We start from the raw sequence: 230,686 nt of genomic DNA, 5'->3' as shown, positions 1-230,686 counted from the left end.
CGATATAATTCAACTGCGTATTCACGTTACGATAGGCTTCAAAATCCTGTTCTGTAATAGGGTTCTTTACCACGGACTCAAACGAGCTGGTGGTGCTGTATGTATTGAAGGCGTACTCAATCGTTTGGATTTTCTGTTCCAGCGTGTTCTTCGTTTGGGAAATAAAGCTCTGCTTGCTATTCGCGACCCGCTCGATGACCGAATGGGTGGTATTTAGATAAATATAGCTTCCGAAACTGACGACAAGTCCGATTCCCAGTACAAGAATAGGAATGAAGGTTTTGTAAAACATGCGCCCTTTTTTCATCAGAAATGCTCCTTTAACCCGTTATCATTATCCAATTATAGCGTTTACATTATGAAGTTGACAAACATTTTTCACGTGTGCATTTTTATTGGAATTTCTTGACTTCGGAAAAATCAGAACTTAAACTGAAATCGTGAACAACATTATTTCTTACAAGAGGTCAAGATGATTACGATAAAAGATATTGCGCGCGTCGCCGGAGTTTCCCATACTACCGTGTCCAGAGCGTTAAACGGCAACCCGCTCATCAAGAAGGAAACCCGGGACAAAATTGAAAAAATTGCCGCCGAAATGAATTACATCCCCAATTACAGCGCCAAAAGTCTTGTGATGAAAAAATCGTATACGATCGGATTGTTCTTCTCCAGTATTGATCAGGGGACCTCCGCCAGCTTTCTCGTCGATGTCATCAAGGGGATCCATCTTGTCTTGGATGAAAACTACAGTCTGACGGTTCATGGGATAGACGGGATTCAGCATTTCGATGCAATTTTGCCCCAGCGATTTGATGGAATTCTGGTCATGAGCCAAAGTGACGCGGATAATGCCTTTATTTATCACGTCAAACAAATGGGCATTCCACTCGTCGTATTGAACCGTCATTTGGAGGATCCGGGCATTATGAATGTCGTGGCCAATGACCGCGCTGGCGTGAAGGAAGCCATGGATTATGCAATCACGCAGGGTCACCGGCGTTTTGCGATCATTGAGGGAAAAGCCGGCTTCAAATCATCAACGGAACGCAAGCAGGGCTTTATGGACAGCTTAATTGCCCACCGCCTTCCGCTCGTGCCTGAATATTTTGCAGCGGGGGATTATGGTGTAGAGAGCGGTTATGCGGCGATGTGCTCTTTACTCGCTCTCCCAGAGCCCCCCTCGCTCGTGTTCTGTGCGAATGATGACATGGCGATTGGTGCCATGAATGCTTGCTATGCCAAGGGAATTACGATTCCATCACAGCTGTCGCTGATCGGATTCGATGACATCTTATTTGCCCGTTACACGAATCCCGCTCTTACGACCGTTCATAAACCGGTTGCCGATATCAGCAAGCTGGGCACGACGAAGTTGATTGAGCTCATGCAAGAGCCGTCCGCCGTTACCGGGCAGCTGTTTGTAAAAACCGCATTCATGGTGCGTCAAAGCGTGGCCTCGGTATGACACCAAGCTCTTATAAGAAAAAGAGGTACTCCCTCTTTTTTTAAACAAAAATGTTAACGTGTGCAATATATCATAACTTCATGAAAAGGAGATTATGCAGGATGTCACAACAACTTTCTAAAAGCACTTATCCCGACTTCCCCTCTTATTCGGAGCGCATCATTCAATTTGGAGGCGGGAATTTCATGCGGGCTTTCGTAGACTGGCAGCTGCAGCAGATGAACGGCCAAGGGCTTTTTCTAGGCAGCGCCGTTGTCGTGCAGCCGACTGAACATGGGCTTGGCGGGCTGATGGCAAAGCAGGATTGTCTGTATACCGTGCTGTTAAACGGCATTTTCCAGGGCGAGCCCGTGAGTTCCCATGAAATTGTGACCAGCGTCAGTCGTGTGATTAATCCCTATACCCAATATGATGATTACTTGGCATTGGCTGAAGACGATGGGCTGGAGTTCATCACATCCAACACCACCGAGGCCGGGATTTCCTATCATGCCGGGGATCAATCAGGGGATATGCCTCCCCAAAGCTTTCCAGGCAAATTAACGGCGCTGCTGTTTAGGCGCTTCGAGCTCAAAAAAAAGGGATTCGTGATCATCCCCTGTGAATTGATTGACCGTAACGGCGAAAAATTGAAGCAGCTTGTACAGCAGTATGCGCAGGATTGGCAGCTTGGGGAAGCTTTTTCAACCTGGCTTGATGAGGAAAATACCTTTTGCTGCAGCCTGGTGGACCGGATTGTCCCTGGCTATCCGCGGAATACCGCCAAGGAACTGGAAATCGAGCTGGGATACCTGGACGAACTCATGGTCACCGCTGAGCCTTATCTCTTATGGGTCATTGAAGGTCCCGATTGGATGTCCGAACGGCTCCCACTTCATAAAACGGGGCTGAACGTGATTTTCACCGATGATATGACGACTTACCGGGAGCGAAAGGTTCATCTGCTAAACGGCCCTCATACGGCTATGGTGCCCCTTGGCCTGTTAGCAGGACTCGAAACCGTGGAGGAAATCATGCAGGATGAATGCTTTTCCCGTTTTGTGCAAGAGATCATGGAGAACGAGCTTGCTCCCATGCTGGATATGCCGCGGGAGAATGTTCTCTCTTACGCCAAGGACATTCAGGAGCGTTTTAAAAATCCCTATATCCGGCATGAATTAACGTCGATCTCGCTGAACAGCATTTCCAAGTTCAAAGCCCGTCTGTTGCCGGTTCTTCTCCGTTATCAGCGGGTAAAAGGAGAGCTCCCTCCCCTCATCAGCCTCTCCTTTGCCGCATTACTGCTTAGCTACCGGGGAGATCGATTGATCCGGCAGGATGTTCCCGAAGTTCTTGCAATCTTTGATAAAGCATGGGGCGTCCCTTCCTCCTTCGTCATCACAATTTTGAAAGAGGAACGTCTGTGGGGAGAAGACTTGTCGGCAGTTCCACATCTTGTCCAGGTGATCGGGGAGCATATCCATCAGCTGGATCATGCAGGCAGCCGTGCTGCCCTGCAACAACGGGTTTAGGAGGATTCATATGAAACTATGGCTGAAAATGAACCCCCGGGACACGGTCGCCGTTGCCTTACGACCTATTGCAGCCGGGGAACAAATGATTGTCGATGATCATGCACTTACCGCCGTTTCGGACATTCCGCAAGGTCATAAATTCGCGCTGATCCGCTTTGCACCCGGAGACATGATAACCAAATATGGTTACCCGATTGGTCATGCAACGGGTGCCGTTGAACCCGGTGAGTGGGTGCATACACACAACATTGCAACCAATCTGGCGGGAGAAGAAGAGTATGAATACAAGCCGGAACTACACCCGGTTACCTATCCGGTCCGGAGCTTAACCTTTGAGGGGTATCGCCGTACAAACGGCAAAGTCGGTATCCGGAACGATCTGTATATTGTCCCGACAGTTGGATGCGTAAATGGCATAGCCGAGCAGATTCTCCAGGAATTCAAAGCACGGCATCCTGATTTGGGGACTTTCGATAATATTACAATCCTCAAGCATCCATATGGCTGCTCACAGCTCGGCGACGACCATCGCCAGACCCGCAGCATACTGCTCGATGCGGTGAACCACCCTAACGTCGGCGGTGTATTGGTCTTCGGACTTGGCTGCGAGAACAATATCGTCACCGAATTTCGCAGTATGCTGGGAGATTACGATGAGGAGCGCGTGAAATTTTTGGTGGCGCAGGAGGTTGGCGATGAAATCGAGGCGGGGCTGAACCTGCTGGAAGAGCTCTACGTGACCGCACAAGGCGATCATCGTGAGCCGGTTCCCGTGAGTGAATTAAATGTAGGCCTGAAATGCGGCGGTTCTGATGGATTTTCCGGCATTACGGCCAATCCGCTGCTCGGTGCTTTTTCCGACTTTCTCATCTCGCAGGGTGGCTCAACGATCTTAACCGAGGTGCCAGAAATGTTCGGCGCCGAAAAGATGCTGATGGCACGCGCGCAAAACCAAGAAGTTTATCATGACATTGTTTCTTTGATTAATGATTTCAAGCAATATTTCCTGTCGTATGGTGAACCGGTATATGAAAACCCTTCCCCGGGCAATAAAGCAGGCGGCATCAGTACCCTGGAGGACAAATCGCTAGGCTGCACACAAAAGGCTGGCAGCGCGCCGGTAGTCGACGTACTGCAATACGGCCAGAAGCTTCGCAAAAAGGGACTTAGCCTGCTGCAAGCCCCAGGCAATGATCTCGTAGCCTCTTCCGCACTGGCGGCATCCGATTGCCATCTGGTTTTGTTTACAACCGGACGCGGCACGCCTTTTGGCAGCTTTGTCCCAACGGTGAAGATCGCGACCAACAATGAGCTGTTCGCCAAAAAAGGCCACTGGATGGATTTCAATGCCGGTCCGCTGCTGGAACAACCGATATCCGAGATTTTGGAGCAATTTATAACTTACATTATTGAGGTCGCCAGCGGCCGGAAGACCCGAAATGAACACAATGAAGTCCGCGAACTGGCTATTTTCAAAACCGGAGTGACTCTATAAGGGAATGTCTAACGGCGCTCTCATCGCAGACAGGACGCTATGTTCATTTTACCAATCCTAAAATCCCATCATGCAAAGGAGCCATCCATATGTTTTTAAACGATGACTTTCTATTATCTACTGACACAGCTCGTACCCTGTTCCATCAACATGCCAAGGATATGCCTATTATTGATTATCACTGCCATCTGGATCCGAAGGAAATTTATGAAAATAAGCATTTCCGCAATCTGACCGAGGCCTGGCTCTCCGGGGATCATTACAAATGGCGCCTCATGCGTGCCAATGGCATTCCGGAGTCACATATTACAGGCGACGCTTCAGATTACGATAAGTTTATGGCGTGGGCGGTAACCGTCCCCAAGACAGTAGGCAATCCCTTATACAGCTGGACGCATCTAGAGCTCCGTCGTTTTTTTGGTATCCATGAGCAGTTAAATGAGGAATCGGCACCACGAATTTGGGAGGAAGTCAATGCCAAGCTTGCTACCTCTGCATTTCAGCGCCGAAACATCATTAAGAATGCCAATGTCAGAATCGTTTGCACCACAGATGATCCCGCGGATTCCCTTGAATATCACCAGCTTCTGAAAAAAGAAGAGCAGGATTTCCAGGTACTTCCCGCGTTTCGTCCGGACAAGGCGCTAGACATCGATGCCCCTGGCTTCACCGACTGGCTGCGGCGTTTAGAACAGGCTACCGGAAAAGAGATTCTATCCTACGCATCCCTCGTAGATATTTTACAGCAGCGAGTAAACTTTTTTCATGAACAAGGCTGCCGGCTCTCCGATCATGCGCTGGATATTTTACGCTATCAAGCAGGGGATTCCGAAGCTGTGGAGAAGATTTTTGCTAAGAGACTTGCAGGGGTGGAATTATCCCAGGAGGAGATTTCCATCTACAGAACAGAGCTCTTAAGCACGTTGATCGGATTCTATCATGAAAAAGACTGGACGATGCAGCTTCATCTGCATGCTTACCGCAACAACAATACTCCGATGTTTAATCGGCTGGGACCGGATACAGGCTACGATGGTTTGAATGATTTGCCGCTAACCGGGTCATTATCACAGCTGCTCGACCGCGCCGAAAGCGGACCGGGGCTGCCAAAAACCATTCTCTATTCTTTAAATCCTAACGATTATCCTTCGCTGCTGGCATTAATGGGCTGCTATCAAAAAGACACGCCAGGTAAGCTGCAATTAGGCTCTGGCTGGTGGTATAACGATACCCGAAACGGCATGCGCCAGCAATTAACCTTATTTGCCGACAACAGCCTGCTCGCCCATTTCGTAGGTATGCTTACGGATTCCCGCAGCTTTCTGTCTTATACGCGCCACGAGTATTTCCGCCGGGTATTATGCGAGCTGATCGGTGAATGGACAGAACGCGGCGAAGCACCCGACGACATGGAATTGCTCGGTCAGATGGTAGAAGGCATCGCATATCACAACGCTTCGGTGTACTTTCGATTTCAATCCGCTGATTAAGGAGGAATACAAATATGCTGCAGGTTTGTCATTTCACGGACGGAGCATTGGAAGAACCTGTTTCCCGAAGCTCCTCTCTTCTCACTCTTTATCCGGTTGGTGAGACCAATAGAGAAATTCTCCCCTTTATACTCGTTCTGCCTGGAGGCGGATACCAAAACTTGGCTCATCATGAAGGCGAACCGGTTGCCAGGTGGTTAAACGGACTCGGTATTCATGCTGGCGTGCTCCATTATCAGCTTGATAATTTTGAGCCGGCTGCCTTGATTCAAGACGTGCAGGATGCAATCACCTGGGCCCGGCAAGCTCCTAAGGAATGGGCTATAAACCCGCAGCAGGTCGGTATGATTGGATTCTCTGCCGGCGGACATTTAGCTTCGATCACTGCCGTTACCGGAACCGCAAAACCGGATTTATTGCTGCTTGGATACCCTGTCATTACTTTCGAAGAGCCTTATACGCACCAAGGGAGCCGGCTGAATTTCTTGGGTGAACATCCGGAACCGGAGAAAATTCACTCCTTTTCTTCCGATCAGCAAGCAGGTTCCGCATCACCGCCAACCTTTATATGGACAACGGCCAACGACGCGGGTGTTCCAGTGGAGAACAGCCTGATGTTCGCAGGTGCACTGTCCAAAGCGGGAGTTCCTTTCGAACTGCATGTGTTTGAGGATGGCCGTCATGGCCTTGGGCTTTCAGATGACAATGCCCATTGCCAGCAATGGCTTGGCTGCTGCGCGAATTGGCTGCAACAACATCGCTTTGTAGAGCAGGGAATCTAAATGACGCATTCCCTGTTTATCGCTGGCGATTCCACCGCAGCTCGAAAGGAAGATTCCAAAAAACCGATGGCCGGCTGGGGAGAATATCTTCAGGGATACTTGGAGCCGTCCATTCGTGTAGACAACCGGGCGATTAACGGTCTCAGTACCAAATCTTTTCTCGCGGAGGGTCACTTTGCTGCCATAGAGCAAGAGCTTCAGCCTGAAGATTACGTCTTCATTCAATTCGGACACAATGATGAGAAAAAGGAAGATCCTTTGCGGTATACCGATCCTGCTGCAGAGTATCGTTACAACCTGCTGCATTTCATTGAATCGACCCGCCGCTGCGGAGGTATTCCCGTACTGCTGACCTCGGTCAGCCGGCGTCGTTTCACCATCGATGGGTTTCCGGATCCTTCTGCCGTTGGGCTTTACCCCGCTGCCATGCGAGAGGTAGCGAAGGAATCCGGGACCCCCCTGCTTGATATTTTCGCAGCATCACAACAGCTTTATCGAGATTTAGGACCTAAAGGATCACAGGAACTGTTCATGCATTTACCAGAGAAGGTGCATCCCAACTATCCCGAGGGCATTTCGGATGATACCCACTTTTCAGAAGAAGGTGCGCAGCGTATAGCCGGGCTTGTGATACAGGCGATTGCACAGTCCAGTGCGTTGTCTCATCTGCATAAAAAGCTCCGTGTGAAGGAGGCTGAATGATGAGTGTTCCGCTTCAATTGGGCATCCGTGCACATGATTTTGGGCAGATCCCGTTGCATGAGCTGACTTTAAAGCTTCAGAAATATGGACTTTCATATATTCAATTCGCCTTAAAAAAATCCTTTCCCGAAAGCGCTCCCCGTCTGTCTGCCCTGAGCCCAGGTACGGCCGCTCACTATGGCGAAGCGTTCCGACAGGCGGGAATTCGGATTGCAGTGCTTGGATGTTATGTCAATATTGTGGACTCCGTTCCACATAAGCGTGAGGAGGCATTGTCTGATTTCAACACCCATTTGCGTTTAGCAAGAGATTTTGGCGCCAGTCTGGTAGGCACGGAAACAGGCAGTGTGGGAAATGGCTATACGTCAGACAACTTTACGGAGGATGCATTTCAGAAGGTTATTGCTTCTGTGAGGGTCATGGTTGCGGAAGCCGAGCGTTTTGGCGTGACGGTGGGTATTGAAGCCGGCTTGAATCATCCCCTGCATACGGCTCCATTGACCCGCAGACTTCTCGATTTGGTCCCTTCACCTAATCTGCAGGTTATTCTGGACTGTGCCAACCTCATGAGTCCAGACAATTACTTGGAGCAAGAATCAGTGATCGAGGAAGCACTTGAGATTCTGGGCAACCGGATTGCCGTGATCCACCTCAAAGACTTTGAGATGAAGGAAGGCCGCATTCATATCGTCCCTGTCGGTCAGGGCTTGCTTCAATTCGCACCGATTCTTCGTTATATGAAATATCAGCGTCCTCATATTCAAGGCATTCTGGAAAGTACTCCCGAGATGCATCTGGAAGAAAGCATTGCTTTTTTGAAGGGGATGTATGAAAAAGTGTAATGAATAAGTGCTTAAACAAGCAAAAAAATCGCCTTTTACAGGAATGGTGCGAAGGATCATCCATTCCAGCAAAGGGCGATTTCATTATTAAATACAATCTATGAAGGTTGTATACTATCCATTACATAATAATCAATATAACTTTGCCATCCACGAAAGAAACGACGTCGAAATTAGAGTAACCCCACGTTTCGATGGTTTTGCCTCCACCGGACGTAATATCCTTGGCCACAGGATTCCCCCAGGAGAGCTGTACTTGTTCTTTGGTCATCCCGAGAGAAACGCTGCCTGCTTTGATCTGTTTCCAGACGGATGCAGACCATTTGAATTTTTGATAAGGGTCGTAATTTAATAACGAAGATCGGTCCGCAAACAGCTGCATAACTTCTGACGAATTCATGGAGTAGCTTCTCAGTGTCTGACCCGCACCCGATTTGAATACAATGGAGAACTCTCCTTTGTCGTCTGGCAGCACATCCGTTACCGTAATCTTAGAGAAACGTTCCCAGCCCTCAAAATCATTCACCCAGTAGGTCTTACCGATAAATTTGGCTAGGCTGCCCTGCATCGCTTTTTTGATTAATCCTGCAGTTTCCGAGGATACGATGGTCATGCTGGCATCTCCAAAAGAAATCTGTGCTTGCTTCCATTTGGCATCCCAGCTCACGTTTGCCCCTAGCGCATCGGTCAACAGAGAGGCAGGAATGAGCAGTTCTCCCTTATCAAGGATAGGAGAAGCCTTTAACCGGATCATATTTCCGTTTAGTGAAGCTTGACTGCTGCCCGCTTTGAATGAGATCGCCGTCTCACCGAACTTTGCATCCATGCCTTCGCTTCCGCCTGAAACAGTGCCTCCCAGCGCCTGGATAGCAGCTTTGGCTGGAACAAATATATTGCTATTTACCTGCTTAGCATATTTTAGATTATTACGGAGACTGGTGGATACCGTTACTGTACTGGATACTCCACTTGAAGTTACGGTGACCTGTGTCTTGCCAACTCCAGCCGCTTTCAACGTTCCGTCCGGCTGCAATTTCATCAGGTATGGTTTTTCGACATCCACCTTGGCATCCCTAACGGGGACCTTAATCTTCGCTTTGTTCGAATAGGTTTCCTGGATGTCCACCTTCAAGCTGTCCCCTACAAAAGGCTTTGTATCGGATATTGAAACCGCCAAGTCCGTAACGACCGGCACATCAATCGGCGAAATGTCCCCATCTTTGTACAATACCCAGCTCCCGTCGTTACGCTGGGCGTAAATCCCTTCGGACAAATCATCTTTATACGAATCCACAGCGGTTTTTACGATTCCGCTAAGACTGGCTATTGGGTCCTTAAGCTTCCAGCGATCCTTATATTCTCCCGTCACCCACACTGTACCATCCTTAAGCGTAACGATGAGGGCATCCGTAGGATATCTTGAAACATACACCATATGAACAGCATCCTCTGCGACTGTGACCGGTATAATGCGGCCGTTATCATCAAAGTTGGATGTTTCATAGACAACAATTTTACCGCTGTCATACAGCAAGGCAACACGTCCATCATGAACCGCCATAGACTTGATTGAAGATGCTTGCTCCACCATGCCAAGCTTTTTGAACTGTCCTGGTTTGTAAGGTTCTTCAAAGAGCACATCTCCATTGGAAGACAACGCTGCAAAATTCTTATCGCCATCAGCAATGAGCAATATGCTGTTGAGATTTTTCAATGGCTTGTCTCCGGACCATACTGTACCGTCCGTCTTCAGCCAGTAGCTTCCTGAAACCTGCTTCACCCCTGTCTTGCCTTCGAGAACATCCGGAGCACCAAATTCCCATGAAATCAACCGGCTATCCCGGGTTATTCCCATACCATGATACACATTGCCACTAATTGCAGATATGGTTCCGGGTGTATGGATGATTCGAGCCCCGTCGATCGTGGACCACATCGAACCATCACTCATTAAATAGGTATCCTTCCCGGCGATGTCTTTAATCTGGAGCTGGCTTTCTTCAGCATAGGCTGTGCCTGTTGTCCAATTGATTAAACTGAATCCACAAAATACGCTAATCAGAGCGATAAAAAATAATGTCTTCTTCAACTTCATGACCTCTCTTTTTCTCTAATACAAGCAAATTTTTCCAAACATTTTGTTGATTTCGACAACTTCCTTCTTATTCCTTCTTCTTTCTAAAATATAAAAATGAAAGGGAAATCTCGTTGATCAAAACAAAATCCGCTAAATATTTCCGGGGAAATTGTCACATGGTTGAATAAATCTATTTTCGACGGGATGGTTTGGTTCTATCAAGCAGGAATCCGGCAGCCAAAGTAGAAAAGAAAAAGCAGATGATTAACGAATTAACGCTGCTGCAGCTGCGATAAAGGAGTTGTTACATAACGGATGCATCATCAAATCGGCGTTACTATTGAGCAAGGGCCTCAGCCGTGGACCATCATTCAGCAACAAGAAGGCTTTGCCTCTTTAGAGCTTCACGGAGCCTGGAACCCACCTGGGGATGGGAGTACGTATGGCCAGGTATATGTAAGGATTGTTAAGGAGGACTCCTCAGAAAATGTGATGGGATGGACTCCTGCCCTGACGGATCAGGCATCGCATACATGGTCGCTCCACCTGGTGAATATTCCGGCCGGCGGCTTGTACCGCCTGGAAACCTCTCTTCAGATGGACGGCAAAGCTGCAATGGAATGGTTTACGCGCGGCGACATGGTCCATCACCTCGGCGTAGGCGATCTCTGGGTCATTGCCGGGCAGAGCAATGCCGCAGGTTATGGCAAAGGTCCTGTAAACGACCCGCCCGAACTCGGAATCCACCTGTTTCGTCATAACGGGCAATGGGATCTGGCAACACATCCTTTTAACGATTCGACTCAGTCCCTTCATATGGAGAACCGGGAGAACGCCAATCCGGGTCATTCCCCGTTTCTCTCCTTCGCCCGGATCGTCAAAAGGGAAACGGGATGGCCAATCGGTTTAATCCCGGTGGCTCACGGCGGTTCTCCGCTCAGTAAATGGAACCCCGAGGAGGATGGCATGTTGTACCGGGTGATGATGGATACGATCCTGTCCACTGGCGGCAATATTCGCGGCATCCTATGGTATCAGGGCTGTACAGACTGTACACCGAAGGAGTCGCCGACGTATTTATCCCGTTTCCGCACAATGGTCGAATCGATCCGGAGAGATTTGGGCCAAGATACACTACCGGTACTGACAGTTCAACTGAACCGTCATACCTCGTCCAATCCGTCGACAGAAGGAGATATATCCTGGGGAACGCTACGTGAGCATCAGCGCCTGGCCGCTCACGAAATTCCTCATGTGACGGTTATTCCGGCTCTCGACTGCCCGCTCTCGGATGAAATTCATAATAGCCCGGCGGGTAATCTTCTGATCGGTGAGCGGTTAGCACGTGCTGCCCTGTCGGAGGTTTATGGTATGCCTGTTCACTATCAGGCTCCGGAAATCCAATCCGCAAGGCTGCTTCCGGTAGTATCACAGGATATAGCAATCCTTGAGATTGCCTTTAATCATGTCAAGGGCAATCTCCTGGCAACCGGTCCACTCCAACCGGTCTTCACCGTAGAGGATGAAGAAGGTCTGCTTCATGCATCTGAATGTACCCTTACCGGCCCCAATACCATCCAAGTTCAGCTAAATCGCAGCGTGAGAGGCCATGCCTGCTTACATGGTGCCTTTGAGGAGAATCCTACCGCTCATCTACCTCTGGACAATGCGACGTATCTGCCGATGCTTGCATTCTATCAATTTCCGATAGAATAACAGACCGTTAGATGACCGCTAAAAGAATAAAGAGATGGCTTCTGATTGGATCAGATGCCATCTCTTTTATGTATTCGCGGTTTGTGATTACATACAGCAATTTCCGCCTTCTAAAGTGCAGCTTGTGCCGGTATGCACAGCTGCATCCGGTTCAGCCTCTCTATAACTGATTGCAATATGAGGCCCCACGGTCCGCAAAACCTTGCAGTTGCTTTTGACATGCGCAAGCAGTTCTGCTTTCTGCTGTGCGGTCAGATCCCCTGCAAAGGTCACTCTAAAATCAATCGCAGATATATCGCCTTGATCATCTACCGTATCCTCAGCCGTTACGGAGACATCCGTCAGAAGAAGCTCCTTCTGTTCCGCGTACCGGAGCAGTGTCATCACCGAGCATGACGATAATCCAACAAGCCAAAGTTCGGTGGGGCGAAAGCCCATGTTGCCGCCTCCCCGTTCTACGCTTTGGTCAATCGTAACGGTACGGCTCTGAGCATGGGCCAATTGTAAAAATCGACTCACCCGTTCAACAAATACCTTCATATCTTCCCCCTATATGCTTGTTTTACGCCTTCGACTCCCAGGAAGCAAACCGCTTCTTCAGCGGATGAATGAGAACAAATTCGAAGAACATCGCCAAAATACCGATGGTAATAATCCCGACCATCACCAGTGGTGAATTGCCGATCTGCCCGCTGGATGAGATTAGCCAGCCGATTCCTGAACTTCCCCCAATCATTTCCGCCGCTACAAGGGAGCGCCAGGCGATCCCGAAGCCGACCACGATTCCGGTGAACGCAGACGGCATGACCTCCGGTAAATACACATGCCAGGCCAGTTGAAGCCGGCTTGCGCCAAGTGTCTGGGCTGCGCGGATATGCGTTATTTTAATGCGTTCCATGCCCTGAATGACATTGACGACAATCGGGAAAAAGGCAGCGATCACAATGACTGCGATCATCGGCGCATTTCCCAGATCCAGCATCAATATCAGCAGCGGGGCCCAGGCCATTGGCGGCGTTGCTTGGAACAGCGCCACCATCGGTGTCAAGAACTGCCGGAAAGCTTTACTGATGCCTGCGAGCAGCCCCAATACAAATGCCGACACAGCTGCGATCACAAAGCCAAAGAACAAACGGTACAGGCTGATCCCGATATGATGATAATAGTCCGGCGACATAAGCTGTTTCTTCAGCTCCAGCAAGGTACGCCAGGGTCCCGGAAAAATAATGGGCGGGTAATGGCGTGCCGCGAGCATCCAGACCACGATAATAAAAGGGACGGCAAGAATGCCAAAATGAAATTTTTTCATATCTTTCCCCCTGCCTTCGTAGGCTCGGTTATTTGACCCAGGTGGTATCGATAATGCTGCTTACATCAAGTTGATTCTCCAGCGATTTGATTGTATAGCTGTTATCCGCGATCTCCTGGTAATATTTCAGATCTTCATCGGTAAATTGATAAGAGAATGTATTGCGTTTCAAGGCCTGAGCCATGACCTCACCAGGTGTATACGTTTTGTCAGATCCTTTGATTTCGGGCACGTTAAATGCTTTGGCCAGTACCTCAGCATCCTCCTGCACGTTTTGATTCAAATCATCAATCGAGGCGATATGTCCCTGGATGAATTTTTTTGCGGCATCCGCATGATCCTTCAAGAACGTGTTCGAGCCCAAGACCACAAAGGCCGGATCCGGCAGCTCCTTCACCACTTTCAATCCCCGAAGCTCTGCAAAGGTTAAGAAGGGCTCACCGGCTACCGCCGCATCGATTGTCCCATTCGTAATTGCAGTCTCCATATTGGCTGTCTCCATCTGCACCAAAGTGACATCCTGATCGCTCAGCTGCCCTTCCGGAAGCAGAACCGCACGGATCAGGTAATCCACGCCGCTGCCTTTTACCAGATTACCGATCTTTTTCCCCTTCAAGTCTGCCGGCTGCTGTATACCTGAGGAGTCCTTGGTCAACACTCCGTTTTTACCATCATCCACTTTGGCAATGATCTTGAACTCCGCTCCGCGCGAGCCCCAGTTCACCGCTGCAGGCATACCCGCATAAGCCACATCCAGCTTGCCGGAAGAGAGGGCCTTGTATAGATCCGGGCCATTGGCAAAAGAGAAAAACTCCGCTTTTAAGCCCTGCTTGTCAAGCAGATTCTTTTCCTTCGCAATAACTGCGGGAGCCGCTGCGAGCAGATTCACATACCCTACCTTGATTTCCTGGACCTGCTCTTTTTGGCCTGTATCGGCTGCACCATCTGATGATTGGGTCGTATCCTTGCTTCCGCATCCTGCGGTCAGCGCCGCGGCTAATACAAGACTTCCCGCCATACTGAATATTTTGCTGTATACCGATCTCTTTTTCATCGTGACATTCCCCTTTTTTTATATCCCTGAGCCTTCCGACTCGTATTGAATTTGAAAATCATATCGCAGATCCTGCATCAGCTGCTTCTTATATTCATTAAAATACGATGAAACACGAATTTCCGGGATTCTCGGCTTTCCAAGCCCAATATGAATCATATTGTGGATACCGCCCTGATCATCAAATACAGCGACCCGGTCCGACAGATAGATGGCTTCATCAATGCTGTGGGTCACTAAAATGACCGTCATGTCTGTCTCCTTCTGAATTCGCAGAAGTTCTTCTTGGAGCGATTCTCTGGTTTGCTCATCTAAAGCACTAAAGGGTTCATCCATGAGCAGGATATTAGGCTTGGTGACCAGTGTCCGGGCAATCGCCACCCGCTGCTTCATCCCGCCTGAAAGATCGCTGATACTCTTGTTCTCGGAACCCGATAGTCCAACCATTCGGATCGCTTCCTTGCTGCGTTCCAGTATCTCCTGTTTGCTCACTCCTGCCATTCGCAAACCGAAAGAGACATTGTCCAGGACGCTGAGCCAAGGGAACAGTGCCAAATCTTGAAAAACAAAGCCGCGATCAGGCCCCGGTTTGGTGACTTCTCTCCCTTGGACCGTGATCTTTCCGTGCTTCGGCTTTATGTATCCGGCAATCACATTCAGCAGCGTGCTCTTGCCGCATCCGCTTTTACCGATAATACTCACGAATTCACCTTGATTGATCGTTAAATGAATATCGTTAAGAATGCTGCGGTTATCCTGATAAGCTACTGAAATATGATTTATTTCCATTAAGGGAGTACTCTTTTGAACCGGCAAAATGATCCCTCCTTTTAAACACCAGTAAGCCGATATGAATTATGATATAAGTTAGCACTAAAGCATTGAAGCGTCAAGAAAAAAATGCGTTCCGTTGTAAGCAGAACAGCACATCATATCAACGATGCGATGCTCCATCAACATGGATGAGCGGCGATACAAAAAAAGCAGCCCAAAGGGCTGCTTGGTCTTACTTACTTAATCCGGAATTAACTTCAGCTCATTTCCAGCATTTCGGTAAATGGCTGGCACGATGCTGGTCATATGGTATTGCCCCGTTGTCCAATCATCTACCTGATTGTGGTACCACTTGCTCAGCAGATGACCGGATTGACCCGGCCCGACCACATTAAACGACCTCTGCGGATCTGACAGATCAATCACTGTTCTCCACGGAGCGCCGTGGTTCACTTCACCGGTTGCCGAATCCCAACCTGCCGCGCCAACGGTTACCCGGCCTCCGCCCATCGGAACGGCCTTGGCGTTGAATATCAGGTTCAGCGGCTTCACCGAGCCAAGCGGATGAGGGAAGTCTACCTGATGGAACTTTCCCCACTGCCATTTGGATGGATGCTTCCCCTGCAGAGAAACAGCCTGATCGACCGCCAGCTGAAGTGCCTGCAGCGCCACCTTTTCCAGTCCGCCCTTTTCATCCATCCATGGCTCCTGCTCGCCCTGCAGCGATTTACGAAGCATTTCATCCTTTACGATGGCTTTATTATTAAACAGCTTCATCGTGTCATCGCTGATTTCAGGCTTGAACAGCACATCATCAAATTTCTGCATCCACAGTTCATAAGCCATAGGTGCCGCTTGATCCGGGTCATTCACTTTATTCCAATTTTGCAGCAGCCCCAGTACTTCTTTATCTACCGGACGAAGATCCGAGTTATTTTTGACCTTGCCGATCAGACCATCCAAAAGCTCCTCAGCCTGAAGATTATTGCGGTCAAACTGCAGCTTCTGCATGTCCTCCACGGTCAGCTTATCCTTACCGGATAACACCTGCTGGATACGCGCTTCGCGGTATGGCTGAGCCCAGCTGTCGGTCAAGTGAAACGGATAGCTGTCATCGATGACTTTATTGTTCGCGGTCGCAATAAACCCTTCTTTTGGATTCACAGTCGTAGGCAGATCATCCCAAGGAATATATCCCGTCCATTCATATTCATCCGTCCATCCGGGTACAGGAACCGAGCCGTCGCCTTTTTTGCGGATAGGAATCAGACCATTTCCCCGGTACGCGATGGTACCATCTGTGGAAGCAAAAACGAAATTCTGTGCGGGAGCATCAAAAAACTCCAGGCTTTTCTTAAACTCCTCCCAGTTATGTGCTTTGGCGAACATCTGGATGGCTTCAAGCTCCGTCGTTGAATCCAAAGCCGTCCACCTCATGGCGAGAGCCGTATCCTGCTGCTGGTCCTTAGCGAACTCGGAAATAATGGGTCCATGCCGGGTCACCACGACATCATAGGATACCGGCTCCTCACCTTTTATTTTTATTTCTTCCTTGTACACCTTGGCATCTTCCCACTTACCCATGTATTCAAACTGATTCGGATTCTCCGGATTTCTCTTTTCTATATAAAGGTCCTGGACATCCGGTCCTAAATTTGTCACTCCCCAGGCAATGTCCTGGTTGTGTCCAAGAATGATTCCCGGAACCCCGGCGAAAATAACACCGCTCACATTCAAATCTGGTGCCGAAAGATGTGTCTCGTACCAGATCGACGGTGCATCCAGCCCCAAATGCGGATCATTCGCCAGCATCGGTTTCCCTGAAGCCGACTTCTCACCGGATACGACCCAGTTGTTGCTGCCATTAAAAGGATCAGGAGTTACTGCGGCGGCAGCGAGTGCGGTCAGGTCAACCGGATTGTCCTTTAGTGCCTGAATAATTGTAGCCCCGTCCTTCGGATAAGTCGGCATTAAAGATTGAAGCTTCTCGGGCGATAGCTTCTGCGCCATACTGTATCGGAATGCCTGCCCCTCCCAATTGCCTGCCAGATCATAAGCCATATATTTGCCAATCGTTAAGGAATCAATCGGCTGCCACTCCGTTGGCTGGTATCCCAGGATCGTAAACTCAATCGGCAGTGATTTGGATTCTTTTGCTTGCTTTATGTAATTGTTGACGCCTTGTGCATACCATTCCAGTACGTTCTTAGATTCCTCCGAGTAGGCAGCTAAGGATGCCTCAGCCGCCCTACGCAGACCGAAGCTGCGAAAGAATTTATCGCGGTCAATCGCTTTTGCCCCCACCACTTCACTCAGCTGTCCGGAAGCCTGCCTTCTGCTCAGATCCATCTGAAAGATGCGGTCCTGCGCTGTCACATACCCTTGGGCAATATACAGGTCCTGCTCACTTTGCGCCTCGATATGCGGCACGCCGGATTCATCCCTCCATACCGTTACTTCCTTTTCCAGTCCGGAAATTCGGAGTTCGCCCTTAATGACCGGCAAACTTTTATTCACTAGCCAGTACACGTATCCACCTGCGCAGGCAATCAAGAGCACAATAATCAGAACAATGATTCCGACGACGCGCGGCCAGCGTTTTTTGCGCGGTTTGACGCTCGGAACGGTCACTGCGGCCAAAAGCTTCATGCAGGACTCCCCCAGACTCTAATGGTTATTTATGGATTACCATCCATTATAGGGTGTAAAGCGCTTTCATACAAGATAACGGCGGATACACCTAAGAACTTACATAAAGTGACTTTAACGTACAATGTTGTTCCGAATCGCATATACAACAGCCTGCATGCGATCCGGATCACATACCTATTCAACCACTCATTCTGCTTTCATGTTAACTGCGGTTAGATCTCAATGAACGGCGTCCACCGCCAGATTGACTTTTAGCAAACCCGATCCACCACTTGATGCAGGCAAGAATCATTCACATGGTAATTTATGGTCATTATTCTATCATACTTCAGTCTAGGCTCTGCAAAAAGGCCGTTATCTTACCGGAACAGGTTAAATGTAATATATGCATGGCTCGGGTACAAGCCACATACAGCAGGCTTCGATCCAGCTCAGTCTGATACGTCAAGCCGTCAACGAATGGGACAATCACCTGGTCAAACTCCAGTCCTTTTGCCATATGTGAAAAGGTAACCGTAATGCCTTCATGGAATGATTCACTGCGAAAATCCAGCAAATGCACGTCTGGGTGAAGCTCCCTGATCGCCTCATAGACTTGATTAGCCTGGATACCGGTTTTGCAAACAATTCCCAAGGTGTAATGCTTCGATTCCAAAAATTCACGGGATAGCTTCCGTATACCATTCAGCTCATCCATCAAGCTGCTGAATTGGGAAACCTTAGGCTCCTCTCCATGGCCGCTCGACAGGAATCAGTCTGTCGTTCCGCCTGATCCTCTGGGCAAAATTCGCAATCTCAAGGGTAGAGCGGTAGCTTTTTAACAATTCTATGGTTTCTGCCTGGGGAAATACGTTCTTGATCGCAGGGAGTGAGGTAGAGGAATATGGATTTACCGATTGGCTGCTGTCACCTAAAATCGTCTTTTTGCAGGGAAAGCATGCGGCCAAAACAGCATACTGCACCGGAGTATAATCCTGCATTTCATCCACAAGCAGATGCTTCACCATTTGCATTGGCGCTGCCCCTTCAACCTGAAGCTTCAAATAAATAAGAGGAAAAACATCCGCAAATTCCAACTTGTTTTTTCCGGTTAGCTTCAACATCCCGGGTTTGCCTAAATAATTGTAAAATTCCTTATACAAGGTGAGTAAGCTTGGATATCTGTACATTTTCTTGATGGCTGCTTTGATTTTTCTCGCATCGGCTGGTGGTATGCGTTCCCCGTCTCGGGTTTTGCTCTGCCCACTTATTATCGTTGCCGTTTTATCGAGCCGCTGTTTCAAGGGCATGCCGGTAATCGATTGATAACAATCCAAAATCTCCTTTTTAGAGATAAAGACTTGCTCCAGCTCTATATTATCAACCTCGAAGAAATGCAGCTCGGCATGTTTCACAAAAATATCCAGGTCTTGGATCAAGCTCATACCGGCTTTATAACGGATACGTTCAGCGATTTCTTCATCCTGACCTTCAAGCAGCCCTGCAACCTGTTCGTAAAACGTTTCGAACTTACATATTCCCGCCAGCTCTTTTTCAGCCAATTCCTCCATGCTCACTTCCATGATTTTCTCTTCGCCAAGCTCCGGCAGGACATTGGATATATAATCGGAAAACACTTTATTGGGAGAAATAATCAGCACATTGCTTGAGGTTAAGGTATCTTTATAGCGATACAGAAGATAGGCAACCCTATGCAAGGCGACAGATGTTTTACCGGATCCCGCCACACCTTGTATGATCAGCTCGCTAGACGTTTCGTTACGGATGATTTTATTTTGTTCCTGCTGAATGGTGGCTACGATATTTTTCATTTTCTCATCCGAGGTGCTGCTGAGCTCCTTTTGCAAAACATCATCATGAATGTTGAAGGAGCTCTCAATCACATAATCCAGGATCCCGTCTTTGATTTTATACTGCCTTTTCGTTGTGATATCGCCATCCACTTTTCCCATTGGGGCCTGGTAAAACGCTTCTCCGACATTAAAATCGTAAAATAGGCTTGCCACGGGTGAACGCCAATCGTAGATCAGATTATGCTGACTTTCTTCTTCGCTGAATGCATGGACACCTATGTAGTAAGCATCCACCTCTAATCGATCCACTGCCTTAAAGTCTACTCTGCCAAAGTAAGGCGTGCTGACCAGCTTACTTATTCTCTGACGTTTGGCCGCGGTTTTTTCCCCGGTATCGATGGATAAGGAGATATCTACACGGTTCGCCGCCCACTCCGCGGCATCCAGCTGGGCCATGTTCACCCAAAGGTATTTCTTCGCCTCTATGATGTCCTTGTAGGAATCCGACAGTTTATCCTCAATTTCTCTCAGTGCCATCAGAAGCCTTCCGTGGATGTCATCCAAATGCTTTCGCTCCGCTGCTTCACTTTCATTCAACATCGTATTTCTCCACTCCTTCTCTTAAGAATAGGTCTAAGTATAGATAAAAACTAAAAAAAATATAGACTTATTCTTTCCGCTGTAGTATTATATTTTTATCGTGGGTCCAGAAATAGGCATACGAATAATGTCAAATGATGAGTAAATACACATATAAAAACCAGGCTGCTGATGATCAGCAATCCTGGTTTTTTTGTTCTGTCCTATGAAAAAAATGATCATTTTAAAATACAATGCTGATAATGGTTGCCGACAAAAAGCTGACCAGGGCCGCACCGTACAGCAGCTTCAGACCAAACCCCGCCACCACATTACCCTGCTTCTCATGAAGGCCTTTAACAGCTCCGACAATCGTTCCAATGGAACCGAAGTTCGCGAAGGAAATCAGGAACACCGAAACGATCGCTTTGGTGCGCTCGCTGAAATCCCCTTGGATTTTCACGAAATCAAGCATGGCTACAAACTCATTGGCCACAATTTTGGTAGCCATAATGCTTCCCGCTTTGATCGCTTCATGCCAGGGAACTCCCATCAGAAATGCGAATGGTGCCAATACATAGCCCAGCAAATTTTGAAATGAAATGCCGAAAATGCCACTGAAAATACCGTTGATCATGGCAATCAAGCCGACAAAGCCGACCAGCATGACGCCAACGATGACGACCACTTTAAAGCCGTCCATGATGTATTCGCCAAGCATTTCGAAGAAGGTCTGTCTGGTCTCTTCCTGTACTTCCAGAATATCCTCTTCCGGCTGGACCCGGTACGGATTAATGATGGAAGAAATAATGAAGCCCCCGAACAGGTTCAGTACAAGCGCAGCCACGACGTATTCCGGTTTCAGCATCGTCATGTACGAGCCGACAATGGACATCGACACCGTGGACATCGCCGAAGCGCACAGCGTATAAAGGCGTTCACGCGGCAGCAGCCCGATCTGCTTTTTGATGGAGATGAACACCTCGTTTTGCCCCAAAATCGCCGAGGCTACCGCATTGTAGGATTCCAGCTTGCCCATGCCGTTGACCTTGCTCAGTGCGAGGCCGATGTATTTGATGATGAACGGCAGAATTTTGTAATGCTGCAATATCCCGATGAGCACCGACATGAATACGATCGGCATCAGCACATGGAAGAAAAACGAATGAATGCCTTCATTCACAATGCCACCAAACACGAACTCTGTACCCGCATTCGCAAAATCCAGAATTTTAGCGAATCCGTCCGCAAACCCCCTTACCAGAAATTCGCCGACATTTGTCTTGAGAAGAACCAACCCCAGCACGATCTGTAGGATAATCATCACGAGGATAGGGCGGAATTTAATATTTTTCTTATCAGAGCTGGCCATCCAGGCAAACGCCAATACGACGGCCAGTCCAAGCAAAGCGATCACATACTTCATGTTGCTCCCCCTCCGCACACGTGAATATAATCACAATTCTTTTGAGTTTGAACCTTACGCCTCCGCAATAATGGTGTCCAGCGCGATCTCAGCCATTTGATTAAACGACTGCTCGCTGTCTTTATGTGCGGACCGCTCGTTCGTCAGCAGCTGGCTCCCCACCGTTAGAATCGACAACGCTTTAACCCCATACTTTGCAGCCAGGGTATACAGCGCCGTACTTTCCATTTCCACGGCCAGTACACCGAACTCCATGAATTTATGCAGCCTTGCCATGGTTTCCCTGTAGAACTCGTCGGAATTGTAGACATTGCCTACGAATACGTTGGCGCTGGTGGTCTTTGCCTGCTGGTAGGCCTTCATCAGCATGCCAAAATCGGCTGAAGGCGCGTAATTGCAGCCCATAAATATTTTCTCCGTCATGTTGCTGTCCGAGGAAACCGCCTGGGCGAGAACGATGTCCCGGATTTGCAGCTCCTTCTGCATGGCTCCGCAGGTACCGATCCGGATAAGCTTCTTCGCGCCGTAATCACGGATCAGCTCCGTAACGTAAATGCTCATCGAAGGATTGCCCATCCCTGTCCCCTGCACCGAAACGGAAACTCCTTTATATAACCCGGTATAACCGTACATTCCCCTAACCTCGTTATAGCAGCGGGCATTCTCCAAGAAATGCTCGGCAACGAATTTGGCGCGAAGCGGATCGCCTGGCAGCAGAACCCGTTCCGCGATGTCACCGGACTTGGCTTCCATATGAATACTCATGTTGTGTTTCCCCCTTCAAGATGACTGTCTGCGAATCGTAATCGCTTACAATATTCATCTTAAAAGGAGCCGGGCGAGGAAACTAGTCCAATTACCGCCGTTGCAAACGGAAGAAAAAGGACCAAGCTGCTCAGCTAAGCAGCTCCAGTCGGATATTTTCCAGATCTCTTTTCGTTGGAATCGTTGAAATAATGACCGTCGGAATGCGGGTCAAGGAAACGGGGATCGTGCTGATAATGAAATCAATTTGATGCTGCGCAACGATCTCGTCGGTTAATCCGTGCAGAATCGAGGTCTCGATCGTCAGATCATCGCCGATTTCCCTCTTGATCAGATTCGCGACGTAATGCCGTACCGAAAATTCTTCACCGACGATGAGGAAAGCCTTCTTGCTCTTATACCGGAGGCTCGAGCTGATAATAAACGCAAGTTTGGTCAAGTGGTAATCGTTGCATGACATGGCGGGGAACTGCTTCTGCCAGCTGTGCATACAATCCGAAACGGTTTTAAAAATGGGCTGTTCTTCCTTCAGGATGTAATCGGTCAGATGGCTGTGGGAGACGGCCATTAATTCGGGAATGGCATGGTCAATCCGCAGCTTGTCGATAAATTCATGGATTTCCGCCCGAAAACGCGGGCCTGCATTTAATGTGGGAAACGCTTTAGACAACAACGGAATAAGCTGCTCGGCCATGCGGCTCTCCTCTTCCGTGATCCGCTTTTCCCCGTCTTTAAGATGAATCCCGTCCCGCTCGTGATATTGGCTGAGGCTGAACATCGACTGCAGAAAGTAAATCTCATCGCAGGTTAGCTCAACTTGGTAACGCCGCATCAGTTTTTCGGCGAACCGATTGATCGGCCCGTAAAATACATTATTCTCCCATGCGTAGCTTCCGCCGTTCAATGAGACGCCATGCCCGCCCCGTACCCTTTCCAGTACAATGGCCAGCAAAAAAGATAAATTGCGCTTGGAATTCAAAAAGTAGATCATGCCGCTCTCCTGCTCGATCTCCGTCACCCAGCCGTCCAGCTGCCGTTCGTCCATACCGGGAAATGGCCAGCCCTCTGCCGGGTAGGCCTCGGTAAATAACTTCCATAAAAAATACCGGACATGAATCTCGCTTCCTTTAAGGGTGGGCGAGGAATACGTCATTCGCAGGTGAAAAGGACGAAGATCGTCCCGATTGAGATGTATGATCCACTTTTTAAAGGACGAGAAGCTCATGAAAAGGGCTTCAGCCATTTCTTCGGCGGACCTCTTCCCGTTATGCGCAAGAACAAGCTGCATCAGGCGGAAATAGGACGTTTCCCTGAAAAGCGCCGCCAGGACTTCACGGACGGTCGCTCCATGCCTGTCGCGGTGAAAACTGATCCCTCTCCCTCTCGACACCTCCACATGCATGGACCCGGGGAGCAGCGGAGCGGCCTCCTCCACGATTTTCTTGATGGATTTGCCGGATACGCCCAGCTCCCTTTCGATCTCCGCCAACGTAAACCAGCGTTCTTCCCGATCCAGCATACCCAGCAGCGACTTTAATTGTCTGTATTCCTTGTTCATTCCATTTCACCTGCACCCTAAATTCAGATCAGCTGCTTTTCCACCCTGAAAATGCGCTGGTCGATCAAAAAATCAAGCAACACTCGGTTGAATTGCTGAGGTTGACACAGATGGCTCGGATAAATCGCATCCTCTATGACAGCCTTCTGCGCACAGGCGAATCTCTCCGCCGCCTTGTTCATCTGATTGACAAACCATTCGCTCTGTCTTCCGGCTACGCATAAAATGGGCATCCTCAACCGGGATGAATTCGAATCGATGTCGATTTTCAGCAATGCCATCCGCTGTTTGATCGATTCCGTCGGCCGCTTGTGGAACAGTTCATCCCTTAATATGCTGTACGCAGGTACCCAACGATTATACGTCACCCGCAGCGAACGGAGGAAAAATTCGGCGGGAAGATAATAAGACAACCAGCTGCATGCTTCGATAATTTTCCAAATACCGTTTTTTGTCCCAAAAGGACCATAAGGGCCATAAAAATAGCTGTCCACCAGAACAAGCGCGTTAACTCTATCCGGGTGGGAAGCTGCAAATTTTTGCACAAGCAGACTGCCGCTCGAGCAGCCTACCAGGGTAATCTTAGGGATATTAAGCTTTTCGAGCAGTTCAGATAAATCTTTACACTGGGTATCTATAATGTCCTCAACTTCCACATTTAATTTCCCGGAATTTCCATAGCCTCTTAAATCCAGCACAATGACTTTAGCTCTTTTGCTGAAATATTCGACCTGCGGCTCAAACATATGGTGAGTCGAAAGATGTCCATGAATAAAGACGATAGGCACGCCGCTGCCATGTGTCTCATAATATAATGTTGTTCCGTTCACTTGGATGTTGGGCAACTTCCTTCTCCTCTCTACCTAGCAAGATGTACATAATGCCTTCCTTCAGAAAGATAAAAAACAACAAAAAAAGAAGCATCGAAAAGAGGACCTCTCTTCAATGCTTCTTTGGGCAAGACTAAAAAAGCCTTGTTCAAAAATGCATATATACAGGTTGCCTCTCTTTAAACGCTTGCGAGGTTAGCTGACGGATTCGGACTTAAAAGAGTAGCCCTACTCAAATGCATGAGATTCACCCCATGTGACAATATTCATAACATCATCACGGCCGGTTCCCCCGCTTTCCGCTATCCAGCGGAAATTCAGCGAAATAGACATCAATTCAATTTGCGCACAGAAAAACACAGAGCGGTTACCCTGTGCTGTAAGTCTAAAAATTCACAGTTTCACTCCTCTCTCATAGCAACGCTTACGAGGTTAGCTGACGGATTCGGGCAGTGAGAGTTGCCCTACGAAACCAGTTATGTCATAGACAAACCTGATCCGATTCACCCCTTGCAGTGACATCATCCCATACTCTGACAGGATGATCGTTCAATGCTGTTGTGGTTCCCCCGCTTTTCACAATGAAAACTCAGCGTAATTCAAAGACGTACCTTTAAAATTGTTAATAATGAACTGAATATACGCCTGAGCAGGCGAACTGTAAAGCAGGGGTAATACAGAATTCGGGGCTTTTTTGATACCTTTGATTGAATACCAATCACTTATCCGGTTTTGTCATTCAATTGCTTCCTTTATCTCTATTTCTCTTTTGTTTATGTTCCTTGTGTATCCAAATCACAGCTTTATGGCAAAATCAACTGACAGTATTTCTAGAAAACCTATAAAAAAACCGCCTTCTGAAGTGTTTTCAGTGGCGGTTTTCATGTTTTTTACTACTAGTATCGTAATCTTACTTATATTAAAGTGCTGAATGCTTTAGGCACAGTATACGATCAACTTTTGGGCAGGAAGGAGACAATATATTCGGTTTTTACCCAATGAAGGCCACTCCCGGCGGGGCGGCCCAAGTTTGTCGTATACAAAATGTTGTAGTTTTATCAAAAAGATTGATAATTAAGGTTTAGTAGTTGTGGTACTTCTGACCATTGCAAAAAGGAGATTAGGACATTCTAATCTCCTCTTTCATTAACGGCACACAACATCCTTTACTCGGAAATCGCGTCATGAAGCGCCTCGATATAGGCTGACCCCAGTTTGGACAAGGCCGCATTTTGATGACAAATCCAGCCGACATTGATGGTTTCTTCGATGTCCAGAGGAACGGGGATAATCTCATTGCCATTTAGATCGGCACTCAGAACTCCTGTAGAAATCGTATAGCCATTTAGTCCGATCAGCAGATTAAAAAGTGTAGCCCGATCATTGACACGAATGCTTTTGGGATGTGAAAGGGTGCTCAAAATTTCCTCTGAGAAATGAAACGAATTAAACTCTCCCTGCTCAAAGGACAAATAGGGATAATCCTGAAGCTGATCGATGGTTACGACGGATTGCTTGGCGAGAGGATTATGGATACTGATAAAAATATGCGGTTTCGCAGTGAACAGACTCGTAAATTTCAAATTCGCATCCTTTAGAAGTCTGTTTATCACCTTGCTGTTGAACTCATTCAGGTATAAGATGCCAATTTCGCTCCGCTGGCTTTTGACATCCTGGATAATTTCATGAGTTTTGGTCTCTCGCAGGGCCAGTTCATACTCATCCTGACCATACTCTCCCACCAGGTTCACAAAGGCATTGACGGCAAAAGCATAATGCTGGGTCGATACGGAAAAATGCTGCGGCGAGGGCTTGGCGTTCAAGTAGCGGCTCTCCAGCAGCTCCGCCTGCTCAATCACCTGCCGGGCATACCCCAGAAACTCCGCTCCTTCCTTGGAAAGAGAAATACCTTTATTGGTACGCTCGAAAATCTGGATACGGATTTCTTCCTCCAGATCCTTGATTGCATTCGAAAGACTCGGTTGGGATATGAATAGCCTTTTGGCTGCTTCATTCATAGATCCGCGGTTGGCGACCTCGATCACGTATTTCAGTTGCTGTAATGTCAATGTTCTGATCCCTTTCTCTGATTCAATGCTATTTTCATTATAATCTATCAGATGATCGGATTTTGCAAATGTAATTTCAAATCGCGAGACCTACATATTCGTCTGGCTTAATTCCTTCATATCGGATAAATGCCCGCTTGAAAGAATAAAGATTTTGGTATCCTACCCGGCGGGCAATTTCATTCATGGCGCATGTTTTCTCTCTCAGCAATTCTTTGGCCATTTCCATGCGCAGCCGGCATAAATAGTCGTAGAAGTTGATGCCTGTCACCTCTTTGAATATTTTGGAAATATTGGATACCGACATTTGAAACATTTCCGCCAAATGTTTTAACGATATGTCCGCGCATGTATAGTTTTGATTCACGTAGAGCAGCAATTGGCCGCCAACGGCAATGGTTGATGATGTGTTAGAATACCGGTTTCGCTCGCATATTAATGTGCCTACTTCAAATACGTAGCTCCACATCTCTTCGATGATCGCCGCCATAGCCCTGCTCTTGAATTGTCTGGCGTAGATGCCCGTATCAAGATTCAACTCGTGCAGCACCCTCAGCATCGTCTCCATTAATAGAGACACCAGTTTGACCGTGCAGGCATCGGGCAGCTGCCGTTTCCTGTTCTCCGTGCTTATTTCGTGGAGGATTTGCATGGACATGTCGAGATTCCCGATCTTCAAGTTATTGATCAGCTGAACCTCCCAATCCGTCGGATAATAATAATCCACTCCTGCCTGGATCGATTCCTCTTGCAAACCCTGAAGATGCTCTCGTGAAAATAAGGTATACTGCAGACCTTCATTCGCTGCATAATACGATTTGCTGATACCGACAAGCCCCTTTTCTACCGTTCCATGCAAGACATCGGGTTGAAATCCGCAGGTCTGTTCAATTTCCGTCGCAATTTCGGAAGCAATTCGCTCCATCATTCCATCGTCTCCAAATGTGTTTTCGGAAGACATAATCAAGGCTTTGTCCGCATTGGTCACCTCGAACAGCTCATAATCCAGTCGGTAACGGCTCATCACCTTTTCAACAATCACGATCGTCATCATTTCGATCTTCCGGATTTTCTCGAAATCAGAAAAATCACGAATGACGTGAAAGCTGACAAGCATCGTGCCATAATGCATATCCTCGGTATAGCGGATTCCGAATTTTTTCAGTCCGTTCATGTCTTGATCGTCCGTAAAATATCCTTTAAGCAAGCGGTGAAACAAGTTCGCCTTAGCAGCGCTTTCGTAGTCCTGCATGGATTGTTGCAGCTTCCGGTTTTCATGCAGCAGCCGGTCGAACGAATTTTCGATATAATTGTATTCTGAACCAAAGACAAGACCCGGTTTGGCATCCTCGTACCGAACCGAACCAGACAGCTTGTTCAGCAAGGTGCCGAGAGGACGATAGCTGACTTTGGCCAACAAGAAAGCCGAGCACATGCCAACGGCAATAGAAATCATAATAGCGAGAAGAGAACCGAATAGATTGTTGATCCCAATGACACTGGAATCGAAATAGGAAATCCTGTATTGCAGATCGCTGGCCTGAGACGGCAGAACAAGCTCGTAGCTTCGCCGATCATCAAGAAGCCCTTCAGCCGCGTTCCGCGTTTGCTTGTAAAGGGTGGAACCGTGAGCGGAAATGATGATATCCTTGGATTTGATACTTCCGAAACGGCCGATATATTCAGAAAAGTAAGCGCTATCAATAAAAAGAACCAAAACCGCACGCGGGTGATTGACGACCTCCAGGCTTTGAAGTACGGGAATCACGCGCTTGCTGCCGCCCCAAAGCTTCATGGTCACCAGTGGCATGATTTTAAAATACTGCTGTTCCTGAAGGGAGCTTTCGATCATTTGTCGGGTATCCGCGTCGAAGACGGCTATTGTGGAAAAGAAGTCACTTTCCGGATAGGTGCCCAATGAAGACAGGACCTGCTGCTTTTCGGGAAAAATAATCGTTCCGAAGGAGAGGATATTCAGCGAACTCACATCATTTTCCAAACTCTTTCTGATTTCAAGCATCTTTAATAAATCAAATTCCTCATCGTATACGTTCGTATTTTGCATCAGTTTATTAACCCAAGGTTCGCTGCTCAGCACTTTACCTAAATTTTTAAGCTCATTTAATTTGTTGTCCACGATATCCGCAATCCGTTTAGCATCCAGAGCATGTTTTTCGTACAGCTGCTGCTTCTCCTCCATGATGTTTCGCTGTACGTTTAAGACGCTGAACACAATGATGGGGATGATTAATATCGCGGTATAAGACAAAAAGATTTTTCGAAACGTACCGCTACCGAAGCTCCTGTTACGCAAAAGCCGTCCCCTCCTTCGGATTCGATCCCATAGTATCATGAAGCAAAAGGAGGAAAATGGCAGATCATCCGGCATCTGAAGCGGAGACTGCCACTTTCCCAATACATATTCCTGCTTGGAATCAAATTACTGGATGCTGTTGTATCTGTCAAACAATTGCTGATCGATTTCAATCAACTGGTCCAGTCCAACCTTTTCATTTCAGCGATATACTCATCCCAATGATCAAGTGATTTTTGACCCAGAGCCAGTTTGGTGGCTAGCTCCGTGGAATAGGTGGACAGATTGGTCAGAATTTTGGTCTTTGTCTCCAGCTGCTTATCATCCGGAATTGCCAAATAGTTGCCGTTCATATTGACAAAATACGGCTTGTATTTCAAAATACTTAATTCGTTATCGGCTTTGTATTTTGGTACGCTGGACAGTTCAAACTCAAGATTGGCAAATTGAACTCGAGGAAAAACCGTATCCCCAAACAGCTTGACTCCGGGGGTTTGGCCTATTTTCGCCAAATCTTCGTCTGATTTGTTGTTGATATATACGTTTGCACCATTATCATCCTTTTTGTATGTTTGTCCTTCGATTCCCCAATACAGAAAATCGGCGTATTTATCCGAGTAGATCGTGTCAAAAAACTTAATGGCCGCCTCCACATTCTTGGCGTCTTTGGTAATGGCGTACTTCTGCCATACGAGAAACGGCGGTTCCAGCTGTGCTGCCGGGGTGATGCCATCAACCGCTTTGAGCGGCATGAGCGGCAGATATTCCCCGCCTCCCTGGATGGTCGGCTCCTGGTATGTTTCAAGATTATAATCGCTCAAGGAGGTAACCTGATTTTCGGTCATTTTTTGTTGTTTTTGTTCGGCTGTTCCGCCAATGAGACTCGTGTCGAGAATCCCTTCTTTCACCAGCTGCTGCAAATACCGGAAGTAATCCTTGATTCCATCCTGATACCAAGGAGACACCACTTTTTTGCTCTCCACATCCACAGCTGTGATGTCTGTGCCCAGCCCGAACCATTGGGCAATGGCTCCATCGAATTTACTTGGATCATACACCAGCACTTCGTCTTTCTTCCCGTTCCCGTTGGCATCCTTATCCCGCACCGCCTTTAATGTTTGCAGATATTCTTCAGCTGTGGCGGGAACCGGAAGATTCAACTTTTCAAGCCAGTCTTTGCGGATCAGCATGGTTAGAGAAACAGGCGCCGGATCTTTTCCCTGGTATGTTTTTTTATGAAGATCGCTGAACCAGTACATTTTGCCGTCAGGGGATGTTGTTGACTTCTTGGCATAAGGGAATTCTACGTCATACATTTTTTTAATATTGCCGTTGCTGTACTTCTCGATCAGGGGCTTCAGGTCAAGAAGCACCCCCTGCTTCGCGAGATTCAGTACCGTCGTATTATCCAGCGCGGAAATATTCACGATATCGGGAAGGTTGGTCCCGGAAGCCATTCTGGTTTTGATAACGACACTGTATTGCTCGCTCGGTACCAGCTCGTAATCGAGCTGCAGCCCGGCATCACTGAGCAGCTTGTCGACTTCACCCCAAACAGGGTACTTTGCTCTGTCATCGAATTTGATGTACTTGTTCGAACCCGCGGGGCCAAGCAGCCGAAGCTTGCCGTTCTGCTGCCCGGATGAGGCGGAGTCGCCGCTTTCCTTCTTTGTACTCTCGCCGCTGCTGTTGTTACATGCAGCGACAACACCGATCACGAGAACTGCCGCCATAGCGGATACGATTGTTCTTTTCCATCGCTTCATATTTCTAGTTTCCCCCTCGAAATGAGAATATCTTTATTCTTTTAACGAACCGAGAAGCGCTCCCTTGATGAAATACTTTTGAAAGAATGGATAGGTGAAAATAACGGGTAATGTCGTAAAAACGATAATGGCATATTTCAGTTGAATGTTTGACAGCATGTTGGCCACCGCATTCTTTGTATCCTCCAGCGATAACATCTTTAAATCTACCGATTGCTGGACGACGACCCGGTATAAATACATTTGCAGCGGATGAAGTTTCTCGTTCGGCAAATAAACTAGCGCATCGAACCAGCTGTTCCAGATGCCAACAATCGAATAGATCGCAATGACGGCAAGAATCGGCTTGGAAATGGGAAGGATGACTTTGAACAGCAGCTGCCAGTGGGATGCGCCGTCGATAAAAGCGGATTCCTTCAGCCCATCCGGAATTGTCGTGAAGAACGTTCTGACGAGGATGATGTTCCAGATGCTGACCATCCCGGGGATAATGACTGCGAACATGGTGTTATACATCCCAAGCTTGTTCACAAGCAGATAGGAGGGGATTAATCCGCCCCCGAAGTACATGGGGATCAGCAGAAAGGCGATCACCCATTTTCGCCCCTTGAGATTGCGCACGGTTAGCGGATAGGCGCCCAATACGGCCGTAAAGCAGTTTAATATCGTACCAGCCACAACATAAATCAATGTATTGGAGTACGCCCACCACATTTTCGAGTCCCTTATGATCAATTCATAGGAATCGAAGAATAAACCTTTCGGATACCAAAAAACGTTCATGGCCGCTACTTCCGAAGGCGAGCTGATCGACATGATCACAACGAAATAAAAAGGATACAGCGTGATTAAGCAGATGACGAGTGCGATCGCATACAGAATAATATCGACCGCCACTGAGCCTTGCTTGATCTTGTTCGGATTTCTCCTGACCGAGGCCATCATATTCCCCCTTACCACAAGGCATAGTCTGAATATTTGCGGCTTAGCGTATTTGCAATATACAGCAGTGTGAAATTGATGAGTGATATAAACAATCCGACTGCCGTTCCCGAGCTGAAATTCCCGCCAAGCAGACCGTCGCGGTACAGATAGGTGCCTATGACATCCGCGGTTTCATACACCATCGGGTTATAAATCAATAAAATAAACTCGCTGTTCGCCGAAAGCAGATTGCCGATGGCGAATATAAGCAGGATGAAGATCGTCGGACGTATGGATGGCAGCGTAATATGGAGCATTTGTTTGAAGCGATTCGCTCCGTCCATTTTGGCTGCTTCATATAAGTGCGGGTCGACGGATGACATCGATGCCAAATACAAAATACTGCTCCAGCCAAATGCTTTCCATATGCTCGTAATGGTATAGATCGCCGGAAAATAACCCGGTTCCGTATTTAACGCCACCGCTGTTCCGCCGAACAGCTTGACGATGGCATTTACGATGCCGTCCGTATTAATAAAAGACAACACCATGCCCGCAACAACGACGTTGGAAATAAAATGAGGCAGATAGCTTGCCGTCTGCACATACTTTTTGAAAATGCCGCTCTTCAATTCATTAAGCAAAAGAGCAAACAAAATCGGCACCCAAAACCCGAACACCAGAAAATAAAAGCTGAGTAAAAATGTATTGCGCATCAATCTGCCAAAATAAGGTCCGTTAAAAAAATCGATGAAGTGCTGGAATCCGACCCAGTTAACGCTTTCATGAAAAGAGATAAAAGGTTTTCCCGGGTAATAATTCTGAAATGCGATGACAATTCCGTACATCGGAATATAACTGAAAATAAAAATATGAAGTAGAACGGGAAGCATTATCAAGTACAGCTGCATATTTTCACGTAAGCGAAAAGATGATCTCTTGCGCGGTTGACTGGTTGCTCTCATGATCTTCCCCTTTCACTAAAGCCTTGCGGGAAATGTGGGCCCATTCCGCATGCTTCATGATATAGGGGGCCTTATATTCAAAGCAAGCAACATTTTTTGATCAGCTGCGCAATATTTTCTCACCCTTATCCTGCCGCATAAATAGGGCCTTTCCATGGAATAATTAGGAGAAAACTAGATCGAGCTGGCAGGAAAGGAAGATGAATGAACTTGGAATCCAATGACAACAAAACGTTTAAAACCTTCCTTCAGCTCTTAACCTTTTCCGGTCATCATCCCCTGCTTCCACAGATTGAGGAGGCCTTCCAGAACGCCGCTGATTTCCAAAAGGTCTGTATCGGCACTTCAGACTCCCGGCAAATTTATCTATGTTATCTGACGTCAATAGCGGGCTCCGATCACCTGAAATTCCAGCTCCAACCAACGCTGGATGATGAACTCCAGACGAATTTAAGCAGCTATTCCGGCAAAAAGTATTCAGCAGGAGACTTTGAAACCTGTGAGAAGGCAATCTGCAGCGGCAAAACGATCCTGTGCACCATGGATTCCTGTAACGGCATCATCCTCGAAACGGGAAATCCACAGCAGCGGGGGCTGCAGCAGCCGCAAACCGAAAACGTGATCCAGGGTCCGATGTATTCGTTTAATGAGAACTACCAAACGAATATTGCTCTGGTTCGGCAAAGAATGCAGACCTCCCGTTTGAAAATCTGGGAGGTCTCGATCGGCGAAATCACAAATACTAAAATCGGCGTGCTGTATCTGGACGGCATTACAGATCCGGGACTTATCCAATATACCTGCGATAAAATCAGCCAGATCCATACGGACGGCATTCAGGAATCCGGAGAATTGCTGCGGATGCTGAACGAAAAAACGGGTTTGTTCCCCGCTGCCGTGACGACGGAGCGTCCGGACCGGGTGTCGGCCTCCTTATTAAACGGCAAGATTGTTATCGTTATGGACGGAACCCCGTTTTCGATCATGGCCCCGGGTTCCTTTTTTTGATTTTTGGGAATCCGCCGAGGATCAATATTTGACGCCGTTTATTGCGGTCTTTCTAAGAACTCTGCGGTTTATGGCATTAATGCTAAATTTGTTTTTACCGGGCTTTTATGTCGCGATTACCTCTGTAAACATCGACATCAGCCGTCTGGAAATCAGCCTGGCAGCGGCCGCCGGTAGAGAAGGCGTTCCATACCCCGTATGGATTGAATCCATGCTCATGCTCATTTTGCTCGATTGCATCGTAGAAGCAGGCGTCCGCCTGCCCAGATCCATCAGCTCAACAGTAACCATGGTTGGTGGTGTGGTGCTTGGCCAAGCGATCATTCAGGCGAACATCGTAAGCAATCTGCTGGTCATTGTTGCAGCAACGACTGCTTTAACGAATTTTATTGTTGTGGATTATCAAATGGGATTGGTTCAGCGCATATTGAAATACTTCATTTTGATCGGAGCCGGTATATTGGGTGTCCTGGGGATCGTATTCTGTTTTGCTATTCTGGTCATTTGCATTGCGCGGGTAGAATCCTTTGGGATCTCTTATCTGACGCCGATAGGTCCGGGGGCAAGAGTTCGATCCAGAAGCCTGGGTCTTCTCGGAAAGTCCCATCATTTTTCGCTCACGAATTGGATAACCTTCGGAAAAGGGATGAGAAAATGAAGCAGGCGGCAGCAAATCCGCAAATTTCCATGCCCCAATATTTTATTCTGCAGATTATGGTATTCGGGGCGATTTCTTTTTACCTGTATCCATATTTCATTATCAATGCCACCAATCAAAGCTATTGGATTCCGATCCTGATTTGGATGATGCTGGGTCTGCTCGGAGCATGGTTGTTCAGCCGGATGATGGCGCTGCACCAGGGCATGGATGCCTTTGCCATTACCAAGCAGGAGTTAGGATGGCCAGGGATGATTCTATTCATCCTGCCCATGATGTGGTTCATATGGCGATCGATGATCATTATGATCCGGGCTCATACCGAAATTATTTCGATGACGATCCTGCACACAACACCGCAATGGTGCTTGAATGGAGTCATCCTGATTTCCGTATTTTTGGCAATGGGAGGGCTTGTCCCCATTGTACGGACGGCCGGAGTCTTCCTTCTGGTCAGTTTACCCCTATCGTTTGCTTTAACCCTTCTTGGCCTAAGTGATATCCATCTCTATCTGGGCAAGCCTTGGATACATACGAACGGGGATTTCATCACCAGCTCCAAGTTTTATGCATCGTCCTGCATTTGGTTAGGTTATCTGTACTATGCGGCATGCGGCAAATACACGAAGAAACCGGACAAGCTCTGGAAGCCCTACATGATTGCTGCAATTTGTTTTTTGCCATTAATCGCCGGATCGGTGTATCTGCCGGTGCTTACGTTCAGTGCAGAAATGTCCCGGAATTTAACGCTTCCTTATATATCCAAAATGGATTCTGTGAATCATTATTGGCTCGTCGTTGAAAATTTGACCGCCGTATTTATCTCAACTTCGATGCTGTATCTTATTTTGGTACTGTCGCTTATGCTGCACTGCTTCGTCATCGCCCTTAAGGCGATGATTCCGAGCTGGAACGAAAAACTGCTCTATTTGCTGATCGGAGCGGTGACTTACGCTTCCACCTTTTTCATTACCTCCTGGAATGGGATTGAGAAATCGGTCGAATGGGATTCGCCTTTTCGCTTGTATTTGATGTTTTTGTTCCCGTTAGCCGTGATTATTAAATCCTTTATGGCGGAGAGGATGAAATCACGTTCATGAGAATAAAAATACGAAGAACATTTCTCACCTTATGTCTTGTTATCCTTGCGTTTCTGCTGCAGGGCTGCTGGGATGTAAAGGATATCGATAACCGGCTCTTGGTCACGGCCATTGGAATTGAACAAGCTCCCGATAATAAGATTCGGATTTGGACAAGGTTTCCGATTCCCCAATCCCCCCAATCTTCCTCAAGCGGACCCGGTAAAGACTTTTTCACTACCAATCAGCTCGGGAATACTGTCGTTGAAGCCTTTGACAGCCTTCGGTTGAAGCTGCCCAAATATCTCGATATGTCCGGAACCAGAACCATATTTCTGGACCAAAGACTGGCGGAAAAAGGCTTTCTGCCTTACCTGGAGTTTACCATTCGGGATCGGATGCTGCCTTTGGATACTGTCGTTGCCTTAGTATCCGGTGATATGGAGCCGATTTTCACCAAGCCAAACCCGTCGGGTGAATTATCCGGCGTTTACACGAAGCTTTTTTTCGAACGTTATGCAGGAGGAACGGCACAAAAAAACATGGTGCCTCTGTGGGGGTTATTCAGCGGATACTTTAATCCCTTAGAAGAAAACCTTGTCCCGTTATTAATCAGTGATCCGGTCACCTTATTTAAACTAAAAGGCAACGCTTTTTTTCAAGGGGATCGGATGATCGGCATGCTCACTCCCGAAGAGACGTTAATCTATGAAATCGTAACGAACCAAATGACTCCCTTTGAAATCGAAACCGCTCAGGAAATGAATGTGAAAATCCTTGAATCGGAGGCAACCATTCATACCCGTATGAAAAACAACAAACCGGTCATCCGCATTCAAGCCAAATTAACCATGACATTAATGGATTCTGCTCATGGCATAACCATAAAGCCGGACAAGCTGGAAGCTTCCATTAATCGCCTTCTGGAAAACCGGGCCGTTAAGATTTTCGAACAAACCCAAAAGAAAAAATCAGATATCTTCAAGCTTGGAAATCACTTCAGAGGCAAGGTTCCCGCAAGTCAGTTTAACCGCTGGCCTGAGCTCTACCAGCATGCAACGATTGAATTTAAGCTGGATTCCAGGCTTAAGAACACAGGACTCCAACTCATGAGAAAACCATTTATTAATCCTCCAAAGGAAGGTTAAGATTGTCACCCCTTCAATGAAATAAACCCATGAGCTGCTTATTAGCGGATCATGGGTTTTATTCATTATTCATGAAATGAACGGGTAATTTAGGTCTGACTGCCCCGCTTCATTATCATTACATCAATCCCGAATTCTTGACCACATGATAAAAATCATGGAACTCCGGAATATTCAGCTGCTGCGCTGCGTCCGATAAAGCTGTTGCCGGGTCTGGATGAACCTCGACCATCACACCGTCTGCTCCTGCGGCCAGAGCCGCTTTGGCGCATGGTGCTAATATATCCTTGCGTCCTGTTGAATGTGTGACATCGACCAGTACCGGAAGATGCGTTTCCTGCTTCAGAATCGGTACTGCCGAGATATCCAGCGTGTTGCGTGTCGCCTTTTCGTAGGTACGGATACCCCGTTCAATCAGCATAACCTGCGTATTTCCGCGGGATACGATGTACTCCGCCGCGTGAACGAATTCATCGAGCGTTGCTGCCAAGCCGCGTTTCAGGAGGATTGGAGTTTTGACATCCCCTGCCGCCTTCAATAGCTCAAAGTTCTGCATATTTCTCGCACCGATCTGAATGACATCAATGTATTCGCAAGCAAGCTCGATATGGGCCGGATCCACGATTTCACTGATCGTTTTCAGACCAAACTCAGATGCAACTTCTTTCAGTATCTTCAGACCCTCAATGCCAAGGCCTTGGAAATCATACGGTGAAGTTCTCGGCTTAAACGCTCCCCCACGCATGACGGTAATGCCAGCTTCTTTCAGTGCAGCTGCGACGGTTCGCACCTGCTCGTAGCTCTCTACAGAACAAGGTCCAGCGATCATGATTGGCTTGGCGCCACCGATCGTCACATCACCAAGTTGTATAAGCGTGTCTTCCTGCTTTTTTTTACGGCTAACCAGCAGATGCTTCTTGTGATCCACCTGCTGCAGTTTTAGGGATGCTTGAAAAATTTGCTTGAATAAATGCCGCACAGTCTCATGATCAAACGGCCCTTCATTACTCGCAACCAGCTTTTCAAGCATTTCTTTTTCACGTACAGGATCGAATTTCGGAACACCCTGCTTCTCTTTCTCAACCCCAAGCTCTTGTGCAATTCGTGCACGCTCCGATAACAGCTCCAGCAGTTGAAGATTTACCTCATCCAATTTCGTACGCAGCTCTTCTAATCTTCCCTGACTCATCTCGTATCTCTCCTTTTTATAGTCTAATAAAAAACAAAAAGACTCCTGTCCGTCAAGGGACGAGGAGTCGTGGTACCACCCTTATTAGACATGCCCGAATTGCAGCATATCTCACTTGAAACCTTTTAACGCAAGGGTACGGGTATTCCTACCATCTGCAAGCAGACATTCAGATACCGGCTCAGGAATGAACTTCGGCGGACAGTGTTCCTCGGATGCTTTCAGTCTATCGGCATGCCGTCCCTGTCAGGAGCTTACTCCGCTTACTCTTTCCTTCATAGCTTATGGATTATGGCGTGAACGTTTAAATTAAAAGCATTGTATTACAATCGGTAAACTGGTGGCAAGAACCTGTTGTAACGCTTTATAGCTTTATTCTAATAAAGAAGTCATTGCTAAATACACTCCGGTGTGTTTAGCGGCTTCAATTTATGCCCTATACATTGCTGCGCTTGTTTGTCCTATTAGCCTTTGACGGCACCCTCTGTTAACCCTTTTTCAATAAATTTGGAGATGAACAGATAGATAAGTAAAATCGGCATGACGGTGAGTGCAACCGCGGTTGCCATAAGCCCGAAATCCGTACCGTACTGCGAGCTGATTTCACTGAGCAGCGCCACAATAGGACGAACCGTTTCTTTATTCACAAAAATCAAAGCAGAGAACAAGTCATTATACGACCAGAGGAATACGAAAATACTTACCGATGCAAATGCTGGTCTGGAAACGGGAACGAAAATTTTCGTGAACATCTCCCATCTGTTGCATCCATCCATAAATGCCGCTTCTTCCAGTTCCTTGGCGATGGTCGCCATATACCCGGCAATAACTAATGTCGCAAAGGTTAAATTCCCCGCTGTTTGCGGCAAGATCAAACCCCAGTACGTATTCACCAAACTTGTCTTAATGAGAAGCTCATACACCGGAACGACCGTAGCGAATGCCGGTACCAGAAGCGTCGCATATAGAATGGAAAATATTATTTTTTTCCCTCTGAAGGTAAATCTGGATAAAACATATGCGGCTAATCCGCCAAACAGCAGTACGAATAATACCGTCCCGCCAGACATAATCAAACTGTTGATGTAACTTCTTCCTATATTGATTCGATCAAATGCTGTCGTGTAGTTGATCAATACAGGGTCTACAGCTAATGAAAATGATTTGTTCATGACATCCCTGGATACCTTAAACGAGTTATTCACGATCCAGAATAGCGGATAGATCGTCGTTAATGCCCAAGCTGACAATACAATATACATAAAGGTCGTTCCTAAACTAAAACGGCTTTTTGTTTTCGTGTGCCGGATTTGTTGTCCATTGCTTATAGCTGGCTGCATAACAATTACACCCCTAATAACAGCTTAATATGTGATTTCTTCGCTTTTTAACAAACGGTTGGCAAGCAAAGCTATAACAACCCCGAGTATGACCATGTAGATCGCAACCGTGGAGCCGTAACCGAAGTTTTGATCGACCATCGCTTTTTTATACATATAGGTGCCCAGTACATCCGTACCGTTTTGAGCTCTGGAAATAACCCACACAAAGTCAAATACCTTCATGGTACCGGTAATAGCTAATGTAATGACGACCTTGATGTCGCTAAGTATCAAAGGAATGGTAAGCTTTATCATTTTTTTGAAGCCGGTAATTCCTTCAAGCTTGGCCGCATCATAATAATCCTCAGGGATTTTTGACATCGCTGTCACAAACAATACAAAGTAAAATCCGACGTAATGCCACACGGTGGGAACCGCAATGGCTTTAAGCGCATTGGTCTCACTGAGCCAGAGCACTTTCTCCAAACCCAAATTAACCATGACATTGTTAAGTAGACCGAAATTATAGTTATAAAATAAAACAAACAGCAAAGAAATGGCTGTACCGGAAATTACGACCGGAAAGAAAAATACAGCCCGGAAAAAGCTCTTGAATTTGCTGATATTATCAACCATTACGGCGAGTACCAAGGCGATGCCGACCTGAAAAACAAGGACATACAGCATTATTTCCAAGGTGTGGAGTGTTGCAGCACCCAGTAGTTTATCCGATATTAGACGGTCATAGTTGTCCCAACCAATAAACTTTTTATCAAAGAATCCCTTCGTACGGTAAAAGCTGAAATACAAACTTTTAAAAAATGGATAATATAAAAAGATGGACAAAAATGCAGCCGTAGGGAGTAAAAATATCCAGATATACTTTCGATCGCCCTTCATATTTATCACCACTTGAGTTTTATTTTCTCTAGCATCCATGTAAAAGATTACGCCGCCTCAACAAGAGGGCGGCGTTTATTAACTAGAATCAGACTCTCTTTTTAAAAAAGATGATTACTTTTTGTTCGCATCCTCAATAGCCTTTGCTTCTTTAAGCACATCAGCCGGTGCTTTCTTGCCAGTGACTACCGATTGCACGCCTGCACGGAGTGTCGAGAATGTCTCTGGTGATACCATCGTATCGATTGGATTGTTTACGGAAGTAGCGTTTGCAGCCATCGCAAAACCATCCGTCGCCGTTTGGTTTGCACCTTTAATTTCAACACCGGCAGCAGCAGGAGTACCACCGTTAGCAATTGCGATTTTTTCAATAACTGCTGGAGAAGTCATGTTTTTCAGAAGCTCAATAGCAGTATCTTTCTTGTCAGCATTGTCAAAAGTGGATTTGGAAAGATAGAAGCCACTTCCGAAACCACCGATAACATCTTTACCTGTACCCACACCGCCAGGCATTGCAGGGAAAGGAAGAACTGTTGTGTTATCGATTACTGCAGCATCTTTCCAGTTCCCCATTGCCCAAGAACCTTCCAGAATCATTGCAGCTTTTCCTTCACCAAAATAGTTGGATGCCATGCTCAGATCAATCGTTGCAGCATCTTTAGGGAATGCGCCAAGATCATACAGCTCCTTCATAGCAGCGTAGCCCTTTTCCCAGTTTGGATCGATTCCATCAGCCAATCCGGCGTTATGGCCTTTGTCACCTGCAGCAGAAAGTATGAAGTGCTCAATCACATAGTGAGATTGGTCGAATGGTGCAGCCAAAGGAATGATACCTTTTTTGGACAAGGTTTGAACCGCAGTTTTCATCTTATCCCAATCTGTAGGGAGCTCAAGGTTGTTGTCAGCAAAGATTTTTTTGTTGACGAATAATCCTTCGTAAAAACCAGTCAAAGGTGCGGCATAGATATTGCCGTCTTTCTGTCTGGTGTTTTCAAGAGCAGCCGGAGCAAATCCCGCTTTCCAATCCGCATTAGCATCCAGGATATCGTTCAATGGAACGACTTTGCCTGCATCAACAAAGCCTTGTGCATCAGCACCGACAAAGTAGAACAGCAGGTCTGGCTCATTGCCGGATGTCATATCTGTGTTTACTTTCGTTCTGAAACCGTCATCATTTGCTGACATAGTGTCATTATTAATCTTCACGTTAGGATTTTTAGCCGTAAACTCATCCAGTGCAGCCTGGAAAGCTTCGCGGGCGGAGTCTGTGCCGCCGAACGTGGAGAACACGCGAAGGGATACGTCTTTTTTCGGAGCTTCTGTTTCTTTTGGTGTTTCTGTTTCTGTTTTTGGTGTTTCCGGTGCTGCATTCTTGTCCTCTGTTTTACTACCGCAAGCGGCCAGGAACATCGTGAATACAACCAGCATGCTTAGAAGAAGTAAAGATGACTTTTTCACTTGTAAATCCCCCTTAAATGGTTTTATTGTGATTTGTTTCGTCTTCTGCTGTCTGTTCTTATCATACATTAGTTGGAATTTATGTAAGGGGATACATTCCTCTAAATGACGGGGAAATATTCACAATCTAGCCTGAAGGGTAGAAGAACCATATAAAAAAACACCCTCGAAATGAGGGTGTTAACTAGGATCCATGCATAAAAATGATTAGTTCAAAAACTCGATAAACTGCAGCAGCTGCTTAACCATAACCGCGGCTTGCGCCCTTGTAACAGGGGCATCCGGAGTGAAGCTGCCGTCAGGATTCCCTTTGATAATTCCGGACTCGCGGCAGGCTTCTACCGCAGCCTGCGCATAACCGCTGATCCGATTAGAATCCGTGAACAATTGAGCCGTACCGGAATTATGGGAGGCATCAAGCGGCTTTCCTGCCAGTTCGGCTGCCTTAACGATCATCACTGCCATTTGTTCACGGGTAACCGCTTCGCCCGGTTTAAAGTCCCCCTCGGGGAAGCCGGTAATGATGCCAGCTTTGTGCGCAGCATCAACCGAACCCGCGTACCAGGCCGCTCCAGGTACATCGATGAAGCTTGCCGATGTAAGATTCTCTTTGAGCGCAAACGCTTTGCTGAGCAGCGCCGTGAACTCTGCTCTGGTCAACGTTTTATCAGGTGAGAACGTCTGAGCTGCTGTACCTTGTACGATGCGTTTTCCCGCAAGCAGTTCAATTTCACCTTTCGCCCAATGCTTGGAAATATCAGTAAATGTTTGCGGTTTGGCATATGCCACCATGTAAACACTGTTGCTCATGCTATACACCGTTGCTTTTCCATTCACGAAGGTTGCCGGAATCATGGATAACGTTCCATCTGCATTGACTCTCAAGGCAACGAGTTCATTCACATTTTTCTGCGATGTGTAGGGAATTATCTTGGCAACATAATGCTTGCCAAAATCGTTTATATCTATCTGCTTCCCATTCACTTCTGCCTGAATTCTAAACTCGATTGGAGTACTTATTCCTTCCAGATCAGCGGCTCTCAGACTCGCTTGAAGAGCGGTTTCCTTTTGCCTGCTTAATTGACTGATCTGAATGCTTAAGGTGCTTGCTGATGTGGGAACTCCTAAACTTTTAGCGATACTTTCAAAATCGATCGCCTGGATTGGCAGGCTGTAGCTGGCCACATCGGTGTTCATGGTAAGCATCAGATCCGGCATCAGCTTGAAAGCTTCCTGCAGCTTACTTAGCGGAATCTGCAAGGTCAAATCCTTAGCCTCATGATCTGTCACGTTGAAGATCAGACGATGCTCCTTTGGACTGCCCGCTTGCATTTCTGACCATGCTGCTTGGAACTTACTGGCGTCAATTACAGCCGTATAGCTCTTAGCCTCCTGGTTACCAGCACCTGGTTGGGTTACAGTGCCTGTACCGGAGTTACCGTTACTTCCACCACTTCCATTATTCCCGGTATTACCACTACCGTTACCGTTATTACCTCCGCTGTTTCCGTCGTTACCACCGCCAGTGTTACCACCATTGTCACCGTTGCCGTCATTGCCGCCGGTGTTTGAATCCTGCTTTTGAACCCGGACGGTATATGTTTTACTGGTTGTTCCATCCTGAGCGGTCACAATTACAGCGATCACATTAGCACCCGGATGGAGTGCAATTGATTTCGATGTACCTGTGCTATAGGTTTCTCCATTGATTGACATGGATGCCTTACGATCCAGGGAAGCAGCTTTCACATCAATAGATGACATATCACTGCTTACCGATGCGGTGTAGTTAAGCTTACCCTCGTCGAATACCGGCGATAAAGCTGCTCCGCTGAGTGTCAAATCGTTCAAATCGGCCACATCAATTAGTTTTCCTCCGATCAAATCAGGCTTCATCAGCGCATAATCAGATTTGACCTGTTGATAGTAATCTTCGCCAAGATTGAGGAGTTTCGTTTGGAATTGATCCCACACTTCACTGCTGCCATATATTTGATCGATCACGCTCTTTTCAAATGTGTCGCCTGGATATTCCGATGAGCGTGCATGTGCATAAGCATAGGCTTTAGCAGCGTAGCTTACATAATCCGCAAGGTTTTCCTTGGTCTTAAATGTCCCTCCGGATGCATCCTCATAGTCACCTTTGTAGAGCGATATTTTATGAACAAAGAAAGACCGTGTATTGCTGTCAAAATAACCAAGGAAATTTTCTGCATCCAGCGATAATTTTTCATAAGCCGTTTTAACTCTGGCCCCGTCTCCTCCCGGGAAAGTATCATAAGGGGTCGTTTGCGCGCCTTCCGGGTTCTCAAACATATCGGGCTTAAATGCTTGTTTGACATCTAAAATAATATCATCATCATGGCTCGCCGTAGGGCCTTCAATCAGCACATTGTATCTTTGGGAGCCGATGCTCCCCAGACCTTGATAGATGCGAACCGCGACATCCTTTATTGCAAAATAATCGGCATTTTCCGCAAGCTTGGCACGGACAAAATCTGGAGATAACGTGTCCACATACTTATGCCAATTCTGTTCTACCTCTGCCCTTTCAGCCGCCGCAGGCTGGCGGTACTTGTCCGGTTTGCCTGCAACGTTCAGAACGCCGGTAGAATGCTTTCCGTCTGCTGTTGGTACGGTCCACTTGATTAAATGATCGAGCTGTGTCTTCTTCGCCAGCTTGGTCATGATCGTTTTCGTGAAGCCGTCGCTTACGTTCATCATATCTAATTTTGATGTCCCTGTATTCTTGTTGTTATTGCCTATTAAAGATTGAAGCGACAGCATATATTGGTTCAGCATATTCTTAGCCATATTTCTAATTTCCGCATCCGAAACGCCGGAAAGCCCCTCAGAATCGCGGGTCAAATACAGACTTGATGTCATTCGAAGCAGATCCAAATAAAATGGTGCTGTATATGCCCCGTCGAAGTCATTCAAATCAAAAATAATGTTACCGGCCTTATCATCGTAAAAGCCCACATTGGCGATATGTGCATCCCCTTCAATCCATGTATTCACATTAGTGAATTTCTTCCAGCTCCCTGGCAGTGGAATGACAGTGCCCAAATCCTGATACATCAAATACGGGGCCCCGCGGTAAAAAGCAGCCGACGTAGCCGCCATCCCGGTCGTTCCATATTTATAACTCTTGGCATCCGGATCGTTATAATATGAGTTTCCTTCTTTGAGGCGCTCTGCCAATTCAGCCTTGCGTGCTACGTCAGCCTGAACAGGCGTTTTATACCGATCCAGCGCGGCTCCCTCGATAGGATCGGAGTCAAGAGCCCCTTCGGAGACAACAGAGGAAGCTTTCAATGTAACAGTCAGCGGAATAGCTTGGTCAACTGGCGAGATCGTTGTTCCACTTATTGAAAAAGTGATCTGGTTAGCTGAAGCATCACCCGATGCTTGAACAGATAATCCATTTGGAAGACCCGTCATTGAATAATCGGCTTCTGCTAAAGGTCCATCTTTGACAGCTCCTGCCTTTACATGGATTAAGAACGATCCCGCAGCCTTCGTTGGTTCCGTCATGGCTAGCGTGCTTGAGATGACCTCTCCTGTAATTTTAGGTGTGTTGTTTTGTAGGGTGATACCCTTTACCGTGCGGGAGTCGTTATAGGCTCCAGCCGTAATGGCAGATTTCCGGATGATGACACTGAGCTCCTGATTCGCTGTAACGTCGGCTACCGCAGTACCCCCAATCGTGAAGATAATCTTTCGATTTAGCGGATCGGCTTCTGCCTGAACTACGGTCATGCCATCCGGCAAACCGCTTACTTCATAGTCTTCCGGATTCAACGCTCCCGATTTCACCGTACCGGTTGTCATGAATACGGCAAATTGATTATCTGATGAACTGATTTCCCGCAACGAGGACATTTTAAGAACATGGTTTTCGCTGTCAGCTTTTACCGAAAGCGGCGTTAAAGACATAGCATTATTAGGGGCAAAGGTTCCCAAAGTCGCTATATCAAAATCAGCTTTGTTATCGCGGGTATTCCACCCATTTCCAAACAGTTCAGCATCACTGCCGATAGTACTTGGCACCCCTGTTACAAGGATCGGGTCTTCCGCTTTGCGGACAAGAGTCTTTTGTGCCGAAGGGGTCGGTGCCGCCCCTGAACCGTAAAAGCTTTGCGCTCCTCCATACCCGACAAAGTCAACAATTGAGGGAGCGGCCGGTTTTGCCGGATTGACCGTGGTTAAAGCCGTTGAATCCGATACCAAGGCCACTTTTCCGTCTTTGTTGTCCATGTCGATGTTCCCTGTATCATCCGGCGCGGGCAGTTCCGGACCCTGAAGCGAAGCTTTCCCGGCCTCTTGAATCAAATAATACCCCTTCGCGGGAATCGTCCCGTGAAGCGGCGTTACCTGCCATGAAGTGCTGTCCGTTTTGGCCGAACTTACGGCATATTGAACGGACCAGCCTGACATACTTACGTCTGTATCCGCCGGATTATATAGCTCCACAAAATCGTATTTGTAGAGAGCATCCTCGTTTTGGCTGCCCCCGCCGAAGATTTTACTGATGACGACGGGCTTGTTTGATTCAGACACCTCATTGCTCTCAAAGGTAGCTAACAAATCGGCCTCTTCTGCGGCCACCGCTGGGACTTCAGGGCTCTCCGGAATTTCAATGCTGCCTGCGTTATCATCGTTCTCTTCCATATCTTTAGGATCGCCAGTTTGTTCCGGCAACTCAGCCGGATCGGCGTTACCGTTCTCTTGAGCCGTATCGCTTTCCTCTGCATGAGCTGTATAGCCGCCCCAATCTAGGCTCGTTGCAGCCGGTTGAAGCAAAAGCGCAGCCATCAATGCGATCGTTATTTTTTTGAACCAAGGGTCCTTGCGGTTAAAGGTTGACATTCAAATCCTCCAATGGATGTAGTTATTCCAATTTTATGTTCATTATGTAATCGGAGGATTTACGGAATGTTAATTTTATGAATAATGCAAAAAGCATGGTTCACGGATGACGTGACCATGCTCATTGCCAAGGTGGTATTTCAAGCCGAATATTCATTGAATCGGTGAATTCAAATCGAAATGTAATTTTTCTCGTCAGCTCCTAGCTTGTGCTTTTCTTTATAGTTCGAGCTGTAAGTAAAAACCTTCGATTTCTTCTTCAGCATCACGAAAAAGCTGCAGTAAAAGCTGGCTGTATTCCCCAAGCTTCTCTTCACTTTCCTGATAATGCAGCCAACGAATCATAAGCGGCATTTCAACCCACCCCGTCAGACAATCCCATAAGGCGTCTAAATTGTTGCCGTAATAGTCGGGCAGCTGCAGAGCTTCCTTTAAGACGGCATGCAGTTGATCTCTATTATCCACTTTTCCGCCATCTAATATGATATTGCGCATTTTCTGATCCCTCCAATGTTTCACTTTATAGGTTCAAACGTCTCGTAGTGGTTTTCCGTCTTGTATATTAAACCATCATTGGAAAACAGGATTCGGTCCTTTCCCCGATGGCCGGATGTGTAATGAATATCGGCTTCGTACCATATCCTCCCCTTTTTATAGGGTAATTTTTTTTCGCGATTTTGGAAGACATCGCCGCCGATGCTTTTGCCGGGCGCAACATCTTGCAGGTTTCCACCCTGAGGATCCCAGCCGAGCTTTCTCGCTTCGGCTTTCGTAATAAAATTATCCGGCAATTGTTGATGAGCCTTGATATAGCTTGCTACCCCTTCAAACGTGGTTAAGCCTTCTGGTTGTGACTGTTCCTCATTTAATCCACAGCCGACCAAAAGCAATATACTACTTAACAATACAAACAATACAGACTTCATGACTTTCAAAACGTTTCATCCTCACTTCTTTATTTATGGGTCACCTGATATGGGGACAATAAATAAGCCGCCTCATAAGGGCGGCTTATTTACGTTATTATAACATAAGTTAATTGCTCTTTCTGCCTTCTTCGCGGTGTTAACACGAAGAATGATCCATCGATTTCCCCTGAAATAGATATATATTTATTTGGAAACGGACTTAAACCATTCGTTAACTTCCTTCGTTACTTGATCGCCGCCATTCGCCTTCCAGCTTGCGACGAAATCGTCAAATGCGCTTACCGGCAATTTGCCATAAATGATTTTGTTGAAGGTTTCAAGCTCGGACTGACGGAGCAGGTTCCACTTTGAAATCATGGTTGGTGTAGCTGCACCTGTAAAGTAGTTTTGCTTGCGGACATCAATTTGTGACATTACCACTTTGGCTGCATACCAGTTTTCCGGTTTACGGAATTGGGCCTGCTGCTTCTCATATGGCGTTTCCGGCTTCGCGCCGTCAGCCAGTTTAACAAGTGTATTCATATACAGATTCGGAATGCGAGCCGGCCCTGTAATGAATGGGAACTTATCGAAGAAATCTTTGATCTTATCTTTGTCGCTTGTTGGTTGTCCGTCAACCTCATCCCAATCATAGCCTTTGGCAAAGCCATATTCGTACGGGCTGCCCACAGCAGGATTCGCCAGATTATCAAGCAGATAGTTGTAATACAGAATAATGGCTTCCGGATGCTTGGCATCCTTGTTGATCATGAAGCTGCTGTTCACGCCTGAGTTCTGCCATTTCGTACCGATCAGACCATCTGGACCTGCCGGAACCGGATATGCTTTATATTTCGATCCAGGTACATTTTTGAGCAGATCAGGAGCTGGCCAGTCCGGAACCCAGTTGGCGCCTGGCAGAACACCAGCATCGCCTTTAGTCCAGAGCTCAGCCGATTTACCTTCATCCCACAGCGCAGAATCCGGATGGATATAGCCCTTCTCCATCCATTCTTGGAGCTTGGCCAGTGCCTGTTTGGCGCCAGGATTTACAGATCCGTATTCAAGGTTGCCGCTGGCATCCTTATTCCACTGCTCTTCTACAGATCCATAGGCCCCAAACAGCCAATCCAGTCCGCCCATCCATGTATTGGTATTACTCTTCAGGGAAATTGCGAGCGGATAAACTTGTTTCGGAGTCAGTCCGTCCGGGTTCTGATTTTTAAATTTATCCATAATGTTTTCGAGATCGGCAATCGTTTTTGGTGCTTCAAGCTTCAGCTTTTCCATCCAATCTTCCCGAAGCCACAAAACCGTGTCATCATTGTCGGTATATTCCATAATCGGAAGATTCCATTTCTTGCCGTCCTTTGTGAACGGATACCAAAGTTCAGGATTCTGCTCCGCATGGTCTTGCCACACTTTGTTCGCGTACTTCTTAAATAAGTCATCGATCGGCATGAACTGGCCGGAATCAATTAATTGATTGGTCAGCACCGCATCCGTTGGAACCATAACGAAATCGGGCAGCTTTTCACCGGATGTCAGCGCGAGTTGAAGCTGCTGCTTATACTGGTCACTGCCTGCCGGATACCATGTATCCTTGTGTTTGATGCCTAGCGTCTCAAGCATCCAACGATCATGCACGTTGTTCTCTTTCGTTTCGCCTTTCGTATAATCCCTCGGCATAATGACCGAACTGATTTCGATCGGCGGATCATATTTGCCGTTTTTGAATGCTTCATCTGCTTCGGACACTGTTTCGGTTTTTGTTTCTGAAGTTTTAGTGGAATCCGCATCGGTGGCAGTACTGCTGCTGCCTGAATTGCTGCTGCATGCTGACATAAACAGCATCATTGCAACAAGCGGCATCCATAGCTTCCTCATTTTCCCCATATTGATTTACCCCCTACGTTGTAAGATTGTTACAAGAGTTACTTTACCAACGGGCCTGGGAGGTCATCTATATGAATTTGTTAGTTTCCATAGGACTCTGTCATGTTGTTATTTTCCTTCCCGGTATTCTTGCGGGGTAACCCCGAACTGCCGCTTGAATACCTTGATGAAATACGCCGGATCCAAATAACCGATCTCCGAGCTGATCTCGTACACTCTTTTCTCTGTCTTCTTCAGCATATCGCAGGCTGTCTCCATCCGTAGGCGGAATACATAATCACTGACTCCTTCGCCTGTTTCAATCTTATACAGCTTGGATAGATGCGTCGGATGCAAATTGACATGATCAGCCAAAGCGCGAAGCGAAACATCAAGATGCAAATTCCCCTCGATATAGGCCTGAATTTTTTTGACATATAAGGATCTCATATCTTTCACTTCGTTGGATGTACCATCTCTCAGCTTATGTAAACATCCGAGCGACCAGCTCCGCAGCTTGCTGATGGAGGCAAAAGCTTCAGGGCTCTGAAGCAGGGTAATATCCTCTCCCAGTAAACCGGCAAGCGTGTGTCCATTGCGATGGGCAAAATGGGCGAACGAGGCAGCGATCATATACCCCGCTTCCAGACAATGCTCCCAAGAGTCATACCACTTCTCATCCAGCTCGGCGAAGATCGCATTCAGCTTCTCTTCCGCCGTATCCCAGCGTCCCGCCTCAAGCAGGTTTTTGAGCCCAGGAGGAGCATGAATAACATCAAGAGGTCCTTGAGATACCCGCTGATCCAGATCGCCTGCCCGAATGACAAATTCGCGTTCTTCTCCGACAATCTGCCGAAAATAAGCCAATGCATGACTGTAACGATCCGAAAGCAGATCAGGAAATTGAAAAAATTCCGTCATGACGATCGATAGCGATCCGTCCAGAAACTGCTTCACTTTCGCTTGCAGCTGCATTGCTAATCTCTCAAGCAGGGTCTCTTTGATGGTGGAGGGATCCTCTTCTCGGAACTGAAGCAGAAACGCCAGATATCCATGCTCCTCCTTAACCCCCCAAACGTTAGCGAATTCCCCGAGTATTTCCTCCGCCATGTTAATGATCGCATATTCCATCAATTGCAGTCCGTTATTGCGGTACTTCCCGAATTCATCCTCCATGCGAACAAGCAGCAGTGCGCATTCCCCGAGACGGAAAGGCAAATGATAGTTTTCAAGCTTCCGTGTCCATTCCTCACTCGTCAACGACTCACCGCGCAGTCCATTCAGGAGCAGCTGGCCCCGCAAAAGCGGGAAATTTTCCCGAAGTGTAAATTCAGTCCGCTCATAAGAACTGACACTTTCCCATTCGGCTTTCATCTGATCTATCGCTGTCTTTACCGCTCCCAGCAACTCATTGTCGGTCGGCGGTTTCAACAAGTAATCGACCGCATGATGCCGTAGTGCTTCCTTGGTGTATTCAAAGTCGGAATGCCCGGACAGGATAATGCATTTTATTTTATTGTCTCGTTCACGAATTTTTCCAATCAGTTCAATTCCCGTCATTTCCGGCATAATGACATCAGAGATGATCAGATCAATCGGATGCGTTTCTAAAATTCGCAGTGCTTCCTGTGCGGAATATGCTTTATGAACCTGCTCGATACCAAGCGTATGCCAAGGCTTCGTTGCAGATAGGTTATCCACCCAATGGGCTTCATCATCAACAATGATCATTTGCATGTGTGCTGATCCCCTTTTTGAATATTAGGTTCGTCTTGCTCTTCTACCGAAGCAGTTACCCAAACGATTTCCGTGCGAAATCCACCCAGATCCGATTTTCGGAAAATCATTGACGATTGCTCCCCAAATTGATGAATAATGCGTTGATTCGTATTCCAGAAACCGTAGCCCATATCTTCCTGAATGGGTCCCCGCATTTTATGGTTAAGCGTATCCAGCTGCTCCTCAGTCATTCCCGGTCCATCATCATCCACACAAAGCCTGCAGAAACCGTCCGACATCTCGCCTTTGATCCGGATTTCCCCCGAGCTATAGGTTTTTCCAACCCCGTGTATGACGGCATTTTCCACAATCGGCTGCAGCATTAACCGCGGTACCTCCTGCTTCAGCATCTCCTCCGGAATGTCGATATGATAATGAATTCTGCCGTTGCGAAGCTTCTGTATATCCAAATAATTAATAATCAATTGGACTTCATCGCTAAGCAATGCCAACGGCCTCTCCATGCGTGTAATATAACGGTAATATGCACTCAGGTTGTAGCCCATGGATACGACGGCCTCCTCATCCTTCAACTGAGCCATGTTAATCATGTAACCAATACAGTTATACAAAAAATGCGGGTTAATCTGGGCCTGTAATTGCTTTAATGTGGCTTCCCGCGTACGAAGTTGCTCATACAGCACATTTTCGATTAAGTGTTGGATTTGACTGGACATATCATTGAACCTGTAGAACAGGAACGAAAACTCATTGTTGACGTTGGAGTCAATTCTTACGGAAAAATCCCCCTTTTGCACGCTTTGAAGCCCGCGTATCAGCTTGCGGATAGGACGCTGTACATTTCGGTACAACAGTATAGATGCAGAAATGCCGACGACAAAGAGCAGCACCATCGTTAGATAAAATAAGTTACGGCTGAATGATATCGGTCCCAATATCTGATCTAGCGGAACAATATCCACCAAATACCAATCCAGATAGAGAGATTTCACTGCACTGATCAGGTAGCTCTTGTTGTTCAGGGTAATGACTTGCTGGGATGTATCCTCCAGCTTATTTTTTTGCAAATACCGGACAAGCTCATTAGTCAGCTGCTCGCTTGCCGTGCGGTTCAGGATCGGTGTTTCTCCCTTGTGATAAAATATCGGATTGCCTTGTCCGCCTGCCTTATACGTGTCCAGCAAGTTCTGGATATTCTCATGCCCAAATGTGGCTTGCACGACCAAATTGCTCCCTTTCAATGAGACCTGCTGCCCAATCGAATCCGTGTAAAACCAGTGAAACGTCGGCTTCTCCCCACTAAAAAGGCTCTTCCCGTCACCGTAATTCCATTTTCCCGTCATGTTTCTTCGCAGGTATTCCTCATCATAATCCGCCATCGTACTTGCATTCGTTATCGCCTCTTGATTCAGCTGTGAGTAGACGGTGAACTTCACTGGCCAGATGTTCGTAATCCCAGACTGCAGCATCATTTTTTCCTGTATGACATATCTCGTCTGCATCCGGTCATAACGGTCATCCCATATGTTTAAGCCATTAAATTTGCGCACATTCGGATCCTTGGAGAACGTGAGCACGAAATCCATGGTTTGATTGATCCGGGAGTCGATCTGGCTGGATAGAAAAGAAAGCTGCTTGATATTCGATGCTTTCAGTTCTTTATCGATTACGTTAAACGCAATGCTGTTCGAGTAAGCAAACATGGCGATCATCGGAATGAACAACATCAGGATCAAAATGTTCATTTTCTTGGACAAGCTGAACTTCGCACCTATTCTTTTTCTAAATATGCTAATACCATGTCCTAGCTTCATTTGCGTTCCCCCCGGGGCAATATGCCTAACAAAACCCTATCGATCCTAACAATGTCTTATAGTTCAATGATGATCCGCGTTGCTATGATATAGATCAGAACTTCACCTCATACAATCGAGATTTTTATGGAACGGGAGAGAGCTATGGAACAAATGATGAGTCCGGAAGTAAACCTCAAGACTAAGCGGATAGCGAAAAAGAAAAAGAGAAGCCGTGTGCCCTGGATCCTGCATCTGATGGTACTGCCGGCTGCGCTGTTGGTCTTCGTTTTTTCCTATGTACCCATGTCCGGCATTATTATGGCATTTCAGGATTATAAGGCTCCGCTCGGCATTACCGGATCCCCGTTTGTCGGCCTTAAACATTTTCAGTACATGTTCGAGAATGATTATTTTATGAAAATTACCTGGAATACCGTCCTGTTCGCTTGTTCCAAAATTGTGCTGAATTTAATTATCCCTTTCACATTCGCCTTGCTCTTAAACGAGGTCAGACACATGGGGTACAAAAGATCCATCCAGACCCTCGTATACCTGCCTCACTTTCTTTCATGGGTAACTCTCGGGGGAATCCTGATCGATTTGCTCGCCCAGACCGGTATCGTGAACCAATTTCTAACGTATTTGTTTGGCATCAAACCGATCTTCTTCCTGGGTGATGGTACCTGGTTCCGGCTTACCATCATTTTCAGCGATGTCTGGAAGGAATTTGGTTTTAACACCATCATCTTCCTCGCCGCGCTCGCCGGTATTAATCCTTCGCTGTACGAAGCAGCCGAAGTCGACGGGGCAAGCCGAATCAAGCAAACGATGTATATTACGATTCCTTCGCTTGTGCCGATTCTCATCGTGGTCGCCACACTGGCACTGGGCAATGTGCTTAACGCGAATTTTGACCAAATCTTCAACCTGTACAGCCCGATGATTTATCAGCAAGGTGACATCATCGATACCTTCGTATACCGGGAAGGACTTCTGAGTGGACAATTCAGCTTCGCGACAGCTGTCAGCTTGTTCAAATCCGTAATCAGCTTAATCCTGATCGTTATCTCTTACCGTCTGGCGTACAGATTCGCAGGCTACCGGATTTTCTAGTAACGATTAGATAGAAATAGACTTTGGCGGATGCTGCCGACCGCCGGGATGGCGCATCCGTTTTACTTGAAAGGATGACTGGATTATGTATCACAAAACGCTGCCTTACCGGATATTTAGCATATTTAATTACGTCCTGCTCGCGGTCATCTCCATCGCCTGCCTGCTGCCGCTTTTCCATTTGTTGATGGTTTCCCTGAGCTCGACAGCTTCTGCCAATGCCGGTCTGGTTACATTCTGGCCCATCGGCTTTACGGTTGAGGCATATACCAAGACATTTAATAACATCAACTTTTTGACTTCGCTATGGGTATCTGTTAAACGGACCGTCATCGGAACAGCACTGGGCTTGCTCGTGAACGCTCTGGCCGCATATGCCCTTTCGAAGGATAATCATGTGTTCCGCGGAAGGAACTCCTATCTCTGGTATTTCGTCATCACCATGCTGTTCAGCGGCGGTCTCATTCCGAGCTATATCTTAATTTTGAAGCTTGGTCTCATGAACCATCTGCTCGCGCTCATCCTTCCAGGTCTGGTAGCCGTGTACAATCTGATTTTGCTGTTGAATTTCTTCCGTACCGTGCCCAAAGAGCTTGAAGAAGCCGCCTTTATCGACGGTGCAGGTTATCTCCGGAGCTTTGTATCCATCTTTTTGCCGGTATCCATGCCTGTTATTGCGACTATTGCTTTGTTTACCATGGTGGGGCACTGGAACTCGTATTTCGATGGACTGATTTATATTAAAAATGCCGAGAATCTCCCGCTTGCCAGCCTGATGCAAACCATTATTGTACAGGGGAACACCACGAGCTTCGATCCGGCTGTCATCGCCAACATGTCACAACGGACGCTTCGCGCCTCACAAATTTTCATTGGTGCGCTACCCATCCTTATCGCATATCCTTTCCTGCAGCGGTTTTTCGTGAAAGGTATTGTCATTGGAGCAGTTAAGGAATAATTGCCGGATCCCTGTAATGGAGGCTGTCCTTTGAACCAAGGGGCAACCTCTTCCTTGGTTATCAGCATATAAATGCGCTGCTTTCATTGTATCGAAACGTTTCAATTTATTTTCAATATAGATTATAAATACTATATGTAACCGCTGTCAAACGTATTTTTTGTTGAGCTGATGGTTATTTAACCATGTAATTAGATCATATCGAAACGTTCCACTTTTTGACAAATTCATTCAAGGAGGCTGTCCCAAAAGCCATGAAATGGCTGCTTGGGACAGCCTTGTTTTTTACGTAGGATATACTTAGACTTTTTGGGTGGACGCTGCGCGAACGGACCATTGTTCCAATCGCTGTGCTCTCCGGATTTTTTTTCATTCCCCTTAGCGGTGAAAATCCCGAGATCAAGGCGAACGCTGCCGCTTTTCCACAATCCGTCCGTCCTCTCCGCTGTTTATGCGGGGAATGGATCTTCAATCTTAAAAAAACAAAAAAAGAAACCTTTCTTTTGGTAAAATGGAAGTGTGACCAACCATTTCAAAGGAGAGGTTTCTTTGTACATTCAATATACCATGGACCAACTTTGTTTGCCAATGGATCTGGAAGAAGATATTCCAGAAAACCACCTCGTTCGTGTCGTGAATGCTGCCGTCAATCGATTGGACGACGCCATTTTTGACGCTGCCTATCCCGGCGGCGGCCGTGACAGTTACCATCCCAAAATGCTCACCAAAGTCATCATCTACACCTACACACAGCGCATCTATTCCTCAAGACAAATCGCCAAAGCCATCCGGGAACACATCCCCTTTATGTGGCTAGCCGGACGGCAACGTCCGGATTTCCGCACGCTTAACCGCTTCCGTTCTGAGCGGATGAAAGACGTCCTCGAAACCGTGTTCTCCGCCGTACTTCAATTTCTTGCAGATGAAAAGTACATCTCCTTGGAACATTATTTCGTAGATGGTACCAAGATTGAGGCCAATGCCAATCGTTACACCTTCGTCTGGGGTAAAGCGGTCAGCAAACACAAGACCAAACTGCAAGAGAAGGTACATGCACTTTTCTCCACCATCGAAGCCGCAAAGCATCAGGAAGAGCGCGAGCATCACGGCAAAGACCTGACCGAACTCGGTGAGGCTTCCGAGTTAGATAGCAGCAAGCTCGAACAAGTCACGCAGCAACTGGAAGCTCAGCTGCTGAAACATCCCAAGGATAACCCCTTAAAGAAAGCCGTTCGGAAGCTTCGGAAGGACTTGCTTCCAAGACTTGTGAAGTACGAACATTACCAAAAGTTGCTTGGAAATCGAAACAGCTTCAGCAAAACCGACACGGACGCCACCTTCATGCGGATGAAAGAAGACCACATGCGAAATGGACAGTTAAAACCGGGATACAATGTGCAGATTGGCACGGAAAATCAGTTCATTTTAGCCTACAGTGTCCACCAAAAACCCACGGATACCCGTTGTTTAGAGCCTCATCTGGAAATAGCACGGCGGATCTTGGGGCAACATCCACAGACAATCATTGCAGATGCAGGCTATGGAAGTGAAGAGAACTATGCCTATCTGGAAAAGGAAGAGATCACAGCAGTCGTTAAATACGGCAGTTACCATAAAGAAAAGAGCAAAGCGTGGAAAGCAGATGTGAGTAAAATCGAGAATTGGACGTACAACGCAGCCGAGGATAACTGGACGTGCCCCGCCGCGCAAACACTGCATTTCCACAGAGAAAGCAAGGAAACACTAGAAAGTGGATATGAGATTCGCAGGCGTCATTACCGAAGTCAAAGCTGTGAAGGCTGCCCGCTGAAAGATCGGTGCACAAAAGCAGCAGGGAACCGGGAAGTAGCGGTAAGTCTGGAAAGGCTGCGATACCAAAGTCAGGCCCGGGACCTCCTCCGAAGTGAGGAAGGCTATGCCCTGGCCGTACGGCGAATGATTGAGCCGGAGAGTGTGTTTGGCCAACTGAAAAACAACCGGGGCTTCCGGCGGTTTCTGCTTCGCGGCATGGAAAATGTGACGCTTGAGGTCGGTTGGCTTTCCCTTGCTCACAATATGCTGAAGCAAGCCGGAGTAGAGGAAAAGCGCAAAGGAGCGATTCTCCAATAACGGGAGAATCGCTCCTTTGTTGAGACCTTTTCGGATCCTAAATTAACAAGGGGCTGTATCTGTCGTGGGAAATCCACTTATGAGACAGCCCTTTTGGTTCGTGCCGACTATCATTTTGAAACATGCCTTTATTCTCCATTTCGCATTTAATGTTACTTTAATGTTAAATTGGTATACTTGCGCCTAACTGCAACTGAAGGAGGATTCTATTTCATGGGCAAACCGCGTATTGCAGAGTGGACCCAGCTCCGAGGGCTCGCTTTCCTAGCGATCGTGATGCAGCACTCCATCGCTGAGTATATTTACAGGGCTGATATTGAACCGGCCGACTCCATCATACTGACGATGATTTATCATTTGACCCGTTTTGGCACCCCGACATTCGTTTTTTTGTCCGCTGTATTAATGTTCTATAACCATGGCGGAAAACTTCATTATTGGCGATTCATCCGCAAACGATTTGAAGACGTCTACGTCCCTTTTCTGATATGGACCGTTGTGTATTGGCTGTATGTCCGGGTGTTTACACCCGCTTTCTGGCAAAATGGCTGGCAGGATTGGTGCAGCTTGCTCCGGGAGTTTTTCGTCCCCCAAACCGGTTATCAGCTGTGGTTCATTATCATGATTATTCAGTTTTATATTTTCTTCCCCGTGATGGCTGCCCTGTACAGATTCGTACGCGCACGGCTTGAACCGCTGCATGAACGAAGCCGGGACAGGTATGCGTTTGCGATCATCGCCAGTGCGGGCTTGTTTTATATAGCACTTCTCTATCTTTCCTATCATGTCATGGGCTCCTGGACCGCAAAGCTCGGCAGTCCCTGGACGGAATTGATTCAATACCGCAGCTATTCGTTTGTAATGTACGGATTCTATTTTGTAATCGGGGCTGTTTGTGCTGCCGATACGGACAAATGGCGGATGTGGTGTACGCGGCTGCTGCCCTGGAGCGGATTGGTTTTCCTGGGGATGTACTTCCGTCTAGGATATGACGTTATTCGGGGTTCAGGAGAAGTCGTCAATTTGAATATATCCACTTATCTTAAGCCTTCGACATTCTTGATCATTGTGGCGCAATTGCTGCTGTTATACGGTCTTCTGATCATAATGCAAGGACGCAGCCAAGTGTTTTTGCGATTGCTTGCATGGATAGGGAAATATTCCTTCGGCGGTTATCTTGTCCATGCTCTGCTGATTTATGTGATTGCCTACTTTACCCGGCCTATGATACTTGGAGGCAGACATGTATCCTATACGCTGCTCACCTTTATGCTGACGGTTGTGGCTGCGCTTGGAGTAAGTTATGCATTGTCCCGATTGCCCGGGTCGAGGTGGACGGTCGGGAATCGCAGACGTAAGCAACAGGTTTCCTTGGAAGAGATGGATTACAGGGGGAAAGAGGCGGTTTGGCTGAATGCCGATATGCGGAGGTAGACGGGTTGCCAGTAGCAGATTACTAATCGCTGACAAAAAATGCTCCTGCGGCGGACTTGCCTCCACGGGAGCATTTTATATATATTTTTACCCCTCCCCTTCTCCTCCGTTCCTTTTCGGGACAGTTGTTGGGATGTCCCTCGAAAAGAGCTAGTGAGGATGTAAAGTTTGTGAAACCGGATCAGAAAGTGGACGATACCAAAGAAAAATATATTGAACCCAAACGAAAGTATCATTAAAGAACAACAACAAAACCCACAGAAGATGCTTTTCTCGCGGGTTTTCCATCACATGGGATATCAGAATACAATCTCTTTGAGCGCTTCGAAAAAGGCGGCCTGGGCGCTAACTCCCAGATTGCGGATGTTGCGGAATTGGATGACCTTCAGATTCAGAAAATCCGATACCGTCTCGCACTCGCATCTTTTCAAAGCTTTTGCGATCCTGTTATTGATGACCGCGTTGGTCGGATCTCCATACATGGTCATCAGATCCTGGATCTTGAGCGACTGCATGTCTTCCTTTACCTTGACGAACATTCGGATGGGAAAGTAAAAATACTTCGGATTCCCGATCCAGCTCCACTGATCGTTTGAATAGATCTGAACGTTTCCCAGCGCTCTTTCCAGCTTGAATTTTAAATCCGTATCCTGAACATGATCCAGGTTATCCAACAGCTCCTGCACATGCGTTTCGGTTAAATAGAGATGAATCAATGTTGAAAACTCCTTTTTTGCATAGAATCTAAAACTCCAGCCAACTTATGGAATAAATATCCCCTCGGTGCCTCGTACCCGAGGGGATGCTTCCTCTTCTTATGATTTAAGCTTCATGTACGATTAACTTTTGTTGATGAACTCAATGTATACCAGCATGTTCTTCACAAATACCGCCGCTTCCGCGCGGGTGGCCTGCTTGGACGGCTGGAACGCGCTGTCCATCACCTTAGCCGTCAGTCCGAGCTCGGCTGTCATCGCAGCCGCGTTCTTGCTCCAGCTGCTGATCTTTGAAGCATCGCTGAACTGGTTCAGGATTTCTCCCTCATGGCCGGATACATCCTTGCTCTTGCCCGCAAACTGAATCGCGTTCGCAACCATCACGGCCATTTGTTCCCGTGTCACGTTGGCGTTCGGCTGGAAGGAACCATTGTCATATCCGCTGACCAGTCCCGCTTTGACCGAAGATCCGACATAACCGTCGAACCAGTTTCCGGATTTCACGTCGCTGAAACGTCCGTTCGAAGCTTCCGGCTTCAGGCCGAGGGCTTCGACGAGAATTTTGGAGAACTGGGCGCGGGTCAGCTTCGCATCCGGATCAAACTCGCTGTCCGTCATGCCCTTAATGAGACCCTTCGAGCTCAAGCTTTCGATGTCGTGCTTCGCCCAATGTCCTCCCAGATCGCTAAAGGTTTTACCTGCTTCCACGATCACGTACTGGCTACTGCCATTCTGCTTGATCTCGACCTTGGTTTTGCCGTTGGCATCCGTGGTGAATACGGATGGTATAAAAGCAAACTCCCCGGTTTTGGCGTCATATGATACGGCTGTCGCTTTGGACGGCTCGACCATTTGGTCCAGCGTGATGGTGCTGGTCGCATATATTTTGCCAAAGCTGTCCACCGGTACGGATCTTGCGCCCGAACCTACGGAAATGCCGATCTCAAACGGGCTTCCCACCGGATTCAGACCCTTTTGCTTCGCTTTTCCCACGATCCCGGACAGGCTTGCGCTGCTCTTCTCGATCTTCGCATAGACGGATGTTACATTGTTAAAGGCAATGGCGCTGACCGGCAGCTGAAGCGATGAACCCTCCGACGTAATCGAGATGATCGCGTTCGGGAGCTGCTGCGCCGCCGTGACCAGCGAGCTTGCGGGAAGCTCCAAATTCACGGATTTGTTGTCTGTCATTTGCACCGGGATTTGAATCATGGATGCCTGGGAAGTACTGCTTCCAAGCTTTTCGATAGCCCGGTCCAGATCCGCATTGTTCACTTTGAGCTCTTCGTTGGTCACACCATTGTCACCTTTGACGATGGACACCTGAACAGGCTCCACCTTAACAAGATTGACGTCCTGGCTGCTGTTTGAGCCAGTGTTGCCGGTGCTTCCAGTACTGCCTGTACTGACTGTGCTGCCCTTACCGGAAATGCTGCCGTTACTCGAACTGTTGCCACTACCTGGCGACGGATTGTTTGGCGTCGTGCCTGGCGACGGATTGCTTGGTGGCGTGCCTGGCGACGGATTGCTTGGTGGCGTGCCTGGCGACGGATTGTTTGGTGGCGTTGTGCCTGTCGACGGATTGCTTGGTGGCGTGCCTGGCGACGGATTGTTTGGTGTCGTTGTGCCTGTCGACGGATTGCTTGGTGGCGTTGTGCCTGTCGACGGATTGCTTGGTGTTGGTGTTACTTGATCGTTCACCGGCATCTTCTCGCTACCCGAAATGTTCAGCTCGGCAATGGCTAACGCCGTATCACCGTGCAGAATGCTCAAAGACTCGAATTTCACGTATCTTGCCTTCACCGGCTTATCCAGCGAGATGTTGTTGTAGTTATTCCCCCTTGCCGCCGGATTCGGCATCGTGCCGTTCGAAATCACCTTGCTCCAGTTCTTTCCGTCGGAACTGGCATAGAAGTTAAACGTCTTAACCATGCCTGCATCATATTGATCCTGTGGTCTCGCGACGTAAGAGAAGCCTTGCACGTAGAATTCCTTTTTCATATCGATCGTCACGGACTTGTTACCGACTGGCTTTAGCGATTCGAAGAAGGTGCCTGTATTCCTATCGAACGCGTTTTTAAGTGGGTATGCGCCTTGGGCTGCAGGATCCGATGTATACGTCCATTCTGATGAGAAAATATCCTTGTTTTTACCCGAAATCATGTACTTATCGCTCGCCGGTGAAGCCACCGCTTTGCCGTCATAAGCGATTACTTGATACTCATAAATATTATCCGGTGCTGCCGTCGTATCCAGATACTCATTACCGTAGGTAATTCCCAGCAATTTTCCATCCCGGTAAATTTCATAACAAAGCACAGTATCACTCGGTTCATTGATCTCCAATTTAAGTTGTAATCCGGTTTGAAACCGGCCAATAGATGCAATCGTTGGCTTGGTATTATTCTTGAACGATCCTGTCTTTGCGGATTTGTCGGTAATCAGCCAGGTTTTGTCCTTGAGGACAGGCAGTCCTTTAACTAACTCCTGTACCTTAGGAAGATCCATATTTCCAAACCCATAATGTTTAAAATGCGGCGTAAGGTCTACCTGGGCCACCTGGCTCATCGCAATTGCCATCCGCTGCCATTGATTTTGGGTCCCCTTGAAATAACCCTCATTTGATTTCTCTCGCAAGAAACGATTGACCTTAGGATAAAAATCATTCAAACCATATTTATACTCTAATTGGTTCAAAGACGCCGTTTGCTCAAACACGCTGAATCCCTGTTCTTTTCCTTCGTTAAAATTCTGGATCGTTTTCCAGCGATTCTCTGATGTGATTCTTGATGTAATACCGAATTCACGCTGCATTCGCAAGGAATACAAGTTGTTCGTCATTTCTGCGATTTCGATATTGTGATTATCATACATATGGCCCCATTCATGGGCCACGCCCCAGCCCCCTCCAGGACCGCTGACGGAAATAACCTCACTTGCAAGGCCTCCTGCGCGCGGATCGTTATCCGGATCACCGTATGCGTTATATCCCGTAATTCCTCTCCCTGCCCAAGCATAAGGTCCAGCCGTAAATACTCTGGACATCAATCTGCTTAGTCCTGGCCGGTGGAGCGGATTCGGATCATTTTCATACAGACCGGAGTACTCATTCATGACCTTCACGAACCGTTCCCAGTTATCCATGGAATCTTTAACCGTAAGACCTTTTTTCTGCTGTTGATTCAAAGTGGCCAATGCACCTCGAGCACTTGTCGTCACAGTAGCATGATCGGAAACGAACTCCGCCAAGTTGTAGTATTTCGGATTGGCGATTGTGGTTACTTTATCATAATCGAAATACGTATCATTGTTCTCGACATTGCTTACATATGCGGTCAATTCCTTCAAGAATTCGTTTGGATCGGTCTTGCCGTGAATATACAATGGAAACTTCGTTCCTCCGACAAGACGGAATTTCGGCGCATAAGCTTGCTGGTCCGGATAAGCGGGGTTGTCCAAATAAATGGCCGCAGGCCGCATTTTTCCGAATTCCTGCTTAATGGCCAGTGGAGGCGCTTTAATGATGTTCGTTCCTGGCTTCAACGCATACGATCTGGAAATTTCACTCGCATCCGGATTGGTTAGCGCCTGGAAGAATACCAGCTTCGGCATGATGCCTTGCGTGTCTGCGTCCAGATAAACCGTGATGGTTTCTCCCGGTAATACATAATAACCTGTGGAAGAAAGAGAGGTTCTTCCATCCATTTGCGTCCTGTCTGCTTCCTTTCCGCTGTTTCCTTTTTGCTCACCGGTAAATACGCGATTCGAGAACTTATTCGGGTCATTAACCAATGAAAGAGCATCGTTCAACAGCGGTATGTATGTGTTCTTGCTTGGATGATTCGCCGCCATGCTTTTGACTTGTTCAACCGCAGCTTTGCTATTATAGGGCGGACTCAGTTTGGTATAGGTTTTGTCAGTGAACATCTTGTCAAACTCAACCATGAACGGGTCGGGTTTGTAGAAGGACAGTTCTGCAAGGGATGCCCAGTCTTCCTTCGCTTCCACGAATTCAAAACGGAATGTGCGGATTTTCGTATCCGGAAAATCGATTCTCGTCAGTACCGTTGAACCGGATTTAAAATATCCTGTCGTCAAGAGTTTCATATCCTTGTCGCTCTCCTGATCGCTGTAGTACAAGTTGTATTTCAACGGAAACCCTTTGCCGGGCGATCCCGCTTGTCTTGGCAGAAATTCAATATGCGACAATTCGTATGCATCATCAAACGTCACCGTGAGGTTGTTTTTAAAATCGGACTTGTTGTTTTTCCCCGCCTCCCAATGCGTCTGGGGATTACCGTCTAAAGCGAAGGAAGGAGCGCTGTTGCCGTACTGGCCGCCGTTCGCGACGATGCTTTTAATTTGATCGCGGGATATTTTAAATACATCATCGTAGGTTGCGGCTACCTTTTCCGTTAAAGTTGCGAGCTCAGGCGCTTCAGCCGTTAACGATGCCCGAGGGGCATCCGTCGTTTCCAGAGATTTTTCGGCAGACGCTGCTGCGGTCGATGGTGCAGTCGATGCGGCGTTTGCAGGGACCGGCTGCAAGGATAGGCAAGGAACAAGAATGGCTACCGCGCTTGCGGTGCTGATCATTTTTTTGATGTTTCGCTTGGATGCAGACATGTAATGAAGCCTCCTTTTTAGATAATAATTTTCATTTTTTTTCAAGAATGTACGCAAGAAGATCATTTTTATGAATTGAAGCTGATGATACCCATATACCAGCTCATCATGTCCTGTCCGTACAAATAGGCTATCATCCCGCCAATCGCAATGAACGGACCATAAGGAATGAAAGATTTCCGGTCCATTTTCCCGATCGAAATCAATACGATTCCGATGACAGAAGCAAGGACCGCCGAGAAAAAAAGCGTAAGCAAAATCGACTGTACCCCGAACGCAAGTCCGAGAAGCGACATCAGCTTTATGTCTCCGCCCCCCATGGGGGCTCTTCCTGTCCATATCGCTCCGTAAGAAATGAGGAGCAGCACCCCGCCGCCGACGAGAAATCCAAGGAGGTAATCCCAAAGCGGCAGCGGTTGGTGCCATATGCGCAGTAGGAGAATAATAAGCATGGACGGGAAAATGATTTTATTCGGCAGCAGCCGGTATTTCAGGTCGCTGACAGATAAAATGGCAAGCATGGAAATGATGAATATCGCGATCCAAAATTCCGGCACAAAGCCAAAAACCATATAGGCAAGAAGAAAGCAAATTCCTGTCAGCCATTCGCCAAACCAGTAGATCGGGGAAATTCTGCTTCCGCAGTAATGGCACTGACCACGACGAATGACGTATCCCAGGATTGGAATCAGATCCAATAGGCCAAGCCTGTGTCCGCAGTCCTTGCAGCTGGATGGCGGGGAAACAATCGATTCCCCGGCCGGTATCCGCAGTCCTACAACGTTATAAAAGGATCCCAGGATGCCGCCCCACAGGAACACCATGACTAGGATCGCGATTTCCATGGTCAAGCGTTCCCCTCCATATCCATCTGCAGCTTCGGCTCGATCCACTTCACCAGCTGCCGCAGGGCGACAATCGAAATGTTAACCGTCTGTTTGCTCTGATTCATCGACATCTTGATCGATAACCGTTCTTCGCCCTCCCGGTACAGCACGGTGTAATCCGCATGCTCCTCGCCTCTGAACAATTCCTGCCACTGCAGCTGGTAATGGGTTGAAAATCCTTTCATTTCAAAATCTCCTCCGGTAAAGTTAACTTCCTGTTCCTGGTGATTACCGGATCTCATCAGAGTTGAATGATCATGCTCCTCATAAATGCCTTTGTGAGCATTCATGTTATTGGAATCCGGCATCGGCCTCTTAGCAAAAGCCGGTTCTTTCTGCATTTCATCTTCTATTTCTGTGTACGTCACGCTTCCCTTCTGCCATGCTTTAAGATCTTCCATTGCCGAAGGCGAAAATTTCATAACGGCCTCGTCCACAGCTTCCTTTTGCAGCACAGGTTCAGGCGCAAATGCTTGTAGTATGGGTGCAGCCGAAGACAGATCTTCCGCTGAATCCTTACTCTCCAGTAGAATGGACAACTCTTCCGGCAGCAGAGGCGTCTCCAAGTTCCATTCCTCTGAAACAGTCTCGAGCTGCCCTTCAGTTGATGACACCGGTGTATTCATAACAAGAGAGGCCAGTTCGATCAATGAATCATTCTCAGCTTCATTTTGCACCGGATATACTACCTGCTCCTCACGCTGTACCTGTGCTTGAGTCTGTATCTCAGCCTTCTTTTCCACCGGTAGTAAAACGTCCTGTTTCACCACAAGCTTCTCTTGGGAAACCTGCTCCTCTTCTACCTGTTGTTTGTTCTGCTTGGCCTGTTCCATCGGTACGATGTTCTCTATAAATTTCTTGGGGGGAGCCGGCTTCACCATCAGCGCCGGCGGATACATCTCATCTGCATCCCCGGTTGTCATGATGCTTCCGATCGCATTTGGCATCTGATGTACCTGAATATGCGGCAGCGCGTAATTCGTAATCGCTTCCTCGACTTGACCAGGCTGAAACGGCTTCATAATGTACCCTTTGGCACCTTTATGAACGGCTTCAGAGATCAATTCCTGCTGACTCATAACGGAACAAATGATAATGATCGCTGACGGATTGATACGGAGAATCTTTTCCATCGCGGCAACCCCGTCAAGCTCTGGCATGGTAATGTCCATAAATACCACATCCGGCTGCTGCTTTTCGTACATTTTAACGGCCTCATGCCCGTTCACGGCTTCTCCTACCACCTGATGGCCGCCTTGCTCTAGGAAATCACGCATCAGCGTGCGCATGAATTTGGTATCGTCAGCCACCAGAATACGCAGTTTCATGATATACCCTCCTTCAAGGTCTAACGTATTTTACTTCATTTACGAATACCCTAGCCGTGTTCGTCGTTGCGATGCCGGCAGGCGGATCCTTATACAAGTTATCGTCATAATAGATTTGGATGCCGGCCTGATCCGGCTGAAGACTTGACTGGTTAGGCGTAAAGTTAAAAACCGTTTCTTCTCCGTTCATGCTATTGTTATACTCTGTATCTGTCAGACTATCAGGATTTATTCCTACCGAACTAAGCATAACGTTATCCCCATGAACTCCCCCGGTCACATTTTGTCTTGACAAGATTCCGTACAAAACCAGATTTTGATTTGAATAAAAGAAAGCCCGGATTTTCTGATCTGCACCCGCCTGGTTGTCGGAGAATATGAACTCTCCGCTCGCCATAAGGATCAACGGCCTTGTATAAGACTCACCCGGATTGAGCGAAGTCTGGTTGATCGAAGCCATGTTCTTTAATTCAACGCCACCGTCGACATAAATCGCTCCATCGATATCCACGCTGCCAATGATTTTAAGGTCGCCGCGTACATACATATTACCTGTCATTTTAAAACCGTCATTTAACGTGACATTTCCGGATACGGCCATGTACTCTCCCTCATCCAGCATAATCGTTCCCGCTAGATCAGCTGCCACCAGATCGTTATCATTGAAGTCAACCCGCAGGCTGCCATGATGAACAGTAAGAGACACAGGTTTATTGCTGTCTCCAATCATGTTCAAAGTACCGTCTCTGATCCAAAGATCATTGTCTCTATCCGTGCTGTCTTGATTTCCAATCTTAACGTTGCCTTCTAATGTGACCCACTCATTTTCAAAGAGGGTTTTTCCAGCAATTGTGCTGTCGGTAATATTTCTGCCAAATAAATCCTCAGACGGACTCATGGCTGCACCGGTATCAGGACTGGCATTTACTCGATTGTTTACGATACCGCTGACGTCGATATCTCCGGGATCGGGATCAAGGCTGTTATCCACAAACGGCGTATACACGGAAAAATTGTCCGCCGAAATGGAATCACTATTCCCTTGCACATGAATGAAGCCCTTGATCGCAGGTTTGTTGGTTTGCTTCGTATAACTGCTGCCCGGTATACCGATAAAGCTAGCTACATCAGATGTCTTAATTTCGTTGTTAACGGCTATATCTCCGACGATATAAGAGAAACCATTTAATGTCAGATTGCCCTTTGAGGACACCGGATAACGAAACACCGGATGCACCGTGCTGACGTACAACTCCATTTCTTTCGTAACTGATCGTTCCGGCCTGGTTGGAATTATCCCCGTCGATTGAATGACAATGCGATAGGAATACGGATAATCGGGAACGATGATCGGATATTGATTCAAATTTTTCCAATTCGTGCTACTTTCTTTGATTTGGATGTTGTATGTGCCTTTTAGCGCCTTGACCTTGTCACTATTGTGATCCAAACTTCCCAGCAGTGACTGAAGATTATTGTCTAACTGCTCCATCCGCTCGCGATAAGGTTTATCCGGATCCTTATTGCTTTGGACCACCACGCTTCGGATGGCGGACACCGATTCGTCCAGCCCTTTCTGGGCAAGCATTTCCGCTTGGACGGATGCCTCAGATGCCGTTGCTTGAATCATGCTCCCTCTCAGCACATCCAGCAGCACGAGGCCTAGTATTGCCATGACCACGACGGTCAGCATCGCCAGGATCAACGCGGCGCCTTTCTCTTCCGAAGTGGTTTCTCGCAAAATACTTCGGAGCCCCGGCTTGCGCGAATGGTTTGTCACTCCGTCACCTTCTATTCTTCTAATCGTGAACATGCTCATTCAATCCTGAACAACGGGATGTTAGTATTGATCTCAAACTTGGACTGCTCCGCCGGCAAAAGCATCCTCGATTCATTGCGGCGATACGCCAGCCGCACATGCACCATTTTGTCGCTCGTTGCCGAGAAGCCCGACACGCGTAGCTGGTTCGCATCCTTCAACTCCAGCGTGAACATCGACGAAAGATCAATGGTCTTCTCGATGGTGCGGTTTCTGACGTTTCGAATGACGATTCCGTTGTTATTCTTTTTATAGGGCTCTTCGTCCCCCGTCAATTGGCTCAAATCCTCTACGGTCATACTGTATTCGTCCACATATTCCTTGGGATTGTAATTGCCATTTTCATCGACAGCCCTCTTCACATAAATAATCCCGCCGGTATCCTGACCATTGTCCTTCATGTTTTGCGCGTATACGGCGTCCTTCAGTTCGGTAATGACCTGGCTGAACATAATATCACCTTGATTTCGAATCTGGGTATCCACCGTTATGCGCTTGTACATGGATATTCCCATGAACAGAAAGGCGTACAGGATGGTCATGATCATGCCAAGGATCATCAGCGCCACAACGACCTCGATCAAGGTCATACCTTTTTCATTCCTATGTTTATGCAGTGGTAATCTGGTCGCCAAATGAGTCACACGCATCTCATTCCCCCCGATTCACGATATACGTGTCCACATGTGTCGATTTGGCCGGCTTGGCCAGATCACCAGCCCAATGGACTTGAACAATCATCCGGATTTCATAGTCGTTTGGATTGCTTATCATTGTCTTTAATACTTGCTCCCTTGAATTGCCTTTATTGTCCACTGGACCTTCCGTCGCAAATTTCAAAGTATATTGATATTTGCATCCGTTGATTACTGTCGGTTGAACCCAGTCCTGATACCTTCTTCGTTCTTCCTCGAACTGGACTTCGCTAAATTGATCAGCTGAACGAATATCTTGTCCGACCAGGCTGCTGCCACCACCGTTCAGCCATGAGGCGAAGTTGCCAAAATCCGTCTTTGCCTGCAGATCCTTGCGGATCTCCGCCGCTTTCAGGCGTGCCAGATTGGAGGCGATGATCCGGCTGTTCTCTTCCGCCGACTTATCCATAGCCGACAGGAAGTAGCCCATAAGCGACACGCTGATGATCCCCATAATGGAAACGGCGATCAGGATCTCGATGAGAGTCAGGCCGCTCTCGTCCGCCAGCCCTTTCCGCCAGCTTGATTTGCTTTTCACGTGTATCCTCCTTCGTAAAACTCATGTTGCATTGCCCGACTCTCTCTCCTAGATCAATAGCGCTTCTGGTTGTAATTGATGGTCACCTTGACTGGATCCGAAACGATTTTTATATCGGCTGCTCCCGACAAGACGGAACTTGTATTGTCTTGCAATATAAGATAGATATAGCTTGTGTTCGTCGCACTTACTCTGAACTGTTTAGACCCCAGCTTTTTCAGCCCATCCTTTTCGGATTTATTCTTCACATCGCTTGCCGCTTTGCCTTTACTGATGTAATAGCTTGCACCTATGACCCTAATAGCCGGCTTGGTGATATCTTGTGTTCTGCCGTTGGCGTCGACATATTTAAAGGCTTTTTTCTGTATGACTACTTCTTCAAAATCGGCTTTAAGTGTTAACGGCGTGTTTTGGGTTGTCGATACCATGATCATGCCATTGTCTTTGCTAGATGTTGCCCCTACCTGCAGCTTGCCATCCGGCCCCGGGTTGACCAGGAAATAGAAGTACTCTGTCAACTCGTCCCCGTTCACATTTTGCGCATAGACCATCACCTGATGCCAGCCGATACGGTTTGATTGGGAAATGATTTTGTCTTCCAGTTTGAATCCGTAGTTTACGGTCTGGGCAACTCGATTGGTTATGGCGACAGGTACACCGTCCAGTTCAATTTCCGTTTTATAAACGTATCCTTGTTGTTTGCCGCTTTGATCATCCGTTACCTTGACATTTAGATCTGCTGTCGACTGCGGATTGGAAATGTTAAGGTTGTTGTGACTGAATGAGATGGAAAGTCCCGTCGTAACTGGAAGTTCGGTAACCATCGTCTCTTTTTGATTGCCGACATTATCCGTCACACGGATTTTCACCTTTCCGTCTTTCACTTGCTGTTTAGTCGCGTTAAAGGCTTGGCCGGAACGGTAAACTGCTGGTTTCCCGTCAATAATAACCTCATAAGAATTGTCTTTAATGCCGCTATGATCATCAACAATATTGTCGACGTCATATTCAAACACCTTCAATTGAGGCGTAAATGAAGGCTTCTTAACCGGTGTCTTCGGATCGGTTACGTCAACGGATACCGTCCTTACTTCCACCGCACCAGGAATCAACAAACTCCCTGAGTTGCTGATCGCTGCTGTTTTAGCCCGAACTTCAACCTGCATGTTTTTACCCGATTGGTTGATCGATGTACCCGGATTCAGAGCTGACCAATTCCCCCAGTTACCATTTTGCTGAATCCGGTATTCATAACTATGGATAAACTTATCTTGAAAATCATTATTTCCATATACTGTATTTCCGGGCAGCTGATTGCTTGATCCCGAGGCCAAAATCATCACGGGACCTTTTTTATAGTTCGTGTCTCCGGTAGCGATTTTTTGGCCATTTCCATCCTTGAGTTCTACGATCGGTGCCGTCGGCCGCAGGTTCCATGTAACCTTTTCATTATTTCCGTAGGTCACCTCGACGCGCCCATGGTCATCTTCCAAGAAAGTTATCTCTTTTACAGGACCCGGTTTATTCTCCTTGATCTCCCACTGCGGTATGTCTTTGTTGCCTAGCTTATAACGGATTACGGTACCGTCTACCTTGCCCACATACACGTTCCCATATTTGTCGGTACGTTCGATATCCCGCTGAATGACGGTTACATTCAGTTTCACATCAATAGGAGTTTTACGCTCTTTACTGCAGGCATCTGTATAACTGACATACGCATCTTCTATGGAATATGTCCCGCCAGCTTTAACCTGCTTGATTCTCACTTCCAAAGGAATTTCGTTGATCTGATACGGGTAAGGAATGTTCGCAACTGTAATGACGAGTTGATTCTGCCCATTGACCTGCTCAATCTTCATATTTTGTTGTTCGCCATCGAGAACGAAACCATCAGGCAGCGGCTGAATCAGCTTGATATTTTGGAGTTCTGCAGGTTTCTCGATTTCTTTTGTAATTCTGCCAAATACATCTTTCAATGACTGCAAATCCGATGCGTCGAATTTTTTTCCACCGGATTTTTTGGAGATATCAACGAGAAGGTTGTGGTCAACCTCACTGCCTCCCGGATTTCCAAGCGCAATCGTGTATACGGGAATGTTTCTCACTCCAAGCTCGGTAGCATGATTTAATGCGTACGTTTTGGGGTAATTCGCATCCCTCCCCCCCACTTTTGGACTTACACCATCTCCATAGTGTGTTGCAGCACCATCTGTGACGAGAATAATATAATTGGTGTTCAGTTTATTTCCAGGAAGCATTTCACTAGCTAAACCAAGAGCAGCTTCAATATTTGTCGAACCCTGAAGTTCAAGATTATTTACCGTTTGTTTAAGCTTCGCATAATTTGAAGAAAGCCCCATGATCGTTTCTGCTTTGGATCCAAAATGCACAATACCCATTTTGTCTTTAAGATCTACTTGCTGAATAGATGAAATAAAACTGGTAGTCGCATCTTTAAGTACAGTTTGTCTATCTGGGTTGCTCTCGCTAGGTGTATAGCCAAAGACATTTCCATCTCTCATGGAATACTGCATGCTTGCAGACGTGTCTAGCACCAAACTGAAATTCACCGGTTCACGCTGTATATTTTCAGTAAACGTACCGCTGGGCTTCAGCTTATACTTCATCGTCAAAGGTTCACCGATATCGATGGTAACATCCTTTTTCTCAAAGCTTCCCGTTAAGTTTAGACAGCTCGGCTGGGTCCCCTCTGCTTCAGCCACCCCGATGTTGATGGACCCGATAATCAGTAATATCACCGTATAAATCAATATAGTTTCCCTTAAAAATTTGTTCCGCAAAGCTTCTCCCTCCACTTCCCTTGTATTGATTAATTAATCCTCGTCAGCGTGCATCTCGTATTCCTTAATCGAATCAGGGCTAATTAACCCAGCTCCAATGAGCTCCTTCAGACTGGAATACATCGTCTGCATGCCCAACTGTCGGTTTGTTTGAATAACGGATTTGATCTGGTAAATCTTCTCTTGCCGGATTAAGTTAGACACCGCCGGCGTGTTGATCATCAGCTCGAGTGCCATGACGCGGCCGCTGCCGTCCATCGTCGGGATGAGCCGCTGCGACATGACGCCGATGAGTACGGACGCCAATTGTACCCGGATTTGACGTTGCTGGTCCGTTGGAAACACGTCAATGATCCGGTCGACCGTCTGCGGCGCATCCGGCGTATGCAGCGTTCCCAAGACCAGGTGACCCGTCTCTGCGGCCGTAATGGCCGTCTGAATCGTCTCCAAGTCCCGCATCTCACCCACCAGAACCACATCCGGGTCCTGACGCAGCGCCGCGCGCAGGCCGTTCGAGAAAGAGAGCGTGTCCATCCCGATTTCGCGCTGCACGACAAGGCATTGCTTGCTGGTGTGAATGTACTCGATCGGATCCTCCAGCGTAATGATATGCTTGCTCTGCGTCTCGTTAATGTAGTTGATGATGCCTGCGAGCGTAGTCGATTTGCCGCTACCTGTCGGACCCGTAACGAGGAGCAGTCCCTGCTTTTTGGCCGCAAACTGACGCACAATATCCGGTAAATTTAACGATTCCAGTGAAGGAATCCGGCTAGAGAGTACGCGGAACGCCATATTGACAACACGCCGCTGGCGGAACACATTCACCCGGTACCTGGCAACGCCCTTAATCTCATATGACAAATCTACCTCGCCGAGCTTCATCAACCGGTTCCACTGATCCTCGGTCAATATCTCCTTCGCCATCCGAATCGTGTCTTCAGGCCGCAGCACCGTCTCGTTCACCTTAAGCAGAATTCCGTTCAGTCGCATTTTCGGCTCGTCGCCGGTGCTTAGATGCAAATCTGACGCTTTCGCTTCAAATGCAATTTGCAGCAGCTCGCGAATGGACATATTCGTCCTCGGCGATGCTGCCTGGGCTAACAATTCGCCTCCCATACTCTGTCTCCTTACTCATACGGATTGTTCCGGTTCGGGACCGGCTTGTAATCGACGTTCATGTCTGTCTTGACCAGACCCTGAAGCGATGGTGCGTAATAGGCCAGGAACGTGACCGTGCCTTCGATTTGAGCTTGGGGGCTCATCGTCAGGCCCGGATTTTGCTTGGAATTCAACTGCATTTTGTCGATCGCGACGATCCGGTCCAGACTTTCCATTTCCTGCAACATCGTATTGATTTGGCTGTACTTTCCACTAAAAGCAGTTGTGATCCGTATCGGGACTAACAGGCGACTTGCAGCGGATGCCGCATTCCCCTGTCCTTCCTGTCCTGCGGTTGTTTCGCTACCTTCTGTCGGAGCTGCAGCCGCCGCGGATTGTTTCGTGTCTACCTCGATCTGATACTGCTTGAACTGAATATTACTTACGACTTCTAGACGACGCAGATCACCCAGCAGAGCCTCCGTATACGGCTTTTCAGGCACTTGGCGGCGGACATTCTGGATGCGGATTTTATCCTCATCCTTCATTCGTTCCGAAATGTTGGCCCGGTTTTGCAATTCTTCGAGCACCTGCTGCTGTGAAGCCAGCTGCTGGCGGGTTGAAGCCAGTTCCTGCCTTTTGGGAGAGATGATAGTGACATAAATCAGAACCATAAGCAGGATGCCTACAAGCAGGCTGAAGAGCATGATTTTATAGTTCATCAGGCTTTTCATGACGACGTCTCTCCTTTGGCTGCTTCTGTGGCTTCCTTGTTTTCTGGGGCTGTTTCTTTATAGGCGATCTCGAAGCTGACCTGCTTGCTCCAGAGCATGTCGACCGCTGCGCTATTCTCCTTGCCGTTTTGGTTCGACATCACGCTGTTAATCGTATCCATCTTCTTGATCGTAAAGTTCAGCGAAGCTTCGACGGACTGCGTGAAGGTCACAATATCCTCAATGGTTGCGAATAATGCTGTATATTTAAGGGTATTGTCACTTCCCAACTCCAACACCACCGTATTTGCATACTCAGGCAGCAGATGTCCAAACTGTTTGAGCAGGACCGTCGTCTGCGGCTTCATGGAACGAGCATCTCCGGGCAGTTTAAGCAGCTGTGGAAGACTGCCGGTGAACTGTGATTTCTGAAGCTCTGCCTCCATTTGGCTAATTTGCGACTGCACCTGCGCGAGATCCTGTTTCGCACCCACGAGTTTGCTATTCGTGCCGATCCATATCCAGCCCACAATAATGCACATGAGCAGGATTACCCCACCTGCCGCGATCATCGGCGTTCTGATTTTCCGTCCGGCTGGTTTCGTATTAGTAATTTGCAATAAGTCAATTTCAATGGAAAACGGCTCAAATTGCGCTTTCATTCTATCAGGCACCTTTCAACGCCAAGCCGATCGGTACGGCAAACGATTGATAATTCATCTGTCCTTCTTGCAGCAGCTCATCCAGCGGGATGGCTTGAATGGGTCCCTGAAACACGTCCGCCAGCATGGAAGGAACGCCATTGATGAACGATTCCTCTCCCATCAAGAATAGCTCCTGCAAATCCTCCTGGTTTGCCGACGCTTTATTTTTGAAATACTGCATCATGCGTTCCAATTCCGTAGTCAAGTTGCGTCCGTACGACGTCATCCGATCTTGGTCGGACCCTAACATGTAACTGCTATTCATAAGCGGCATCGAACGCAGGAAAACAGGCAGCCCATTCTCGAACATGCTGAACTCCACCTGATCCGCCTCCATATTGACGAACATGAATCTTTCCGGCAAACGGATGCCCGTTAATTTGTGGTACTTTACCAGCAGCCGGTAAGCGGCAAGCGGGGCGATATCCACCGAAGCAGGCTCGAGACCGGCCTTCTGCATCGCTTCGACATAACTCGAGATAACCTCCGAAGGCGTCGCGAAGATCAGGACTTCGACCTGTTTCTTAACTCCTTTGGATTTTTCTGTATCGCTCGCTTCGATCGTCTCCAGGCGAACAAAGTCGAACACCGGATCCTTAAAAGGCAGACTGTTGCTGCCGTTCAAATCGATATCGATCATGTTGCGGAGTTCTCTTTCATTCACCGCAGGATATGTCGCTCTGCGCATCACGACGCTGGAGGATGGAACCGACAAATGGATGTCCGCTCCCCCTGCGCCGCTTTCCTGGGCAATGGCTTCCAGCGCCTTGACGACGGCTTCTTCATTCATGATTCTGCCGTTGCGGACCGCTCCGTTCTGAAGCGGAAAAGCGAAATGATACGCCAGATTAATCGATTTGGAGGAATGATTCACCTCAACGAATCGAATTTGCGTATCCGTCACCTGAAGCCCGTAGCTTTCGCGCCCCCGTTTGAATTGAAACATAGGCCTTACTCCTTTGAGGTAAAATGCTTTAGGGTAAAAAATGTTAGGTTATTCCAATACTTTTGCTTTGCCACTTTTTAGAGCTTCCTCAGTCCATACACCGATTGAACCTTTCCCAGCTCTCACCAGATTAATTGTATATTTGTAAGTGTGGTTCGATTTATAGGTGATTTCTACGGATGTAGCATCTTTATCATAGGTTTGGCTTTTGTCTTCCGGGTCAATGGGTGGGTCAAGATACCCTTTCTGTACTAAGTCTGCATCAAGAAAGTATTCCATGCTTTGCTCTGGATTTTCAGCAGATACTCTCAATCTTGCAGCATCAATAATAGCCTGGGCGTTAGCATAATGTGACTTTTCTTTGGTGTGCTTGATGATGCCTCCAATGGATGGAATGGCTATGGCTGCGATTATGCCTAAGACGACGATGACCGCTAGAAGTTCGAGTAGAGTTAGACCTTTCTGGTTTTTCAGGGCATATAATCTGATCATCGTATGTTCCACTTTCTAGATAGATACCCCCTCTTGGAAAACATGGACAGCCAAATATAATCCGTCTCCCCTTACTGGTCTCTAGTCTCATTAAGGGGAGAACACTACCTAAACCATATTTCAAAAAACTAAAAACCTACTATTCTTGTCTATTTACGGTTTATAGCGGCTGCTTTCCCGGACTTTAAGTCATCTTCTTTCCAAGTCCCTAATGTCTTTGCACTTGAACTAACTAAAGTTATTGTGTAATCATACTTTCCAGTGGCATCGTCGTAGTTAACCGAGACTGATGTGGCATCATCATATTGAGCTTTAGAATCTGGATCTGTTGGTTTAACATCCAGATAACCTTGGCTTACAAGGTCTGAAATTGGAACTGTTTCAGTTTTCATTGGTGATGTATTTGTTGTATATAATCTAGTAGAATCGATTATCAACTGAGCATTTGCATAATGAGCCTTATCCTTAGAATTCTTGATAATCCCCCCGATCGATGGAATCGCGATCGCAGCAATAATGCCGAGGATGACGATAACCGCCAACAGCTCCAGCAGGGTCAAACCTTTCTCGTTTCGCAAAACATTTTTTCCAAGTACACTTTTTCTTGTCATGACAGCTTCCATTTGATAATACCCCTCTCAAATAAGTTCATTTTGGTTAAAAGTTAAGTATCCATTCACTTTCTTAAGGACGCTGGGAAGTGTTATCTGCAATAACGCTTCACCCCCTTTCATGCTATCCAAGCCATCCGGCTTAGCTTGCTGCCACCTCTTGTTACTTAAGAAAATTGTCATACATCTTGAACATCGGGCTCATAATAGCCGCTACGATAATACCGACCAAACAGGCTACCAACAACAGCATCATCGGCTCGACGATTGCCTTGAGCCTGTCCACACTCTGATCGACATCGCTCTCAAAAAAATCCGCGACCTTGCCCATCATGCTGTCGAGTTGTCCCGTTTCTTCCCCTACGATGACCATCTGAATCACCATAGGTGGAAACATACCGCTCTTCGCGAACGGCTCAGACAGCAACTTTCCTTCCTGTAGACTTTGCTTGGAATCCAGCAGCACTTTACTGATAACCTTGTTACCCACGACTCTCGACGTAATGTCAAGCGTTTGGAGTACGGCCACACCGCTCGTATAGAGCGAGGACATCGTGCGGGTAAGCCGGGCAATGGCAGCCTTTTTGAATACCGGACCGAAGACCGGAATTTGAAACTTGAACTTATCGTATTGATACCTGCCCTCGTCCGTGGACAAGTAAAACCGGATACCTACAATGATTCCAACAACTACAATTAGCACCGCCCACCAATAATGCAGGATGATGTCCGATGCGCTCATAACCGCTCGCGTGATAAGCGGAAGCTCTTCTCCCATCTCGGCGAACATCGATGCGAAGGTTGGAACTACGCTCATCAAGAGGAAGATCACAACGCCAATCGCGACGAAGATCAGAATGATCGGATACGTCATCGCCGATTTGATCTTCTGGATTGTCTTGTTTTCCTTCTCGTAATGATCCGCCATTCGGTCCAGCACGTCGTCCAGATGTCCGCCGCTCTCGCCGGAATTGACCATGTTCGTGAACATGTCCGGGAAGATCTTCGGATGCTCCGCCAGCGCCTTGGATAAGGAATGTCCGTTGCGGATCTGGTCATGCACGTCGATGATCGCAGCCTTCAGCTTCTTATCCGTCGTCTGATCCTCCATAATCGACAGTGCCTGGTCCACCTGGATGCCGGAACGGATCAGCGTGGCGAACTGGCGGCAGAAAATGACGAATTCCTGCAGCTTCACCGCGCGTCCGATGGAGATTTCAGTGGAGAGGGCAGTCTGCTTCTTCTCCACGATACTGCGCAGCGTAAAGCCCTTGCCTTTCAGCTCATTGATCGCGGCCTGCTTGCTGCTCGCCGCATAAAAGCCCTTGATCTTCTTCCCTTGGCTGTCCGCAGCCTCATAATAAAAACTAGGCATGCTTTCTTTCCTCCCTGTTAATCATCCGAAACCGCCTTCAGCACCTCTTCGATTGTCGTCATCCCCTGCTGAGCCTTGATGAGTCCGTCATAGAGCATTGTGCGGTAACCCCGTTCGGTGACATTTTGCAGTATTTCGTCGATAGGCCGATTCTGTACGATCAGCCGCCGAAGCGGCTCGTCGATGGCCAGCACTTCGTGAATGGCCATACGACCCTTATAACCGGTTTTATTGCAGGTACTGCAGCCTCTTCCCTTAACAAGGTACAGGGTACTTTGAGACGAAGAAGTGAATGTGGCACCAACCGCGCTCTGAAGCCCGCTGTTTTTACCGAAGGCGGCAAGCAGTCCATGCTCCTCGAACAACCGGTATTCATTTTCCTGAGCCGCAACTTTCTCCGCGCATTCGGCACACACCCGCCTCACGAGTCGCTGACCGACGACACAGACGAGCGACGAAGCGATCAGGTACGGATCGATATTCATATCGATCAAACGGCTGATGGTGCTGGCGGCGCTGTTAGTATGGATCGTACTGAGCACCATATGACCGGTCAACGAGGCGCGAACCGCGATTTCTGCCGTTTCCATGTCCCGGATCTCCCCGACCATAACGATGTTCGGATCCTGACGCAGGATGGAACGAAGCCCGGATGCGAACGTAAGCCCGATCTGACTGTTCACCTGCACCTGCGTGATGCCGTCCATCCGGTACTCGACCGGATCTTCGACCGTGACGATCTTGACGTCCGGCTGATTCAAACTGCCGAGCGCGGAGTACAAGGTCGAGGTTTTACCGCTGCCGGTAGGTCCGCTGATCAGGATAATGCCGTTCGGTTTTGCGATCACCCGGCGAAACCGCTGCTCGTTCAGCTCGCTTAAGCCCAGATTGGAGATTTGGCTGACCCCGCCCGATTGGTCCAAAATCCGCAGAACGATGCTCTCTCCGTGTACGGTAGGCAGCGTCGATACCCGGATATCGATCCGGCGCCGATCCACCTGCATCTGAATGCGTCCGTCCTGAGGCAGGCGACGTTCTGCGATGTTCAGATTGGCAACGATTTTAATCCGGGCCGTTAACACGCCCTGCATTTGTTTCGGTACCAATTTCTCGGTCCGCAAATGACCGTCGACGCGGTACCGGATCACCACCTGCTTCTCCTGCGGATCAACGTGAATGTCGCTCGCTCTCACGAGCACGGCGGACTGGATCATCTGACTGACGAGCTTCACGATCGGAGAAGACTGGTTATTCGCTTCCTCTTCGTCATTCACGACTTCCGGAAGTTCGAATTCCTCGATCATCTCTTCCATCGTGTCTTCAATCCGGTAATGCCTGGATATCGCTTCATTGATCTCGGATTTAATTCCGATCAACGGCTGCACGTTCAACCCTGATGATAGTCTCACTTCCTCGATCGCATCGTAGTTCAGCGGATCGACGATCGCGATGCGGATCTTGCCTCCGCTAATACTGATCGGAATCAGCTGATGCTTGCGAGCAATGGATTCCGAAACGGTCTGCACCGCCTGGTACTCAATTTGTGTGTCAGCCAGATTGATTGAAGGAATGCCAAGCTGGAATTCCATCGCTTCGATGAGCTGCTTTTCCGTTAAAGCGCCTGTTTCCAACAAAATCTCCCCAAGCTTCTTCTTGCTAAGCTTCTGCTTGGCAATTGCTTCGTTGAGCTGCTCCTGCGTAATGACCCCACTCATGATCAGAAGTTCACCCAATTGCATTCGCGTCTCTCTCCTTTCAAGTGGCTACTGCGAAACTTTGACTATACCTTTCATAACGACGGCCGGCTGAGGTGCATAGAAATCCCGTGAAATGTTGCGGATACCATCGGTAATCTCAATCAGCATACCTTCGGTGCCGGTACTTTTTACCGATATGGCATTCGGCGCCAGATTTACGTCTGTGACCTCGAAGTTTTTCGGTGCGTATTTCTTGGTTTCCACGTTAATCTGAGGCTGCTTCCAACCTGAAACCGGCTGTCCTTCGAAAGTGATTTGCGGCATCCCATCAATGGTCTTTTTCACGCTGATCAAGATAGAACATCCAAGAGAATTATAAAAAGTCAAATCATGATTGACCGGCTCAATATATACGTCAAACCCTGGCGCCGCATATGGAGGAAGCTGCATATGAAGATGTCTTTCCCCAACCTCCATGCCCGCTTTGACAGCAGCTTCATAGAGCAGGGACGCTGTATACGCGATGTCCTCCCCCTCTTTTCCAAGCTTCTTTTCAAATTTATTGAGCTCTAGCCACTGATTCATGGAAAACTGAGTATTCGGCCTGATTTCGACGTTTTGCAAGCGACCGAGAACATTCAGCATCCGGTCATTCATTTCTTTCGTTCCTAACGATTTCGAAATCACATTGTTATTTGAACTAGATGACGTTGTCTGTACAGCATTTGTGCCTTGACCTTCCAGCTTGGTTTCTGCCTTATCTGACGGGTCCGGATTTTTGGCTTGATTGTCTTGATTCGGTTCTTGACTTTGTGGGGTTCGGTTCACAGACTTCGGTTTCTCCGGCTCTCTCACATCCCCCTTCGAGGCTCCATTCTTCGGATACGAGCCCGCCGTATGGGCCACCGGTTTTTGCTCTGTGGCAGTCCCCGTTTGCTCCACCACTGATGGTGTAAATCCATTACCTTGGATCCCCTCAACAACTGATACGATCAGACCCGAAAAACCCTGCTGCTGGTATATCGCCCATGGCTTCCAGTAGTTAACCCCAACCGCAATCACAACGAGTGCTAGCAAAACGACCAGCTTGCCGACAATGCCTCCACCCCCGCGATTTCGACGCGCTTTCCTCATGTGCTAAATCTCCTTTAAATCCATCTACAAATTCTAAATCCATCAACAAATTCAGTCATATTTTTACAAATTGGTTTGTCGAATCTAATTAAATCACATATTTCCGAGGATAAATATTACCCAGATGCATTAGCACATACAGACTCATACAAATGGATTAGTTCAATACGATGAGCCTTCTCAGTAATTTTCAGCAGCTTTATTTCGTATGGTAGTCCTAAAAGACTATGTTATTGAAAAATCACTCACCCCCTTCCCCCCCTTAAAGTCCCAGAGTTGGGTTAAGGAGTTGACAAGGACCACGGAGTTGTTCATCATACTCTAAAATGACACTATGTTTCCTCGCACAAGAAATCATGCCTCTACCGAAAACACAAAAAACCAAAACAACACATTAGTCTGGACAGACATATTCATATGCTTCATGTCAATATGCAATCTACTTTTAATGAAAGTAGTAAAAAAAGAGGGATAAAATGACGTTTTTCATTTAGTAGTGTAGGATTCTACTTAAAAGAGTAATAAATGGTGTATATTCAACCCACATAATGTCATCTATACTTAAATCTTAGATTAGGCGACATGTTCTGCCATCCGCAATAGGTTTACAGAATGCTTCCAAAGCATATCCTGACTGACTTCTGCTTGTTTACATACGTACAAACAGCAAAGTGAGCGAAATTACAAAAAAAGGGATTGAGAAAAATGATATTTGACAAAATATCAAATACTGCACAGTACATTTTCTGTTCCAAATTCACTCGGGTCTGCGGGGTGCTATAGAGGATATGCTCAGGAATAACCATGATAGGCCGATCAAAACGAGTCAATACAAGAAAAATCTGAACGTGTTCCAAACGACGCCAAACTCCATCTTCGACACGAAGCCCACCGCAGGTATATTGATATTCACGTGGTTCTGGAAGGGCGGGGATACGTGGAGATCAGCAATCTGAACTACTTGAGCAACTTAGCGGAATACGATTCATCTCGCGACATTGCATACGGTGACATGAACTCGGAATTTAAATTCTATGGGTACCTTGAGCCAGGATATTTCCTGATTTGTTTCCCTGCGGACGCGCATTTGGTTGGCGGGCATATAGATAAAGAACAAACGGTGAAAAAAGTCGTATATAAGGTTGCCCTCTAGCATGAGTCTATTTAGGAAGGTTGTAATCGTCGTTCTGAGAAGTGTGGAAGACAACACACTCCTCATATCCAACAATATAACAATGGGGGCTTTTGAAAGTGATGAAAGCATTGTCGATCGATGAGTTGTTTGAGGTGAACTCCAGTAAGTTCAATTTGACAGAAAGAGAAATGCAGATCGCGTTGTACTGGATTAAGGACTTTAGTTATCAGGAAATCGGCAGACTGCTCGGGATCAGTCCCAATACAGTGAGGTCCCATCTTTCAAGAATCAATATCAAGCTGCAGGTCAACTCGAAGGCATCCCTAATTCTGAAAATCATTGGAATGGACTAACAGCATCATGCTGTCTTGTAACTGTCCTGTTTAGTTCATAAAGGGAAGCACTTTAACAATATTAAAAGCCGTCATAATCCTGGATAATCCATGGGTTTGATGGCTTTTCCATCGTTTCTCTGATGGTAATGATTTGTTCAATAAAAGGCTCCCGCAGTCTCATTGGCGGCAATCACCGTGACATATCCGTGCAAATCCGCTTCGGAGCCAGTATCCTTTTACTTTTACCAGAATAAAATTTGGGCCATTTCGTATCGATATGCTGGACAAGCCCCGTGAACGGCCTCAAATAAGCCTGCGTATTTATAGAATGCCCAATCGACAGAATTTATCAGGTCAAAGCTTTCTCCTGAAGCAAAAGCAAGCGCCAGCTAGATTGAATGTTGCTGTATCGCTAAAGGGAATCCAAGGTACCGCTGCCCAATTCGCAGCATATGGTGAATCTCATCTTTGAAACACGGTCAACAGCATCTGGATCAGATCCCGTTATGGAAAGATTAACTGTGCTGGCATTTGTCGCTGCTCCTTCAACAATCATAAAGGAACCCACAGGAGGATTATTATCAAGTACCCTAGCGCCGCTATGCGGATCGGATTCATTAATAAAATAAGTGGCCGGCGGCACTTCATCCATGCTCGAACTCCCTGCCGCATCCGCTCTACGAGATTCTAATTCAGGTGTGATGATAGATATTAGAATTACTATATAAACATATAAAACTCCGTCTCATAGTGATCGTTGTCATCAATTCTGTCATGTGACAAAATGTATATTTTTATAATATAAACAAACACATCCTAAGAAAGACTCAGTGAGCAACATTCCATATAATCGTGATCTCCCAATCTAACAAAATGTATGCTTGTACATAGAAGTGCTATAATGAATAAGATTCAAGATGTCATTCAGTCCATAAAAAGGAAGGAGACGCATTTATGAATACAACACAGCTTAATCGAATCCGTACGGGAAAGGGCTTTATCGCAGCCTTGGACCAAAGCGGCGGGAGTACTCCGAAAGCTCTGCTGCAATATGGGGTTAAGGAAGACAGCTACGCCAATGAGGAAGAGATGTATCAAGTGGTTCACGAGATGAGAACGCGCATTATAAAAAGTCCGGCGTTTGATTCCCAGTATATTTTAGGTGCGATTCTTTTCGAGAATACAATGGATCGTTCCATTGACGGGCAGCTTACCGCCGATTATCTTTGGGAGAAGAAGGGCATCGTGCCTTTTCTCAAAGTCGATAAGGGGCTAGCCGACCTTGAAGACGGGGTTCAGCTCATGAAACCCATTCCCGGTTTAAACGACCTTCTAAAGCGGGCGGCCGAACGAAACATCTTCGGAACGAAAATGCGCTCCGTGATCAAAGAAGCCAATCCTGCCGGAATCAAAAAAGTCGTGGAGCAGCAATTTGCCATCGGCAAACAAATCGCAGAGATGGGACTGGTTCCGATTATCGAACCGGAAGTCGATATCAACAGCGCGGATAAGGAAGCATCAGAAAAACTGTTAAAAGACGAAATTTCCGCTCAATTATCAGCTCTTGGAGAAGACGTAAAAGTTATGCTGAAGCTCTCCATTCCAACCGAAAACAATTTCTACAGCGATTTGATGGAGGATCCACATGTCGTGCGGATCGTGGCTTTATCAGGCGGCTACACGCAAGCGGAAGCGAATGAAAAGCTTGCCCATAACCACGGGCTCATCGCCAGTTTCTCGCGTGCTTTATCGCAGGGATTAATCGCCGCACAAACCGACGAAGAATTCAACACATTGCTGTCCAAATCCGTCCAGGACATCTATGAAGCCTCTATAACTTAAAGAAAGTAACGAATTCTGCTGAGAATCGGATACTTTCATAGCGACCGCGAGCGTATCCAAGCTCGCGGTCGTTTTTTGCCCGTCAGAATGAAAGAAAGCTGTCCTTTGTCTGAACGTAAATTCAGATCATCGGACAGCTTCTTATGCAAAATCTTTTTACTTCAGCAACGGAAATTCGCCGATTCTCAGTTTGGCGCTCCCATAAGGAACGAGCTCAAGTGATTGAAGGGGTGAACCGTCTACGGCTGGATTGAGCGGTGGCGCATCCGCATTGTTTCCGGCCATCCGCCAATTTTTCACCAAGCGCCCTCTTGTCTTTAATCTTATCGGCGTGTCTATAGCTTTGAACGGCTGAGTCGGGATATCGGACATGACCACTTCAAAATCTTCCCCCGCCTGAAGGCCATACTTCCAAGGAGTAGTAGGATAAATCTCCCAGTCATGAAACAGCTTGCGTTTGACATGCAACTGCCAGCTTTCACCGATCGGAAGTACATAAAGCAGTGGCCCCCTCTCGATGCTGACCGCGTACGAACCTCGCGAAAGGGTCCGAACCTCCATCGGAAGACGGAGCTGAATTTGCTCACCGCTCTTCCATTCTCTCAGAATGATGGTATAACCGTTCTCGACATTTACCTCTACCTGCTTCCCATTGACCGTCAAAGCGGGGGAGCCGCACCATTCAGGAATCCGAAGACGAATGGCGAAGGTCTCCGGATGACTCAGTGTCAATTCAATTCGAACGGTATCCCGGAACGGATAATCTCCGCTCACCGTCAGTTCCGCGTTCACTCCCTGCCCGACCTTGGTCTTCACGCGGCAAGGCGCATAGGAAACAGCAGCGAGACCGCCGCTTCCATCTCCCATCCAGAGATGAGAAACAAGCTTGGGCCATCCTTGATGCATATTTGCCGTGCAGCAGCCGAAATTCGGCTCGAGTCCAAACAAGTTTGCATCATCACTGTTGCTCCAATTCCGCTCCGCCACATTGCACATGATTTGATTCACTTGCTGATCATATTGATGCGACTTCCAATCGGCTGCAATCGCGGCTGGCAATGCGTTGAATGCAATTTTTTCAAGAATGTCTCCATAGGCACCATCGCCGAATACCCGAACCAGCTGCTCCATCGTAAACATATACTCAACAACTGCGCACAGCTCAACGCCTTGGCTCGGATGTGTGCCTGACAGCCATTCGTCTCCAGAGAATAGTCCATGCGCCTGTCCGTGATAGTTCATCAAACTTTGGATACCCCGCTTGATCGCTTCCTTCTGCCTGGAGTCACCGGTCACTTCATAGAGAATGCCGGGTGTCTTGATCCCCATCGCCACATTCACCACATGCGTACGGTGATCCCAATGCTCGACCTTTCGCCAAAACGGAAAATCATATAAAATTCCGGTCCAATCCATGGTCTGAGAGGCGACTTCCTCCGCCAGCTTGATCAGGAAGTCGTCGCCGGTACGACGATGCAGCCAATAGATACTTACGAGCATATCAGCTCCCCGTGCCTCAGCCCAATCCCTGAGCGGACTCAATTCAATATGATCCATGGCGTACCGGAAAAATCCAGTCATAAAAGGAATAACTCTGTCATCTCCGGTAGCCTCTTCATACTGCGTCATGACTTTGAGCATAATCATGTAATGCCACCAATCGAAACGCTTGTCAATGTCATTGTTGACGGTGACGATTCGTTCCGGACCGAATAAACCGTTATCCTTCTGGCTGGCAAGCGCCCATTCAATCCATCGTTTCGCTTTGGAAATCAAACGTTCATCCTCCAGCAAATAAGCCAAAGGGATCAGCCCGTCCAGATAATAGGGGCCGCGTTCCCAGCTTTCTCCTTTGCCGCCAAGCCAGCCGTTGTCCGGACCGACATCGGGCCACTGCTCCTCCAAATGTCCTGTCAAACCGTCCGCTTGAATTTGCAGCTGATTTTTCAGCCAGCCGAGCGGTTTGATGCTGCCGAGCGGCAAGGCTTTGAATGCACTGTGATACAACGTCAAAGGAATGACCTCCCCAGGAATGAAAAATCATGAACCGGAAATGAATTCGATATATAATCCATGGTTGAGCATAGCTTAGCTCAGCTGCAAGCTCATTCCTTAAATGACTTCGCGGCTGTCGTTATTGGGCATATCAGGAAAACGGGAATGCGGTTCGGACTGATACCAGAACGCCGTGGAAGCGATATCGCTCTGCTGCGGCAAGTAACGATGATCGGAACGCCAGCCGAGATCCTGAATCGTTATCTTTAAATCATGTTCGAAGCGGATCGGATCGAGTACATGCCAACGATACATTCCGAAGCGCTGTTGACTGCGGTACAAACCATCCGGTTTAATAAGCTGATGCATGCCAAGAAATGCCGTGGAGTAGGTGGAGTATTGCCCGCTCGGCTGTTCCCAATTCCATGCCCCGCCGAAGTAATCCTCCGTACCGGTTCCACAGATCGTCGGGAACTCCTGATCTCCATCCATGAAAAATTTGACTTCCCCTTCTCCCCACCAGCCGTTATTGTTAACCTGCCATGCCAGATAAGTTCCGACATAATGCCCTTTCCCCTTCACTTCATCAAGAATGGTATGCACTTCTTTATAGGCCACGGGGTTGCTTCTTCTCCACTGAGCATGGAAATATGCCATATTTTCAGGTACTTCAGTCAATGTGTAATTCACTTGATAATAGATGACCGCATTTTCCGCTGATGTATTCTCCATCGTGATTTTCGCTGCTTTGCGAAACGGCATCAGCCAATAGCTGTTCATCCCCCCGGCCGGGTTCACGGCAACAGGGAATGAGTTGACGTTGCTTCGTTCCTGCCAGCCATTGCAGAAGAAATCCCCAACCGGTACTTCAACCGACGGCTCATCTTCTTCATCCCAATACAAGCGAAAAATCAGATTACGCCAAAAGGTAGGAAAACACGTCAGCCATATATGCTGAATTGCTCCAGGACCTTCAATGGCCGCCATCGTAAACATGGCTCCAGGCTCGATTTCAACCGACGGCGATACCTTCCAGCCGGTTCCCAGGTCACGTGCGCATCCGGCCCCCGTTCCTTCGGTCGCCATACCTCCCGACCCCTTTGATCCGGTGAAGTTTTCCGGACTAATCGACCTTGTTTTGGCATCTGAAAGCTGAGGTAAATTTCCGAGTCCCATGTTAAGACCGTTAAATCTGTCCATGATTGCGATCTCCTTTGGTATATCCGAATTTATATTACGGGAATGCCGCCGGCTGCACATTTGTCGTCTTCCATTCTCAAGTGGGATACAGTCGCCCGAAGCCACGGTACTAACCGGTAATTACGCCAAGCTTTTAAGGCGAGTCCATTTCTTCAATCGCAGCCTGCCGGGAATTAATGCGGCGAATCACTTCCGGATTGAATTTCGCTTGCCTGTCATACGTATACAGTCCATTCACTTCCTGCTCGACATCATATAGCTGGGTATAGCAGAAACCGAACATCATCGGGTGATCCAGAAGGGCATTCGTTAACCCTTCATAACGTTCGATAAACTCTTCCTCAGATACCGGTCTGTCACCGTACCCCCAAGATTTTTCGTCCTTCTGATCCGGGTTCCACCAAATCCCGCCATACTCACTGATAAAATAAGGCTGTCCCTCATACTTCTGTCTGTCCGGAAAGGTATTGTATACCTCCCCGCCGGTTTTCATCGCTTCATATCTTGCCCGGAACGTCAGCGGATTCTGGTCATAATCATGAAGATCGAAGATATCCGTCACGACATGGAAATTACCGCTGGTATCGATGACGGGACGCGTCGGATCGAGCCGTTTCGTAACCTCGTAAACAATACGCAGCACATCGTTATGCTGCTTGGTACCGTCTTGATCCCATGTCTCGTTAAAAGGACACCAGCCGATGAGTGCTGGATGGTTGAAATCCCGTTCCACCCCTTCAAGCCACTCCGGCAAAAACGAAGCCAGACTTTCCGTTGTCGTAATATCCAATCCCCAATTGGCATGCTCTCCCCACACCAGATAACCAAGTCTGTCAGCCCAGTACAAAAAGCGGGGTTCAAACATTTTTTCATGGAGTCTCGCACCGTTAAAGCCAAGCCCCATCGAAATTTCGATATCTTTGCGGAGATCCTCATCACTCGGGGCGGTATAAACGCCCTCTGGGTAAAAGCCCTGGTCCAGCACAAGACGCTGAAACACGGATTTTCCGTTGATCCGGAAAGCCATGCCATCGAGCCTTACCGTCCTGAGTCCAAAATATGATTCGACAGTATCTCTTTCCTGACCCTCATGATGCAGGGATAACTTCAGATCATACAACCTGGCGTTACCTACCTCCCACAGGTGAATTTCAGATAGCGGAAGCGTAAGCTTGACGGAAGGCCCGGAGACAACGGCGCTGACATTCCCTGCAGGATTACCTTCAAAAAAGGCTGAGGCGTTAAGCGTTCCTCCCGCTGCGTTTCCGCTAATCTGCACCTCCAGATGCGCACACTTATTATCCGGATCAGGCACCAATTGCATATCGGATAAATAGGACTCTGACACCTGCTCAAGCCATACGGTCTGCCAGATCCCCGTCGTACGCGTGTAATCGCAGCCGTGTGAGTAGAATCTTCCGCTTTGTTTGCCGCGGGGCTGGCGTCCGGAACGAACGTCGTCTTCCGCATAGACCGTAACGACGTTTGTACCCGGCGAGACGGCTGAGGTAATATCAAAGGTAAATGAACTATAACCTCCGCGATGCTTCCCTACGGATATCCCGTTCACCCATACTTCGGTTTCGTAGTCGACAGCACCAAAATGAAGCAGAATTCTGCCGTTCGTCCAGCCATCGGGGACAGAAAATTCCCGTTTGTACCACACCGCTGCCATAAAATCTTTATACTCTACACCGGACAGCTTGCTTTCCGGACAAAAAGGAACCGTTATCGTTCCCGACAAATTATGGCCGGATTCCTGGTATCCGCGTTCTTTTCCACTCTTGCCATGGTCAATTTCGAATTGCCATGGGCCGTTTAAATTGATCCAGTCCTGCCGGACCCATTGGGGACGGGGATATTCAGGACGCGGAAGTGCTGAAGGATGCTTCATTTTAAAAACTCCTTTTACGATTTTTTGAGATAAAAGTGCGTTTATTTATCTTTATTGAAAGTATAATAATGGCGCTAAAAACTGTCAACGTTTTCATTCAGATTTAATGTAATTAATATATTTTTAAGATGTTCTATAAATCTTTCTCCAGCATGATTTCTTACAGATTCAGCTTAGGAATATGGCTTTCCACCCTTTATATAAAACGGGTATTTTCAAATTACGCCCTTATATATATGCTAGATACGCTTAACTACTGTTCATGAGTAGAAAATCCATTCATTACAGCTTTTATGTAACTAATAGGTTTATTACGATAGAAATATGCCATAAGGCTCATTGAACCCGAAGCCAGGTCCCTATGGATTCAACAGGCGGTTATCTGTGTACGCAAAAAAACAAGAAAGGCTCGTTGATGCAAGCTTTCTTGTTCACTATTCGCCATCAAGCACGTCCCGTTTAAGCTCGCGGTGACGTTACTTTTCTGCAGGTTTTTGTTCGTCTGAATCGAAGGTGTAATTGACTCGCATAACAATATGCTGCTCATGATCGCCAAACCCTTGGCCAAACAGGTTTACGCCCCCCTGATGAACGGCATCCGGTTGGATTCCGATCCGCAACCGCAGTTTGGGGCTTTGGGCGAAATTCACATCATGTAACGTTACATCCGACACCTTCTCCATATCCAGCATCGTCTTTTCATAGTCCATATGCCATGTTTTCAGAAGTCCGTACTGCGTCGCCCAATCAGACCACCATTCGGGATTCAATTTCCCCCGGCGATCCCCGAAATCTCCGGGACACGTCCACATCCCGATCTCAACACCATTGATCCACAAGGAAATATCAGAGGGCCAATCATTATTATAACTCGATACCTCGGAGCACATCTCCAACGACAGCTCCAACGATTCTATTCTGGCTTCGGGAGGAATCTCCATTGGCAGCAAATACTCCACATATCCCTTGCGAAACCAGATGATTTGCGCGTGAATATGCTCGGGATGATAGAAAATGGCCGGTTCATCTTCATTTAATATTACGCTTTTCGCGCTTGCCATTCCACAGGTCGGCGATACTTCGCAGTCGCTGTAATGACCAATCGGCATCTCTACTTCATAGTGGTTTAATTCCCCCTTGGGAATTCTCCTTTTCATATTCAATGCAATGTGGATTCCCTCATAGTTGGGGCTGCATACCTTCATCGCACCACGGGATGCCGGAAGCATCTCCGTGTGAATCAGTTTTGCGCCCTCCAGCACCTTGATGTGACTCGCCACCGTTGAAACCGGGAGATTCAGCGCTTCAGCAATTTCGATCACATTTAATTTGTGTGAAACTAAAAGCTGGAGAATATCAATCCGGGAACGGGTCGACAAGGCGTGGGCAACACTTGCCAGCTTGTCCGGGTCGTTAAAGCTAAGTTCCAGCACTCATACGCTCCCCTTTAGAAAATATAAATTACACCAATTTTACTGAATAATGAACATAAAAACAATCATGCATGAGTGGCATCAAAGCCATCGCTCTCGATTGTAAAGAGAATGGTTTTTGATTTTGCTGTAAGAACCTTACTCCTGCAAAGGCAGCGTAATATCAAACGTAGTTCCTTCATGAACAACGCTGTGGATGTTAATTCCGCCTTTATGATCTCCGATGATCTTGTAGCACATCATCAAGCCGAGTCCCGTCCCCTTTTCTTTCGTCGTAAAAAAAGGCTCGCCCAACCGAGAAAACTGATCTTCGCTAATCCCAACACCCTGATCGGCAAAGCGAATAAGAGCCTTTCCTTCCTGTACACAGGCATGGATACAAATAACCCCTCCCTTTGGCATAGCCTCGATGGCATTTTTTAAAATATTGACGAAGACTTGCTTGATCTCCATTTCCGAGCATTCAACCAAGGGGAAACATTCTTCAACATTAGTCACCACTTTGATATTATTTAACACAGCCTGAGCCTCCAGCAGGGTAACAACACCTTGCAGAATACCGATGAGATTGTTTTTTTGAAAGTTTGAACTGTAGGGCTTGGCAATCACTAAAAATTCATTCACGATACTGTTGATTCGATCGATCTCAGATAGCATAATGTCAAAATATTCTTCTTTGTTAACCTGTCCGGATTGCATGATTTGCAAAAATCCCCGCAAGGAAGTAAGCGGGTTTCGGATCTCATGTGCGAGTCCGGCGGCCAATTGGCCAACTGCATTCAATTTATCCGCTTTCCCGTAAAAGTCCTCCATTTTTTTGCGTTCGGAAATATCCCGCGAAATGCCAGTCAACGCAATAATATCATCATTCGCATCTTTAATAGGAGATAAAGTTAAAAAAACATGTATGTTTTCGCCGTCTTTCCGCGGTCTCACGGTTTCCAAATGAATTAATTTCTTATCGGAATACAAAAGCTTACAAATTTCCCCAGGACGATTCCCCAAATGTGCAGGAAACATGGGTGCCGGTTTGCCAAGGAGTTCAGTCTCGGACCAACCATATATTTTCTCAAAAGCAGGGTTAATGCGAATGACATTGCCCTTTGTATCCATTATGCAAATGCCGTCGACCGAGCTCTCATATAAAGATTCCAGCAGCTCCTTCGTTTCTTTCAGCTCTTTCTCGCTGGTCCTTCGCTCTGTAATGTCTACACAAGAGGCGATCACTTCTACGACCTCCCCCTGTCGCTTAATCGGCCGCAGCGAAGCTAAATAGGACACGCCCTGCAGTTCACCTTCGTAGCTTACTTCTTCCCTCCCTTGCCATGCATCCCGGTAAAACACTTCCTTTTCTGCCGCCAAATCATCAGGAAGAAAATCCTTCAACTGCTTGCCGATCACTTCCTGAGACGTTAATCCGATTTTGGATAATAATTGACCCGCACAAAATGTATGTATGAACTGGCCTTCGATATTCTTGAATTTAAACGTCATGCCTTGCTGCTCCAATAACATTCCCATCAGTTTCTCATGAGAATATTCTAAGAGGTCAATCAGAGGTTTACCCATATGTACACACTCCTACGGCCAAATTTGAATACACAAAATGTATTCCATTCCATTCGACGAATGTACACGAGCCTCCTTCCTGGAGCGAGGTACGTCTAATCAAAAACTTGAAGCCACACGGGCATGGAGGACAGCAGTCTGGAGAAACGGCAGCAACTTTTATGGAAAACGGAACGGTTATTTTCTAGCTTGTAGTGCTTACGGCATGGTGAACGCTTAAAATCCGGTGTAAAACTACTCCGGGTTTTTCTTTCTTTCGTACAGACTGCAGATCAGAATGTTGTGATTGATTTGACAGAACAGCTCAAATCATATATTTTTTTGTTTACTCCGACTGATCAGTATAAGTGGAGAGAATTATTTTTTCCTGAAATAGGGCAGTGTATTCTTAGAGTGGTACATGACGTAAAAAGCAGAATGCACCATTTAATGACTACTGCAGAAATAAACCGAAGGAAGGATACCATATCGTCGTATCAAGCCCGGGGAATTTTATAAATTTGGAGGGAAATGATTTGTTCACAACAAATAAAGCATTGCGTTTAGGAATGTTCATTGCTTTGCTACTTTTAATCATCTTTCTAGTGTACAAGGTAAATTTTGTATTTCACCCGTTCATCGTGCTCGTTCAGGTCGTAGCGATTCCGCTGCTTCTATCTATATTTTTTTACTATCTGCTCAGACCGCTGGTTCAACTGATGGAAAAAAATAAAATTAACCGGACCCTTGCTATTTTGATTATTTATGTCATTTTTTCTGTAGCCCTGGTTTGGTTCTTATTTAGCAAATGGCCTTTGCTTTATGAACAATTGATAAGCTTCCTGGATAGTGTCCCAAGTCTTCTAAATGCGGTCGGCGAACAACTCAATAAGCTGGAGAAGAGCGGGTTCCTCTCATCATTATTATCACCTGCTGAAAATCATGGTACCTCTACGATCACAGATTATTTAAATAAAGGCTTTTCGTTCTTGTCGAATTATTTAGGAGGTTTATTTTCTTTTATATCTGGTTTTGCGGTCATACTATTCACATTCCCAATCCTCCTGTTCTTCATGCTTAAGGAAGGGGAGAAGTTTGGTCATTTGCTTGTTCGCGCAACGCCGACCCGTTATCAGAAAGATTCCCGGGATATCATTTCAGGGATCGATCGTATGTTAAGCGGATTTATTGTCGGACGAGTTATCGTTAATATTTCATTAGGCATCTTGATGTACATCGGCTTCCTGATCATTGGTTTGCCCTATGCTTTCTTGCTGACAGCCATTTCGGTCATTGCAAACTTTATTCCCTTTTTTGGAGCCATCTTGTCTGCGGTCCCGATTCTTATCGTCGGGCTGACACAATCACCTGCGATTGCATTATGGTCGCTTGTTATTATTCTCGTTGCTCAGCAAGTACAAGATAACCTTATAGCCCCCTACGTATTTGGCAAGAAATTGGATATCCACCCTTTGACTACCATTATTCTTGTACTAGCTGCCGGCAATATCGGGGGAATCATTGCGATGATTATTATCATTCCAGTCTATATGATCATCAAGATCATCACACTCCGTGTTTTTTCACTGTTTTTCGCGGAAAAATGGATGCAGTTATAAAGGAAATCTGGATTGGATACACTAAGTTGGACAGAAAAAGTAAGGGTTTGTAGAATAAACCTATCATGTTAAGGAGCGAATTTCTACAATACCATAACAATAACGACGTACCTATACAGCAGAATTCAAAAGATGAATGGTGGGACTCTATGATAACGGGAAATCGCAAGATGTACGTTCTACTACTTAACAGCTATGCAACAGAAGACCGCCAAACACTTGGAAATCCCTGTATTTGGCGAGTCTATTTATCATGCCCCCGATCAGTACAGCAGTGATAACGGGTACGCTTATTTCGGCGTATATGAGTTTGAATCAGCCCTAGAGAGAGATAAGGATAGATTTTACATTGTATTAAAATTTATCTTTATAAAATTAAGGTACATATTTTTAACAAGAAACTATATTTAAGTAGTAAAACTTGCTTTTCCTCATTGCACATAGTAACATTTTATCTATTAACCCTGTGTTTTTTTGAAACAATAACTTTCAAATTGGATGTTGAAAAAAAGGAGATAATTAAAATGAACAACCCTTTAGTAGTAATTGTTGGGGCTGGTCCTGGGGTCAGTGCAGGCATTGCAAGAAAATTTGGTAGTAATGGCTTTAAATTAATTCTACTCGCAAGAAGGAAGGAATCATTAGACTTGCAAATTTCTGAACTTCAGAAGAAAAACATAGAGGCATACGGAATCATTGCTGATGCATCGGAATCCGTCTCACTAATAGACGCATTTAACCAAATAAAATCAGATTATGGAATACCGGACGTTTTAGTTTATAATGCGGGTTCCAATACTATAAATAATCCTTCTAATTTAAATGGAAAAGATTTATTAAATGATTTCAACGTGAACGTAGCAGGGGCATTGATTAGTTCCCAGCAGGTTCTTCCAGAGATGATCGAGCGTAAAAACGGAACCATTCTATTTACTGGTGGTATGCTTGCATTAAATCCTGTTGCATCGAGAGCCTCTGCCTCAATAAGTAAAGCAGGTTTGAGGAATTTAACTTTTACTATGGCAGACGAACTGTCACCATACGGTATTACGGTGGGTACTGTCACTATAGGTGGTGTAGTACAACCGGGAACCTTTTTTGATCCGGATTTAATTGCTGAATCCTTTTGGGAACTTTTCATTAAGAAAGATAAAAGAGAAATTTTATACAAACAATCATAAATTAAATTCAGGTTTGAGATTATTTTCTGATTGAGTTCGCGATTTCATTCAGCAGTTCCAAAAGCTGTCCCATATCAACCACGAGAAGATACATTCGTTGTATAGCAAATGAGCGCCAGCGTTAAGGGACTGGTCTGTCGAAAGGATCGCGAGCTATTCCTTCTTTCCTAAGAGGAACTTAGAGCAGTCACAAAGGAGTCCTCTTCCCGGTTTATATACTTTTTGATATGAGAGCTCAACATCCAAGTTGGTGAATAAGCTGATTCACCCAAACAATATTTTACTCGTTCGCAAGAGTCCAGAAGCTTTTTACAGATATCGATTCGAAAACTGTAAGATTAGCTACACAATCATTCGCGCGTCCTCCCCTTGCGTTATTCCTCTTCAACACCAATATTCCATAAACTTGTAAAAAATCCGAAAGACTTAAATCATCATTATATCACCATCTCAAGAGGGATTCCCCTGAAAAAAAGGTACACTCCTACGGACACCATTTCATCATTGCGTCAATTCTTCACATATATACACATTAAATTGACTTGCATTAGTCAGGCTGATACAATTTTTTCACCATCAGTTGTACGTTGCACTGTAAGCGTTAACATTTTAGCGATGTTCCCGGAGAAGAAGGAGGATATGGTGTGATCTCTCGTCTTGTGAAATTCAGAAAACTAAACAGAAACATGACCCTTAAGATTATACTTTTAAATTTAATTTTCTCACTTCTTTTCTCTGGAATTCTTCTCCTGTATTCCACTTATCTTAACCACAACGTCAAAAGCAATGTCGATCGGGCAAACCATGATAATTTACTTTACATTGCTGAAAATGTAGATAAAGAGTTGGCTAAGATAAAACAAAGCGTATATTCCTTAAGTATGGATATGAGCATGATTCCCCTTAATAACGCCGATTTTGATTCCCCAAGCTACATAATGGATTTGCGCAGATTTAATCTGAAGCTTTCGGAGCTAACACGGCTGCTTCCATTAGATGTGACCATTTTCGTTTATTTCAAAGATGCAAATTTTGTAACAAGCGCTGACGGAACTCGGAAGCTATCCCTCTTTTATGAAAACCTTCATGCAGAGAGTTCTGATTTTTCATGTAATTGCCTCCATAACACGGACCAAATAGATTCCTTTCATAATTATGGTCGATTCATTACCTACGTTCATCGAATTAACACAGTTGGCTCCGTCATTGCCAAAGTAAACAAATCGGCTCTGGAAAACAGTTTCCAAAAATACTCCAGTCTGCTGAACAATATAATCATTGTGTCTACTGATTCCGGAGAAATTGTAGCATCCAATCATAACTCGGCCTATAACATGGCACAAAAACAAATCGCCGGTAGTCAGCCAGTTGTTGTCGACGGCAAGCCATATACCCCTATTCACCTTTATCTCAATGGATTAAATTACTACGTGTTGTATCCGGAGAGTTCTCTGCAAAAAGATCTTCAAACAGCAAACCGATATTCACTTACTCTTCTGATCGTATTCTTAATGATCGCTGCTGGGTTGCTTGCTGCAAATGTCAGTATATATCGTCCCGTGAAGTCAACCATAGCAAACCTTCACTTCGCCAATCAATCCATGATACAAACATTAGATCAACAGCAAATGATTATGGAGCAGAATGCACTTCTACGACTTTCTTCCGGTAATCCGCAGGATGTTTCATCCGATATGCTTGAAGCGCTTCAAGTCAAATATCAGGGGGGAGTTATCCTCACAATTTTCTTTGAGTTGAATGACGGTACAACGTCGGAAAAGGCCTTGGAAGCGTTTGAGCATCAATTGAGGGAAAATTATCTATTTTGCAAATTAATGTATCGATTCGATTCGCATACTTACATAATCCAAGAAAGCAATTATACAGATTTCTATCAAACCCTGTGTAAGGTATTGGAATCCAAGCCATTCGAGAATCATTTTGTAATGTGCGGAATCAGTTCATTCATGGCCAACATTCGCGATATGTATTGTGCAGTTCAGGAAAGCTTTCATTCGATCGATCAATATTGTTACGATTTTGACGCTCCTTATCACATTGCTTATTATCCAAACGTCACGGTTACCGAGAATCCACATGTGTCCATTACAATTGAGAAGGAACAGGAACTCATCACCTATGTATTGAATGGCAGCCAAGAGGGAGTACATCACTTCTTTGCGGAAACGGTTCAAACAAGGATACGGAAAATGTCCTACGGGCAAATCTGTTCCCTCTTCCGTTATTTACAAGATGTACTGAATATTTTAATTACAAGTAAGAAAATCGGGAATTTGCAGACGACCGGGTCATCCCTTACCGATTTAAGTCCATTGAGAAATCCCGACATCATGTATGAAAAGTTAATCGAGAGATTCATATTCGTCACAACATATTCCTTTACTCAGAGCAAATCGTTATACGAAAAAATCGTAGAATTTATTCATCAAAACTACCAGCAACAAGACTTATCCCTCACAAGGATCGCTGACCAATTTTCGATATCAAGCGTATATTTGTCAAGCTATTTCAAGAAACACTCGGGGTACAATATCAGCTATTATATCGTGCTCGTTCGGATCCGAGAGGCCAATCTACAATTGCAACATAATCCGCGAATCACGCTCAAGGAAGTTGCCGAACAGGTCGGGTTTACAAGCGAACGAACCTTTACCCGCAACTTCAAGAAAGTAAACGGTACGACTCCGGGGCAATATGCCAAGCTTCCGCCTGATCATTCTGGCATGTCACAAACATGATCGCATCATCATTACAGACACTGCCGATAAAAAACATGATGCCAATGGCAATCATTGCTGCCGTTACGATACGTTTACTGCCTTTTTGCTCTTAAAGAATCAAAGCACCGAATAGTTCAGCGAATAATGTCCAGCATGAACCCCGGATTCGAAGATCGAAAAAGCGCTAAGGCTGAAGAATACCTTAGCGCTATTTTTATCGGTAATTACAGACGAAGTAACGCACAGTCCAACACCGGCTTGGGTAACTATGAACAATAAGAGCCGCTAAATAAGCCTTCAGGAAGCTTGGCATCCCACGCATCCGGAGCTTTCAGATTCAATGCATAGGCAACGACCGCAGCTGTATCGGTTATCGTAACATTAGAAAGACGTGTGCCCGGCTTGATGCCAGGACCTGCACAGCCCCAGGCAGAACGCTGTCATATCCTCAGGGTGACCGCTTCCCTGGCTGTGACTATCGGCGCCTCCTCCCCCATGATCAGTCAAGATGATGATGAGGCTGTCCTCGTCTAGTCCTAATGGCTCCATCTTGGTTAATACCCTGCCTACTAATTGATCCGATTTAGTAATTGCCTGTAAGTAATCAGGGGAATTAATACCATAGCCGCTTCTATGACCTGTCCCATCGGGTTCATCCAGTTGCATGTAAAGCAGCTTCACATCGCGATTATCGTCTAAATATGACTCCATGGAGTTTATTAGCTCTTCATCGGGCAGATTAACCTTATGGATTCCTAATCCATCCTCAACAATCCCTGATACAAACGGGGAATCTGTATTTCTTATAAGTTACCCGCCCCATCGATCCCGAGAATAAACACCCTTTGATAAATTTCTTTGCCTGTCACCCACTTCATCTCCTATCTACATAAATTCATCCTTATGTCGTTCTGTCTTTCATGAAAAGATAATATCATCCGTTGCGTCCCAGCTCAATTTCCCTGTCCTGACCTGCCCCGAAACGAGTCATTCTCATCACATGATTATGCAAATCCCATGAAACAACATCAAATGCCGTTTCGGTGACACTATAATATTGTCTGGACGGTGCCTCTTCAAAGTCGGAATAGGAAACAGCGTTCAAGGTCGATATCATTGGAATGCCGTTCTTTACCACAATTTGATCAAAGTGAACATGCCCAAACAAACAGGCAGCCACATTAACGGGTCCCTGCTTAGTAAAATCAACCGTCACTGAATAGGCAAATTCTCCATCCATAGAGGAACGGTACTCCGAGCCTTGTTGAAAAGCTACTATGAGTTGCCACAATGCCTCATCATTTGCAATACAATGGTCTGCTCCAAACACGCCGTCCTGCAGGATAGGTACATGAGAGACAAACAGAACCTGCCAATGCTCACGTTCATCAATCTCCTCGAAATTAAGGGCAACTTGTGCAATCCAGTTTATTTGTTCATGGGAAAAGGCATATTTCCACTGACCAGGATACTTTAATCCTCCATCTGAATTTGAGACATAGGGAATATCTATACAGTCAAGCGCAATGACACGTGCTCGCTTACTAGGGAAATCAACATAATAGTATAACCCATTTGCTTGGTTCGGGTTCCCATTCACCTTTCCCGTGAGCGGTTTAACGAGGTACTCATACATTTCTTCTGGATAGATGACATTATCCGTGCGGTTAGGAGCATTGTGGAAATCTTGAATCGAATTGTCATCGTGATTGCCCTTAACAGCAACGAGCGGGCATCCTTCTACGGTAAGCGCGCCGAGAATCTCCCGCTGGGCCCCGACCACATCGTCCTTCAGTCCATTGGCCGCAAAATCTCCTCCGTGCACAATGAAATCAACATGCATACTTTCGGCTATGGATCGTACTGCTTGAGCGGCAAACAATTGATTGCCTCCTATGGAATGGTGGGTGTCCGTTATAAATACGAAATCAAGCGTATCCTCACCCTGCCGCGGCCGGGCAAGCTCCAACACCCGAGAGCATTCAGCTTCAATATACTTCGGTATACCATTCATCTTAATCAATGTGCTAAACAGGGCATCTGGCAGTCTTGCATCCATTCGTTCCCGATTAACGAGGCCTAATGCATGAATAATGGCATCCGAGGTAGATTTGATTACATACTTCCCTACGGGCACACCTGTCTCAATCCCCATACCGACAGCACCCCAAACGATCATATCCCCATCGCTAGAACTATCATAAACGAAATCCAGATCAACATCATCTTCAGGACCGGATACGACAATGATTAAACTATCTTCCTGCAGATTTTCCGTTTCAATCGTTCGTAGTAAAATGCCCATATTATCATCTGTTTGCTCTATTGCTTGCATATGCTCAAGCGAATTGTATCCATGAAGACGACCCGATTCAGCAGCCATATTCAATTTAATTTTCATGAGCCGCATCTCGGGATGCTCTTGTAAATACTTTACAGCAAACTTAATCGTATCGTGATCTGTTACTGACGCCTCATGAAGCCCTACAATACCCTCGTTGGAATGATTCCATGCACTGATTACAGCTAACTTTAAGTTGGGAAATGCGTCCTCAATCATTTGGTAAATGGGTAGGTATGGCGATGCATCCGCATAAATTTCTTCCTTGCTGTTGCTATTCTTAGACTGCGAGGCTGATAACGTATCAACCCCAAACCTTCCCTTTGCGAAGATTCTATCCAGATTGGGTGTATTAACAGACTGAATGTAGCCCCCTATCCCACTTATACTCATGATAATAACTCTGGTGATTTCCATTTGTTTACTGCCTCCTCATAATTCAGTTAAATCTCCAGGGTATACTCTGTATTCCTGACCTGACTTGATTTCAAAATCGCTCGCCTGGTTCTGATACACAATTGTTCCCTGGTTTGGGTCTTCCTTCAATGAACGCACCTTACATTCCACTAATCGTCCATACTCCCATTTAATATCTACTTCGAATTCCCCCCGCGCTTTCAATCCTTTAACATAGCCATGCTGCCAAGCCTGGGGAAGAGCAGGCAAAATCCGTATATGTCCTTCGTGGCTTTGCAGAAGCATCTCTGCAATTCCTGCCGCAGCCCCGAAGTTCCCGTCAATCTGAAATGGAGGATGATTATCCAGCAAATTCGGAAGGGTGGATTGCTTAATTAATATCTCCAAGTGTTTATAGGACTGCTCTCCGTCTTGGAGTCGCGCCCATAAATTGATAATCCAAGCCCTGCTCCAGCCCGTATGCCCGCCCCCGTGAAACAGACGATATTCAAGTGATTCTCTTGCTGCTTTCATCATTTGCGGACTAGACGAATATGAATATTGCTGCCCTGGGTACACACCATAAAGATGTGACAAATGACGATGCCCACGCTCTGCTTCTTCGTATTCCTCGCACCATTCCATTAGGCGCCCGTCCTTACCAATTCCCGGCATAGCCAGCTCCTGCCAGACCTTCTGTATTCTCTCGATAAACGCATCTTTATCGTTTAACTCTTGTGCCGCTTCAACAACACTCGCAAACACATCCCATATGATTTGCTGATCCATTGCCGGTGCCATGCATAAGCTCACTTTATTTCCATTGCGTGAAAGGAAAGTGTTCTCAGGCGAAACAGAAGGCCCTGAAATCCATTTACCTGTAAGAGGATGCCGTACTAACCAGTCCAGAAAAAATGCTGCTGCCTCTCTTAGAATCGGATAAGCCCGTTCACGCAAAAACCGGGTATCTCCTTGGAATCGATAATGTTCCATAAAATCGCGAATACACCATCCTGCTCCCATCGGCCACATTCCGTATTGAATATCCCCAAGTGGAGCCGTATGCAGCCAGACATCTGTCGTATAATGCGCCACGAATCCGCGACATCCATATACTTCTCGGGCCGTATCCACTCCATTCTTAGCCAATCCCTCTAATAAATTGAAATAGGGCATTTGACATTCCGATAGATTGCCGACCTGAGCAAGCCAATAATTCATCTGCAGATTAATATTAATATGATAATCACTATCCCACGGAGCGATCAGGTGGGGATTCCATATTCCTTGTAGATTAGCTGGCAGACACCCCGGCCTGCTAGAGGCAATCAGCAAATAACGGCCATATTGAAAATATAGGGAAATCAACTCTAAATCTTCATTCCCCTGGCGATAAGCTTCTAGTCTTCGATCCGTTGGTAACGAAGAGGTGGGCGGGGATTCCAGTGTATGCGTTCCAAGAAACAGTTCAACACGTCGGAATAGGCGCCTATGATCCTCGATATGTTCCAATCTCAATTGTTCATAAGGTTTGGCAATGGCTTTCTGCAGATCGATTTCACATTGTGTGATCAGATTGAGGTCCAGTGGTTCGAGCGGATTCGCAAAATGATAATCTGTATGAACACTCAGATACAAGGTCAGAGCATTGGCATCGGAAACCGTTAGTGATCCTGCATCTGCATGTATTAATCCGCCATCCGTCATCGCATGCAATATCCCGCAAAACTTAACACCTGGATGAGTTCCTTCGTGATCAGCTTGTCCCGTTAGAACGAGAGAATCCATTCCTTTCGTCTGCACGGAGGCTCCGTCTTCCCTAGTCAGTTCAATGCGGGTATTGATCTTGCCATGGCCCTCAGTAGTCCAACGAATAACTAACACCTGATCGATAACACTTGATAATGCCTCTCGAGTATTGTGGACACCCTCATGAAAATACGATACTTGCACAATTGCAGTGTCTAAATTCAAGCTTCTTTTGAGCTCTAAGCTATTTTCTGCTATCACTGTATTCCCTGAATTCAGGTGCGTTAATCGAACCTCGCCGAAGGGCTGATAGCTCCTTGGGTTTGTATGTGGGTGAAGCACATACTCCCGCACAAGCTTCTCCGCATCTTCGTGCTTCCCGGCCAGAAGCAGCACCCTAGCTTGTTGGATGGCCTCCTTAGCCCCTACCCTGTTCCTAGGAACAGGAGGACCTGCCCATATGGATTCCTCGTTTACCTGAATCAGATCAACGGGCCAATCACCGAATACCATTGCCCCAAGACGCCCATTGCCGATCGGTAGTGCCCTATTCCAACCCTCTTGTTTGCTCATTCCTGTCAGCGTAGCTGGACGGTCGTACCAAACCGTCATATCCGCACTCAACTGGGATCACAACCCTTCACTTCAAAATTACACAACTTGCCTCGGTTGTATATTTACTACCTTGCCGCCTGCTCGCATGGAAGCTGCCGCAGCACATCCAGCAGCAACACTCATTCGACCAGCAATAGGTGTCGCAATCGGATCTTTATTGTCAAGAATCATATCAACAAAGTCACGGCAGATGTTCGGATCCGCCCCTCCGTGGGTTCCTTCTCCAGCTTTTATATCATAGATGCGATCAGACAGACTATGCCATTTGTTCGAGCTGCGCGACTTGACATACACTTTATTGTCATTCTCGGAATTCTCAATTCGGCCTTCCGTGCCAATAAGTGTATAATTACGATGGTAATCCGGCGTAAAATGACACTGCATATACGTCGCTTTAATCCCATTATCAAGCTCCATAATGACTACGTTATTATCCTCCACATCAATTTCCTGTCTATAGACACATTGATTCAAACGACCGAATCGTGCCTCCGTGCATATATCTTTTTCATTGCAGTTTGGACAAGTCAAGTCATTCGGTTTATCTCCTCCGTAGAAGTCTAGACTACCGAAGGCTGCAACCTTCTTTGTATATTGACCCGTCAAGTAATGGATCATATCAATATCATGTGCGCCTTTTTGCAGCAGTAGGGATGTGGTATTCTTGGAATTACCATGCCAATCGTGGTAGTAAAAGTCTCCACCATACCCAACGAAATGTCTTACCCATACCGCTTTTATCTCGCCGATGTCTCCGGAGTCGATAATCCCCTTCATTGTACGGAACATATTCATATAGCGCATATTGAAGCCCACCATCAGCTTTTTTCCAGAACGCTCCCAAGCTTGCAGAATCCGGTCACAGCCTTCTACCGTAATGGCGAGCGGCTTCTCACAGAACACATGCTTCCCTGCTTCGAGCGCAGCAATAGCATGCTCTTCATGGCAATAATCCGGTGAGGTAACAGCGATCGCATCGATGTCTTTGCGCTCTAGCATTGACTGATATTGATTGGTAACAAATACATCGGTACTTGCTCTCTTTTTAAATTCAGACAAGTATTTCTCATTAATGTCTGCCCCAGCAACTATAATCGAGCGCCCCTCCGGGCGGTGCCAATATTGCGCTATATCTCCGCGCCCGCCAACGCCAATCATCCCAATTCTCACTTGTTCCATCATATTCCCCTTAAGACTGTCGTATTATTAGTTCTTGCCCAGGCAGGATTTCCACATCATTCGGAGACATCGAGCTAATAACAACGTTAAGATCCGGATTCTGCCCCTCCAATACATTGTTGCTGACCGAAACCTCACTGCAAGCCAGTAGTTTAATGAAGGGCTGGTCAAACTTACTACTAGTACTTTGAATGTGATTGCTGGATACTTTCAACACCTTCACACTTCTCGCCGCTACAATGCAATTACCGATAGAATTAAATGTGTTATCTTCAATTCGAATATTGCGATGAACGGGAAGCTCTTGAGAATACTCCATGTTCTCTGGTTCAATCCATATAACGGGATGACCACATCTGCCGCATTCAACAAAACGATTTCTCCGGATCAACACATCGCGTACCATGCCCGACTCATACCAATGATTCGCATCGTTGGAGATCAGAATTGCGCTCATCTCCAGCCGCTCGAATAGGTTATCTTCAATTACTACACAGCGTCTGGTCGTTACTAATATCCCCCGGGTCGGGATCCGGGAGAAATGATTACGACGAATATATACCTCTGGAGTCCATGTTGCATTCTCAATGACATCGTTCATTTCGAGTTCTAAAGGCACTGGCTGTTCCAGAGTCAATATACATTCCCTGGGATTAAGCTGCTTGGCATCTATTACCTTGTTAGACGCATACACGATCAATGTCGACCCACGTACAAAATCTATGCTATCTCCGCTACGAAAGGCTTCAAACCCATACGTTTGTCCATGCATGAATCGTACCCGGATCTGATCAGGCGCTGGTCGGCCGACGATGTGGAGATGCGTTCCGTGAACATTAATAGCATCATCGTGAGCTCCCTTAAATTGGCTGTCCTCTACTGTGATTTCTCCCCTGCAACCTGAAAAATGCATAAAGTCACAAAAAGATGCTGACGTACGCCCATTTCCTTGCTTCGGACTCATGTCAAGGTGCTGAAATGTAAGGTTTTCACTACACTGTCCAACGATGCCCAACCCGTGCATATAATGAATTCCGGCGTCTTGCCATGTCACATTCGAGCTGCAGTAGATAAAGATGCCAGCCTCATCCCGAATACCATCTCTCATTTGATAGACTCGTCCGGCACAAGTATCTATCGTTCGCAGGAAATGGAACCTCAACCTTCCCCCTGAAAGCTCCTCTACCCGATCAGCCGTCTCTATGGGATTGACGGTCCGCCATGTTGTGTTGGAGGGGGGATCATATTGCTGCGCTGGTCCATTGTGAAATTTACCTTTATCCCCAAGCCAGTAAAGCTTGCCCTCATCGATAGTATGCCTTGAATCCGGATGTACAAGAACGTCAATAATGTTTCCTTCAACTTTCTCAACCGTCATTTCAGCAATCGTCGGTTTGGAGTGATCTAGACTTAGATTCCTTATCACGATGTCTTGGCAATCATCGAAAACAAACATCGTCATTTTGCCATGAAACAAAAGTAAGGATCCGTTCCCCTCCACCGTTATTCCTTTCATTTTCCGGAAAAGCAAACCTATTGTTTTCGTTACATCCGCATGTTCCTCTTCCGAGACTGTATTCGAAATATGGAACCGTTCACTTAAAGCATGTTCCGGAAAAATATCGTACCTGCCGTGTGGAAACTCAATAACGCAGGTGCTATTCTCCCTTTTCGCCGCTTCAAGTGTCCGTTGAATAGCAACGATAGCATTTTCTCCTGAGTTTGGTTCTGCACCGTATTCGGTCACACGAAATACTGTCGATTCCACCGTTGTTTCGCCTCCGCCATGATAATGCTTAGAAACCCCTGTCATGTATCCCAAGGGCCTCTAAGCCATATTCAAGCTTATTTTACGGCTACAGCATCGTTCATCATCTTAAGTACTAATGTATAGTCTCCCATTTTATTGATATCTGCCAAGTACTTATCCCACTGGTCAAAGCTTGTTGCTCCAGTGACAAACTTGATGACAGATTCACTTACATATGTTTCAATTGGAGTCATGATTTCGCTTTTTGTGGCCTCTTGCTCTTTATTTAAGGTAACATTCGGTGCACGATCATTCGGTGCGATAGATTCTTTACCACCATATTTATTTGTTAACTCTTTGCTTTTTCCCGTCATATATTGTCCGTCAGCGTAAAAAGGCATCGGTTTGTATTTCGCTATGTCGGAAGCAAAATCCTGAGGAGTAAAAACAAATCCTGATCGATTCGACCCGGAAGAAGACACACCGAAAGGTTCGAGTTTCTTGGCAGGAATCGGATCATTCGTGATCTCAGGCAGGAATTGTTTTTTTCCATCCTTGACCTCGTATGTCACCCCTTCGATACCCCAATTTAACAAATTAACCATTTCATCAGAATATTGATAATCAATCATCTTCACCAGAAGTTCCGGCTCTTTTGCCTTGGCGGAAATCAGTACTCCATTATTATTGGAGAGCAATTTACCAGGTTCAGCCGACCATCCCTTCCACGCCTTCCCATATTTTGGATTGTTAGGGAGAAGCGCTCCTCCCCATTCCGCACCTTCATTTGACATCTTGTTGAGTTCATCCGCATTCCCATACCATGTCAATGGCATCATAAATGATTTGCCGGTGGCCATTTTTTGTTTAACTTGATCATCGGATTGCGTAGCAAACTCAGGATCGAGAAGCTTTTCTTTATAAAGCTTATTCAGGAACATGAGTGTCTCTTTGAATGCGTCCTCGACCGGGCCATAAACGTATTTCTCTCCATTCCAATATAAGCCAAGGCTTGTATGGTTTGAATACAAAAGACCTTCGTGAACAGCAGGCCAGGAAGAATACGTGTTAACGGGATAGGAATCCGGATATACCCCCTTAAGTTTCTTTGCAGCGTCATAGAACTCATCTAGTGTTTCCGGAATTTTAATATTATGCTTCTTAAACAAGTCGAAGCGGTAAATTGATCCGTATGCCGTTCCCTCGTTTCCTTCTTCGTTCCACCAACCATCACCGAAATAATACATATTGCCTTCCGGGGTGTACAACTTGGTTTTTGCATATGGCGTGTTATCCACATACTTCTTATAATTCGGCATATCATTCATATACTTTGCAATATCCAGCACGATGCCTTGACGACCATATTGAATAGCCAGTTCTCCTCCGAAATTGGTCATAATATCCGGTAGATCGCCGCTCGCAAGCGTCAACTTAAATTTATCACCGTACTCCCCCCAAGGAACGTAAGTCCAGTCGATATCTAATTTCCTTCCAATGTACGATTCCATTCTTTTTTGCCATTCCTCTTGTATCAATGTCCCTTTAGGAGTCGCCCCGAATGAACCAGCCATCACAGAAATTTTAAGAGGTTTCTGATTGTCAGCGTTTTGTCCTGCATCTTCGGAACCTTTATCTGCGCCTCCTCCACTCTTCGAACAACCAGCCAGCAGTAGCACGAGCGAAACGAATAACATAAAGATAACAGTAGCGAGGGGCCTCTTTTTAGTAACCAATAAGTTCAACCACCCTTTTCATTTGATTTAAATAATTCTAACCTAACCTTTAACAGAACCAAGCATGAATCCGGTTACAAAATATTTTTGCAAGAAGGGGAAAATGAACAAGATCGGTATAATCGTAACCATTACCGTCGACATTTTGATATTTTTACTGTGTACTTTCATGGTGGCCATCATCTCAAACGTCTGTGCATTCATTGAAGAACTGTCGGTCTCCATAATCATTTTGCGCAACAACATCTGTATGGGATACTTTGTCTCATCATTCAAATAAATCAAAGCATCGAACCAACCGTTCCAAGCGCCTACGATTCCGAATAACCCAAAAGTTGCAAGCAACGCCTTTGATAACGGCAAGTATATTTGAAACAGAATTCGAAAGTCATTTGCACCATCCACATATGCCGATTCCCATAAATCCTTCGGTATTGACTTGAAGAATGTTCGAAATAAGATGACATTATAGGCAGATATAGCTCCAGGAATAACCATGACCCAAAACGTATCCAGCATCCCCATCTTGCGGATCAGTAAATACGTTGGAATCAGGCCTCCACCAAAAAACATCGTAATCAAAATAAAAATAGTAATAAATTTTCTTAATACAAAACCAGGTATAGCAAGCGGATATGCCGTTAAGGAGGTGACCAAAAGCATAATTAGTGTACCTACCAGCGCATAACCGACAGTGTTGCCGAATGCGGTCCATATTGAGCTATCCGCGAAGACATATCGGTATCCCTCTAGATTGAATCCACGTGGGAACCAGCCTACTTCCCCTCGTATAATCTTATCCGGACTGCTTAAGGATACGGCCAAGGTATTGGCCAACGGATATAGCATCACAATACATAATGCAGTTAAGAATACATAGTTACATGCATCAAAAACCTTTGAACTTAATCCTCGATCATAATGTCTCATGTTTTAGTCTCCCGAAATTATCTCTTCTACAGTAACAACAGCTACCACAAGCTAGTCTCCGAAAATTTCCTGGATATCCAGTTGCCAATGGTCACAAACAAGAACGATATAACCGAGAGCATAAGACCTACAGCGGTACTGTATTCGTATTGTGCTCCCAAGATGCCTTGACGATATACGTACGTATCGATCACGTCAGCCGTTTCGTATATACTAGGGTTATACAACAGAAGTACCTTTTGGAAGTCAGTGCTTACGATGCCTCCCAGCGACAATATCAACAAAATTGTAGTGGCTGGTAAAATAGCAGGCCAGGTTACATTCCACAATCGTTGCCAACGATTTGCACCATCAATGATGGCTGCTTCATGTAAAGCCTCGTCGACGCCTGAAAGCGCTGCCAAATATATGATTGTACCCCACCCCACGCTTTGCCATATACTTGAGCCGATGAATAATGTGCGAAAATACTCTGGCTTGGCGAGTAGCGGGGCCGCTTCTGCTCCGAACCACCCTCCGATCTGATTAAACAGTCCGTCCAGCGCAGCAAATTCTTTAAGAAAACCGACAATAATGACCACGGACAAGAAATGCGGGAAATATACAATCGTCTGCACCCAACGCTTGAAAAATCTCTTTTTCACTTCATTTAAAAGAAGAGCTAAAATAAGTGGTGCCGGGAACCCCCAGAAAAGCGAATATAAACCTAGTAAAAATGTGTTTTTTATGATCCTCCAACTGAACGGATTGTTGAAGAAGGCATAAAAATGCTTAAGGCCAACCCACGGACTTTGCAATATTCCGGCGGCTACATCGTAATTTTTGAAAGCAATTAATATTCCATACATCGGAAAATACTTAAAAATTAAAACAAGTAGCACCCCTGGAATTGACATAAGCAACAAATAGCGTTGTCGGTACCATATCGTCGATCTCAATGTTCCACCTCCTTTCCTTGTGAGTTGAAGTCTGTTTGATCATAGTTCCCTTTGAGGGCAGTGGGCAACACTTGTTTTTTTACATGCAAGCCAATATTTCATATTTAGTCCGAGACAATATTTAATCGTTGCGACAATCCTTCACATTAGAGTCCTTTTTGTATAAAACAATTGACTAATAGCAGGAATCCCCCTATGTTTGTACTGACTAGTCAGTTCTATGTATCCATAAAGGAGCGAAGATGATGTACAAAATTAAAGTACAAGGTGATCGTTTTGTAGACGAATTGGGCAGGCATGTCATTCTTCATGGAATCAATCTGAATTGTAAGAATAAAGACAGAGGTTATATCGGGGATTGGTGCTCAAGTGACTTTCAAAAAATGAAGCAATGGGGGTTCAACGTTATCCGGTTGGGAATAATTTGGGACGGAATTGAACCCTTTCCGGGACAATATGACGATGCATATTTGGAGAAGGTGAGGACATTGATTCGACTTGCACATCAGCAAGATCTGTATGTGTTTCTTGATATGCATCAAGACCTTTACAGCTCACTTTTCTCAGATGGTGCTCCCTCTTGGGCTACCATAACCGATGAAGAAGTGTACACACCAAGTGATCTTTGGAGCGAGGCTTACTGGTCCAATGGCGCAGTACAGCGGGCATTCGATCATTTTTGGAATAATTCACTTGCTGCAGACGGTATTGGCATACAAGATCATATTATTGCAGCTTGGGCTCATGTCGTGAAGCAGTTGGGTAAGGAGCCGAACGTGATCGGCTACGATCTGTTGAATGAGCCTTCGATGGGCTCAGAAATCCAAAAAATGATTGAAGCGTTACTCTCCTCCTATGCTCGAATTAGTGCAAGTTATACAGGTCAAGAGCCACCTTCTCCAGAAGATCTATCTATAATATGGGACGACCCTGATAGAAAAAAGGATATGTTCCTTTTTCTGAATCAACCCGCCTTTTTTGCTAAATTAATGGATAGTGTAGCCCCGATGCAAGCCAAATTTGAACATGAGACCCTTTCGGAATTTTATAGAAAATCGGCAAGAGCGATACGTGAGTTCGATCCCCACGGCATTATTTTTCTTGAAACTAACTATATGGCTAATGCGGGCATATCCAGCGCAATTACTTTTATTACAAATAAACAAGGGGATAAAGACGGGCAACAGGCATATGCGCCTCATGGCTATGACCTCGTTACAGATTCCGATGAGGTACATGCTCCGGATAACAGACGGGTTGATTTTATCTTTCAGCGCCATGAAGAAACCCGAAGCAGACTGGAGCTTCCGATGCTGATCGGAGAATGGGGTGCTTACATGGAGTCAGAAATGGCGGAAGAAGCCTCCTTGCATGTAAAAGGCATATTTGAACGCTTGTTGTGCAGTGATACATATTGGCTATATCATCATCCGAATATGGACCAATACACTACCATCAAAGGAATATGCAGAGGATATCCGATGGCTGTGTCCGGAAAGCTCATCTCTTATTCTTATGAATCTGCCGATTCCTGTTATACAATGCAATGGATAGAGGATGAGAACACTTCTAATCCAACGAAAATATACCTTCCGAACATTGTTAATGTAAACTTACATGTTGAAAAGAACACCGGTATCCGTTATTCCATTGAGGAGATCGAAGGATGCCACGGGGGTTACTTATACATTGAGCCATCAAATGGAGGAATGCGAACGTTGCAGATAGGTTAATCTAATAGAGCAATCCCAAAACGAGATTGCGCCAAATATGAAAAGGAATTACGAAAGCAAGCAGGAGCACCTGGCATAGGTTAAAACCCATCTTCGACTGGCCAATCTTAGGGTGGGTTTTACTTTTTCTTGTTATTGTTATTTTTGATGTATGTTAAAGAAGCAAGAATAAATGCTTTGTTCCCAGACCAACCAGACCAGATAAGAAGGCTGTTAAACCGTTGTTGTTACCCAAGATTGAAATCACAATATGATTGCATTGACGTGGTGATCCCTTTATAACTAACGAAGCAATCTTAAGCATTATTTCTTATTAGCAACGGCTTTTTTGCGTCAATAATGATAGATACCATCTTTAATTCATTAATGGAATTCCTTGTGTCAAACCGAAATGATCTCCCTATCTTACCGTCCACTTCGTTCCAGTATGTATAATGAAAATCCCCGTTCTCCTCGCAATACTCCAACAACGTTACTTCAAACCCTGCCATTTCAAATACTGTTACAAAAGTTTCTGCATCATAAACTATTTTATGAGATGCCGCAGGATGATCGGCTGACCCAGGACCTCCGACTTGAACCATCTGTTGATACCAATCGTTACGGAAATTTCCATCGGGAACTGCACAACGAATGTACCCACCAGGTTTTAAATACTGATAACAATGCTTCGCAGCCGTAACCCCTTCCTCGTAAGTTAAATGTTCCCACACATGTTCAGCCAAAAGTGCATCGATACTCTCAGGTTCAGATAATTCGTTCCAACTTTCTAAAGAAAGTAAATTCAATTCATCTTCTTGGGTACTAAGCCAATCATCATACTTTGTCTGCCCTGATCCAATGACCACTTTCAGTTTTACATTTCATTTTTATGCATATGAATATCTTTGAGCTCTAGTTTCTATGGATTCCAACTCATCAATCACATTCATTAACAATTTTTGTTTGATCTCTTGATAATTCGGATCGTCATAATAATTTGTTACTTCACCCGGGTCGTTTACTAAATCATATAGTTCTCCATAATCCTCTCCAAGATAATATGTTAACTTATATCTTTTATTAATGATCGTTTTTAAACGTAATTTCTGCGGGTCATCAACATATTCTACAAGTGCATGTTCTCTGACTTCCTCGATATCCCCTTTCCATTGCATTGAGCAGTCAAGTCCATTCCATTCATTTGGAATGGGGATATGACATAAAGAGAGTAAGGTAGGGGCTATATCCACTAAACTACTAATTGAATCTACTTCAGTCCCTGCTGGCAAATGATTTTTCCATTGAACAAGCAATGGTACATTCACTAATTGTTCGTAATGGAACGGACCTTTCATCCAAATACCATGATCCCCCAGTAATTCTCCATGATCAGAAGTGAAAACTACGATTGTGTTTTCGGATAACCCGAGATGATCTAATGTACATAGAATTTCCCCCATTGCTTCATCTATCATCTCAACCATCTTATAATAGTATGCTTTTCCCAGTTGGGCATCTTCATCATCAATATTTCTATAGTCAAAACCACTTCCCTGCCCGGACATCACATACATTCCTTTCATGGGATCCTCATTCCAGCGACCTTCCCTAACCGATTGGTAATGAGGAGGTTTATCATCCAACTCTCCGTCGCTAAATTTCGGTGAAGGAATGTTGCTTGGTTGAATTTCTCCTACTCTTTCTTTGGGAACTGCATGGGGATGATGTGGATCTTGAAAACCTATACTGAGGAAGAATGGATTCTCATCATGTAAGCTCCTTTTTAGAAAATCATTAGTCCGTTCAACGATCCAGCTATTATTATGAAGCTCCATTGGTAAATCCCAATCATAGCCTTCTCCTCCAAAAGACCGATTAGCCTTACGTACACTATCAAACTCAGTTTTTCCTGATTTGTTCTTGACCCATAATCCATAATGCCCTTTAACCCCGCCTGTTGTATGGGCAACGGAAAGCTCTACTTGATCAAAACCATAATATGGACCATGGAAGTTTCTAAAATGTTCCTCCCAATCCTTATCCGGTTCTTTAGATTCCTCGAAAGTACCATTATAAGCGTTAAAGTGAGCTTTCCCTATCAAATGGGTATTATATCCATTATCTTGAAAGCATTCAGAAAGAAAACGTTGATTTTTCGGTACATTCATACCAATATTCCATGCGCCATGTTTACTTGCGTAGCTCCCCGTATATATAGTTGCCCGGCTTGGTGTACAGACCGGGCTCGTACAGTATGCACGATTAAATAATATACCATGTTGGGCCATCTGATCCAGGTTGGGTGTATTTACGAAATCTGAGCCATAACAACTTAAAGAATCTTTTCTTTGTTGATCCGTCGTTACTAAAATAACATTCGGTTTAGATTTCATTTTAACCATCTCCCAAAAATTGGTGGATTTCCTTGTTTTGTCACTCTTCATGGTATTCAGAAACCTTTATTAACTGTTTTCCAAAACTTTTACTTTGGAAGAGATTCGCAAAGGCTTGAGGTGCATTTTCCAATCCTTTAATCATATTTTCTTTGTATTTAAGTTGGCCTGTCCTAATCCAACATGCCAATTCAGAAATAGCTTCTTCGTTTTTATCCGCATAATCGTATACAACAAATCCTTTCATCATGGCACTGTTTTTAATGAGTAGGTTAAGGTTTCTTGGACCAACTTCAGGATTTTCTAGATTGTATTGGGAAATCTGTCCACACAATACAATACGAGCGTGATAATTTATCAAATTTAGTACGACATCTGTAATGTCTCCACCAACATTGTCAAAATACACATCGACACCATTTGGACATGCCTCCTGCAAATCGGCTCTTATGTCAGTTGTTGTTTTATAATTGATAGCCACATCAAATCCTAATTCATTGATTAAATACTGGTTTTTATGATCTGATCCTGCAATTCCAACTACACGACATCCTAGAAGTTTTGCAATTTGACCGGCAATCATTCCAACGGCCCCAGCAGCTCCTGAAACGACAACAGTTTCACCGGACTGAGGCTTACCAATTTCAACCAAACCGAAATATGCACACAATCCCGGGACCCCAAGTACGCCCAGATAGGTTGAGATTGGCGCTATATTGGGATCAATTTTTTCTGTATGTTTCCCATCGGAAATTGAATAATCCTGCCAACCAAGTCTTTCATACACAATATCACCTGGTACAAAATTCAGATTCTTAGACTGTATGACTCTCCCAATGGATCTTCCGGTTAACACTTCATTTAATTGAAACGGCGGAGTATATGATTTTTGATCTTTCATCATCTCCCTCATCCCAGGATCAACAGATAAGTACAAACTTTGAATTAAAATCTCCTCATCTTTTAGATCAGGTACAGGTGCTTCAACCATTTTGAAATGAGTAGCATCAGGTTCCTTTTCTGGCCTCTTTATTAATAGGATTTTTCTGTTTATTAATTCTCCCATTTAACATACTCCTTTCGTTTATTTTTATTAACTCAACCGAAATTAGGCCAGCTTTTAAAACGGAAAATCATGGTGGGATTCACTTTATATTTAGAGGCAATCCCGTTCACCGTCTGCTCTTCATGCAAGACCTACGGGCCCTATGTTTTAAATATTGTTCCACTTATTTCATAGCTTTATTATAACTTAAATAACTTATTAATTCTCTTCTATGTCTCAACATATTGGAGCAATACAGTTCCAGCTTGCTCGGTACACAAATACATCATTGGCGCCACGATCAGCTTTTATTTTTGGTAAGTTCATCTTCAGATGCGATGATGTCTACGGGAACACTTAGCGAGATTCATTAACCCGGGTGTCTTCTTCGAGAGTTTAAGGCGAGCGCTGTATGGTTCCGGATTGTAATGCATGAATCCTCTCAGCTTCGGGCTGATGGGTGGAAATGACGTTGTCATGGTTCGTCTTCTTTTCTCTTTTAGAAATATTATGATATACAACAAAAAAACGTTATCGTCTACGATCCGTTTTTTTGCGAATTATTTATGGATATTACTTACTCCAAGGGAAGCCTTGAGGACAAACTTCAGGTTACTTTTTCCGGTACCATGGCAAACGCTCCAGTGGGGCATCAACCACCAGTTTGCATGGCCCAACAACGACAGAATCATCATCACCAACCCAATCTCCCGGAGGGAAAAGAATTGTCCGGCGGGCGATTCCCTGTTCTAATACGGGCGCGACTAATATTCGATCCCCCAAAAGAAACTCGTCCATCACCGATTCATAACCCATATCCGGGTACACATATGCCAAATGACGCATTATAGGCTCTCCCGTCATTCCTGCATGAACAGCCAATTCCTCTATATACCCGCCCATTTCAACGTGCAGCTGTGCCGCCTTGATGCATATGGCTGTATGCTTCGAATCAAGAACTCGCCATGGAGCCGTTGAAAACTGCATCATGGGAAATAAAGCAGAACATTGTGCATAACGCACGAATAGCTCCTGGTCCACTTTAAAGTCCGGTCTAATTAAATCCTCATATTGGCCGCCGCCCACCATATCAGGGCAGTTAAAAGCAAAGCCAAGAAGCCCTTGAGCTAGGCCATTCGGAATGAGGCTGCGAAGACCATCAAGTCCCCAGCTATGATTCTTGTCGCTCAGGCGTTGCACGAGCGGTTGTCCACCCATTTTCCAGCAGGCACGATATTCGTTGTATCGGTAATGCAATCCCAAGCGTGCCCAGATTTCACTCTGCTCATTGGGTGTGGTTGGTCTATAAGTTACGTCTTCCGGTGCATAATATTCCGGGTCACCGGCATCCAGCTTGAAACCATCAATGCCATAAGACTGCATCAAATAATCCAGCTCTTCCCTGAACCATTGCTCCGCCTCTGGATGGGTAAGGTCGATAATCGCGCTAAATCCATTCCACCATTCACGAATGACGGGGTGGCCGTTCGCTTCCCGGATCAGGTAGCCTTTTCTACGCAATGCACGGAATACGGAGCTGTCCGGACTAATAAAAGGACATACCCACAGCATCACTGTAAAACCAAGTCCATGCAAATGTTCCACCATTTTCTTCGGTTCCGGGAATCGTTTGCTATCAAAATCTAGCACACCGTAATCTATGTGCCAGTTGTCATCGATCATTAATATCCCCGGCGGCAGACCGTTCTCAATAATCGCTTCCGCATACTCTATAACTTTCTGCTGTGTGCAATCATATGACATTTCCATCCACGTGTTATATTGCGGGACGTTGAAAAATCTTCGGTCCGGAGTCGTTCCATGTGAAGGAAAAAATGAATGTGATGCATAGAGAAAGGCTTCTCTCAAGCTTTCACCGCTTCGTCCTGACTGGACTAAGTCCGTTATTCCGTTTATCTTCAGCTCATTATTTTTTATTTCGAATCTGAAGGGCTGTTCAGACCATACATATCGGCCTTTGCTTGACAAAAGAAGCGGGGACCCTTGATTGTATGCTAAATGGCTGTTTAAATCTCTTTTCACTCCGCTCTCAGATGAAAAGGGCATGCGAACGCCGTCATTCACAACACCGCCCCACCATAATTCGTCAGGTAAAATGTCCACTACCATTTCCTCTTGTTTCATGTCTTTATTTACTCCTCTCTTTCTCCATACCATAGGGAACGAAATGCTACTCTTTAACCGAGCCTAATGTTAATCCGCTAACAAAGTACTTTTGCAGCAGCGGATAAATGACCAATATTGGAATCATGCTGACTAATATTTTGGCCGAGTTGATCGTCTGGTTCGAAAGTTTCGACATTCTTTCAATTTCGTCTACCGTCATATTGGCACTTGAGTTGTTGAATTGAACTACGATCTGATTCAAATAGGTTTGCAGAGGTTGATTCGACGGATTGTTCATCAATATCAGCCCGTCGAAGAAGGAATTCCAATGAGTTACGATGCTGAACAATGTAACGGTTGCCAGTGCCGGCAAGGACAGCGGAAGATAGATCTGCATGAGTGTACGCCAAGGTCCAGCCCCGTCCATTTTGGCGGAATCGTCAAGTTCCTTTGGAATTCCCCGAAAGAAGTTCATCAATATAATAACGTTAAACACAGGAACCGCACTAGGAAGCACGAGTGCCCAGATGGAATCAAGCAGCCCCAAGTCACGAATTGTCATATACCAAGGAATCAGACCGCCACTAAACAGCATTGTAAATACGACGAACCACATATAAACATTTCTCGAACGAAAAACATGAACTTCACGTGAAAGTGGATAGGCCATAAGAATGGTTAGGACAAATTGAATCCCCCCTCCCAGCAATACTCTTTTCACGGAGACCCAGAATGCCATAAAAAATGCTTTATCCTCGATCACCGCCCGATATGCCGCCACATTTATGCCTTTAGGCCATAGGATTACAGAGCCTGCGGCAACGGCAGATTTATCGCTAAATGAAATGGCGAGAATGTGAAGCAACGGGAACAAGCTGCATGCCGTGATGACACATAAAATCACTAGAATGGCTCCATCGATAATCCGATTGAACGGTCCCTTTCCATAAACCATCGTTATATTCCTCCTGTCCTGCTAAAAAATACGGTAATTTGCAAATTTTGAGGCCAATTGATACGAAATATAAATCAGAATCAGACTCACAATGGATTTCAACGTACCTACCGCCGTCGCCAATTCGTACTGGGACTCGATTAAACCCATTCTGTACACATACGTGTCAATGATATCGCCTGATTCATATACGAGTGTGTTGTATAGATTAAATACCTGTTCAAAACCTGCATTCAGGACATTCTGAAGGCTTAATGTCGCAATAAGAATAATGGTTGCCGAGATTGCGGGTAGAGTCACGAATCTAAGCTTTTGCCACCTGGACGCTCCGTCGATCTCCGCCGCTTCATACAGCACCGGGTTGATCCCCGTTAAAGCTGCCAAAAATACGATGGCGGAGAAACCGAATTCTTTCCATACATCCGTCCCTACAATGACAAACGGAAACCAGTTGTTATCGCCGAGGAAAAATATGGGATCCAAGCCAATGAGCTTCATGCCTTGATTGACTACGCCATCCAGGGATAGCATTTGACCAACGATACCGCCGATGAGTACCCATGAAATAAAGTGAGGCAAGTAAACAATGGTCTGAATAAACCGCTTTAGAAACCGGGTCCGAAGCTCGTTCAGCAATAATGCAAAAGTCAGCGCAGCGACCAAGCTGGCGATAATCTTCATGACCGCGATAAAAATCGTATTCAGAAATACCCGCTTACTGTCGGGGATTTCAAGCATATACCTGAAATTGTCCAAGCCGACCCAGTCCGATCCCCAGAATCCCTTAGCCGGACTGAAATCCTGAAACGCAATGACAATACCGAACATAGGATAAATGCTGAATATGAGCAGAAGCAAAATACCCGGAAAGAGCATCAAATGGTAATGCAGCGATGTTCTTGTCTTCATCTTCGATTTCTCCTTCTTTTACAGATAGCTAAGAGCCGGGCTTAACCGGCTCTTAGCTGCTTATCGGTGGAATTATTTCAGTTGCTCGCGTACTTCCTCGGTAATTTGACTGCCACCCTGCTTGTTCCACTCTTCAACGAATTGGTCAAAGTAATCCAGCGGCTTATTTCCAAGCACAATTTGCATGAATGCGGTGTCTTCTAACTTCGACAAGTTAACCCATTTCTTTTCCATTGTCTTGGTCTTACCGTAAAACTCACTGTATACGCGTCTTATGTTCTTCTCGGCCACAAGTGGTTGTACGCCGATAACACGGGACAATGGTTCTCCGTATTTGTCAGAGTTTTGTTTAAGCCAATCCTCTCCCTTTGTCCACAGTTCTGCCACTTTCGTCGCATCTTCAATTAAATATTTAGGGCCATCGTAAGTCGCTTCATCCAATTTTTCACCCGCTGACAACTTTACCACCAGTTCATGCAGTTTTAGTACTGAATCAGCTCGCCACAATTGGAGATTAATCGGCAGGGCATTATCATGTACTGGCGGACTGGCGCCCTTGTAAGGATCAATGGATTGATCTTCATATTGCATTTGTACTTCCCAATTCAATATTTTTATGGCAGCCTCCGGATGAGAGAAACCCTTTTTAACAACCAGTATATTGCCGATTGGTCTTTCTTGCTTTGCATAATAAGGGCCGTCTTCCGATTGCTTCAACGTATACGCACGCCATACAGCGCTGGGATCGTTTTTGACCGAATCGGATAGTGGCGACCATCCTGCCCACCACGAGCCAAAGAAAATACCGGATTTATTACTTGCGATTAACTGAGATGCCTGGTCACTTTTCATGGCTCCGAATTCCTTATTGATGAGCCCCTCTGCATACATATCCCGAAGTATTCTGAGTGCCTCTTTGGTTTCAGGTGTTGTGGAACCGTATACAACCTCTCCACTTTTATCCTTTATCCAGTAACCTGGAAAGGATTGGTTTTGGTTAAAAATAGCGTCAAATGAAAGCATGTCTGCTTTGAAGAACGTACTCTGGCCTGGAATGCCTACGGTATCCTTTTTGCCATTACCGTCCGGATCTTGTTCAATAAATGCTTTGGTCACTTTCTTCAAACGTTCTAAATTGGTTGGCGCCTCCAAATTAAGTTTATCCAGCCAATCTTGCCGTACCCAAACTTCAGCCGAGTTGTTATCAATAGTGCTCATAGATGATATGCCATAGATTTTACCATCCACATCCAACGTTTCAAGCGCTTTACCGCCATCGGTTGTATACATCTCTTTTAATCCGTCTGAAGCATATATCTTATAGGTGTCCGTCAAATCCTCTATCATATCATTCTTGATAAGCTCAAGATACTCATCAAATCCAACGAGAAACATATCCGGAAGATCATTGCTGGCAATAGCTAATTTTAATTTTTGAGTGTATGGATCCCCTCCTTTTACCGTCCATACATAATTTAAATCAGCCTGCAATTTCTCTTCTATGAATCGTGTCCATGCATTATCATTCAGTGTATCCCCTTCAGGAAGATTGAGATTGATATCTCCCTCGCTTTTCGCCAAGTTAATGGTTACTTTCTCCGGAAGAGGAGCGAACGGATCTTTCGTCTCCTTCTCAGAAACCGTGCTGCTCTCTTTCTTTTCGCTTTCTTTTGTTTCAGAGGTACTGGAACAAGCAGTTGTTAACAGAAACAAAAGAGACAGTATCAATATGGATCCCCTCTTATTCATCTTGAAACCCCTTTCATATGATTAATGAATTGACTTCTTACTTCATCTGCAATCAAATTATAACACCTCTTTTTTACAGTCCGGGAAAGGCAAATGTACTCTATAACTATGTTTTTTGTATTTAAATGTTTGTATTCCGAAAAGAACTTCAGACAATTAACTCACTATTAACAGATCATTTTCCCCGTGAGCATAAAAAAGAAGCGGCTGACTAACAACAGCGCTTCTTTTATTATTCCGAAACTCTCAAATCCTCTGGCTCGAGCGGTATTGGCTTGGCAGCATACCTGTCCGTTCCCGAAAAAGCTTACTAAAGTATTTTTCATCCTGAAACCCTACTTCCTCAGCGATCCGGTAAACAGGATAATTGGTTTCTAATAACAGCAATTTGGCATGGTTTAATCCAACATTTTGAATGTATGAGCCAAAAGAAACCCCTACGATATCCCTGAAGCATTTGCTGAAATAACTACGGCTCATACCTATATGCACACATAACTGAGCTTGCGTTAATTGCCTGCCATTACAATGATGGATATAATCCACGGCAAGTAATATTTGTTTAATAACATCCTCTGTATAGTTTGTTCGGATCAGCCGGCTAACAGCAGCTTTACGAATGTCCCCTAGAATGTGCTCTTCATTCTTCTCTTTGTCGATCGTTTCTTTAAAAATATCGCCACAAACCGGAAGACATATTGCCCAATAGGTGGAGGCTTCTTTACATATTGTAGAGCACTCATCCAATTTTTGAAGCTTAAGCATACCCGTCATTTGTGAAAGCAATATGTCATCCAACAGCCAACTGATCTGGTACCATAGCTTCTTCAAATCTTCTCTAGACGGGGCTGGAGTTATTGGCTTTATCGTTGATTCTTCTTGATTTGTTCGGGCCTCACTTACGCGTGATACAATTCGTTCTAAAGCTTGTTCCATTACGTCCAGCTCCAGTTGTGTTTTCACTAAGTAATCCACTGCTCCGAAGCGGAGTGCCTTTTGCACGTAATCAAACTCCTGGTGACAAGTGAGGATCACCGTTGAGATTTCGGGATACTGCTCTTTTACCAAACTCACAAGGTCAAGCCCGTTCATACCAGGCATCGAAATATCAATGAACATTAGATCATATGATTCCTTTTCAAGCAGCTTAAGCGCTTCCTCTGCGGTCCGGGCTTCACCTGACACTTCGATTTTAAATTTTTCCCATGGCATCGTCATTCTTAATCCGACACGGACTAAATGTTCATCATCAACGATCATTGCTCTTATCATCCAGTGACACTCCTTCAATCTTAAGCGGTAAAATTAATGAAACAACCGTCCCCTTGCCTTGTGCGCTCTTGATATCAAATTTAGCTTGTTCCTTATAATAAACCTCCAGCAGCTTAATCACGTATTTCAATCCGATCCCAAGCCCCGACTTCTGTTTCTCAAATTCATGATTGCTGAACAAGTGCTGTAATTGATCCTGATCCATGCCCGTGCCATTATCGGATACTCTCATTTCAAGCTGATGCCGGTTTTTGGAGCGGATTGAAACCGATATCTCCCCTTTATCATCTGGCAGGCCATGGTATAAAGCATTCTCGACTAATGGCTGTAAAATAAAACGTGGGATAGCTATGTCCATTAAATCAGGATCAACATCCACCTTTACCTGGAATACATAATTATAACGAATGTTTTGCAGTTCGATATAATTGGATAGGGCCTCTACCTCTTGTTCCAATCGAACGATGATATTCTGCTTACCCAAATTGTAATGCAAAACACGTGTGAAAATGGAGACAAGCCGGTCAATCTGCGGTTGATGATGTATCCGTGCCAACCATTGAACCGTGTTTAATGTATTATGCAGAAAATGAGGGTTGATTTGCACCAATAGTTTCTCAACTTCCATTTCACCTCTGCGTTTCTCTTCCTGTTTAATCTCACCGATCAGCTCAATCAGCCTGTTGCGCATATCGTAGAATCGTTCCAGGAGAATATCGAACTCATTCAATCCCGTCTGAATAGACGATGATAGGATCGGCTCTTGGCCGGTAAACGATCGGACTTCCTTCGTAATAAGCTGCAGTGGTCTATTGACCATCCGCCAGATAACCGTGGCAAACAGTAGGCCAAGACTGAGCGACAATGCCGAAATATATGTATATTGCCGCAACCATTTATTGGTTTCCGCTGCATATTCAAGCTTGGACACGGCCATCACCAGCGTCCATCCATTCCGGTTAGCGGACGCATAGGATTTAAATTTTTCGTCCAAGCCGTTCATGTCAGACACCTGCTTACCTAAAGGTGCAAGCTTTATATCATCGCTATATGCTATCTTTCCATCAGGATTGACCAGGAAATAAAGCGCCTTCATTCCTAGTTGATTAGGAGAAAGTATATCTTTAAAATTATCAGCCCTTGTTTCAACATATACGTAAGTGTTTGGAAGATCGTCACCAGCCTCCCGCATGATAGAGAATACAAGCCGATCTTCTGCTCCCTTGACGACAGATGGATGCGGCCCGTAATAAGAAATGCGATTGGCTTGATAGAATATCGGCAGTGATTTGAGATTCAAATTCTCTGTAATCGGCAAGTTTTCAAACCGATAGGCCGTCTCTTGCCCCGGAAAATAATAGAATATTTGCCCCAGACTCGGATTGGATAAATTAATCAGGTTCACAGACTTATTGATCGATTTAAAAAGTACAGCCCGTTCATAAGAAGTCTTTGCCTGAAGAAACTCGACTACATCTTGTCCGGTGCCACTGTCAAATGTAAGCATTTGTGATGCATCACTCAAATTGTTCAGAATTCGTTCAATCGATTCTCTTCCTAACTTGACACTACTCGTCAAATCTTCATCAATCTTAGTAGTTTGGACTACAGACATCCATTGAAAAGATATAAATCCAATCATTACGACAGGTATCAAGACACTAATGACAAGAAGAATACTGAGCCGCGCGCGCAATGTTTTGGGCCGAAGACGTTTAGGAACTGCCACGCTATCGTGAATTTGCTGCATGAATCGTTCTCTCCCTTAAATACGGCTGTCTTTCAGAATGATGTAACTGAAATGCGTATGACCCCAATATAACAGAGGAAGATTACGAATACTACGCCAACGTGCCCAAAACATGGATAGATAGACCCGGAATTAACGAATTTACAACATACCTGCCAGCACGGACGCCGATGCGATGCGGTTCCATATGTTCATGCTGATCGCCTTGCTCTCATCTTCAAGCTTAGGGACGTTATAGTAGAGCATATCCTGCTCCAGTTCATCGAGCCGGGATACGTCGCCTGCCAAATAATCCTCGATTCTTTGTTTCGCCGTATGCATCCGCTGCAGCAGTCCGCCCATCCGCAGATCGAATACATCGAGCCCGAAAATTTTATTTTCTTCATGCCATTGATGCGTATAGTGCTGCATGAACCGCTTCGTCTTGCCGATTAATTCGGGAAGAATCTCTTCGGCATAATGCTTCAACGCTTTTAGATCGTTCATCTGGTATGCCTCACGAAGATCGATGCCGATCCGTGACTTGATCTCAAGCACGTCGCAAAGCGACGCCTGTGTATCAAACAGGCCCCTCCATCCGGGATTCCGCTCGGCGGCCTGTCTGAATACGCTCGCACTATGCCGGTAATGCTCGGCATAGGGCCCAGGCGACACATGCTTGTCGAACAATCCGCACAGGATGTCCTGATACAAGATATACTTTGGAGGATTAACGGAGCAGCCGCCGGGAGCCGGATTATCCGGAACCAGCATAGGCAGGTCAAGCTGCATGAAATCATCATATCTTCCCTGCGTACAGGTTTCGAATCTTTTGGCCAAATGCTCATGTTCCGAATGATTCCGGTAGCATAGCTCCGCCCATAATTGAAGCGCAGGCAAGATCGCATATACGGAGCATTCTGCTCCATTATCTCCCCATCCGGTCAGCAGCACATTTCGGACATGGTTCTTCCGGCAGCTCTCGTGGGCGATCTCCCCGACATGCTTGCTAAAATGGTTGTTCGGAGAGAATCCCATCCACTTCCAGGCCCCTCCCGCGAAAACGACATGATCGCATAATTGCTTATGCTTGGCCATCATCCCGTCATATATGGCCGGATCCTCGCTGTAATAATCCCAGTACACGAGCTTGACATCGTTCGGAATCATCCGGATCACGTCTTCACGCAGCTCGCAAGAAAGATCGTAATACTCTCCCCCATTGGCCAGCCGGAAGAACATGTCGCTCCACATCATCGGCTTATAACCATACTTGCGGGCGATCTGCATGACTCTGTCGAAATGTCGCAGCATGATCTCCATGCGATCCTGATAGCCGTGCTTGTCCAGATGCTTGCCCAGTCCGAGCATATGGGCTTCATCCATCCCGATGTTGATCTGCCTGCTCGTCAAATGCCCGGACAATGTCTTGAACATGGCGTCTATGAAATGATAGGTTTCTTCCTCGTCAACCAGCAAAATATCGTTACAATCGAGAAGATGGGAGAAGGCCGGCCAGCGTAAGGGCTGCTCCAAATGTGCAAGTGTCTGGATGCAAGGCACGACTTCAATGCCGAACAGGCCTGCATACGCGTCCATCCGTGACAAGGCCTCGCCGGAATAGCGGCCTCTCATATGACCGAAGTAAGGATAGTCTTGCAGCTCAAACGTATCTTCCATATAGAGCTGCACTTGCGAGTAGCCCATGAGCGCCAAATGCCTGATCAACCTTTGATAGCCTGCATCATGCAGCACCGCATTGCGCGAACAATCCACCATGAAGCCCAGGGTATCGTACACAGGCTCTTCCTGAACATGAAAATCTGCCCCCGACCGGAGTCCTTCAGCGAACAGGCTTAGCGCCCTGAATAGCTGATGATCCTGTTCGTACCGAATCATGCCTGCCGATCCACCATATTGCACCTTTATACCTTTTCCGCCTTTCTCGCAATGGACCGGAATGCCGCCGCCGGAACATTCGATACCTAAATCTCTTGATAACTCCATCAGGCCAGCATGCTGTTTTTTATCCAATCCGGTTACACGAAGAGTATGCTTCATCTCTCATCCGCCTCCATATACAATCAAGTTTTCGTAAAATATAATCACTTAAACCGCTAATCCATCGTGCCAGTTCCGCGCATACCCGCGAAGAAAAAAGCATGTCGGGCACCGAGTCGACATATGGAAAGGCTTATGCCGTAGAATGCATAAGCCTTTCTTGTTTGGCCATGGGTAAGCATGGCCGTGTTCATTCATGATCCGATCCTACGATTACTATATCGAATTCATCGTCGCGCCGGCATGTAGAAAACTTGAATATCGTATGGATTTTTTAGCTTTTTTTCTCGGCAATGCGAATGGCATCTATGCTTGCGTTTTCCGGTCCCGGATTATCCATGTAGAAGACGGCCGAGTGAACGCCGGAGCCTGTCGTAAAATGGAACGTATAGCTGCTCCATTCCGACTTGGCAATCGTTTCTTCCGTTTGTTGACCGCCCTGAGTCACACCAACCAGCAGCCGGCTTACATCTGACTTCCGGTCCGTCTTGGCGCTCAGCGTGACCTCATATTCCGTGTTTGGCTTAACTGCAATGGATTGCTGTATTTTCCCGCCGGCAAGAACAGAGGCGTATCGCCCGTGGTCGATGGTTTGTTTGATGGCAGCTTTACCCGGTGTCTGCTCCCATCCATCCAGATTGCCCTGGTTAAAACCGCCATTGGAAATCAAATTCTCCACTGGGTCCGTTACCGTCACTCTCCTCGTCCTAGTCGCGCGGTTCCCTGCAGCATCCAGCACCGTATACGTCACTTGGTAATCGCCTTTTTGGCTTCTGTCCAGCCCGGTTTCATCAAGCTGTATTCTTCCGGTGATTTCTTCCCGGTCATCCCGGTTATCTAGCGCATATACCTTTTCCAGCAGGTCAAGGGAGGTGTTCAGCGGAATCTGGATATCCTTCACCCCATATAGAACCGGGGCCGTCGTATCCGGCAGCGGGTTCGGATCCGCTTTCTGATAAGCCCTGAACCAGTCTACCTCCGAAAAATAAGGGAGTTGGGCGTTATCGATGTTCCCTTCGCCCCAGCCGGGCGATCTTGCCCATCCGCTCGACAGGATGAAAATCTCTTTGACCCAAGGAATATTGGCTTTGTTGGTATACGTCCAGGTCAGCTTTCCGTCGAAGTAAAATTTCAGCGCATCCTCGCTCCATTCCAGTCCATACACATGAAAGCCGTCATGAATATTCGGGGCAGGCTTCTTGCCGCTGCCCGTGCTCTGATGGTCCTGGTCGTAACCGTCCCAATGCAGCGCCGTTTCCGTATAATCGCCTTTCCATACCGTTTCGGTCACGTCGATTTCCAGTCCGTCTTTTCCGGTTCCGTCGATATTAAACACGCCCGGATAATTAAAGGCCCAGAAGGCGAAGTAGGTTTTCTCGGTAGGCGGTATTTTGGCGCTGACTTCGAAGAAACCGTATTTCTGATCGAATTTGGCCTCGTTAGTCTGGCGGTCCTCGCCGTGCGTATCGACTCTGCCCAGCACGACATTACCGTCCGGTTCCCTGGCGATTTGCAGTTTCAGCTTGCCGTCGGAAACCGACACCATGTCATCGCGGTGGTAGGTCGCATATTCCTTGCCTCTAACCGACCATAGATTCGTATCGAGTTCGGTTCCGTTAAAATTGTCTTCCTTGGTCAGCACCCATGCGGTATTGCCGTTATCAGGGTACCAAGGCTTTTTAGCCGCCGTTACGGTCACATGACAAACCGCTTCATTCCCGCCGGCATGGGCAGTGACCTTGATGTCGGCAGTTCCCGGCCCCTTAGCCGTAATGACTCCCTTCGAGTCAACCACGGCAACCGTCGGATTCGTGCTGGTGAACGTCACCTCGCGATCAGGCGCATCTGCAGGGGCCACGTTTGCAAGCAGTTCATACTGATCGCCGTTGGCAAGCTGCAGATCTTTCATATTCAAACTGACGTTGACGCCGGCGGCTCCGGCATACTCGGTCACCTCGGCTGCATCGATGTAAGCTTTTTGATTCGTGCCAAGGAGTCCGCCAGACCACAGATAAACCGTTGCAGTCGTCTGATTTCCCGTATGAAACACGATCTCATGCTGCGCGTATTCCGTTCCCGTAACCGGGAGTTTGATCTCCTCCGCACCTGTTTTCACGCCCAGAATGGCTCCGGCTCCCGGGGCGCTCGTCTTCACGTAAGCCGAAAACTTATAAGTCGTATTGGTTTTGAGGCCGGACAAATCATAATTCAGCGATCCCGTCGACGGAATGAACCCTGCACGATTGCCTGCATAAACCAGCGGCTTGTCCGTCACGGTCTGCGGAATCTCGCCCTGGCTCGGCCATACGCGCCAGTTCACGGGTCTAAGATCGCCTGTCGTTTGTTCGAAGCCCGGATTGGCGATCAGGTTCGTTCCCGACGCAGCGCCCGTTTCTCTGACGGCGACGTTATCGATATAGGCCTTTTGCTTACCCGATAGGCCGTTGGAGGACCAGAGAAAGACTTGCGAGGTCGTCTGGTTTCCGGTCGTAAACGAAACCGTGTACGCTGCATAATCGGCTCCCGTGACGTCCTGAACGATATCCAGCTTGCTGCCGTCGTACCATTTCGCTCCCAGCTTCGCGCTGGCGGATGCATCGCTTAACTTCACGTACGCGGTGAAGGTGTAGCCTGTATTGGCTTTCAGGCCAGTCAGATTATACGTCAGCGAGCTTGACGGCACGATATACGCAGCCTTGTCCCCCGCATAAACCAGTCCGGCGTCATGGACAATGCCGGGCCGCTCGGATTGATTGGTAAAAACCGACCAGTTAACCGCCTCTTCTTCCTGATAGACCTGCTCAAACCCCGGGTTGCTCAATACATTAGCCGCCTGTGCAGACGCGCTGCTGCCACCGGCGTTCAAACCTCCGCCGATCAGAGCCGCAATGAAGCAGCCAATCATGTACCTGCGTATTGTCCTCGTCATGTGAACCGACCTCCTTATGGATATCCGTTAATAACCGAGTTTTTTGTGGTTCCATTCCATATATTCACGGGCATGCAGCGGGCCGCCCTCTCGCATGACCGTCCAGAGCGGATCGACGTCGAATTCCATTGTCATCATCATCTCATCATGCCATTCATTCAGCAGATAAATCGCTTCCCTGCACAGATCGCGTCGATGCTCCGCAAGATTATGCTGCTGGTGCCTGTCCTCCTGCAGGTGAAACAGCATTTCTTTCGGAAAGCCATGGTACCCGTCATGGTAAGACCGGATATACAGCCATTCTCCGAACCTGACGCTCCGCTGGCATACATGGGCGCACTGGGTCAGGACCAGGTATGGCCTGCCCGAGGATTCTCCGCGCTGTATACATCCGGCATAGCTGCTGCCGTCCCAGCGCGCGGGCTTGCTCGCTCCAACCAGGTCGGCAAGCGTAGGCGCAAGGTCCAGGTGATAGTACAATCCCTCTTCCCGTACTCCCTTGGCGCCGTCCGGCCAGCGGAAGATCATCGGAATCCGGCAGGTGGCCTGATCGGCCGTGCCGTGTTCGGAATATATGCCGAGCTCGCCCAGGTTTTCCCCGTGGTCGGCACTGATCAGAATAGCTGTATCATCCATGATCCCCATCCGTTCCAGAAGAGAAAAAACCCTCCCGATATGCTCATCCATGTATTTGACCGCGCAATCGTAATTATCAATGATGTGCCTGAGGCCTTGATAATTCTCGATAGCGTGTTTATGCCTGGACCATTTGCTGTAGTGCGTCTTGGCCAGTGCATTCATATCCGCAATGCTGTGCTGCCCTTCCTTTGCCAGGTGAGACTCGAACACGTCCTCTGTCAGCCATTCGGGAAGCGGAGCTTGCTCGAACGGGTTGCCGTAGGACTCGGGAACCCGGTACGGCGTATGCGGATCCCAGAAATTCAGATGAAGGAACCAGTTGTCCGCCGCCCCGTTCTCCTCCAGCCATTTCAATGCGACCGGCAGCACTTCATGCGCCGATTCTCCGCCGTTCTCGCCGATATTAAAGATCTCGTGAAAACCGGCGTTGAAGGTCCAGGCCGAATGACGGTCAGCAAACGTGCTGATCGACGCCGTCTTATATCCCGCATTCCGCAGCACCGCCGGGAGGCTTTCCGATTTCAGGCGGTCGGCGAACCCTCGGTCCGGTCCTTCCCGCCGGAAATCGGCTGCCGTTCCGCCATGCCCCGCAATGCCGGTATGAATGCCGAATCTACCTGACATCATGGCAGATCTGGACGGCAGGCATGGTGCGTCGGAGCAATAGTAATTCGTAAACAGCACTCCCTCTGCCGCCAGGCGGTCGATATTGGGAGAGGTTTTACGATGATACCCGTAACAGCCCAAATGGTCCGGTCTCAGGGAATCCAGGTCAAGATAGAGAATTTTCATAGATGATATGCCCCCTTCATCATTGCGATTGCGCGCTGTACCACTCCGAAAACTGCTTTTGCATTTCCGCGACATACTTATCCAGGCCCGCATCCTTCAAGGCCTTCAAGGCAGCGGGGAAATATTTGTCGTAGTCGTAAATGCCGTACTCGATCGGGACGATTTTCTCGGAATATACCGCCTGGATTTTGGCTACCTCCGCCTGTACCGGACGCGCATCAAACGAGAATCCGATATTTTTGGCCTGGATGGAGCCTTCATCCGTTTTCTTGTAAGCTTCGATAAAGTCGTCCGGAACGTTGTTGAAGTATCTGCCGTACTTCAGATTAAAGATTTGCCACTCGTCGAAGAAGGAGTCGGAAACCAATTTTTTCACTTTGCCGCTGCTATCCAGCTCATAATCTTTGCCCTGCACCCCGTAAGCAAGGAAATCATAATTTTCCTGGCTGCCGAACATCCAATTGAAGAGCTTGAGATATTGATCCACGTACTTCTGTCCTCCGATGGAGATGGAATATTTCGTGTTGTCTCTGACCGAAGACATCAGCGGCTGATCGCCGATCTGGTAGTTCGCCAGCTGTCCGGTCGGCACTTTGGATACCAGGTTCGGCAGCTGCTCCATCGGATAAGCCGAGGTCCCCCGGTTCAGGAAGGCTTTGCCCGCATTCCAGTCCGCAAGTCCAAGCTCCGGATTTGTGATCACGGAATCATTGATGTAGCCTTCCTTCTGCCATTTGGCCATCAGGTTGGCCGTATTCTTGAACAGCTCGGATTCGTAAAAGCTGTACACTTTATCATCCTTGGCCAGCGAATCCACGTAGGTGTATGTCCAGGCCGTCGAATTTCCTTCCATAGAGGTAAACAGCTGATCAGGCATCAAGGCGGCTCTGAACATTTTTTTCACATGCGAGGCTTCGGGGATCATCGTATAGTCAGGGTGCTTTTCTTTCACGAGTTTGAAAGCCTTTTCAACATCATCCATCGTCTTCAGTTCCTTCATGCCCGCTTCTTCCAGTAGGTCTTGGCGTACCGTCACAAGCTGAAAATCGCCGGCATAAGGCTTATTGCCAAACGGCAGGGCATATATTTTCCCTTCCAGCTTGCCTGCTTTCCAGGCATCCTCGCGCGTCATCTCTTTCAGCTGAGGGGCATTCTTGTCGATGCTCTCCTGCGGGATTTCCGCGAGAAATCCTTTATTCACCTTTTCCCCCAGTCCGCCGGTGCCTGCATATGTAGCAAAGTTCTCCCCGGAGGCAAACATCAGGTCGACCTGCTGGTTGCTTCCCCAGGGCAAGAATTTGAATGTCAGATCAATATTCAGGTCCTTCAGAACCTTCTCGTGAAGATCCTTCTCCAGAAATTCCGTTCTTCTCGGAGTCAGGTCTCCGAAATTGACCAGCGTCAGCTTTACGGCATCTTGTTGATTTTCTGCCTTGGTTGCGTTTTGCGGTTCAGCACCTGTGGCGCTTTGATCTCCCGCTTTGCTTCCGCATCCGGTCAACACCAGTGTGGAACTCATGAATACGGATAGCAGGATGGCAAGACTCTTCTTTAACATACATTTGACCTCCTTGATTGTCTTCATTTTTTAATTGCCCGTCCTAGGTACGGATCTATATAAACTCTCTGCCCCGGCGGATTGCTGCTTTGGCCGAAGAACAACCCGCTCTGACTGCCGGCAGGGAACCTATAAACTAGTGTTTAATAAATCTTCTAAACCATTATCCTTTTACGGCGCCGATGGTAATTCCCTTCACGAAAAACCGCTGGGCAAAAGGATAGACCAGAATGATCGGCCCAATGGTAATGCATGTCAAAGCCATTCTTGCCGTCATCGTCGGAATGATAACCTGGCTCGCGCCTTGGGCGAAAGCGTCCGAAGCTCCTCCTCCGCTCGTAAGGAAAGAGATATTCGACATCATGTTATACAGCAATAATTGAACCGGATACAGGTTGCGGTCCGTAATCAGCATCAAAGAAAGGAAGAAGTCATTCCAGTAGCTTAATGCATAGAAAAGCGTAATGGTCACGATTCCTACTTGAGCCAGCGGCATCATGATCGAGAAAAAAATCCGGAAATGCCCCGCCCCGTCGATTTTCGCTGATTCGGCCAGCTCCTGCGGCAAGCCTTTAAAGAAGTTACGCATCAAAAACATATTGAACACATTCATGGCGTAAGGAACGAATAAGGCCCACAGATTGTTGTGCAGGTGATAGTATTTCGTCGTCAAAATATACCAGGGCAGCAGGCCGCCGCTGAACACCATCGTGAACCAGGCGATAAAGGACAGCGCACTCGCATATTTCATCTCTTTCACCGAGGCGACATAGGCATACGACACCGTTACCGCCAGCGAAAACAGCGTCCCGACAACCACCGTGAACAGCGTAATGCCATAGGATTTAAGCAGCATGGCTCCCTTGCTCTCGAATAAGTATTGAAACGTATACGTTGTAATCCCTTTTGGCAGCAGGGAAAAGCCGTGTAAGGCTACCTGCTGGTCGTTCGAGAACGATGCAGACACCACCATAATAAAAGGGATTAAGCAGACTGCCGAGAATAAGGCGATCGCAATGTAACTAATGAGCGTAATCACTTTGTCTTGATCATTGGATTTGATTTTCATTCCATTTCCACCTTCCGGCATCAAAATAACGCGTATTCCTTGTCATAACGCTTGACGATCCAGTTCGAGAACATCACGAGCACAAAGCCTACAATGGATTGATAGAGCTGCACGGCGGAGGCGGATTCGAATTGTCCATTTTGCAGGGCAGTCCGGTATACGAACGTGCTGATATTATCCGTCGTCTCCAGCAGCATCGGGTTCAAGTTGGTCAATCCGAGAATTTGCGTGATATCCCCGGCCAGAATGCCGCCGACAGCAAGCAGGAACAAAATGACAATCGTAGGCATGAGCAGCGGAATGGTAATCTTCGCGATTTGCTGCCATTTCGTCGCTCCGTCCACCGTAGCGGCCTCATAATAGGAAGTGTCGAATCCCGTTATGGAGGCAAAGTAGATGATGGAATTAAAGCCAGCCGCTTTCCAGATGCCGAAGAACACCAGGAGGGGCCACCAGAGCCATGGATTTGAATACCACAGGACCGGGTCCATGCCGACGGAGACGAGAAGCTTATTCAAGATCCCTTTCTTCTCGTCCAGAAACGTGATGGCAATCGTCCCCACGACGACCCAGGAAATGAAATGGGGAAAGAACATGACGGATTGCGTCACCTTTTTAAACCATTTTCTGCGGATTTCGTTCATGAATACGGCAAGGCTGACGGCCACCACCGTGGTGAGGATAATGCTGAAAATGTTCACGACGATCGTGTTCCGTGTCGCCCTGAGAGCGTTTTCCATATTAGAAAAGAAGAATTCGAAATTTTTCAGGCCGACAAATTCGCTTCCGAACAAGCCGCCTTGGTACGTATATCTTTCGAATACAATGTACAAGCCGGCCATCGGGATATAAGAAAACAATAGTAACGCGGCCAGCCCAGGCAAAGACAGCATGTATAAGGGCCAATGTTCTCTCAGCGTTTTGCGCCATTTGCCTTTCTGCAGATTCATCATTCGTCACCAGCACCTCCTAAAATTAACTCAATCTTAAGCGGAGGCTGGGCCGGAAGTATATTTCAAATTCATCTATTCGTTGCAGAAATGCCTATATCCCATTAAAAAGAGCCCGGAGCTCTCCCTCCCGGCACTTCAACATTTGTAAATTGCAATTTTAAATTCAAGTTTAAATTTTATGCACTTGCCGGATTTTGGAGGGAGAAAACCCGTACTTCTTTTTAAAAGAGGTCGTAAAATACGAATTGCTGCGGTATCCTACCTTTTGGGATATTTCCGTAATGCTGAGTTCGGGATATTCCCGGATCAGCTCCTTGGCCTTCTCCATGCGTAGATGGTTCACGTATTCGGGAAAAGTATACGCCGTGGATTCATTAAACATTTTACTGAAATAAGAGACGCTGATATTCAAGAATCCGGCAACTTCCTGGACGGAAAGGGATGCATCGCAGAAATTTTTGTTGATGTATTCCATCGCGGCAGGAATGAAATCCTGCGATTTCTTATGGTTGATTTCCCGGATGACCTCGCTGGACTGCGAATACAGCTCCTTAAACCAAGCCGTCAGTTCATCGAAATCATTAATTTCCGATACGCGTTTGTGGATATCATAATTGCTGATTTTGGCTGTTGCGGTATCCTCTCCCGGCAAATCCTGCGACAGCATCAGGATGGAAGACGCCAGACCGGCAAAAAAACGGATGATGCTTTCATAAGGATACGCACTGCTAAGGCTGGCGAGTCTGTGCAGTTCCTGCACGTATTTGTCCAAATCCCCCTGTGCGACAGCGCCCAGGATATTCTTGACCGTATGGTCCGGGATATTTCCATGCTGAAGAGTTCTCAAAAAAGAGGCATCCGAAATGAAGCGGCTTCCCCGCACGATACGGTGCCTGGTTACTTCATAAGCCTCTTGGTACGCGTCCAAGACCGAAGCCGGTTCATTCATGATCGTGCTGATACCAATCGAAATGTCCATATTCAGCATATCCGAAACGTATTGTCCTGTTTTCTCCGCCGTTTTCCTCAGAAAATCCTCGCCTAAGCCTTGACCTTCCCACGGTTCACTTATGATGCACACGAGTTGATCCGCGACCACCAGCATGACCGAGCCGGCAGCTTCGGACGTCAAATTTTCATGAATAATCGTAGCCAGGGAATCCAGCCGGAATGAGACGGTCTCAACGTTTCCGGTCCTGCTGAAGCTCTCAAAGTTGTCAATCCGCACGACCCAGACAGCATATGGGGCACCGCTTGATGGGACGGCACCTGTATTCAGGAAGATATCACTGATCTCTTCCTGGGAATAATCGGCACCCGAACGCAGCATTTTCGCAAACGTATGCGTGTCATTTTCCCTCTTCAAACGATGAATGCGATCCGCGAACCGGTGAAACGTGTTGGAGACATATTGAAGTTCGCTGATGTCCTTTTCCTGCTCTCCCCCCTCTGTTATGCTGCTTCGGATGTTTTTGACCACGGTCCCGAAAGGCCTGTAGAGCAAATACGAAATAAAGCCTGCAATCACCAGTGAAAATAACAGCATCAATGCGGCGTACATCACAATGGCATTTCTGGTGTTCACCCAATCTGAAAGCGCATTCAGATTATCCATTTCTGAAATAATGAAATACCGGTCATCCGCGGTGGCTAAATAAGCGTAATGGACCGGGCCATGCTGACCGTCAATTGTAAATGTTCCGTATGGAGCCCCGGCTTGAGTGATTTTGGCGAAAAAAGCGTCCCCGGATATGTTCTGTTTATACGGGGACATGTCGTTATGTATGATGATTTCTCCCATACGATTGGCTATGAACATTTTCTGATGCTTGTTCGAGTTTTCGTCCGCCAGAATCATTCTCGTCAAGCTATCGACGTCGATGTTGACGGCTGCTGCGCCGCCCAGGCTTTCCGGAGTACCTTTATGGAAGAAAAATGTCATCGTTTTTTGCTTCTGCCCGTTATACTTGTCGCTCATATTCCACAAGACCGGGCTTTCGTACGGCCGGAGTTCTTTCACCTGCCGGTATAACTGCCGCTCGCTGGCCGGTTCGGAAAACTTCTCGGAAATGTTCAGAATATTGCCGGTGTCGTTCAGGATATAGACGGAATTCATCATGTCCCGGTTGACGAGCAGGATATTGCGGATATGCTTGACTGCATTTTGCGTGCCTGTATCCCATTGCAGCGTGTTCATAAACATCAGCTTCTGAATGTCCGGATTCTCATACAATTCAATCGCGTAATTCTGGAAACGTTTCATATACCCCGAAAAGACGGCTTCGGTGTTCTGCAGGGACATCTTGTTCACTTTATTGATTTCCTGCAGCGATTTATCCTTCATCCAATAAAAGATAATGATGGACAGAGCCGAAACGATCACGAAAGAAATGAAAAAAAGCCCGACGAAGATTTGTAGCAGAAATGATCTCTTTTTATAGGGAAGCTTTCGCAGCAACAGCGTTCTCAATGTATCACTCACCTCCTTGAATATTAATAACATTTAACATGCAAATTGAAGAAAAGTAAATGATTAGATGTGAACCCTTGATGAGAGTGGAAAAAGGCGCTTGCCGGAAATTCACTCCGTAAACGCCTTTATCTCTTTCATTCTACTGCTGTTTACCGACACCGCTAAAGGAAAATGCGAAATGATACTCCCGGTTTGCATACAGCCGATGCTCCGGATGCGGCTTAGCGCCCCAGCTGTCATCGCCGCCTACTCCCATTTGCTTGAACATGATCCGTATGATGGTTTTGTCCGAAGATGGCAGCTTGTATGCGTGATCGCTGGCTTCGATTTCAAACGGCGTGTAGGGCAATGCATTGCATTCGAAGGTGGACTGTCCTTCGAATCGCAATCCTGTTCCCTGATCATTCTCTATTTCGGCCCAGCGGACCTCCGTCTTGTTGCCGCATTCCTGCGGACGGAGATAAGGCACCCATTGATCCTTCACAAGTCCGGCATACTTGCCGATCTTCGCCCCACTTTTGCGGTCAGAATATGTTTCGACTGGTCCCTTTCCATACCACCGGATACGGCCGAAGGTGCTCTCCATCGTAAACAGCATCCCGACTTCCGGAATTTCCGGCAATCCTTTCCCCGGCATCAGACTCATGCGCGCATCGAGCGTTCCATCACCATGGACCGTGTACTCCAAGGCACAATAAGATTCCGGCACAGTCGGAAGAGCGTAGCGAACGGAGACGATGGCAAACAGCTCGGTCGACGTCGAAGCAAAGCTGAGCAGCCGCCGTTCTTCACTGGCTTTGCGCCATATTCCGCTGCGCTTCTCCAAATGGCTGCCGCGGTCATTATCGACCATGGCTCTCCAGAAGTTGGGACGCGGCGCTTCCGCGAACAACTCGTTACCGGAAACCGCGTAGGAAACCAGCTCGCCCGTGCCGCAATCAAAGGCTGCTTTAAAGCCCACGCCTGTAATGCTTAACGTATTTCCTTCCGTTTCCACCGTGACCGTCTTGTCAGGTACGCAGTGGCTCACCTTCGCAGGATGCTTGGCAGGAAGCAGAAACTGCCCGAAGGCTGCCTCATGTCCCTTGTCCGCCCAGACGGTGCTTTCCTTCAGCAGAAAACGAACCGTTGCGATAAATTCATCTCCGGCAGAGCCGGCAGCTGCCGTTTCGAGAAGCGTGGCGGCGTCGATCACAGCCGTTTCGCCCGGCGCGGCGCCGATGTCCTCACGGCCTTCAGTGACCGTATCGCCGTTTTTCATGACGCTCCATACGCATTCAAATTCGGACAGATTCGTAAACAAATATCGGTTCGTCACTTTGATGCTGCCATCCGCAAGCCCGCTTCCGTCAAAGCGGATGTTTTCATAGCATTTTTTGACTTCAACGATTTTCGGAGAGAGCGAGCGGTCCGCGAAAATCAGACCATTCCCGCAGAAGGTGCCGTCATGCGGCGACTCGCCGAAATCACCCCCATAAGCGAGATATTCCACCCCATCCTGGTTCTTGGTCCATATCGCCTGGTCGATCCAGTCCCAGATAAACCCGCCCTGCAGAACGGGATAACGGTCGAACAACTCCCAATAGGCGCTCAGCCCCCCGCTGGAATTGCCCATGGCATGGCTGTATTCGCATAAAATAAACGGTTTGGGCGGATGGTTGCTCGCGTACTTCTCGATCACGTCAACGCTTGTGTACATATGGCTTTCAATATCGGATGCCGCATCGCTCCTGCGATGATGGAATACTCCCTCGTAGTGGACCAGACGCGACGGATCCGTCTCTTTGAAATATCGGTACATATGAAGGAAGTTATCGCCGCCGAACGATTCGTTGCCGAGCGACCAAATGACGATCGACGGATGATTCTTGTCCCGTTCGTACATGGACTTGGCCCGGTCGAGCACATTTTCAAGCCATTCCGGTTTGCTGCCCGGAATCGTGTCCTCCTCCTCTTGCTGGCCGTAGCACCACGTGCCGTGCGTTTCCAGGCTTACCTCGTCAATGACGTACAAGCCGTATTCGTCGCATAATTCGTACCATTGCGGATGATTCGGATAATGGGAGGTCCGGACCGCATTTATGTTGTGCTGCTTCATGAACACGATATCCTGCAGCATCTCTTCCAGTCCGATCGCGCGGCCCTTGGACAGAGAAAATTCATGCCGGTTTACACCCCGGAATTCAATGGTCTTCCCATTGATTTTCATGAGCCCGTCTTCCAATTCGAAACGGCGGAAGCCTACCTTACAGCTCACATACTGGATAGGCTGCCCGTGCTGATTTTTCAATGAAACGACCAGCGTATACAGATTCGGCTTTTCCGCGCTCCACAGCTTGGGCGAAACGATGTCGCCAGATAACGCAGCCGTGTGCTCCGGCCCGGAGCTGATGCTTAAGTTTTGGGATTGGGCCGTCTCCCATACCGGCTGGCGTAGGTCATTGTACAGCTGCATTTCAAGCGCGAATGCTCCCTGCTGCTGTTCGCTGTAATGGTTGATCCGCGCGGTAACGGACAAGGAACCGTCCCGGAAATCGCCATTCAGTTCAGGCATTGCCTTAAAGTCGTAGATATGGACATCCGGCGCCGTATACAGATAAACATCCCGGAAGATCCCGCTCAGCCGCCAAAAATCCTGGTCCTCCAGCCAGCTCGCATCGCTCCAGCGGTAAACCTCAACGGCCAGCTTGTTCTCCCCTTTCATCAAATAAGGCGTCAGATCAAAATCCGCGGGAGTAAAAGAATCCTCGCTGTATCCGACCAACTCTCCGTTAAGCCACACATAAAATGCCGACTCGACGCCCTGGAAGCTGATATAGACCGGCTGCCCGTCCCAATGCTCGGGGATCGTAAACGTACGCACATAAGAACCCACCGGATTGTACTTCGTCGGCGCAAAAGGAGGCCTCAAGTCTTCCTGCTCCATCCAGGGGTAGCGCACATTGGTGTATTGAGGATAATCATAGCCATGAAGCTGCCAATGCGCAGGCACCGGAAGGTCTCCCCAATCGCTGGTATCGTAATCCTCCTTATAAAAGCCGGCAATCCGCTTGTCGGGATTTTCCGCCCATGCAAATTTCCAAAGCCCGTTCAAGCTGAGGTAGCTGCCGGATTCCGCGAATTTCCCGTCCAGCGCTTCCTCCAAACTGTTATACGATATGAAAGTCGCATGCGCTTCCATGCGGTTCAATTGAAAAATGTCAGGATTGTTATTCCACTCAGGATACCCGTTAGCCGGAGGGCTATAAATCCATTTTGTCTTACCCACAGACAGGTCACTCCAATCCGCAATGTAGTATAATTATATTCACATTATAGATTTGCAGTTTCCTTCTTTTCCATAAAACAATTTTCATCATATTTAAAAATATGAAAGTGTGGTTTTGTTCAACATGGATATCATTCGTTTCTGCCATCTCAGCGACATGGATAAGCGGCTTCCCGTTTACGTTACGATGACGGGACAATGGGACCATCAGGAGCCGGTGCATCGTCCGGACGGCTTCGCTTATTATCAATGGCTGTTGATTCTATTGGGTGAAGGGGTTCTTGATGTGGACGGCCTTATGTATAACGTTAAGGCAGGGCAGGCCATATGCCTCTTCCCCGGCGTCCCCCACCGCTATCATGCCGTCGACAAGCCTTGGGGGCTCATGTTCATCTCCATGGAAGGAAGCCTGTGCGCCCCGTTGCTAGAACAAGCCGGAATGACCTGTTCTCATGTCTATACGATTCTGAACGCTGAAAAAATGAAAACGGACATATCGCGGTTAATTACATTGGCAGGCTCTTCGGACAGCTTTACTGGCGCGGAATGCTCCAAATGGTTGTACTCCTTTCTGCTCGATCTGCCGAAGCATATTTATCCGAGCCAGCATACGCAGCATTTCGAGCGGCTGCAGCCGGTGGTCCGTTATATCAGGCAGCATTGCCATCTGCCGTTGACCATCCAGCTGTTAGCCGAACAAGCGCATGTGACGCCCCAGTACCTATGCATGCTGTTCAAAAGGGCGTTTCACATGAGGCCTATGGAATACGTCAACCGGGAGCGCATTTATATCAGCAAGGAATTGATCGCCATGGAGCCCCATTTAAAAATCCAGGAGATTGCAAGAAGATCCGGATTCGAGCACACCAGCTACTTTTGCACGGTGTTCAAGCGCCTCGAAGGCCTCACGCCCCAGCAATTTAAAGAGTCCTACTTCCAATAAATTTCACCAGGCTGGTTGCCGGCGCTTGCTGGCATACCTCGCAATCTCTATGCACCATATCGTATCAATTCAAAACGAGAAGGAGCTGAGGGCTTCCCCCACTCCTTCTCATCCATAACCAATACCAAAAGTAAAGAGCGTTTGGCCTTGATACAACTTGTAAGCCATTGAATCTCGATACGGAGATAAGATATGCTTTTTTAATTTTATTTATAGCTGTATCAACAACTTGCTTACTATGTTAGCAGTACAAGCTGAATTTAGTAATCAAACATTTTCCTGATCATAAGTTAACCATTAACCTTCTGACGCTTCAAAACCTTCACACCATGAACCGGAAGAATCACCGAGCCGGATTCCGTCTTCTTATTGCTCATATTCATGAGTCGGGTATCCGTTAGCTGAATCTCCTGCTCCTCCTCGCTGAAATTGAGCAAAAACACATACTCATTTTCTTCGTCCGCACGCAGCTGCGCCGTCACTCCTCGAGGTAAATCGGTCTCAAGGACTCGATCGATCCCCGCCTGCTCAATTACTCGGCCATAAAAGTCTTCATAGAACGGTTCCTGCGCCCGCGTCGCGAGATAGTAAGCCTTGCCTTCTCCAAAGGAATGAACCGTTAATGCCGGACGGCCCGCATAAAAATCATCCCGGTATTCCGCCAAGATCTCTGCTCCTTCCGTATGGATCAGCTCACATAAATCATACGTAGCATAGCTCCCCTTCATTTTCAATGAACTGTTACCATTACACACGAGGACATTCCCTTCCCCTTGATGCAGCCCGTCGATCTCCTCGGACCAGATGCCTAGCGTTTGGCGCAGCGGTCCCGGGAATCCTCCGAGATGGCAAAGGTCGCTTTCATTTACGATTCCTGACCAATACGTCGCAACAAACGTGCCGCCGTCTGCAACAAAGGCTTCGATACCCGCACCCGCTTGCTCGGTACACAAATACATCATTGGCGCTACAATCAACTTGTATGGGGTAAGATCATCTTCCGATCCAATAATATCTACCGGAACGCCCAACTCCCAGAACGCACGGTAATGCTGTATGACCGTATTTTCATAGTCGATTCCGCGGTTTAAAGGTCCCTGGGAGTCCTTGACCGCCCAGCGGTTATCCCAGTCTGCGATGATCGCCGTTTGTGCAGGGACGGTGCTTCCCGCAATTTCCGCGATCTTCTCCAGCATTTCTCCCAGCTCTGCTACATCACGAAACACCCGCGTATGTTCATGCCCGACATGATCAACGACAGCTCCGTGCAGCTTTTCGCTGGATCCCCGGCTCTTACGCCACTGAAAGTACTGAACAGAATCCGACCCATGGGCCACCGCGTGAAGAGACGACAACAAATGCATACCGGGGCGCTTCAGCTTGCTAACAGCCTGCCAGTTGGTCATACTCGGCGTGCTCTCCATGAGCATAAACGGCTGTCCGCCTTTTAGAGACCGGAACAAATCGTGGTTGAACGAGAACCAAGCAGCGACCTGCCCGAGATCCTGAAGATCATGCCAGGTCGGATAGGCATCCCAGGAGATGATATCCAGTATGTTCGCGAATTTCCGGTAATCCAGACCTTCGAACCAATCCATCATATTGGCTGTGACAGGTAAATCTGGACGTACCTCCCGAAGCGGAGTGACTTCATGCGCACAGAAATCCACTGTGCAATCGGTAACAAATCTTTTCCAATCCAGATTATGACCATGAACAGCGGTTTCCCCATGCGGCGCGGGTGACTCGATCTGAGACCAATCGCTATATGTATGACTCCAGAAGGTTGTCCACCACGCCTGGTTCAACTGCTCCAACGTGCCGTATCGCTCCTTAAGCCATTCACGGAAGGCTTCCTGGCAGTGTTCACAGTGGCAGTCGCCTCCATATTCGTTCGAGATATGCCACCCGATGACCGCAGGATGATGCGCATATCGCTCCGCCAGCTTGGAATTGATTATACGCGTTTTCTCCCGATAGACCGGCGAGTTGTAGCAGTGGTTGTGGCGTCCTCCGTGCAGGTTACGAACACGGGAAGCGTTCACGCGCAGTACTTCGGGGTAACGGACAGACATCCATGCGGGCCTCGCTCCGCTCGGGGTTGCCAGCCAGGCGTAGATTCCGTTCTCGGCGAATCGATCCAGAACCCGATCAAGCCAACCAAACGTAAAGTGTCCTTCCTCCGGCTCAAGCGCTGACCAAGCAAAAATACCCACCGCCATCACGTTGCACTTGGCAAGCTTCATTAACCGAATGTCTTCTTCGAGAATTTCCGGCGAGTGCTGCCACTGGTCCGGATTGTAATCGGCTCCATGCATGAATCCTTTCAGTTTCGGGCTAATCCGCGGAAATGACGTTATCATGATGTTGTCCTCTTTTCTTTGATCAGAAATGTTTATTAACATATTACAACAAAAAAACGTTATCGTCTCCGATCCGTTTTTTTGCGTTTATTATTATCTTTGAATACACTTACATTAAGGAAAGTATCGAGGTTAAATTTTAGGTTTACTTGCTCCCGGCAGTTATACGATTGTCGGACATAAAGCGGCATACTGTGCATAAACCGCACGAGATCCGGGCCTTTTGGCGATCAATTGCATCTCTTTCCGCTCCACGGCATTTCTGCATACATAGCAACATCCGGTACGACTTACCCCTTGATTCCCGACATCGCGATGCCCTGCACGAAATACTTCTGCAATACCGCGAATATCGTAATTGGAATGACCACAATTAGACACGCCCCCGCCATTTGCAGCGCATAGTTTTTACCTGCTTCCAGCTGGAAGTATTCCAGGCCTACTGTAACCAACTGCTTATTAATGTCATTAATAAATATGAACGGGCTGATAAAGTCGTTCCAGGTCCATATGAAGGTGAAGAGCCCCATCGTGATCAGCGCAGGTACTGCAAGCGGCAGAATGATCCGGAAGTAAATGCCGAAATGCGAGGCGCCGTCGATGAGCGCGGATTCCGTTAAATCCTTCGGAATGCCCATGAAAAATTGGCGCAGCAGGAAAATGAAGAACACGTCAAAAGCTGCGGGAAGAATGATGACCCAGTGGGTGTTAATCAGACCCATGTATTTGTACAGCATGAACTTGGCCACGATCGTGGTGTCATGCGGGATCATCATCGCGCTCAGCAGAAACAGGAAGATGATATTTTTGCCTGGAAATGAGAGTCTGGCAAAAGCATAGGCGGCCATCGTAACGAGCAGGCCGCGCAGCAGAACCGTCATAACGACCGTGCTGAACGAATTCCAATACCAATGAAAGTAATATTTGTGATGAAATATCGTCTCGTAATTGAGCGTGTAGATTTTATCCGGAATGATCTGCATCGGGTTGACGAACACTTCCCCCGGCGCTTTTAACGACGCTGAAATCATGAACACAAAGGGAACGACCATGATGACGCCGAGGAGCAGCATGAACAGGTTGAACAAGCTTTTTCTTAGTAATGTACCCATCGTTTTTGTCCTTTCCACTGAATAATCGTGATGACCAGAACAATTGCGAACAGTATAATCGCTTGCGCCGATGCGTAACTGTAATGATTCAAGGTGAAGGCTTCTTCATAAATATTCAGCGAAATCACGCGCGAAGACGTGCCCGGTCCACCGTTGGTCAGCATTCGAACAGAGGCGTAGTTTTGGAACGATCCGATGATGCTCGTAATGACCAGGAAGAAGGTCGTTGGCGATATCACCGGCAGCGTGATGGACCAGAGCCTTTTCCAGCGGCTGGCTCCGTCGATATCGGCGGCCTCGTACAGCTCTTTGTTTACGCCCTGCAGCGCAGCCAGAAATACGATCGTCTGGAAGGCCAGGCTCTGCCATATATTAATGCCTGCAATCGTCGGAAGCGCCGTTTTCACGCCGCTTAGCCACAGCGGAGGGTCCATGCCCAGCTTCGTCAGCAGTTGATTCACAGGACCGCCGAACGGATCGAGCAGGATCGACCAGACGATCGACACCGCCACCACGTTCGCCACATATGGCATGAGAATCAGCGTCCGTGTCAGACCCCGCAGCGCGAACGCCCGGTTCAGCAGAGTCGCCACCAAGAAAGAAAGCAGAATCAATCCCGGCACATAAAACAAGGTGTAAATGAAGCTTTTAACGAATGCGTTCAGCGCGATCGGATCATGGAACAGCCGGACATAGTTGTCGAATCCGATGAGTTTGATGCTGTTCAGCGCTTTGAACGAGTTGTAATCCATGAAACTGATATAGACCGAATACGCCATCGGGATGATATTAAAAATGAGAAAACCGATCACAAAGGGAAGCACGAATACCCAGGCTGCGCCTTTCTCGCGATATCCCCATTGGGTAATGGAGGAGAAAAAACCACGTCTCGATGCCTTTGCATGACTTTTCATTGTTTTGGCTCCTTAAGCTGAGAAGGATTCCGGCGGGGCTTGCCACTCGGAATCCTTCGAAATAGGTTGGTTTATTGAGCGGCGTCCTTAATCGCGCGGTCAGCGCGCTCTTTAATCGACTTGATCGTATCGTCCAGCGATTTTTGTCCGACCAGATACAGCTCCGCTTCCTGCAAAATGATATTGCTGTACTCGGTCGATCCCGGTCCGATAATTTTCTCGTCCACGAATCCGAGATTGTTGGAGATCAAAGCTTTATCCATTTCATCTACCGTAATTTCACCGTTCAAGTCATCCGAGGTTTTCTGGAACAGGGCCTTGATGTCTTCATCGCTCAGATCGACGCGGGCCGGCAGGTTTCCATTGTATTTGTAGCTGTTCTCGGCCATCCATTTGACGTAGGTGTACGCATCATCCAAGTGAGCGGCGTTTTTGTTGATGCCGTATCCCGCTACGATGCCGAAGTTGTTGTTCCCTTTACCATCCGCAGGAACCGGTATTTGCGTAATGCCGACCTTCCAGTCTCTTGGATATGTCGTCTTATCCTTGAACTGGTTCGTATACCATGTGCCGATAAAATGCATGCCGTAATCGCCGGACATGAAGCCGTCCCAGGAAAGCTTTTTGGATTTGAACTCCAGCCAGCTTGGCTGAATCTTTTGAACATTCCCGAGGTCTCCGAAAAATTGCAGCGCCTTCTTGAAGGCAGGGTCGTCATAATTGGACGTACCGTCTTCTTTATAGCCGCTGACATCATACTGTCTGGCCAGCATGTACATATAGTTGTCATAGTCCAGCATGTATGAGCCGTAAATGCCTTTGGCCGGGTTCGTCAGTTTTTTGGCCGTTTCGATGTAATCGTCCCATGTCCACTCGCCCGTAGGGTAAGGCACACCGGCATCATCAAAAATTTTCTTGTTGTAATAGACGGCCCATTTACCTGCCTGGTCGGGAAGAACGTAGGTCTTGCCGTCCTGGAATTTCGGCAGATACTTTCCGTATATTTTATTCGCGTCATAGTTTTCCTTGGCCATCAGCTCGTCCAGCGGGTACAGCCAGCCGTTCGAACCGTATTTATCGGTCAGGATCGGATTGGTCAAACGAATGACGTCCGTCTTTTCGCCGGAAATCATGTCGACGTCGATTTTCTTGTAAATTTCGAGGCCATCGCCGGGCACGATATTCAGTTCGACCTTGATGCCGGTCTCCTTCGTGAAGTCCGCGATCTTCTTTTTCATCTCTTCGCTCTCTGCACGTTTGGCATCCTCATATACTGTGACGACTCTTTCTTTGGATGCGCTGCCGTTATTCTGGGCTTCATCCGTTTTCCCGCCGCCGGAATCTGACTTGCTTCCGCATGCGCTAAGGAGCAGCATCATCATCAAAAGAACGATGGTGTACTTTTTTGTTTGTCTTGTCACCTTAACCCCTCCGTTATCAAAATCACTTTACATTTCCATTATAGAGTCTGGCCTCACCTGTTTTACATGCACATCTTATAGATCTAATATCTTAATTTGAGAGTGAGCATTTTTTTCTCCCGGCGGACGGACGAGCAACTTGCACGAATTAAAGAAATGATGCACAATTTCCGGATTGCAGGTTCTCCGGCACGACTGATGCGCACAAAAAAAACGCAACCGGTTGATCAGGTTACGTCTTTCCTCGGGCCGGCAGGCCAGAATTACGGCAGGCATTCATGCTCGCATTTATATGCTATAACGTGGTATCCGATTTATAGTGAAGGGGCGAGCACCCGACGACTTTTTTAAATACCCGGCTGAAATAGTGCTCGTTCTCGTATCCGACCGCATGTCCAACCTCATAGATTTTCATTTCCGTCGTGCGCAGCAGAATTTTGGATTGCTCGATCCGGAGACCCGTGACATAGTCGATGAAATTCTGCCCCGTTTCTTTCTTGAACAAGTTGCTGAAATAGGAAGGCGACAGCTGCAAGTATTCCGCCACCGTTTCCAGGGTCAGGCTGCTCGCATAGTTTTTCCGGATATAGCGCTTGGCCGAAAGAATGAGCCGCGAGGAGTCCGTATCCCCGCTCATACCGTCCATCCACTCCTCCTGCACCTGCCCCAGCCACTGGATGGCGTCGCTCTTCACCGTCCACTTGTCCATCTGCTTCAGCTGCATATCCATCCATCCGGAATCATCCCCTCCCCGGCTGGAGGACAACAGATAAGCGATCGGCGCACTGTACATTTTGAAGGTATCGAGCGAATGGCCGTGCAGATTCATCAGCAATTGCCGGATGCTGCCCAGCGTCCTGTACACTTGATTATCCTCGTATCTCTTCATAAAATGCCCCAGCTTTCTCATTTCCTTGGCGATATCGGCAGCTTCGGTGCTGCCGCCAAGCGTTTGGAGTTCCCTGTAATAGATGGTGCTTCCCCCGGGAAAAGCATAGCTGAGCCCAAGCGCTTCCATCGCCTGCCGGTAGCTTTGCTTCACTTCCAGCAAGGAGGACACTGGCTCGCTGATCGCCATGGAAACCGTAAAGTTCAGGTACTGCTTGAGCGCCGCCTTAATGGCGTCCGCCAGGTGCCCGGCTTGCTCCAGAAATAGGGCAGGATCGAGTCCGGGACGGCAAAAATACAGGATGACGAATTCCTTCGGATGGACCGACACCGGGAAAGCCTGCTGGTCATGAGTCATTTCATTCAAAATGTTCACAATGGCATAATTGAGCAGATGGATTTCATCTTCGCGGTACCGTTCGTAAATCTCCATTCCGTCGGTTTGAAACATGATCGAAACGACCTGTCCGTCCGGAAGCTCCATCTCCGCCTCTTTCATGCGCTGCCGATATTCCGTTTCCGAGTGAATCCAACCGTATATCAAATCTTTTAACAGCTTCTCCCTGATGAGCGCGAGTTCCTGGCTCCGGTTCGTTCCGGATTGGGATTCCTGCTGCTTTTGTTCGAGCTCCAGCTTTTCCGCCACTTTAACTAGCTGCCCAAGCAGCTGCTCCGGATTCATCTGCAGCTTGATAAAATAATCCTCCGCCCCGTTTTTCAGCGCCTCGCGCACATATTCGAAATCGTCGAAAGAGCTCAATACGAGAAACTTGACACCCGGCTTCCGCTCGCGTACTTGGCGGATCAACTCGATGCCGTTCATGATCGGCATTTTAATATCTGTAATGACGATATCCACAGGATTCTCCATAATCCATTCGAATGCCTTTTTCCCGTTCTCCGCCTCTTTCACGACCACGAACCCGCTTTCCTCCCAAGGAATCAGCGACTTGATCCCGACTCTTGCCAGCATTTCGTCGTCCACGATCATGACTTTATACATCTTTTATCTCCTCGCTTGTTTCTCCGATCCCCTGTCCTGGCGCGGCTGCGGGAATCATCATTTCGATTTCGGTAAACTCATTTTCCTCGCTGCGGATTCGAAACGAGCTCTCTTTTCCGTAAGTCAGCTTCAGTCTTTCCATCACATTGAACATGCCGATCCCGCCATTCTTCCGGGGAACGGCCATGCGCCGGTCAAGCTCATTCAGAGTTTCTTTAGGGATGCCTACGCCATTGTCCCGCACTTTGATGACGATATGGTCTCCAGCACGCCGAATGGACACAGTAATGATTCCTCCGCCCTCCTCCTTCGGCTCAATCCCATGGAAAATGGCATTTTCGATGAGGGGCTGCAGAATGAACTTCACGCACGGCAGCGGAAGAACTTCCGGCTGGACCTCATACCTGACATCGAATTTATGGCTATAGCGCAGCTTTTGGATATAGACGTAATCCCTCAGGTTGGCCAGTTCCTCCTCCACGCTGACGAAGGGCCCCTCATGCTTCATCGTGTTTTTCAACAGGCGCCCCAGCACCTCCACGACTTCACGTATGTTGTCAGATTTCTGGATGATGGCCATCCACCGGATCGTATTCAGGGTATTGTACAAGAAATGCGGATTGATTTGCGACTGGAGCGCGCGATACTCCGCATTTTTCTTCTTTTCCTGCTCCTCCAGGTTTGAATGAAACAATTCCTGAATCCGCATAATCATGAAATTAAAGTGCTTGTTCATCATCCCGACTTCATCCAGCCGCTCGATGTCCACCCGTACCGACAGGTCGCCTTCCTGCACTTTTTTCATCGAGTTGGTCAGCTTTCGGATCGGGCGCACAATATGGGAGGATACGAAATACCAGATGACGGACGTCACGCCGAACGAAATCAAAAAGATCGCCATGGTATTGCCGAAGATGTCATTCGTTCCGTTCGTCAGCGATGCATAAGGAACTGATTCGACCACCTTCCAGTCATACTTCGATATCGACACATGGGCCATCAGCATCTGTTTTCCGTCCGGGCCTTTCGTCAGAAAGTATCCTTTCGGCCGGTCATCCTTCGTCGGATTCATCCCCGGAAATGCCTCGTTCAAGAGCTTCATTTCTGAATCGAAGACGACATGATCCCTGTTGTCGACGATATACAATCTGCCACCCTCGGTTAGTTCGATATTTTTCAGTAATCCGGTAAAATACGATTCCCGGAAGGTTAAATAGAGCGTGCCGATGATTTGGTTGTTCTTCTCCCCTTTGATGGCCCGGCCCAGCGCAATGACGCTTTCATTTTGCACCCGGTAGTTGGCAATGTTTTTATGAATTCCCAGCCACATGACCCTCCCGTTCATTCGATTCACTTCGCTGAACCACTCCTGCTGCTTGATCCGCCCGATGTCCAGGCTGTTGGCATCCTCGCCGTACAACAGATTCCTTCCGTTGTTCCCGACGATGACCATGGAAGAGACATAGGCGAAAATATTCGTGTTGATCGAGTAGGTTTCGAGCTGCTCATCGACCTTCTTCATGTCGTAGTAAAAGTCCAGATCATTGCTGTAAGAGCGCATCAGCACGTTCCGGATGACCGGATTGGCATTGATATATTTGGAGATCTGCTCCCATTGCTCCAGCTCTTTTTCGATATTATCACCGATGAACGTCAGGTTGGCCAAAAAGGAATCGCTTACTTTTTCCTCAAGCAACTGGACCGATATCCGGTAGGACATTATGCTGATCAGCGCCGTAGGCAAACATAGTACAAGCAAAAAGGATAGAATCATGGTATGCTTAATGCTTTTTTTCTTCATATGTAACTTGACCTTCCTTCCGGTTCTTCCCATAAGGCTCTGTTTGTTGCTAAAGCTTCCCGCATCTATTAAGAATAGAACGATCTCACGTTCGGTTGCAATAGCAATTGGAGATAGCCGACGTCATTGGCAATCTGGTATATTTTTTCATCCGTATACAATTAATTGCTGCTTCGCCTCCTCCAGCCGTACATTCAGCAAGTAATCGTTGAAGGAGACGCCTTCCATCGTTTTGAATAAATGGCTCAGGTAGACCGGATTCATGAATATTTGCTCCGCAATATTTTTGAGACTGATGTTACTCACATAATTCTTCTTGGCTATCTGCTTCAATCGCGTTCGAAGAGGGCGGCTCCTCGCTTTGTTCTATCCGCTTGATGATGTCCAGGCATTTCTCCTTGGCATAGCGAAACAGTTCCCGGATGGTCGAGGCGCGAAAGATTCGGGTATATTCATCCGAAGGCAGTCGCAAAGCATCGTCTTATGTGCTCGCGCGTTCGTGCTATATGCTGGAGAATAAGTCGAGAACCACGATCTGGACGACCGATTTCGGAGCCAATTGGGAAATAAAATATTCCATTTGGTAGTCCAGCAGCGAAACGATTTGCGGCAGTTTCTCCTACCTGATCATTTCCTCGAATTGCCGCTTCGCGTCGCGGATCGTCATGATCTCGCGAGGATTCAAATCCGCTGGTACATCGGTGTCGCAAAATAATCGGAGGCGTCCCAAGCAAAAACTTGCGATCCAGCGCCAATTGTACCGAATAAAAAGAATGTCTCCGATTCCAATAGTTAACGAAACTTTTACAAACCGCAGGACGCATTCTTGAATCTCAGTCCCGAATCCGGACGAATCGTTTGAAATTCAAAAGCGCGGGATCGCTGTACATCAGGATTCCGTATCGCTCTCTCGATATTTCAAAGAGAACGCCGTGGTCATCCAGTATCTCCTTCATGATATTCCTTACGGCAAACCGAGTGGTCTCGACATCCTCATCGGCCATTTGCGTATCGGCGTGTTCATGAAAGTCCAATTCCACAAGTATGCAGCAATAGGAATCATGCTCTTCCATCTCGATATTCAGCATGCGAAGATGCTCTGTAACCTGTTCATTCCGGCCTTGCACCCAGAAATTAAAGATTTGATCCTTGAACGCCGCTATGCCCATTTGCATCCTTATCTCCAGTTTATCGCAAAATTGAAGATCATCGGCAATGTGAGACAATAAACGGATGACATCTTCCTCATTCACGGGTTTCAGCAAATGATCCTTCACCCCGTACTTCAAACATTGCTTCAAATACGCAAATTCATCGAATCTGCTTACGGCGATGATCGGAATATCTGAACGCGATCTTACGGCGGAAACCCCGATCCGTATCAAGCGGATCGTTCAAGGATACAGCAAGTAGATTAATAAAAGGATACAAGGTAATAAAGCCTAATAACGCGAGTAAGATGTAGTTAACGATATCAAAGCTAATATCCCGAAACCGAAGTCGAATTTTCATTGCAGCCTCCCCCTCCATGACATTTAGAATTAGCGAATACTGCTCGATTTCTTGGCGATGAAATTGACTGGAATGACAATCAGCAAACCGACGATCAATTTGAAAATGCCTAGCGCAATCCCAACCGAATATTCATCGGAACCGAACGACAGATTCAAAGCGTACAAATCCAGGATTCCGAATAATCCAAGTTAAGCGGATTTCCCAGCAGGAACTGTGACTCGTAACCAACATTGATGATATTACCCATCGACAAAATCAATAGAATAGTCGACGTCGGCATCAGACTCGGAATGGAGATGTTCCACATTTTCTGGAATCGTCCCGCTCCACCCACGTCGGCGGCTTCATAGAGATCCGGGTTAATTCCTGCCAAGACAGCCAGATAGATAATGGTGCTCCATTCAAGCTCTTTCCACAGACCAACCAACGTATTGATGAACCAGAACAGTTCGCCATTCCCCATTATGAAGACAGATTCGTTCAAAATGCCCAGCTTGATCAACAGCGCATTGATAAGGCCTTTCGGCGCCAGAAACGTAAGCACGATCTTCGCGATGACAACCATCGAAATAAAATGGTGAATATACGTGACCGTCTGAATGGTACACTTGAAGAAGGAATGTCGTACCTAATTCAGCAACAAGGCAAGCTGGATCGCTCCGACGAACCCCGTGACCAGGCTTAGTCCGCTCATGACAAGCGTATTGCGTAATACGAGGAAAAACCGCTCATCGTGAAACAAGCTGACAAAGATATCAAAACCGACCCAGGGGCTGTTCCAGATCCCTTTGCCGGAAAAATATTTCTGAAAAGCAATCAGCCACCCCCCACAACGGGATATATATAAAAATAATAAGCAGGACCATAAAAAGCACGGACCTGATCAGGAGCTGCTATTGTGATCTTACCTTGATGATAAGCTTCTTACTCGTCCGCGGCAAAGTTGATAAACTCATGAAGATTGCTCACACCTTTCTCTTCGATATATCCATTGTAGAAATCAGTGTAAGCGCACACAACCACAGCGTCTACAGATGTTCGCACGATTAGACTGCCATAGCTCTAAAAAACAGTATGCATTTAAGCTGGAGTCCCTTGGCGTTATTCGCATGTTAGAAAAACAGAAAAAATGGGGCTGTCCCAAAAGCCATGAAATGGCTGCTTGGGACAGCCTTGTCTTTTACGTAGGATATACTTAGACTTTTTGGGTGGACGCTGCGCGAACGGACCATTGTTCCAATCGCTGTGCTCTCCAGATTTTTTTCATTCCCCTTAGCGGTGAAAATCCGGAGACCAAGGCGACCGCTGCCGCTTTTCCACAATCCGTCCGTCCTCTCCGCTGTTTATGCGGGGAATGGATCTTCAATCTTAAAAAAACAAAAAAAGAAACCTTTCTTTTGGTAAAATGGAAGTGTGACCAACCATTTCAAAGGAGAGGTTTCTTTGTACATTCAATATACCATGGACCAACTTTGTTTGCCAATGGATCTGGAAGAAGATATTCCAGAAAACCACCTCGTTCGTGTCGTGAATGCTGCCGTCAATCGATTGGACGACGCCATTTTTGACGCTGCCTATCCCGGCGGCGGCCGTGACAGTTACCATCCCAAAATGCTCACCAAAGTCATCATCTACACCTACACACAGCGCATCTATTCCTCAAGACAAATCGCCAAAGCCATCCGGGAACACATCCCCTTTATGTGGCTAGCCGGACGGCAACGTCCGGATTTCCGCACGCTTAACCGCTTCCGTTCTGAGCGGATGAAAGACGTCCTCGAAACCGTGTTCTCCGCCGTACTTCAATTTCTTGCAGATGAAAAGTACATCTCCTTGGAACATTATTTCGTAGATGGTACCAAGATTGAGGCCAATGCCAATCGTTACACCTTCGTCTGGGGTAAAGCGGTCAGCAAACACAAGACCAAACTGCAAGAGAATGTACATGCACTTTTCTCCACCATCGAAGCCGCAGAGCATCAGGAAGAGCGCGAGCATCACGGCAAAGACCTGACCGAACTCGGTGAGGCTTCCGAGTTGGATAGCAGCAAGCTCGAACAAGTCACGCAGCAACTGGAAGCTCAGCTGCTGAAACATCCCAAGGATAACCCCTTAAAGAAAGCCGTTCGGAAGCTTCGGAAGGACTTGCTTCCAAGACTTGTGAAGTACGAACATTACCAAAAGTTGCTTGGAAATCGAAACAGCTTCAGCAAAACCGATACGGACGCCACCTTCATGCGGATGAAAGAAGACCACATGCGAAATGGACAGTTAAAACCGGGATACAATGTGCAGATTGGCACGGAAAATCAGTTCATTTTAGCCTACAGTGTCCACCAAAGACCCACGGATACCCGTTGTTTAGAGTCTCATCTGAAAATAGCACGGCGGATCTTGGGGCAACATCCACAGACAATCATTGCAGATGCAGGCTATGGAAGTGAAGAGAACTATGCCTATCTGGAAAAGGAAGAGATCACAGCAGTCGTTAAATACGGCAGTTACCATAAAGAAAAGAGCAAAGCGTGGAAAGCAGATGTGAGTAAAATCGAGAATTGGACGTACAACGTAGCCGAGGATAACTGGACGTGCCCCGCCGCGCAAACACTGCATTTCCACAGAGAAAGCAAGGAAACGCTAGAAAGTGGATATGAGATTCGCAGGCGTCATTACCGAAGTCAAAGCTGTGAAGGCTGCCCGCTGAAAGATCGGTGCACAGTAGCGGTAAGTCTGGAAAGGCTGCGATACCAAAGTCAGGCCCGGGAACTCCTCCGAAGTGAGGAAGGCTATGCCCTGGCCGTACGGCGAATGATTGAGCCGGAGAGTGTGTTTGGCCAACTGAAAAACAACCGGGGCTTCCGGCGGTTTCTGCTTCGCGGCATGAAGAAAGTGACGCTGGAGGTCGGATGGCTTTCGCTTGCCCATAATATGCTGAAGCAAGCCGGAGTAGAGCAAAAACGCAAAGGAGCGATTCTCCAATAACGGGAGAATTGCTCCTTTTTTTGGATCCCAAAATAAAACGGAGCTGTCTCTGTCGTGGGAAATCCACTTATGAGACAGCGCCATTTTATAAACACTGATGGACTCTCAGGGATTCGAACCCTGGACCAATTGATTAAGAGTCAACTGCTCTACCAACTGAGCTAAGAGTCCATATTTCTTGGTGGAGCCTAGGGGGATCGAACCCCTGACCTCATCGCTGCCAGCGATGCGCTCTCCCAGCTGAGCTAAGGCCCCATACAATGTAGTCCTTTTTCAAAAATAGAACTCCTATAATATAGCATATCAGACACGCTTACGCAACACTTTTCTATATAAGACGCATCATAACCTGACAAGCAAGGAATCTATCGTTTCTATCAGGTGCTTATTGATTCGCTTCATAAATTGGCTTACATGAAGCTTAATCTTATAGAATTATTCAAAATAGACTTGTAAACCACATCGGCCTTTCCCTCTCCCTGGTGATGCACTTGCCCGGCTTCATAGTTAATCGCACCATACAACTTGGCTCCTTCGTGCTTGCCATATGTTGGCACTTTGCGTTGTCTGCCACGAGGTTGTATTGCAGCACTTGACTGGAGCGAATCATCGATACATCTTCAATGAGAAAATAATCGATCTTTTCGTCCTCCACCTCCTTCTTAAGTTGTGCGAAGGTGTTCCTTTTGAATAAAGTTTGGGCCTGCTTAATCCACTCCGCTACCGCCGGAAGTGTTTCAGGTGTACCGAGCTTCAGCCGGTTGTTGCTGCTTTAGCATCGTGGCTAACCTGGCGATGCTGCTCCTCTGTAAGTTTTGTCGGTTGTCCGGGGAATGATCCGTCTTTAGGCTGAGAAGTCCCTGTGTTTGGTAGTTTTCCCAATAGAGGCTGATGGTTTGACATGCACGGCTTAATAGATCACCGATTTCATCAAACGTATCCCTTACAGACGAAAACGAACCGCCAGATCCTTTCATAGAGTCGTTAAATCTGCTATTTCCTTCATGGCAATGCTGTCTTGGTTTCTCCTATTTGTTCTATTTCCCATCGCTAACTACAAAAAAAGGACAGTTACTGAAATTGTTCCGTATGAACAACCAGTTGAAAGTCCTTTTTCACCCCTATCTTACATCAACACTAACACTTTGGCACCGAGATTAATCACCTGAATCAGGCATTGTATTTTTGGACAATAATCCTTTGAGCTCTTTCATGAACATATTGATATCCTTGAATTGCCGGTACACGGATGCGAAGCGCACGTAAGCCACTTCGTCCACGGGATATAGCTGCTCCATAACCAGTTCGCCGATCTGGCGGCTTTCCACTTCCGCTACGGCTGTATTCCGCAGCGCCTTCTCTACCTCTGAGACGATGGCTTCCAGCTGTTCCACGGAAACAGGACGCTTCTCACAGGCACGGATGAGACCGCGCAGAATTTTATCCCGGCTGAATTCCTCACGGCTTCCGTCCTTCTTGATGACGATCAACGGCGTTTCCTCCACCATTTCAAACGTCGTAAAGCGCCTGCTGCATTTCTCGCATTCGCGTCTGCGGCGAATCGATTTATTATCATTGGCCGGACGGGAATCCAGCACCTTGGTGCCTGCATAATCACAGTACGGGCATTTCATGCAAACTCACTTCCTTTATCATTCACAATGGTATTTACATTCCGGCTTAATCACACTTAAAAGACGGTAAAGCCGCCTCCTATAAGGCCGCACGGGAAATAACTTATATTTCCAATCAAAAATATATAAAAAAAGTTATGAAGATTCAAATTTTGAGACATAATACTTTTACCAACAGCGAGGAGGTGAACATCAATGGCTCAAAACAACAGTTCTAACAACCTGGTAGTAACTAAAGCTACCGCAGCCCTCAACCAAATGAAATATGAAGTTGCCCAAGAGCTGGGTATCAGTATTCCTCAAGACGGATACCAAGGTAACATGACTTCCTATGAGAACGGTTCGATCGGGGGATACATCACAAAACGTCTTGTAACCCTGGCTGAACAACAACTGGCTGGTCAATTCAAATAATACATCTGTATTCAAGGAAGTATTGAGGCGGCCCAAAAGCCGCTTCAATACTTCTTTGCTTGTCTACTCAGAAATCGCTGTAAATACGTGTATATTGATTATAATAATAAACTACCCGTTGTATGTAGTGCCTCGTCTCCCCGATCGGAATGTTCTTCACGGATTCCAGAGTCCCATCCCAGACTCCCTTTTTAAGCCATCCGTCTACTTTACCAGGCCCCGCATTATAAGCCGCAATAACCGCAATCCGGTTTCCTTTGAACTGGTTAGTCAGGTTATTCAGGTACCAGGTCCCGATTTCGATGCTGGACTCCGGCTTATGCTTGATGTGATCCATCGTAACTTCCGGAATCCTAGCCTGTTCCATTGCCCATTGGGCTGTATCCGGCATAAGCTGCATGAGACCAAGTGCTCCCTTTTTCGATTCTTTACCTAGCTTGTAGTTGGACTCCACCCGGATGATGGATGCAATCAAAAAAGGATCTACATTATAACGCTCGGATTGCTCTCTGATATTTTCCTTATAATAAATGGGATAAAACCAGGACATCCAGTTGGTGCTGAAGAAGAGGACAACGACAAAACCGAGAAACAGTACGAGAAGAACTCTCTTTTTGCGTAAAAATTGTAAGTACTTCATGCGTATCCTGACTGAATCCAGAAATCATCAATTTGACGCTCCGTTAGTTCAGCATCTCCGCTGTTATCAATCACAATATCGGCCTTCATCTTCTTTTCTTCAATATCCATCTGCGACCCGATCCGTGCTGAAGCCTCATCTTTGCTCAATTGATTGCGCTGCATTAAGCGCTCCAGTTGAATGACCCGCGGGGCATATACCACCATGACACGTTCAAACATATGCTCAAGTCCCGATTCAAACAATAAGGGAATATCCACAACCACAAGCCGGTTCGGGTGCTCCCGTTCCAGAGACTCCATCTGCTTACGGATTTCACTGCGGATCGCCGGATGCGTAATATCATTTAAAGCTTGACGCTGGGAAGGATCATGGAAAACAATATCCCCCAGTTTTTTTCTGTCTAAAGTACCATCCGCAAGAAGCACAGCTTGTCCAAAATGATCGGCAACGGCCGTCAAAACGGGATGACCCGGGAGCATAACCTCCCGGGCGATTACATCAGCATCAACAAGCAGGGCTCCCTTGTTTATCAAGAGAGCGGATACGATGCTTTTTCCAGTCGCTATACCTCCGGTTAACCCGATATTCATGCGCTAAACTCACCTCATAACAGCTTTATTATTCCCATGGCTATTAATAATAACGCCGGAAGAGCCGTAAAATGCCGCATCCATGATCTGGACGCAAACCGGAAGCCGGTCTTCATGCCGATCACTAAAAAAGTACCGCTGAACAGCGCGATGACAAGGGCCGTCCAGATAGGTGAGAATCCGAGCAGTGCAGCCCCGAGGCCCGCTCCGAATGCATCCAATGAGAGTGCAATCCCGAGCCACATCGCTTCAAAACCCGAAATACTTCCAGATTTGTCAATATCGGCTGATGACGGCGTCCGCAGAATGCGGATCACAAGTCCAAGCTTGCGTATTTCCAGTGAAAATACGGTTTGCTCAGTCTCCTTCACTAAGACTGCTGGAATCTGTGCAGCCTTGATCGTTACGGCATCTTTATCCTCACGGCTCTTTTCTTTCTGAATCAGAAGCTGAATCAAAGACCAGGAACCCATAATAATCAATATGACAGCTCCGACGATGGATGCGGCATCAGGTGATACCACCCTGGCCAAAAGCACGCCCACCTGCATCGATATATAAATGATGACACCGGAACATAATGAAATGATCACTACGGACAATGGTGAGATCTTCATCTGCCTGAGTCCATATGTAATCCCGACACCAAAACTGTCTAAGCTTAAAGCAAATGCAAGCAGGAGCAGTGTAAAGACATGACTGAGCACCCCTGGTTTCCCTCCCCTTGATGAAACGGTCCAGTCCGAGCCTGTTTGGAAAGAGAGGCCCTTGACGTTCCGATTCCCTGAAGTTCAATTCAATCTTAGTATATGGGAGGGACAAACAAGGGGTGCACGCCCATGCTTTAATTTACTTTTAAGATGTGGTTCAATTACTTTATCGACTGGCATACCGGACAGTAATGAGTTCCCCGGCCGCCGACAACGGATTTTTCGATGATCGTTCCACAGGTCTGACAAGGTTGGTTTTGACGTCCATAAATCTTGAGCTGATGCTGGAACATTCCCATCTCACCTTGTCCATTGACATAGGACTTAACGGAAGAACCTCCGACTTCAACCGATTCCGCCAAGGTCGCTACCACAGCCTGATGCAATTTACGGTACTGCTCGTCCGTAAGCGTGTTTGCCAGCTGCTCGGGATGAATGCCGGCTCTGAAAAGAGACTCATCCACATAAATATTCCCGATGCCGACCACATATGCCTGGTTTAACAATACCGCTTTGATTTTCGTTGTCTTGCCCGCCAAGACTGCTTTGAACTTCTCGACGGTAAACTCGGGATCCAACGGCTCAATTCCCAGTTTTGACAACGGAGGAACGGTAAACTCCTCCCCAGGATTGAACAGATGCATCGTACCGAATTGGCGCACATCCTTGTACCTTAGCTCGGTTCCATCGTTAAAATGGAAAATAACATGCGTATGCTTCTCCACTGGCTCGGAGCTTTCGTATAAACCATAACGTCCTTCCATCCGCAGATGTGAAACCAGGACCAAATCGTCCAGCAGAATACGCAAAAATTTACCACGGCGCTCCACATTTTGAATGGTATGTCCTGCAAGCATAAAAGCAAACTGATCTATATCGTCAGGGCGCTGAATAATCCGCGCCAAATTTACGGTAACATGGTCAATGACTTTACCTTTAACCAATTGGTTTAATGTTCTTTTGACTGTCTCGACTTCCGGTAATTCCGGCATGATGACTTCACCTCATCCCCATTATAACGGAAGTTAGTGCTCTATGGGGCATTATTTCGCTTCGTACCAATTCATTCCATAGCTGACATCCGCTTTCAGCGGCACAGACAAGGCCAGCGCCTTTTCCATCGTTTCAGGCACAAGCTTTTTCATCAGCTCCAGCTCATCCGCTGGCACCTCGAATACAAGTTCGTCATGCACCTGGAGCAGCATGCGGCTCTTCAGCTTCTGCTCTGCGAGTGCAGCATCCATATGAACCATAGCGAGTTTAATAATATCCGCCGCGGTGCCCTGGATCGGTGTATTCATCGCGGTACGTTCAGCGAAGGAGCGGAGATTAAAATTGCTGGCATTAATTTCTGGTAAATAACGTCTTCGTTCCAGCAGCGTAGTCACATAGCCGTCCCGCTTCGCGTCTTTTACGATGTCGTCCATATAGCGGCGCACCCCGCCGAACGCATCAAAGTACTGGTCGATAAAGCGTGCGGCTTCCTTCCGGGTAATGTTCAGGTTCTGGGACAATCCGTAATCACTGATACCATAGACGATACCGAAATTGACGGCCTTGGCCGAACGGCGCATGTTCGAATCCACTTCCTCGGCTTGAACACCAAATACATCCATAGCCGTCTTCGTATGGATATCCATATCATGCAGGAATGCTTCCTTAAGACCCGTATCATCAGAAATATGTGCAAGCACGCGCAGCTCGATCTGCGAATAATCGGCTGCGAGGATATACCAGCCCGGCTCGGATGGCACGAATACCTTACGGATTTTGCGGCCTTCCTCAAGACGTATCGGAATATTCTGCAGGTTAGGGAATTGACTGCTCAGGCGTCCGGTGGCAGCAATCGTCTGGCGATAGTACGTATGCACTTTGCCTGTTTCCGAAGAAATCTCCTTCAGCAGACCTTCGACGTATGTCGATTGAAGCTTCGCAATCGTCCGGTACTGCAGAATCAGGCGCACAATATCATGATAGGGCGCAAGTTTTTCCAGTACTTCGGCATCTGTGGAATAACCGGTCTTCGTCTTTTTGACGACAGGCAGACCCAGCTTTACGAACAGGATCTCTCCAAGCTGTTTAGGGGAGTTCAGATTAAACTCCGTTCCGGCAATCTCATAAATCTCTTCAACCAAGGTTTTGATTTGGGATTCAAATTCCTTGCCCAGATCCGTCAGGTCATTCTTGTTTACGGATATCCCTTGCTTCTCCATATCCGCCAGGATACGTGACAATGGCATCTCTAAGTCATGAAAGAGCGAAGCCATTTCATTGCCTTCCAGCTCTCTTTCCTGCAGTGGGATCAGATCCAGAATGGCAGCGCCCTTGGCAGCCAAATGCTTGCTTAGCACGTCCGCTTCAGGCACCTTGTATTTTGCACCCTTGCCAAAGACATCCTCATCGGCAGCCAGCAATTGCAGTCCATGCTTGTGAGCAAGAGCGTGGATATTCTGATTGGAATCCGTCGGATCCAGCAAATATGCTGCTAACTGAACATCAAACGATGCACCCGCAAACGCAATGCCCTGCCAATGCAGCGCCAAATCTGTACGGTGCAGATCATAACCGCGCTTTGGAATATCCTGATCTCCGAGCCATTTCCGCAGCGGTTCCGCCGCTTCAGCCTTCAGCAGCTCGAACGGAACATAATAGTGCTCCTCTGGAGAGGAGAAGATCGTACCGATCACCTCGGCGCGGTGCGGATTCTCCCCGTTCGTTTCCACATGCATGACTTCTATCGTATCCAGCGCATCAACCAATACACGGATATGATCCATATCCATGACTTGAACCTTAATCTCCTTCGCAGGAGCCTGCTCCTGTACCGGTTGATCACTACTGCCGCCGTCTGCCTTGAAGGACAAGCGTTCCAGTAGAGATTTGAACTCCAGCTTTGCGAGCGCAGGACCTGCTGTATCCTCCTTCAAGCCATCAAAATTCATGTCGTCAAAGGACTTGTCCAGCGGAACTTCCCGGTAGATTGTCGCCAGTTTCTTACTCATCACGGCGTCGTCCGCATGGGTTTCAATTTTTTCTTTCATTTTACCTTTGAGTTCACCGGTATTAGCCAGCACTTCCTCGACCGAACCAAACTGATGAAGCAGCTTAAGCGCAGTCTTCTCACCAACTCCCGGAATACCCGGGATGTTGTCAGAGGCATCGCCCATAAGCCCTTTTAGGTCTATGATCTGCAGCGGTGTCAGGCCGTATCTTTCTTCGATCTGTTCCGGTGCATAGGTCTCAATCTCCGTAACGCCTTTACGCGTAAGTCCAACCTGAACATGATTCGAAGCTAGCTGCAGCATATCCTTGTCCCCGGTTACAACGAGAATCTCATGCCCTGCTTCCTCCGCAATTCTTGATACCGTACCGATAATATCATCCGCTTCGTATCCGCTCAGCTCAAACTGCGAAATGCCAAATCCCTGCAGCAGCTCTTTCAGCAGCGGAAACTGCTCAGACAGCTCCGGCGGAGTCTTTTCACGGCCACCCTTGTATTCCTGGTAGCCTTCATGGCGGAACGTAATTTTCCCGGCGTCAAAAGCAACCATCATATGTGTAGGTTTATGATCCTCAATAAGTCGCAAAAGCATATTTGTAAACCCGTACACGGCATTCGTGTGCAGTCCCTTGGTGTTCGTTAATGGGGGCATCGCAAAAAATGCCCGGTAAATGATACTGTTTCCATCAATAAGAATCAGTTTGCTCATATAGCACCTTCCCTTTTTAAACTTCCTTCATTCATGAAAACTTTCAATCGATGTTATACCTTTTAATATCTTAACACATGACCCTTCATTCTAGAAAAAAATCAGGCAACGCATCTGCTTTTTCATTACAGTTCCTAAAACACAAAAACACCGGAAAGAATGATTCCGATGTCTTCATGATACTTCAACTATTCAAATACCGGATTTACCGGTTTAAGTCGGGGCGCTTTCCCGTTACCAGGTACACGGCGCTTTCCCCAATATTGGTCGCATGATCGGCGATCCGTTCAATATAACGTCCGACCAGCGTAAGGAGTAACGCTTGCGGCATCGAATCGGGATTGGATCTCATATGACCGTATAATTCCGTTAAAATCTGGCTGTACAGATGATCAACCTGATCATCGTCCTGGGCCATTTTATAAGCAAGATCCGTATTTTCATCCAAATAAGAAGTAATTGCCTCTTCGATCATGACTTTAACAATGTTGGCCATTTGCGGGATATCAATCAGCGGTTTAATCAGCTTCTCCCCTTGCAAACGCAATGTCACTTTGGCCACATCCAATGCCAGATCGCCCATACGTTCCAGATCACTGGATATTTTAAATGCAACGAGTATTCTGCGAAGATCCTTGGCAACGGGCTGCTGGGTGACAATGAGCCGCGAACCGATGTCCATAATTTCTTCTTCCATTAGATTGAGCTGAGCATCTGCCTGCACGATTTCCTGCGCTTTGACACAATCCTGTGTTTTCAGGCTTATGACCGCGCCATCGAGCGCTTCAACCACATGCTCTCCCATTTTAACAAGCAGCGAGCGAAGCTGCTCCAGATCCTGATCCAATTCTTTTCTCCGAATCATGGCTGATGTTTCCCCCTATAAAATGTATTGTTTCTTCATCTATCAGCCGAAACGACCGGAGATATAATCCTCTGTTCTGGAGTCACGCGGATTACTGAACAGAGCGTTGGTCTCATCCGCTTCGACGACCTCCCCATTAAGGAAGAACACCGTGCGGCCGGAAACACGGGCAGCCTGATGCATGTTATGCGTAACCATAACGATCGTGTATTTCTCCTTCAGCTCCTGCACCAGCTCCTCGATCTTAAGCGTGGATATTGGATCGAGTGCTGAAGTGGCTTCATCCATCAGAAGAATATCCGGTTCTACCGCAAGTGCTCGTGCGATGCAGAGGCGCTGCTGCTGCCCCCCGGACAAGCTAAGCGCAGAACGCTTCTGATAGTCTTTGACTTCTTCCCAGAGCGCTGCTTGACGCAAGCTCTCTTCGACAATCTCATCCAACGTTTTTTTATTGCGGACGCCGTGAAGACGCGGACCATAGGCAATATTGTCATAGATGGATTTCGGAAACGGGTTTGGCTGCTGGAACACCATCCCGACACGCTTGCGAAGCTCCTCCACGTATATATCCTTACCGTAGATACCTGAGCCGCCAATTTTGACGGACCCTTCGATCCGAGTGCCGGTAATCATATCATTCATTCGATTCAACGTACGCAGTAGTGTGGATTTTCCGCAGCCAGATGGGCCGATAAAGGCTGTAATCGTCTTTTCAGGAATATCCAGATTTATATTTTTCAAGGCATGGAACTGTTCATAGTATAGGTTCAAGTCTTCGATTTCGATGATTTTTTCCATTTCCTAATCAGGTCTCCTTATCGTTCAATGGGACATCCCTTTGTTCTCTCGTCAATAGTGCTGGACCTGTGACTCTATTGATTGTATAACCTCTATGTAAAAGCTGTGTGCCACAATTGTAAACTCTGTGTAAAATGTGAGCTTCTTCTCTTCCTTTTACTTCCTTTATGTTAGCGTGCGCTCCAACTCCACCTTCACACCAAGCGCTTGTTTGGCGGTATCTCTGGCCATTTGATGTACCGATCGGCCGGTCTTTTCCACATGCCCGACGGCTTGCTCCAGCTCGCCAAACATACGGCTCCCTTCGGTCAGCTGCGCTGCTCCTGTCTGGATCTGCCGGACTCCCGAAGCCGTTAATGATCCGGTCTCTGTGGCCGATTGGCTGATGCGCTCCAACAGTCCGGAAATATCCGCAGCCAGCCGCCGGGTCTGCGCTGCGAGTGATCTTACCTCGGCCGCAACAATCTGAAACCCTCTGCCCTGGCTGCCTGCATGAGCAGCCTCAATGGAGGCATTGATGGCAAGCAGGCCGCTTCGATCCGCAAGCTCAGCAATACCCTGGGTAAGAGAGGATATCTTACCTGCATCCTCGATCAGCTCAGATACCTGCTTTTGATTCCGGTTCATATGTATAACGGCTTCCGCATAGGATTGGCCTGCTTCATCCAGCTTCAGCCTTCCCTCCGTCGTCCATTCCTTCATACGGAGGCACTCCTCAAGCGTAAGGCTGGCCGCTTCCGCAACTTTACCCAGCGACTGCTCCATGCCGCTCACATGGAAGTAGTTCTCCGAAATGGTGTGCTTGCGCTGCTCCTCCGCCTCGGTCTGCAGCAGTCCCGACATCATTAATAAATCCTGAACAGTTAGGACACCAGCGAACCGGCCCTCCTCCGTCACAATCACGCAATCATAAAACCGGGCTTCAGGTCTTTCCAGTGCGCGCTGAATCATATATGCCGGATCTTCACCGATCTCCACAATCAGAATATCCTCTTCAGCGAATTTCTCCACAGAACGGTCAAAATATAAATCCGCGGCAAAACGGCCCGTCAATCTCCGGTAAAATGCATCTTTCATCACCAATCCTTCCGGATGCATATCTTCACCACAAACGACCAGGCATGGAATATGAGGCTGCTCCTTCAGTATACCTAGTGCTTCCCTGCAGGTGACTTGCGGAGTTAATGCAGGCACGGCTCGGCAGCTCCCGGCGGCAGAAAACCCCCTCTCTGACGGCGCGTGGGCAGCTGGCACTGCTGTTTCCTTCCGTATGGGGTCTGTGATCAAGTTCATTACGGTTGATTGCTTTTGTTCATTGATGTTGGTTCTGTTCTCAGCTTGCAGAATGCTCAAGATTGACTCCCCCTCAGAACTCCTCTTTAGCCGCATCATAACGCTGAATTATTAAGGGTGGATTCGGCTGGGGTAAATGGTTTGTAAAAAAAAGAAGCTCTCATCATGATTCCTGGGGATGAGAGCTTCTTTTTTTATTAATAACCAGTTTATATCCCACACCGCGTATGGAATCAATATGCACAGATTCCGGATCAAGCTCGAGCTTTTTACGGAGCGAGCTGACATGGACATCCACCGTCCGCTGGCCTCCAATATAATCAAAACCCCAAACGGCATTCATCAGATCATCTCTGGTCAATACCACTCCCGGCTTGCGTGCAAGGTAAAGCAGTACTTCGAATTCCTTCGGTCTTAAACTGATGCTGGTGCTGCCTAGCATGACCTCGTACTTTTCCGGATAGATCTCCAGCTGTCCAAGCCGAATTGCAGAATCCGAGGTTTCAGGAACCTCTTCTTCCTTCGCTCCCGAGACGCGCCGCAGTACCGTGCCTACACGGGCGAGCAGCTCAGATACGCCAAAGGGCTTGGTGATATAGTCGTCCGCACCCAGCTTGAGACCTTGTACGACTTCTTCTTCCGCATTTTTCGCAGTCAAAATGATGACCGGAGTCGCGATGGCTTTCGCTCTCAGCTTACCCAGAATATCAAATCCATTCATTCCCGGCAGCATCAAATCCAGTACGATCAAGTCAAATGGCTCCTGTACAACACGCTCAAATCCGGATGTTCCGTGATCCTCAATGGTGACTTCATAACCTTCCTGCGTCAGATTATAGGATAGCAATCTGGCCAGGGTCGGTTCATCTTCAATAACCAGCAATCGCTGTGTCATTTAATAAATACCCCCGTTCTACAAAAAACAATGGTTTCGGATACTGACAAGCCCATCGTAACACCCAAATGTTAACCCTGTGTAAACATGAGCAGGCAGTAAGGCACCTTTTTTAAAAAGTTATGAATTTGTAATCGCAAGTTTAACGGCCCTTGTTAATCTTATTCCTGCAGCATCGGCAATTCAACCGTAAATGTGGTTCCGATGCCAAGTTCACTATCCACGGATATTTCTCCACGATGCTGATCAACCAGATGCTTAACTATCGAAAGTCCGAGTCCGGTGCCGCCTGAGCTTCGCGACCTCCCTTTATCGACCCTGTAGAACCGTTCAAAAATACGCGGCTGGTCTTTTTTCGGTATGCCAATTCCTGTGTCAGACACTTTGATAACAACCTTTTCGGAACCCTCAGTGTCCTGGAGGTCCTGAACGGTTAGATCTACTTTCCCGCCATCTTGTGTATAGCTTACTGCATTGGATAACAGATTAATGAGAATCTGGCGCAGCTTATCCTCATCCGCCTCCACAAAGAGCTCTTCCGGAATATCGGCATGAAGCGTAATCCGTTTTTTCTCGGCGACTGTAGCCATCGCATCGATGATAGACCCGCAAAAAGAAGCTAAATGAACAGGCGCATAATCCATCGGTGAGCGTTTGGATTCAATTTTGGACAAATCCAGAATATCGCTGATTAAACGGTTCAGTCGCTCGCTTTCATCGTATATGATTTGCAGGAAGGATCTGGCCGTTTCTTCATCCTTCACACCACCCCCGAGCAGCGTCTCGGAAAATCCCTTGACAGCTGCCACCGGCGTTTTCAGCTCATGGGATACATTTGCCACAAATTCGCTGCGCATATTCTCAAGCCGGCGGATTGCAGTGACATCCTGCAGAAGAAACAGCATTCCCTTAAACGCCTGTTCCTCCCCGTACATAGGCACTCCGTCCAGATGAAGAATGGTCTCCTCCGGCCGAAAGACGCTCCGTTCCTCATGGATAAATTTCCGCTCGGTGATGCCGTCCTTTATCAGCCGGGTCAGCTCGTAGTATTGCTTAAGCTCGTTAATGGAACGTCCATTCAGCTGGCCGCCTCGGACATTCAGCATTCCTTCTGCTGCCGGATTGATTAAAGCAATGCGGCACTCCGCATCTAACAGAAGAATCCCGCTGGTCATGTTGTCCATGACGCTCTGCAGCAAATCCTCATTATCCCGTATCGTTTGCAGCTGATTCTGAAGGCTGTCGGCCATGCCGTTAATCGCCTTGGCCAGCTCTCCAATTTCATCCTTTCGGTGCATGTTGACTCTGGCATCATAATCCAGACGAGATATTCTGCCTGCCACTCTTGTAATCTTCTCAAGCGGTGAGGTCAGCCCAGCCGCTACACGGTAACTGACAAGAGCAGCCACGATGAACAAAACAGCCAATCCTCCGGCCATCAGCGTCCATCCCTTGCGTACGCCCTCATCAACGGATGCAAGGCTCACGGATAACCGGATAAAACCCTCGTATTTTCCTGCTGAAACGACTGGCACCGCAACGTACAGCATGTCCTCCTGAAGCGTCGAGCTGTAGCGGATGGCATGTCCTGAACCGCTTTTAGCCGCATTAACGATCTCTTCACGTGAACTATGGTTATCCATATGAAGTGGATCGCTTTCCGAATCCCCGATGACAGTTCCATCTTTCGATATAAAAGTAACCCGTGAGTCGGTAAGTGCAGACAGCTCTCTGGATTGTCGGGTAAAATAAGTCACTGCATCTTCTCCAGCTTCCGAACGAAAATCAAAGGTATGGCTCAGCAGCTTGATCTCCCGGATCATATTATCTTCCAGCACGGAAATATGGGATTTTTTAAATACCTGGGCCATTGTAATGCCTGCGCCCACCATGGAAATCCCGATCATAATCATTAAAATCAGGGTGAGTCTTATACGAAAGGGTCTCATTATTGCCGTCTTCCTTTTCATGAGTTTTCATTTCATTTTTCTTCTTTTATCCTATCTTGAAACTGTAAGGATGAAAAGTTTATTTTCCCTTCAGGTGATTGCTGCTTAGAACAACCATTCACTTGCGGTAGCCCGTTAATCCGGCATAAGAGTATAATAATAGCGAAATGTTAAGACTGGATAAATCCTGCCATATTAAAAAGGAGAGAATTTCATTGAACTTCCCGTTAGCCGCTTATATGTACCGACTGCAATACATCAGGCGCTGGAGCCTAATGCGCAGTACGACAACCGAAAATGTAGCAGAGCATTCCTTTCATGTTTCGCTCTTAACCCATATGCTCTGCCTGATCGGCAATACTTATTATGACCGGAAACTGAATGCGGATCATGCTGCAACGATTGCTTTGTATCATGATGCTGCTGAGGTATTCACTGGTGACATTGCCACACCTGTCAAGCATAATAACCCGAGGCTGCTTGCAAATTTTCGTGAGATGGAGAACATTGCGGCTAAGCGACTGGCTGCGATGGCGCCGCCTGAACTGCAGTCGATATATGCCAATCTCCTTCGCCCCGATTCCGAGGAGGAAGAGCAGATGGAGCTGCTTCGCTACGTCAAGGCTGCGGACTGCCTGGATGCATATCTGAAATGCGCCTTTGAAGTCGCTTCAGGCAATCGGGAATTTGCTGTAGCCAAAGAGCAAACCCTGGCCAAGGTGAAACAGATGCAGCTCCCTGAAGCTTTCTGACACATATGGCTCCGAGCTTTGAGATGTCTTTGGATGAGCTGTCCCAGCTTACTTCGGATTCAGACTAAAAAGGTTGAGCAGATGATCTGCTCAACCCTTTTTTCTATAGGGGGATATTCCAACGAATCAACCGTTAACAATTTCCCCGCCATTCACATGGATGACCTGGCCGCTCACATACGAAGAATCATTGGAGGCCAGGTAAACGTAGGCAGGAGCCAGCTCTTCCGGCTGTCCCGGACGCTTCATCGGCTGTGTTGAACCAAATTCACTTACCTTCTTGGCATCAAACGTCGATGGAATGAGTGGTGTCCAAATTGGACCTGGGGCGACTGCATTTACGCGAATGCCTTTTTCTACAACGTTCATGGACAAGGAACGTGTAAAGCTGACGATAGCTCCTTTGGTAGACGAGTAGTCAATCAACGTCGGGTTGCCTTTATAGGCTGTAATCGAGGCCGTATTGACGATAGAGCTTCCGCTCTTGAGATGCGGCATAGCCATCTTCGTCATATTGAACATCCCGAAGATATTGGTCCGGAACGTGCGCTCCAGCTGTTCCTTCGTGATGTCCTCAATTTTTTGCTGCGGATGCTGTTCAGCTGCATTATTGATCAGGATATCCAGTCCGCCGAGCTCTTTCACTGACTGATTGACGGCTTTTTTGCAAAACTCCTCATCGCCGATATCACCGGCAATCAGCAGACATTTTCGTCCCTCCTGCTCCACTTGATGCTTCGTTTCCTTCGCATCCTCATGTTCATTTAAGTAAATGATCGAAAGGTCAGCCCCTTCTTTGGCAAAAGCCACCGCAACAGCGCGTCCGATGCCGCTGTCACCACCTGTGATGATTACTTTCTTACCTTTAAGCTTACCTGCGGCCATATAGTCACTCGGCTCATATTTCGGGAGCGGATTCATCTCCGACTCGATTCCTGGCTGTTGATTTTGATGCTGCGGGGGCAGTGTTTGTTTGCTCTGTGAATTTCCTGACATCATTCATTCTCCTTCCATGCTTTCTTATTTTTTCCGATTCCTATAGCGTTGCACAGGATTACATTCCCATATTAGGATGGCATAAATTAATTCCTTTATTCTTCTGACGGTTTTTACTTACCACATTCAGCTGAATGTCAAACAAAAAGCGCCTCTCCCTTTGTAAGGGAAAGGCGCTTTTTCATATGAATCTATCCTGTGAGGTATTAGATAATGTCTCTGTACACCATGAAGAACAGCATCACGAGGACGCAGATGGCAAGCAAAGCGCTCAGTGTACGGATTTTTCCCGTCTCTACCGAGATATCACGTTTATTTTTAATGCCGTCCATTGCAAGACGAAGCGGTTTACCCATGATACCGCTGATGGCTCCAATAGCCAGTAACAAAATAACGATAACGATCATCCAAGGTACCGAATAGTCACCTTTGCTCATCAAATATCCACCGGTAAGCAGTTGAATGACCAGAGCGATTTGAGCATACGTGTTAAAGCTGCGAATCGCCGCGGCGCTACCTTCTTGTGCCGGCAAAGATAACTTGGTCACTTTTCCAACAACGAAAGGCAAAATCAGATAAAATCCCAGAGCTGCAGCGCCCAGAATATGTATAAATAACATTACCATTGCCATGAGCAAAATCCCTCCACTATTACTATGATTTAGATTACATGTATTATCATTCTACACCAATTAAAAGAAAAGAAAACCTCTAAATATGAACAAACTTAGAGGTTTTCCCTGTAAAACTATTGATCCGGCTTAACGCTTCTTACACGTTTATAACGGAAATAACATTGCGTACGGAATCAGCGGACTTATCCAGAGCCGCTTTTTCCTCAGCTGTAAGCTCCAGCTCGAAAATTTTCTCGATGCCATTGCCGCCAAGAATTGAAGGAACACCCAGGAACAGATCATTGTAGCCATATTCGCCTTCAAGAAGAGCGATAACAGGAATAATCCGTTTTTTGTCTTTGATGATCGCTTCAGCCATTTGTACGAGAGATGCCGCTGGTGCAAAGTATGCACTGCCGTTGCCAAGCAGGTTAACGATTTCGCCGCCGCCTACGCGGGTGCGTTGAACGATTTCCTGAATGCGGTCAGCAGGGATGAGCGTATCGATCGGAATGCCGCCAACGTTCGAATACCGAACGAGAGGAACCATATCGTCGCCATGTCCACCAAGCACGAAGCCGCGAACATCTTCCACAGATACGTTAAGCTCTTGCGCGATGAATGTGCAGTAACGGGCGGTATCCAGTACGCCGGATTGGCCAATTACGCGGTTTTTAGGGAAACCCAGTGTTTTGTTTGCTACATAAGTCATAGCGTCTACTGGGTTGCTCAGAATGATAACGATGGATTCCGGAGCGACTCTTTTCACATTTTCACAGACGGCTTTCATGATACCTGCGTTCGTGTTCACGAGGTCATCACGGCTCATGCCTGGTTTACGGGCTACGCCAGCTGTGATGATCACGATGTCAGAATCTGCAGCGTCATCGTAATTGGAAGTACCGGTAATTTGGCTGTCGAAGCCTTGTACCGGACTTGCTTCCAGCATGTCGAGCGCCTTGCCCTTTGTTGGGTTCTCAAGCTGAGGAATATCCAGCAGTACCACATTGCCAAGTTCTTTTTGCGCCAGCATCAAAGCCGTAGTAGCACCGGTAAAACCGCCGCCTACCACAGTGATTTTTTTACGAGTCAAAGCCATGTCCAAGTCTCACCCCTACTACATGTTTTTGATTACTTGGTCTGCAAACTCGGAGCATTTTACTTGCGTTGCGCCATCCATCAGACGGGCAAAGTCATAAGTAACGGTTTTATTGTTAATGGAGGTTTCCATGCCTTTGTAGATCAGGTCAGCCGCTTCCTGCCATCCCAGATGCTCAAGCAGCATAACGCCGGACAGGATAACGGAACCAGGGTTAACTACGTCTTTGTCCGCATATTTAGGAGCTGTACCATGCGTAGCTTCAAAAATAGCATGTCCTGTTACATAGTTAATGTTGGCCCCTGGAGCAATACCGATACCGCCGATTTGTGCAGCCAGTGCGTCGGACAGATAGTCACCATTGAGGTTCAGTGTAGCAATAACGTCAAAGTCGGTAGGACGAGTCAATACTTGCTGCAGAGCGATGTCCGCAATCGCGTCCTTCACGATGATTTTGCCTTCAGCTTCAGCGGCGCTTTGAGCTGCATTAGCTGCATCTGTGCCGTCTTTTTCTTTGATGGCATCATATTGTGCCCATGTGAATACTTTATCGCCGAACTCCTGCTCAGCCACTTCGTAGCCCCAGTTTTTGAAGGCTCCTTCAGTGAATTTCATGATATTGCCTTTGTGTACCAGTGTTACGCTCTTACGGCCATGCTCAATGGCATATTCGATAGCTGCGCGAACCAGACGCTTGGAGCCTTCGGACGACACAGGCTTGATACCGATACCGGAAGTTTCAGGGAAACGGATTTTGTTAACACCCATTTCGTTTTGAAGGAATTCGATAACCTTCTTCACTGCCTCGGAGCCTTCTTGATACTCAATACCAGCGTAGATATCCTCGGTATTTTCACGGAAAATAACCATGTCTACCAGCTCAGGATGTTTAACCGGAGAAGGAACACCATCGAAGTAGCGTACAGGACGCAGACATACGTACAAATCCAGTTCTTGGCGAAGTGCCACGTTCAGGGAACGGATACCGCCGCCGATTGGCGTAGTCAAAGGTCCTTTAATAGCTACGATATACTCACGGATGGCTTCAAGTGTATCGTTAGGCAGCCATTCACCGTATGTATTGAATGCTTTCTCACCGGCAAATACTTCGTACCAGGCGATTTTTTTGGAGCCGCCGTAAGCTTTGTCCACTGCAGCATCCAGAACGCGTTTGGAAGCTTTCCAGATATCACGGCCAGTACCGTCACCTTCGATAAAAGGAATGATCGGATTGTTTGGCACCTCTAGCTTGCCGTTTGTTATTTCAATTTTTTCACCTTCGGTAGGAAGTGCGAATTTCTCGAGTTTCATTAGTACGTCCTCCTTGTAATTAAAATATTTTTTTGATTACCTTGAACAAACAGTCACATAGGGGCGCCGGAGCATCGCATGCATGAGATGTTCCAGTTCCCCTAATTCTGTATTGTCCATTAAGAGCGTTGTTCAACCGGTACATACTTCTGATCGGTAAGGCCTACATATTCGGCACGCGGACGGATAATGCGGTTGTTTTCGTACTGCTCCAGAATATGTGCGGTCCATCCGGATACACGGCTGATCGCAAAAATCGGGGTGAAGATCTCATGATTAAACCCTAGCTGAGTATACACAGAAGCGGAGTAGAAATCCACATTCGGCTTCAAACCCTTTTGGTTAGTAACCAGATCATCAATCTTGACGGACATTTCATACAGCTTCGTGTCGCCCTTCATTTCGCCGAGCTCGCGGGACATTTTTTGCAAATGCTTCGCGCGCGGATCGCCGTTTTTGTAAACGCGGTGTCCGAAGCCCATGATCTTGTCACGGTTATCCAATTTTTGCTGGATATAAGGCTCGACATTTTCCAAGCTTTCGATTTCGTTCAGCATTTTCATAACCGCTTCGTTGGCTCCGCCATGCAGAGGTCCTTTCAAAGCGCCGATTGCTGACGTTACGCCAGAGTAGATATCTGAAAGCGTAGCCACAGTTACACGGGCTGCAAAAGTGGAGGCGTTCAGTTCATGATCCGCATGAAGAACAAGCGCCTGATCCAATGCTTTCACTGAAACTTCTTCAGGCTTTTCGCCTCTCAGCATATACAGGAAATTCTCGGCAATGGACAATCCCGCTTGCGGTGCTACCGGTTCTTTGCCTTCACGGATGCGCGAGAGAGCAGCGATTACGGTAGGCAGCTTAGCCTGAAGGCGGATCGCCTTGCGCTCGTTCGCTTCACGGCTCATATCATCGGCTTCATCGTCATAGAGGGCAAGGGCCGATACCGCAGAACGGAGAGCAGCCATGGTATTTGTATCTTTAGGGTATGATTTCATTTGCTGGATCACTTGATCCGGAATCGGAGCTTCGTTGCTCAAATCCTTATGGAGCTGTTTTAGTTCTGCTTCATTAGGCAGCTTTCCGAACCACAGCAGATAGGCTACTTCTTCAAAACTTGCATGGAGTGCAAGATCATCAATATCATAACCGCGGTATGTGAGCACGCCGTCCACGATGGAACTGATGGAAGAAGCTGCGGCAACAATTCCCTCAAGGCCTTTAGTAGCTGTCATCGTACATCTCTCCTTTGTAAAACGGATTTATAAACAAGATAAACGAGCCGTGAAAACATTTACATTTTATTCAAAAGAAAAAAGACGGCCGTCCGCCATTCTACCTTGGCATTCACACGCCAAGTAATGGAATCACTATTATCATAAAGGATTTTGTCGGATATGTGAACATAAGTGCCCCCTATAAAAGCATCAAATTGTTTTATCAGACACATAAAGATTTTTTTATCACCCGGCAGAATCCTTCACTTAACGGCGGTGAATCGTGATATTCCCTTTTTTGATCTTCCGCTCCAGCCATTTCAGTATAAGGATACGATAGAACGGACGGGTGAGGGGAAAGGCCATCGTAAAGCCAATAATGTCGGTTAGGAAACCGGGAATGATCAGTAAAATACCACCTATAAAAACACAAAGCCCATCCACAAGACTTCTTCCGGGGATCTGTCCGGAATTCATTCGGGCCCGCGAATCCTCCAGCACCTTGCGACCTTCAAAACGCATGATCAGCATACCCATCACGGATGTAACAAGGGTGAGCAGAAACGTATTTCCTCCGCCGATCCTGCCCGCAACCAGATTAAATCCGTAAATTTCAGCGGTGGGAACAATAATAATTACGATAAGCAGCCATTTCCACACTACCGATCTCCTCCCCCGGTCAGTGATTGCTCCAATGCGCTGTAAAGCCCTGGAGCGCCTGTATCCAGCCTTACAGGCTGCCATTCACGATTTACCCACACATGGCTTGTCGAGCCTGACACAAGCAGCACTCCGGGCAGCTCCGGGCTTTCTGAGTGCTGCACCAGATGTTCTCTCTCCTCGCTCGAGAGTCTTCTGATTTCATATGCGTATTTGATCCGTAATTTTGAAAATGCCGTCATTCGTGTAAAAATTGTGATTTCATCGTCATAACGAGCTGGTTGGCTGAATTTCATATCCAGATCTGTGACGGGAAGCAAAACGCCTTGCTCTTCCATGCTGCGGTATGTAATGCCAAGCTCACGGATCATTTCGGTCCGTCCAATCTCAAACCAATTCAGGTAGTTGGCGTGGTACACCACTCCCATCTGGTCGCTTTCCTGATAACGAACCCGCACAGAAGCCGTATACCAGCGGCTGAGCTTGCCCCTCACGTCTTTTTCCATGCCTGCCAAAGTCTCCTTCTTTGAAAATATAGAGCTTGGTATTAAGTATAACATAGGGCTTCACAACTCTCGAATTTGAGGCTAAGGCACCCGGGAATGTGTCATATATAGTTATTTTGTGCTAGATTCCGTTTATCCATTCAGAGGCGGATGCTAAGAGGACCCTGCAGCCAGTATCTACCAAAAAAGGCTGGCAGGGATTCCCTGCACAGCCTCTTAATCAAAGAATATATAACGTTATCGGTTAAATCAGACCCTTACTTTAGACGTTTGGAATCTGGCTGACTTTTACAAGGTTCGTCGAACCGGATTGTCCAAGCGGAACGCCTGCTGTGATCACAACTAGATCTCCCGGTTTCACAAGTCCGGATTCCAGACCGCCTTGCAGGGAGTTCTCGAACATTTCGTCCGTAGAGCTTGCTGTTTTGCCTTGGATAGGTGTTACACCCCAAGTCAGGGCAAGACGGCGCAGCGTACGCTCCTGTGTCGTTACAGCGATGATTGGAGCTTGTGGACGGTACTTGGATACCATACGTGCAGTGTGACCGGATTCCGTGGAGGAAATGATCGCTTTTGCATTCAAGTCCAGTGCAGAGATCGCTACGGATTGGCTGATTGCTTCGGTTACCGTTGTTTCCTGAGCAATTCTTTGCTTCAAGAAGATTTCACGGTAGTTCAGCGCGGATTCCGCTTTTTCAGCGATGCGGGACATTGTCAGAACGGACTCTACCGGATATTTACCGGCAGCTGTTTCACCGGAAAGCATGATTGCGTCAGTTCCGTCGAAAATCGCGTTTGCTACGTCACTTGCTTCTGCGCGTGTTGGACGCGGGTTGCGCTGCATGGAATCAAGCATTTGGGTAGCCGTGATAACCGGTTTACCTGCAACATTACATTTTTCGATCATGCGTTTTTGTACCAACGGCACTTCTTCAGCAGGGATTTCCACGCCAAGGTCACCGCGGGCAACCATAAGGCCGTCCGATGCTTCCAGGATTTCATCCAGGTTGTCTACGCCTTGTTGGTTTTCGATTTTAGAAATAATTTGAATTTGTCCTGCGTTATGTTTCTCCAGCAATTGACGAATTTCTAGAACGTCACTTGCTTTGCGGACGAAGGAAGCTGCGATAAAATCGATGCCCTGCTCGATACCAAACACGATATCATTTGCATCTTTCTCCGTAATACCTGGCAGAGAAATGGCAACACCCGGTACGTTAACGCCTTTCTTGCTTTTAATTGTACCACCATTGACAATGCGGCATTTGATTTCAGTGCCTTCAACACCTACAACCGTCAAACCAATCAGACCGTCATCGATCAGAATGGTGGAGCCTACTTCCACATCACTTGGAAGATCCAAATAAGTGATGGAGATGCGGTCCTTGTCTCCCAAAATTTCTTCGGTTGTCAATGTGATATATTCGTCTTGAACCAGCTCAATCGGTTCCACAGCCAGCTTGCCCGTACGGATTTCAGGTCCTTTGGTATCCAGCAGAATAGCTACTGTTTTGTTAAGCTCCTTGGCAGCCTGACGGATATTTTTAATCCGGTTGCCATGCTCCTCGAAATCGCCGTGTGAAAAGTTCAGACGGGCTACATTCATGCCAGCAAGAATCAATTTTTTGGTGTTTTCCAACGATTCACTGGAAGGTCCGATAGTACATACGATTTTTGTTTTACGCATTAGGGTTTCCTCCGTTTTTCTTAAAATCTCTCTATCCAAACATCTTTATCCAAAAATTAAATTTACTACAAATTAAAGATTTTGTATAGGAACTTTGTCATATCCATCTTTGACAATAAGGGTTTATTCTATCACTCCAACAGCAGAAGATTGCTCAAACGCGAACTTTCCAATTTTGCGAAATTTCTGATATCTGTCTTCTTTTAAAGCCGCGCTGTCCATAAGAGAAAGCTCCTGCAGATGCCGGGTCAGCACCTCTTTGATCGAGGATGCGGTCCATTCATAATCCCTATGGGCGCCACCAACCGGCTCCGGAATGATCTCTTCAATAACTTCAAAACCAAGCAGATCCTTTGCCGTAATCTTCATCGCTTCAGCTGCCTGATCCGCTTTGGACGCATCCTTCCAGAGGATGGATGCCGCTCCGTTTGGCGAAATGGCCGAATAAATGGCATGCTCCAGCATCAGCACACGGTTGCCTACTGCCATCGCAAGAGCACCGCCGCTTCCACCTTCGCCGATGATCACACAAATAACAGGAACTCCAAGAGCCGACATTTCCCGTAAATTCCGGGCGATGGCTTCAGATTGTCCCCTCTCTTCTGCTGTATTACCCGGATATGCTCCTTTTGTATCGACAAAAGTAATAATCGGGCGTTTAAACTTGTCCGCCTGTTGCATCAAACGCAGCGCTTTACGGAAGCCTTCCGGGTGTGCACTGCCGAAGAAACGGGCAATATTATCCTTGGTATCCTTACCACGCTGCTGACCGATAACCGTAACCGGTATCCCGTTCAGCTTAGCGAGTCCGCCGATCACGGCAAGGTCATCACCAAACAGACGGTCACCATGCAATTCAATAAAATCATTGAAGATCAACTGAATCAGGTCGAGTGAGGTAGGGCGCTGCTGATGTCTCGCCACATGCATTTTTTGATGGGGAGAAATATTGGAATAGATTTCGGTTTCCAGTTCGGCATAACGTTCTTCCAATCTGGAAATTTCATCAGTGAAGTCAATCCCCTTGTCCTGTCCGAACTGCTTCAGCTCATTGATCTTTTGACGCATCTCAACAAGGGGTTTTTCAAAAGGCAATTCTCCTGCCACTTAATATCCCCCTTTCACGCTGTGCATCTCGAGGAGCTTGTACAACATTGGACGCAGCTCCTTGCGATGGACCACCAGGTCCAACTGGCCGTGGGCCAGGTTAAATTCTGCAGTTTGAAAATCGTCGGGCAGCTTCTGGCGGATGGTCTGTTCAATAACAATTCTGCCGGCAAATCCGAATACGGCTCCAGGCTCCGCAATATTAATATCACCAAGCGTGGCAAAACTGGCAGAAACACCGCCAGTCGTAGGATCCGTAATTACAGAAATATATAGACCACCCTTTTCGTTTAACCGTGACAGGGCAGCGCTTGTTTTCGCCATCTGCATCAGACTGAGAATACTTTCCTGCATACGTGCCCCGCCTGAAGTGGAGAAAATAATGAGTGGCAGATCCTTCTCAGTTGCCACTTCAATCGCGCGCGTAATTTTTTCGCCTACAACCGAACCCATACTGCCTGTAAAGAAATCAAAGCTCATCACGGCTACTACCACAGGCAATCCTTCGATCGTTCCCTGTCCGGTAATTACAGCCTCGCGCAGACCCGATTTCATTCTCTGCTGTTCCAGCTTCGTTCCGTATCCCGGGAACTGCAGCGGATCCACAGACACCATACCGCTGTCAAATTCCTCAAAGCCTTCTTCATCCAGAACCATGTGAATACGTTCCACAGCGTTCAGACGCATATGATATCCGCAGTTCTGGCAGACCTTTAGATTTTTCTCCAGCTCTTTGCTGTACTGAATGGTACCGCATTTGCCGCATTTATTCATGAGCCCTTCAGGAATTTCCCGTTTAGGTCTCTCGCTTTCACCAGGCTCGCTGCCTCTTCCTGCACGATCTGAAGGAATGGTCGCGTACTTTCTTTTTTTCTGAAACAAGTCTTTAAACACAACTACACCTCTCCAGCCGTTAATTTGCTCAGCCGCATCTTCGCTCTACCACGTATAAACGCACTCGCTCGTTCTTCCGGAGATTAAGGATGCAAGATGGAATTCAGCACTTCTTGGACTTCCTCCAACTCTCCTGAGGGCACCAGAATTTCGAATTGCTGCTTGGATAAGTTGACCGGACGGCTTTTCACCAAAAATCCTTCTTCCGTTAATTTGGCCTGGATCATTTCCGCTACCTTCGCGGTTGGCGCGATATAGATGACCGTCCACATTCCTTTCAGAACCCCCTAATCTCATGTTCTGAGCCCGTATAATGAAACAATGATAACATAACTCTGTTTTTTCCCGCAACAAAGGGCTTTGAAACAACCCAAGAGATCAAGGGGTGTCAAAAGGGTTGGAAAAGGGTTTCAGGATCCGGAAAGCTCAGAGCCGAGCGGGTACGATTTCGCGCCCTTATACCGGTGCGCTATACGGGCTGAAGCCGCCGCCGCAAGTCCTGCCACTAGATCATCCAGAAAAACATGTATTTCATTTTTTTTATCATTAAGCTCCGCGATAATTCCGGTTTTTTCCTTATCGAGGTAACCAAAACTCGTTAATCCGATCATACCATAAACATTGGTAATGCCAAGTGCCAGTGTCTCGTCCACGCCATATAAAGGCTCATCCGCTTCCATGATCGCCTGCAGCGGTTGCGGCAAAAGCCTGCGCTCTGCGAGCTCATCAAGCGCCATTCCCGTAAACAATGTGTACTGCACTTCCCGCTTGCCAAGAACCGCTTTGACGCTGTCAGTACAGTCCTGCATGGTCAAAAGCGGATGATACACCAGCTGGAGCTGATATACAATATCAGCAATATCTTCTACCTTGACTCCCCGGTGGTTCATCATGGCCACCACTGCTTCATACGACATTCGCTATTCCCCCCGTATGCGCGCCCCAAGAGCTATATTAAAAAGTGGAGCCGCATAAAATGTTGTCCCTAGGATAGGTGTTCCTAAGTGTATGCGGAAGTCTGGGGAAACGTTCGTAAATTCTCGGTTAACCCCCTGCACCGGGGAGCGGGCATGTCCAGCTGTGGTCATATGCCGGGACTTTTCCTATTTTCACTTGATTCTTACGGTGTCTTTACCGAGAATCCCTTCCATCCTTTCAAATAACTGCGGGGAGGGCTTGATCCGGTAGCTGTCGCTTAGCGCGAGCAGCTTCTGGTTCTCCTCATAGAACAACACAGTCTGTACCGGACCCGGATGCTCCTGAAGAAGTACCTTCAGACGGGTTAGCAAATCCGGACTGCGTTCAGCCTGCGGTGTGATCTTGACAAACACACGCTGCTCAGCAGGCTTATTCCGTATTGGAGTCGATGCAGCTCCAGCAGCACTCGTCTCGCCCGCACCCGAACCCGGAGAAGCCTGATTTACCTCCGTGGCTGCGGTAACGGATGCAGGCTTTCGCTCAGTCTTTTGCACAGTTTGCTTGGTGTAGCTTCTGCCGGCTGCCGGCTTGCTCCGGGTGCGCTTCACCAGCTGCTCAAGCGCCGCAGGATCCAGCCTCAGCAAGTCCTCCGCAAGGAGCTTGAAGCCTTCATCCTGCTGCTGCACCTTAGCGCGAAGCGCGAGCAGTGCTCCTTTCTCAATATACTGTGAGCTTCGCTTCCATACCTCTGGAAAAAGCACGACCTCACAGCGCTCAATCTGATCCTCTACTTCCATGAAAGCCATGGCTTTTCCCTGCTTTGTCGTAATCGTCTTGACGGATACAACCATACCTGCCACAACCGTGTACGATTCATCTTCGGCCTCGGCAAGATCCATCAACCGGTCAACCCCGGGAATAGTGAGAGCTTCGTCATAATCATCAAGCGGATGTCCTGACAGATAGAGTCCAAGCAGTTCCCGTTCAAGCTCCAGCTGCTGCCCGGCAGAAAAAGCAGGGATATCCGGATATTCAATATCCCAGTTCGGGGTTTCGACAAAATCAAACAGCTGAATCTGCAAATCATCGCGTTCCTTGCGCCACTTCACAGCAGCTTCGACCGTCTCATCAAGCATCGCCAGCAGCTGCGCCCGGTGACCCGGGAGCGAATCAAAGGCCCCCGCCTGAATCAACGACTCGATCACCCGCTTGTTGCAGACTCTCAAATCAATCCGGCGGCAGAAGTCAAGCAGACTTTCGAAGGGCTTCTCCTCCCTGACCAGCATCATGTTCTCGACCGCTTGCGTGCCCACATTCTTGACGGCGCCAAGTCCAAACCGGATATGTCCTGGTCCCGCCCCCGGTGTTGCCTCCACCGATTCTGCCACAGCAACCGGGGTAAACAGCACGCCGCTCTCATTGACATCCGGCGGCAGAACATGAATGTCCATCCGGCGGCACTCCAGCACGTATTCAGCGACCTTGCGGTGGCTCCCCATCACGGCAGTCAGCATAGATGCCATAAATTGCACGGGATAATGCGTCTTAAGATACGCCGTCTGAAAAGCAAGCACACCATAAGCCGCAGCATGTGCCCGCGGAAAGCCATAATCGGCAAAGCGGACGATCATGTCATAGACCCGGTTTGCTTCTTCCTCACTGTATCCCTGCTTCAGACTGCCTGCGACGAAGTGGCTCCGCTCCTGATCCAGCACCTCGCGTTTTTTCTTCGATACGGCGCGGCGAAGCAGATCCGATTCCCCAAGAGAGAAGCCTGCCATCAGGGAGGCAATTTTCATAATTTGTTCCTGGTAAACAATAATCCCGTAGGTATCCACAAGAAGTGGTTTCAGGTCCTCATGGGGATACTCCACATCAATCTGGCCATGCTTGGCCTGAATATATTTGGGGATGAATTCCATCGGACCCGGACGATATAGCGCCACAACCGAAATAATATCTTCGAAAGCAGAAGGCTTCAGATCCTTCAGAACCCTCCGCACGCCCGCGGATTCCAGCTGGAATATCCCCGTGGTCTCCCCGCTTCCCAGCATGTCATAGGTCAGCTTGTCATCATCGGGGATGTTTTGAAAATCCGGCATCTCCCCTGTCATTTCGCTAATCCAGTTCATGCAGCGCTCTATGATAGACAAGGTTCTAAGTCCAAGAAAATCCATCTTAAGCAGGCCGATACTTTCCAGATTTTCCATCGAGTACTGAGTCAAGGCGGTGTGCTCGCTGCCTTCCTGCAGCGGCACCGCATCCGTCAGCGGATCGCGTGAAATGACAACGCCCGCGGCATGTGTCGAAGCATGACGCGGCATGCCCTCCACTTTCATCGCCATATCTAATAATTCGCGGATTTTCCCGTTCTGTTGATAATTTTTTTGCAGCTCTTCACTCAGCTCAAGCGCCTTCCTAATATTGATTCCATGGGAACCCGGAATCAGCTTGGCAGCCTTATCCACATCCCCGTAAGGCACATTCAAGGCTCGTCCCACATCACGGACCGCTGCTCTCGCAGCCAGCGTACCAAATGTAATGATCTGTGCCACATGCTCATGTCCATATTTACGGGCGACGTATCGGATAACTTCATCCCGCCGCTCATCACTGAAATCGATATCGATATCCGGCATCGTCACCCGCTCAGGATTCAAGAATCTTTCGAAAAGAAGATGATATTTGATCGGATCCACATTCGTAATCTCAAGTACGTATGCCACCAAGCTGCCCGCCGATGAGCCCCTTCCGGGTCCTGTAGCGATACCTTGGCTGTGGGCGTAAGCAATGAAATCCCAAACGATGAGGAAATAATCGTTGAAGCCCATGCTTCCAATGACGCTGAGCTCATAATCCAAGCGCTTGTTCAGCTCTTCCTGTCCACCGGGCGCTGTCCACAGCTCTGTATTTTCATAGCGCTTAGCAAGGCCTTCCTGGCAGAGAGAACGCAAATACTGCGCGGAATCCACTTCTTCAGGCAGCGGACGGTATTCCGGAAGAATAGATCTGCCGAATTCCAGCTCCAGATTACACTTATCCGCGATTGCAGACGTATTTTCTATTGCCTGCTTCACGTGCGGAAACAGGCGGTTCATCTCTTCCCCGCTCTTAAAGTACAGCTGGTCGGTCGGAATCTGCACTCTTTCCTCGTCTTCAACCGTCTTGCCTGTCCCGATACAGATCAGCACATCCTGCATGGCGGCATCCTCACGCTTCAAGTAATGCACATCATTGGTGACCGCGAGCGAAATCCCCAGCTCTTCGGCCAGCTGAATCAGCTGCGGATTGACACGTTTTTGTTCAGGCAGGCCATGATCCTGAAGTTCAAGGTAAAAGTCTTCCCCAAAAATATCGCGGTAACGGATGGCTGCCCTGCGCGCTTCATCTGTTCTGCCGTGCAGGAGATGCTGCGGCACTTCACCGCCCAGACAGGCGCTAAGGCATATAATCCCTTCATGATGTGCCTTCAGAGCATCCATGTCGATCCGCGGTTTATAATGATAACCCTCCAAGTGTCCTATGGAGCATAACTTCATCAGATTACGGTAGCCGGTCTCATCTTTGGCCAGGAGGATCAGATGGTAAATCGGCTGATCCTTGCGGCTTCCGCGCTCTTTGCGCGAGCCGGCAGTCAGATATGCCTCGCAGCCGATAATCGGCTTGATGCCGGCGGCGGAGCAAGCTTTATAAAAAGGCACGGCACCGTACATGACCCCGTGGTCCGTAAGTGCCAGCGCCTTCATCCCGTATTCGGCGGCTTGGCGGACAAGGTCCGAGATCCGTGCCGCTCCATCCAGGAGGCTGTATTCGCTATGCACATGTAGATGCACAAATGAACTCATATCTCTTCTCCTTTTTGTCCGCTTTGATTCGGAAAGTAGTCTTCATCTCTTTATATTATTTTATCATATTACGCAAGGCACCGCCCATAGAATGGAATAGGAGATCATCGGACAGGCGGTATGCAAGCATACCCCTCTGAAAGGACTGGATATGATGAGTGCATTTTTATCCAAAGCGATTCTGGATTTCTTCATTGCCTTCGGGATTGTCATCGGGGGAGCGATGGTCGGTGGCGTAGGTGCTGTCATTTCCCTGCAGCCGCCAACCCAGACTATGCTTGATGTCGCAGACCGGATCAAAATTTGGGCCCTGGCTGCAGCTGTTGGCGGCACAATCGATCCGATGCGGGTCATAGAGAGTAATTTTCTGGGAGGAAATATGTCTCCGGCGATCAAGCAGATTTTATTTCTGGTATCTGCCTTTCTCGGAGCACATATGGGCAGTGAGCTCGTAAAGTGGGTTTGCGGCGGTAAGGAGTAGCCATGAGGATTCCTCCATTCAAGCGTTACCGTCATATTTCACAAATCGCCGCTGTATTCGTGCTCGGTGCCATTATCGGCAGCGTTGTCTATAACGTTGTCTTCCACTCAAGCTACAATACACTCTGGTTGTCCAATCTGGATTTGCAGAGCCAGATCAAGCAATATGAAGAAGATATCAAGACGTTGAAGAACTACAAGAATCAGCAAACCGTGATCCGAGAGATTAAAATCCGCAATGAGCGGCAGGATCCTCCGATCGATCCGGTTGTCGTTAAAGCTATAATCGTTCAGCTTGGCGAGGATTTAGGCGTGCTTCGGGGGCAAAACGTATTCGAAATTGACACCTACAGCAAAGTTGTGCGCACGCTCCTTGAGGAGAAAATCTATAAAGTGAGGGAAAAGGAATATTCGGTTGAAATCAAGACGATGCTGCTGATGGAGGGCATGCTCCAAATCTGGGTGGAAGTGCATACCGTTCAAGTGCGAAATCCATAGATTCATGGTACAATATTGCTATTAAACTACCTCTATAATGGATCGAAAAGAAGGAGCTGCAGCATCTGATGGTTTCTGTCATCCGCTATTTGCTTTATGCGCTGCTGGTCATCGCCTGCATTTGCGCTGCCCTCTACAGCAGCCGTTCCCGGCGCTCGAAGGACGCCCGTGAAAGAGGCCTGTACGGGGCTGTTACGAATATTTTCATGGGAATCATGCTAATCATGCTGGCATTGATTTTCATGTTTATCTTTCAAGGCTCGACGGTTGCCATTATCATTGAAGCCATCTTCCTCGTACTCGGCGCTTTTAATATTTTTGCCGGTATCCGCAACCGCGGCTACTACAGCCGAATGAAATCAAACAACATGTAAACATGAACAGCCGGGCACTCCCTAGGGAGCGTCCGGCTGTTTTCGTTCGTGAAACCTCTGATCTGCCCTCGCATCGGGTTGCCTTAACCGTGTTCTATAGATTGCAGCGTAAGCACGGCCTTCGCGACCAGGCTGTCCATATGCGTCATCTCAATTTCAAGCTTGCATGTCCTGCGGCTTGCCTCCAGAAGCCGAGGAATGACGGCAACTGGATCTTCAATCTGGACGGGACGTACAAAGTAGGTTGACATGTTGTCCAGCACGAAATCATTGCCGGTCAAATCCTTGGCCGCGCGCAGCGCAGCCTGTGTCATCACAGTCGTCAGAATCCCTTCAGAAATGGTCCCCAGATCCGTCGCCATCTGCGGCGTAATGAAGCCGTGAAAAAAGAGGCGTCCCTCCTCATCCCGCTCATCCGCAAAACCGTTCCAAATGAGGTGATCAAATGTTTCTCCAAGCTGAGGCTGCTTGCGGGCATCTCTCATCGCCTGAAGCACTTCCTTGCGGGAAACGGTCGCCACCAGCTTGCGGTTGCGGTCCACAATCGGCAGGAAATCAATGCCCTCCCACATCATCAGCTGCGCGGCTGAAGCCAGTGATGTCTGGAGTGTGGCTGTAACCGGGTTACGGATCAGCACCTTCTCAATGCTCTGCTCTTCCGGCAAATTTCTCATATCACTACGGTTTACGATTCCCAGTACACGATTCCACTCATCAACGACAGGCAGCCGCGGATCACCTTTCTGTTCGGAAAGCGCCATGCTCTCTCCCACGGTACTGGACAGCTTCAGGGCGTGAATCTTAGGCTTGCTGCCCACGATGTCTTCCACGATCATTATCTTTTTCTTGATGAGCCGATCAAAGATTGCCCGGTTAATCAATGACGCAACGGTGAAGGTATCATGACGCGAAGAGAAGATTGGCAGGTTAAGCTGGTCCGCCAGCATTTTGACCTCTTTGCTGGTTCCGAAACCGCCGGTAATCAGCACACCTGCACCCTGCTCAAGAGCCAGCGTATGCGCATTGTCACGGTTACCGACAATGAGCAGGCTGCCGGCATCAATATACCGAACCATCGCGTCCACCTTCATGGCTCCAATCACATATTTATGCAAATTTTTATGCAGCCCGTCCGCACCTCCAAGCACATGTCCTTCAACGATGTCAACCACATCGGCAAAAGTAAGCTGTTCGGAGATATTACGCGGTTTTTTCTCCACCCGGACGGTCCCAATACGCTCCTTGGTAATAACAATTCCCAGATTCTCTGCATCTTTGAGCGCACGGTAGGCCGTACCTTCACTGACTGACATTTCTCTGGCCAGCTTGCGGACGGAGATTTTTGTTCCCACTTTCAGTCCTTCAATATGAAGCAAAAGCTGTTCATGCTTTGTAATCGCATCATCGCGGCCTTCCAACTGTTACACCCCCACACATCCAACTGTACTATTCTGTATCTATATCATAGCATTCTATTCCATACAAAAAAAGCTGAAGCAGCAGCCGCCCCAGCTTTTTTTAAGCATTCACTGTTACATATTTTCTTGTCTCTGCTGCTTCTCTTCCGGCCATTTCATCTGCCATTGACGCAGCTTGGCTGCTTTGATGCGGTCGAGTGCCTTTTGCTTCTCTTCATCCACACCAAGCAAGTAATGCAAATGCGCTCCAATCACCAGAAAAGCGAACAGGGCCCACGCTCCGCCGAAAGCCGATGCCCATGTCCAGCCTCCGCTAAAAGAAATTAAAGGCAGGGCGTACATCAGCATGGCCAGCGCCAGAATCAGATACAGGAAATGTTTGAATTTGTTTCTTTTTTTCATTTCGGCAGCTCCTTCACAAGTGAATCTATATTTCTACTCTATGAAGGTCTGACGAAAAATATGAGACAAGTTAACAGAAAAATCCTGCGATATAAAATTTATATCATTACAGGCTTTGTCCTCCATACAGCCCTTGAAGACTGTCTGAGATCATTTTATTAATATCCTCAATGATCGTGCTGAGGCGGCGTTCGGCATCAAACAGACGGCGGATATTCAGGTTCAGGCTGAGCACGTCAAAGAGCTTTTCCATCTTTTCCATCTCTTCCTGGGAAGGCATATCACCAGACATCATCCGCTGCTGAATCTCCATTTGGCGGTTGCGGAAATCGTCGAGCATGATTTTGCTCTCTTGATCCTTTTCAATCAGGCTCATCGCTGAAGTAATATCCTGAACCTCCTGGCACTCTTTAAGGGCTTTCGCCAATTCATTCGCTTTGTCGTAAATATTCATGTGTGTCCTTCCTCCTCTGAAAAATGAAAGCTGCAAATCCCTTTTTTATAAAAATGGGTCAATCACCAAGGGATATATGTCCTCATATGATGCATTACATGCAAAATGCAGATGCTCCTTATCTGCCCTGTTGACATCAAGTTGCTGTTGGAAGGAGATCCACGATGTCCAAAAAAATGCTACCGGTCCAAATGTTCACTCCGGGCGCTTTTAAGGAAAACGCCATTGTTCTCGGAGAGAAGCTGGTCAAACAGTGGAAGATTCCTACCGACCGTCCTCTGCAGTTGGCATTTGGTTCCTTCAGACAAGAGATCACCGTTATCGCCGCAGCCAAAACCCGCGGACTGCGTATCAGTGAGCCTCTGGCCCACCGAATGGGGCTTTTTTCTCGTCCGGTACTGAGGGCGACTTACAATTCCTCGAGCCGTACACTCAGGCTCGGACCTCTGATCAGCGTGCTTATCAGCAGAGACAATCCAGATCAGCCCGATAAACCGTTCGGCTCTATATCCATGTTTTGCCGGGAGCTTGTTAACGCCTGCCGAAAGCAGGGTGCATATGTATACTTCTTTACACCGGATCACATCCAGGAAGGGTCAAACAGTATACATGGCTGGGTATATGACGACGGATGGCGCCAAACGGCAATGCCCATCGCGGATGTCATCAACAACCGTCTCACAACACGCAAAATGGAGAATAAACCTAGCGTACAGTATTTTATGAAAGAAGTAAAATCCCGCTATGGCGCTCATGTTTTTAATGAAAGGTTTCTGGACAAAAATGAGGTTTTCGACACACTTAAAGCCGATTCCTCCCTTGCCAAATTCATGCCGGAATCCCATTTACTGAGCGGCCTTACTATCCTTAAAAAAATGTGCTCGCAATACCCTGTCGTATTTCTAAAGCCAATACGAGGCAGCCTTGGCAAGGGTATCATCCGCATCGCAAGACAGCCTGACGGAACATACCAAACGCTGGCTACATCCACGGGAGGCGCCCGCAGGCAGGTATACCCGAGCATAACCAAGTTATTTGCAGGCATATCCGGCAAAATGAAGACGACTCGATTTCAGATCCAGCAGGGACTTACCCTGATTGATCATGGCAAACGGCCGATCGATTTCCGGGCCCTCGTACAGAAAAACGGGATGGGTAACTGGAATGTGACCTCCATCGTGGCAAGAATTGCCGGAGGAAACCATTTTGTTTCCAACTTGGCCCGGGGTGGTACGCTCAGTACCGTCAAGGATGCGGTGAGCAAATGCATGCTGCCTTCAGAGGTCAAAAATACCGCTTATGTAAAGCTGCACCGCGCATCGCTGGATATTGCGAGAGGGATTGATAATTTGATCCCCGCGCATTTCGGAGAACTGGGTATCGATTTGGCAATGGATAGCTCCGGTAAAATTTGGATGCTCGAGGTGAATTCCAAGCCTTCCAAAAATGATAACACACCGCTTAACGAGCAAAAAATCAGACCTTCGGTCAAAAGGCTGCTGGAATACTGCTGCTATTTGTCCGGCTTTTAAGGAGGGATGTCATGCATGCCATAGCGATTGGAACACTTGGCATCATGTGCTGCAGCCGTCCCGGCAGTCCGCCCTTTTCAGATGAAGGCTACTGCAGGAGACTGACCATACTCGGAAAAAAATACGGAATACGAGTCATCGTTTTTTGCCCGGCAGATGCCTCGAAGGACCGCAGCTTCGTTGAGGGCTACACTTACAAGCAAAGCGAATGGCGTAAAGACCGGTTCCCTTTTCCCGACATTGTATACGATCGTTGTCTGTTTCACAGGGGAAAAGAATTCATGGATGCGGCAAGTCTTCTTTCGGAGGCGCGCTTTGCGAAAAGGTGGGTGCTTTGGTCCCGGGGACTTCCGGGCAAATGGAGGGTATACCAGGTCTTGAAAAAAGAGCGCTCCCTCCTCTCTCATCTTCCGGTTACCGGGGTTTTCCGGGGAAATGAAAGCCTGATCAGCAGTTTAGAGGCTTTTAACAGTGAAGTCTTCCTGAAGCCCAGAGGCGGTTCTCAAGGAAAAAACACGCTTTATATACGGAAAGATCCGGAATCAGGAACCATGCTCATTAAGGGCAGAGATTCTCTCAACCGGTTCATCGAAAAGAACTTTGCATCAACGGCCGGCGGTTTACAGTGGATTCGGCAGTTTACTGAAAACCGCGAATATATCATCCAGCCGTTTCTGCATTTGTACAGCAAGAACAACCGGCCTTTTGATGTCAGGGTGTTAATGCAGAAAAATGAAAAAGGGTTGTGGATGCGAACCGGCATGGCGGTCCGGGAGGGCGCCGCGGGGAGCATAACCTCCAACCTTCACGGCGGCGGAAAAGCCCTTCCCGTACTTCCGTATCTAAGCGAACAATTCGAAGCTAAACAGGCAGAACATATGACGGAAATCCTCGGGCAGATATCTGAGACCATTCCGCCGATTCTGGAAAGTCATTTTGGCAGGCTTGGAGAACTGGGCATCGACTTCGGGATCGATACGAAAGGGAATTTGTGGCTGCTGGAGGTCAACTCCAAGCCAGGACGCACCTCCATCCGGCATGCCGGTGATCCAGACAGCGCTGTTCTCGCTTCGGAAAATCCGCTCCGTTATGCCCGCTATCTATTGCTTCGACAACTTAGGAGGGTAAATTGATGAGTTTGACTTTTTGTAATGTTCATTTTTCGCAGCAGCCCGAGAAAGTCGTCTATATATCCAATACACTTATGAAAAGCTTGAAGCTGTCCGGCAAGAAAAACATCCAGCTCCGTCTCGGCAATGACACCATTCATGCTGCCGTAAAATCCATCAAGAAGCCGGGCAAACATCTTTTTCTCGGCTCGGCTGTCCGGAGCGGTATCCATATTCCATCCGCCGGCGGCATCTATATACGAAACCTGCAAGAAGATGAGGTTCAACTCGGACCTTTGATTGGCGTGCTCTCTGATGGACCAACGAACACCTCGCAGCCATTCTCATCCCGCACGGGATTTATCAAACAGCTGCTTCGCGAGGGTAAAAAGAAATGCTATATTTTTGCTTTTACGCCGAAGGACATCAACTGGCAGAAGGATACGGTGAACGGCTATTTTCTGGGTGATAACGGCAACTTTTACCGAAAAGCCGTACCTCTGCCCGATGTTGTCTACAACCGTCTTCCCAGCCGAAAAGCTGAAACCTCATCTTCGATCAACCAGCTAAGAGAACGTCTCAGCCGTAGAAGAATTCCGTACTTCAACTGGAGCTTTTTTAACAAGTCGGATATATACCGCCTGCTTGAAAACGACAACACCGTTAACCTGTATGTACCGGAATCCCACATGAGCCCGACACCGGAAAAAATCAAGGAGATGCTGGAAAGACACCAGTTTCTCTACTATAAGCCTTCAGCGGGAAGTTTAGGGAAGGGGATTTACCGCCTGACCTATCTGCCCAAAAAGGGATATTTTGCACGCTACCGCAAAGGAAGCGGCAATGTACTGCTTCGGTTCAGCACATTCAACAGCATGATGAAGATGCTGCAATCCAGGCATGGCCGTACACTTGATTCTTATGTGATCCAGCAGGGCATCCGCTTGGTTGAAATCGACAATTGCCCGATCGACTTCCGGTTCCATATGCATAAAAACGGTAATAACAAATGGGTTGTCGTCGGGGTAGGTGCGAAAAAGGCAGGACGGGGCAGCGTTACAACACATTTAAAAAATGGAGGATCACTACTGACTCCTGAACAGGCACTGAGTCGTACCTTTGGTTCCAAATCGGATGAGGTACTGCAAAATGCCAAAAAAATCGCTATTACGCTTGCCGAGGGTATTGAGTTCCACCACCAGCATCTGCTTGGAGAAATTGGATTTGATCTCGGGATTGACCAGGATGAAAAGGTATGGATGTTTGAAGCCAATGCCAAACCCGGCCGCTCCATATTCAGCCATCCTTCCCTGCGGTCGGAAGGGAAAGCTTCTGTGGAACATATCCTCGAACACTGCCTTTATCTGAGTAAATTCCGCAGGAGGGATTCTGAGTGACGAATGTAAATGCTGATGAGAGCAAGCCCGTCGTCGCAATCTTAACCATGCCGGGCGGGCCCGGCTTTTTCCGGGGAAATCAGGCCAACTTTCAGGATATCGTCAGGACAGGACAGGAAATGGGATTTCCTGTCTATGTCGTGACTCTCAGGGATCTCAAGCTAAACGGAGAGAAAATCAAGGGATTTACGCTGAATGCAAATGACGAGTGGGAACAGCAGCTTTTCCCACTCCCTCAAGTCATCTACAATCGTATTCCGCAGCGCGAGGATGAACAGAAGCCAGCCGTACGCCGCAAAATCAAGGAATGTCTGATGCATCCAACCATCAAATTTTACAACCCTTATTTTTTTAATAAATGGCATTTGTTTGAATGGCTCAAAAAATCAAAATCAACCCAGCATCTCGTGCCGAAGACAAAAAGATTCCGCAGTGATCCTGGACTTCAAAAAATGCTCGAACGCTATCCTTGCCTCTATTTGAAACCCGAAAGCGGAAAGGCCGGAAAAGGTATTATGATGCTGAAATACCAGAAGGACAAACTGCTTCCCTATCGTCTGAAGGTACAGCATCATAAAAACAGCACCACCTACAAAGGAGCGAATATACAGCGTCTATGGGCGCGCATTAAGATCGAAACCGGGGTCAGCCCCTATATAATACAGCAGGGCATTGAGCTGGCTGCCGTTGACAATCGTCCGTTTGATTTGCGGGTCCTGCTGCAGAAGACGGAGAAAGGCCAATGGGGTGTTACAGGAATAGGCGCACGTATGGCCGGCTCCAAAAGTATAACAACTCATGTCCCGCGGGGAGGCACAATCGAAGATCCGAACAGAATGCTCGCAGTCGTTTATGGTTTCGATAAAGCGCCTGGCATCATGAATCGGGTGAAAACGACTGCCGTTGTCATCGCCAGACAGATCGAGAAGGCATCCGGCTACGCTCATGGTGAAATGTCCATGGATCTTGGGATGGATGCTGCAGGCAGCATATGGTTTTTTGAGGCGAACGCCAAGCCTATGAAATTCGATGAGCCCCATATCCGTCAAAAATCGCTCGAACGTATTTTCCAATACTGCCAATACCTCGCGAGCCACTAGAAGTCGTCATGTCAAAGGAAGTGATTTTAAACATGCAAGTTGCATCCCTGCTCTCCTTTCCCCGTAAAGAATGGAGCCGCAAGCACGCCCAAGTGATGCGGTTCCTGTTCGAGTATGGTGGAAAGCAGACGTTAGGTAAAGATTATATCAAGCTAGCTCAAGCAAACGAATATACCTTGCTGCAGCCCGGCACCTCCTTGCTTACGGCAACCGTACGCGGGGAGACTGGCCCTGTTTTGATAGGCGCATCTTTTATTCAAGATTATGGTGAAGAAGCCTTTCTGATCGCTGTTCATCCGCTTTATCGATGGAAAGGAATCGGCTACTCCCTTTTATCCAAGCAGCTTGCCCTGCTTGGGAAAATGCAATGCCATGCAGGTCTAAATCAGCTTCCCTTCCTGAACCTTTGCTTCCGCGCAGGACTTACCGCCTCCTCTCTGACAAAAGATCCATCAGGAAGAACTCTCCTGAAACTTGAAGGAGATTCGAACAATACGGTTCGCCTTCAGGCGGCCCCGATTAAAGAAGGTGAAACGTTGTGCCGATTCCCGTCTTAGGTATCTTGACGCTTTACATGAATGAGCAGAAACATCTTGAGGAAAAGCCCGTTTACCAAAAAATGATCATTGAAGGCCGTAAAGTGGGATTGGATGTATTCGTTTTTACACCAATGGACGTCAATGAGAGCAAACAAAAGATCTACGCACTGGAGTATGATACCAAAAAGGGTACTTGGGGGCGAAGCTGGCGCAGCTTCCCTCATATGATTTATGACCGCTGCCGCATCCAGAAGGGGTACCGGTTCACGCAGCTCCTCCAATTCCGGCGCCGCTACAGCCATCTATTATTTTTAAACCGGCCGCTGCGAAACAAATGGACGATATATGAGGTGCTTTCACGTAAGCCCGAATTCAAAAAGTATCTTCCGGAGACACATCTGTATCATGGACTTACTGATGCACATCAAATGCTGAAGAGAAGGCCGGTTATCTTCTTAAAGCCGATTAATGGAACTGGTGGTCGCGGGATTTTACGGATAGAGCGGTTGAGGGAGAACTCCCAATACTATATTCAAGGGAGAAACCAGCAGCGGAAAATCATTGCACCTCAGAAAATACACGCTTCCCGTCTGGGGGCCGTTTTACAGAGCTGGAATATGAAAGACCGTTATCTGGTGCAAGAGGGCATCCCTATTGACCTTCCGGACGGCCGCGTCCATGATTACCGCATGCTGGTGCAGAAAAACAAAGAAGGCATCTGGCAGCTCACCGGCATAGCCGGCAGAGTGGGAGCTCCGCGAAGCATTACCTCAAATTTGCATGGAGGTGGGCATGCGGTAACCATGAATTCCATACTGGATAAATGGATAGAAGATGCGGAGAACCGTCAAAAGGTCGAGAAGCGTGCAGAGAAGCTGGGCCTCGGGGTAGCTGCTTTTCTGGAAGGACAATACGGCGCATTATGTGAACTGGCTCTGGATTTGGCGATAAACAAAAAAGGGCATATTTACCTTCTGGAGGTAAATCCCAAACCCGCAAGGGAAGTTTTTTCGCAAATCGGTGATGCCGACATGTACCGACAGGCCATAGTGAGACCGCTGGAGTATGCCGTTTGGCTGTATGGGCAAAGAGAGGAATCTAAAAAAACCAACAAACCGCAGTAAACCTGCGGCCTGTTGGCTTCTTTCATTTGTATTCAAAATCATTATGTAATCGATACCGCTTCGGCTTCATCATACAGTTTCAGAAGCTCCGAGAAAGAGGATATCCGTACATCCGATCCCTTTAGCTCGTCATGATTACCAAATCCGGCATAAGCGCAGCCAATTACACCGAGATCATTTTTCTTTCCGGCTTCCACGTCCGAAGAGCGGTCTCCCACCATCCATGCGGAATGAACCTGTTCCTGCTCAAGCAGTATTTTCACCAAATCCACTTTGGAAAGCGTGCCTTGCTTGCCTGCGCTGTACAGTCCATCAAAAAGATTAGCCAGTTCATGTGTATCCACGATACCGCTGATATAATGCTCCAATCCGTTGCTCGCAACATACAGCTTTACACCTTGCTTATGCAATGCTTCCAGCGTTGCCTTGACTTCCGGATACAGCAACGTCTCACCGCCGGCCAATCCCTCCAGTTCAAGCTGAAGCAGCAGTTCATTGGCCCGGTTATGGGCTTGTACACTGCCATCTGGCATAACAACCTTCCATATATCTTCCAGAAGCATACCTAGGCTGCCCAGCATCCGTTCTTCCGGAGGTGTTGGCGACGTATACAAGCCTTCACTTCGCAGCGTGTCGAACAGCTTGTGGTATGCAGGCAGAAGTACGGATTCAGTTTGAAATAATGTTCCATCCATATCAAAAATCATTGCCTCAGGCCTGGTCAGTTTACTTGGGTTACTCATCAATTAGCATCGTCCCTTCTGTCACTTCGGTGTGCGCATACGGTCTGGCGCCTTGCTTATAGCCTATCATAAGGGAAGCCCTACCCGGTTGTAAACCAAACAAACAGGCGCCCTGTGGCAGGAACGCCTTATTCTACCCAAGCCTTTTTTTCATTTGTTCAGAAGATTCTCTTCTGAGTACGATCATCCTTAATGATCTCCACCGCTTCCCTGAAACGGGTTGCATGAACAATCTCACGCTCGCGCAGAAACTTCAAGCTGTCCTGCAGATCTACATCATCCGTCATATCGATCAGCCATTGATATGTAGCCCGAGCCTTCTCCTCCGCTGCAATATCTTCATACAGGTCCGCAAGCGGATCACCTTTAGCTTGGATATAAGCTGCTGTAAATGGCACTCCAGAAGCATTATTATAGAAAAGGGCCTTGTCATGAGCGGCATAATGGGCGCCAAGGCCAGCGCATTCAAGTTGCTCGACGGTGGCATCCTTCGTCAATTTATAGACCATCGTCGCAATCATTTCCAAGTGGGCGAATTCTTCGGTGCCAATATCGTTCAATACGCCAATAACTTTATCAGGAATGGTGTAGCGCTGATTTAAATAGCGCAGGGCCGCTGCCAATTCACCATCAGCGCCTCCATACTGCTCGAGCAAATATTTCGCCATTGTCGGATCGCATTTGCTGACACGAACCGGATACTGCAGCTTCTTCTCATACACCCACATGAGTTTGGACAGCCTCCTTTAAGAATAAAGTCTCGTTATACCTGCCATGGCCAAGGTGCTTGCGGCCATTCAAACGGAAACCTGGAATAGGCATGCCCAAAATTCATCAATGGTCCGTACAGCTCCTGAAATTGTCTGACGAGCGGAATACGTTCCTGGGCAAGCCGGTTATACTGTTCAACGCTTTTCAAATCATCCGGATGGGTGTCCAGATACAGGTTCAGCTCGACCAAAGCAAAATCAACGACCTGGATCTTTTCCAAAAGCTCATAATACCGCTGATCGATCGCTGCACCCTTTTGCGTTTCCGGTTTCATATTTGCCGGACTTACATGTTCAGGATTCAGATTTTCCGACATCAGGCTTCCCCCTCCTGTACGCTCCGGTTCGGACTGTATGGGCTGTACAAGTTAGGCCACAGCGTCCCTCTAGTTAAAGCTTCCTGCAGACTGAACTGCGGCCAATCCAGTGGTTGAAATGTGATATATTGGTTTGGCGGAATGACATATGTTCTGTAAAGCATTGGCGGACATGGATCAAACGGCCCTATGAAGGGCTTATAGACTCGCACCTGGTTGTTCACATTCACCAAAGGCTCCTCCTTCTGTATCAAGGTATCAGGCCGATGACACGAAAAAGCCATCAGTCTCTTCGTAACTAACATATGAGGCATTCGTGGAAACTGAACAAAAATTTACGAAAAAAACAAAGAACTCCCTCGAAACAAGCCGAAACTTGTCCAGGGAGTTCTTTATCCTATAACTTGATTTTGATCTGAAATAATCCAGCTTTGCGGACAGCCGAATAGATAATAACCACCAGGGGGCCGATGAATACACCAATCACCCCGACCAATTTAAAGCCAATGTACATGCTTACCAGCGCTGAAAGCGCTCCGATCCCGACGGAATCGCCTATTACCTTCGGTTCGATAACCCGCCTTGCCACAGTAATGACAATAAAGAGAAGCGACAGCCCGAAGCCTGTATAGGAGTCCCCTACAATAAACAAATAGACAGCCCATGGAATGAGGACAGAGCCAACGCCAAGTATTGGCAAAATATCCACGAACATGATCAGCATGGCGATCGCAAGCGGGTAATGAATGTTTAGAATGAGCAGACCTGTCAACGTGACGACATACGTGAAGGCACTGAGTATCATCTGGGCCTGTATAAAACCGAAAATCGATCTTTTCAAGCTCTGCAGTACCTGCTGAATCTGCCCTTGCATCTCCTCTTCAAACAGGGATAGCAGTCCTGAGCGAAGCGTGGGCAGACCATAGCTGAATAAGTACACTGCGACAAAGAATACGACGAAAAACACGAAAGTACCGGGAATACCTTTTGCAAAATTCAAGAACGTGGAGGATAATGTGTTCGCAAAAGACTCCGCGTACTGCGTAACATTCGAAAGAAAGACTCTTAGACTTTCAGCCAGATCAGGTTGAATGCGGTCAAGCCACCCCCGGGCTTGTATCATGGTATTCTGCGTAAATTCGTTGGCAGCCGCAAAATACGAAGGGGCGTTCTTCCAGTAATCCACAAGCTGACCAAATACCTGCAGTCCCAGCATGTACACCAGAAGCAGAACCAGAAGCAGAAACAAGGTACATGTGAAGGAAGCGGCCGCAACCCGGTTCCATTTCAATTTGGACATTATCATGCCATGAATAGGCTCCAGTGAAATGGCAACCAGGGCAGCCAGCAGAAACGGTGCTCCCGCCGTAAACAGAATATACAGCAGTAAAAGCCCGATTCCGATGAGAAGCAGCTGTTTCCCTGACATTAATCACCTCTTAATCCTCGTTGTCCGCCCCTTCTCCTTCGCTTGTTGTGTCGGCTGCGGCAACGCGATGGATGTTGACCCGGGTAATCCGGAGTCTCGTAGATTCTTCGACCTCAAAAATAAAATTATTCATTTGAATCATCATGCCCTTAACCGGATTGCCTTGCAATTCCTTGAACAGCCAGCCGCCGATGGAGTCCACTTCATCATCCTCGATAATAACGCCTGTCAGATCGTTCACATCTTCAATCAGCATACGTCCGTCGACGGAGATGAAGTCCTCCTGAATCTCTACATCAGGCCGCTCATCTTCAAATTCGTCATACAACTCGCCTACGATCTCTTCCAGAATTTCTTCAGCGGTCAGTATCCCAGCAGTACCTCCGTACTCATCCACAACCAGTGTCAGCTGGGCATGCTTCTTCTGCATCAGACGGAGTACATGGCTGATCTCCATTGACTCGGGTACATTCAGGATCGGCCGTACGAGCGAAGTGAGTTCTTTCTGATGCTCTTCATCTGCAAGTAAAAAATCAGTAATATGCACAAATCCGAGTATCTGATCCTTGTCCTCCACGGCAATAGGATAGCGGGAATGCTTCGTTTCATTGATGATTCTGAGATTCTCTTCAAGCGTATTGTTCGTGTACAGGCAGTCCATATCCGTACGGGGCAGCATGATTTCGCGCGCCAGCAGATCGGAGAATTCAAAGATGTTGTCCATCAACTTCATCTCATCCTTGTCGATCACTCCGCTTTTGGCACTCTGATTCATTAATATGCGGATTTCCTCTTCAGAATGCGCAGCTTCTGATTCCGTTGCCGGCTGTACGCCGAATAACCGCAAAATCACATTAGCGGATGCGTTAAGCAGCCAAATGAACGGGAAAAATATTTTATAGAAAAGCATCAACGGAGCGGATAAAAGCAGCGCTGCCCCTTCTGTTTTCTGAATCGCCAGAGACTTTGGTGCAAGCTCTCCAAGAACGATATGTAGAAAGGTAATAATACAGAATCCGATAATAACGGACACCGTTGCAATCAACGTGCGGTCCGTAATCCCTGCTTTATACATGAGCGGCTGTACCAGGAGATGCGATATGGCAGGCTCGCCAATCCAGCCCAGTCCCAGGGATGCCAGCGTAATCCCAAATTGGGTAGCGGATAAATAGGCATCCAGCTTATTGTTTACTTTTAAAGCATAAGTTGCCATGCGGTTGCCTTCGCTCACCAGCTGCGTCAGCCTGGACTGGCGCATCTTTACAAGCGAGAACTCCGCCGCGACAAATACTCCGTTAAAGAATACAAGCAGCAAAACCAGGAAAAGGTTGTATAATAGCTTGCCTATTTCTAACTCCCCGTCCAAATGAAACGCCCCATTTCTTATAATATGTTAGCTTGCCTTATGCTAAAATCCGTATTCTTATAATACATGTCCTTCACCAGTAAATTCGGTCCGCAGCATCCTGCCGCATCACAATGGCAGTTGATCGTTTTGTTCAGCGGATGATCCATTTGCCAAGCATTGAAAATATCATCAAGCCGACTGGTCTGAATATTTCCGAATGGAGGAACATCTGAAAAGTCGGTCACATATATATCTCCGGAAAACAAGTTGACATTGACACGGTTGCGCCCATCCGGATCATTCCGGACGGTTACATTCGGCTCCGACGCTAGACGGCGGATAAGCTTCATTTCATCGGGATTACTGCTGCACGCAAAAAACGGCAGGGTTCCAAACAGCATCCACATCTCCGGGTCACGGACGTCCAGCAAAGAATCAATAGCCTTCCGAGTTTCCTCCAGTGAAAGCACCGGCAGGGTGCTAGCAAAATTGGAAGCATACATCGGATGAACTTCATGACGCTTGCAGCCCATTTCCTGTATTAGTTTGTGAATTCCAGCCAGCTTTGTATGCGTACGATAATTAATCATCGACTCGGCTGAAATAAACATCCCCGCTTCGCTGAGTTTGACGGAATTCTCCATCATTTTATCGTACATACGGTAAGCCGTTTCCTTCGGAACTGGATGATTGCTGTTGGCAAAGCCCACCTCATGGAAATCGTCGCCATTTAAATAATTGAATGAAATATGCATCACATCCAGATACGGAAGCATCTTCTCGTACCGGCTAATATCCAGAGTCAGATTGGAATTAATCTGCGTCCGAACGCCGCGTTCTTTGGCGTAGCGGAGCAGAGGCACAATGACCTCATTCACAGTCTTTTCGCGGAAGGACGGCTCGCCCCCTGTCAGACTGATCGTTTGTAAATGCTCAACCTCATCCAATTTTTTCAGCATCAGATCAAGCGGCAAAAAATCCGCTTCCTTCATAACGAGCATATCTCCTACGGCGCAATGCTCACAACGCATGTTGCATAAATGAGTGACTGTCATTTCCACACTCGTCAGCACATGACGTCCATATGCTCGGAGCGAAACAATAGGATCCCAAGGATCATTGATAGGCGACAGTTTTACAGTATTCATTCTATTCCTCACCTTATTTCTTTATTTAACCCATCCGAATCAATTTCATAATACCTTAAGCAGCTTCAATCAAGGCTATATATAGATCCAAACGGTTTTATTGGTATATATATAGTTTCAAATTTATCGTTTGAGTGAGTTATGAAATTGATTCATCCAAGCAGGCAATTATTGCAGACTGTTTCTCCAGACGTGTTCCGGTTTGGAAACACAATTCGGCAGATACGCTTCCTTTTATCATACCATGAAGTGAACAAAAACTCTCCGCCTGCTTCCCTTATCGATCAGAGTCTCCCTGCACGACTTCGTGCTCGGACCTCTCAAAAAAGGACAGCCAGCCAGGAAGCCACCAGTTGGCTTTGCCTAAAAGCTTCATCAAAGCAGGCACCAGCAGAATCCGGACGATTGTCACATCAATCAGAACAGAGGCGGTTAGACCAAGCCCCAGTGCTTTCATTAATTCATTGTCCGTAAACATGAACGCACCTGCAACAACAGCTAGTATAAGGGCCGCCCCGGTGATCATCCCCCCGGTTCTCTGCAATCCTATGGCTGTGCTCCGTTCATTATTCCTTTCCTTACTGTATGCCTCCGCAATCCGTGACAGCATCATCACTTCGTAATCCATCGAAATTCCAAATACCACACAGAAAATGAGAACGGGTAATACGGCAAACACGCTGCCGGTGTAACTGACTTGAAGCCAGTCAGCCCCATACCCTCGCTGAAAAACAAGTGTAACCAGTCCGAAGCTGGCTCCAAGGCTCAGCAAGTTCATCACAACCGCCTTCAGCGGCAGCAGAACCGACCGGAAAGCAGCAAAAAGAATGATATAGGTCAGCAGCAGAACAGTGATAAGTACATAAGGAATTCCGCTTTGGATTCTATCCATAATATCCAGCTTATAAGCCGGGGGACCGGTTACATAGATACTCATTTCTCCCGGTGGATGCTGCCGAAGCTCTTGCACCAGCTTCACCGTAGCCGGATCCGTTTCGCCGCCCTCCGGCACAACGGCAATAACCGCAGCATTCCCCCTGGCAGCATGACGCTTCTCTATCTCGCTCTGCAGCTGGGTGCTCATGACATCGGAATCTTCCTTGAGGAAGCTGGCGTAGCTTTCAACTCGGTGGACCCCGGAGAGTTCTCTGAGCTTGGACATATATAATTTCATCTGCCAGATAGACTCCGGCTCCTTATAATCCTGATTCAATTCGACAGCGACCGTGATCGCGTTAGCTTCTTTCATATCGTAGGCCTTTTTCATCAGTTCTGCACCATACCGGGATTCATACGACGGCGGAAGCACCTCTGCTGAAGGAATCCCCAGTTTCATATGCAGCGCTGGTAGTATAGCTGCCAACAGGGCAACCGTAACCACGGTGGCGACTACGACCGGGCGCGCCATAATGAGCTCTGAAATCCGGATCCAGGCCTGACTGCTGACACGGTTATGTTCCTTCTTTTTCCGAAATCTGACCGGCCAGGCAAATATCCTGTATCCTAGGATGCCAAGCAGCGCTGGTAGAAGTGTGCTTGCAGCCAGCACTGATGCAAGCACAACCAGCATCCCCCCCAAAGCAAGAGAACGGAAGACAGGGAGCTGGATGAAATTCAGTGCGAGCAGGCCGGCCATAACAGCCCCGCCGGAATACATCAAGGATCTGCCGGCAGTCTTGCATGACGTATTCAGCGCATCCACTACCGTCCTGTTTTTCAGTTCCTCCCGGAAACGGCTCACCATAAACAATGCATAATCAATACCTACAGCAAGTCCAAGCATAGTCACCATGTTCGGCAGGAAGTTGCTGAGCGGTACGTCTTGGGCCGCCACAAAATAAAGGCTGCCCATCGTCACGGCAACACTTCCAAGTCCGACCGCGATGGGCAGGAGCGCAGCGGGAAGCGTGCCGAACAAGAGCAGCAGAATCAGAAGAGCTGCCGGAATCCCGAAGGACTCGGCCCGGACAATATCATGCCTGACTGCGCTGCTCATATCGTGATACACGGCAAGATTGCCGGTAATATATGTATGGGTCCCCTTTATCTGCGGTACAGCTGCTTTAATCTCTTCAAAATGACCTAAAGCTTCATTTGATGTCTCATTGAGCAGTACGGTAAAAGCTGTAACAGCGTCTTCACCCGTACGCCTGGAGACGATACTTGCATACATATCCTGAACGAACAGTTGACCGCGTAATGGAGCAAGCTCTTCCCATATTTTCGCCTGTGCTTCGGAAGTGGTCAGATTTTCACCGGATGTGCTTTCCATCACGATATCCAATGAAGCAGCCGACATCCCCAGCTTTTCCTCCAGAAAAACAATACCGCGTTCAGAAGAACTTCCGGTGGGTGTAAAGCCGCTGTCTTGAAGCAAGGAAGGCGTACGAACGGCAAAAAAGCCGAGAAAGCAAATCAAAAAGACCCATGCAAAAACGACAGCCCAGCGGTAGCGGAAAATAATGCTGCCCCACTGCCGAATCGGTGCTTTGATCTGTCGCTCCTTCATGGATCTGCCTCCTTAGTGCTCCAAGGAAATGGGCTGTGCATCCGCTGCATCCACTTCTGTAATAATGACAGACAGCGAGCGAGCCAGGTCCATTTCATAAGGCGTATGCAAAGTTTGACCTTCCGCATCGCCAAAGATTCGAATGACAGGACGATGCGGCGTACTCCGATGGATTCTGGATACAACGCCTGTTTCGCCTGTGCTTAATTTTACGGTCAATCCCGGCGGATAAATAACTACCCTGTCCCGGAACAGCTCCAGCTTTGTTTGTTCGTACAAAGTACCTGAACCCGCATACAGAACCTCTACGGCCTGATGCGGCAGCATAGCGGGTCTGTATACACGATGTGAGGTCATGGCATCATAGGAATCCGCGAGAGCCACCCACTGCGCGTACTCATGGATGTCATCCCCCTGAATTCCACGCGGATATCCGCTCCCGTTCAGACGTTCATGATGCTGAAAAGCACAGTGCGCAGCAAGAAGAGGGATGTTCGGCTCATCCTTTAATATCTTATAGCCGATATCCGTATGGGCCTGTATCATCCGAAACTCTTCATCTGTCAGCTTCTGCGGCTTGACCAGTACACGCTGCGGGATTTGCGTTTTTCCGATATCATGCAGAAGTGCCCCGAGTCCAAGCACCATCAGTTGCACCTCCGTATATCCGTTGGCTATGCCGAGAACGAGCGTATACACGCATACATTCAGGGAATGTTTATACAAATATTGATCCGCTGTATTCATATCCATTAGCAAAATCATGGATTCCTCCTGGGAGCTGACATCACTCAGGATGGATTCCATCACTTTGCTAAAATCTTTTCCCAGATGAAAATACCCCTTTGTCATCTTTGAAGTTTCAGACAGGCGCTGAAAATTCTTGCGAATATTCTGCAGGGCATTGCGGCGTGTTTCTTCTTGAAGCATTTCCGGAATATGTATACCTTCTGTCAAACCGTCTTCTATATAAATATAGCCGATATCCAGCTCAATGAGCCGTCGGATCAGCGGAGCTGTCAACACAACACCATCGGCCAAAAGAATGACTCCTTCGTCACTATATATCTTTTTGCCGATCCTCATTCCTTCCTGAAGCTTACGAACGGGTACCAAACGCAAAGCATATCCTCTCCTGCCCTGAATAACGGACTATAGGCGGCCAAGGCGCCGTTATTCGCTTTAATCTGTATACTTTTAAACCTATACCACATTGTATAATTGATGTTCAGATGCCAACACCGTTATTCCGAGCTAACCTTCCTTGGCCAGGCAAAAATCGGAATTACCGCATAATGAAGAGCCAAAAAACAATGGCCAAAATGAACCGGTACACTGCAAAATGGGTAAGCCTTATTTTTTGGATCAATTTCATGAATACAATCACGACAATATAAGCAACGACGAAAGCCAAAATGAATCCGATGGCAAACAACCCCAGCGTATCACTGGTCAAGTTTTTATATGAATCCAGCATCTCATATCCTGAAGCTGCAACCATAATTGGAATAGCAATCAGAAATGAAAAATCCGCCGATGCCTTGTAGCTTGCTCCAGACAGCATTCCGCCGGAAATTGTTGATCCTGAGCGTGAGAATCCCGGCCACAGTACGGAAAGAATTTGGTATATACCAATGAGAAAAACCTGCTTGTAGCTCAGTTCATCCATGGTTTCGGCTGTAATTCTAGCTTTAGATTTATTAAACCATTCCGCAAAGATCATAAACACGCCACCAGCTATCAATGCCCAAATAACGGTGCTTGCACTGAATAGGCTTTTGATAAAATCTCTGGCGAAAAACGCAACAATGAGTGCAGGTGCGATACCAATGATGACATGCAGCAGATTCAGACGCTTGGCCGGAATGATGCTGTTTGGTGATGAATTGATCCTTTTGATACCTAACAAATCGAGTATGCGCCGCCAGTATACCAATGCGATTGCAAGGATCGCGCCTAGCTGAATGACCACCTCGAAGGTTTTCATGGTCGGATCCTGGTCATTGTAGCCAAGCAGCTTCGATGTCAGAATCATATGACCGGTTGAAGAAACCGGAATGAATTCCGTAATTCCCTCCACTATCCCTAATATGACCGCCGTAATTGTATCCATTTCTTCCTCCCCCAGGAAATCTTAATGGGATATCTCCCATCTGCACTGCTCACTTTGGTCAAGACTTCCCGGATGCTGGAGCTCAAGGCGCAGCAGATCACGCAAAAAGTCAGGCAGCATAAACTTGGGACTTTGTCCCAAAGCAATACGCTCATAGCCAATACCAAATGTAAACATGTCTAGCGTTCCAACCTCGTATTCTTGTTCGTCCTCCAGCGGCTCTCCCATGAATGAAATTTGGACAATCCTATCATAAGGGATACGGCCTACATCATACAAGACTTGCAAGCCATCAACCGCTAGATTTCCCAGGATTTCACCGCGGAAGCCAAAGCCCCTGATCTCACGGCTCCAGAATTCGGAGAGCAGACTTTGCTCAAGGGAATGACGAATATCCTGCCCTTTCAGCTTAACGACACAGGCATTAATCGGTGACGGACACAACATGTGCAGCATTCCAGCTGAAATGCCTCCCTGCGGAAGCTCACCAAGAAGTTGTCCCGTGTTCACAATCGAGATATCCGTCTTCGTATATCTCCTTACAGCCTGCGCCAACAAGTTCCCAAACGGGGATTCCTCTGTATAACTCAGAGGCAGTGTTCGGTCCGTAACCGCTACGGTCTCGCTCAACGCCTCAGCGGCATGCATACGATGTCCTTCCAGTGCGCCGCTGACTATTTCATCCAGAATGTTTGTATCTACGGGCACGCAGTTCCCCTCCGTTACACGGAAGCTCCCGTCAGCCTGCTGCTCCATCCGTATTTTACCGACATAGCTGCCAAACTTACCTGCTGCGCAAACCGCCGTATTGCCAATCAGAAGCGGCTCTTCAAGCAGATGATGGGTATGACCGCCCAGGATTACATCAATGCCCTGAAGATGCTCTGCAAGCCGTTGATCGGTCGCAAGCCCGAGATGAGATAATACGATCACAATATCCACTTGGGGACGAAGCTCCTCAACCTCCCGTTTGATTGCAGCTTCCGGCTCCAATGCCTTAAGACCCAGCAGCTCATAAAATGCAGCAAACGGAGCTGTAGCCCCCGTGATACCAATTTTAATATTTCCTTTTTCGATGATCGTATGTTTCTTCATCCAGTGCGGGGGAGCATCAGTAGCTTCCTCTATAATATTGCAGCATACCACCTGCGCCAGAAGCCCTGCATAGGCACTGCTCAGATCTTCAGGCGTAAGCGTCAGTCCTTCATTGTTGCCTATCGTAATCACGTCATAGCCGGTCAAATTCATAATATCGACGTTTACCCCGCCCATCGTACCTTCTGTTTCCATAGCCGTCCGATCCATGTGATCTCCGATATCCACCAGCAGCAGAGGACCTTCACCTTCCGCATCGCGCTCGCTGGCAATAAATGCTGCAATGGAACTTACCTTTTCAAAATGGCTGTGTATATCATTTGTATGCAGTATGGTTATGGATTTAGATTTAGGCTGGTTCCCCTGCATTGCTAAAGTCCTCCCTTTCTTCCCGGGTGCAATTGGGCCAAATCACAAGCTGGCCTCTAGGGCATAAGCATAACATTTTCAAGGCGGATATGGTATATTGAAGAGACTAACATCCATGTCCGAGGTGAAAAATTATGCTTCTCCGCATTCAATTATTCGCGGGTCTTGCAGAACGTTTGCAAACATCCGTTCTTTCCTATTCTGTTCCAAAGTCTGAAATTACTGCTGATGAACTGAAAATAGCGTTGTCCATATCCTATCCGGAGGCTGCCTCGCAGATCTCCGTTTCTTTTGTAGCCGTAAATCAGGAGTATGCTCCAGGGGACTACCTTATTACGGAAAATGCAGAAATCGCCCTTATTCCTCCTGTTTCCGGAGGTGACGGACAAGCATCCGTTCATGTCCTGTCTAAGGACGGCCGATTCTGTATTACTGACCAGCCATTATCTGTTGATGACGTGACGTCTAAGGTGCTGGATCCCAATCACGGAGCCACCCTCTCCTTCGTTGGTACCACACGGGAAATGACAGGTGAGCAGCGCACAGTGCATCTTGAGTATGAAGCCTACATCCCCATGGCGCTCTCCCAATTGGAAGCCATCGGTAAAGATATTGATACCCGCTGGCCCGGCACCTTATGCGCGATTTCACACCGGATCGGCAAGGTGGACATTATGGAGACCAGCGTGATCATTGCGATCTCTACAGGACACCGAGATGATTGCTATGAAGCCAGCCGGTATGCCATTGAAAAGCTGAAACAATCCGTCCCGATTTGGAAAAAGGAGATTTGGGACGATGGTTCGGAATGGAAGGGCCATCAAAAGGGGCCGTGGGACCCAACTGTAAGGCTTTAGCTCTGGGAATATTGGCATTGTCAATCCATTTTTTTCTTGATATGATAGTTGATAACAGATGTCGAATTTTGAAGAAATGGAGTGACGTATTGCTTGAAAGTGCATGTCACAGACTTAAAACCAGGCGATCGGCTGCTGGCCGATACTTTTAATGAACTGGGTCTTCACGTTTTGCAAAAAGGAACGGAACTGAATGAAATAGGGATCAGAAAGCTGATGCAGCACGGCGTGGACTATGCGGACATTGAGCCTGCTGTTTATCAGCCTGAGATCACTATGATTCATACACAGCAGCATGAGCTTTTACATAAAACTAAACCTCTCCTTGAGCTAGCCGTAGACGGATTCGAGTCCATGTATTTGGAAGCGTTAGCAACCGGCCGCTTTAATGAAACCGTGGTAGACGATATCATGGAGCCCCTGGTCGATCAATTGAAGGAACATAAGGACATTGTGTCTCTCATGCTCTGCATTGATCAGAATGATGATTATACATACAACCACTCGATGCAAGTGGGCATTCTATCCTATTACATTGCATCCTGGCTCGGATTCTCCAAAGAGGAAGCCTATGAAGCAGGAAGAGCTGGTTATCTTCACGACATCGGCAAGTGTCAAATCCCGGGGAGCCTGTTAAACAAACCAGGCAAGCTTACCCCAGAAGAGTTCGAAGAAATGAAACGACATACGATATACGGACATGACATCATTCGAGCGTCCACAATAGATTCCATCCCTGCACTGGTTGCCCTGCAGCATCATGAACGTGATGATGGCAGCGGATATCCCCATGCAATCGACAAAAAAGAAATTCATCCATTCTCACGAATTACCGCCGTAGCCGATGTATTCAGCGCAATGAGCATGAACCGCGTTTATCAGTCCAAACAGGAATTGCTCACAGTCATGCGTGAACTGCACAGTATGAGCTTCGGCAAGCTGAGCGCCAACGCAACCCAGGCATTTATTCGCCACATGCTGCCTAATTTCATCGGCAAACATGTTATTCTCTCAACAGGAGAAACAGGTACCATTGTTATGACCAACCCGGCCGACTTCTTTCGTCCATTAGTCAAAACGGAAGACCGTTTTGTCGACCTGTCTTCCGAAGCAAACATTGGTATTGAGCAGATCTTTTTATAATTTTATCGTTTTCTTATGACATATCCCGGTTGATGTGACCAGCTAGCTTGAGTGATGTGAATAAGTATGATTATAAACACGAAACGACCGCCTTCCGGTAGAAATACCGGGAGGCGGCCGTTTTTTGTTGAATAAAAAATACGTGTCCGTGCGAGATGTACACCGGAGTGTATAAGCCGCAACAGACACGTATTTCGTAAGGTTAAGCTCTTGAAGGAAATCCGGAAACCCAATGAAACTAAGGTTAACCGATACTTCCTTCCATTTCGAATTTGATCAAGCGGTTCATTTCTACCGCATATTCCATCGGCAGTTCTTTCGTGAACGGCTCGATGAAGCCCATAACGATCATTTGCGTCGCTTCTGCTTCGCTCAAACCACGGCTCATGAGGTAGAACAGTTGATCCTCAGATACTTTCGAAACCGTTGCTTCGTGTTCAAGAACGATGTTGTCATTCTTGATCTCGTTGTAAGGAATGGTATCCGAAGTGGATTCATTATCCAGAATCAGCGTATCGCATTTAATGTTGGCTTTCGCGCCTTCCGCGTTGCGTCCGAAGGAAGCCAGACCACGGTATGTTACTTTACCGCCATGCTTACTGATGGATTTCGATACGATCGTTGAAGTTGTATCTGGTGCCAGGTGGATCATTTTCGCACCGGCATCCTGATGCTGGCCTTTACCTGCAACTGCGATCGACAATACCATGCCTTTCGCACCGCGTCCTTTGAGCAGCACCGCAGGATATTTCATGGTCAGCTTGGAGCCGATGTTACCGTCAACCCATTCCATGGTTGCATTTTCTTCGGCAACGGCACGCTTGGTCACAAGATTGTAAATGTTAGGTGCCCAGTTCTGGATCGTTGTATAACGGACGCGTGCATCCTTTTTACAAATGATCTCAACAACCGCGCTGTGCAGCGAGTTCGTGCTGTAAATTGGAGCGGTACAGCCCTCAACATAGTGAACGAAGCTGCCTTCGTCTGCAATGATGAGCGTACGTTCGAATTGTCCCATGTTCTCGGAGTTGATCCGGAAATAGGCTTGCAGCGGGATTTCGCATTTCACGCCTTTAGGAACATAAATAAAGCTTCCTCCGGACCAAACTGCACTGTTCAGAGCTGCAAATTTGTTATCGGATGGCGGAACCACCGTCGCAAAATATTCTCTCAAAATTTCAGGATGCTCTCTGAGCGCCGTGTCGGTATCCGTAAAGATAACGCCTTGGTCCTCAAGATCCTTTTGCATATTATGGTATACAACTTCGGACTCGTACTGAGCAGATACACCAGCGAGGAACTTCTGCTCCGCTTCCGGAATACCCAGCTTGTCAAAGGTTTCTTTGATTTCGGAAGGAACCTCTTCCCAAGTCTTGCCTTGCTTCTCAGAAGGTCTTACGTAGTACTGGATATCGTTAAAGTCCAGCTCGTCGAGATCGCCGCCCCATTTAGGCATTGGCATTTTCTCGAACTGCTCCAGGGATTTCAAACGGAAATCCAACATCCATTCCGGTTCGTTTTTGATTTTGGAAATTTCGGTAACAATTTCACGGGTCAAACCTTTACCCGTTTGGAAAACCGCTTTGTGTTCGTCGCGGAACCCATATTTGTACTCTTCAATATCAGGGGCCTTTTTAGCCATGGGTTTGAACCTCCCTATCATTTATGATTATGCTGATCCTCGTCAATTCCTTTCCGCAGTGCATTCCACGCCAAGGTGGCGCATTTGATGCGGGCAGGGAACTTGTTAACTCCGGACAGAGCTTCAATATCCTCGTAATCGTCGAATTGGACGTCTTCACCTTGCATCAGCGAGGAGAAACGGGTAGCCATATCCTGTGCTTCCTCAACCGTCTTGCCTTTAATGGCTTCGGTCATCATTGAAGCGGAAGACATGCTGATGGAGCAGCCTTCACCAGTATATTTGGCATCCTGTACGATTCCATTATCCACCTTGAGCTGCAGCGAAATCTTATCGCCGCAGGTCGGATTGTTCAGATCCACTGTAACGGTTCCGTCTTCGAATTTACCCCGGTTGCGTGGATTTTTGTAATGATCCATAATCACGCGCCGGTACAAGTCATCAAGTTGCATTAGCCAAAATACTCCTTTGTCTGGATTAATGCGCTGATCAGACGGTCCACATCTTCTTTGGTATTATACAGATAAAAGCTTGCACGGGCCGTTGAACTTGCCTCCAGCCAGCGCATCAGCGGCTGGCAGCAGTGATGTCCCGCACGGATGGCGATGCCGCTGGCATCCAGAACCGTTGCCACGTCATGCGGATGAACATCACCCAGATTAAATGTCACCAAGCCCACTTTACGCTCACGCGGTCCGTAAAGCTGGAGTCCCTCAATCTCGGACAAACGGCTTACTGCATAGGAAGCCAGTTCATGCTCATGCGCTTCGATGGCATCCATTCCGATGCTTTCGAGAAAATCAATCGCAGCTCCAAGCCCGACGGCTCCCGCAATAATAGGTGTACCGCCCTCAAACTTCCAAGGAAGTTCCTTCCAGGTGGAGTCGTAAAGACCTACATCGTCAATCATTTCACCGCCAAATTCCACAGGTTCCATGGATTCTAGCAGCTCTTTTTTGCCGTACAGCACACCAATGCCGGTAGGTCCACACATTTTATGACCTGAAAGAGCATAGAAATCGCAATCCAGATCCTGCATATCTACCTTCATATGCGGGGTGCTTTGAGCTCCGTCAACCACCATTACGGCACTATGCCGGTGTGCGAGAGCCGCAACTTCCTTCACCGGATTGATGACACCCATAACATTGGAAACGTAAGCCATGGATACAATCTTCGTTTTGTCCGATACCACTTTCTCAACTTCAGATAAGGTAACCGAACCGTCTTCTTGTAGTTTAACATATTTGAGCACGGCACCGGTGGCTTTTGCCACCTGCTGCCATGGAATGAGATTACTATGATGCTCCATTGGTGTCAGAACAATTTCATCACCTTCTGCCAGTACGGAGCGCGCGTATGACGAAGCAACCATGTTCAGTGCTGTCGTTGTTCCGCGTGTAAAAATAATTTCCTTGGTACTCTTGGCATGAATGAACTTCGCCACTTTTTCGCGTGCGCCCTCATAAGCATCGGTAGCACGGCTGCCGAGCGTATGCACACCACGGTGCACGTTCGCATTATCATATTCATAATAATGACGCAGCGCTTCAATCACGGCCAGCGGCTTCTGCGAAGTCGCAGCGCTGTCCAGATACACCAGAGGATGACCGTTGATCTCCTGCTTCAGAATCGGAAACTGCTCGCGAATGGCGTTGTTCATTGTCCCAGCTTCCCTTCAATGACAGCCTGAAGTTGCTTTTGGAGGCCCTCCAGCGGGATTTGGGAAACAACAGGAGCCAAGAAGCCATAGATAATGAGGGATTCGGCAACCTCGCGGGAGATACCACGGGACATCAGGTAGTAAATCTGTTCCTGATTGACCTGACCAACCGATGCTGCGTGACCTGCTTTTACATCATCTTCATCGATGAGCAGAATCGGGTTCGCGTCACCACGAGCTTTAGGGCTCAGCATGAGCACCTTTTCCGTTTGCTGGCCATCGGATTTCGTCGCACCCTTTTCAATCTTCGTAATACCGTTGATGATCGCCGTTGCTTCTTCACGCATCACTGCACGAGTGATCATTTGGCTTTCGGAAGATTTACCAAAGTGATTCGCACGAGTCGTGTAGTTCAGCTTCTGAGAACCAGAGCCGACTGCGATAATCTTGGAATCGGAAGTCGAACCGTTTCCTTTTAGAATCGTATACGTATCACTCATGGTGTCGCCGCTGTTCATTTCCCCGACGATCCATTCCATGGATGCATCATTGTCGATTACAGCTCGGCGGTAGCTCAGATCCGTTACATTCGTTCCCATTTGGTGAATGGTTGCATAACGTACCTTCGCACCGGACTTAGCAAAAATCTCAACCGCTCCGTTATGGGTAACGGCTTTTGTGCTTTCGCCGGACACATAGTTATCTACATATGTGACAGAACTGTTCGTGTCAGCGACGATAAGGATATGCGGGGCAAAGGTCGCCTCTTCGTCGTCTGTCAGCAGTACAGCCTGCAGAGGCATCGATACTGCTACGTTTTTCGGAATATAGAGGAAAATGCCTCCGTTCCAAAGTGCGGCATGCAATGCGGCAACGGAATGCTCATCCGCTGTAACTGCCGTATGCAAATGAGCTTTAACAAGCTCCTCATGCTCTTTTATAGCCGTATTCAGATCTGTGAAAATCACACCCTGCTCAGCCAGTTCAGAAGCCAGTTTGGTGTATATTACACCAGAGTTGCGCTGGATAATCAGGCTTCCGGATTCCTGATCTTTCACCAGTTCTTGAATGGAGGCAGGAACCTCCGCCAGGGATGAAATACTTCCACTCTCCTTGGAGCTTCCGTAATTTTGGATATCCCAACGCTCAATTCTCATTTTCTCGAGCTTAGGCAGTTCAAGACTTGCCGCAAGCTCCAATGCTTTGAGACGATTTTCCGTAAGCCAGGTTGGTTCTTGTCTTTGTTTGGACAATTGACTCAAGCCTTCAGCGTTGACCGGAAGAATGGTTTGTGTTGTCATAATGTTTTCCTCCTTCCGTTTTTTTACGCTTCTTGACCTACAGTCTCGTCTTCAATGCCAAGTTCTTCCTTAACCCAGTCATAGCCTTCTGCTTCCAGACGTTCAGCAAGCTCAGGACCACCGGATTTAACGATACGGCCCTGCATCATCACATGGACAAAGTCCGGTTTAACGTAGTTAAGCAGGCGCTGATAGTGGGTAATAATAAGGAATCCGCGATCCTCACTACGCATTGCGTTCACGCCGTTGGCAACGATTTTGAGAGCATCGATATCCAGACCGGAGTCGATTTCATCCAATACTACGATGTTCGGCTCAATCATCATCATTTGCAAAATTTCATTCCGTTTTTTCTCACCGCCGGAGAAGCCCTCGTTCAAATAACGGTGTGCAAATTCGGGATTCATGTCGAGTTCTTTCATTTTAGTTTCCATTTGACGGATAAAACGAATCAAGGAGATTTCCTGTCCTTCTTCGCGGCGGGCGTTGATGGCGCTACGCATAAAGTCAGAGTTTGTTACGCCCGTGATCTCGCTTGGGTACTGCATAGCGAGGAATAGGCCTGCGCGAGCGCGCTCGTCGACAGCCATTTCCAGAACGTCTTCTCCGTTCAACGTAACACTGCCTTCAGTTACTTCATATTTTGGATGACCCATAAGCGCAGAAGCGAGGGTACTTTTACCGGTACCGTTTGGCCCCATGATGGCGTGGATTTCTCCGCCTTTCATCTCCAAATTAATTCCTTTGAGAATTTCTTTGCCTTCAATTTCCGCCTTAAGTCCTTCAATGGTAAAGTGAGTAGCCATATACGTTATTCCCTCCGTTTTTTGTTTTACCGAAATCAGAAAGTCTATTTAAACAGGGATGACCTACCCTGATTTCAAGCAATTATAATTATCAATTTAAAATAAATCTAAATTGATTCTCATTGATTATCACTAATTCTATATTAAAGTCAGGCTCATATCAACCGCCCCTGTCTGCAAGAATTCAAATAAATGAAGAAAGCAGGCTCAGCTTACGAAAAGCCGAGTCTGCTTTAATATGGGTACTCTCCTATTCCCATAACTGTCATGCTTGCTGAAACCTGCACTTTTTTACGGATATTTGCGCATCATCCGGCACCGGCATTCATTTGCTCGTCACCAGCTGGCTTATTCAATATCCTTCAATGCTTAAATATTTGCTTACGCATAGACCATATAAAGGAAATAACATTTTGTTTATTATTTTTATACAGCAACCATGAAGCGGATCCTTTCGAAACCGGTGAAGGCGCTCAGCACAAAAGAATGAACTTAGAATATAAGGTCAAACCTTATGTATCAGGATAATAATGAGGAATGGATCCGTATTCCTGCGTCCAGTACATGATGCCGATTCTTGCCTCGATTTTCCCGTATTCAGAAACACCGGTCATCAGATAGTTATGTTTCACACCAAAAGGCGCTCCGGAGAAAGACCGGCGCACCCGCTTCGGTGTTCCTTTTCAGCTATCCGGTAAATAAGCGCCGCTTCTTATCCCAGATAAGAGCGCAGCATCCACATATGCTTTTCAAGATCATTTTTAATTTTAATGAACAAATCTCCTGTTGGATGGTCTCCTGCTTCCTCCGCCAGATGAATGCCTTCATGCATTTCCTCAGAGACGGTTGCAAAGTCCTCGATCAGGGTTTGTACCATTTTACGCGCGTCTTCCTTGCCGGAAGCTTCTTGAATGGTAGCCAGCTCCAGATATTCCTTCATCGTTGCGGCAGGGCTGCCTTTAATAGTGAGAAGGCGTTCAGCCACTTCATCCATTTTCAGGGTGACATCATCATAGAGCTCTTCAAATTTCACATGCAGCGTGAAAAAATGCTCCCCTTTTACATACCAGTGGAAGTTATGGATTTTCACATAAAGTACATTCAAGTTCGCAACTTGCTGGTTCAATATTTGTTCGAGTGTTGTTGTTTTGGATTTAGATGTTGTTTTAGCCATTGTTTAATCCCTTCCTTTTCTCTAATAGTAAGAACCGGCCTTCTGTAGACCGCTCTGAAATTATGCATTAAGTGGCTTCAATCAGCGGTCTTAACCGCCTCAGGGGCTCTGTTTATATTTTACCCTGTACACCTTGGTACGAAACAAAAACGCATCCCAATCTTCATGGAAATCCATACATGTGACATAAGAGTGAATAACTTCAACCTATGGGTGTTACAACCCTGGTCGTTTTCCGGCAGATACAAAGCTGAGCGATCAGGAAATTGGCGATTGCAATCTGAATTTAGTATTCCATATTACAGAACACAGCAGCAGTGATAAAAGTATCATTGTCAAACAAGCTTAGCCTTATGCGAAGGCTCTTGTTTTTCATCATTCCAAAAAGCTGTTCTATGATTTAACTGGAAGAAACCCAGTCCCTGCAGGGACTGGGTTTGCGAGGTTCTGTTGAAAAAAGCAGGCTCAATCATATGTCCATCTAGAGCCAACTACAGCATTTTAAGAAGTGCTTCATATCCGGGCATTCCCGGGGTAATTCCAAGGACGGCTGCTTCCGTAGTTACAGATTCGAGCGGCGCCTCCAGCAGTTCCTTCAGTGTCTTTACGCCTACCGCCCTGCCGGCAATGATTTTACGGTCGCCCAGGCGGTCATTCAAAAGTCCTACATCAAGCGCCCCGCACATGATATACCCGCGCGAGGTACTGATTGTCAGTAATGTAGTCTTGGGCAGCTTTACCTCTACTCCGACAAGCGTATGTTCTCCAACCGGAATGGGCTCCATAGTCACCATGGGCTCACACCTCCTCTTTGGATAAAGTGTTCAGATTATGTGTATTCCTTCTAGGGGCTCAGTGTGTATGAAATAAGGGATAAAAATAGAACCTTTTTCTAGGAATAAAGATATGCTTCACTCCGACATTAGGACTATCCAGCATTACATGTTCATGATATGATTTATAAAGTTCAAGACTTATTTTTTTGCACATGTTATAGGCTGGGGGATTTATGGAAAACAAACAATCTAATGAAGAGTCAGGATATTTATTTAATGTAGATATTCTGGTTAAAAGCCGCTCGAACGCACTCGCTCTGCAGGCTATAATTGAAATGCTGAATGAAAATGAAAACATCGCTGATTTCCGGATTAAATCAGGAATGGAACTTGGACAGCTTATCGAGTCCATGCTGCAGGTTAAACGGAAATCTCTAATTAACAAATCGGGCGCTTCTACGGTAACGCCATCGCCTTTATCTGATTATAGAACTAAACTCAAGGCAAAGACCGAACAACCGGCCGCAAGCACCAGCTCCCCCGCTGAGAAAAAGATGAACACCACTGAATACAGCTCCCAGCTGCATGAATGGATCACGGACTGCATTCATGATAACCGGCTGATCCGTTTGACAGCAACCCGCGGCGGACAACCAACCAGCATGCCCTGTCGTATTTTGAATTTCGACGAAATCAATCAGCTGCTGAACGTTTATCATGTGGATGAGAAGCAGGTATATTCATTCAAGCTTAATGAAATCATTGAAGTCGTTTAATACGATCAAAGCCCTTGTCGTCCGGTAAAAGGACAGGCAAGGGCTTTTTAATGATTACTTTTTCTTTTTTGAAATGGCTTCAGCCATTAGGCAAATCCAGCCGATCATGAAAGCCACGCCGCCAAACGGGGTAATAATACCTAAAGGCTTGATTCCCGTAATGGCCAACAGATATAAACTGCCTGAGAACAAAATAATACCGGCGAACAAGAGCCAGCCAGCCCAGGCCAGTTTCCGCGAATCTCCCCAGAATCCGGCAGCAACGGCAACGAATATGATTCCGAGTGCATGCACCATATGGTACTGAACGCCGGTTTCATACACCTTCATCGATGACTCGCCAACAATCGGCTCTAGTAAATGGGCTCCAAAAGCACCGATCGCCACGGAAAGCATGGCCATCAATGCACCAATAATCATAAATTTACGCTGCAAGACTTTATCACTCCTTATCCTGTCATCTCGTTTTGTCTATTCTGACAATCATATTACCCTATACAGTATATCATTTTCCACTGTGAACGCTCTGTGAACGCTTTAAGAAGCATCCATTCAGCTTGATTTTTGATTCATAATATGGAAGAGTAATAACCATACATATTTCATTTTGTAAGGAGAGACATAACCATGGAATCACAACAGCCTCCCCAGCATCCGCCGCAGATTAAGCGACACTCCGGCCCCGGGATTGCTTCATTTATTATCAGTCTCGTATCCATGCTGGCTTATATCATTAGTGTGGGTGCGATGGGAGCCATATTTTCTTCCAGTCTAGATGGAGAAGGCCTTTCATGGTCGGATAGCTCGACGACTGGCGTCACGATTATTACCATCATTCTGATCGGACTGTTCGCCGCCAATATAATTGGCATTGTCCTGGGAATTATCGGCACAGTACTCCGAAACCGCAAAAAAATCTTCGCGATCCTTGGACTAGCTCTGAATACAGTAATTATTTTAAGCTTTGGTCTGATGTTTGTCATTCTGATGCTTAGAGCCGGAAGGGGATAGATATGTCCAAGGTTAAAGTTTTTGCCGACAGCACCTGCGATTTGCCCAGGGAATGGCTTCGGGATTATGACATTGGACTTATCCCTTTATATGTAACCTTTGGCGATCAGACCTACAAGGATGGATTGGATATCACAACTCCGCAGCTATATGCTGAAGTGGACAAAACAGGCAGCCTGCCGAAAACTGCCGCACCTTCACCAGCGGACTTCATTCAAGCCTTTTCCCCTTTTATAGAAGAAGGCCGGGATATCGTATACATCAGCCTGTCGTCGGAGCTTTCCTCCACATATCAGAATGCCGTGATTGCCGCGGAAGAATTTCCGAAAGGAAAAGTCACGGTAATCGATTCACTGAACTTATCCACGGGGATCGGACTTCAGGTCATGAAAGCCGTCAAGGCAGCTGAGCAAGGAATGTCTCCACAGGAAATCGCTGCTTTGATTGAGCATATCAAGCCGCTCGTTGAAACGGAATTCGTCATCGACTCCCTGGACTATCTGTATAAGGGCGGACGCTGCTCAGGCATGCAAAATCTCGTCGGCAGCCTGCTCAAAATCCGCCCGGTCATTAAAGTGATCGACGGCAAAATGACTCCGGCCTATAAGGTCCGCGGCAAGAGGGAAAAGGCACTGGAGCAAATGCTGAGCAACGCCCTGGAAAAGCGGGATCACATGGACGACGATCTTATCTTTGTAACCCATTCCCTGGCTGAAGAGGATGCCCGAAAGCTAAAACACATTCTAGAAGAAAAAACCGGTGCCCGCGAGGTGGCTATCTCGGATGCCGGCTGCGTTATCTCCTCCCACTGCGGAGCAAAAACGATCGGTATATTGTACGTGAAAAAGGAATAGCTCTAGCGAAAAAAAACATATGGATCGTCAGCCTTCATGAAGACTCGTACACCTTGTACGATGGACTCATGCGGGCTGTTTTTCTTTTATAAATGGAGAGTGCCCCTTCCATTTTCCCGCTTGTCAGAAAATTAAATATCCATTAAAGTAATATCCAATCAGAACGAATACATTCTGACCTAAAAGCAACATACGTTTAAGGGAGATGTTCATGCCAAATCTTAAAGTTTTCACGGACAGCACCAGCGATCTGCCGAAACAATGGGTCGACCGGTATGAGATCGGAGTCATTCCGCTGTATGTCGTGTTTGGGGACGAGCAGCTGCGAGACGGAGTAGATATCACAACGGCCGAGCTGTATGAACGAGTAGCCCAAAACGGAAGCCTGCCTAAGACGGCTGCCCCTTCTCCCGCGGATTTTATGGCTGCATTTGAGCCACATGTCCTGCAGGGAGATTCAATTTTGTACATCAGCTTGTCCTCTGAGCTATCCGCTACCTACCAAAATGCGTTGATTGCTGCAGCTGAGTATCCGGATGCTTCAATTCGTGTCGTCGATTCCCGCAACCTGTCAAGCGCTATAGGTCTGCTTGTCATGAAAGCAGTTCATGCCGCCAGTGAAGGCAAGGGCTTAGATTCGATTGTCAGCATGCTGGAGACCGTTCGTCCACAGGTTGAAACGGAGTTTGTTATCGACACGCTCGAATACCTTTATAAAGGCGGACGCTGTTCCGGCGTACAGAATTTGCTGGGAAGTCTACTAAATATCCGCCCGGTCATTAAGGTTATTGACGGGAAGATGACACCTGCCTACAAAGTACGGGGCAAAAAAGAGAAAGCAATGAATCAGATGCTTCAGAATGCCCTCGAGAAAAACGACCTGATGGATAATGATCTGATCATTGTCGTCCATTCCTTTGCTGAGGATGAAGCCAAATATCTGCAAAAGTTGCTTCAGGAAAATACCAATGCGGGTGAAGTGGCTATTTCAACCGCAGGCTGCGTTATATCCAGCCACTGTGGTCCCAAGACCATCGGCATCATGTACTGCAAGAAAGCATAAAGCTATTTTTATTTTTTTCTGATCCGAAGACTCTTTAGCAGAGCTCGACATATATGCTTATAAAAAAGCAAAGGACAGCCATAACGGCTGTCCTTTGCTTTTATTTCTTCTTGCCCGGATCGATATCCTTTGGATTCAACCCCGCCCAGACATTGGGAATATTCGCTTCTTCCGGATTTTCAAATACAAGAAACGCCGTCGGCAGATAACGCTCCCCATATTCGGAGGAAGGCTTATTGAGGATTTCATTGTTCTTCACAAGCACCGTAGATGATCCACCGTCGAGATTGGCAGCAATGACGGCACCATGCTTCAGCATGATTTGCTGGACGTCATACAGATTCGCCCCGATACTATAAGTTGGCTGGCGGCCGTCGATCACGACGAACAGAATGGCACCATCCGCCCGCTGACCCATGGCCGTCCGCGGTGCAATGCCCCAGCCCTCGCTGGCATTCTTGATCAAGCCTTTGCCGTTAACGATAATACGCGGCTGAAACGTAACAGCCTCTTTAACTCCCATATTGTTCAAATCTTTCAGGGAATAGTGGCCGGCAATCATTTTACCGGTCTTATCAATCCCGACAACCTGAGTCGATGAGTTATTGCCCAGACCGTTGTAATACAGCTTCCCTTGGGAGATGACAATACCAATGGGCTTAAAGCCGTTTCCTTTCCAGTTCGGATCGGCAAAACCGCCTCCGTTGACTCCGGCAATGGCTCCGGTTCGCTTCACCATGCTGGAGACCTTTTCGCCCTTGCCGCGGGCCTGAGGCACGCCAAGGCGAATTTTCGTCGGATCATTAACCGTCATTACGTATCCATGATAGCCTTTGCCCGAAATCTCCTCCACTTCGACGAGCTGCTTCTTCGTTTCAGAGGTTTCAGAAGAAGTCTGCGTCGGAGCCGGAAGCTGAATCTGATGGGTATCCTTCTCCTCGCCCATGGATTCAAACCGTTTATTATATTCTGCGACCCTGCGGTCGAGCTCGGCTTGCCCGATAATATATTTAGCCAAATAACGATGCTGAGTCGTTATTAATGTATCCGCTGCTAGAAAACGGTATTGGTTGCCGGACGGTGTCAGAAAAAACCAGCCTGCCCCTATCATTCCCACAATAAGCATGGTCCAGATCAGCCTGGAAAAGAACCATCCCAAGCCCTTTTTACGTTTTTTACGCTTCTTGTTTTTAACGGGTTGAGTACTCTTTTGCTGCCTTACCGTGGATCTCTTTGGCAGTGATGCTTGCTCCATCGTTTAATTTCCCCCATAGCGATGCTTTTGTAGAATAGACGCATTTCAGGAAATAAATGTTTCAAAATTCTCGTAAAAAAGCCAAAATAGGCTATTTTTGGTCTATGATTTGCGCCAGATGCGGAATTCCAAGCTCTCATATATATTGATAGCACCGGACAGCATTTTCCGCGGCCATGCAAGCTTCGTGAACAGCTGATAAACCACCACGGACGAAAAAATACCGAGAATCGCGCCGCTCAGAACATCGGTTGGATAATGGACTCCGTTCCAAATCCGTGAAAAGGCAATCAAAGCCGCGAGCAGCATCCAGACAACTCCATCCTTTTTACGGAACAGAAAAATCGAGAACGCAATCACAAAAGAACCAATCGAATGGTCACTCGGAAACGAAGCGTTGGCCGCATGCTCAATCATCTGGTGAACCTGATGGGCAACAAAAGGACGATCCCGATAGAACAGATGGCTGAGAATAGTTCCAATCACAAAGGCAAGACAAGCGGAGGCCAGAGCCTGCACAACCATCTTCCGGTTCTCCCTCTTCCGGGTAAACCAATACACAATAACGGCCAGATAAAATAAATATTCCGCGTCCTTGGACAAGAAACGCATGATCGCGTCGATGGCCGGATGATTGCCCGCTGCGTTATTGATCCAGCTAAACAACGAGTAATCCCATGATAACAAAGAAATAATAATCTTCTCCTCTCCTTGCAGTAAATGCTCATACAATGTCAATATTTCTACCAAAAAGATGATGGTATGATGTCCAGTATAATAGATTTTCGCTGTCGCATTCAAATCCAGCTCTTGTACAGCAACAAAAACGCCCGCCCCGTAAGGGCGGACGGCTTCATGACTTCTCTACCAGTTTGCGCGGGTATTGATCTTCTTCATCTCGTTATCAGTCCATTTTCCATAAACGAAAAATGCGAGATTCGAGATGTCAGGGAAATTCGAGCGGATTCCCTGCTGCACATTATGATATTGCGCATCGGTTCAGTCTGTGTCCAAAGCTGCAATGATTTCGGCGCTGCCAATTTTCTGCCGGGTCTGGCTCAATATGCCATCGCCATCATATACCCAGCTTTGAGGGAATTCCCAATCATCAAAATAAGCCATCGGTGAGATGAAGTCCATATAAGGCATGAATTTCGCAACATCCTGTCCGCATTCCACAAACTCAGGCGGTAAAATATAGGCTCCGAAAAAAAGTCCCGGTGTAATACCATTCAAATCACTTCTCACATCGCGAACATATTCTCCGAGCTTAGTCGTTCTCCATTCATTCCATTCCTTACGCTTTGCATTATCTGTATTAAAATTAATCGTGATCGGGTCATAGCCGTATGTGTTTTTGTACTGCGTTCTGGTATAGCTGCCCATATCCATGTTGTAATCATCGAAGCGGATCCAGTCGAGCACAATCCCGTCGACATCATAGTTCGTGGCAACCTCCTTTATGATGGAACGCTCATATGCCTGCACATCCGGATGAAGCGGATTCACGAAGTATTCACTGCCATTGGACCCTGTAAAAGGCTTTACCTTACCGTTGACAAGGGAACGCATTTGCCAATCACTATTCTTGTCAAAGGCTGCTCTATCATGGAACTGCGGAATCCAGGCCCTTACTTGAATGTTCTGTTTATGCGCTTCGGTGATGACATCCTTGACCGCGTCAAAATTGGAGTATCCGGAAGCGATCGGAGCGATTTTGCTCTTATAAAATACATAACCTGACGGGACTTCATCATCCTCATCCTGTTTCACGCTCAGATTAATGACAGAAATGCTGCGCTTGGCAGCATTGTTCACAAAACTGACGACTTCATTATGGTTCTTAAAATTAGCGACCGTCCGCACGATAATTTCAGAAACGAAAGGACCGCTCTGCGCCGACGTTGTCTGGGCCGGAACGGACAGCATAAAGCTCATCAGCAGCGCGGGCAAAGCCAATAAGAGCGCCCGTTTTCTCTTATGTTTAATCATTGTTCGTCCACCTCTCAAATGGGATTCGTTTGGTTTTGTAGGGAGCCTGACCAAGGTGTCTTTTGATCCTCCTCCTCTCGCAGCCGTTACTGGAAAGCTTCAAAAGCTCTCCTCATCCCTCCGTCCGGCCGATGTCTTTTGATTCTGTATGATGAAAATAGGGGATGGTCAATTGAACAGTTGTCCCGATTCCAAGCCGGCTGTAGAGCATAACACCGTAAGAATCGCCAAACTGCAGCTTAATGCGCTGATCGACATTGCGGATGCCGTAACCCATCTTAATACCGCTTGGTGAGAAAATCTGCCGGATGGTTTCCGCGTTCATGCCGATACCGTCATCAATAATTTTAAACTGGATTGCCCGCTCTCCAGCCTCAGCCGTCATGCGGATATGGATGTTATCACCGTAAAAAGCATGCTCCAGAATATTCTCCACAAAGGGTTGCAGAATCAACTTTACAGTATCGAAGCCAAGTACCTTCTCGTCGATATCGATGTTGAAGGTAAGCCGGTCCTCATACTTGATTTTTTGAATTTCAATATAGGTTTGAACCTGCTGCAGCTCCTTCTCGACCGGAATCATCATTCGGCCTTCATTCAGTGTCAGCCGATAGAATTTTGCGAGCCCGCTGACCATCGATCGGATTTTGCTAATTTCTCCGAACTGGGCCAGCCGATTAATGGAAGAAAACGAATTGTATAAAAAATGCGGGTTGATCTGTGCCTGAAGAATTTCCAGCTCCGCCTCTTTTTTCTGCAAATTGGACAAGTACACTTCCTGGATCAAACGATTCATATTCTCACCCATGTCATTAAGCGCCAGTGCAATTTGGTTAAATTCATCCTGCCCTCCGTAGCGGAGCCGCTTATGCAAATCTCCCTCTTGAAACGAACGAAGCACGGAAACGATCTTGACAACCCGTCTGGAAAAGTATCTGGAGAGCAGCCAGCCTGCCGCGGAAAATAAAATAATCATGATGATACATACGATGATCGTGACGCTTTTGACTTTCTGGATATCCTGCTCCATCACCCGGTTTGGGATATTGGCAGCGAGCGTCCAGTTCAGACCCTCAATCGGCACTTTAATTTGCAGATAGTCCTTGCTTTCCAGCAGCGGAATTTGCTCCTGCCTCATGTTTTTATCCGCCGAAGAAAGATAGATAATGTCCTGCTTGTCATTTTCTATGTACAGAGTACTTCCGTTTCGGAACTTGTCTTCATTTACACTTTCCAGGAGATCAGCAATCTTAACGGTAATACGCACAAATCCGAAAGGCTTGGGTGCGGTTGGCTCATAGGTGTCCATCAATCTCCGGAGCAGTGAAATGTTCCCATACCTGTCATCCTCCTCAATCTGGTGCCACTTCATGGTCACCCCATACTGTTCCTGGGGCAGGTCTTTAAACCACGCTTTGTCCACAATGCGTTTCTGATGGAAAAGCTCGTAGAATCTTCCTTTACTCAGCGGGTCGATGCCTTCATAGGAGTAATAGACTTCCGGAATGGTATCATTTTGAATAAACACAGACAACGCGATATTGCGGTTTGTCGCATGAATCGTATTTTGCAGCGTCGGCATCAGATAGCTTTGCAGTGTGTCGAAGCTGTACCAGCCATCATCATAACGCCTCAGGGAATCTGCCAGCGTTCGGTCATAATACAGCAGATCCGTTAAACGCTGAATATCCTCCACCTTGTAATGAATATTGTCCTGGATCTGCTGAAGAGTGCCGCGGATGTTGGCCTTTGTTTGTTTTCGGATGGATTCTACGGAGGTGTTATAGGCGAATATGCCTACAAAGGCTACCGGCACAATCAGCAGAACAATGTATGAGATCATCAGCTTATAGCCGAATGACAGAAATCGTTTCTTCCGCATCATGGGAAATCCTACTTTCTTTCTTTCTTTCTTTCAGCACTGCTTGCGGTATTCGCCAGGCGTCATGCCGTATTTGTCCTTAAACTGCCGGCTGAAATAAGTCAGATTCTTGTAGCCCACACGCCCAGCAACCTCAAATATTTTATAGTGAGGATCGCGAAGCAGTTCGCAGGCTTTCTCCATCCGCCTCTCTACGACATAATCACTGAAGTTGATCCCAGTTCCTTGCTTGAACAGAACTCCGAGATGATTCGGGGAAAAAGAAAATAGGTTACTCACATCCCTGAGCGCAATATTCTGAGCAAGATGCTCCTCCACATAAGCACAGACCGATTCCAGCAGTTTGTTGTTTTTCTTTTGCTTCTTCACATGCAGCATTTCAGAGATTTCGAATACTCTCCGGCGCAGCCAGGACTGAATATCATCCATCGTTTCGAATTTGAACAAAATGTCCAGGTTTTCCATCCTCATGCCGAGCATCTGGAACAAGTTCTCATGGAGCCCTGCCAGATAGGCATCCAGTCTGGATATAATTTGGATAGCGAAGTTATACACGGTGGATTTGGACTTCATCCGGCGGATCAAGGTGAAAACATGCTCAAGTTCATCATGTATCTGTACAAGCCTGTAATTCGACATTTCAGCGAAAAGAGCATCAAGACGCATTTCCAGACTTTGCATCTCCTCAAAACTGCCCGACTCAAGCTCAGCAAACTGAATCAGCCTACTCTTGCCTGCCAGCATCTTATAATCCAGCGCCTGCTTAGCCTGATGATAGGACGCCTGAATAGAATCGAGCGAAGCTGCTGTGCTGCTCAGTCCTACTGTGATTGTGACAGGAAAATGGACTTCGATGCATTCAATTAATCGGCTCAGCATGTTCTCGCATGCAGTGAGATGCTCGGCCTGCAGTACAAGGGCAAATTCACGGCTGGATAGCTTGCACAGCGATCGAACCCCGTGCTCGGTGCTATAATCCAAAATCGTTTGATAGAGTCGATGGATGATCTGCTTCGCTTCGATTTCGCTGCAAGTGTTCAGTTTCCAGGCCACATCATCGATTTCAATGACAGCAATCCGGTGCGGCATGAAAGGACTGATTCCACATTGTTCAAGCAGCAAGTCATCTGAGTGCGTACTCTCACTGCCATGCTGTCCGTCCAGCAGTCCAAGCAGCAGATCATTCTTCAGCATAGGCAGTGTTTTATAGTAATCGGATTTCAGCCTCGACTGCTGCTCCTCAAGGTCAAGCTGGCATTTCACCTTCTGAAGGACCTCGATCATCTCATCATCCTCTACAGGCTTCAGGACATAGCTCTGCACATTCAGCTCCATCGCCTGCTTGGCATAATGAAAATCCTCATATCCGCTCACAAATATGATTTTCAGCTGCGGGAGCAGCTGCAGCGCTTCACGGGACAGCTCCAAACCTGACATAATCGGCATCCGGATATCCGTGATCAGAATATCAATCGGGTGCTGCCTGATATAATCCAGCGCTGCGAAGCCGCTGCTTACTACCGCCGCCACATTCATCTGAAGTTCCTTCCATGGAATAAACCGCTCCATCCCTCTTAAATCCAGCACTTCATCATCTGCCAGCAATACGTTATACATGCATGCTATTCCTCCCGGGTCACCCGCAAGTTCAATGCTACCGCGCTCTATTGAACCCATCATATAACATTTCATTTTTAACATGTTGAAAACGCTGCAACTTCATTGCAGAAGTCTATAAATCGTTGTTCAAGTCAGTATTTTTGCAGGGAAGGCTCCTATACCATAAATTTCAGCAGAGTAAATTTGCAAAGGAAGTGCTCACATGAAAAAACGCACCACATCCGTTTCGCCTCCGGGGGCCGATCACAAATCATTCTGGTTCAGGTTCTCCAGGCAACTGGACCTCCAACTGATGGTCATCCCGGCGATGGCTCTTATCCTGATTTTCTCGTATCTGCCGATGTACGGGGTGCTGATGGCTTTTCAGGATTATGATATTTTCCAGGGCTTTCTGCATAGTCCCTGGGTGGGACTCAAGCATTTCAAAATGTTCTTCGAAGCCCCTGAATTCTGGACCGTGATGCGCAATACGTTTGTGATCAGCGCGCTGAGGCTGCTCATCGGTTTTCCGGCACCGATACTGCTCGCGCTCATTTTAAACGAGATTAGCCATCTACGCTTCAAACGGATTATTCAGACCGTTAGCTACCTGCCTCACTTCCTGTCATGGGTCATCGTATCCGGCTTTGTGGCCTCCATGCTCGCGACTGATAACGGAAGCATTAACATGCTGCTGCAAAGGCTCCACCTGGTGAATGAACCGGTCAACTTCCTGTCCATACCTGAGTATTTCTGGGCCATATTGATCGGAACAGGCGTCTGGAAGGAGATTGGATTCTCCGCCATCGTTTATTTGGCTGCCATTGCCGGCATTAATCCGGAAATTTACGAAGCAGCTTCCATTGACGGCGCAAGCCGATTGAAGAAAATCTGGTACATTACCCTGCCCGGCATCACCGGCGTCATCACAATCTTCATAATTCTCGCGGTTGGCGATATCTTAAGCGCAGGCTTCGAGGACATTCTGCTGCTCGCCAAAAACCCTGTACTGCAGGATGTATCCGATGTCATCGATACCTACGTTTACCGCGTTGGCATCCGGAACTCGCTCTTCTCCTACGCCGCCGCCGTCGGGTTGTTCAAATCCGTGATCAGCGTCGTACTGCTGACGGCTGCCAATATGATGGCCCGCAAGCTGGGCCGAAGTCTGTGGTAGTACCCAGCAAGGCAACTACATTATTGAAATGCAGGTGATATCGACATGAAAATCAGTTTCTCCGATCGCATCTTTCTCAGTCTGATCTATGCATCACTTTTACTTATGGCCTTCGCCATGCTGTATCCCTTCTGGAATTCTATCGTAATCTCATTGAATGTTGGCTCGGATACGACCCGTGGCGGGATCACCTTCTGGCCCAGACAGTTCACGCTTGAGAACTACAATGTTGTGTTTCAGGATAAGCGGTTAATGACAGGCTTCCTTATTTCTGTCCTGAGAACAGTAATTGGCACGATTCTATCCATCGTATGCACGGCAGTCTTCGCCTATGGTATGTCCAAAAGACAGCTCATGGGACGGAAATGGTATATGATCCTGTGCATCATCACAATGTACTTTAGCGGTGGGTTGATTCCCTCCTTTCTGATTAATCGCGAGCTGGGCCTGATGGATAATTTCTGGGTAATGATTGTACCCAATATTATCAGCGTATGGAACATGATCATTTTCCGCACCTTTTTTCTGGAGCTGCCGGAAGGACTCGAGGAATCTGCGAAAATCGATGGCTGCGGCCACTGGGGCATCTTTTTCAAAATCGTCGTCCCGATTTCGGGTCCGGTCATCGCCACTCTCTCCCTGTTTTCTGCTGTCTGGCACTGGAATGACTGGTTTACGGCCAGTATTTACATCACGAGTGAGCATCTGCTTCCGATCCAAACCCTGCTTCAGCAAATCTTAAGCTCCAACATTATGTCCGAGCAGATGATGCAGACCAACGCTGCAGCACGCAGCCACATGTCCCAGCTTCAAAGCGTCACTACCAAATCGCTTACCATGTCAACCATGCTGGTAGCGACGATACCGATTCTGCTGGTTTATCCATTTTTACAAAAATATTTTACCAAAGGCGTCATGATCGGTTCCATTAAAGAATGAAGCCGGATATGATCGATGTAAAAGTCTTCTGAAAGGCTTGTACATATAAACAACAAACATATGGGGGTATGAAGATGTCAGCCAAAAAAACGTCTGCCCTGCTGCTAGTCTGTATGCTGGGCATGAGTATGATGCTTGCAGCATGCAGTGGAAGCAGCGGAACTGACGCAGCAAAGCCTGAAGGAAAGGACACTGCTCAAGCAGACCCATCCAAACCTTTTGTGCTTGGAGAAACGCCGCTAACCTTTTCCTTTTACGGCAATTATGACTGGTATACCATGAATCCGTGGGGCCAGGACCCGGCAACCAAATGGATACAGGATAACATGAAGGTGAACGTCCAAGCGATCCAATCCGGTGGCGCCGCCCTGCAGAAATTCAATACGATGATAGCCTCCGGCCAACTGCCCGATGTCATATGGGGAGACCGTGGAACGGATGTGGAGAAACTCAGAAAAGCAGGCAAGCTCGTCGCGCTGGATCCGTATCTTGAAAAATACCCCAATCTGAAAAAATGGGCAGGCGAAAAAACACTTAACATGCTCCGCTCCGAGGATGGAAAGCTGTATCAGTTTCCGAACTGGTATACAAAGAATCCGATGGGTAACGGCGGTTATGCGATAAACAATAAGATCTACAAGGAGCTCGGATCACCGAAGCTTGAAACCTTTGATGACCTGTACGCCTACCTGAAGCTGGTGAAAGAAAAATATCCAGAAGTGGTCCCATTCGAGGTTGGCCTGCAGGGGCAAGGTATTGATTTCCTATATGCAGGCATGGCGGAAGACCGGAATGTCGGTCAGGTCTCCCTTCGCGTGGTTCCTGATGGAAATGAGCTGAAATCACTGTTCAGTGATCCGGTCTACCGGGAGTCGATGATTTTTGCCAACACATTGTTCCGGGAAAAGCTGATCACCCAGGATGCCATCACACAAACCCGCGACCAGGTGAAGGAAAAAGTGAATAACGGACGCGTAGCGATTTATGGAGATTTCGATACCACTGTTCTGGGCACGGAAGCTAACAGCATGCTGCGGGCCAAGGACCCTGAAGGCGGGTATACCATGATATGGCCGCTTCATAAAGACGGCGTCGATCCGAAAAAGGTGTGGGTTAACGAATTCGACTCTCTCGGCTGGAACGTCAGTGCCATTACAACATCAGCCAAGAATCCTGAAGGCATATTCGCCTATCTTGACTGGCTGACGGGCGAAGAAGGGGAGCGTGTTATTTTCTGGGGTCCTGAAGGCATGTACTGGCAGGGTACCAATGATAAAGGTGCACCGGTCTACACGGATAAATACAAAAACGAAGTTGAGGAGCGTTCCAAGCTCATGGCTATCTGGGATACTTTCCAATGGGCGGGTAATACAGCGTTTATTGACGGGTCCAAAGCCGAAAATGAAATGAACCTTCCTGAGGACAAACGTGACTGGGCCACTGTCTCGCAAACCGGAATCGCTTGGAAAACCTCCTTTGATGCGACGGAGTTTGGCAATATCCAGCCCCTTCCGGATTCGGATGAAGGCATGATCTTGCAGCGCGTATCCGATATCGCCGATAAGGTGCGGGCAAAAGCCTTGTTTGCCAAAGATGAGCAGGAAGTTATCTCCCTGCTTGACAAGGCTGAGCAAGATGCCCAAAAAGCCGGGTATGAAAAGCTGCTGAAATTCGAAACTGCTAAATGGCAGGAAAATCTCAAGAAGATCAAAGGAAATTAACCCTTTGGTTTCAACGAAAAAAGAGAGGCATCCCCTATCCTGGGAATGCCTCTTTTTATATTCCGCTCCACCCGCTGATCTTTAGTAGGTTTTCACTTTTAACGTATCCAGGCTTTTAAATTCATAACCCTGCTGCCTTGCTCCATCGATAATGCGCCCAAGTGCTTCCGTATTGTCTCTGGAGATCGAATGCAGAAGGATGACAGCCCCCGGATGAAGCTGAGCCATAACCTGTCTGTAAGCATAATCCGAACCCTTCTGGTCGTTCACGTCCCAATCTTTGTAGGCTACCGACCAGAATACACTGACATATCCTTCTGAGCGGCTCAGGGCAAGCGTACGGTCATTAAAAATCCCGCGCGGTGGACGTACGAATGCCATGGCCTGCTGCCGGGTTGTATCCGTCACAGCCTGCTTCACCTTCTCCAGCTCTTCCTTTAGCTGCATGTTGGATATTTGCGTCATATCAGGATGAGACCAGGAATGGTTGCCGATGAGATGACCTTCCGTGACCATTCTTGTCACAAGCTCGGGCTTATCCTTGACATAATGACCGGTGAGAAAGAAGATGGCCGGAACCTTCTTCTCCTTCAACACGTCCAGAATCTTGGGTGTAAACCCATTCTCATAGCCGTTGTCAAATGTCAGGAACAGTTCCTTCCTGGCAGTGTCCCCCAAAAAAATAGCATCATTTTTCTGCAGAACGCCCTTAAAGCCCTCCTCGTTAATGGAAGGAAGCTGTCCGTTTTTGCTTTTTTTGAAGCCGAAATGGTAAGGACCGTCCGCAGACGCCGTTTGCTGGAAACCACAGCACAGGAGCAGAACCGCAGCCAATACGATTACAAAGCGCTTCATGTGGATATTCACCCCTCCATCAATGAATTGTCTGAATTCACAAACTAGAGGTAATATGCCACAGCGCAGGCAAAATTATGTGTATTTTTCGTGCCCCTCATCCCAAATGCTCTATTTCTATTGTTATATGAATGTCTGGGGATTATTCTTCCAGACTCACAGCTGCTTCTGTCTCTAAGATCAGTTCTCTGACTCTGCCGAGAAAAATTTTCAAATCAATTGGCTTGGTAATGTATTCTGCGAAGCCGGCTTTAAGACCGCGGGCAATATCTGAATCCATCGCATAAGAGCTGACAGCCATGATTGGAATATGGCGGGTATCCTTTTTGCTTTTCAGATAATTCAATGCCTCATATCCATCCATTCCTGGAAGCTGTATGTCCATAAGGATCAAATCCGGCTTTTCCTCTTCTACGAGTTCGAATGCTTGTTCAGCTGAGTCTGCTTTTAATAATAGAATTTGGGGGTATTTTTTGAATATATGATGCATAAGAGCCATGTTGATCGGGTTGTCCTCGACGCATAATATGGTGTAATGATCTCTTCTCATCATTCTCCTCCTCCCCACAAAAAAAAGCCAAAGAAAGAGCTGACAGCTCTTCCTTTGGCTTATGTTCAGCTCATGGATAACTACATGTCTGAATCATTCCTGCCAATCAAAATCTAATCATGAAATAAACATACAATCACACTTTTATCTCGTTCAAAATCCCAATCCACATAGAGCTCCGACAGCTTACGGCCCACGGCTGTGCTAATCGCAGCTTCCTCTTCAAAATATCTTTTCTCCAGCTTACGTTTCGTGGTGCGAAGCACCTCATCGTATCCTAGATGAATCATTTCCTTTTCAATCAAAATCAGAAGACCTTCCCGAATCACAACCAAACTCTTCGGATTAACCCACCAGGAGTAAACCGTTTCCGGCCGTTTCTGCACGATACCGGTCACCCGGTTGATCTGATTATGTACTTCGTCTCTTCCATTGTATACTTCCGATGTATGCGAATGATCTGCAAAAAGCCCAACGATGATTCCGGATGCGTCATGCAGTCCCCAATCATAGTAAAGATCGTCCA

At 47.2% G+C, this 230,686-nt stretch carries 186 protein-coding genes, 2 tRNA genes and 2 riboswitches (2 of these 190 only partly in view); of the genes, 45 read left to right on the top strand and 143 right to left on the bottom strand.

What is annotated here, in order from left to right:
- On the bottom strand, positions 1-307 hold the 5' end (the start) of the coding sequence (locus tag E6W40_RS03925; RefSeq protein ID WP_136604286.1) for a helix-turn-helix domain-containing protein. Its footprint begins 1,937 nt before the window's first position; only the first 307 of its 2,244 coding nucleotides appear in the window; the start codon lies at positions 305-307; its stop codon lies beyond the left edge, outside the window.
- Positions 308-472: 165 nt separating this feature from the next.
- Between E6W40_RS03925 and E6W40_RS03920 the strand changes: the two genes are divergently transcribed.
- The 7 genes from E6W40_RS03920 (at position 473) to E6W40_RS03895 (ending at position 8,293) form a co-directional block, all read left to right on the top strand.
- Positions 473-1,468 (top strand): LacI family DNA-binding transcriptional regulator, encoded by a 996-nt coding sequence (locus E6W40_RS03920; RefSeq protein WP_136604285.1) that lies wholly within the window; start codon positions 473-475, stop codon positions 1,466-1,468.
- 101 nt (positions 1,469-1,569) lie between these two features.
- On the top strand, positions 1,570-2,979 hold the full coding sequence (locus E6W40_RS03915) for a tagaturonate reductase (protein ID WP_136604284.1): 1,410 nt from the start codon (positions 1,570-1,572) through the stop codon (positions 2,977-2,979).
- Between the two features lie 10 nt (positions 2,980-2,989).
- On the top strand, positions 2,990-4,477 hold the full coding sequence (locus tag E6W40_RS03910; RefSeq protein ID WP_136604283.1) for a UxaA family hydrolase: 1,488 nt from the start codon (positions 2,990-2,992) through the stop codon (positions 4,475-4,477).
- A gap of 89 nt (positions 4,478-4,566) precedes the next feature.
- Complete coding sequence (gene uxaC / locus E6W40_RS03905; RefSeq protein ID WP_136604282.1) at positions 4,567-5,967, top strand: glucuronate isomerase; 1,401 nt, start codon at positions 4,567-4,569, stop codon at positions 5,965-5,967.
- Between the two features lie 14 nt (positions 5,968-5,981).
- Positions 5,982-6,749, top strand: coding sequence for an alpha/beta hydrolase (locus tag E6W40_RS29900; protein ID WP_246072854.1), 768 nt, complete (start codon positions 5,982-5,984; stop codon positions 6,747-6,749).
- Entirely contained in the window at positions 6,750-7,451 is a 702-nt protein-coding gene (locus tag E6W40_RS29895; RefSeq protein WP_246072852.1) for a rhamnogalacturonan acetylesterase, read from the top strand.
- Entirely contained in the window at positions 7,448-8,293 is an 846-nt protein-coding gene (locus E6W40_RS03895) for a sugar phosphate isomerase/epimerase family protein (protein WP_246072850.1), read from the top strand. Before E6W40_RS29895 ends, E6W40_RS03895 begins: the two co-directional genes overlap by 4 nt.
- A gap of 121 nt (positions 8,294-8,414) precedes the next feature.
- On the opposite strand, the gene E6W40_RS03890 is transcribed toward E6W40_RS03895, so the two are convergent.
- On the bottom strand, positions 8,415-10,388 hold the full coding sequence (locus E6W40_RS03890; protein ID WP_136604280.1) for a stalk domain-containing protein: 1,974 nt from the start codon (positions 10,386-10,388) through the stop codon (positions 8,415-8,417).
- Positions 10,389-10,685: 297 nt separating this feature from the next.
- Here E6W40_RS03890 and E6W40_RS03885 point away from each other — a divergent pair, with 297 nt between their 5' ends.
- Positions 10,686-12,086, top strand: a complete 1,401-nt coding sequence (locus E6W40_RS03885) for a sialate O-acetylesterase (protein WP_136604279.1) — start codon at positions 10,686-10,688, stop codon at positions 12,084-12,086.
- Between the two features lie 87 nt (positions 12,087-12,173).
- Here E6W40_RS03885 and E6W40_RS03880 read toward each other — a convergent pair whose 3' ends face one another.
- The 16 genes from E6W40_RS03880 to E6W40_RS03810 form a co-directional block, all read right to left on the bottom strand.
- Positions 12,174-12,626: an OsmC family protein gene (locus E6W40_RS03880; protein WP_136604278.1), complete on the bottom strand. Its 453-nt coding sequence runs from the start codon at positions 12,624-12,626 to the stop codon at positions 12,174-12,176.
- A 22-nt stretch (positions 12,627-12,648) separates the two neighbouring features.
- Positions 12,649-13,395, bottom strand: coding sequence for an ABC transporter permease (locus E6W40_RS03875; protein ID WP_136604277.1), 747 nt, complete (start codon positions 13,393-13,395; stop codon positions 12,649-12,651).
- Between the two features lie 28 nt (positions 13,396-13,423).
- The gene (locus E6W40_RS03870) at positions 13,424-14,449 is read right to left on the bottom strand and encodes an ABC transporter substrate-binding protein (protein WP_136604276.1); all 1,026 of its coding nucleotides are present in this window, start codon (positions 14,447-14,449) and stop codon (positions 13,424-13,426) included.
- 18 nt (positions 14,450-14,467) lie between these two features.
- The gene (locus tag E6W40_RS03865; protein ID WP_136604275.1) at positions 14,468-15,265 is read right to left on the bottom strand and encodes an ABC transporter ATP-binding protein; all 798 of its coding nucleotides are present in this window, start codon (positions 15,263-15,265) and stop codon (positions 14,468-14,470) included.
- A 198-nt stretch (positions 15,266-15,463) separates the two neighbouring features.
- The gene (locus tag E6W40_RS03860) at positions 15,464-17,872 is read right to left on the bottom strand and encodes a penicillin acylase family protein (protein ID WP_136604274.1); all 2,409 of its coding nucleotides are present in this window, start codon (positions 17,870-17,872) and stop codon (positions 15,464-15,466) included.
- 331 nt (positions 17,873-18,203) lie between these two features.
- Positions 18,204-18,572 carry an ATP-binding domain-containing protein gene (locus E6W40_RS30335; protein WP_342774676.1) on the bottom strand — a complete coding sequence of 123 codons (369 nt, stop codon included), beginning with the start codon at positions 18,570-18,572 and terminating at the stop codon, positions 18,204-18,206.
- A 22-nt stretch (positions 18,573-18,594) separates the two neighbouring features.
- Entirely contained in the window at positions 18,595-20,268 is a 1,674-nt protein-coding gene (locus tag E6W40_RS03855; RefSeq protein ID WP_342774675.1) for a HelD family protein, read from the bottom strand.
- A gap of 223 nt (positions 20,269-20,491) precedes the next feature.
- The gene (locus E6W40_RS03850; RefSeq protein ID WP_136604273.1) at positions 20,492-21,673 is read right to left on the bottom strand and encodes a NupC/NupG family nucleoside CNT transporter; all 1,182 of its coding nucleotides are present in this window, start codon (positions 21,671-21,673) and stop codon (positions 20,492-20,494) included.
- Positions 21,674-21,727: 54 nt separating this feature from the next.
- Complete coding sequence (deoD, locus tag E6W40_RS03845) at positions 21,728-22,438, bottom strand: purine-nucleoside phosphorylase (protein WP_136604272.1); 711 nt, start codon at positions 22,436-22,438, stop codon at positions 21,728-21,730.
- Positions 22,439-22,568: 130 nt separating this feature from the next.
- Positions 22,569-23,996 carry an AcpB/EbpR/MafR family transcriptional regulator gene (locus E6W40_RS03840; protein WP_136604271.1) on the bottom strand — a complete coding sequence of 476 codons (1,428 nt, stop codon included), beginning with the start codon at positions 23,994-23,996 and terminating at the stop codon, positions 22,569-22,571.
- 23 nt (positions 23,997-24,019) lie between these two features.
- Positions 24,020-24,841 (bottom strand): alpha/beta fold hydrolase, encoded by an 822-nt coding sequence (locus tag E6W40_RS03835; RefSeq protein WP_136604270.1) that lies wholly within the window; start codon positions 24,839-24,841, stop codon positions 24,020-24,022.
- A gap of 153 nt (positions 24,842-24,994) precedes the next feature.
- Positions 24,995-25,159: riboswitch (cyclic di-AMP (ydaO/yuaA leader) on the bottom strand.
- Positions 25,160-25,232: 73 nt separating this feature from the next.
- A riboswitch (cyclic di-AMP (ydaO/yuaA leader) is annotated at positions 25,233-25,431 on the bottom strand.
- Between the two features lie 561 nt (positions 25,432-25,992).
- Complete coding sequence (locus tag E6W40_RS03830) at positions 25,993-26,895, bottom strand: LysR family transcriptional regulator (protein WP_136604269.1); 903 nt, start codon at positions 26,893-26,895, stop codon at positions 25,993-25,995.
- 76 nt (positions 26,896-26,971) lie between these two features.
- Positions 26,972-29,209, bottom strand: coding sequence for an AraC family transcriptional regulator (locus tag E6W40_RS03825; RefSeq protein ID WP_136604268.1), 2,238 nt, complete (start codon positions 29,207-29,209; stop codon positions 26,972-26,974).
- Positions 29,210-29,382: 173 nt separating this feature from the next.
- Positions 29,383-30,975 (bottom strand): extracellular solute-binding protein, encoded by a 1,593-nt coding sequence (locus E6W40_RS03820; protein WP_246072848.1) that lies wholly within the window; start codon positions 30,973-30,975, stop codon positions 29,383-29,385.
- 33 nt (positions 30,976-31,008) lie between these two features.
- Entirely contained in the window at positions 31,009-31,920 is a 912-nt protein-coding gene (locus tag E6W40_RS03815; RefSeq protein WP_244864522.1) for a carbohydrate ABC transporter permease, read from the bottom strand.
- Between the two features lie 8 nt (positions 31,921-31,928).
- Entirely contained in the window at positions 31,929-32,864 is a 936-nt protein-coding gene (locus tag E6W40_RS03810; protein WP_136604266.1) for an ABC transporter permease, read from the bottom strand.
- 204 nt (positions 32,865-33,068) lie between these two features.
- On the opposite strand from E6W40_RS03810, the gene E6W40_RS03805 reads away from it, so the two are divergent.
- The 4 genes from E6W40_RS03805 to E6W40_RS03790 are packed head-to-tail and all read left to right on the top strand — an operon-like array spanning position 33,069 to position 36,757.
- The gene (locus tag E6W40_RS03805) at positions 33,069-33,872 is read left to right on the top strand and encodes a spore germination protein (RefSeq protein WP_136604265.1); all 804 of its coding nucleotides are present in this window, start codon (positions 33,069-33,071) and stop codon (positions 33,870-33,872) included.
- Entirely contained in the window at positions 33,814-34,530 is a 717-nt protein-coding gene (locus E6W40_RS03800; RefSeq protein WP_136604264.1) for a spore germination protein, read from the top strand. Before E6W40_RS03805 ends, E6W40_RS03800 begins: the two co-directional genes overlap by 59 nt.
- Positions 34,527-35,630 (top strand): GerAB/ArcD/ProY family transporter, encoded by a 1,104-nt coding sequence (locus E6W40_RS03795; protein ID WP_136604263.1) that lies wholly within the window; start codon positions 34,527-34,529, stop codon positions 35,628-35,630. Before E6W40_RS03800 ends, E6W40_RS03795 begins: the two co-directional genes overlap by 4 nt.
- Positions 35,627-36,757 carry a Ger(x)C family spore germination protein gene (locus tag E6W40_RS03790; RefSeq protein WP_136604262.1) on the top strand — a complete coding sequence of 377 codons (1,131 nt, stop codon included), beginning with the start codon at positions 35,627-35,629 and terminating at the stop codon, positions 36,755-36,757. Before E6W40_RS03795 ends, E6W40_RS03790 begins: the two co-directional genes overlap by 4 nt.
- A 118-nt stretch (positions 36,758-36,875) precedes the next feature.
- Here the strand turns inward: E6W40_RS03790 and E6W40_RS03785 are convergent, their stop codons facing one another.
- The 10 genes from E6W40_RS03785 to E6W40_RS03740 all read right to left on the bottom strand — a co-directional run bounded on the left by E6W40_RS03785 (position 36,876) and on the right by E6W40_RS03740 (position 52,835).
- Positions 36,876-37,946, bottom strand: coding sequence for a bifunctional 3-deoxy-7-phosphoheptulonate synthase/chorismate mutase (locus E6W40_RS03785; RefSeq protein WP_136604261.1), 1,071 nt, complete (start codon positions 37,944-37,946; stop codon positions 36,876-36,878).
- A 464-nt stretch (positions 37,947-38,410) separates the two neighbouring features.
- Positions 38,411-39,286: a carbohydrate ABC transporter permease gene (locus E6W40_RS03780; RefSeq protein ID WP_136604260.1), complete on the bottom strand. Its 876-nt coding sequence runs from the start codon at positions 39,284-39,286 to the stop codon at positions 38,411-38,413.
- 24 nt (positions 39,287-39,310) lie between these two features.
- Positions 39,311-40,168 (bottom strand): carbohydrate ABC transporter permease, encoded by an 858-nt coding sequence (locus E6W40_RS03775; protein WP_136604259.1) that lies wholly within the window; start codon positions 40,166-40,168, stop codon positions 39,311-39,313.
- A 114-nt stretch (positions 40,169-40,282) separates the two neighbouring features.
- A complete protein-coding gene (locus E6W40_RS03770; RefSeq protein WP_246072847.1) occupies positions 40,283-41,695 on the bottom strand; it encodes an ABC transporter substrate-binding protein in 1,413 nt (470 codons plus the stop codon).
- 138 nt (positions 41,696-41,833) lie between these two features.
- Positions 41,834-46,498 carry a DUF2252 family protein gene (locus tag E6W40_RS03765; protein ID WP_136604258.1) on the bottom strand — a complete coding sequence of 1,555 codons (4,665 nt, stop codon included), beginning with the start codon at positions 46,496-46,498 and terminating at the stop codon, positions 41,834-41,836.
- 219 nt (positions 46,499-46,717) lie between these two features.
- Positions 46,718-46,993 (bottom strand): barstar family protein, encoded by a 276-nt coding sequence (locus E6W40_RS03760; protein WP_136604257.1) that lies wholly within the window; start codon positions 46,991-46,993, stop codon positions 46,718-46,720.
- A 20-nt stretch (positions 46,994-47,013) separates the two neighbouring features.
- The gene (locus tag E6W40_RS03755; RefSeq protein WP_136604256.1) at positions 47,014-47,424 is read right to left on the bottom strand and encodes a ribonuclease domain-containing protein; all 411 of its coding nucleotides are present in this window, start codon (positions 47,422-47,424) and stop codon (positions 47,014-47,016) included.
- A 186-nt stretch (positions 47,425-47,610) separates the two neighbouring features.
- Positions 47,611-49,302: a type 2 periplasmic-binding domain-containing protein gene (locus tag E6W40_RS03750; protein ID WP_136604255.1), complete on the bottom strand. Its 1,692-nt coding sequence runs from the start codon at positions 49,300-49,302 to the stop codon at positions 47,611-47,613.
- Between the two features lie 108 nt (positions 49,303-49,410).
- Positions 49,411-51,018 (bottom strand): response regulator transcription factor, encoded by a 1,608-nt coding sequence (locus E6W40_RS03745; RefSeq protein ID WP_136604254.1) that lies wholly within the window; start codon positions 51,016-51,018, stop codon positions 49,411-49,413.
- Positions 51,009-52,835 carry a sensor histidine kinase gene (locus E6W40_RS03740; protein ID WP_246072845.1) on the bottom strand — a complete coding sequence of 609 codons (1,827 nt, stop codon included), beginning with the start codon at positions 52,833-52,835 and terminating at the stop codon, positions 51,009-51,011. Before E6W40_RS03740 ends, E6W40_RS03745 begins: the two co-directional genes overlap by 10 nt.
- A 237-nt stretch (positions 52,836-53,072) precedes the next feature.
- Here E6W40_RS03740 and E6W40_RS03735 point away from each other — a divergent pair, with 237 nt between their 5' ends.
- From E6W40_RS03735 to E6W40_RS03720, 4 genes are all read left to right on the top strand, one after another.
- Positions 53,073-53,930, top strand: coding sequence for an ABC transporter permease (locus E6W40_RS03735; protein WP_246073050.1), 858 nt, complete (start codon positions 53,073-53,075; stop codon positions 53,928-53,930).
- Between the two features lie 85 nt (positions 53,931-54,015).
- Positions 54,016-54,888: a carbohydrate ABC transporter permease gene (locus E6W40_RS03730; protein WP_136604253.1), complete on the top strand. Its 873-nt coding sequence runs from the start codon at positions 54,016-54,018 to the stop codon at positions 54,886-54,888.
- 549 nt (positions 54,889-55,437) lie between these two features.
- Complete coding sequence (locus tag E6W40_RS03725) at positions 55,438-56,997, top strand: IS1182 family transposase (RefSeq protein WP_136604252.1); 1,560 nt, start codon at positions 55,438-55,440, stop codon at positions 56,995-56,997.
- Positions 56,998-57,210: 213 nt separating this feature from the next.
- Positions 57,211-58,431, top strand: a complete 1,221-nt coding sequence (locus E6W40_RS03720) for an acyltransferase (protein WP_136604251.1) — start codon at positions 57,211-57,213, stop codon at positions 58,429-58,431.
- 299 nt (positions 58,432-58,730) lie between these two features.
- Here E6W40_RS03720 and E6W40_RS03715 read toward each other — a convergent pair whose 3' ends face one another.
- The 17 genes from E6W40_RS03715 to E6W40_RS03635 form a co-directional block, all read right to left on the bottom strand.
- Positions 58,731-59,147: a hypothetical protein gene (locus E6W40_RS03715; RefSeq protein WP_136604250.1), complete on the bottom strand. Its 417-nt coding sequence runs from the start codon at positions 59,145-59,147 to the stop codon at positions 58,731-58,733.
- 123 nt (positions 59,148-59,270) lie between these two features.
- Entirely contained in the window at positions 59,271-63,773 is a 4,503-nt protein-coding gene (locus E6W40_RS03710; RefSeq protein WP_168928820.1) for an S-layer homology domain-containing protein, read from the bottom strand.
- A gap of 68 nt (positions 63,774-63,841) precedes the next feature.
- Positions 63,842-64,618 carry a prepilin peptidase gene (locus E6W40_RS03705; protein WP_246073049.1) on the bottom strand — a complete coding sequence of 259 codons (777 nt, stop codon included), beginning with the start codon at positions 64,616-64,618 and terminating at the stop codon, positions 63,842-63,844.
- Between the two features lie 2 nt (positions 64,619-64,620).
- Positions 64,621-65,988, bottom strand: a complete 1,368-nt coding sequence (locus E6W40_RS03700; protein WP_136604247.1) for a response regulator — start codon at positions 65,986-65,988, stop codon at positions 64,621-64,623.
- Between the two features lie 13 nt (positions 65,989-66,001).
- Positions 66,002-67,768, bottom strand: a complete 1,767-nt coding sequence (locus E6W40_RS03695) for a hypothetical protein (protein WP_136604246.1) — start codon at positions 67,766-67,768, stop codon at positions 66,002-66,004.
- Between the two features lie 35 nt (positions 67,769-67,803).
- Entirely contained in the window at positions 67,804-68,457 is a 654-nt protein-coding gene (locus E6W40_RS03690) for a PilW family protein (RefSeq protein WP_136604245.1), read from the bottom strand.
- Between the two features lies 1 nt (position 68,458).
- Positions 68,459-69,040, bottom strand: coding sequence for a type IV pilus modification PilV family protein (locus E6W40_RS03685; protein WP_168928819.1), 582 nt, complete (start codon positions 69,038-69,040; stop codon positions 68,459-68,461).
- A gap of 53 nt (positions 69,041-69,093) precedes the next feature.
- On the bottom strand, positions 69,094-71,844 hold the full coding sequence (locus tag E6W40_RS03680) for a vWA domain-containing protein (RefSeq protein ID WP_136604243.1): 2,751 nt from the start codon (positions 71,842-71,844) through the stop codon (positions 69,094-69,096).
- 33 nt (positions 71,845-71,877) lie between these two features.
- A complete protein-coding gene (locus E6W40_RS03675; protein ID WP_281281431.1) occupies positions 71,878-72,960 on the bottom strand; it encodes a type IV pilus twitching motility protein PilT in 1,083 nt (360 codons plus the stop codon).
- 11 nt (positions 72,961-72,971) lie between these two features.
- Positions 72,972-73,676, bottom strand: a complete 705-nt coding sequence (gene pilO, locus E6W40_RS03670; protein ID WP_136604242.1) for a type 4a pilus biogenesis protein PilO — start codon at positions 73,674-73,676, stop codon at positions 72,972-72,974.
- Entirely contained in the window at positions 73,673-74,317 is a 645-nt protein-coding gene (locus E6W40_RS03665; RefSeq protein WP_136604241.1) for a hypothetical protein, read from the bottom strand. Before E6W40_RS03665 ends, pilO begins: the two co-directional genes overlap by 4 nt.
- Positions 74,318-74,321: 4 nt before the next feature.
- Positions 74,322-75,305, bottom strand: a complete 984-nt coding sequence (gene pilM / locus E6W40_RS03660; protein WP_136604240.1) for a type IV pilus biogenesis protein PilM — start codon at positions 75,303-75,305, stop codon at positions 74,322-74,324.
- 48 nt (positions 75,306-75,353) lie between these two features.
- Positions 75,354-75,809, bottom strand: a complete 456-nt coding sequence (locus tag E6W40_RS03655; protein ID WP_246072843.1) for a type II secretion system protein — start codon at positions 75,807-75,809, stop codon at positions 75,354-75,356.
- Between the two features lie 137 nt (positions 75,810-75,946).
- Positions 75,947-76,420: a prepilin-type N-terminal cleavage/methylation domain-containing protein gene (locus tag E6W40_RS03650; protein WP_246072842.1), complete on the bottom strand. Its 474-nt coding sequence runs from the start codon at positions 76,418-76,420 to the stop codon at positions 75,947-75,949.
- A 151-nt stretch (positions 76,421-76,571) separates the two neighbouring features.
- On the bottom strand, positions 76,572-77,783 hold the full coding sequence (locus tag E6W40_RS03645) for a type II secretion system F family protein (protein WP_136604239.1): 1,212 nt from the start codon (positions 77,781-77,783) through the stop codon (positions 76,572-76,574).
- Positions 77,784-77,800: 17 nt separating this feature from the next.
- On the bottom strand, positions 77,801-79,522 hold the full coding sequence (locus E6W40_RS03640; RefSeq protein ID WP_136604238.1) for a GspE/PulE family protein: 1,722 nt from the start codon (positions 79,520-79,522) through the stop codon (positions 77,801-77,803).
- Between the two features lie 24 nt (positions 79,523-79,546).
- Entirely contained in the window at positions 79,547-80,614 is a 1,068-nt protein-coding gene (locus tag E6W40_RS03635; RefSeq protein ID WP_136604237.1) for a VanW family protein, read from the bottom strand.
- An 829-nt stretch (positions 80,615-81,443) separates the two neighbouring features.
- Here E6W40_RS03635 and E6W40_RS03630 point away from each other — a divergent pair.
- Together E6W40_RS03630 and E6W40_RS03625 are read left to right on the top strand one after the other, a co-directional pair.
- The gene (locus tag E6W40_RS03630) at positions 81,444-81,767 is read left to right on the top strand and encodes a NanQ anomerase/TabA/YiaL family protein (RefSeq protein WP_136604236.1); all 324 of its coding nucleotides are present in this window, start codon (positions 81,444-81,446) and stop codon (positions 81,765-81,767) included.
- Between the two features lie 101 nt (positions 81,768-81,868).
- Complete coding sequence (locus E6W40_RS03625; protein ID WP_246073048.1) at positions 81,869-82,102, top strand: helix-turn-helix transcriptional regulator; 234 nt, start codon at positions 81,869-81,871, stop codon at positions 82,100-82,102.
- A gap of 394 nt (positions 82,103-82,496) precedes the next feature.
- Here E6W40_RS03625 and E6W40_RS03620 read toward each other — a convergent pair whose 3' ends face one another.
- Positions 82,497-82,736: a hypothetical protein gene (locus E6W40_RS03620; protein ID WP_136604234.1), complete on the bottom strand. Its 240-nt coding sequence runs from the start codon at positions 82,734-82,736 to the stop codon at positions 82,497-82,499.
- A gap of 302 nt (positions 82,737-83,038) precedes the next feature.
- On the opposite strand from E6W40_RS03620, the gene E6W40_RS03615 reads away from it, so the two are divergent.
- Positions 83,039-83,926 (top strand): fructose bisphosphate aldolase, encoded by an 888-nt coding sequence (locus E6W40_RS03615; protein ID WP_136604233.1) that lies wholly within the window; start codon positions 83,039-83,041, stop codon positions 83,924-83,926.
- A 156-nt stretch (positions 83,927-84,082) separates the two neighbouring features.
- Here the strand turns inward: E6W40_RS03615 and E6W40_RS03610 are convergent, their stop codons facing one another.
- The 5 genes from E6W40_RS03610 to E6W40_RS03590 all read right to left on the bottom strand — a co-directional run bounded on the left by E6W40_RS03610 (position 84,083) and on the right by E6W40_RS03590 (position 92,017).
- Positions 84,083-85,939, bottom strand: a complete 1,857-nt coding sequence (locus tag E6W40_RS03610; RefSeq protein WP_246072839.1) for a beta-L-arabinofuranosidase domain-containing protein — start codon at positions 85,937-85,939, stop codon at positions 84,083-84,085.
- Between the two features lie 99 nt (positions 85,940-86,038).
- Entirely contained in the window at positions 86,039-87,121 is a 1,083-nt protein-coding gene (locus E6W40_RS03605) for a glycoside hydrolase family 172 protein (RefSeq protein WP_136604232.1), read from the bottom strand.
- Between the two features lie 133 nt (positions 87,122-87,254).
- Entirely contained in the window at positions 87,255-89,015 is a 1,761-nt protein-coding gene (locus E6W40_RS03600) for a glycoside hydrolase family 2 protein (protein WP_136604231.1), read from the bottom strand.
- Between the two features lie 476 nt (positions 89,016-89,491).
- Positions 89,492-90,448, bottom strand: a complete 957-nt coding sequence (locus E6W40_RS03595) for an ArsR/SmtB family transcription factor (protein ID WP_136604230.1) — start codon at positions 90,446-90,448, stop codon at positions 89,492-89,494.
- A 138-nt stretch (positions 90,449-90,586) separates the two neighbouring features.
- Positions 90,587-92,017 carry a PAS domain-containing sensor histidine kinase gene (locus E6W40_RS03590; RefSeq protein ID WP_136604229.1) on the bottom strand — a complete coding sequence of 477 codons (1,431 nt, stop codon included), beginning with the start codon at positions 92,015-92,017 and terminating at the stop codon, positions 90,587-90,589.
- A gap of 515 nt (positions 92,018-92,532) precedes the next feature.
- Between E6W40_RS03590 and E6W40_RS03585 the strand changes: the two genes are divergently transcribed.
- The 3 genes from E6W40_RS03585 to E6W40_RS03575 all read left to right on the top strand — a co-directional run bounded on the left by E6W40_RS03585 (position 92,533) and on the right by E6W40_RS03575 (position 97,555).
- Positions 92,533-93,615, top strand: a complete 1,083-nt coding sequence (locus tag E6W40_RS03585) for an AI-2E family transporter (RefSeq protein ID WP_246072837.1) — start codon at positions 92,533-92,535, stop codon at positions 93,613-93,615.
- Between the two features lie 524 nt (positions 93,616-94,139).
- Positions 94,140-94,796 (top strand): SDR family NAD(P)-dependent oxidoreductase, encoded by a 657-nt coding sequence (locus E6W40_RS03580; RefSeq protein WP_136604228.1) that lies wholly within the window; start codon positions 94,140-94,142, stop codon positions 94,794-94,796.
- Positions 94,797-95,440: 644 nt separating this feature from the next.
- Complete coding sequence (locus tag E6W40_RS03575; protein ID WP_136604227.1) at positions 95,441-97,555, top strand: helix-turn-helix domain-containing protein; 2,115 nt, start codon at positions 95,441-95,443, stop codon at positions 97,553-97,555.
- Between the two features lie 363 nt (positions 97,556-97,918).
- On the opposite strand, the gene E6W40_RS30420 is transcribed toward E6W40_RS03575, so the two are convergent.
- From E6W40_RS30420 to E6W40_RS03535, 8 genes are all read right to left on the bottom strand, one after another.
- Positions 97,919-98,248: an alkaline phosphatase family protein gene (locus E6W40_RS30420; protein ID WP_136604226.1), complete on the bottom strand. Its 330-nt coding sequence runs from the start codon at positions 98,246-98,248 to the stop codon at positions 97,919-97,921.
- 223 nt (positions 98,249-98,471) lie between these two features.
- Positions 98,472-100,295 carry a metallophosphoesterase gene (locus E6W40_RS03565; RefSeq protein ID WP_136604225.1) on the bottom strand — a complete coding sequence of 608 codons (1,824 nt, stop codon included), beginning with the start codon at positions 100,293-100,295 and terminating at the stop codon, positions 98,472-98,474.
- Positions 100,296-100,310: 15 nt separating this feature from the next.
- Positions 100,311-102,647, bottom strand: a complete 2,337-nt coding sequence (locus E6W40_RS03560; RefSeq protein ID WP_136604224.1) for a glycoside hydrolase family 95 protein — start codon at positions 102,645-102,647, stop codon at positions 100,311-100,313.
- Positions 102,648-102,674: 27 nt separating this feature from the next.
- Positions 102,675-103,817 carry a Gfo/Idh/MocA family protein gene (locus E6W40_RS03555; protein ID WP_136604223.1) on the bottom strand — a complete coding sequence of 381 codons (1,143 nt, stop codon included), beginning with the start codon at positions 103,815-103,817 and terminating at the stop codon, positions 102,675-102,677.
- A gap of 10 nt (positions 103,818-103,827) precedes the next feature.
- Positions 103,828-105,585 (bottom strand): right-handed parallel beta-helix repeat-containing protein, encoded by a 1,758-nt coding sequence (locus E6W40_RS03550; protein WP_136604222.1) that lies wholly within the window; start codon positions 105,583-105,585, stop codon positions 103,828-103,830.
- Between the two features lie 77 nt (positions 105,586-105,662).
- Positions 105,663-107,303 carry an extracellular solute-binding protein gene (locus E6W40_RS03545; protein WP_136604221.1) on the bottom strand — a complete coding sequence of 547 codons (1,641 nt, stop codon included), beginning with the start codon at positions 107,301-107,303 and terminating at the stop codon, positions 105,663-105,665.
- A gap of 42 nt (positions 107,304-107,345) precedes the next feature.
- On the bottom strand, positions 107,346-108,233 hold the full coding sequence (locus E6W40_RS03540) for a carbohydrate ABC transporter permease (protein ID WP_136604220.1): 888 nt from the start codon (positions 108,231-108,233) through the stop codon (positions 107,346-107,348).
- A 41-nt stretch (positions 108,234-108,274) separates the two neighbouring features.
- Entirely contained in the window at positions 108,275-109,171 is an 897-nt protein-coding gene (locus tag E6W40_RS03535) for an ABC transporter permease (protein ID WP_246072835.1), read from the bottom strand.
- Between the two features lie 242 nt (positions 109,172-109,413).
- On the opposite strand from E6W40_RS03535, the gene E6W40_RS03530 reads away from it, so the two are divergent.
- Positions 109,414-110,904: a glycoside hydrolase family 5 protein gene (locus E6W40_RS03530; protein ID WP_136604219.1), complete on the top strand. Its 1,491-nt coding sequence runs from the start codon at positions 109,414-109,416 to the stop codon at positions 110,902-110,904.
- Between the two features lie 296 nt (positions 110,905-111,200).
- Here the strand turns inward: E6W40_RS03530 and E6W40_RS03525 are convergent, their stop codons facing one another.
- The 17 genes from E6W40_RS03525 to lacZ form a co-directional block, all read right to left on the bottom strand.
- Entirely contained in the window at positions 111,201-111,758 is a 558-nt protein-coding gene (locus tag E6W40_RS03525; protein WP_136604218.1) for a class I SAM-dependent methyltransferase, read from the bottom strand.
- 15 nt (positions 111,759-111,773) lie between these two features.
- Positions 111,774-113,279, bottom strand: a complete 1,506-nt coding sequence (locus tag E6W40_RS03520; protein ID WP_168928818.1) for a sulfatase family protein — start codon at positions 113,277-113,279, stop codon at positions 111,774-111,776.
- A gap of 40 nt (positions 113,280-113,319) precedes the next feature.
- Positions 113,320-114,345, bottom strand: coding sequence for an NADP-dependent oxidoreductase (locus E6W40_RS03515; protein WP_136604216.1), 1,026 nt, complete (start codon positions 114,343-114,345; stop codon positions 113,320-113,322).
- A 591-nt stretch (positions 114,346-114,936) separates the two neighbouring features.
- A complete protein-coding gene (locus E6W40_RS03510; RefSeq protein ID WP_136604215.1) occupies positions 114,937-116,469 on the bottom strand; it encodes a glycoside hydrolase family 31 protein in 1,533 nt (510 codons plus the stop codon).
- Between the two features lie 46 nt (positions 116,470-116,515).
- Positions 116,516-117,406 (bottom strand): carbohydrate ABC transporter permease, encoded by an 891-nt coding sequence (locus tag E6W40_RS03505; RefSeq protein WP_136604214.1) that lies wholly within the window; start codon positions 117,404-117,406, stop codon positions 116,516-116,518.
- 21 nt (positions 117,407-117,427) lie between these two features.
- Positions 117,428-118,315, bottom strand: a complete 888-nt coding sequence (locus tag E6W40_RS03500; RefSeq protein WP_136604213.1) for an ABC transporter permease — start codon at positions 118,313-118,315, stop codon at positions 117,428-117,430.
- A 72-nt stretch (positions 118,316-118,387) separates the two neighbouring features.
- Positions 118,388-119,896 carry an extracellular solute-binding protein gene (locus E6W40_RS03495; protein ID WP_168928817.1) on the bottom strand — a complete coding sequence of 503 codons (1,509 nt, stop codon included), beginning with the start codon at positions 119,894-119,896 and terminating at the stop codon, positions 118,388-118,390.
- Between the two features lie 414 nt (positions 119,897-120,310).
- Entirely contained in the window at positions 120,311-121,336 is a 1,026-nt protein-coding gene (locus E6W40_RS03490) for a response regulator transcription factor (protein ID WP_136604211.1), read from the bottom strand.
- Positions 121,314-123,086, bottom strand: coding sequence for a sensor histidine kinase (locus tag E6W40_RS03485; protein ID WP_136604210.1), 1,773 nt, complete (start codon positions 123,084-123,086; stop codon positions 121,314-121,316). Before E6W40_RS03485 ends, E6W40_RS03490 begins: the two co-directional genes overlap by 23 nt.
- Before the next feature lie 141 nt (positions 123,087-123,227).
- Positions 123,228-125,126 (bottom strand): family 20 glycosylhydrolase, encoded by a 1,899-nt coding sequence (locus E6W40_RS03480; RefSeq protein ID WP_136604209.1) that lies wholly within the window; start codon positions 125,124-125,126, stop codon positions 123,228-123,230.
- Positions 125,127-125,400: 274 nt separating this feature from the next.
- Entirely contained in the window at positions 125,401-128,055 is a 2,655-nt protein-coding gene (locus tag E6W40_RS03475) for a carbohydrate binding domain-containing protein (RefSeq protein WP_136604208.1), read from the bottom strand.
- Between the two features lie 27 nt (positions 128,056-128,082).
- Positions 128,083-129,486, bottom strand: a complete 1,404-nt coding sequence (locus E6W40_RS03470; protein WP_136604207.1) for a sulfatase family protein — start codon at positions 129,484-129,486, stop codon at positions 128,083-128,085.
- 19 nt (positions 129,487-129,505) lie between these two features.
- Positions 129,506-131,044 (bottom strand): DUF3502 domain-containing protein, encoded by a 1,539-nt coding sequence (locus E6W40_RS03465; RefSeq protein ID WP_168928816.1) that lies wholly within the window; start codon positions 131,042-131,044, stop codon positions 129,506-129,508.
- A 163-nt stretch (positions 131,045-131,207) separates the two neighbouring features.
- Complete coding sequence (locus E6W40_RS03460; RefSeq protein ID WP_168928815.1) at positions 131,208-132,113, bottom strand: carbohydrate ABC transporter permease; 906 nt, start codon at positions 132,111-132,113, stop codon at positions 131,208-131,210.
- 20 nt (positions 132,114-132,133) lie between these two features.
- The gene (locus E6W40_RS03455) at positions 132,134-133,066 is read right to left on the bottom strand and encodes an ABC transporter permease (RefSeq protein ID WP_136604204.1); all 933 of its coding nucleotides are present in this window, start codon (positions 133,064-133,066) and stop codon (positions 132,134-132,136) included.
- A gap of 169 nt (positions 133,067-133,235) precedes the next feature.
- Positions 133,236-135,536: a helix-turn-helix domain-containing protein gene (locus E6W40_RS03450; protein ID WP_168928814.1), complete on the bottom strand. Its 2,301-nt coding sequence runs from the start codon at positions 135,534-135,536 to the stop codon at positions 133,236-133,238.
- 142 nt (positions 135,537-135,678) lie between these two features.
- Positions 135,679-138,807 (bottom strand): beta-galactosidase, LacZ type, encoded by a 3,129-nt coding sequence (gene lacZ, locus E6W40_RS03445; RefSeq protein WP_246072832.1) that lies wholly within the window; start codon positions 138,805-138,807, stop codon positions 135,679-135,681.
- Positions 138,808-138,931: 124 nt separating this feature from the next.
- Between lacZ and E6W40_RS03440 the strand changes: the two genes are divergently transcribed.
- Positions 138,932-139,750 (top strand): AraC family transcriptional regulator, encoded by an 819-nt coding sequence (locus E6W40_RS03440; RefSeq protein ID WP_136604202.1) that lies wholly within the window; start codon positions 138,932-138,934, stop codon positions 139,748-139,750.
- A gap of 290 nt (positions 139,751-140,040) precedes the next feature.
- On the opposite strand, the gene E6W40_RS03435 is transcribed toward E6W40_RS03440, so the two are convergent.
- The 11 genes from E6W40_RS03435 to E6W40_RS03385 form a co-directional block, all read right to left on the bottom strand.
- On the bottom strand, positions 140,041-142,113 hold the full coding sequence (locus E6W40_RS03435; RefSeq protein ID WP_136604201.1) for a beta-galactosidase: 2,073 nt from the start codon (positions 142,111-142,113) through the stop codon (positions 140,041-140,043).
- Between the two features lie 290 nt (positions 142,114-142,403).
- Complete coding sequence (locus E6W40_RS03430) at positions 142,404-143,225, bottom strand: carbohydrate ABC transporter permease (RefSeq protein WP_136604200.1); 822 nt, start codon at positions 143,223-143,225, stop codon at positions 142,404-142,406.
- Complete coding sequence (locus E6W40_RS03425; RefSeq protein ID WP_136604199.1) at positions 143,210-144,139, bottom strand: carbohydrate ABC transporter permease; 930 nt, start codon at positions 144,137-144,139, stop codon at positions 143,210-143,212. The genes E6W40_RS03430 and E6W40_RS03425 overlap by 16 nt, the downstream gene beginning before the upstream one ends.
- Before the next feature lie 71 nt (positions 144,140-144,210).
- Positions 144,211-145,560: an ABC transporter substrate-binding protein gene (locus tag E6W40_RS03420; RefSeq protein WP_136604198.1), complete on the bottom strand. Its 1,350-nt coding sequence runs from the start codon at positions 145,558-145,560 to the stop codon at positions 144,211-144,213.
- A 295-nt stretch (positions 145,561-145,855) separates the two neighbouring features.
- On the bottom strand, positions 145,856-147,451 hold the full coding sequence (locus E6W40_RS03415; protein ID WP_136604197.1) for a response regulator transcription factor: 1,596 nt from the start codon (positions 147,449-147,451) through the stop codon (positions 145,856-145,858).
- A complete protein-coding gene (locus E6W40_RS03410; RefSeq protein WP_168928813.1) occupies positions 147,444-149,252 on the bottom strand; it encodes a sensor histidine kinase in 1,809 nt (602 codons plus the stop codon). Before E6W40_RS03410 ends, E6W40_RS03415 begins: the two co-directional genes overlap by 8 nt.
- A 147-nt stretch (positions 149,253-149,399) precedes the next feature.
- Positions 149,400-149,558 carry a helix-turn-helix transcriptional regulator gene (locus E6W40_RS03405; RefSeq protein ID WP_136604195.1) on the bottom strand — a complete coding sequence of 53 codons (159 nt, stop codon included), beginning with the start codon at positions 149,556-149,558 and terminating at the stop codon, positions 149,400-149,402.
- A gap of 527 nt (positions 149,559-150,085) precedes the next feature.
- Complete coding sequence (locus tag E6W40_RS03395; protein WP_168928811.1) at positions 150,086-150,517, bottom strand: hypothetical protein; 432 nt, start codon at positions 150,515-150,517, stop codon at positions 150,086-150,088.
- 46 nt (positions 150,518-150,563) lie between these two features.
- Positions 150,564-150,764: a hypothetical protein gene (locus E6W40_RS03390; protein ID WP_136604192.1), complete on the bottom strand. Its 201-nt coding sequence runs from the start codon at positions 150,762-150,764 to the stop codon at positions 150,564-150,566.
- A gap of 29 nt (positions 150,765-150,793) precedes the next feature.
- Positions 150,794-150,922: a hypothetical protein gene (locus E6W40_RS30230; protein ID WP_281281428.1), complete on the bottom strand. Its 129-nt coding sequence runs from the start codon at positions 150,920-150,922 to the stop codon at positions 150,794-150,796.
- Positions 150,919-151,332 carry an ABC transporter permease subunit gene (locus E6W40_RS03385; protein ID WP_246072831.1) on the bottom strand — a complete coding sequence of 138 codons (414 nt, stop codon included), beginning with the start codon at positions 151,330-151,332 and terminating at the stop codon, positions 150,919-150,921. Before E6W40_RS03385 ends, E6W40_RS30230 begins: the two co-directional genes overlap by 4 nt.
- An 878-nt stretch (positions 151,333-152,210) precedes the next feature.
- Between E6W40_RS03385 and E6W40_RS03380 the strand changes: the two genes are divergently transcribed.
- Entirely contained in the window at positions 152,211-153,749 is a 1,539-nt protein-coding gene (locus E6W40_RS03380; protein ID WP_136604190.1) for an IS1182 family transposase, read from the top strand.
- A gap of 98 nt (positions 153,750-153,847) precedes the next feature.
- Here E6W40_RS03380 and E6W40_RS03375 read toward each other — a convergent pair.
- The 3 genes from E6W40_RS03375 to nrdR form a co-directional block, all read right to left on the bottom strand.
- Positions 153,848-153,920: transfer RNA gene (locus tag E6W40_RS03375), tRNA-Lys, on the bottom strand.
- 8 nt (positions 153,921-153,928) lie between these two features.
- A tRNA-Ala gene (locus tag E6W40_RS03370) sits at positions 153,929-154,004 on the bottom strand.
- A gap of 902 nt (positions 154,005-154,906) precedes the next feature.
- On the bottom strand, positions 154,907-155,383 hold the full coding sequence (gene nrdR / locus E6W40_RS03365) for a transcriptional regulator NrdR (RefSeq protein ID WP_136604189.1): 477 nt from the start codon (positions 155,381-155,383) through the stop codon (positions 154,907-154,909).
- A gap of 195 nt (positions 155,384-155,578) precedes the next feature.
- Here nrdR and E6W40_RS03360 point away from each other — a divergent pair, with 195 nt between their 5' ends.
- The gene (locus E6W40_RS03360) at positions 155,579-155,797 is read left to right on the top strand and encodes an alpha/beta-type small acid-soluble spore protein (protein ID WP_136604188.1); all 219 of its coding nucleotides are present in this window, start codon (positions 155,579-155,581) and stop codon (positions 155,795-155,797) included.
- 67 nt (positions 155,798-155,864) lie between these two features.
- On the opposite strand, the gene E6W40_RS03355 is transcribed toward E6W40_RS03360, so the two are convergent.
- The 10 genes from E6W40_RS03355 to pnpS form a co-directional block, all read right to left on the bottom strand.
- Positions 155,865-156,437 carry a lytic transglycosylase domain-containing protein gene (locus E6W40_RS03355; RefSeq protein ID WP_136604187.1) on the bottom strand — a complete coding sequence of 191 codons (573 nt, stop codon included), beginning with the start codon at positions 156,435-156,437 and terminating at the stop codon, positions 155,865-155,867.
- Positions 156,434-157,030, bottom strand: coding sequence for a dephospho-CoA kinase (gene coaE / locus E6W40_RS03350; protein ID WP_136604186.1), 597 nt, complete (start codon positions 157,028-157,030; stop codon positions 156,434-156,436). Before coaE ends, E6W40_RS03355 begins: the two co-directional genes overlap by 4 nt.
- A 14-nt stretch (positions 157,031-157,044) precedes the next feature.
- Positions 157,045-157,737: a sporulation membrane protein YtaF gene (ytaF, locus tag E6W40_RS03345; protein ID WP_136604185.1), complete on the bottom strand. Its 693-nt coding sequence runs from the start codon at positions 157,735-157,737 to the stop codon at positions 157,045-157,047.
- Between the two features lie 164 nt (positions 157,738-157,901).
- Positions 157,902-158,732, bottom strand: coding sequence for a DNA-formamidopyrimidine glycosylase (gene mutM, locus E6W40_RS03340; RefSeq protein WP_136604184.1), 831 nt, complete (start codon positions 158,730-158,732; stop codon positions 157,902-157,904).
- Between the two features lie 51 nt (positions 158,733-158,783).
- Positions 158,784-161,450, bottom strand: a complete 2,667-nt coding sequence (gene polA / locus E6W40_RS03335; RefSeq protein WP_136604183.1) for a DNA polymerase I — start codon at positions 161,448-161,450, stop codon at positions 158,784-158,786.
- A gap of 205 nt (positions 161,451-161,655) precedes the next feature.
- Entirely contained in the window at positions 161,656-162,315 is a 660-nt protein-coding gene (gene phoU / locus E6W40_RS03330) for a phosphate signaling complex protein PhoU (RefSeq protein ID WP_136604182.1), read from the bottom strand.
- A 42-nt stretch (positions 162,316-162,357) separates the two neighbouring features.
- Positions 162,358-163,113, bottom strand: a complete 756-nt coding sequence (pstB, locus tag E6W40_RS03325; RefSeq protein ID WP_136604181.1) for a phosphate ABC transporter ATP-binding protein PstB — start codon at positions 163,111-163,113, stop codon at positions 162,358-162,360.
- Between the two features lie 165 nt (positions 163,114-163,278).
- Positions 163,279-164,466 (bottom strand): methyl-accepting chemotaxis protein, encoded by a 1,188-nt coding sequence (locus E6W40_RS03320; RefSeq protein WP_168928809.1) that lies wholly within the window; start codon positions 164,464-164,466, stop codon positions 163,279-163,281.
- A 103-nt stretch (positions 164,467-164,569) separates the two neighbouring features.
- Positions 164,570-165,301, bottom strand: a complete 732-nt coding sequence (locus E6W40_RS03315; RefSeq protein WP_136604179.1) for a response regulator transcription factor — start codon at positions 165,299-165,301, stop codon at positions 164,570-164,572.
- 161 nt (positions 165,302-165,462) lie between these two features.
- Positions 165,463-167,250 carry a two-component system histidine kinase PnpS gene (gene pnpS, locus E6W40_RS03310; protein ID WP_136604178.1) on the bottom strand — a complete coding sequence of 596 codons (1,788 nt, stop codon included), beginning with the start codon at positions 167,248-167,250 and terminating at the stop codon, positions 165,463-165,465.
- A 215-nt stretch (positions 167,251-167,465) separates the two neighbouring features.
- Here pnpS and yfbR point away from each other — a divergent pair, with 215 nt between their 5' ends.
- A complete protein-coding gene (yfbR, locus tag E6W40_RS03305) occupies positions 167,466-168,002 on the top strand; it encodes a 5'-deoxynucleotidase (protein WP_342774674.1) in 537 nt (178 codons plus the stop codon).
- A gap of 126 nt (positions 168,003-168,128) precedes the next feature.
- Here the strand turns inward: yfbR and E6W40_RS03300 are convergent, their stop codons facing one another.
- From E6W40_RS03300 to E6W40_RS03240, 13 genes are all read right to left on the bottom strand, one after another.
- Positions 168,129-168,998: an SDR family oxidoreductase gene (locus E6W40_RS03300; protein ID WP_136604177.1), complete on the bottom strand. Its 870-nt coding sequence runs from the start codon at positions 168,996-168,998 to the stop codon at positions 168,129-168,131.
- Between the two features lie 206 nt (positions 168,999-169,204).
- Positions 169,205-169,630 carry a hypothetical protein gene (locus E6W40_RS03295; protein WP_136604176.1) on the bottom strand — a complete coding sequence of 142 codons (426 nt, stop codon included), beginning with the start codon at positions 169,628-169,630 and terminating at the stop codon, positions 169,205-169,207.
- 139 nt (positions 169,631-169,769) lie between these two features.
- A complete protein-coding gene (gene mdh / locus E6W40_RS03290; protein ID WP_136604175.1) occupies positions 169,770-170,711 on the bottom strand; it encodes a malate dehydrogenase in 942 nt (313 codons plus the stop codon).
- An 18-nt stretch (positions 170,712-170,729) separates the two neighbouring features.
- Complete coding sequence (icd, locus tag E6W40_RS03285; RefSeq protein ID WP_136604174.1) at positions 170,730-172,022, bottom strand: NADP-dependent isocitrate dehydrogenase; 1,293 nt, start codon at positions 172,020-172,022, stop codon at positions 170,730-170,732.
- Positions 172,023-172,141: 119 nt separating this feature from the next.
- Positions 172,142-173,257: a citrate synthase gene (gene citZ, locus E6W40_RS03280; protein ID WP_136604173.1), complete on the bottom strand. Its 1,116-nt coding sequence runs from the start codon at positions 173,255-173,257 to the stop codon at positions 172,142-172,144.
- Positions 173,258-173,506: 249 nt separating this feature from the next.
- Positions 173,507-173,899, bottom strand: a complete 393-nt coding sequence (locus E6W40_RS03275) for an FxsA family protein (protein WP_136604172.1) — start codon at positions 173,897-173,899, stop codon at positions 173,507-173,509.
- Positions 173,899-174,405, bottom strand: a complete 507-nt coding sequence (locus tag E6W40_RS03270) for an acyl-CoA thioesterase (protein WP_136604171.1) — start codon at positions 174,403-174,405, stop codon at positions 173,899-173,901. The genes E6W40_RS03275 and E6W40_RS03270 overlap by 1 nt, the downstream gene beginning before the upstream one ends.
- A gap of 262 nt (positions 174,406-174,667) precedes the next feature.
- A complete protein-coding gene (pyk, locus tag E6W40_RS03265; protein WP_136604170.1) occupies positions 174,668-176,092 on the bottom strand; it encodes a pyruvate kinase in 1,425 nt (474 codons plus the stop codon).
- Between the two features lie 123 nt (positions 176,093-176,215).
- Complete coding sequence (locus tag E6W40_RS03260) at positions 176,216-177,199, bottom strand: acetyl-CoA carboxylase carboxyltransferase subunit alpha (RefSeq protein WP_136604169.1); 984 nt, start codon at positions 177,197-177,199, stop codon at positions 176,216-176,218.
- A complete protein-coding gene (gene accD, locus E6W40_RS03255) occupies positions 177,200-178,093 on the bottom strand; it encodes an acetyl-CoA carboxylase, carboxyltransferase subunit beta (RefSeq protein WP_136604168.1) in 894 nt (297 codons plus the stop codon). It lies immediately after the preceding gene.
- A gap of 83 nt (positions 178,094-178,176) precedes the next feature.
- Positions 178,177-178,365 carry a hypothetical protein gene (locus E6W40_RS03250; protein WP_036707848.1) on the bottom strand — a complete coding sequence of 63 codons (189 nt, stop codon included), beginning with the start codon at positions 178,363-178,365 and terminating at the stop codon, positions 178,177-178,179.
- 138 nt (positions 178,366-178,503) lie between these two features.
- On the bottom strand, positions 178,504-179,010 hold the full coding sequence (locus E6W40_RS03245) for a phosphatidylglycerophosphatase A family protein (protein WP_136604167.1): 507 nt from the start codon (positions 179,008-179,010) through the stop codon (positions 178,504-178,506).
- Between the two features lie 192 nt (positions 179,011-179,202).
- Positions 179,203-182,856, bottom strand: a complete 3,654-nt coding sequence (locus E6W40_RS03240; protein WP_136604166.1) for a DNA polymerase III subunit alpha — start codon at positions 182,854-182,856, stop codon at positions 179,203-179,205.
- A gap of 154 nt (positions 182,857-183,010) precedes the next feature.
- Between E6W40_RS03240 and E6W40_RS03235 the strand changes: the two genes are divergently transcribed.
- The 3 genes from E6W40_RS03235 to E6W40_RS03225 all read left to right on the top strand — a co-directional run bounded on the left by E6W40_RS03235 (position 183,011) and on the right by E6W40_RS03225 (position 184,208).
- Complete coding sequence (locus tag E6W40_RS03235) at positions 183,011-183,337, top strand: YtrH family sporulation protein (RefSeq protein ID WP_136604165.1); 327 nt, start codon at positions 183,011-183,013, stop codon at positions 183,335-183,337.
- 2 nt (positions 183,338-183,339) lie between these two features.
- Entirely contained in the window at positions 183,340-183,834 is a 495-nt protein-coding gene (locus E6W40_RS03230; protein ID WP_136604164.1) for a sporulation membrane protein YtrI, read from the top strand.
- Positions 183,835-183,902: 68 nt separating this feature from the next.
- Positions 183,903-184,208 (top strand): YtpI family protein, encoded by a 306-nt coding sequence (locus E6W40_RS03225; protein ID WP_136604163.1) that lies wholly within the window; start codon positions 183,903-183,905, stop codon positions 184,206-184,208.
- A gap of 83 nt (positions 184,209-184,291) precedes the next feature.
- Here the strand turns inward: E6W40_RS03225 and E6W40_RS03220 are convergent, their stop codons facing one another.
- From E6W40_RS03220 to E6W40_RS03210, 3 genes are all read right to left on the bottom strand, one after another.
- On the bottom strand, positions 184,292-185,626 hold the full coding sequence (locus E6W40_RS03220) for a DRTGG domain-containing protein (RefSeq protein ID WP_136604162.1): 1,335 nt from the start codon (positions 185,624-185,626) through the stop codon (positions 184,292-184,294).
- A gap of 114 nt (positions 185,627-185,740) precedes the next feature.
- On the bottom strand, positions 185,741-186,028 hold the full coding sequence (locus E6W40_RS03215) for a hypothetical protein (RefSeq protein WP_136604161.1): 288 nt from the start codon (positions 186,026-186,028) through the stop codon (positions 185,741-185,743).
- A gap of 106 nt (positions 186,029-186,134) precedes the next feature.
- Positions 186,135-186,482, bottom strand: coding sequence for a YlbF/YmcA family competence regulator (locus tag E6W40_RS03210; protein WP_136604160.1), 348 nt, complete (start codon positions 186,480-186,482; stop codon positions 186,135-186,137).
- A gap of 164 nt (positions 186,483-186,646) precedes the next feature.
- Here E6W40_RS03210 and E6W40_RS03205 point away from each other — a divergent pair, with 164 nt between their 5' ends.
- From E6W40_RS03205 to E6W40_RS03180, 6 genes are read left to right on the top strand one after another with little or no spacing between them, the layout of a single operon-like run.
- Complete coding sequence (locus tag E6W40_RS03205) at positions 186,647-188,014, top strand: YheC/YheD family endospore coat-associated protein (protein ID WP_136604159.1); 1,368 nt, start codon at positions 186,647-186,649, stop codon at positions 188,012-188,014.
- Positions 188,015-188,025: 11 nt separating this feature from the next.
- On the top strand, positions 188,026-189,147 hold the full coding sequence (locus E6W40_RS03200) for a YheC/YheD family endospore coat-associated protein (RefSeq protein WP_136604158.1): 1,122 nt from the start codon (positions 188,026-188,028) through the stop codon (positions 189,145-189,147).
- Positions 189,147-190,520, top strand: a complete 1,374-nt coding sequence (locus E6W40_RS03195; RefSeq protein WP_136604157.1) for a YheC/YheD family endospore coat-associated protein — start codon at positions 189,147-189,149, stop codon at positions 190,518-190,520. The genes E6W40_RS03200 and E6W40_RS03195 overlap by 1 nt, the downstream gene beginning before the upstream one ends.
- A gap of 47 nt (positions 190,521-190,567) precedes the next feature.
- Complete coding sequence (locus E6W40_RS03190; protein WP_136606808.1) at positions 190,568-191,620, top strand: YheC/YheD family endospore coat-associated protein; 1,053 nt, start codon at positions 190,568-190,570, stop codon at positions 191,618-191,620.
- Between the two features lie 32 nt (positions 191,621-191,652).
- Positions 191,653-192,177, top strand: a complete 525-nt coding sequence (locus E6W40_RS03185) for a hypothetical protein (RefSeq protein ID WP_136604156.1) — start codon at positions 191,653-191,655, stop codon at positions 192,175-192,177.
- Complete coding sequence (locus tag E6W40_RS03180) at positions 192,159-193,283, top strand: YheC/YheD family endospore coat-associated protein (RefSeq protein ID WP_136604155.1); 1,125 nt, start codon at positions 192,159-192,161, stop codon at positions 193,281-193,283. The genes E6W40_RS03185 and E6W40_RS03180 overlap by 19 nt, the downstream gene beginning before the upstream one ends.
- Before the next feature lie 41 nt (positions 193,284-193,324).
- On the opposite strand, the gene E6W40_RS03175 is transcribed toward E6W40_RS03180, so the two are convergent.
- The 11 genes from E6W40_RS03175 to E6W40_RS03125 form a co-directional block, all read right to left on the bottom strand.
- Complete coding sequence (locus tag E6W40_RS03175) at positions 193,325-194,026, bottom strand: HAD family hydrolase (RefSeq protein ID WP_136604154.1); 702 nt, start codon at positions 194,024-194,026, stop codon at positions 193,325-193,327.
- 158 nt (positions 194,027-194,184) lie between these two features.
- Positions 194,185-194,754, bottom strand: coding sequence for a manganese catalase family protein (locus E6W40_RS03170; RefSeq protein WP_136604153.1), 570 nt, complete (start codon positions 194,752-194,754; stop codon positions 194,185-194,187).
- 35 nt (positions 194,755-194,789) lie between these two features.
- Complete coding sequence (locus E6W40_RS03165) at positions 194,790-195,071, bottom strand: spore coat protein CotJB (RefSeq protein WP_136606807.1); 282 nt, start codon at positions 195,069-195,071, stop codon at positions 194,790-194,792.
- Between the two features lie 41 nt (positions 195,072-195,112).
- The gene (locus E6W40_RS29890) at positions 195,113-195,277 is read right to left on the bottom strand and encodes a spore coat associated protein CotJA (protein ID WP_246073047.1); all 165 of its coding nucleotides are present in this window, start codon (positions 195,275-195,277) and stop codon (positions 195,113-195,115) included.
- A 233-nt stretch (positions 195,278-195,510) separates the two neighbouring features.
- Positions 195,511-196,542, bottom strand: a complete 1,032-nt coding sequence (gene ytvI, locus E6W40_RS03155; RefSeq protein WP_136604152.1) for a sporulation integral membrane protein YtvI — start codon at positions 196,540-196,542, stop codon at positions 195,511-195,513.
- Between the two features lie 10 nt (positions 196,543-196,552).
- Positions 196,553-197,908 carry a hemolysin family protein gene (locus E6W40_RS03150; RefSeq protein WP_136604151.1) on the bottom strand — a complete coding sequence of 452 codons (1,356 nt, stop codon included), beginning with the start codon at positions 197,906-197,908 and terminating at the stop codon, positions 196,553-196,555.
- A 17-nt stretch (positions 197,909-197,925) separates the two neighbouring features.
- A complete protein-coding gene (gene yfkAB / locus E6W40_RS03145) occupies positions 197,926-199,038 on the bottom strand; it encodes a radical SAM/CxCxxxxC motif protein YfkAB (protein ID WP_136604150.1) in 1,113 nt (370 codons plus the stop codon).
- Positions 199,039-199,315: 277 nt separating this feature from the next.
- A complete protein-coding gene (locus E6W40_RS03140; RefSeq protein WP_136604149.1) occupies positions 199,316-201,547 on the bottom strand; it encodes an MMPL family transporter in 2,232 nt (743 codons plus the stop codon).
- A 12-nt stretch (positions 201,548-201,559) separates the two neighbouring features.
- Positions 201,560-202,669: an HD-GYP domain-containing protein gene (locus E6W40_RS03135; RefSeq protein ID WP_136604148.1), complete on the bottom strand. Its 1,110-nt coding sequence runs from the start codon at positions 202,667-202,669 to the stop codon at positions 201,560-201,562.
- Positions 202,670-202,832: 163 nt separating this feature from the next.
- Positions 202,833-203,660 carry an undecaprenyl-diphosphate phosphatase gene (locus E6W40_RS03130; RefSeq protein ID WP_136604147.1) on the bottom strand — a complete coding sequence of 276 codons (828 nt, stop codon included), beginning with the start codon at positions 203,658-203,660 and terminating at the stop codon, positions 202,833-202,835.
- A 21-nt stretch (positions 203,661-203,681) separates the two neighbouring features.
- Positions 203,682-205,124 (bottom strand): bifunctional metallophosphatase/5'-nucleotidase, encoded by a 1,443-nt coding sequence (locus E6W40_RS03125; RefSeq protein WP_136604146.1) that lies wholly within the window; start codon positions 205,122-205,124, stop codon positions 203,682-203,684.
- 134 nt (positions 205,125-205,258) lie between these two features.
- Here E6W40_RS03125 and E6W40_RS03120 point away from each other — a divergent pair, with 134 nt between their 5' ends.
- Both E6W40_RS03120 and E6W40_RS03115 read left to right on the top strand, forming a co-directional pair.
- Complete coding sequence (locus E6W40_RS03120) at positions 205,259-205,981, top strand: molybdenum cofactor biosynthesis protein MoaE (RefSeq protein WP_136604145.1); 723 nt, start codon at positions 205,259-205,261, stop codon at positions 205,979-205,981.
- A 93-nt stretch (positions 205,982-206,074) separates the two neighbouring features.
- Entirely contained in the window at positions 206,075-207,124 is a 1,050-nt protein-coding gene (locus tag E6W40_RS03115) for an HD-GYP domain-containing protein (protein WP_136604144.1), read from the top strand.
- A 244-nt stretch (positions 207,125-207,368) separates the two neighbouring features.
- Here E6W40_RS03115 and sufB read toward each other — a convergent pair whose 3' ends face one another.
- From sufB to E6W40_RS03080, 7 genes are all read right to left on the bottom strand, one after another.
- The gene (sufB, locus tag E6W40_RS03110; RefSeq protein ID WP_136604143.1) at positions 207,369-208,766 is read right to left on the bottom strand and encodes a Fe-S cluster assembly protein SufB; all 1,398 of its coding nucleotides are present in this window, start codon (positions 208,764-208,766) and stop codon (positions 207,369-207,371) included.
- A 17-nt stretch (positions 208,767-208,783) separates the two neighbouring features.
- A complete protein-coding gene (sufU, locus tag E6W40_RS03105) occupies positions 208,784-209,218 on the bottom strand; it encodes a Fe-S cluster assembly sulfur transfer protein SufU (RefSeq protein WP_136604142.1) in 435 nt (144 codons plus the stop codon).
- Positions 209,218-210,429: a cysteine desulfurase gene (locus E6W40_RS03100; protein WP_136604141.1), complete on the bottom strand. Its 1,212-nt coding sequence runs from the start codon at positions 210,427-210,429 to the stop codon at positions 209,218-209,220. The genes sufU and E6W40_RS03100 overlap by 1 nt, the downstream gene beginning before the upstream one ends.
- Positions 210,426-211,730: a Fe-S cluster assembly protein SufD gene (sufD, locus tag E6W40_RS03095; protein WP_136604140.1), complete on the bottom strand. Its 1,305-nt coding sequence runs from the start codon at positions 211,728-211,730 to the stop codon at positions 210,426-210,428. The genes E6W40_RS03100 and sufD overlap by 4 nt, the downstream gene beginning before the upstream one ends.
- Positions 211,731-211,753: 23 nt before the next feature.
- Positions 211,754-212,536 carry a Fe-S cluster assembly ATPase SufC gene (gene sufC, locus E6W40_RS03090; RefSeq protein ID WP_136604139.1) on the bottom strand — a complete coding sequence of 261 codons (783 nt, stop codon included), beginning with the start codon at positions 212,534-212,536 and terminating at the stop codon, positions 211,754-211,756.
- A gap of 712 nt (positions 212,537-213,248) precedes the next feature.
- Positions 213,249-213,710: a Dps family protein gene (locus E6W40_RS03085; RefSeq protein ID WP_136604138.1), complete on the bottom strand. Its 462-nt coding sequence runs from the start codon at positions 213,708-213,710 to the stop codon at positions 213,249-213,251.
- A gap of 491 nt (positions 213,711-214,201) precedes the next feature.
- On the bottom strand, positions 214,202-214,504 hold the full coding sequence (locus E6W40_RS03080; RefSeq protein WP_136604137.1) for a YunC family protein: 303 nt from the start codon (positions 214,502-214,504) through the stop codon (positions 214,202-214,204).
- 215 nt (positions 214,505-214,719) lie between these two features.
- Between E6W40_RS03080 and E6W40_RS03075 the strand changes: the two genes are divergently transcribed.
- Positions 214,720-215,262, top strand: coding sequence for a YolD-like family protein (locus E6W40_RS03075; RefSeq protein ID WP_136604136.1), 543 nt, complete (start codon positions 214,720-214,722; stop codon positions 215,260-215,262).
- Positions 215,263-215,316: 54 nt separating this feature from the next.
- Here the strand turns inward: E6W40_RS03075 and E6W40_RS03070 are convergent, their stop codons facing one another.
- Positions 215,317-215,697 (bottom strand): DUF423 domain-containing protein, encoded by a 381-nt coding sequence (locus E6W40_RS03070; RefSeq protein WP_136604135.1) that lies wholly within the window; start codon positions 215,695-215,697, stop codon positions 215,317-215,319.
- A 192-nt stretch (positions 215,698-215,889) separates the two neighbouring features.
- On the opposite strand from E6W40_RS03070, the gene E6W40_RS03065 reads away from it, so the two are divergent.
- The 3 genes from E6W40_RS03065 to E6W40_RS03055 all read left to right on the top strand — a co-directional run bounded on the left by E6W40_RS03065 (position 215,890) and on the right by E6W40_RS03055 (position 218,190).
- Positions 215,890-216,273, top strand: a complete 384-nt coding sequence (locus E6W40_RS03065) for a hypothetical protein (protein WP_136604134.1) — start codon at positions 215,890-215,892, stop codon at positions 216,271-216,273.
- Positions 216,274-216,275: 2 nt separating this feature from the next.
- A complete protein-coding gene (locus tag E6W40_RS03060; RefSeq protein WP_136604133.1) occupies positions 216,276-217,127 on the top strand; it encodes a DegV family protein in 852 nt (283 codons plus the stop codon).
- A 211-nt stretch (positions 217,128-217,338) separates the two neighbouring features.
- Positions 217,339-218,190, top strand: coding sequence for a DegV family protein (locus E6W40_RS03055; protein ID WP_136604132.1), 852 nt, complete (start codon positions 217,339-217,341; stop codon positions 218,188-218,190).
- A gap of 100 nt (positions 218,191-218,290) precedes the next feature.
- On the opposite strand, the gene E6W40_RS03050 is transcribed toward E6W40_RS03055, so the two are convergent.
- The 5 genes from E6W40_RS03050 to E6W40_RS03030 all read right to left on the bottom strand — a co-directional run bounded on the left by E6W40_RS03050 (position 218,291) and on the right by E6W40_RS03030 (position 224,936).
- A complete protein-coding gene (locus E6W40_RS03050; protein WP_136604131.1) occupies positions 218,291-219,445 on the bottom strand; it encodes a phosphodiester glycosidase family protein in 1,155 nt (384 codons plus the stop codon).
- Between the two features lie 102 nt (positions 219,446-219,547).
- Positions 219,548-220,246: an undecaprenyl-diphosphatase gene (locus E6W40_RS03045; RefSeq protein ID WP_246072829.1), complete on the bottom strand. Its 699-nt coding sequence runs from the start codon at positions 220,244-220,246 to the stop codon at positions 219,548-219,550.
- A gap of 198 nt (positions 220,247-220,444) precedes the next feature.
- Positions 220,445-221,437 (bottom strand): family 10 glycosylhydrolase, encoded by a 993-nt coding sequence (locus E6W40_RS03040; RefSeq protein ID WP_136604130.1) that lies wholly within the window; start codon positions 221,435-221,437, stop codon positions 220,445-220,447.
- 112 nt (positions 221,438-221,549) lie between these two features.
- The gene (locus tag E6W40_RS03035; protein ID WP_246072827.1) at positions 221,550-223,322 is read right to left on the bottom strand and encodes a sensor histidine kinase; all 1,773 of its coding nucleotides are present in this window, start codon (positions 223,320-223,322) and stop codon (positions 221,550-221,552) included.
- Positions 223,323-223,352: 30 nt separating this feature from the next.
- Positions 223,353-224,936, bottom strand: a complete 1,584-nt coding sequence (locus E6W40_RS03030; RefSeq protein ID WP_168928808.1) for a response regulator — start codon at positions 224,934-224,936, stop codon at positions 223,353-223,355.
- Between the two features lie 205 nt (positions 224,937-225,141).
- Here E6W40_RS03030 and E6W40_RS03025 point away from each other — a divergent pair, with 205 nt between their 5' ends.
- From E6W40_RS03025 to E6W40_RS03015, 3 genes are all read left to right on the top strand, one after another.
- Positions 225,142-226,095, top strand: a complete 954-nt coding sequence (locus E6W40_RS03025) for an ABC transporter permease (RefSeq protein WP_246072826.1) — start codon at positions 225,142-225,144, stop codon at positions 226,093-226,095.
- Between the two features lie 45 nt (positions 226,096-226,140).
- A complete protein-coding gene (locus tag E6W40_RS03020) occupies positions 226,141-227,034 on the top strand; it encodes a carbohydrate ABC transporter permease (RefSeq protein ID WP_136604127.1) in 894 nt (297 codons plus the stop codon).
- A gap of 68 nt (positions 227,035-227,102) precedes the next feature.
- Complete coding sequence (locus E6W40_RS03015) at positions 227,103-228,755, top strand: extracellular solute-binding protein (protein ID WP_136604126.1); 1,653 nt, start codon at positions 227,103-227,105, stop codon at positions 228,753-228,755.
- Positions 228,756-228,836: 81 nt separating this feature from the next.
- Here the strand turns inward: E6W40_RS03015 and pdaA are convergent, their stop codons facing one another.
- The 3 genes from pdaA to E6W40_RS03000 all read right to left on the bottom strand — a co-directional run.
- Positions 228,837-229,610: a delta-lactam-biosynthetic de-N-acetylase gene (gene pdaA, locus E6W40_RS03010; RefSeq protein ID WP_136604125.1), complete on the bottom strand. Its 774-nt coding sequence runs from the start codon at positions 229,608-229,610 to the stop codon at positions 228,837-228,839.
- A 142-nt stretch (positions 229,611-229,752) separates the two neighbouring features.
- The gene (locus E6W40_RS03005; protein ID WP_136604124.1) at positions 229,753-230,163 is read right to left on the bottom strand and encodes a response regulator; all 411 of its coding nucleotides are present in this window, start codon (positions 230,161-230,163) and stop codon (positions 229,753-229,755) included.
- 110 nt (positions 230,164-230,273) lie between these two features.
- Positions 230,274-230,686: the 3' portion of a Na-translocating system protein MpsC family protein gene (locus tag E6W40_RS03000; RefSeq protein WP_136604123.1), read on the bottom strand. It continues 265 nt past the right edge of the window; only the last 413 of its 678 coding nucleotides appear in the window; its start codon lies beyond the right edge, outside the window; it ends in the stop codon at positions 230,274-230,276.

It is taken from the genome of Paenibacillus dokdonensis (genome assembly GCF_004916975.1).
GTDB classification, from domain to species: Bacteria; Bacillota; Bacilli; order Paenibacillales; family Paenibacillaceae; genus Paenibacillus_AQ; species Paenibacillus_AQ dokdonensis.
The sequence above is the reverse complement of the archived record's forward strand: the minus strand, read 5'-3'. Positions and strand labels throughout refer to the sequence as shown.

Bases quoted from the DNA above. Each gene is read 5' to 3' on its own strand.
- E6W40_RS29890 (WP_246073047.1), bottom strand. From the start codon at position 195,277: ATGCTTTACAGAACATATGTCATTCCGCCAAACCAATATATCACATTT.
- E6W40_RS03850 (WP_136604273.1), bottom strand. From the start codon at position 21,673: ATGAAGTATGTGATCGCTTTGCTTGGACTGGCCGTCGTATTGGCGTTT.
- E6W40_RS03100 (WP_136604141.1), bottom strand. From the start codon at position 210,429: ATGAACAACGCCATTCGCGAGCAGTTTCCGATTCTGAAGCAGGAGATC.
- E6W40_RS03085 (WP_136604138.1), bottom strand. From the start codon at position 213,710: ATGGCTAAAACAACATCTAAATCCAAAACAACAACACTCGAACAAATA.
- E6W40_RS03720 (WP_136604251.1), top strand. From the start codon at position 57,211: ATGGGCAAACCGCGTATTGCAGAGTGGACCCAGCTCCGAGGGCTCGCT.
- E6W40_RS03360 (WP_136604188.1), top strand. From the start codon at position 155,579: ATGGCTCAAAACAACAGTTCTAACAACCTGGTAGTAACTAAAGCTACC.
- E6W40_RS03300 (WP_136604177.1), bottom strand. From the start codon at position 168,998: ATGTCAGGAAATTCACAGAGCAAACAAACACTGCCCCCGCAGCATCAA.
- coaE (WP_136604186.1), bottom strand. From the start codon at position 157,030: ATGAATATCGGGTTAACCGGAGGTATAGCGACTGGAAAAAGCATCGTA.
- E6W40_RS03510 (WP_136604215.1), bottom strand. From the start codon at position 116,469: ATGAAACAAGAGGAAATGGTAGTGGACATTTTACCTGACGAATTATGG.
- E6W40_RS03355 (WP_136604187.1), bottom strand. From the start codon at position 156,437: ATGAAGTACTTACAATTTTTACGCAAAAAGAGAGTTCTTCTCGTACTG.
- E6W40_RS03075 (WP_136604136.1), top strand. From the start codon at position 214,720: ATGGAAAACAAACAATCTAATGAAGAGTCAGGATATTTATTTAATGTA.
- E6W40_RS03225 (WP_136604163.1), top strand. From the start codon at position 183,903: ATGGTTTCTGTCATCCGCTATTTGCTTTATGCGCTGCTGGTCATCGCC.
- E6W40_RS03440 (WP_136604202.1), top strand. From the start codon at position 138,932: ATGGATATCATTCGTTTCTGCCATCTCAGCGACATGGATAAGCGGCTT.
- sufU (WP_136604142.1), bottom strand. From the start codon at position 209,218: ATGCAACTTGATGACTTGTACCGGCGCGTGATTATGGATCATTACAAA.
- E6W40_RS03235 (WP_136604165.1), top strand. From the start codon at position 183,011: ATGAGTGCATTTTTATCCAAAGCGATTCTGGATTTCTTCATTGCCTTC.
- E6W40_RS03755 (WP_136604256.1), bottom strand. From the start codon at position 47,424: ATGAAGTCTGTATTGTTTGTATTGTTAAGTAGTATATTGCTTTTGGTC.
- E6W40_RS03815 (WP_244864522.1), bottom strand. From the start codon at position 31,920: ATGATGGCCTCGGTCAGGAGAAATCCGAACAAGATCAAGCAAGGCTCA.
- E6W40_RS03520 (WP_168928818.1), bottom strand. From the start codon at position 113,279: ATGAAATCTAAACCGAATGTTATTTTAGTAACGACGGATCAACAAAGA.
- E6W40_RS03205 (WP_136604159.1), top strand. From the start codon at position 186,647: ATGTCCAAAAAAATGCTACCGGTCCAAATGTTCACTCCGGGCGCTTTT.
- E6W40_RS03030 (WP_168928808.1), bottom strand. From the start codon at position 224,936: ATGTATAACGTATTGCTGGCAGATGATGAAGTGCTGGATTTAAGAGGG.
- E6W40_RS03315 (WP_136604179.1), bottom strand. From the start codon at position 165,301: ATGACACAGCGATTGCTGGTTATTGAAGATGAACCGACCCTGGCCAGA.
- E6W40_RS03890 (WP_136604280.1), bottom strand. From the start codon at position 10,388: ATGAAGTTGAAGAAGACATTATTTTTTATCGCTCTGATTAGCGTATTT.
- mdh (WP_136604175.1), bottom strand. From the start codon at position 170,711: ATGGCTTTGACTCGTAAAAAAATCACTGTGGTAGGCGGCGGTTTTACC.
- E6W40_RS03195 (WP_136604157.1), top strand. From the start codon at position 189,147: ATGAGTTTGACTTTTTGTAATGTTCATTTTTCGCAGCAGCCCGAGAAA.
- E6W40_RS03015 (WP_136604126.1), top strand. From the start codon at position 227,103: ATGAAGATGTCAGCCAAAAAAACGTCTGCCCTGCTGCTAGTCTGTATG.
- E6W40_RS03765 (WP_136604258.1), bottom strand. From the start codon at position 46,498: ATGTCAACCTTTAACCGCAAGGACCCTTGGTTCAAAAAAATAACGATC.
- E6W40_RS03390 (WP_136604192.1), bottom strand. From the start codon at position 150,764: ATGAAAATTCGACTTCGGTTTCGGGATATTAGCTTTGATATCGTTAAC.
- E6W40_RS03665 (WP_136604241.1), bottom strand. From the start codon at position 74,317: ATGAAAGCGCAATTTGAGCCGTTTTCCATTGAAATTGACTTATTGCAA.
- pilM (WP_136604240.1), bottom strand. From the start codon at position 75,305: ATGTTTCAATTCAAACGGGGGCGCGAAAGCTACGGGCTTCAGGTGACG.
- E6W40_RS03480 (WP_136604209.1), bottom strand. From the start codon at position 125,126: ATGAAGCATACTCTTCGTGTAACCGGATTGGATAAAAAACAGCATGCT.
- E6W40_RS03795 (WP_136604263.1), top strand. From the start codon at position 34,527: ATGAAGCAGGCGGCAGCAAATCCGCAAATTTCCATGCCCCAATATTTT.
- nrdR (WP_136604189.1), bottom strand. From the start codon at position 155,383: ATGAAATGCCCGTACTGTGATTATGCAGGCACCAAGGTGCTGGATTCC.
- E6W40_RS03605 (WP_136604232.1), bottom strand. From the start codon at position 87,121: ATGGACAGATTTAACGGTCTTAACATGGGACTCGGAAATTTACCTCAG.
- E6W40_RS03640 (WP_136604238.1), bottom strand. From the start codon at position 79,522: ATGCAATTGGGTGAACTTCTGATCATGAGTGGGGTCATTACGCAGGAG.
- E6W40_RS03190 (WP_136606808.1), top strand. From the start codon at position 190,568: ATGCCGGGCGGGCCCGGCTTTTTCCGGGGAAATCAGGCCAACTTTCAG.
- E6W40_RS03875 (WP_136604277.1), bottom strand. From the start codon at position 13,395: ATGAAAAAATTTCATTTTGGCATTCTTGCCGTCCCTTTTATTATCGTG.
- E6W40_RS29895 (WP_246072852.1), top strand. From the start codon at position 6,750: ATGACGCATTCCCTGTTTATCGCTGGCGATTCCACCGCAGCTCGAAAG.
- E6W40_RS03240 (WP_136604166.1), bottom strand. From the start codon at position 182,856: ATGAGTTCATTTGTGCATCTACATGTGCATAGCGAATACAGCCTCCTG.
- E6W40_RS03060 (WP_136604133.1), top strand. From the start codon at position 216,276: ATGTCCAAGGTTAAAGTTTTTGCCGACAGCACCTGCGATTTGCCCAGG.
- E6W40_RS03880 (WP_136604278.1), bottom strand. From the start codon at position 12,626: ATGAAGGTATTTGTTGAACGGGTGAGTCGATTTTTACAATTGGCCCAT.
- E6W40_RS03915 (WP_136604284.1), top strand. From the start codon at position 1,570: ATGTCACAACAACTTTCTAAAAGCACTTATCCCGACTTCCCCTCTTAT.
- E6W40_RS03580 (WP_136604228.1), top strand. From the start codon at position 94,140: ATGAACAACCCTTTAGTAGTAATTGTTGGGGCTGGTCCTGGGGTCAGT.
- E6W40_RS03620 (WP_136604234.1), bottom strand. From the start codon at position 82,736: ATGGATGAAGTGCCGCCGGCCACTTATTTTATTAATGAATCCGATCCG.
- E6W40_RS03805 (WP_136604265.1), top strand. From the start codon at position 33,069: ATGAACTTGGAATCCAATGACAACAAAACGTTTAAAACCTTCCTTCAG.
- E6W40_RS30335 (WP_342774676.1), bottom strand. From the start codon at position 18,572: ATGGATGAGCTGAATGGTATACGGAAGCTATCCCGTGAATTTTTGGAA.
- E6W40_RS03760 (WP_136604257.1), bottom strand. From the start codon at position 46,993: ATGCGCAATATCATATTAGATGGCGGAAAAGTGGATAATAGAGATCAA.
- E6W40_RS03920 (WP_136604285.1), top strand. From the start codon at position 473: ATGATTACGATAAAAGATATTGCGCGCGTCGCCGGAGTTTCCCATACT.
- E6W40_RS03555 (WP_136604223.1), bottom strand. From the start codon at position 103,817: ATGGAACAAGTGAGAATTGGGATGATTGGCGTTGGCGGGCGCGGAGAT.
- E6W40_RS03080 (WP_136604137.1), bottom strand. From the start codon at position 214,504: ATGGTGACTATGGAGCCCATTCCGGTTGGAGAACATACGCTTGTCGGA.
- E6W40_RS03820 (WP_246072848.1), bottom strand. From the start codon at position 30,975: ATGAAGCGATGGAAAAGAACAATCGTATCCGCTATGGCGGCAGTTCTC.
- E6W40_RS03735 (WP_246073050.1), top strand. From the start codon at position 53,073: ATGGTACTGCCGGCTGCGCTGTTGGTCTTCGTTTTTTCCTATGTACCC.
- E6W40_RS03130 (WP_136604147.1), bottom strand. From the start codon at position 203,660: ATGGATACAATTACGGCGGTCATATTAGGGATAGTGGAGGGAATTACG.
- sufC (WP_136604139.1), bottom strand. From the start codon at position 212,536: ATGGCTACTCACTTTACCATTGAAGGACTTAAGGCGGAAATTGAAGGC.
- phoU (WP_136604182.1), bottom strand. From the start codon at position 162,315: ATGATTCGGAGAAAAGAATTGGATCAGGATCTGGAGCAGCTTCGCTCG.
- icd (WP_136604174.1), bottom strand. From the start codon at position 172,022: ATGAAACTCGAGAAATTCGCACTTCCTACCGAAGGTGAAAAAATTGAA.
- E6W40_RS03780 (WP_136604260.1), bottom strand. From the start codon at position 39,286: ATGCAGCCAGCTATAAGCAATGGACAACAAATCCGGCACACGAAAACA.
- E6W40_RS03505 (WP_136604214.1), bottom strand. From the start codon at position 117,406: ATGGTTTATGGAAAGGGACCGTTCAATCGGATTATCGATGGAGCCATT.
- E6W40_RS03185 (WP_136604156.1), top strand. From the start codon at position 191,653: ATGCAAGTTGCATCCCTGCTCTCCTTTCCCCGTAAAGAATGGAGCCGC.
- E6W40_RS03910 (WP_136604283.1), top strand. From the start codon at position 2,990: ATGAAACTATGGCTGAAAATGAACCCCCGGGACACGGTCGCCGTTGCC.
- citZ (WP_136604173.1), bottom strand. From the start codon at position 173,257: ATGACAGCTACTAAAGGCCTTGAGGGAATTGTTGCCGCAGCTTCTTCC.
- polA (WP_136604183.1), bottom strand. From the start codon at position 161,450: ATGAGCAAACTGATTCTTATTGATGGAAACAGTATCATTTACCGGGCA.
- E6W40_RS03065 (WP_136604134.1), top strand. From the start codon at position 215,890: ATGGAATCACAACAGCCTCCCCAGCATCCGCCGCAGATTAAGCGACAC.
- E6W40_RS03860 (WP_136604274.1), bottom strand. From the start codon at position 17,872: ATGAAGCTTTTGGCCGCAGTGACCGTTCCGAGCGTCAAACCGCGCAAA.
- E6W40_RS03430 (WP_136604200.1), bottom strand. From the start codon at position 143,225: ATGGGTACATTACTAAGAAAAAGCTTGTTCAACCTGTTCATGCTGCTC.
- E6W40_RS03295 (WP_136604176.1), bottom strand. From the start codon at position 169,630: ATGGCAATGGTAATGTTATTTATACATATTCTGGGCGCTGCAGCTCTG.
- pnpS (WP_136604178.1), bottom strand. From the start codon at position 167,250: ATGAGACCCTTTCGTATAAGACTCACCCTGATTTTAATGATTATGATC.
- E6W40_RS03385 (WP_246072831.1), bottom strand. From the start codon at position 151,332: ATGGTTGTCATCGCGAAGATCGTGCTTACGTTTCTGGCGCCGAAAGGC.
- E6W40_RS03650 (WP_246072842.1), bottom strand. From the start codon at position 76,420: ATGGAAGCTGTCATGACAAGAAAAAGTGTACTTGGAAAAAATGTTTTG.
- E6W40_RS30420 (WP_136604226.1), bottom strand. From the start codon at position 98,248: ATGGAGTCATATTTAGACGATAATCGCGATGTGAAGCTGCTTTACATG.
- E6W40_RS03740 (WP_246072845.1), bottom strand. From the start codon at position 52,835: ATGAAGCTAGGACATGGTATTAGCATATTTAGAAAAAGAATAGGTGCG.
- E6W40_RS03455 (WP_136604204.1), bottom strand. From the start codon at position 133,066: ATGATGAATCTGCAGAAAGGCAAATGGCGCAAAACGCTGAGAGAACAT.
- E6W40_RS03050 (WP_136604131.1), bottom strand. From the start codon at position 219,445: ATGGAGCAAGCATCACTGCCAAAGAGATCCACGGTAAGGCAGCAAAAG.
- E6W40_RS03775 (WP_136604259.1), bottom strand. From the start codon at position 40,168: ATGAAGGGCGATCGAAAGTATATCTGGATATTTTTACTCCCTACGGCT.
- E6W40_RS03035 (WP_246072827.1), bottom strand. From the start codon at position 223,322: ATGATGCGGAAGAAACGATTTCTGTCATTCGGCTATAAGCTGATGATC.
- deoD (WP_136604272.1), bottom strand. From the start codon at position 22,438: ATGAGTATTCATATGGAAGCCAAGTCCGGTGACATCGCGGAACGGGTT.
- E6W40_RS03475 (WP_136604208.1), bottom strand. From the start codon at position 128,055: ATGACGAGGACAATACGCAGGTACATGATTGGCTGCTTCATTGCGGCT.
- E6W40_RS03565 (WP_136604225.1), bottom strand. From the start codon at position 100,295: ATGGAAATCACCAGAGTTATTATCATGAGTATAAGTGGGATAGGGGGC.
- E6W40_RS03210 (WP_136604160.1), bottom strand. From the start codon at position 186,482: ATGAATATTTACGACAAAGCGAATGAATTGGCGAAAGCCCTTAAAGAG.
- E6W40_RS03675 (WP_281281431.1), bottom strand. From the start codon at position 72,960: ATGGGAGGCGAATTGTTAGCCCAGGCAGCATCGCCGAGGACGAATATG.
- E6W40_RS03710 (WP_168928820.1), bottom strand. From the start codon at position 63,773: ATGTCTGCATCCAAGCGAAACATCAAAAAAATGATCAGCACCGCAAGC.
- E6W40_RS03785 (WP_136604261.1), bottom strand. From the start codon at position 37,946: ATGAGTCAGGGAAGATTAGAAGAGCTGCGTACGAAATTGGATGAGGTA.
- E6W40_RS03840 (WP_136604271.1), bottom strand. From the start codon at position 23,996: ATGAACAAGGAATACAGACAATTAAAGTCGCTGCTGGGTATGCTGGAT.
- E6W40_RS03635 (WP_136604237.1), bottom strand. From the start codon at position 80,614: ATGAGGAAAGCGCGTCGAAATCGCGGGGGTGGAGGCATTGTCGGCAAG.
- E6W40_RS03020 (WP_136604127.1), top strand. From the start codon at position 226,141: ATGAAAATCAGTTTCTCCGATCGCATCTTTCTCAGTCTGATCTATGCA.
- E6W40_RS03770 (WP_246072847.1), bottom strand. From the start codon at position 41,695: ATGTATGATAAGAACAGACAGCAGAAGACGAAACAAATCACAATAAAA.
- E6W40_RS03700 (WP_136604247.1), bottom strand. From the start codon at position 65,988: ATGAAACTGCGTATTCTGGTGGCTGACGATACCAAATTCATGCGCACG.
- E6W40_RS03600 (WP_136604231.1), bottom strand. From the start codon at position 89,015: ATGAAGCATCCTTCAGCACTTCCGCGTCCTGAATATCCCCGTCCCCAA.
- E6W40_RS03270 (WP_136604171.1), bottom strand. From the start codon at position 174,405: ATGGAAAAAGACGTGAGGGGCAAGCTCAGCCGCTGGTATACGGCTTCT.
- pstB (WP_136604181.1), bottom strand. From the start codon at position 163,113: ATGGAAAAAATCATCGAAATCGAAGACTTGAACCTATACTATGAACAG.
- E6W40_RS03590 (WP_136604229.1), bottom strand. From the start codon at position 92,017: ATGGGTAAACCTCTGATTGACCTCTTAGAATATTCTCATGAGAAACTG.
- E6W40_RS03250 (WP_036707848.1), bottom strand. From the start codon at position 178,365: ATGTGGACGGTCATCTATATCGCGCCAACCGCGAAGGTAGCGGAAATG.
- yfkAB (WP_136604150.1), bottom strand. From the start codon at position 199,038: ATGAATACTGTAAAACTGTCGCCTATCAATGATCCTTGGGATCCTATT.
- pilO (WP_136604242.1), bottom strand. From the start codon at position 73,676: ATGAAAAGCCTGATGAACTATAAAATCATGCTCTTCAGCCTGCTTGTA.
- pyk (WP_136604170.1), bottom strand. From the start codon at position 176,092: ATGCGTAAAACAAAAATCGTATGTACTATCGGACCTTCCAGTGAATCG.
- E6W40_RS03515 (WP_136604216.1), bottom strand. From the start codon at position 114,345: ATGGGAGAATTAATAAACAGAAAAATCCTATTAATAAAGAGGCCAGAA.
- E6W40_RS03705 (WP_246073049.1), bottom strand. From the start codon at position 64,618: ATGGAAATCGCGATCCTAGTCATGGTGTTCCTGTGGGGCGGCATCCTG.
- E6W40_RS03465 (WP_168928816.1), bottom strand. From the start codon at position 131,044: ATGTTAAAGAAGAGTCTTGCCATCCTGCTATCCGTATTCATGAGTTCC.
- E6W40_RS03460 (WP_168928815.1), bottom strand. From the start codon at position 132,113: ATGAAAATCAAATCCAATGATCAAGACAAAGTGATTACGCTCATTAGT.
- E6W40_RS03200 (WP_136604158.1), top strand. From the start codon at position 188,026: ATGCATGCCATAGCGATTGGAACACTTGGCATCATGTGCTGCAGCCGT.
- E6W40_RS03470 (WP_136604207.1), bottom strand. From the start codon at position 129,486: ATGAAAATTCTCTATCTTGACCTGGATTCCCTGAGACCGGACCATTTG.
- E6W40_RS03645 (WP_136604239.1), bottom strand. From the start codon at position 77,783: ATGCCTAGTTTTTATTATGAGGCTGCGGACAGCCAAGGGAAGAAGATC.
- mutM (WP_136604184.1), bottom strand. From the start codon at position 158,732: ATGCCGGAATTACCGGAAGTCGAGACAGTCAAAAGAACATTAAACCAA.
- E6W40_RS03810 (WP_136604266.1), bottom strand. From the start codon at position 32,864: ATGAGAGCAACCAGTCAACCGCGCAAGAGATCATCTTTTCGCTTACGT.
- E6W40_RS03005 (WP_136604124.1), bottom strand. From the start codon at position 230,163: ATGATGAGAAGAGATCATTACACCATATTATGCGTCGAGGACAACCCG.
- E6W40_RS03435 (WP_136604201.1), bottom strand. From the start codon at position 142,113: ATGATAACGTCATTTCCGCGGATTAGCCCGAAACTGAAAGGATTCATG.
- E6W40_RS03025 (WP_246072826.1), top strand. From the start codon at position 225,142: ATGAAAAAACGCACCACATCCGTTTCGCCTCCGGGGGCCGATCACAAA.
- E6W40_RS03745 (WP_136604254.1), bottom strand. From the start codon at position 51,018: ATGCAAATGATCATTGTTGATGATGAAGCCCATTGGGTGGATAACCTA.
- E6W40_RS03730 (WP_136604253.1), top strand. From the start codon at position 54,016: ATGTATCACAAAACGCTGCCTTACCGGATATTTAGCATATTTAATTAC.
- sufB (WP_136604143.1), bottom strand. From the start codon at position 208,766: ATGGCTAAAAAGGCCCCTGATATTGAAGAGTACAAATATGGGTTCCGC.
- E6W40_RS03230 (WP_136604164.1), top strand. From the start codon at position 183,340: ATGAGGATTCCTCCATTCAAGCGTTACCGTCATATTTCACAAATCGCC.
- E6W40_RS03540 (WP_136604220.1), bottom strand. From the start codon at position 108,233: ATGAGACATTATGATCGAGGATTAAGTTCAAAGGTTTTTGATGCATGT.
- E6W40_RS03790 (WP_136604262.1), top strand. From the start codon at position 35,627: ATGAGAATAAAAATACGAAGAACATTTCTCACCTTATGTCTTGTTATC.
- ytvI (WP_136604152.1), bottom strand. From the start codon at position 196,542: ATGTCAGGGAAACAGCTGCTTCTCATCGGAATCGGGCTTTTACTGCTG.
- E6W40_RS03870 (WP_136604276.1), bottom strand. From the start codon at position 14,449: ATGAAAAAGAGATCGGTATACAGCAAAATATTCAGTATGGCGGGAAGT.
- E6W40_RS03140 (WP_136604149.1), bottom strand. From the start codon at position 201,547: ATGAAGGAGCGACAGATCAAAGCACCGATTCGGCAGTGGGGCAGCATT.
- E6W40_RS03245 (WP_136604167.1), bottom strand. From the start codon at position 179,010: ATGTCGTATGAAGCAGTGGTGGCCATGATGAACCACCGGGGAGTCAAG.
- E6W40_RS03165 (WP_136606807.1), bottom strand. From the start codon at position 195,071: ATGAAACCGGAAACGCAAAAGGGTGCAGCGATCGATCAGCGGTATTAT.
- E6W40_RS03690 (WP_136604245.1), bottom strand. From the start codon at position 68,457: ATGCGTGTGACTCATTTGGCGACCAGATTACCACTGCATAAACATAGG.
- E6W40_RS03895 (WP_246072850.1), top strand. From the start codon at position 7,448: ATGATGAGTGTTCCGCTTCAATTGGGCATCCGTGCACATGATTTTGGG.
- uxaC (WP_136604282.1), top strand. From the start codon at position 4,567: ATGTTTTTAAACGATGACTTTCTATTATCTACTGACACAGCTCGTACC.
- E6W40_RS03500 (WP_136604213.1), bottom strand. From the start codon at position 118,315: ATGAAGACAAGAACATCGCTGCATTACCATTTGATGCTCTTTCCGGGT.
- E6W40_RS03215 (WP_136604161.1), bottom strand. From the start codon at position 186,028: ATGAAAAAAAGAAACAAATTCAAACATTTCCTGTATCTGATTCTGGCG.
- E6W40_RS03490 (WP_136604211.1), bottom strand. From the start codon at position 121,336: ATGATAAGAGCAATGATCGTTGATGATGAACATTTAGTCCGTGTCGGA.
- E6W40_RS29900 (WP_246072854.1), top strand. From the start codon at position 5,982: ATGCTGCAGGTTTGTCATTTCACGGACGGAGCATTGGAAGAACCTGTT.
- E6W40_RS03040 (WP_136604130.1), bottom strand. From the start codon at position 221,437: ATGATTAAACATAAGAGAAAACGGGCGCTCTTATTGGCTTTGCCCGCG.
- E6W40_RS03425 (WP_136604199.1), bottom strand. From the start codon at position 144,139: ATGAAAAGTCATGCAAAGGCATCGAGACGTGGTTTTTTCTCCTCCATT.
- E6W40_RS03120 (WP_136604145.1), top strand. From the start codon at position 205,259: ATGCTTCTCCGCATTCAATTATTCGCGGGTCTTGCAGAACGTTTGCAA.
- pdaA (WP_136604125.1), bottom strand. From the start codon at position 229,610: ATGAAGCGCTTTGTAATCGTATTGGCTGCGGTTCTGCTCCTGTGCTGT.
- E6W40_RS03625 (WP_246073048.1), top strand. From the start codon at position 81,869: ATGAAAGCATTGTCGATCGATGAGTTGTTTGAGGTGAACTCCAGTAAG.
- E6W40_RS03415 (WP_136604197.1), bottom strand. From the start codon at position 147,451: ATGTATAAAGTCATGATCGTGGACGACGAAATGCTGGCAAGAGTCGGG.
- E6W40_RS03175 (WP_136604154.1), bottom strand. From the start codon at position 194,026: ATGAGTAACCCAAGTAAACTGACCAGGCCTGAGGCAATGATTTTTGAT.
- E6W40_RS03855 (WP_342774675.1), bottom strand. From the start codon at position 20,268: ATGTTGAATGAAAGTGAAGCAGCGGAGCGAAAGCATTTGGATGACATC.
- E6W40_RS03170 (WP_136604153.1), bottom strand. From the start codon at position 194,754: ATGTGGGTGTATGAGAAGAAGCTGCAGTATCCGGTTCGTGTCAGCAAA.
- E6W40_RS03125 (WP_136604146.1), bottom strand. From the start codon at position 205,124: ATGCAGGGGAACCAGCCTAAATCTAAATCCATAACCATACTGCATACA.
- E6W40_RS03615 (WP_136604233.1), top strand. From the start codon at position 83,039: ATGAATACAACACAGCTTAATCGAATCCGTACGGGAAAGGGCTTTATC.
- E6W40_RS03485 (WP_136604210.1), bottom strand. From the start codon at position 123,086: ATGCAGCAAATTCACGATAGCGTGGCAGTTCCTAAACGTCTTCGGCCC.
- E6W40_RS03750 (WP_136604255.1), bottom strand. From the start codon at position 49,302: ATGGGGAAAATGAGGAAGCTATGGATGCCGCTTGTTGCAATGATGCTG.
- E6W40_RS03885 (WP_136604279.1), top strand. From the start codon at position 10,686: ATGCATCATCAAATCGGCGTTACTATTGAGCAAGGGCCTCAGCCGTGG.
- E6W40_RS03530 (WP_136604219.1), top strand. From the start codon at position 109,414: ATGATGTACAAAATTAAAGTACAAGGTGATCGTTTTGTAGACGAATTG.
- E6W40_RS03055 (WP_136604132.1), top strand. From the start codon at position 217,339: ATGCCAAATCTTAAAGTTTTCACGGACAGCACCAGCGATCTGCCGAAA.
- E6W40_RS03410 (WP_168928813.1), bottom strand. From the start codon at position 149,252: ATGAAGAAAAAAAGCATTAAGCATACCATGATTCTATCCTTTTTGCTT.
- sufD (WP_136604140.1), bottom strand. From the start codon at position 211,730: ATGACAACACAAACCATTCTTCCGGTCAACGCTGAAGGCTTGAGTCAA.